The sequence below is a fragment of the Streptomyces fungicidicus genome (assembly GCF_003665435.1).
GTDB lineage: Bacteria > Actinomycetota > Actinomycetes > Streptomycetales > Streptomycetaceae > Streptomyces > Streptomyces fungicidicus.
The window spans coordinates 1015535-1238066 of the sequence record NZ_CP023407.1; the positions used below are offsets into that span (position 1 = coordinate 1015535).

224 protein-coding genes, 3 rRNA genes, 2 pseudogenes and 2 riboswitches (1 of these 231 only partly in view) are annotated in these 222532 nt (G+C 72.7%); of the genes and pseudogenes, 113 read left to right on the forward strand and 116 right to left on the reverse strand.

The window, feature by feature from the left end:
- Positions 1-133: 133 nt before the first annotated feature.
- On the reverse strand, positions 134-1621 hold the full coding sequence (locus tag CNQ36_RS04440) for an FUSC family protein (protein ID WP_121545012.1): 1488 nt from the start codon (positions 1619-1621) through the stop codon (positions 134-136).
- A 203-nt stretch (positions 1622-1824) separates the two neighbouring features.
- Between CNQ36_RS04440 and CNQ36_RS04445 the strand changes: the two genes are divergently transcribed.
- From CNQ36_RS04445 to CNQ36_RS04460, 4 genes are all read left to right on the forward strand, one after another.
- Positions 1825-2301 carry an Lrp/AsnC family transcriptional regulator gene (locus CNQ36_RS04445; RefSeq protein WP_121548368.1) on the forward strand — a complete coding sequence of 159 codons (477 nt, stop codon included), beginning with the start codon at positions 1825-1827 and terminating at the stop codon, positions 2299-2301.
- Between the two features lie 20 nt (positions 2302-2321).
- Positions 2322-3017, forward strand: coding sequence for an HAD family hydrolase (locus CNQ36_RS04450; RefSeq protein ID WP_121545013.1), 696 nt, complete (start codon positions 2322-2324; stop codon positions 3015-3017).
- Positions 3018-3153: 136 nt separating this feature from the next.
- Complete coding sequence (locus CNQ36_RS04455) at positions 3154-5976, forward strand: beta-L-arabinofuranosidase domain-containing protein (RefSeq protein ID WP_121545014.1); 2823 nt, start codon at positions 3154-3156, stop codon at positions 5974-5976.
- Positions 5977-6067: 91 nt separating this feature from the next.
- Positions 6068-6817, forward strand: coding sequence for a DUF4142 domain-containing protein (locus tag CNQ36_RS04460; RefSeq protein WP_121545015.1), 750 nt, complete (start codon positions 6068-6070; stop codon positions 6815-6817).
- A gap of 7 nt (positions 6818-6824) precedes the next feature.
- On the opposite strand, the gene CNQ36_RS04465 is transcribed toward CNQ36_RS04460, so the two are convergent.
- The gene (locus CNQ36_RS04465; RefSeq protein ID WP_176116450.1) at positions 6825-7592 is read right to left on the reverse strand and encodes a LysR family transcriptional regulator substrate-binding protein; all 768 of its coding nucleotides are present in this window, start codon (positions 7590-7592) and stop codon (positions 6825-6827) included.
- 37 nt (positions 7593-7629) lie between these two features.
- Between CNQ36_RS04465 and CNQ36_RS04470 the strand changes: the two genes are divergently transcribed.
- From CNQ36_RS04470 to CNQ36_RS04480, 3 genes are all read left to right on the forward strand, one after another.
- The gene (locus tag CNQ36_RS04470; RefSeq protein WP_040907796.1) at positions 7630-8043 is read left to right on the forward strand and encodes a DUF5997 family protein; all 414 of its coding nucleotides are present in this window, start codon (positions 7630-7632) and stop codon (positions 8041-8043) included.
- Between the two features lie 120 nt (positions 8044-8163).
- Positions 8164-8631, forward strand: a complete 468-nt coding sequence (locus CNQ36_RS04475) for a hypothetical protein (RefSeq protein ID WP_176116451.1) — start codon at positions 8164-8166, stop codon at positions 8629-8631.
- A 111-nt stretch (positions 8632-8742) separates the two neighbouring features.
- Positions 8743-9828, forward strand: coding sequence for a DNA polymerase III subunit beta family protein (locus CNQ36_RS04480; RefSeq protein WP_163013198.1), 1086 nt, complete (start codon positions 8743-8745; stop codon positions 9826-9828).
- Between the two features lie 224 nt (positions 9829-10052).
- Here CNQ36_RS04480 and CNQ36_RS04490 read toward each other — a convergent pair whose 3' ends face one another.
- Positions 10053-11300, reverse strand: a complete 1248-nt coding sequence (locus CNQ36_RS04490) for a cation:proton antiporter (RefSeq protein ID WP_004934711.1) — start codon at positions 11298-11300, stop codon at positions 10053-10055.
- 4 nt (positions 11301-11304) lie between these two features.
- The gene (locus CNQ36_RS04495) at positions 11305-11775 is read right to left on the reverse strand and encodes a cation:proton antiporter regulatory subunit (RefSeq protein ID WP_040907791.1); all 471 of its coding nucleotides are present in this window, start codon (positions 11773-11775) and stop codon (positions 11305-11307) included.
- A 305-nt stretch (positions 11776-12080) separates the two neighbouring features.
- Here CNQ36_RS04495 and CNQ36_RS04500 point away from each other — a divergent pair, with 305 nt between their 5' ends.
- Positions 12081-12917, forward strand: coding sequence for a universal stress protein (locus CNQ36_RS04500; protein ID WP_176116453.1), 837 nt, complete (start codon positions 12081-12083; stop codon positions 12915-12917).
- A 65-nt stretch (positions 12918-12982) separates the two neighbouring features.
- On the opposite strand, the gene CNQ36_RS04505 is transcribed toward CNQ36_RS04500, so the two are convergent.
- Positions 12983-13471, reverse strand: coding sequence for an ATP-binding protein (locus CNQ36_RS04505; protein ID WP_228312916.1), 489 nt, complete (start codon positions 13469-13471; stop codon positions 12983-12985).
- Between the two features lie 176 nt (positions 13472-13647).
- On the opposite strand from CNQ36_RS04505, the gene CNQ36_RS04510 reads away from it, so the two are divergent.
- Entirely contained in the window at positions 13648-16302 is a 2655-nt protein-coding gene (locus tag CNQ36_RS04510; RefSeq protein ID WP_121545019.1) for a helix-turn-helix transcriptional regulator, read from the forward strand.
- 340 nt (positions 16303-16642) lie between these two features.
- On the forward strand, positions 16643-18001 hold the full coding sequence (locus tag CNQ36_RS04515; RefSeq protein WP_206278426.1) for an MFS transporter: 1359 nt from the start codon (positions 16643-16645) through the stop codon (positions 17999-18001).
- A gap of 264 nt (positions 18002-18265) precedes the next feature.
- On the opposite strand, the pseudogene CNQ36_RS04520 reads toward CNQ36_RS04515, so the two are convergent.
- Positions 18266-18448 (reverse strand): annotated as a pseudogene (locus CNQ36_RS04520) (alpha/beta fold hydrolase); the annotation flags it as partial.
- A 44-nt stretch (positions 18449-18492) separates the two neighbouring features.
- Entirely contained in the window at positions 18493-18924 is a 432-nt protein-coding gene (locus CNQ36_RS04525) for a secondary thiamine-phosphate synthase enzyme YjbQ (protein WP_121545020.1), read from the reverse strand.
- 83 nt (positions 18925-19007) lie between these two features.
- Here CNQ36_RS04525 and CNQ36_RS04530 point away from each other — a divergent pair, with 83 nt between their 5' ends.
- Positions 19008-20084, forward strand: coding sequence for an NAD(P)-binding domain-containing protein (locus CNQ36_RS04530; RefSeq protein ID WP_121545021.1), 1077 nt, complete (start codon positions 19008-19010; stop codon positions 20082-20084).
- Between the two features lie 48 nt (positions 20085-20132).
- Here the strand turns inward: CNQ36_RS04530 and mltG are convergent, their stop codons facing one another.
- Together mltG and CNQ36_RS04540 are read right to left on the reverse strand one after the other, a co-directional pair.
- Positions 20133-20978, reverse strand: coding sequence for an endolytic transglycosylase MltG (gene mltG, locus CNQ36_RS04535; RefSeq protein WP_121545022.1), 846 nt, complete (start codon positions 20976-20978; stop codon positions 20133-20135).
- Between the two features lie 43 nt (positions 20979-21021).
- Complete coding sequence (locus CNQ36_RS04540) at positions 21022-22824, reverse strand: ABC transporter ATP-binding protein (protein ID WP_121548370.1); 1803 nt, start codon at positions 22822-22824, stop codon at positions 21022-21024.
- A 99-nt stretch (positions 22825-22923) separates the two neighbouring features.
- On the opposite strand from CNQ36_RS04540, the gene CNQ36_RS04545 reads away from it, so the two are divergent.
- The 5 genes from CNQ36_RS04545 (at position 22924) to CNQ36_RS04565 (ending at position 28504) form a co-directional block, all read left to right on the forward strand.
- Positions 22924-23397 (forward strand): MarR family winged helix-turn-helix transcriptional regulator, encoded by a 474-nt coding sequence (locus tag CNQ36_RS04545; protein ID WP_004934694.1) that lies wholly within the window; start codon positions 22924-22926, stop codon positions 23395-23397.
- A gap of 194 nt (positions 23398-23591) precedes the next feature.
- The gene (locus CNQ36_RS04550) at positions 23592-25433 is read left to right on the forward strand and encodes an ABC transporter ATP-binding protein (protein ID WP_121545023.1); all 1842 of its coding nucleotides are present in this window, start codon (positions 23592-23594) and stop codon (positions 25431-25433) included.
- The gene (locus CNQ36_RS04555) at positions 25430-27211 is read left to right on the forward strand and encodes an ABC transporter ATP-binding protein (protein ID WP_121545024.1); all 1782 of its coding nucleotides are present in this window, start codon (positions 25430-25432) and stop codon (positions 27209-27211) included. Before CNQ36_RS04550 ends, CNQ36_RS04555 begins: the two co-directional genes overlap by 4 nt.
- Positions 27212-27745: 534 nt before the next feature.
- The gene (locus CNQ36_RS04560; protein WP_121545025.1) at positions 27746-28216 is read left to right on the forward strand and encodes a DUF5709 domain-containing protein; all 471 of its coding nucleotides are present in this window, start codon (positions 27746-27748) and stop codon (positions 28214-28216) included.
- 33 nt (positions 28217-28249) lie between these two features.
- The gene (locus CNQ36_RS04565; RefSeq protein ID WP_004934690.1) at positions 28250-28504 is read left to right on the forward strand and encodes a type B 50S ribosomal protein L31; all 255 of its coding nucleotides are present in this window, start codon (positions 28250-28252) and stop codon (positions 28502-28504) included.
- A 20-nt stretch (positions 28505-28524) separates the two neighbouring features.
- Here the strand turns inward: CNQ36_RS04565 and CNQ36_RS04570 are convergent, their stop codons facing one another.
- On the reverse strand, positions 28525-29319 hold the full coding sequence (locus CNQ36_RS04570; RefSeq protein ID WP_121545026.1) for a metal-dependent hydrolase: 795 nt from the start codon (positions 29317-29319) through the stop codon (positions 28525-28527).
- 145 nt (positions 29320-29464) lie between these two features.
- Between CNQ36_RS04570 and CNQ36_RS04575 the strand changes: the two genes are divergently transcribed.
- Both CNQ36_RS04575 and CNQ36_RS04580 read left to right on the forward strand, forming a co-directional pair.
- Positions 29465-31978 (forward strand): DEAD/DEAH box helicase, encoded by a 2514-nt coding sequence (locus tag CNQ36_RS04575; RefSeq protein ID WP_163013199.1) that lies wholly within the window; start codon positions 29465-29467, stop codon positions 31976-31978.
- A gap of 19 nt (positions 31979-31997) precedes the next feature.
- Positions 31998-32864 (forward strand): acyl-CoA thioesterase, encoded by an 867-nt coding sequence (locus CNQ36_RS04580; protein ID WP_004934685.1) that lies wholly within the window; start codon positions 31998-32000, stop codon positions 32862-32864.
- 19 nt (positions 32865-32883) lie between these two features.
- Here CNQ36_RS04580 and CNQ36_RS04585 read toward each other — a convergent pair whose 3' ends face one another.
- A complete protein-coding gene (locus CNQ36_RS04585) occupies positions 32884-33540 on the reverse strand; it encodes a DUF6397 family protein (protein ID WP_206278427.1) in 657 nt (218 codons plus the stop codon).
- A 125-nt stretch (positions 33541-33665) separates the two neighbouring features.
- On the reverse strand, positions 33666-34073 hold the full coding sequence (locus CNQ36_RS04590; RefSeq protein ID WP_121545028.1) for a roadblock/LC7 domain-containing protein: 408 nt from the start codon (positions 34071-34073) through the stop codon (positions 33666-33668).
- A gap of 152 nt (positions 34074-34225) precedes the next feature.
- On the opposite strand from CNQ36_RS04590, the gene CNQ36_RS04595 reads away from it, so the two are divergent.
- Positions 34226-34654, forward strand: a complete 429-nt coding sequence (locus CNQ36_RS04595; protein ID WP_121545029.1) for a PPOX class F420-dependent oxidoreductase — start codon at positions 34226-34228, stop codon at positions 34652-34654.
- A 106-nt stretch (positions 34655-34760) separates the two neighbouring features.
- A complete protein-coding gene (locus CNQ36_RS04600) occupies positions 34761-35360 on the forward strand; it encodes a class I SAM-dependent methyltransferase (RefSeq protein ID WP_121545030.1) in 600 nt (199 codons plus the stop codon).
- An 8-nt stretch (positions 35361-35368) separates the two neighbouring features.
- Here CNQ36_RS04600 and CNQ36_RS04605 read toward each other — a convergent pair whose 3' ends face one another.
- Positions 35369-36265, reverse strand: coding sequence for an oxygenase MpaB family protein (locus CNQ36_RS04605; RefSeq protein WP_163013200.1), 897 nt, complete (start codon positions 36263-36265; stop codon positions 35369-35371).
- 99 nt (positions 36266-36364) lie between these two features.
- Between CNQ36_RS04605 and CNQ36_RS04610 the strand changes: the two genes are divergently transcribed.
- The 3 genes from CNQ36_RS04610 (at position 36365) to CNQ36_RS04620 (ending at position 39249) form a co-directional block, all read left to right on the forward strand.
- Complete coding sequence (locus CNQ36_RS04610) at positions 36365-36661, forward strand: hypothetical protein (RefSeq protein ID WP_121545031.1); 297 nt, start codon at positions 36365-36367, stop codon at positions 36659-36661.
- A gap of 137 nt (positions 36662-36798) precedes the next feature.
- The gene (locus tag CNQ36_RS04615) at positions 36799-37698 is read left to right on the forward strand and encodes a hypothetical protein (protein ID WP_121545032.1); all 900 of its coding nucleotides are present in this window, start codon (positions 36799-36801) and stop codon (positions 37696-37698) included.
- A 165-nt stretch (positions 37699-37863) separates the two neighbouring features.
- Positions 37864-39249: a tannase/feruloyl esterase family alpha/beta hydrolase gene (locus CNQ36_RS04620; protein WP_121545033.1), complete on the forward strand. Its 1386-nt coding sequence runs from the start codon at positions 37864-37866 to the stop codon at positions 39247-39249.
- A gap of 4 nt (positions 39250-39253) precedes the next feature.
- Here CNQ36_RS04620 and CNQ36_RS04625 read toward each other — a convergent pair whose 3' ends face one another.
- Positions 39254-39436: a hypothetical protein gene (locus CNQ36_RS04625; RefSeq protein ID WP_040908859.1), complete on the reverse strand. Its 183-nt coding sequence runs from the start codon at positions 39434-39436 to the stop codon at positions 39254-39256.
- Between the two features lie 259 nt (positions 39437-39695).
- On the opposite strand from CNQ36_RS04625, the gene CNQ36_RS04630 reads away from it, so the two are divergent.
- Both CNQ36_RS04630 and CNQ36_RS04635 read left to right on the forward strand, forming a co-directional pair.
- On the forward strand, positions 39696-42584 hold the full coding sequence (locus tag CNQ36_RS04630; protein ID WP_121545034.1) for a DEAD/DEAH box helicase: 2889 nt from the start codon (positions 39696-39698) through the stop codon (positions 42582-42584).
- Entirely contained in the window at positions 42581-43852 is a 1272-nt protein-coding gene (locus CNQ36_RS04635) for an SWF or SNF family helicase (protein WP_121545035.1), read from the forward strand. The genes CNQ36_RS04630 and CNQ36_RS04635 overlap by 4 nt, the downstream gene beginning before the upstream one ends.
- A 19-nt stretch (positions 43853-43871) precedes the next feature.
- Here CNQ36_RS04635 and CNQ36_RS35175 read toward each other — a convergent pair whose 3' ends face one another.
- Together CNQ36_RS35175 and xylA are read right to left on the reverse strand one after the other, a co-directional pair.
- Positions 43872-44099, reverse strand: coding sequence for a hypothetical protein (locus tag CNQ36_RS35175; protein WP_240659412.1), 228 nt, complete (start codon positions 44097-44099; stop codon positions 43872-43874).
- Between the two features lie 321 nt (positions 44100-44420).
- Complete coding sequence (xylA, locus tag CNQ36_RS04645) at positions 44421-45587, reverse strand: xylose isomerase (protein ID WP_121545036.1); 1167 nt, start codon at positions 45585-45587, stop codon at positions 44421-44423.
- A 114-nt stretch (positions 45588-45701) separates the two neighbouring features.
- Between xylA and xylB the strand changes: the two genes are divergently transcribed.
- The 3 genes from xylB to CNQ36_RS04660 all read left to right on the forward strand — a co-directional run bounded on the left by xylB (position 45702) and on the right by CNQ36_RS04660 (position 49005).
- On the forward strand, positions 45702-47147 hold the full coding sequence (gene xylB / locus CNQ36_RS04650) for a xylulokinase (RefSeq protein WP_121545037.1): 1446 nt from the start codon (positions 45702-45704) through the stop codon (positions 47145-47147).
- A 128-nt stretch (positions 47148-47275) separates the two neighbouring features.
- The gene (locus tag CNQ36_RS04655) at positions 47276-48481 is read left to right on the forward strand and encodes an ROK family transcriptional regulator (protein ID WP_121545038.1); all 1206 of its coding nucleotides are present in this window, start codon (positions 47276-47278) and stop codon (positions 48479-48481) included.
- A gap of 128 nt (positions 48482-48609) precedes the next feature.
- Positions 48610-49005 carry a luciferase domain-containing protein gene (locus CNQ36_RS04660; RefSeq protein ID WP_121545039.1) on the forward strand — a complete coding sequence of 132 codons (396 nt, stop codon included), beginning with the start codon at positions 48610-48612 and terminating at the stop codon, positions 49003-49005.
- Between the two features lie 21 nt (positions 49006-49026).
- Here the strand turns inward: CNQ36_RS04660 and CNQ36_RS04665 are convergent, their stop codons facing one another.
- From CNQ36_RS04665 to CNQ36_RS04690, 6 genes are all read right to left on the reverse strand, one after another.
- Entirely contained in the window at positions 49027-49221 is a 195-nt protein-coding gene (locus CNQ36_RS04665; RefSeq protein ID WP_004934647.1) for a hypothetical protein, read from the reverse strand.
- Between the two features lie 102 nt (positions 49222-49323).
- On the reverse strand, positions 49324-50187 hold the full coding sequence (locus CNQ36_RS04670) for a phosphatidylinositol-specific phospholipase C/glycerophosphodiester phosphodiesterase family protein (RefSeq protein WP_121545040.1): 864 nt from the start codon (positions 50185-50187) through the stop codon (positions 49324-49326).
- Positions 50188-50363: 176 nt separating this feature from the next.
- A complete protein-coding gene (locus tag CNQ36_RS04675) occupies positions 50364-51449 on the reverse strand; it encodes an acyl-CoA dehydrogenase family protein (RefSeq protein WP_121545041.1) in 1086 nt (361 codons plus the stop codon).
- Complete coding sequence (locus tag CNQ36_RS04680; RefSeq protein ID WP_121545042.1) at positions 51446-52627, reverse strand: acyl-CoA dehydrogenase family protein; 1182 nt, start codon at positions 52625-52627, stop codon at positions 51446-51448. The genes CNQ36_RS04675 and CNQ36_RS04680 overlap by 4 nt, the downstream gene beginning before the upstream one ends.
- Positions 52624-53601: an NADPH:quinone oxidoreductase family protein gene (locus tag CNQ36_RS04685; RefSeq protein WP_121545043.1), complete on the reverse strand. Its 978-nt coding sequence runs from the start codon at positions 53599-53601 to the stop codon at positions 52624-52626. Before CNQ36_RS04685 ends, CNQ36_RS04680 begins: the two co-directional genes overlap by 4 nt.
- Positions 53602-53696: 95 nt before the next feature.
- The gene (locus tag CNQ36_RS04690; protein ID WP_121545044.1) at positions 53697-54272 is read right to left on the reverse strand and encodes a helix-turn-helix domain-containing protein; all 576 of its coding nucleotides are present in this window, start codon (positions 54270-54272) and stop codon (positions 53697-53699) included.
- 62 nt (positions 54273-54334) lie between these two features.
- Between CNQ36_RS04690 and CNQ36_RS04695 the strand changes: the two genes are divergently transcribed.
- The 5 genes from CNQ36_RS04695 to CNQ36_RS04715 all read left to right on the forward strand — a co-directional run bounded on the left by CNQ36_RS04695 (position 54335) and on the right by CNQ36_RS04715 (position 59066).
- On the forward strand, positions 54335-55294 hold the full coding sequence (locus CNQ36_RS04695) for an NAD(P)/FAD-dependent oxidoreductase (protein WP_050782558.1): 960 nt from the start codon (positions 54335-54337) through the stop codon (positions 55292-55294).
- A gap of 50 nt (positions 55295-55344) precedes the next feature.
- Positions 55345-56883 (forward strand): ATP-dependent DNA ligase, encoded by a 1539-nt coding sequence (locus tag CNQ36_RS04700; protein ID WP_121545045.1) that lies wholly within the window; start codon positions 55345-55347, stop codon positions 56881-56883.
- A complete protein-coding gene (locus CNQ36_RS04705) occupies positions 56880-57344 on the forward strand; it encodes an NUDIX hydrolase (protein ID WP_121545046.1) in 465 nt (154 codons plus the stop codon). Before CNQ36_RS04700 ends, CNQ36_RS04705 begins: the two co-directional genes overlap by 4 nt.
- A 77-nt stretch (positions 57345-57421) precedes the next feature.
- Positions 57422-58807, forward strand: a complete 1386-nt coding sequence (locus CNQ36_RS04710) for an NADP-dependent succinic semialdehyde dehydrogenase (RefSeq protein WP_121545047.1) — start codon at positions 57422-57424, stop codon at positions 58805-58807.
- A 25-nt stretch (positions 58808-58832) separates the two neighbouring features.
- Complete coding sequence (locus CNQ36_RS04715; protein WP_121545048.1) at positions 58833-59066, forward strand: DUF6213 family protein; 234 nt, start codon at positions 58833-58835, stop codon at positions 59064-59066.
- A 73-nt stretch (positions 59067-59139) separates the two neighbouring features.
- Here CNQ36_RS04715 and CNQ36_RS04720 read toward each other — a convergent pair whose 3' ends face one another.
- Positions 59140-59811, reverse strand: a complete 672-nt coding sequence (locus CNQ36_RS04720) for a transcriptional regulator (protein WP_121545049.1) — start codon at positions 59809-59811, stop codon at positions 59140-59142.
- Between the two features lie 83 nt (positions 59812-59894).
- Positions 59895-61121 carry an acyl-CoA dehydrogenase family protein gene (locus CNQ36_RS04725; RefSeq protein ID WP_121545050.1) on the reverse strand — a complete coding sequence of 409 codons (1227 nt, stop codon included), beginning with the start codon at positions 61119-61121 and terminating at the stop codon, positions 59895-59897.
- A gap of 173 nt (positions 61122-61294) precedes the next feature.
- On the opposite strand from CNQ36_RS04725, the gene CNQ36_RS04730 reads away from it, so the two are divergent.
- Positions 61295-61936, forward strand: coding sequence for a TetR/AcrR family transcriptional regulator (locus CNQ36_RS04730; protein ID WP_004934596.1), 642 nt, complete (start codon positions 61295-61297; stop codon positions 61934-61936).
- A gap of 43 nt (positions 61937-61979) precedes the next feature.
- On the opposite strand, the gene def is transcribed toward CNQ36_RS04730, so the two are convergent.
- Entirely contained in the window at positions 61980-62525 is a 546-nt protein-coding gene (gene def / locus CNQ36_RS04735) for a peptide deformylase (protein WP_040907773.1), read from the reverse strand.
- 147 nt (positions 62526-62672) lie between these two features.
- Between def and CNQ36_RS04740 the strand changes: the two genes are divergently transcribed.
- The 5 genes from CNQ36_RS04740 (at position 62673) to CNQ36_RS04765 (ending at position 67471) form a co-directional block, all read left to right on the forward strand.
- Positions 62673-63911: a Mur ligase family protein gene (locus CNQ36_RS04740; RefSeq protein ID WP_004934590.1), complete on the forward strand. Its 1239-nt coding sequence runs from the start codon at positions 62673-62675 to the stop codon at positions 63909-63911.
- Between the two features lie 24 nt (positions 63912-63935).
- Positions 63936-64664 carry a type 1 glutamine amidotransferase gene (locus CNQ36_RS04745; RefSeq protein WP_004934589.1) on the forward strand — a complete coding sequence of 243 codons (729 nt, stop codon included), beginning with the start codon at positions 63936-63938 and terminating at the stop codon, positions 64662-64664.
- Positions 64665-64878: 214 nt separating this feature from the next.
- Positions 64879-65904, forward strand: a complete 1026-nt coding sequence (locus CNQ36_RS04750) for a 6-phosphofructokinase (RefSeq protein ID WP_004934584.1) — start codon at positions 64879-64881, stop codon at positions 65902-65904.
- A gap of 143 nt (positions 65905-66047) precedes the next feature.
- On the forward strand, positions 66048-66998 hold the full coding sequence (locus tag CNQ36_RS04755; RefSeq protein ID WP_004934581.1) for a cytochrome c oxidase assembly protein: 951 nt from the start codon (positions 66048-66050) through the stop codon (positions 66996-66998).
- A 296-nt stretch (positions 66999-67294) separates the two neighbouring features.
- On the forward strand, positions 67295-67471 hold the full coding sequence (locus CNQ36_RS04765) for a membrane protein (RefSeq protein ID WP_004934578.1): 177 nt from the start codon (positions 67295-67297) through the stop codon (positions 67469-67471).
- Between the two features lie 12 nt (positions 67472-67483).
- On the opposite strand, the gene CNQ36_RS04770 is transcribed toward CNQ36_RS04765, so the two are convergent.
- The 4 genes from CNQ36_RS04770 to CNQ36_RS04785 are packed head-to-tail and all read right to left on the reverse strand — an operon-like array spanning position 67484 to position 71565.
- Positions 67484-68689, reverse strand: a complete 1206-nt coding sequence (locus CNQ36_RS04770) for a sensor histidine kinase (protein ID WP_121545051.1) — start codon at positions 68687-68689, stop codon at positions 67484-67486.
- Positions 68686-70398, reverse strand: a complete 1713-nt coding sequence (locus tag CNQ36_RS04775) for a sodium/solute symporter (RefSeq protein WP_121545052.1) — start codon at positions 70396-70398, stop codon at positions 68686-68688. Before CNQ36_RS04775 ends, CNQ36_RS04770 begins: the two co-directional genes overlap by 4 nt.
- 19 nt (positions 70399-70417) lie before the next feature.
- Positions 70418-70777 (reverse strand): hypothetical protein, encoded by a 360-nt coding sequence (locus CNQ36_RS04780; protein WP_121545053.1) that lies wholly within the window; start codon positions 70775-70777, stop codon positions 70418-70420.
- A gap of 14 nt (positions 70778-70791) precedes the next feature.
- The gene (locus tag CNQ36_RS04785) at positions 70792-71565 is read right to left on the reverse strand and encodes a LytR/AlgR family response regulator transcription factor (RefSeq protein WP_121545054.1); all 774 of its coding nucleotides are present in this window, start codon (positions 71563-71565) and stop codon (positions 70792-70794) included.
- A 77-nt stretch (positions 71566-71642) separates the two neighbouring features.
- Between CNQ36_RS04785 and CNQ36_RS04790 the strand changes: the two genes are divergently transcribed.
- From CNQ36_RS04790 to CNQ36_RS04810, 5 genes are all read left to right on the forward strand, one after another.
- On the forward strand, positions 71643-72155 hold the full coding sequence (locus tag CNQ36_RS04790) for an Lrp/AsnC family transcriptional regulator (RefSeq protein WP_004934565.1): 513 nt from the start codon (positions 71643-71645) through the stop codon (positions 72153-72155).
- A gap of 114 nt (positions 72156-72269) precedes the next feature.
- Positions 72270-73082 (forward strand): dimethylargininase, encoded by an 813-nt coding sequence (gene ddaH / locus CNQ36_RS04795; RefSeq protein WP_121545055.1) that lies wholly within the window; start codon positions 72270-72272, stop codon positions 73080-73082.
- Complete coding sequence (gene rocD, locus CNQ36_RS04800; protein WP_121545056.1) at positions 73079-74305, forward strand: ornithine--oxo-acid transaminase; 1227 nt, start codon at positions 73079-73081, stop codon at positions 74303-74305. Before ddaH ends, rocD begins: the two co-directional genes overlap by 4 nt.
- A gap of 127 nt (positions 74306-74432) precedes the next feature.
- A complete protein-coding gene (locus tag CNQ36_RS04805) occupies positions 74433-76886 on the forward strand; it encodes a SpoIIE family protein phosphatase (RefSeq protein WP_121545057.1) in 2454 nt (817 codons plus the stop codon).
- Positions 76887-76897: 11 nt separating this feature from the next.
- A complete protein-coding gene (locus CNQ36_RS04810) occupies positions 76898-78130 on the forward strand; it encodes a PP2C family protein-serine/threonine phosphatase (RefSeq protein ID WP_121545058.1) in 1233 nt (410 codons plus the stop codon).
- Between the two features lie 7 nt (positions 78131-78137).
- On the opposite strand, the gene CNQ36_RS04815 is transcribed toward CNQ36_RS04810, so the two are convergent.
- The gene (locus tag CNQ36_RS04815; RefSeq protein WP_121545059.1) at positions 78138-78593 is read right to left on the reverse strand and encodes an RpiB/LacA/LacB family sugar-phosphate isomerase; all 456 of its coding nucleotides are present in this window, start codon (positions 78591-78593) and stop codon (positions 78138-78140) included.
- A 186-nt stretch (positions 78594-78779) separates the two neighbouring features.
- Here CNQ36_RS04815 and CNQ36_RS04820 point away from each other — a divergent pair, with 186 nt between their 5' ends.
- Positions 78780-79505 carry a lysophospholipid acyltransferase family protein gene (locus tag CNQ36_RS04820; protein ID WP_121548373.1) on the forward strand — a complete coding sequence of 242 codons (726 nt, stop codon included), beginning with the start codon at positions 78780-78782 and terminating at the stop codon, positions 79503-79505.
- 73 nt (positions 79506-79578) lie between these two features.
- Here CNQ36_RS04820 and CNQ36_RS04825 read toward each other — a convergent pair whose 3' ends face one another.
- From CNQ36_RS04825 to CNQ36_RS04860, 8 genes are all read right to left on the reverse strand, one after another.
- On the reverse strand, positions 79579-81180 hold the full coding sequence (locus tag CNQ36_RS04825; protein WP_121545060.1) for an alpha/beta hydrolase: 1602 nt from the start codon (positions 81178-81180) through the stop codon (positions 79579-79581).
- A 118-nt stretch (positions 81181-81298) separates the two neighbouring features.
- Positions 81299-82078 (reverse strand): urease accessory protein UreD, encoded by a 780-nt coding sequence (locus tag CNQ36_RS04830; RefSeq protein ID WP_121545061.1) that lies wholly within the window; start codon positions 82076-82078, stop codon positions 81299-81301.
- A complete protein-coding gene (ureG, locus tag CNQ36_RS04835) occupies positions 82066-82746 on the reverse strand; it encodes an urease accessory protein UreG (protein WP_121545062.1) in 681 nt (226 codons plus the stop codon). The genes CNQ36_RS04830 and ureG overlap by 13 nt, the downstream gene beginning before the upstream one ends.
- A 122-nt stretch (positions 82747-82868) precedes the next feature.
- Positions 82869-83543 (reverse strand): urease accessory protein UreF, encoded by a 675-nt coding sequence (locus CNQ36_RS04840; protein WP_121545063.1) that lies wholly within the window; start codon positions 83541-83543, stop codon positions 82869-82871.
- On the reverse strand, positions 83543-85264 hold the full coding sequence (locus CNQ36_RS04845) for an urease subunit alpha (RefSeq protein WP_121545064.1): 1722 nt from the start codon (positions 85262-85264) through the stop codon (positions 83543-83545). The genes CNQ36_RS04840 and CNQ36_RS04845 overlap by 1 nt, the downstream gene beginning before the upstream one ends.
- Complete coding sequence (locus tag CNQ36_RS04850; RefSeq protein ID WP_004934540.1) at positions 85257-85568, reverse strand: urease subunit beta; 312 nt, start codon at positions 85566-85568, stop codon at positions 85257-85259. Before CNQ36_RS04850 ends, CNQ36_RS04845 begins: the two co-directional genes overlap by 8 nt.
- 16 nt (positions 85569-85584) lie before the next feature.
- Positions 85585-85887: an urease subunit gamma gene (locus tag CNQ36_RS04855; protein WP_040907763.1), complete on the reverse strand. Its 303-nt coding sequence runs from the start codon at positions 85885-85887 to the stop codon at positions 85585-85587.
- Positions 85888-86078: 191 nt separating this feature from the next.
- Positions 86079-86366, reverse strand: a complete 288-nt coding sequence (locus tag CNQ36_RS04860; RefSeq protein WP_004934536.1) for a type II toxin-antitoxin system Phd/YefM family antitoxin — start codon at positions 86364-86366, stop codon at positions 86079-86081.
- Positions 86367-86434: 68 nt separating this feature from the next.
- Between CNQ36_RS04860 and CNQ36_RS04865 the strand changes: the two genes are divergently transcribed.
- The 3 genes from CNQ36_RS04865 (at position 86435) to CNQ36_RS04875 (ending at position 88400) form a co-directional block, all read left to right on the forward strand.
- Positions 86435-87070 carry an ATP-dependent Clp protease proteolytic subunit gene (locus CNQ36_RS04865; RefSeq protein WP_121545065.1) on the forward strand — a complete coding sequence of 212 codons (636 nt, stop codon included), beginning with the start codon at positions 86435-86437 and terminating at the stop codon, positions 87068-87070.
- A 7-nt stretch (positions 87071-87077) separates the two neighbouring features.
- Positions 87078-87386, forward strand: coding sequence for a hypothetical protein (locus CNQ36_RS04870; RefSeq protein WP_121545066.1), 309 nt, complete (start codon positions 87078-87080; stop codon positions 87384-87386).
- 347 nt (positions 87387-87733) lie between these two features.
- A riboswitch (cyclic di-AMP (ydaO/yuaA leader) is annotated at positions 87734-87923 on the forward strand.
- A gap of 3 nt (positions 87924-87926) precedes the next feature.
- Positions 87927-88400: a C40 family peptidase gene (locus CNQ36_RS04875; protein WP_121545067.1), complete on the forward strand. Its 474-nt coding sequence runs from the start codon at positions 87927-87929 to the stop codon at positions 88398-88400.
- Positions 88401-88460: 60 nt separating this feature from the next.
- Here the strand turns inward: CNQ36_RS04875 and CNQ36_RS04880 are convergent, their stop codons facing one another.
- On the reverse strand, positions 88461-88940 hold the full coding sequence (locus CNQ36_RS04880; RefSeq protein WP_121545068.1) for an ATP-binding protein: 480 nt from the start codon (positions 88938-88940) through the stop codon (positions 88461-88463).
- A gap of 212 nt (positions 88941-89152) precedes the next feature.
- On the opposite strand from CNQ36_RS04880, the gene CNQ36_RS04885 reads away from it, so the two are divergent.
- Together CNQ36_RS04885 and CNQ36_RS04890 are read left to right on the forward strand one after the other, a co-directional pair.
- Entirely contained in the window at positions 89153-90013 is an 861-nt protein-coding gene (locus tag CNQ36_RS04885; RefSeq protein WP_004934525.1) for a helix-turn-helix domain-containing protein, read from the forward strand.
- A 9-nt stretch (positions 90014-90022) separates the two neighbouring features.
- Positions 90023-90247 carry a DUF397 domain-containing protein gene (locus tag CNQ36_RS04890; RefSeq protein WP_004934522.1) on the forward strand — a complete coding sequence of 75 codons (225 nt, stop codon included), beginning with the start codon at positions 90023-90025 and terminating at the stop codon, positions 90245-90247.
- A 69-nt stretch (positions 90248-90316) separates the two neighbouring features.
- On the opposite strand, the gene CNQ36_RS04895 is transcribed toward CNQ36_RS04890, so the two are convergent.
- Entirely contained in the window at positions 90317-91444 is a 1128-nt protein-coding gene (locus CNQ36_RS04895; protein ID WP_121545069.1) for an 8-amino-7-oxononanoate synthase, read from the reverse strand.
- A 147-nt stretch (positions 91445-91591) separates the two neighbouring features.
- On the opposite strand from CNQ36_RS04895, the gene bioB reads away from it, so the two are divergent.
- From bioB to CNQ36_RS04915, 4 genes are all read left to right on the forward strand, one after another.
- Positions 91592-92752 carry a biotin synthase BioB gene (gene bioB / locus CNQ36_RS04900; RefSeq protein WP_004934516.1) on the forward strand — a complete coding sequence of 387 codons (1161 nt, stop codon included), beginning with the start codon at positions 91592-91594 and terminating at the stop codon, positions 92750-92752.
- Positions 92745-94025, forward strand: coding sequence for an adenosylmethionine--8-amino-7-oxononanoate transaminase (locus tag CNQ36_RS04905; protein WP_121545070.1), 1281 nt, complete (start codon positions 92745-92747; stop codon positions 94023-94025). Before bioB ends, CNQ36_RS04905 begins: the two co-directional genes overlap by 8 nt.
- A 1-nt stretch (position 94026) precedes the next feature.
- Positions 94027-94743 carry a dethiobiotin synthase gene (gene bioD / locus CNQ36_RS04910; RefSeq protein WP_121545071.1) on the forward strand — a complete coding sequence of 239 codons (717 nt, stop codon included), beginning with the start codon at positions 94027-94029 and terminating at the stop codon, positions 94741-94743.
- Between the two features lie 65 nt (positions 94744-94808).
- On the forward strand, positions 94809-95504 hold the full coding sequence (locus tag CNQ36_RS04915) for a class I SAM-dependent methyltransferase (protein WP_121545072.1): 696 nt from the start codon (positions 94809-94811) through the stop codon (positions 95502-95504).
- On the opposite strand, the gene CNQ36_RS04920 is transcribed toward CNQ36_RS04915, so the two are convergent.
- A complete protein-coding gene (locus CNQ36_RS04920) occupies positions 95505-95879 on the reverse strand; it encodes a fic family toxin-antitoxin system, toxin component (RefSeq protein WP_121545073.1) in 375 nt (124 codons plus the stop codon). It abuts the gene before it with no gap.
- A 4-nt stretch (positions 95880-95883) separates the two neighbouring features.
- Complete coding sequence (locus CNQ36_RS04925) at positions 95884-96147, reverse strand: antitoxin (protein ID WP_121545074.1); 264 nt, start codon at positions 96145-96147, stop codon at positions 95884-95886.
- Between the two features lie 197 nt (positions 96148-96344).
- Here CNQ36_RS04925 and CNQ36_RS04930 point away from each other — a divergent pair, with 197 nt between their 5' ends.
- From CNQ36_RS04930 to CNQ36_RS04950, 6 genes are all read left to right on the forward strand, one after another.
- Positions 96345-97157: an ABC transporter ATP-binding protein gene (locus tag CNQ36_RS04930; RefSeq protein ID WP_121545075.1), complete on the forward strand. Its 813-nt coding sequence runs from the start codon at positions 96345-96347 to the stop codon at positions 97155-97157.
- A 47-nt stretch (positions 97158-97204) separates the two neighbouring features.
- A complete protein-coding gene (locus CNQ36_RS34590) occupies positions 97205-97342 on the forward strand; it encodes a hypothetical protein (RefSeq protein ID WP_163013146.1) in 138 nt (45 codons plus the stop codon).
- Between the two features lie 374 nt (positions 97343-97716).
- Positions 97717-98142 carry a GNAT family N-acetyltransferase gene (locus tag CNQ36_RS04935; protein WP_121545076.1) on the forward strand — a complete coding sequence of 142 codons (426 nt, stop codon included), beginning with the start codon at positions 97717-97719 and terminating at the stop codon, positions 98140-98142.
- Positions 98143-98302: 160 nt separating this feature from the next.
- Positions 98303-99691 carry a hemolysin family protein gene (locus tag CNQ36_RS04940; protein WP_121545077.1) on the forward strand — a complete coding sequence of 463 codons (1389 nt, stop codon included), beginning with the start codon at positions 98303-98305 and terminating at the stop codon, positions 99689-99691.
- Entirely contained in the window at positions 99688-100701 is a 1014-nt protein-coding gene (locus CNQ36_RS04945; protein ID WP_121545078.1) for a hemolysin family protein, read from the forward strand. The genes CNQ36_RS04940 and CNQ36_RS04945 overlap by 4 nt, the downstream gene beginning before the upstream one ends.
- Before the next feature lie 72 nt (positions 100702-100773).
- Positions 100774-101550: an SGNH/GDSL hydrolase family protein gene (locus CNQ36_RS04950; RefSeq protein WP_121545079.1), complete on the forward strand. Its 777-nt coding sequence runs from the start codon at positions 100774-100776 to the stop codon at positions 101548-101550.
- Between the two features lie 139 nt (positions 101551-101689).
- Here CNQ36_RS04950 and CNQ36_RS04955 read toward each other — a convergent pair whose 3' ends face one another.
- Positions 101690-102886, reverse strand: coding sequence for a site-specific integrase (locus CNQ36_RS04955; protein ID WP_121545080.1), 1197 nt, complete (start codon positions 102884-102886; stop codon positions 101690-101692).
- Entirely contained in the window at positions 102879-103487 is a 609-nt protein-coding gene (locus tag CNQ36_RS04960) for a helix-turn-helix domain-containing protein (RefSeq protein WP_163013201.1), read from the reverse strand. Before CNQ36_RS04960 ends, CNQ36_RS04955 begins: the two co-directional genes overlap by 8 nt.
- 336 nt (positions 103488-103823) lie before the next feature.
- On the opposite strand from CNQ36_RS04960, the gene CNQ36_RS04970 reads away from it, so the two are divergent.
- From CNQ36_RS04970 to CNQ36_RS05020, 12 genes are all read left to right on the forward strand, one after another.
- On the forward strand, positions 103824-104045 hold the full coding sequence (locus CNQ36_RS04970; RefSeq protein ID WP_121545083.1) for a DNA-binding protein: 222 nt from the start codon (positions 103824-103826) through the stop codon (positions 104043-104045).
- Positions 104042-104350, forward strand: coding sequence for a hypothetical protein (locus CNQ36_RS04975; RefSeq protein WP_121545084.1), 309 nt, complete (start codon positions 104042-104044; stop codon positions 104348-104350). The genes CNQ36_RS04970 and CNQ36_RS04975 overlap by 4 nt, the downstream gene beginning before the upstream one ends.
- Positions 104347-105216: a bifunctional DNA primase/polymerase gene (locus CNQ36_RS04980; protein ID WP_121545085.1), complete on the forward strand. Its 870-nt coding sequence runs from the start codon at positions 104347-104349 to the stop codon at positions 105214-105216. The genes CNQ36_RS04975 and CNQ36_RS04980 overlap by 4 nt, the downstream gene beginning before the upstream one ends.
- A complete protein-coding gene (locus CNQ36_RS04985) occupies positions 105213-106352 on the forward strand; it encodes an AAA family ATPase (RefSeq protein ID WP_228312917.1) in 1140 nt (379 codons plus the stop codon). Before CNQ36_RS04980 ends, CNQ36_RS04985 begins: the two co-directional genes overlap by 4 nt.
- 210 nt (positions 106353-106562) lie before the next feature.
- Positions 106563-106832, forward strand: coding sequence for a hypothetical protein (locus tag CNQ36_RS04990; protein WP_121545087.1), 270 nt, complete (start codon positions 106563-106565; stop codon positions 106830-106832).
- Positions 106829-106996, forward strand: a complete 168-nt coding sequence (locus tag CNQ36_RS34595; RefSeq protein WP_163013202.1) for a hypothetical protein — start codon at positions 106829-106831, stop codon at positions 106994-106996. The genes CNQ36_RS04990 and CNQ36_RS34595 overlap by 4 nt, the downstream gene beginning before the upstream one ends.
- Positions 106997-107165: 169 nt before the next feature.
- Complete coding sequence (locus CNQ36_RS04995; RefSeq protein ID WP_121545088.1) at positions 107166-107627, forward strand: NUDIX domain-containing protein; 462 nt, start codon at positions 107166-107168, stop codon at positions 107625-107627.
- Between the two features lie 276 nt (positions 107628-107903).
- A complete protein-coding gene (locus CNQ36_RS05000; protein ID WP_121545089.1) occupies positions 107904-108116 on the forward strand; it encodes a hypothetical protein in 213 nt (70 codons plus the stop codon).
- A complete protein-coding gene (locus CNQ36_RS05005; protein WP_121545090.1) occupies positions 108113-108358 on the forward strand; it encodes a hypothetical protein in 246 nt (81 codons plus the stop codon). Before CNQ36_RS05000 ends, CNQ36_RS05005 begins: the two co-directional genes overlap by 4 nt.
- Before the next feature lie 9 nt (positions 108359-108367).
- Positions 108368-109009 (forward strand): hypothetical protein, encoded by a 642-nt coding sequence (locus CNQ36_RS05010; RefSeq protein WP_121545091.1) that lies wholly within the window; start codon positions 108368-108370, stop codon positions 109007-109009.
- A gap of 345 nt (positions 109010-109354) precedes the next feature.
- A complete protein-coding gene (locus CNQ36_RS05015) occupies positions 109355-109699 on the forward strand; it encodes a hypothetical protein (protein ID WP_121545092.1) in 345 nt (114 codons plus the stop codon).
- Complete coding sequence (locus tag CNQ36_RS05020) at positions 109696-110040, forward strand: hypothetical protein (RefSeq protein ID WP_121545093.1); 345 nt, start codon at positions 109696-109698, stop codon at positions 110038-110040. Before CNQ36_RS05015 ends, CNQ36_RS05020 begins: the two co-directional genes overlap by 4 nt.
- A gap of 210 nt (positions 110041-110250) precedes the next feature.
- Here CNQ36_RS05020 and CNQ36_RS05025 read toward each other — a convergent pair whose 3' ends face one another.
- The 9 genes from CNQ36_RS05025 to CNQ36_RS05065 form a co-directional block, all read right to left on the reverse strand.
- Entirely contained in the window at positions 110251-112377 is a 2127-nt protein-coding gene (locus CNQ36_RS05025) for an FtsK/SpoIIIE domain-containing protein (RefSeq protein ID WP_121545094.1), read from the reverse strand.
- Positions 112378-112460: 83 nt separating this feature from the next.
- Positions 112461-112634 carry a hypothetical protein gene (locus CNQ36_RS34600; protein WP_163013203.1) on the reverse strand — a complete coding sequence of 58 codons (174 nt, stop codon included), beginning with the start codon at positions 112632-112634 and terminating at the stop codon, positions 112461-112463.
- Between the two features lie 81 nt (positions 112635-112715).
- Entirely contained in the window at positions 112716-112901 is a 186-nt protein-coding gene (locus tag CNQ36_RS05030) for a hypothetical protein (RefSeq protein ID WP_121545095.1), read from the reverse strand.
- Positions 112902-112986: 85 nt separating this feature from the next.
- Positions 112987-113295 (reverse strand): hypothetical protein, encoded by a 309-nt coding sequence (locus CNQ36_RS05035; protein WP_206278428.1) that lies wholly within the window; start codon positions 113293-113295, stop codon positions 112987-112989.
- Positions 113292-114236, reverse strand: coding sequence for a hypothetical protein (locus tag CNQ36_RS05040; RefSeq protein ID WP_121545096.1), 945 nt, complete (start codon positions 114234-114236; stop codon positions 113292-113294). The genes CNQ36_RS05035 and CNQ36_RS05040 overlap by 4 nt, the downstream gene beginning before the upstream one ends.
- A gap of 184 nt (positions 114237-114420) precedes the next feature.
- A complete protein-coding gene (locus CNQ36_RS05050) occupies positions 114421-114639 on the reverse strand; it encodes a hypothetical protein (RefSeq protein ID WP_121545098.1) in 219 nt (72 codons plus the stop codon).
- Positions 114636-115028, reverse strand: a complete 393-nt coding sequence (locus tag CNQ36_RS05055) for a DUF6907 domain-containing protein (RefSeq protein WP_121545099.1) — start codon at positions 115026-115028, stop codon at positions 114636-114638. Before CNQ36_RS05055 ends, CNQ36_RS05050 begins: the two co-directional genes overlap by 4 nt.
- Positions 115025-115234, reverse strand: a complete 210-nt coding sequence (locus CNQ36_RS05060; protein ID WP_228312918.1) for a hypothetical protein — start codon at positions 115232-115234, stop codon at positions 115025-115027. Before CNQ36_RS05060 ends, CNQ36_RS05055 begins: the two co-directional genes overlap by 4 nt.
- Before the next feature lie 115 nt (positions 115235-115349).
- Positions 115350-115868 carry a DUF6907 domain-containing protein gene (locus tag CNQ36_RS05065; protein WP_121545101.1) on the reverse strand — a complete coding sequence of 173 codons (519 nt, stop codon included), beginning with the start codon at positions 115866-115868 and terminating at the stop codon, positions 115350-115352.
- Between the two features lie 301 nt (positions 115869-116169).
- Here CNQ36_RS05065 and purB point away from each other — a divergent pair, with 301 nt between their 5' ends.
- A complete protein-coding gene (purB, locus tag CNQ36_RS05070; RefSeq protein WP_121545102.1) occupies positions 116170-117612 on the forward strand; it encodes an adenylosuccinate lyase in 1443 nt (480 codons plus the stop codon).
- Between the two features lie 44 nt (positions 117613-117656).
- Positions 117657-118157, forward strand: a complete 501-nt coding sequence (gene mug / locus CNQ36_RS05075; RefSeq protein ID WP_121545103.1) for a G/U mismatch-specific DNA glycosylase — start codon at positions 117657-117659, stop codon at positions 118155-118157.
- Positions 118158-118166: 9 nt separating this feature from the next.
- Here the strand turns inward: mug and CNQ36_RS05080 are convergent, their stop codons facing one another.
- The 3 genes from CNQ36_RS05080 to CNQ36_RS05090 all read right to left on the reverse strand — a co-directional run bounded on the left by CNQ36_RS05080 (position 118167) and on the right by CNQ36_RS05090 (position 120325).
- Positions 118167-118604: a hypothetical protein gene (locus CNQ36_RS05080; RefSeq protein ID WP_121545104.1), complete on the reverse strand. Its 438-nt coding sequence runs from the start codon at positions 118602-118604 to the stop codon at positions 118167-118169.
- 72 nt (positions 118605-118676) lie between these two features.
- Positions 118677-119402 (reverse strand): ABC transporter permease, encoded by a 726-nt coding sequence (locus tag CNQ36_RS05085; RefSeq protein ID WP_004934475.1) that lies wholly within the window; start codon positions 119400-119402, stop codon positions 118677-118679.
- Between the two features lie 2 nt (positions 119403-119404).
- The gene (locus CNQ36_RS05090) at positions 119405-120325 is read right to left on the reverse strand and encodes an ABC transporter ATP-binding protein (RefSeq protein ID WP_004934473.1); all 921 of its coding nucleotides are present in this window, start codon (positions 120323-120325) and stop codon (positions 119405-119407) included.
- Between the two features lie 106 nt (positions 120326-120431).
- Between CNQ36_RS05090 and CNQ36_RS05095 the strand changes: the two genes are divergently transcribed.
- The 3 genes from CNQ36_RS05095 to CNQ36_RS05105 all read left to right on the forward strand — a co-directional run bounded on the left by CNQ36_RS05095 (position 120432) and on the right by CNQ36_RS05105 (position 123537).
- Positions 120432-121601, forward strand: a complete 1170-nt coding sequence (locus tag CNQ36_RS05095) for a sensor histidine kinase (RefSeq protein ID WP_121545105.1) — start codon at positions 120432-120434, stop codon at positions 121599-121601.
- 14 nt (positions 121602-121615) lie between these two features.
- Complete coding sequence (locus CNQ36_RS05100; protein WP_121545106.1) at positions 121616-122284, forward strand: response regulator transcription factor; 669 nt, start codon at positions 121616-121618, stop codon at positions 122282-122284.
- A gap of 95 nt (positions 122285-122379) precedes the next feature.
- Entirely contained in the window at positions 122380-123537 is a 1158-nt protein-coding gene (locus CNQ36_RS05105) for an ROK family transcriptional regulator (protein ID WP_121545107.1), read from the forward strand.
- Between the two features lie 261 nt (positions 123538-123798).
- Here CNQ36_RS05105 and CNQ36_RS05110 read toward each other — a convergent pair whose 3' ends face one another.
- Both CNQ36_RS05110 and sigJ read right to left on the reverse strand, forming a co-directional pair.
- Entirely contained in the window at positions 123799-124560 is a 762-nt protein-coding gene (locus CNQ36_RS05110; protein ID WP_121545108.1) for a GntR family transcriptional regulator, read from the reverse strand.
- Between the two features lie 162 nt (positions 124561-124722).
- Complete coding sequence (gene sigJ, locus CNQ36_RS05115; protein ID WP_121545109.1) at positions 124723-125610, reverse strand: RNA polymerase sigma-70 factor; 888 nt, start codon at positions 125608-125610, stop codon at positions 124723-124725.
- Positions 125611-125769: 159 nt separating this feature from the next.
- Here sigJ and CNQ36_RS05120 point away from each other — a divergent pair, with 159 nt between their 5' ends.
- The 4 genes from CNQ36_RS05120 to CNQ36_RS05135 all read left to right on the forward strand — a co-directional run bounded on the left by CNQ36_RS05120 (position 125770) and on the right by CNQ36_RS05135 (position 131148).
- A complete protein-coding gene (locus CNQ36_RS05120; RefSeq protein ID WP_121545110.1) occupies positions 125770-126600 on the forward strand; it encodes an alpha/beta fold hydrolase in 831 nt (276 codons plus the stop codon).
- Between the two features lie 52 nt (positions 126601-126652).
- Entirely contained in the window at positions 126653-128083 is a 1431-nt protein-coding gene (gene pdxR / locus CNQ36_RS05125) for a MocR-like pyridoxine biosynthesis transcription factor PdxR (RefSeq protein ID WP_121545111.1), read from the forward strand.
- Positions 128084-128201: 118 nt separating this feature from the next.
- Positions 128202-129788 (forward strand): alkaline phosphatase D family protein, encoded by a 1587-nt coding sequence (locus CNQ36_RS05130; RefSeq protein ID WP_004934444.1) that lies wholly within the window; start codon positions 128202-128204, stop codon positions 129786-129788.
- Positions 129789-129885: 97 nt separating this feature from the next.
- On the forward strand, positions 129886-131148 hold the full coding sequence (locus tag CNQ36_RS05135; RefSeq protein ID WP_228312919.1) for a GNAT family N-acetyltransferase: 1263 nt from the start codon (positions 129886-129888) through the stop codon (positions 131146-131148).
- A 68-nt stretch (positions 131149-131216) separates the two neighbouring features.
- On the opposite strand, the gene CNQ36_RS05140 is transcribed toward CNQ36_RS05135, so the two are convergent.
- On the reverse strand, positions 131217-132404 hold the full coding sequence (locus CNQ36_RS05140; RefSeq protein ID WP_121548375.1) for a trans-sulfuration enzyme family protein: 1188 nt from the start codon (positions 132402-132404) through the stop codon (positions 131217-131219).
- Positions 132405-132464: 60 nt separating this feature from the next.
- Between CNQ36_RS05140 and CNQ36_RS05145 the strand changes: the two genes are divergently transcribed.
- Positions 132465-132956 carry an Lrp/AsnC family transcriptional regulator gene (locus tag CNQ36_RS05145; protein WP_004934439.1) on the forward strand — a complete coding sequence of 164 codons (492 nt, stop codon included), beginning with the start codon at positions 132465-132467 and terminating at the stop codon, positions 132954-132956.
- Between the two features lie 32 nt (positions 132957-132988).
- Positions 132989-134677: a DUF885 domain-containing protein gene (locus tag CNQ36_RS05150; RefSeq protein WP_121545113.1), complete on the forward strand. Its 1689-nt coding sequence runs from the start codon at positions 132989-132991 to the stop codon at positions 134675-134677.
- 122 nt (positions 134678-134799) lie between these two features.
- Here the strand turns inward: CNQ36_RS05150 and CNQ36_RS05160 are convergent, their stop codons facing one another.
- The 6 genes from CNQ36_RS05160 to CNQ36_RS05185 form a co-directional block, all read right to left on the reverse strand.
- The gene (locus CNQ36_RS05160; RefSeq protein WP_121545114.1) at positions 134800-135312 is read right to left on the reverse strand and encodes an immunity 21 family protein; all 513 of its coding nucleotides are present in this window, start codon (positions 135310-135312) and stop codon (positions 134800-134802) included.
- 49 nt (positions 135313-135361) lie between these two features.
- Positions 135362-138355: an AAA family ATPase gene (locus CNQ36_RS05165; RefSeq protein WP_121545115.1), complete on the reverse strand. Its 2994-nt coding sequence runs from the start codon at positions 138353-138355 to the stop codon at positions 135362-135364.
- A complete protein-coding gene (locus CNQ36_RS05170; protein ID WP_121545116.1) occupies positions 138352-139515 on the reverse strand; it encodes an exonuclease SbcCD subunit D in 1164 nt (387 codons plus the stop codon). Before CNQ36_RS05170 ends, CNQ36_RS05165 begins: the two co-directional genes overlap by 4 nt.
- A 117-nt stretch (positions 139516-139632) precedes the next feature.
- Positions 139633-140259: a YigZ family protein gene (locus CNQ36_RS05175; protein ID WP_121545117.1), complete on the reverse strand. Its 627-nt coding sequence runs from the start codon at positions 140257-140259 to the stop codon at positions 139633-139635.
- A 28-nt stretch (positions 140260-140287) separates the two neighbouring features.
- The gene (locus CNQ36_RS05180) at positions 140288-140830 is read right to left on the reverse strand and encodes a SixA phosphatase family protein (protein ID WP_121545118.1); all 543 of its coding nucleotides are present in this window, start codon (positions 140828-140830) and stop codon (positions 140288-140290) included.
- Positions 140827-141591: a cysteine--tRNA ligase gene (locus CNQ36_RS05185; RefSeq protein WP_121545119.1), complete on the reverse strand. Its 765-nt coding sequence runs from the start codon at positions 141589-141591 to the stop codon at positions 140827-140829. Before CNQ36_RS05185 ends, CNQ36_RS05180 begins: the two co-directional genes overlap by 4 nt.
- A gap of 109 nt (positions 141592-141700) precedes the next feature.
- Between CNQ36_RS05185 and CNQ36_RS05190 the strand changes: the two genes are divergently transcribed.
- Positions 141701-142108 carry a CoA-binding protein gene (locus tag CNQ36_RS05190; protein WP_121545120.1) on the forward strand — a complete coding sequence of 136 codons (408 nt, stop codon included), beginning with the start codon at positions 141701-141703 and terminating at the stop codon, positions 142106-142108.
- A 41-nt stretch (positions 142109-142149) separates the two neighbouring features.
- Here CNQ36_RS05190 and CNQ36_RS05195 read toward each other — a convergent pair whose 3' ends face one another.
- The gene (locus CNQ36_RS05195; RefSeq protein ID WP_163013204.1) at positions 142150-142509 is read right to left on the reverse strand and encodes an ArsR/SmtB family transcription factor; all 360 of its coding nucleotides are present in this window, start codon (positions 142507-142509) and stop codon (positions 142150-142152) included.
- Positions 142510-142570: 61 nt separating this feature from the next.
- On the opposite strand from CNQ36_RS05195, the gene CNQ36_RS05200 reads away from it, so the two are divergent.
- Positions 142571-143665 carry a cation diffusion facilitator family transporter gene (locus CNQ36_RS05200; protein ID WP_121545122.1) on the forward strand — a complete coding sequence of 365 codons (1095 nt, stop codon included), beginning with the start codon at positions 142571-142573 and terminating at the stop codon, positions 143663-143665.
- Positions 143666-143667: 2 nt separating this feature from the next.
- On the opposite strand, the gene CNQ36_RS05205 is transcribed toward CNQ36_RS05200, so the two are convergent.
- From CNQ36_RS05205 to CNQ36_RS05215, 3 genes are all read right to left on the reverse strand, one after another.
- The gene (locus CNQ36_RS05205; protein WP_121545123.1) at positions 143668-144225 is read right to left on the reverse strand and encodes a YbaK/EbsC family protein; all 558 of its coding nucleotides are present in this window, start codon (positions 144223-144225) and stop codon (positions 143668-143670) included.
- Positions 144226-144259: 34 nt separating this feature from the next.
- On the reverse strand, positions 144260-144832 hold the full coding sequence (locus CNQ36_RS05210; RefSeq protein ID WP_121545124.1) for a helix-turn-helix domain-containing protein: 573 nt from the start codon (positions 144830-144832) through the stop codon (positions 144260-144262).
- A 238-nt stretch (positions 144833-145070) separates the two neighbouring features.
- The gene (locus CNQ36_RS05215) at positions 145071-145901 is read right to left on the reverse strand and encodes an acyltransferase (protein ID WP_121545125.1); all 831 of its coding nucleotides are present in this window, start codon (positions 145899-145901) and stop codon (positions 145071-145073) included.
- Between the two features lie 114 nt (positions 145902-146015).
- On the opposite strand from CNQ36_RS05215, the gene CNQ36_RS05220 reads away from it, so the two are divergent.
- On the forward strand, positions 146016-146546 hold the full coding sequence (locus CNQ36_RS05220) for a gamma carbonic anhydrase family protein (RefSeq protein WP_121545126.1): 531 nt from the start codon (positions 146016-146018) through the stop codon (positions 146544-146546).
- Between the two features lie 51 nt (positions 146547-146597).
- Here the strand turns inward: CNQ36_RS05220 and CNQ36_RS05225 are convergent, their stop codons facing one another.
- Positions 146598-147227, reverse strand: coding sequence for a DedA family protein (locus CNQ36_RS05225; protein WP_121545127.1), 630 nt, complete (start codon positions 147225-147227; stop codon positions 146598-146600).
- Positions 147228-147314: 87 nt separating this feature from the next.
- Positions 147315-147752: a DUF4442 domain-containing protein gene (locus CNQ36_RS05230; protein WP_121545128.1), complete on the reverse strand. Its 438-nt coding sequence runs from the start codon at positions 147750-147752 to the stop codon at positions 147315-147317.
- Positions 147753-147885: 133 nt separating this feature from the next.
- Here CNQ36_RS05230 and CNQ36_RS05235 point away from each other — a divergent pair, with 133 nt between their 5' ends.
- The gene (locus tag CNQ36_RS05235; RefSeq protein ID WP_121545129.1) at positions 147886-148893 is read left to right on the forward strand and encodes a DUF8017 domain-containing protein; all 1008 of its coding nucleotides are present in this window, start codon (positions 147886-147888) and stop codon (positions 148891-148893) included.
- A gap of 58 nt (positions 148894-148951) precedes the next feature.
- Positions 148952-150244: an MFS transporter gene (locus CNQ36_RS05240; protein WP_121545130.1), complete on the forward strand. Its 1293-nt coding sequence runs from the start codon at positions 148952-148954 to the stop codon at positions 150242-150244.
- 28 nt (positions 150245-150272) lie between these two features.
- Here CNQ36_RS05240 and CNQ36_RS05245 read toward each other — a convergent pair whose 3' ends face one another.
- The 3 genes from CNQ36_RS05245 to CNQ36_RS05255 all read right to left on the reverse strand — a co-directional run bounded on the left by CNQ36_RS05245 (position 150273) and on the right by CNQ36_RS05255 (position 153344).
- Positions 150273-151118, reverse strand: a complete 846-nt coding sequence (locus CNQ36_RS05245) for a spermidine synthase (RefSeq protein WP_121545131.1) — start codon at positions 151116-151118, stop codon at positions 150273-150275.
- 4 nt (positions 151119-151122) lie between these two features.
- A complete protein-coding gene (tuf, locus tag CNQ36_RS05250) occupies positions 151123-152307 on the reverse strand; it encodes an elongation factor Tu (RefSeq protein ID WP_121545132.1) in 1185 nt (394 codons plus the stop codon).
- Positions 152308-152609: 302 nt separating this feature from the next.
- A complete protein-coding gene (locus CNQ36_RS05255; protein ID WP_121545133.1) occupies positions 152610-153344 on the reverse strand; it encodes a DNA alkylation repair protein in 735 nt (244 codons plus the stop codon).
- A 49-nt stretch (positions 153345-153393) separates the two neighbouring features.
- Between CNQ36_RS05255 and CNQ36_RS05260 the strand changes: the two genes are divergently transcribed.
- The 4 genes and pseudogenes from CNQ36_RS05260 to CNQ36_RS05275 all read left to right on the forward strand — a co-directional run bounded on the left by CNQ36_RS05260 (position 153394) and on the right by CNQ36_RS05275 (position 155658).
- On the forward strand, positions 153394-154161 hold the full coding sequence (locus CNQ36_RS05260; RefSeq protein WP_121545134.1) for a TVP38/TMEM64 family protein: 768 nt from the start codon (positions 153394-153396) through the stop codon (positions 154159-154161).
- Between the two features lie 70 nt (positions 154162-154231).
- Positions 154232-154318 (forward strand): annotated as a pseudogene (locus CNQ36_RS35185) (winged helix-turn-helix transcriptional regulator); the annotation flags it as partial.
- 165 nt (positions 154319-154483) lie between these two features.
- The gene (locus CNQ36_RS05270; protein WP_121545135.1) at positions 154484-155359 is read left to right on the forward strand and encodes an undecaprenyl-diphosphate phosphatase; all 876 of its coding nucleotides are present in this window, start codon (positions 154484-154486) and stop codon (positions 155357-155359) included.
- A gap of 119 nt (positions 155360-155478) precedes the next feature.
- Positions 155479-155658: a hypothetical protein gene (locus CNQ36_RS05275; protein WP_004934364.1), complete on the forward strand. Its 180-nt coding sequence runs from the start codon at positions 155479-155481 to the stop codon at positions 155656-155658.
- Positions 155659-155688: 30 nt separating this feature from the next.
- Here CNQ36_RS05275 and CNQ36_RS05280 read toward each other — a convergent pair whose 3' ends face one another.
- On the reverse strand, positions 155689-156429 hold the full coding sequence (locus tag CNQ36_RS05280; RefSeq protein WP_121545136.1) for an SDR family NAD(P)-dependent oxidoreductase: 741 nt from the start codon (positions 156427-156429) through the stop codon (positions 155689-155691).
- Positions 156430-156666: 237 nt separating this feature from the next.
- A complete protein-coding gene (locus CNQ36_RS05285) occupies positions 156667-156951 on the reverse strand; it encodes a hypothetical protein (protein ID WP_121545137.1) in 285 nt (94 codons plus the stop codon).
- Positions 156952-157167: 216 nt separating this feature from the next.
- On the opposite strand from CNQ36_RS05285, the gene CNQ36_RS05290 reads away from it, so the two are divergent.
- Positions 157168-157653: a nuclear transport factor 2 family protein gene (locus CNQ36_RS05290; RefSeq protein ID WP_121545138.1), complete on the forward strand. Its 486-nt coding sequence runs from the start codon at positions 157168-157170 to the stop codon at positions 157651-157653.
- Positions 157654-157707: 54 nt separating this feature from the next.
- Positions 157708-159273 (forward strand): apolipoprotein N-acyltransferase, encoded by a 1566-nt coding sequence (lnt, locus tag CNQ36_RS05295; protein ID WP_121545139.1) that lies wholly within the window; start codon positions 157708-157710, stop codon positions 159271-159273.
- Here lnt and CNQ36_RS05300 read toward each other — a convergent pair.
- A complete protein-coding gene (locus CNQ36_RS05300; protein ID WP_121545140.1) occupies positions 159197-160102 on the reverse strand; it encodes a Gfo/Idh/MocA family protein in 906 nt (301 codons plus the stop codon). The genes lnt and CNQ36_RS05300 overlap by 77 nt on opposite strands.
- Positions 160103-160234: 132 nt before the next feature.
- On the opposite strand from CNQ36_RS05300, the gene CNQ36_RS05305 reads away from it, so the two are divergent.
- On the forward strand, positions 160235-160744 hold the full coding sequence (locus CNQ36_RS05305) for a DinB family protein (RefSeq protein ID WP_121545141.1): 510 nt from the start codon (positions 160235-160237) through the stop codon (positions 160742-160744).
- Positions 160745-160889: 145 nt separating this feature from the next.
- Positions 160890-161351, forward strand: coding sequence for a hypothetical protein (locus tag CNQ36_RS05310; RefSeq protein WP_163013205.1), 462 nt, complete (start codon positions 160890-160892; stop codon positions 161349-161351).
- A 28-nt stretch (positions 161352-161379) separates the two neighbouring features.
- On the opposite strand, the gene CNQ36_RS05315 is transcribed toward CNQ36_RS05310, so the two are convergent.
- From CNQ36_RS05315 to fabG, 5 genes are all read right to left on the reverse strand, one after another.
- Entirely contained in the window at positions 161380-161916 is a 537-nt protein-coding gene (locus CNQ36_RS05315; RefSeq protein WP_121545143.1) for a hypothetical protein, read from the reverse strand.
- Positions 161917-162034: 118 nt separating this feature from the next.
- Positions 162035-162718 (reverse strand): uracil-DNA glycosylase, encoded by a 684-nt coding sequence (gene ung, locus CNQ36_RS05320; RefSeq protein WP_121545144.1) that lies wholly within the window; start codon positions 162716-162718, stop codon positions 162035-162037.
- A gap of 90 nt (positions 162719-162808) precedes the next feature.
- Positions 162809-164395 (reverse strand): ABC transporter substrate-binding protein, encoded by a 1587-nt coding sequence (locus CNQ36_RS05325; protein ID WP_163013206.1) that lies wholly within the window; start codon positions 164393-164395, stop codon positions 162809-162811.
- A gap of 199 nt (positions 164396-164594) precedes the next feature.
- Complete coding sequence (locus CNQ36_RS05330) at positions 164595-165353, reverse strand: SDR family oxidoreductase (protein WP_121545146.1); 759 nt, start codon at positions 165351-165353, stop codon at positions 164595-164597.
- 13 nt (positions 165354-165366) lie between these two features.
- Positions 165367-166128: a 3-oxoacyl-ACP reductase FabG gene (gene fabG, locus CNQ36_RS05335; RefSeq protein ID WP_121545147.1), complete on the reverse strand. Its 762-nt coding sequence runs from the start codon at positions 166126-166128 to the stop codon at positions 165367-165369.
- A 256-nt stretch (positions 166129-166384) separates the two neighbouring features.
- On the opposite strand from fabG, the gene CNQ36_RS05340 reads away from it, so the two are divergent.
- Positions 166385-166930 (forward strand): excalibur calcium-binding protein, encoded by a 546-nt coding sequence (locus CNQ36_RS05340; protein ID WP_121545148.1) that lies wholly within the window; start codon positions 166385-166387, stop codon positions 166928-166930.
- Between the two features lie 23 nt (positions 166931-166953).
- On the opposite strand, the gene CNQ36_RS05345 is transcribed toward CNQ36_RS05340, so the two are convergent.
- The 5 genes from CNQ36_RS05345 to CNQ36_RS05365 all read right to left on the reverse strand — a co-directional run bounded on the left by CNQ36_RS05345 (position 166954) and on the right by CNQ36_RS05365 (position 170158).
- Complete coding sequence (locus CNQ36_RS05345; RefSeq protein WP_121545149.1) at positions 166954-167337, reverse strand: DUF3037 domain-containing protein; 384 nt, start codon at positions 167335-167337, stop codon at positions 166954-166956.
- Entirely contained in the window at positions 167334-168098 is a 765-nt protein-coding gene (locus CNQ36_RS05350; protein WP_121545150.1) for a HipA family kinase, read from the reverse strand. The genes CNQ36_RS05345 and CNQ36_RS05350 overlap by 4 nt, the downstream gene beginning before the upstream one ends.
- Before the next feature lie 67 nt (positions 168099-168165).
- A complete protein-coding gene (locus tag CNQ36_RS05355) occupies positions 168166-169044 on the reverse strand; it encodes a MauE/DoxX family redox-associated membrane protein (protein WP_228312920.1) in 879 nt (292 codons plus the stop codon).
- 60 nt (positions 169045-169104) lie between these two features.
- On the reverse strand, positions 169105-169722 hold the full coding sequence (locus CNQ36_RS05360) for a cell wall protein (RefSeq protein WP_121545152.1): 618 nt from the start codon (positions 169720-169722) through the stop codon (positions 169105-169107).
- 13 nt (positions 169723-169735) lie between these two features.
- Complete coding sequence (locus tag CNQ36_RS05365; protein WP_109379799.1) at positions 169736-170158, reverse strand: RlpA-like double-psi beta-barrel domain-containing protein; 423 nt, start codon at positions 170156-170158, stop codon at positions 169736-169738.
- A gap of 411 nt (positions 170159-170569) precedes the next feature.
- Here CNQ36_RS05365 and CNQ36_RS05370 point away from each other — a divergent pair, with 411 nt between their 5' ends.
- Together CNQ36_RS05370 and CNQ36_RS05375 are read left to right on the forward strand one after the other, a co-directional pair.
- Entirely contained in the window at positions 170570-171055 is a 486-nt protein-coding gene (locus CNQ36_RS05370; protein ID WP_121545153.1) for a Rieske (2Fe-2S) protein, read from the forward strand.
- A 41-nt stretch (positions 171056-171096) separates the two neighbouring features.
- Positions 171097-171567, forward strand: a complete 471-nt coding sequence (locus CNQ36_RS05375) for a pyridoxamine 5'-phosphate oxidase family protein (protein WP_004934312.1) — start codon at positions 171097-171099, stop codon at positions 171565-171567.
- Here the strand turns inward: CNQ36_RS05375 and CNQ36_RS05380 are convergent.
- Positions 171542-172486, reverse strand: coding sequence for a LysR family transcriptional regulator (locus CNQ36_RS05380; RefSeq protein ID WP_121545154.1), 945 nt, complete (start codon positions 172484-172486; stop codon positions 171542-171544). The genes CNQ36_RS05375 and CNQ36_RS05380 overlap by 26 nt on opposite strands.
- A gap of 75 nt (positions 172487-172561) precedes the next feature.
- Between CNQ36_RS05380 and CNQ36_RS05385 the strand changes: the two genes are divergently transcribed.
- Entirely contained in the window at positions 172562-173515 is a 954-nt protein-coding gene (locus tag CNQ36_RS05385; protein WP_121545155.1) for a DMT family transporter, read from the forward strand.
- Between the two features lie 117 nt (positions 173516-173632).
- Here the strand turns inward: CNQ36_RS05385 and CNQ36_RS05390 are convergent, their stop codons facing one another.
- Positions 173633-174970 carry an aminotransferase class I/II-fold pyridoxal phosphate-dependent enzyme gene (locus CNQ36_RS05390; RefSeq protein ID WP_121545156.1) on the reverse strand — a complete coding sequence of 446 codons (1338 nt, stop codon included), beginning with the start codon at positions 174968-174970 and terminating at the stop codon, positions 173633-173635.
- 35 nt (positions 174971-175005) lie between these two features.
- Between CNQ36_RS05390 and CNQ36_RS05395 the strand changes: the two genes are divergently transcribed.
- Positions 175006-175689, forward strand: coding sequence for a pyridoxamine 5'-phosphate oxidase family protein (locus tag CNQ36_RS05395; RefSeq protein ID WP_121545157.1), 684 nt, complete (start codon positions 175006-175008; stop codon positions 175687-175689).
- A gap of 237 nt (positions 175690-175926) precedes the next feature.
- Here CNQ36_RS05395 and CNQ36_RS05400 read toward each other — a convergent pair whose 3' ends face one another.
- From CNQ36_RS05400 to CNQ36_RS05415, 4 genes are all read right to left on the reverse strand, one after another.
- The gene (locus tag CNQ36_RS05400) at positions 175927-176886 is read right to left on the reverse strand and encodes a DMT family transporter (RefSeq protein WP_121545158.1); all 960 of its coding nucleotides are present in this window, start codon (positions 176884-176886) and stop codon (positions 175927-175929) included.
- A gap of 225 nt (positions 176887-177111) precedes the next feature.
- The gene (locus CNQ36_RS05405) at positions 177112-178113 is read right to left on the reverse strand and encodes an EamA family transporter (RefSeq protein WP_121545159.1); all 1002 of its coding nucleotides are present in this window, start codon (positions 178111-178113) and stop codon (positions 177112-177114) included.
- A 46-nt stretch (positions 178114-178159) separates the two neighbouring features.
- The gene (locus CNQ36_RS05410) at positions 178160-178693 is read right to left on the reverse strand and encodes a Clp protease N-terminal domain-containing protein (protein ID WP_121545160.1); all 534 of its coding nucleotides are present in this window, start codon (positions 178691-178693) and stop codon (positions 178160-178162) included.
- Positions 178694-178872: 179 nt separating this feature from the next.
- On the reverse strand, positions 178873-179505 hold the full coding sequence (locus tag CNQ36_RS05415; protein ID WP_084828268.1) for a PadR family transcriptional regulator: 633 nt from the start codon (positions 179503-179505) through the stop codon (positions 178873-178875).
- Positions 179506-179668: 163 nt separating this feature from the next.
- On the opposite strand from CNQ36_RS05415, the gene CNQ36_RS05420 reads away from it, so the two are divergent.
- Positions 179669-180478, forward strand: coding sequence for a PhzF family phenazine biosynthesis protein (locus CNQ36_RS05420; RefSeq protein WP_121545161.1), 810 nt, complete (start codon positions 179669-179671; stop codon positions 180476-180478).
- A 63-nt stretch (positions 180479-180541) separates the two neighbouring features.
- On the opposite strand, the gene CNQ36_RS05425 is transcribed toward CNQ36_RS05420, so the two are convergent.
- A complete protein-coding gene (locus CNQ36_RS05425; RefSeq protein ID WP_121545162.1) occupies positions 180542-181342 on the reverse strand; it encodes a CPBP family intramembrane glutamic endopeptidase in 801 nt (266 codons plus the stop codon).
- A gap of 78 nt (positions 181343-181420) precedes the next feature.
- Complete coding sequence (locus tag CNQ36_RS05430; protein ID WP_121545163.1) at positions 181421-182938, reverse strand: glutamate-cysteine ligase family protein; 1518 nt, start codon at positions 182936-182938, stop codon at positions 181421-181423.
- Positions 182939-183500: 562 nt separating this feature from the next.
- Here CNQ36_RS05430 and CNQ36_RS05435 point away from each other — a divergent pair.
- Together CNQ36_RS05435 and CNQ36_RS05440 are read left to right on the forward strand one after the other, a co-directional pair.
- Positions 183501-184085 (forward strand): hypothetical protein, encoded by a 585-nt coding sequence (locus CNQ36_RS05435; RefSeq protein WP_040907728.1) that lies wholly within the window; start codon positions 183501-183503, stop codon positions 184083-184085.
- Between the two features lie 317 nt (positions 184086-184402).
- Positions 184403-184600: a DUF5999 family protein gene (locus tag CNQ36_RS05440; RefSeq protein ID WP_121545164.1), complete on the forward strand. Its 198-nt coding sequence runs from the start codon at positions 184403-184405 to the stop codon at positions 184598-184600.
- 124 nt (positions 184601-184724) lie between these two features.
- Here CNQ36_RS05440 and CNQ36_RS05445 read toward each other — a convergent pair whose 3' ends face one another.
- Positions 184725-185096 (reverse strand): winged helix-turn-helix transcriptional regulator, encoded by a 372-nt coding sequence (locus CNQ36_RS05445; protein ID WP_121545165.1) that lies wholly within the window; start codon positions 185094-185096, stop codon positions 184725-184727.
- Between the two features lie 84 nt (positions 185097-185180).
- On the opposite strand from CNQ36_RS05445, the gene CNQ36_RS05450 reads away from it, so the two are divergent.
- The 5 genes from CNQ36_RS05450 to CNQ36_RS05470 all read left to right on the forward strand — a co-directional run bounded on the left by CNQ36_RS05450 (position 185181) and on the right by CNQ36_RS05470 (position 189472).
- On the forward strand, positions 185181-186089 hold the full coding sequence (locus CNQ36_RS05450; RefSeq protein WP_121545166.1) for an NAD(P)-dependent oxidoreductase: 909 nt from the start codon (positions 185181-185183) through the stop codon (positions 186087-186089).
- 65 nt (positions 186090-186154) lie between these two features.
- Positions 186155-186550 carry a TOBE domain-containing protein gene (locus CNQ36_RS05455; RefSeq protein ID WP_004934271.1) on the forward strand — a complete coding sequence of 132 codons (396 nt, stop codon included), beginning with the start codon at positions 186155-186157 and terminating at the stop codon, positions 186548-186550.
- 168 nt (positions 186551-186718) lie between these two features.
- Complete coding sequence (modA, locus tag CNQ36_RS05460) at positions 186719-187534, forward strand: molybdate ABC transporter substrate-binding protein (protein WP_121545167.1); 816 nt, start codon at positions 186719-186721, stop codon at positions 187532-187534.
- Entirely contained in the window at positions 187531-188370 is an 840-nt protein-coding gene (locus CNQ36_RS05465) for an ABC transporter permease (protein ID WP_121545168.1), read from the forward strand. Before modA ends, CNQ36_RS05465 begins: the two co-directional genes overlap by 4 nt.
- Positions 188371-188374: 4 nt before the next feature.
- Entirely contained in the window at positions 188375-189472 is a 1098-nt protein-coding gene (locus CNQ36_RS05470) for an ABC transporter ATP-binding protein (protein WP_121545169.1), read from the forward strand.
- Between the two features lie 78 nt (positions 189473-189550).
- Here the strand turns inward: CNQ36_RS05470 and gcvP are convergent, their stop codons facing one another.
- On the reverse strand, positions 189551-192436 hold the full coding sequence (gcvP, locus tag CNQ36_RS05475) for an aminomethyl-transferring glycine dehydrogenase (RefSeq protein ID WP_121545170.1): 2886 nt from the start codon (positions 192434-192436) through the stop codon (positions 189551-189553).
- Positions 192437-192610: 174 nt separating this feature from the next.
- Positions 192611-192706: riboswitch (glycine riboswitch) on the reverse strand.
- A gap of 114 nt (positions 192707-192820) precedes the next feature.
- Between gcvP and CNQ36_RS05480 the strand changes: the two genes are divergently transcribed.
- Positions 192821-193195: a PRC-barrel domain-containing protein gene (locus tag CNQ36_RS05480; protein WP_040907724.1), complete on the forward strand. Its 375-nt coding sequence runs from the start codon at positions 192821-192823 to the stop codon at positions 193193-193195.
- A 9-nt stretch (positions 193196-193204) separates the two neighbouring features.
- Here CNQ36_RS05480 and CNQ36_RS05485 read toward each other — a convergent pair whose 3' ends face one another.
- The 13 genes from CNQ36_RS05485 to CNQ36_RS05545 all read right to left on the reverse strand — a co-directional run bounded on the left by CNQ36_RS05485 (position 193205) and on the right by CNQ36_RS05545 (position 208602).
- Complete coding sequence (locus CNQ36_RS05485) at positions 193205-194596, reverse strand: DNA polymerase IV (protein WP_121545171.1); 1392 nt, start codon at positions 194594-194596, stop codon at positions 193205-193207.
- A gap of 67 nt (positions 194597-194663) precedes the next feature.
- The gene (locus CNQ36_RS05490) at positions 194664-195347 is read right to left on the reverse strand and encodes a MerR family transcriptional regulator (protein ID WP_121545172.1); all 684 of its coding nucleotides are present in this window, start codon (positions 195345-195347) and stop codon (positions 194664-194666) included.
- Positions 195348-195538: 191 nt separating this feature from the next.
- The gene (locus tag CNQ36_RS05495; protein ID WP_004934251.1) at positions 195539-196012 is read right to left on the reverse strand and encodes a bifunctional nuclease family protein; all 474 of its coding nucleotides are present in this window, start codon (positions 196010-196012) and stop codon (positions 195539-195541) included.
- A gap of 83 nt (positions 196013-196095) precedes the next feature.
- Positions 196096-196839, reverse strand: a complete 744-nt coding sequence (ftsR, locus tag CNQ36_RS05500) for a transcriptional regulator FtsR (protein WP_121545173.1) — start codon at positions 196837-196839, stop codon at positions 196096-196098.
- A gap of 38 nt (positions 196840-196877) precedes the next feature.
- On the reverse strand, positions 196878-197813 hold the full coding sequence (locus CNQ36_RS05505) for an FHA domain-containing protein (protein WP_084828267.1): 936 nt from the start codon (positions 197811-197813) through the stop codon (positions 196878-196880).
- A gap of 61 nt (positions 197814-197874) precedes the next feature.
- Complete coding sequence (locus CNQ36_RS05510) at positions 197875-198777, reverse strand: DUF881 domain-containing protein (protein WP_121545174.1); 903 nt, start codon at positions 198775-198777, stop codon at positions 197875-197877.
- 5 nt (positions 198778-198782) lie between these two features.
- Positions 198783-199115 (reverse strand): small basic family protein, encoded by a 333-nt coding sequence (locus tag CNQ36_RS05515; protein ID WP_003988855.1) that lies wholly within the window; start codon positions 199113-199115, stop codon positions 198783-198785.
- The gene (locus CNQ36_RS05520) at positions 199112-200014 is read right to left on the reverse strand and encodes a DUF881 domain-containing protein (RefSeq protein WP_121545175.1); all 903 of its coding nucleotides are present in this window, start codon (positions 200012-200014) and stop codon (positions 199112-199114) included. Before CNQ36_RS05520 ends, CNQ36_RS05515 begins: the two co-directional genes overlap by 4 nt.
- Positions 200015-200112: 98 nt before the next feature.
- Positions 200113-202608 (reverse strand): mannose-1-phosphate guanyltransferase, encoded by a 2496-nt coding sequence (locus CNQ36_RS05525; RefSeq protein WP_121545176.1) that lies wholly within the window; start codon positions 202606-202608, stop codon positions 200113-200115.
- 116 nt (positions 202609-202724) lie between these two features.
- On the reverse strand, positions 202725-203333 hold the full coding sequence (clsA, locus tag CNQ36_RS05530) for a cardiolipin synthase ClsA (RefSeq protein WP_004934208.1): 609 nt from the start codon (positions 203331-203333) through the stop codon (positions 202725-202727).
- 109 nt (positions 203334-203442) lie between these two features.
- Positions 203443-203559: ribosomal RNA gene (gene rrf / locus CNQ36_RS05535) — 5S ribosomal RNA — on the reverse strand.
- 84 nt (positions 203560-203643) lie between these two features.
- Positions 203644-206766: ribosomal RNA gene (locus CNQ36_RS05540) — 23S ribosomal RNA — on the reverse strand.
- 310 nt (positions 206767-207076) lie between these two features.
- A 16S ribosomal RNA gene (locus CNQ36_RS05545) occupies positions 207077-208602 on the reverse strand.
- The 16S, 23S and 5S rRNA genes sit together here, the layout of an rRNA operon.
- A 568-nt stretch (positions 208603-209170) precedes the next feature.
- Between CNQ36_RS05545 and CNQ36_RS05550 the strand changes: the two genes are divergently transcribed.
- Positions 209171-209620, forward strand: coding sequence for a PTS sugar transporter subunit IIA (locus CNQ36_RS05550; RefSeq protein ID WP_004934205.1), 450 nt, complete (start codon positions 209171-209173; stop codon positions 209618-209620).
- Positions 209621-209698: 78 nt separating this feature from the next.
- Positions 209699-211369, forward strand: coding sequence for a phosphoenolpyruvate--protein phosphotransferase (ptsP, locus tag CNQ36_RS05555; protein WP_121545177.1), 1671 nt, complete (start codon positions 209699-209701; stop codon positions 211367-211369).
- A 79-nt stretch (positions 211370-211448) separates the two neighbouring features.
- Here the strand turns inward: ptsP and CNQ36_RS05560 are convergent, their stop codons facing one another.
- Entirely contained in the window at positions 211449-212336 is an 888-nt protein-coding gene (locus tag CNQ36_RS05560; protein WP_121545178.1) for a hypothetical protein, read from the reverse strand.
- Positions 212337-212448: 112 nt separating this feature from the next.
- Entirely contained in the window at positions 212449-214425 is a 1977-nt protein-coding gene (locus CNQ36_RS05565) for an acetoacetate--CoA ligase (protein ID WP_121545179.1), read from the reverse strand.
- Positions 214426-214636: 211 nt separating this feature from the next.
- On the opposite strand from CNQ36_RS05565, the gene CNQ36_RS05570 reads away from it, so the two are divergent.
- Positions 214637-217015: a glycoside hydrolase family 31 protein gene (locus CNQ36_RS05570; protein WP_121545180.1), complete on the forward strand. Its 2379-nt coding sequence runs from the start codon at positions 214637-214639 to the stop codon at positions 217013-217015.
- Here CNQ36_RS05570 and CNQ36_RS05575 read toward each other — a convergent pair.
- From CNQ36_RS05575 to CNQ36_RS05590, 4 genes are all read right to left on the reverse strand, one after another.
- A complete protein-coding gene (locus tag CNQ36_RS05575; RefSeq protein ID WP_121548376.1) occupies positions 217006-217542 on the reverse strand; it encodes an NUDIX domain-containing protein in 537 nt (178 codons plus the stop codon). The genes CNQ36_RS05570 and CNQ36_RS05575 overlap by 10 nt on opposite strands.
- Positions 217543-217588: 46 nt before the next feature.
- Positions 217589-218398: a M15 family metallopeptidase gene (locus tag CNQ36_RS05580; RefSeq protein WP_121545181.1), complete on the reverse strand. Its 810-nt coding sequence runs from the start codon at positions 218396-218398 to the stop codon at positions 217589-217591.
- 233 nt (positions 218399-218631) lie between these two features.
- Positions 218632-219237, reverse strand: coding sequence for a GTP-binding protein (locus tag CNQ36_RS05585; protein ID WP_004934190.1), 606 nt, complete (start codon positions 219235-219237; stop codon positions 218632-218634).
- A protein-coding gene (locus CNQ36_RS05590; RefSeq protein WP_121545182.1) for a hydantoinase B/oxoprolinase family protein crosses the window boundary here: on the reverse strand, positions 219218-222532 show its 3' portion. 366 nt of this gene lie beyond the right edge of the window; only the last 3315 of its 3681 coding nucleotides appear in the window; its start codon lies off the right edge, out of view; it ends in the stop codon at positions 219218-219220. The genes CNQ36_RS05585 and CNQ36_RS05590 overlap by 20 nt, the downstream gene beginning before the upstream one ends.

Sequence of the window (222532 nt, forward strand, 5' to 3'; positions counted from 1 at the left end):
GTGGGAAGCCCGCGAAGGCCGTCCCGCGTGTGGCCGGGCGCGACCACGCGGGACGCGGTCCGCCCGGGGACCGGGCGGGTCGGTGTGCTGCCTGCCGGCCGGCCGGTGGGGGCGGGGGTTCGGTCTGTGGGGGTCAGGCACCGACCAGTGGGGAGCCGGACGGGGCCCGGAGGGGCGCGGCCAGTTCGGCGAGGGCGCGTTCCAGGCCGTGCAGATGGGCCAGGGCGGGCCCGGTTCCCGCCGGGGCGGTCCGTGCGGCGAGGTCCCGGCCGCCGGTGAGCGCCTCGACGGCGGCCTCCACCCGCCGGCAGGCGGCGGCCAGACGGGCGTCGTGCGAGGCCTCCGGGTCGGCGGCGACGGCGACGAGGCCGCGGATCTCCCGGGCGCAGTCGTCGAGCAGGCCGAGCACCCGGCGGGCCCGGCGCTTGCGGCCCAGCATGGGGTTGAGCGGATGCACCAGCGGAGCGACCGAGAGCCGCACCCGGGCGAGCAACTGCTCCAGCTCCGCCACCGTCGGCGCCGGGTCGGCGCCCGCCGTCCCGACCAGCCGCGCCGCGGTCTGCGCGGTGCACGCGTGGACGCAGCGCAGCGCCCGCTGGATCCAGGCGTCGGTGACGCTGTGCGTGGTCACGGGCAGGACGAGGGCCACCGCGAGGGCGGCGCCCAGCGCGCCGACGCCGGTCTCCACCAGCCGCAGCGCCAGCAGACCGGGGGTGAGCACGCCCAGCAGGCCGTAGAGCATGGCCGCGAGCACCGTCACCCAGAGCATCATCCAGGTGTAGGACACGGCCGCCGTGTAGAAGATGCCGAAGACGGAGACGGCGACGACCAGGGCGGTGAGGGGCCCGTCGCCGTGCGCGGGAACGGCGACGAACAGCGCGAGCCCGATGCCGATGACGGTGCCGAGCACCCGCCGGAAGCCGCGCACCAGGGTCTCGCCGCGCGAGGTGGTGTTGACGAAGACCCACCAGGTGGCGCCGACGGCCCAGTACCAGCGCTGACCGGACACCAGCTGGCCCATCACCAGGGCGAAGCCCGCGCCGGTGGTCGCCTGGATCGCCTGCCGGGTGGTGACGCGGGCCAGCCCGGTACCGGCGGGCGGCGGCGGGACGACGGCCGGGGGCAGCCGGCGCTCGTAGCACCACAGTCCGAAGCGCACCGCGGCCGCGGTGAGCACGGACAGCAGGACCGAGGCGGACACCTCGGCAAGCTGCTCCGTCCTCGCCTGCAGGAACTGCGCCGCGAAGTACATCATGAACGCGAAGACCCCGAGGCTGTGCCCGCGCGGACCCCAGCGCCGGGCGTAGACGCCGAGTCCGACGACGGCGAGGAAGGCGAGGTCCCGCGCCACCGGGTGGTCGTGCAGCAGGGCCGCGGCGGCGAGCACCGGCAGTCCGGCGGCGGGCAGCAGGGCCGTGGTCAGGGCCTGCCCCCGGACGGTGGGGTCGGTGACGGTGAACAGGGCGAGCAGCGCGGCGAGGCCGCCGGTGACGGCACCGGTGAGCGAGTGTCCGGCCAGGGCGCAGACGACGACGGCAAGGCCGATGCCGAGCACGGCCCGCGCCGCGAAGCGCAGCCGGATCCGGCCCGGGTCCGGAGCCAGGAACACCCTCTTCAGCACGTACCGCCCCCTGGGATTCGTTGGTGTGCGCCGTGGCACGAAAAAGGCGCCGCGGGGTCCGCAGCGCCATCGACTCGTCCATATCAGCATCTCACCCACCAGTGGCTCAACCGGCTCTCGTGCGAGTGAGCCATTGGTACAGTGATCACGGCACATCTACGGCCATCGAAGTGCCAATGGCCGACACCGGGACCGTGAGCCTCATGGCCGTGGACGAGCTCGACACCCGCGTTCTGCGGCTGCTGCTGGAACAGCCGCGCACCAGCGTGCGGGAGTACGCCCGGATCCTCGGAGTCGCCCGGGGCACACTCCAGGCCCGGCTGGACCGCATGGAGCGGGAGGGCGTGATCACCGGCACCGCCCCCGCCCTCTCCCCCGCCGCGCTGGGCCACCCCGTGCTGGCCTTCGTGCACATCGAGGTCACCCAGGGGCACCTGGACGAGGTGGGCGACGCGCTGGCCGGCGTGCCGGAGATCGTGGAGGCGTTCTCCATCACGGGCGGCGGGGACCTGCTGACCCGGGTCGTGGCACGCGACAACGCCCATCTGGAGGACGTGATCCAGAAGCTGATCAGCCTGCCGGGCGTGGTCCGCACCCGCAGCGAGGTGGCGCTGCGCGAACGCGTCCCGCACCGGCTGCTGCCGCTGGTGGAGTCGATCGGCCGGACGGCTCGGAAGTGAGCCCTGTCATCCTGGACCCCATGAGCACGCTCGGCGCCCTCTCGGTCATCTTCGATCTCGACGGAACGCTCGTGGACAGCGAGCCGAACTACTACGAGGCGGGCCGCCGGACGCTCGCCGAGTACGGCGTCCCGGACTTCTCCTCCGCCGAGCACGAGCGCTACGTCGGGATCAGCACCCGGGAGACGATCGCCGACTGGCGGACGCGGTACGCCCTGTCCGCGTCCGTCGAGGAACTGCTCGCGGTCAAGAACCGCCACTATCTGGAGCTCGCCCGCACCGGGACGGAGGCGTACCCGCAGATGCGGGCGTTCGTCGAGCTGCTGGCGGCGGACGGGGTGCCGATGGCCGTGGCCTCCGGCTCCTCCCCCGAGGCCATCGCGGCGATCCTGGCCGGCACCGGCCTGGACGCGTATCTGCGCACCGTCGTCCCGTCCGACGAGGTCGCGCACGGGAAGCCGGCCCCCGACGTCTTCCTGGAGGCGGCGCGCAGGCTGGGCGCGGAGCCGGCCGACTGCGTGGTGGTCGAGGACGCGGCCCCGGGCGCCGCCGCCGCGCACGCGGCGGGGATGCGCTGCATCGCGCTCCCCTACGTCGCCGGGCAGGCGGACGCACCGGAGTTCGCCACCGCCGGCCTGCTGCTGCGCGGCGGCCAGCGGGAGTTCACGGCGCGCGGGGCGCTCGCCTGGCTGGCGGAGACCGCCCGGCGCCCCTGACCGGCGCCCGCTCCCCGCCCGTCTCCGCCGACGTCCGGAACCGATCGCTCCCGGACCGTTGACGCTCCGCCGCGCCCTCCCTATCGTCTGGTCGATTGTTCGTACAGCGTTCGTAATATCGAACAGAGGAGCGTTCATGGCACGGCCCCTCTCCAGACGAACCCTCTTGCAGACCGCCGCACTGACGGCGGCGGCCACGGCGGTCCCCGCCGCTGCCGCCGGACCCGCCCACTCCGCACCGAACGCTCCGGCCACCCCCTCCGGCGTGCCGGCGGCGTGGACCGTACGGCCGTTCGGACTGGAGGACGTGACACTCGGGCCGGGCGTCTTCGACGCGAAACGGCGGCTGATGCTCGACCACGCCCGTGGCTACGACGTGAACCGGCTGCTCCAGGTCTTCCGCGCCAACGCGGGCCTGTCCTCCCGGGGCGCGGTCGCCCCCGGCGGCTGGGAAGGGCTGGACGGGGAGGCCAACGGCAACCTGCGCGGGCACTACACCGGCCATTTCCTGACCATGCTGGCGCAGGCCCACCGGAGCACCGGCGAGCAGGTCTTCGCGGACCGGATCGGCACCGTGGTGGGCGCCCTGGCCGAGGTGCGGGAGGCGCTGCGGAGCGAGCCGGCCGTGCTGAGCACCGGGGGCCGTTTCGGGCGCGCGGCGGAGAACGTGCGCGGCTCGTACCAGTACGTGGACCTTCCGGCCGCCGTCCTCGACGGGACCCCGGCGCTCACCCTGTCCGCGTGGGTGCGGCCGGCGCACGGTGCCGCCTGGGCGAGGATCCTCGACTTCGGCGACGACACCACCCGCTACCTGTACCTGGCCGCGCGCAACGCCGCCGGTGTGCCGCGGTTCGCCGTCACCGCCTCGGGGCCGGGCGGCGAGCAGGGCCTCGACGGCACCGCCCCGCTGCCGCTCGACGAGTGGAGCCACCTGGCCGTGACCGTCGCCGACGGCACCGGCACCCTCTACGTCGACGGCGCCGCCGTGGCCCGCAACACGGCCATGACACTGACCCCGGCCGCGCTCGGCACCCTCGCGCACCACTGGCTGGGCCGCTCCCACTTCCCCGCCGACCCCGTCTTCGCGGGCGCGTTCGAGGACGTCAACGTCTACGCGCGGGCGCTGACCGCCGACGAGGTCGCCGAGCTGCACGCCGGCCGTGCCGCCGACACCTCGGCCGGCCGGGGCGACCTCGCTTCCTACGCCTTCGACGAGACGGCCGGAGGGACCTTCGCGGACGCCTCCGGCCGGGGCCTGGACGCCGGGCTGCGCCGCACCTGGGGCGCGCCCAGCCACCCCGGCTTCCTCGCCGCGTACCCGGAGACCCAGTTCATCGCGCTGGAGTCGATGACCGGCAGCGACTACACGCGGGTGTGGGCGCCGTACTACACCGCGCACAAGATCCTCCGGGGGCTGCTGGATGCGTACCTCGCCACGGACGACGAGCGGGCTCTCGATCTGGCGTCCGGCATGTGCGACTGGATGCACGCACGGCTGTCCGTGTTGCCGGCGGCCACCCTCCAGCGGATGTGGGGGCTGTTCTCCAGCGGGGAGTTCGGCGGCATCGTCGAGGCGGTCTGCGACCTGCACGCGCTCACCGGCCGACCCGAACACCTCGCCCTCGCCCGGCTGTTCGACCTGGACCGGCTCATCGACGCCTGCGCGGCCGACACCGACGTCCTGGAAGGGCTGCACGCCAACCAGCACATCCCAATCTTCACGGGCCTGGTGCGGCTGCACGACGAGACGGGCGAGCAGCGCTACCTCACCGCCGCGAAGAACTTCTGGGGCATGGTCGTACCCCACCGCACGTACGCGATCGGCGGCACCAGCAGCGGCGAGTTCTGGAAGGCGCGCGGCGTGATCGCGGGCACCATCGGCGACACCACCGCGGAGTCCTGCTGCGCGTACAACATGCTCAAGCTGAGCCGGGCGCTGTTCTTCCACGAGCAGGACCCGGCGTACATGGACTACTACGAGCGGGCCCTCTACAACCAGGTGCTCGGCTCCAAGCAGGACCGGCCGGACGCGGAGAAGCCGCTCGTCACCTACTTCGTCGGCCTGACGCCCGGTCATGTGCGGGACTACACGCCCAAGCAGGGGACGACCTGCTGCGAGGGCACCGGCATGGAGAGCGCCACGAAGTACCAGGACTCGGTGTACTTCGCGAAGGCCGACGGCTCCGCCCTGTACGTCAACCTCTACAGCGACTCCCGGCTGGCCTGGGCCGAGAAGGGCGTGACGGTCACACAGAGCACGCGCTACCCGGAGGAGCAGGGCAGCACGCTCACCATCGGCGGCGGCCGGGCCTCCTTCACGCTGCTGCTGCGGGTGCCGTCCTGGGCGGCCGCCGGCTTCCGGGTGACCGTCAACGGGCGCGCGGTGCCGGGCGCTCCGGTCCCCGGCCGGTACTTCGGGGTCTCCCGGTCCTGGCGCGACGGCGACACCGTACGGATCTCCGTGCCCTTCCGGCTGCGGGTGGAGAAGGCCCCCGACGACCCCGGTCTGCAGGCCCTGTTCCTCGGCCCGGTCGGCCTGGTCGCCCGCAGGCCCGGTCCGGAACCGGTGCGCTTCGGGCTGTACGGCAACGCGGGCCTGTCCGGTGATCTGCTGCCCTCCCTCACCCCGGTCCCGGGCAGGCCCCTGCACTACACGCTGGACGGGGTCGGGCTGGCGCCCTTCGCGGAGGGGACCGAGGACCCGACGCACGCCTACTTCCGGCGCTCGGAACCGCGTGTGATCTTCGGCACGTCGGACTCCACGGTCGCCAATCCCGCCCGGGAGGACGGCACGACGCTGCTCGACGAGATCTGGGCCGGGGCGCCCTTCAGCGGCAAGGGAGCGCTGGTGGCACGGGTGCGGGCGACCGTGGACGCCTGGGTCCTGGCCGGTCTGCTCGGCCGCGCCGACGGAGACAAGGTGGTGAGCACGGCGCGGCGGGCCGAGTACGCCCGCTGACCGGTCCGAAAATTCTCTCCCGAACGGTGATTGTCTCCCGCCTCGCGTCCGTACTTCCTGCTGTTGGGCCGTTCACATCCCAGGAGGCACGATGCGCATCTCGCGCAGCACGGCAGGAACCGCGTTCGTGGGCGGAGCCATGATCCTCACCCTCACCGCGCTCGCCTACCCCACCATGCTGGGCGTACAGAACACCTCGACCAAGCAGGACCGGGTGGTCGCCAACACGAACTACGGCCCGCTCACCGAGTCGGACCGCGACTTCGTGGTGAAGGTGCGCGCGGCGGGGCTGTGGGAGCACCCGCTGGGGCTGCTGGCGATGGAGCGCGGTACGACGCCCGAGATGAAGGAGGCGGGCGAGCACCTGGTGGTCGGGCACGGCCGGCTCGACGCCAGCTGCCGCAAGATCTCCCTGGAGCTCGGCATCACGCTGCCGAACCAGGCGTCACCGCAGCAGCAGGGTTTCGTGGAGACGGTGAAGTCCGCCGGCGGCAAGGAGTTCGACTCCACGGCGGTGAACATCATGCGGGTGACCCACGGGCAGATCTTCCCGGCCATCGCCAACATCCGCGCCAACACCAGGAACACCCTGGTCCGGCAGCTGGCCGACCAGGCCAACGACACGGTGCTGGACCACATCACGGTGCTGGAGAAGACGGGGCTGGTCAATCACGAGCAGGTCAACTTCCAGCAGACCAGCCCGCCCAAGATGCCTAACGAGCAGGTGACCCCGCCGGCCCCGCAGGCGGGTGCGCCGGTCCTCGTGCTGGAGATCCCCAAGGGGCTGGAGGACCTCAACACGGTCTCTCCGGCACCGTCGCCGTCCTCCACCGTCCGGTAGCGGGGTGTCACCGCCCGCGGCGGGGCCTGCCCCGCCGCGGGTTCTTCGCCGCGCCCCCGCCGGCTCCCCGGCGGCCCTGCGCGGCGGTCCCGCCGGACTGCTGCCGGCCGGCGGCGGGGCGCCTGGGTTTCTGCGCGGCGGGCTTCTGCGCGGCCTGTTCCGGCCGGCGGCCCCGGGAGCTGTTGACGGTGCGGCCGCGGACGATGCCGATGAAGTCCTCGACCAGGTCCGTCGTCGCCGCCTCCGGCCAGGCCAGCGCCACGGCCGACCCGGGAGCCGGTTCCAGGGGCCGGTGGGTGAGGTCCTTGCGGTGGTGCAGCCGGGCGAGCGACAGCGGTACGACGAGCACCCCGATCCCGGCCGCGACGAGCTCGATCGCGTCGGCGGTGGTGGCGGGACGCTCCAGGGCGGGCCGCCCGGGCGGGCTCTCCCAGTCGAGCACGTCGTCGAGGGGGTGCAGCACGATCTCGTCGGCCAGGTCCTCCGGGGACACCGCGTCGGCCGCGGTGACGAGGTGGTCCTTCGGGACCACGACGACCGTCTGCTCGGTGTAGAGGGGGATGGCGCTGAGGACCGTACGGTCGACGGGCAGCCGGACCAGGCCCGCGTCCGCGTCCCCGGCCAGCAGCAGGCCCTGCGCCGCCCCGGCGGACACCTGGGTGAGGGTCAGCGGGACGTCGGGCAGCCGCTCGTTCCAGATGCGCACCCATTTGCCGGGCATCACGCCGGGTACGTACACGAGCCGGAACGAGGGGGACACTTCCGAGCCTGTCACCTGGCCAGGTTACCGGCCGTGGTCGGCGGTCGTGCACATGGTCGATACCCTGGACGGCATGACGCAGCACCAGAGCACCCAGACGATGAAGCCCGCGACCGCGGCGAAGAAGCTGGGTGTGTACCTCGAGGCCACCCCCGCCGACTTCCGGGAGGGTGTGGTCTCCCGCGCCGAGCTGAACGCGCTCCAGACGGACCCGCCGCAGTGGCTGCGGGACCTGCGGCGCGACGGCCCGCACCCCCGTCCGGTGGTCGCGGCGAAGCTGGGCGTGTCCATCGCCGGTCTCGCGCGCGGCGGGGTCACCGAGGCGCTCACCACGGAGCAGATCGAGACGCTGAAGGAACAGCGCCCCGAGTGGCTGGAGCGGGAGCGCACCACCCAGGCCGAGGTCCGCAAGGAGGCGGCGCGGATCAAGCAGCGGAACGCGGAGCGCGCGGCGAGCGGCGACTGACCGGAACGCCAGGGCACGCCACCCTTCCGGTGGACGGAGATGTCCACCAGCATGGCGGTACCGCACGCGCCCACAGCGGCGCGGCCGACCGCGCCCGGGGTGGGGACATTGCACAGCTCCATGGGGAAGCAAGCCGTCGAGTGGCTCGCCGCGGCGGCCACGGACCCGCAGGCGTGCAAGCGCGAGTGGGACCACGGCAGGGGCACGGCGCTGCTCGCGGCGGGCCGGTACTGGGACGTGCTGAGCGTGCCCGACCGCCTCGGGCTGCTCGCCCTGGACATCCTGTGGCGCGAACCCCTGAAGGTGCCCGGGCCCACGCTGGTGGACGTCACGGCCGGCCGGGTGGGCTTCTTCCTGCCGCCCGATCCGGTCAGCGAGTGGGTGGGATGCGGGGTGCGGCACGTCGGCCGGGGTTCGTGGGTCGCCGTGCCCCCGCCGTACCGGCCCGCCGGCCGGCTGGAGTGGCTCGTCCCGCCGGACGGCACCGGCGCCCTGCACGCCCCCGGCCCGCTCGAGAGGGCGCTGCGCCGGGCGACCGGCACCCTCGCGGTGCTGGCGCCGGTCAGCGCGGAGCCGGCGGACTGGTGAGCCTCTCGCGGGAGTCCCCGACCGGGGACCCGCGGTTTCTCGCGCGCCTTCGGGGCCGGTGTTGACCCTCGACCTTGTCGAGGGACCAGGGTTCCGGGTGTGGAGAGCGAGATGCGCAGCATTGGTGAGACGGCCCGGGACAGCGGGCTGGGCGTGAGCGCCCTGCGGTTCTACGATCGCGCCGGCGTCCTGGTGCCCGCCCGGGTGGACCCGGTCAGCGGCTACCGCTGGTACGCCCCCGAGCAGCTGGAGGAGGCGCGGCTGCTGGCGCGGCTGCGCCGGGCGGGGATGCCGCTGGCGGACATCCGGCTGGTGCTGGCCGGCTGGGCGGGCGCCGACACCGATCTCGTACGGCGGCTGCTCGAGGCGCATCTGCGCCGGCTGGAACGGGGGCTGTCCGATGCCCGTACCGAGTTCTCCGCGCTCCGAGCACTACTCGACGACCGGGAGAACCCCATGACCTCGCTCAGCGAAGACACCGCCGTCCGGCTGTCCCTCTCCGGCTCCGCACTGGCTGCCGCACTGGACGCCGTCCGGTTCGCGGCGGGTACCGACCCCGGGCTGCCGATGCTCGGCGGGATCCTGTTCGACGTGGAGGACGGCGCGCTGTGCCTGGTGGCCACCGACCGGTACCGGATGGCGGTGGCACGGGCCGCCGCGGAGGGCCCCGCCGGGTCCCGGGTGCGGGTCACGGTGCCTCTTCCGCTCGCCGACGCGATGCGGGCCCTGCTGGACGGTGACGATCCGGTCCGGCTCTCCGTGGACGGTGACCGGGTGACCCTGGAGACCGGGGACCGGCAGACGGCCGGCCAGTGCCTCGGCCACGACTTCCCCGACTACCGGCGCCTGGTCCGTCTCCCGGCCGGCCGGCGCGCCCCGGTGGACGTGCCGGCCTTCCGGGAGGCGGTGCGCACCGGCCCGGTACGCACCGGCGAGGTGCGCGAGCAGGACGGGGTGCCCTGCGACCTCACCGTCCTCGAGGTGGCGGCCGACGGCTCGGTCGCACCGGCCGGGGACGGTGCCGAGGGCCGGGACCTCGTCGCGGTCAACCGGGACTTCCTGCTGGAGGCCCTCGCCGCGGGGGCGGGCGACCGGCTGGTCCTCGAGATCGGCGACCCCACGGCCCCCCTCGCGATCCGCAGGCCGGACGACGCGGACACGTTCTCGATCCTGATGCCGGTGCGCCTGGAGGACTAGGGTCTTTCGTTTGGATCAGGCCGGATCAGGGAGCGGGGTCCGGTGCCGTGCGTCGCAAGGCGGAGGAGGGCGCCATGGCGGAGCCACGGCAACCGACGACAACGCGGCGAGGCGCGGTGCCGGGGCCCGCGAGCCCGGCGTGATCCAAACGAAAGGCCCCAGCGGTTCCACCCGGCTCCCGCCGGGTGGCGGGGTCCGGCACGTCCGCCGGACCCCGCTCGGCCTCAGCGTTCGGGCCGGCTGTCGTCCACCGGTTCCAGGGACTCCGCGGCCGGCGCCGTACGGCTCGGGGGTACCGCGTCGGCGGACGCGGCGCGCCGTGCGGTCAGGCGGAGCGCGATGGGCTCGGTGTAGCGGGCCGTGAGCGGGCCCAGCACGACCAGGACCAGGACGTACGCCGTGGCCAGCGGGCCGAGGTCGGGTTCGATGCCGGCGGTGACCGCGAGGCCGGCGATGACGATGGAGAACTCCCCGCGGGCGACCAGGGTGCCGCCCGCGCGCCAGCGGCCCTTGGGGGAGATCCCGGCCCGGCGGGCGGCCCAGTACCCGGTGGCGATCTTCGTCAGCGCGGTGACGACGGCCAGCGCGAGGGCGGGAAGGATCACCGGCGGGATGGACTGCGGGTCGGTGTGGAGCCCGAAGAAGACGAAGAACACCGCGGCGAACAGGTCCCGCAGCGGAGCGAGCAGATTGTGCGCGCCCTCGGCGACCTCCCCGGACAGGGCGATGCCGACCAGGAACGCGCCGACGGCCGCGGAGACCTGGAGCTGCTGGGCGAGTCCGGCGACGAGCAGCGTCAGACCGAGCACCACCAGCAGCAGCTTCTCCGGGTCGTCGCTCGATACGAAGCGGGAGATCACCCGTCCGTAGCGGACGGCCACGAACAGCACCAGCCCGGCGACGCCCAGCGCGATGGCGAGGGTGACGCTGCCCGCGGCGAGGCTGACGCCCGCCAGGAGGGCGGTGATGATCGGCAGGTAGACCGCCATGGCGAGGTCCTCGAGCACCAGGATGCTGAGGATGACCGGGGTCTCGCGGTTGCCGAGCCGTCCGAGGTCGCCGAGGACCTTCGCGATGACGCCGGAGGACGAGATCCAGGTGACGCCCGCCAGGACGACCGCGGCGACCGGGCCCCAGCCGAGCAGCAGGGCGAGTGCCGCGCCGGGCAGGGCGTTCAGCGCCATGTCGACGAGACCGGCCGGGTACTGGGTCTTGAGGTTGGAGACCAGGTCGCTGGCCGTGTATTCGAGGCCGAGCATGAGCAGGAGGAGGATCACGCCGATCTCGGCGCCGATCGCGACGAACTCCTCGCTCGCGCCGAGCGGCAGCAGCCCGCCCTCGCCGAACGCGAGGCCGGCCAGCAGGTAGAGCGGGATCGGGGAGAACTGGAGGCGTCCGGCGAGTCGTCCGAGCAGGCCGAGCCCGAGGATGATCGCACCGAATTCGATCAGGAAGACTGCGGAAGAGTGCACGCGCTCACTCCCGCCCGAGGATCTCGGCGGCGGACTCGATGCCCTCGCGGGTGCCGATGACAATCAGCGTGTCACCACCCGCCAGCCGGAAGTCGGGCGCGGGGGACGGGATCGCCTCGGCCCGCCGCAGCACGGCCACGATCGAGGCGCCGGTGTCGGTGCGCATACGGGTGTCGCCCAGCAGCCGGCCGTTCCAGTGGGAGGCGGCCGACAGTTCGATGCGCTCGGCGACCAGCCCCAGGTCGGTGGTGTGCAGCAGGTTGGGGCTGTGGTGGGCCGGCATCAGCGCGTCTATCAGCGCGGCCGACTCGGCGACGGTCAGGCGCAGCGACCGGGCGCAGGCGTCCGGGTCGTCGGAACGGTAGAGGTTCACCGTGCGGGCGCCGTCCCGGTGCGCGATCACGGACAGGTGCTCGTGCTCACGCGTGGTGAGGTCGTATTTCACGCCGATGCCCGGCAGCGGCGTGGCGCTCATCCGTGGAGCAGGCACAGCCCGTCCCCTTCCCTGTTCACTTCAGATGTCGTCCGGTGCGAGGCGGGACGAGCCGTCGTACGGCACTGGTGATCCACCCCCACCTGGGCAATGGTGCCATCCCCCCATTCCGCCGGAACATGGGTGTTGTCACGGATGGACACGGGACGCGAGAGAACCGCAGGATGACCGCGGAGAGCGTATCGCCACAGGTCGGCGAGGGGTTGCCGTAGACCGGAGCACCTTGGTACGCGCCCTCCGCCGTGGGGTACCCGGTTTTCACCGGACGTGAGGAACGGGAGCGAGTGGTGAAGGACACGGTGATCGTGGGAGTGGACGGTTCGCCGTCCAGTCTGGCCGCGGTCGACGCGGCGGCCAGGGAGGCCGCGCTGCGCGGCGCACGGCTTCGGATCGTGCACGCGTACAGCCGCCCCGCCGATCTGGATCCGATGGTCCACGGTGTGCTGGCGCAGGCCGAGCAGCGCGCCCGGGAGGACGCTCCCGGGCTGGAGGTGGACCGGACGGTGGCGTCCGGCGAGACGCTGACGGTGCTGCGGAGCGAGTCGCGCCAGGCGGTGCTGACGGTGGTCGGCGGGCGGGGCCGCAGCGGGGTCGGCGATCTGTTGCTGGGCTCGACGGCCGTACAGCTCGCCGCGCACGGGCACGGCCCGCTGCTGGTGGTCCGGGGCCGCGCCGAACCCGAGGGGCCGGTGCTGCTGGCCGTGGACGGCTCGCCGACCGGGAACGCGGCGGCGGAGTTCGCCTTCGCCGAGGCCGGGCTGCGCGGGGTCCCGCTGGTCGCGCTGCACGTGTGGAACACCTGGAGCGAGCCGACGCCCTACGAGGGGCACGCCGATCCGATGAGCGTGGTCGTGGACCTCGACCGGCTCGCCGAGAGGCACCAGCGGCTGCTGGCGGAGGCGGTGGCCCCGTGGCGCGACGCCTTCCCCGGGGTCGCCGTGGAGCTGCGGGCGGAGCGGGGGCGGGTACGCCACACGCTGCTCGAGGCGAGCCGCACGGCGCAGCTGGTGGTGGCCGGGGCGCGGGGGCGCGGCGGCTTCACCGGGATGCTGCTCGGTTCGGTCAGCCAGGCGCTGCTGTACCACGCCGACTGCCCCGTCACGGTCGTCCGCGGCGAGGAGTGACCGCGCGTCCGGCCCTGTGACGGCGCCCGTGCGGCCCGGTCACGGTCGGCCGGGTCCCGCGGGCGTCACAGGGCGATCACGGCACGTACCTGGGTCCCGTCCGCGGAGCGCAGGACCGAGGTGTCGACGGAGTACGCGTCGACCAGGGCGAGGCCGCGGCCGAACGGGGCGTCCATGTCGTCGGGCTCGCAGCGGGGCGCGGGGCGCTGCCGCCAGCGCCCGCAGTCGCGCACCCGCACGGTCAGCGAGGTGTCGTCGATCTCGAACACCACCTCCAGTTCGGGGCTGCCGCTGTGCAGGACGACGTTGGTGCCGAGCTCGCTGACGATCACCGTGAGCGCCTCCTCCGCCGCTTCGGGCAGGCAATGGCTGCGGACCACCGCGCGGGCCAGCCGGCGCAGCCGGGGCACGGCCCGCGCGGAGGCCGGGAGGACGGCCACCACCAGGAACCCCTTCCCACGTGGCGCCGCCTGCCCGCACGGCCCCTCGTGTCCCGCCGGCCGGGGCACTCCGAGGACCGCCCCGGCCGGGCTCGCACCAATCACGTTTCTCACGCCGGACTCCTGACTGCGCCGGCCGACGTCGTCGGCAGCGGGGCCCACCGATCCACCGGGACCGCGGGGTCTTACGGGTTCCACGCTGCCGACTGTCCTCCGTGCCGGGCAATCAGGGCAGACTGAGTACGGATACGCAAACAACCGGGGACACGCGTGGAACGGGGTGACGAACCATGCCGGACAGCGCTGGGTCGGCGGAGGACGCCGAGGCGATACTGCGCGGGCGGCTCGCCCCCGCCCTCGACCCTCGGGGGGACGGCCGCCCGGTGCTGCTGCTGGTGGAGGGCGCCGCCGGCACCGGCAAGACCCGGCTGGTGGAACGGCTCGTCGAGGCGGTGGCGGGGACCGTCCACCGCACCGCGCCCGGCGGGTCGCCGGCCGGCGACGGGCCGGAGCTGCTGGTCGCCGAGGACGTGCACCGGGCGCCGGCCGAGGACGTCGCCCGGCTGCGCGCCCTGCTCGCCGACCCGCCCCCGCACCTCGCCTGCATTCTGAGCTACCGGCCCGAGGAGCTCGCCGTTCCGGGGCTGCCGCTCGGACCGGACACCGACTTCCCGGCCCGCCTCGCGGTCGTCCGGCACGTACTGGGGCCGCTGGGCGTCGCCGAGGTGCGGCGGGCGGCCCTCGCCGCGCTGGGCGCCGACCGCTGCACGCCGGACCTCGCGGCCGGTCTGCACCGCCTCTCGGGCGGTGTCGCCCAGACCGTCGCGGACCTGCTCGACCTGCTGGCCGGTCAGCCGTCCGCCGTCGGCCTCGACCGGCTCGGGACGCCTCCCCGGCTCGACGTCCTGACGCTGCGGCGCACGGCCGCCGTGCCCGAGGAGCACCGGCGGATCGTGCACGCCGCCGCCGTCCTCGACGAGCCCGCCACCTCGCACGACCTGGGCATGGTGGCGGGCCTGCCCGGCCGAAGCGGCGCCGACGCCCTCGCCGCCGCGCTGCGGGCCGCCGCGCTGGAGGAACGCGGCGACGGCCGGTACGGCTTCGGCTCACCGCTCGCCGCGGCGGCCGTGCGCCGCGCGACGGCGGGTCCCGTGCGCGAGGCGCTGCACCGGCGGGCCGCGAAGTTGCTCGCCAGGCGCCAGCCCGTCCCGTGGGAGCGCGTGGCCGTCCACCGCCGCGCCTGCGGTGACGAGCGGGGCTGGCTGGTGGCCGTCGAGCGCGCGGCCGGGCGGTTCGAGGAGGCCGGCGGACAGCAGCACGCGGTGGAGCTGCTCGAGTCGGCGCTCGCCACCGGCCCGGTGCCCGAGCAGGCCCGGTCCCGGCTCGCCAGGCTGCTGGCCCGCTGCGCCGTGGTGGGGCTGCGTTCCGACGAGACGCTGAAGGTGCTCCGGCACATCGTGGCCGACCCGGGACTTCCTCCCGCGGTGCGCGGGGAGATCCGCCTGGATCTGGGGCTGCTGCTGTGCAACCAGATGGGCGAGGTCATGGAGGGGCGGGACGAGCTGGCCCGCGCGGTGGACGACCTGGCGGGCGAGCCGGTGCCGCTGGCCCGGGCGATGTCGGCGCTGGCGATGCCGTACGGACCGGACGCGTCGTTCGCCGAGAACGTCGCCTGGATCGAGCGGGCCGTGGCGGTCGCGGAGGAGTCGGGTGATCCCGTGGTGCGGGCCGCCGTGGCCGCGAACCGGGTGAGCGTGCTGCTCAACGGCGGCGACCCGGCGGCGTGGCCGCTCATCGAGCGGCTGCCCCGCGACAGCGATCTCATCGGCTGCCGGCAGCAGACCTCCCGGGGCCTGTGCAACGCGGCGGACGCGGTGGTGTGGCTCGGCCACTACGAGAAGTCCCGCGACCTGCTCGCCGAGGGCGTCACCCTGGCCGCGCGCAGCGGGGCGGTCTACGCCGAGCAGACCGGCCGGGGCTGCGCGCTGGTCGTGGACTGGGCGACGGGCCGCTGGGCCGGGCTGGCGGAGCGGTGCCGGGCCTTCGTCGACGAGTCCGGCGACATGCCGTACCTCGCCTCGGACGCCCGGATGGTCCTCGGTCTGCTGGCCCTCGCCCGTGGCGACTGGGCCGACGCCCTCGACCGTCTGACCGGGCCCGAAGCGGCCGACCTGGACACCGGCCCGGTGCCGATCTCGGCGACCGTGTCCGGCGCCCTGATCCGGCTCGCGCTCGCCCACGACGACGTCGCCGGCGCCGCCGCCGAAGCCGCCGTCGCCTGGCAGCGGCTGCGTGCCAAGGGGATCTGGGCGTGGGCCGCCGAACTCGCCCCCTGGGCGGTGGAGGCGACCCTGCGGGCCGGAGACACGGCCGCCGCGAGCGCGATGACGGCGGAGTTCGCCGCCGGTCTGGACGGCCGCGACGCGCCGTCGGCGGACGCCGCCCTGGAGTGGACCCGCGGGGTCCTCGCCGAGCACACGGGGCGGACGACGGAAGCCGCCGCCCGCTACGAGAGCAGCGCCGCCGCCTACCGCTCGCTGCCGCGTCCCTACCACGCGGCTCTCACCGCCGCGGGCGCCGCCCGCTGTGCCCTCGGCGGTGCGCAGGACAGTGGTCCCGCCGTCGCCCTGCTCACCGACAGCGCCGCGGTCTTCGACGCCCTCGGAGCGACCTGGGACGCCGCCCGTACCCGCGCCGAGCTGCGCCATCACCAGCCGGCGGCGGAACGCCGGCCGCCCGGCCGCCCCGCCTACGGCGACGCGCTGTCGCCGCGCGAGGAGGAGGTCGCGGAGCTCGCCGCGGCAGGCATGTCCAACCGGGAGATCGCCGCCACGCTGCACCTGTCCCCGCGCACCGTCGAGCAGCATGTCGCCCGTGCGCTGCAGAAGACCGGCGTGCACTCCCGCCAGCAGCTCGGGAGGGTGCTGGGGCCGGCGTCGCACTGATCGCGTATCCGGGGGGCCGCCCGCGGGGCGGCACGATGAGCGGCCGGCCGGTCCGGTGGTGTACGCAGCGTCATCGCGGTTCACCTCGGTCGGCGGATTGGGCACCGCAGTCCTGCAGCGGCCCTCTGCGGCTGTGGTCTCCAGGCGTACAGGAAGACCCGCTCCGCCGCGCGGCGGAGCTCCCGTAGGAGCGCATCGGCACCAGCGCGACCGCGTTTCGGCGAGTTGATCGCCGGGCGGCGCGCGTGGCGCGCCGCCACCCGACCGGGTTGTTACTCTCCGTGCGCATGCCGGGAGACACGGACAGCCAACGGAGAGGGCACGGGGCCGGAGCATCGCCATGAACGAACCCCCTTCCAGCAGCCCCGCCGTCGCGCACCGGTGGGTCTCCCTGTTTGCGATCTGCACGGCCGCAGGGATGGTCTGGCTTGCGTTCGGCGACCTCAGTGTGGCGATTCCGCAGATCGCCGACGAGTTCAACGGCAACCTGTCGAGCTTGCAGTGGGCGAACAACGCCTTCAGCCTCGTCACCGGTGCCCTCGTGATCACCGCCGGCAAGTTCGGCGATCTCTTCGGCCGCCGCCGGATGCTTCAGGTGGGCACGGTGCTGCTTGCTGTCTTCTCCGTACCTGCCGCGCTCGCGCCCGACATCGGATGGCTGGTCCTCAGCCGTGGTCTCATGGGCATCGGCGCTGCGCTGATTCTGCCGGCCTCGCTCGCGCTCATCCCGCCCGAGTTCTCCGGAAAGGCGGAAACCACCGCGTTCAGTGTCTGGCAGGCGGTGGCCTGGGGAGGGCTGTCCGTCGGGCCCGCGCTCAGCGGGGTCATCACGGACGGCCTCGGCTGGCGCTGGCTGTTCTGGATCAACCTGCCGCTCGCTGTGATCACTCTCGTGGTCGTCCGGGTCACGACTCCGGAGTCCCGCGACGAGACGGCCGGTCACACGATCGATTGGCTGGGGCTGGGGCTGGCATCCATCGTCCTTGCGGTCTTCGCACTGTTGTACGCGCTCACCGAAGGGCCGAGCCAGGGATGGGGAAGCCCGCTGATCGTGGCGCTGTTCGTGGCAACCGTGGTGCTGTCGGTCGTGTGGTGGTTCGTCGAACGCCATGTGAGCCAGCCGCTCGTGGACCTGAAGCTGTTCAAGATCCGGGCCTACAACGGCGCGCTCGCGGCCAACCTCACGATGAACTTCACCTTCGCCGGGATGAGCTTCCTCCTCGTGCTCTGGTTGGAGAACGCACGCGGCTACAGCGCGGTGGAGGCCGGGGTGCTGATGCTGCCCGCCACCGTCGGGGTCTTCCTCTTCATTCCGCTCGGCGGCAGGCTCGCGATCCGGTGGGGCGGACGGCTTCCCGCGGTGGTGGGGCTCGTCGTGGCCAGCGCCGGCCTGACTCTGCTCGGTTCTCTCGGTACGCGCAGTTCGACGGAGTACCTCGCTGTCGCACTCATCGTCATCGGGCTCGGTCTGGGGTTGGTGAGCACCCCGGTGGCCAATACGACCGTCGGAGAGGTCCCGATCGACCTTGCGGGCACCGCTGCCGGTGTGTTCAAGATGTCCAGCATGCTCGGTGGCGCCCTCGGGGTCGCCGTCCTCACCGCGGTCGCCAGAGAACTCACGACGAGAGACGCGGCCTCTGTCGTCGAGGCGTCGGGGCTGAGCCCGGCGGACATCTCCCAGTTCCGCAGGCATTGGTGAACTCCTCGTCCTTCCGGGAAGCGATCGCCTCACTGCCGCCCGACCTCGGGCGCACCGTGCAGCAGGCAGCCGTCTCGGCGTTCTCATCCGGTGTCGCCGACACGATGGCGGTCACGGCCGTCCTCACCTTCGTCGGGACGGCGGCCGTATTCCTCCTGTGGCCTCGCCGACGCAAAGCCGACGCCACCGTCGCCGGGCCCGGACCAGAAGACCGGCCAAACCCGTAGGGCGCCCCCCCCTGGATCCCGCCATGATCAGGAACCCCTAGCCAGAGCACCAACGGCCGCTGAAGCAGTCGGTGAGGGCGGCGGCGACGGCCTCGGGCTGCTCCTCGGGGATGTAGCGACCGGCGTCGGGCACGATGACGCCAGCCAGGTTCTCGGCCCACGGGCTGATGGAGGCCGCCGTATCCGGGATCGAGCCGTGGCTGCTGGAGATTCCGAGGACCCCTTGCAGTTGGTGCGGCCGGACGTACCCCCGTTCAGTCAGGCCTAGCCGACGCCGCCCAGGAACGACAACCGCACCTGCCGGTTGTGATTCGAGACGTTCGTGTCGACCAGGCACACCGACTGCCAGGTGCCCAGTGCGAGCCGGCCGTCCACCACCGGGAGGGTCGCGTGGGGCGGGACGAAGGCGGGGAGGACGTGGTCGCGTCCGTGCCCCGGACTGCCGTGGCGGTGCTGCCAGCGGTCGTCGGCGGGCAGCAGGGTGTGCAGGGTGGACAGGAGGTCGTCGTCGCTGCCGGCGCCCGTCTCGATGACGGCGATGCCGGCCGTGGCGTGCGGCACGAAGACGTTCAGCAGGCCGTCCCGGCCGGCCGCCGCCTCCCGCAGGAAGGACTCGCAGTCGCCGGTGATGTCGACGACCCGCTCGTCGGAGCCGGTGGCGATGTTCAGGACACGGGTGGTGAAGGCATCGGACATGCGCTCCATCCTGGCCCATGCGCCCGGCTTCCGGCGGCAGCGCGTGCGGGAAGATCCACGGTCTCCCGGCGGTTGGTGGAAACGTGAACAACACGCGCGAGGTCGAGGTGGTCGTCATAGGCGCCGGGCAGGCCGGGCTGTCGAGCGCCCATCACCTGCGGCGGTCCGGGTTCGAGCCGGACCGCGACTTCGTGGTGCTAGACCACTCCCCCGGTCCCGGCGGCGCCTGGCAGTTCCGGTGGCCCTCGCTGACGTACGGCAAGGTGCACGGGATGCACGCGCTGCCCGGCATGGAACTCACGGACGCCGATCCGGCGCGCGCCTCCTCCGAGGTGATCAGCGAGTACTTCGACCGTTACGAGCGGACGTTCGACCTGCGGGTACGGCGGCCGGTCGACGTACGGGCGGTGCGCGAGGGGTCCGGCGGACGGCTGCTGGTGGAGACCTCGGACGGCAGCTGGGCGACGCGGACGCTGATCAACGCCACCGGCACCTGGGACCGGCCGTTCTGGCCGCGCGTGGCCGGCCAGGAGACCTTCCGGGGACGGCAGTTGCACACCGCGCGGTATCCGGGGCCCGAGGCGTTCACCGGGCAGCGGGTGGTCGTGGTGGGCGGCGGGGCCTCCGGCACCCAGCATCTGCTGGAGATCGCCCCGTACGCGGCGGCCACGACGTGGGTGACCCGGCGGCCCCCGGTCTTCCGGGAGGGCCCCTTCGACGTGGAGGCGGGCCGGGCGGCCGTGGCACTCGTCGAGGAGCGGGTGCGGCAGGGGCTGCCTCCGCGCAGCGTCGTCTCGGTGACGGGGCTGCCGCTCAACGACGCGATCCGGCGGGGGCTCGCGGAGGGCGTGCTCGACCGGAAGCCGATGTTCGACCGGATCACACCCGAGGGAGTGGAGTGGGCGGACGGGCGGCGGGTGCCGGCCGACGTCATCCTGTGGGCGACCGGATTCCGGCCCGCCATCGAGCATCTCGCCCCGCTGCGGCTGCGGGAGCCGGGGGGCGGGATCCGGCTCGAGGGCACGCGGGCGATCGCGGACCCGCGGATCCATCTGGTCGGCTACGGCCCGTCGGCCAGCACCATCGGCGCCAACCGGGCGGGGCGCGCGGCGGTGCGGGACATCCGGCGGCTGCTGGCGGCGGAGTCGGTCCCGGGGTGACGGACGGCGGCGGAGCCGGTCCCGGCGTGACGGCCGACGGGGGCCCGCTCACTTCGCCGACGGTTCGGCCGCCTTCTTCCGCAGCTCGTCCGACTCGGCGACGTTGCGCTGGTGTTCGGCCAGCTCGGCCGTGAAGCGGGTGTCGCCGGGCTTGACGGTGACGAAGTACAGCCAGTCGCCCGGGGTGGGGCTGATCGCGGCGCGCACCGCGTCCTCGCCCGGGTTGTCGATCGGGGTCGGGGGCAGCCCCATGCGCCGGTAGGAGTTGTAGGGGCTGTCGACCTCGGGGTCGGCGGCCGTGGCGCTCGGCGCCGAGCGGCCCAGGGCGTAGTCGACGGTCGAGTCCATCTGGAGCGGCATTCCGCGCTCCAGCCGGTTGAAGATCACCCGGGCCACCTTGCCCATGTCGGCCTTGCCGGTCGCCTCCGCCTGGACGATGCTCGCGACGGTGACGGCCTGGTAGACGTTCATGGCGTTGCGCTGCGCACCGGCGGCGATCGGCGCTCCGTTGAACTTCTTGTTGGCGGTGTCGACCATGCGGGACAGCAGTTCCTGGGGCGTCGCCTTCTCCCGGAGCGGATAGGTCGCCGGGAAGAGATAGCCCTCCGGATTGCCCTGTGCCTCGTTCGGCAGCTTCAGGTCCGCCTTGGCGAGGGACTTCTTCGTGGTGCCCGCGGGCAGGTCCAGGGTCTTGTCGATGGCGTCGTACACCTGGCTCGCCCGCCACCCCTGCGGGACCACCAGCGCCGTGGGGCGCGGCTCGTCGTCGCCGCCCATGATCAGCAGCGGCACCGCCACGGCGGTGCCGGCCACGACGGCGCCGAGCGCCGCGAGGGCGAGACGGCCCCGGCGCGTCAGTCGGATCGAGCTCCGTGACGGAGTGTTCGTCTGCATGCGGGCACGGTAACCCGCATACCGTCATAAACCTGGCATATCTTCATCTTGTCGGCTCGAGTTGGGCGTCCCGGCGGACGAGGGCCGCATAGCGTCCGCCCCGCTCCAGCAGTTCCTCGTGGGTGCCGCGTTCGACCGCGCGGCCGGAGTCGAGCACCACGATCTGGTCCGCGCCCCGGACGGTGGACAGCCGGTGGGCGATGGTGATCGTGGTGCGGTTGGCGGACAGGGCGTCGATGGCCTTCTGGACGGCGGCCTCGGTACGGGTGTCCAGGGCGCTGGTGGCCTCGTCGAGCACCAGGACCGGCGGGTCACGCAGGATGGTGCGGGCGATCGCCAGGCGCTGCTTCTCGCCGCCGGAGAAGCGGTGTCCGCGCTCGCCGACCACCGTGTCGTACCCGTCCGGCAGGGCGGCGATGTGGTCGTGGATCTGGGCGGCCCGCGCCGCCGCGTGCAGTTCCTCGTCGGTGGCGTCGGGCTTGGCGAAGCGCAAATTGTCCGCGACCGAGGCGTGGAAGAGGTAGGTCTCCTGGGAGACGACGCCCACCGCGCGGGCCAGCGTGCCGAAGTCGAGGTCGCGGACGTCGGTCCCGTCGAGGGTGACCCGGCCGCCCGTGACGTCGTAGAGCCGCGGCACCAGGTGGCCTAGGGTGGACTTGCCGGCGCCGGTCGGCCCGACGACGGCGAGGCTGCCGCCCGGCGGGACGGTGATGTCGATGCCGTCGAGAACGGGGCCGCCCTTGCCGTCGTAGCCGAAGGTGACGTCCTCGAAGCGGACCTCGCCCTTCACGCGGCCGAGGCGCACCGGGTCCTCGCGCTCGGTGATGTCGATCGGGAGGTCGAGGTACTCGAAGATCCGCTGGAAGAGGGCGAGCGAGGTCTGGATCTGGACGCCCGTGGACAGCAGGCTGACGGCCGGGCGGAACAGGCCCTGCTGGAGCGAGACGAACGCGACGACGGTGCCGATGGAGACCGCAGAGCCGCCCGTCCCCAGGGCGATGCCGGCCGTCCAGTAGATGATCGCCGGCATGGCGGCCATCACGATCGTGATGACGGCCATGCGCCAGCGGCCGGCCATGTTCGACCGCACTTCGAGGTCGACCAGACGCTCGGACTCCTCTGAGAAGGCGCCGGTCAGGGAGTCGGAGCGGCCCATCGTGCGGCCCAGCAGGATGCCGCTGACCGAGAGCGACTCGGTGACCGTCGCGGCCATCGCGGCCATCTGCTTCTGGCGCTGGGTGGTGATCCTCTTGCGCTCGTTGCCGACCCGGCGGCTGATCCAGACGAACACCGGGAGCAGCACCAGCGACACGATCGTCAGCCGCCAGTCGAGGGCGAGCATCGCGACGACGGTGGCGACCACACTGGTGAGGTTGGAGACCAGGGAGGTCGCCGTGGAGGTCACGGTGGCCTGCATGCCGCCGATGTCGTTGGCGATGCGGGACTGGACCTCGCCGGTGCGGGTGCGGGTGAAGAAGGCGAGCGACATGCGCTGCAGGCGGCCGTAGACGGCGGTGCGCAGGTCGTGCATGACGCGCTGGCCGACGGTGGTCGAGATCAGGGTCTGCAGCACGCCGAACACGCTGGTGAGCACCGCGCTGAGGATCATGCCGAGCGCCAGCAGGCTGAGCAGCCCGGTGCGGCCCTCGGGGATCGCGACGTCGAGGATCGCCTTCAGCAGGAACGGGGTGGCGACGGAGACCAGCGACGCGGCGCCGACCAGCAGGCCGACGACCGCGAGACGCCCCCGGTAGGGACGGAAGAGCCTCAGGATGCGCCGCACCTGCCGGGGCTGCTCCTCGGCGCCGGCAGGCGGGGTCCAGTCGGGTACGTGGTCGGGATGCATGGTCTCCTCGGGGACGGCGGTCCGGACGCGGGGCGCGAGCGGAGCCCCGCTCATTGTTACCTATACTCACAATGAACAGCATCCTGATAATGTTCCCGCATGACCGCCCCCGATCCCGACGGCCTGCTCGCCGAACAGCTGCTTCGGCTGACCCGCCGGGTGCACCGCATCCAGAAGCGCCATCTGGAGCGGCGCGAGCTAGGTGTCACCCCCGCGCAGTCCCGGCTGCTGCGCACTCTCGCGCACTACGGCTCCCCGCCCCGGATGGCCGATCTGGCCGAGCGGCTGGAGGTGGTACCCCGGGCCGTCACCACCCTGGTCGACGGGCTGGAGGCGAACGGCAAGGTGCGGCGGGTGCCGGATCCGGCCAATCGGCGGGTCATCCGGATCGAGCTCACCGACGACGGCCGCGCGGCGCTGCGGGAACTGCGTGCCGCGCGGCGGGCCGCCGCGGAGGAGATCCTGGCCCCGCTGGGCGACGAACAGCGCGCGGTGCTGGGCGAACTGCTGGACACCCTCATCGACGGGACGGTCCCCTCGCGGTGCGGCGACGCGCCCGCCCGCCCCGTGTGACCTGACGGTCCGGCGGAGGCCGCCGCCGGGGCCGCCGGTTCCGTGCGGTGGCGAGGAAAACCGTTTGCCTCCGGGTGCGGGGCGGAGTCAACCTGTCACGGTTTGCTGCCTCCGTCCGCGGACGGAGCGCGGGCCTGCCCTCTCCGCCTCCCCCACCGCTTCCGCCGCCCCCTGACCCGAGCCACTGGGACGACATGCAGATCCAAGACCTTCCGTTTCCCGACCCCGGTGTGCCAGACGCGCGCTCGGGTCCCCGATTCCTGTGGTGGCTCTTCCGGAATCAGCTGTCCGGGCAGCTCAAGTCGCTGGCCTGGGGCCTGCTGCACTTCGCCTCCGTCGCCTCGCTGCCGTTCTGCGTCGGCGTCGCGGTCCAGGCCGCGGTCGACCGCTCCGGCGGCCGGCTCGCGCTGGCCGGCGGCCTGCTGGCACTGGCCTGCGCGGGCAACGCGATCGGTGAGACCTTCCTGCACCGTGCCGCCATCACCAACTGGATCACCGCCGCGGCCCGCGTCCAGCAGCTGCTGGCCCGCAAGGCCGCGACGCTGGGCTCGGCGCTGACCCGGCGCGTCGCCGCGGGGGAGGTCGTGGCGGTGTCCACCGGGGACGTCGAGAAGATCGGCTGGTTCGTGGAGGCGCTCTCGCGGTTCACCGCGGCGGCGGTCACCATCGTGCTGGTCTGCGTGGGCCTGGTCGTCTACGAGCCGGACCTCGGTGTCGTCGTCGCCGTGGGGCTGCCCGTCCTGGCGGTCGCGGTGCTGCCGCTGCTGCCCCGCGCCACCCGGCGGGCGGACACCCAGCGCGAGAAGGCAGGGCGGGCCACCGAGCTCGCCTCGGACACCGTCGCCGGGCTGCGGGTGCTGCGCGGCATCGGCGGCGAGGAACTGTTCCTCGACCGCTACCGCCGCGCATCCCAGGAGGTCCGCCACGCCGCCGTGCGCAGCGCGCGCATGTGGTCCCTGATCGCCGCCGTCCAGGTGCTCCTGCCGGGGCTCCTGCTGATCACGGTGGTCTGGTACGGCGTCCGTCTCGCCCGCGAGGGCCGGATCGGCGTCGGCGAACTGGTCACCGTGTACAGCTCGGTGATGGTGCTCACCTACCCGCTGCGGCACTTCGAGGAGATCGCGATGGCGTACTCCTTCTCCCGCCCCTCGGCCAAGCGGGCCGCGCGGGTGCTGTCGCTGGCCCGGGCCACGGACACCGGGGGGTCGCGCGCCGCGGAGACACCGGCCGGGGACCTGTACGACCCGGCGACCGGTCTGCTCGCCCCCGCCGGCCGGTTCACCGCCGTCGTGTGCGGCGACCCCGACGCGGCGGGACGGCTGGCCGAACGGCTCGGCGGGCACGCGGCGGACAAGGGCACCTCGGCGCTGCTCGGCGGGGTGCCGCTCGACGAACTGCCGCTGGACTCCGCCCGCCGGGCCGTCCTGGTGCAGGACAAGGATCCGGTGCTGCTCTCCGGCACCCTGCGGGAACTCCTCGACGTGCCCGCGTCCGGCGCGGTCGCTCCGCGCGACGCGCTGGAGGCCGCGCAGTGCGGGGACGTGCTGGCGGCACTGGTGCAGGGATCGCTCGGCGCCGACGACCCGATGGACGCCCGGATCACCGAACGCGGACGGTCCCTGTCCGGCGGACAGCGCCAGCGGCTCGCGCTGGCCCGGTCGCTGGTCACGGACCCGGAGGTGCTCGTCCTGGACGAGCCGACCTCGGCCGTCGACTCGCACACCGAGGCGCGGATCGCCCAGGGGGTGCGCGCCCTGCGGACGCGTCGCACCACCGTGGTGTTCACCTCGTCCCCGCTCCTGCTGGACCGCGCTGAACACGTGGTGTTCCTGCACGACGGCACCGTCGCGGCGGCCGGCGGCCATCGCGAACTGCTGCGCACCGAGCCCCGGTACCGGGCCGTGGTGACACGCGAGACCGAGGACGAGGCCGCGCTCGCCGGGGTTCCGGACACGGCGGGCGCCCCCCGCGAGGACGGCGTCCTGCACCGGCTGGACGGACTGGAAGAACTGCGAGAGATCGAGGAGACGGCATGATCGGCGTGGCGCCACCGGCCTACGACCCGGCGGCACCGACCGCGTCCGGCACGCTGCCCGTGGGAGCCCCCGCGACGGTCCGCGCCTACGTGGCGGAGCTGCTGCGCAGACACCGCCGGGCCTTCGTGCTGCTGATCACCGTGAACACGGTCGCCGTGCTCGCGTCGATGGTGGGCCCCGCTCTGCTGGGCGGACTGGTGGAACGGGTCCAGGACCCGGAGCGGGAGCTGCACATGGGGCTCACCGCCACGCTGTTCGTGGTCGCCCTGACCGTCCAGGCGGTGTTCGTCCGGCAGGTCCGGCTGCGCGGGGCGATGCTCGGCGAGCGGATGCTGGCCGATCTGCGCGAGGACTTCCTGGTGCGGTCGGTCGGGCTGCCGCCGGGCGTGCTGGAGCGTGCGGGCACGGGTGATCTGCTGTCGCGGATCACCACCGACATCGACCGGCTCGGCAACGCCATGCGCGAGGCCGTGCCGCAGCTGGCCATCGGCGTGGTGTGGGCGGTGCTGCTGCTGGGCGGACTCGTGGTGACGGCGCCCGAACTGGCTCCGGCGGTGCTGCTCGCCGTGCCGCTGCTGGTGGCGGGCTGCCGCTGGTACTTCCGGCGGGCGCCGTCCGCCTACCGCTCGGAGGCCGCCGGGTACGCCGCCGTCGCGGCCTCGCTCGCCGAGACCGTGGACGCGGGACGGACCGTGGAGGCGCACCGCCTGGGCGCGCGCCGGGTGGCCCTGTCGGACCAGCGGGTCAGGGAGTGGACGGCCTGGGAGCGCTACACGCTCTGGCTCCGGTCGGTGCTCTTCCCCGTCGTCAGCGTCACGCACGTCATCGTGCTCGCCTCGGTGCTGATGATCGGCGGGGTGTTCGTCCTGCGGGGCTGGATCGGTGTCGGCCAGCTGACCACCGGCGCGCTGATCGCGCAGATGCTCGTCGACCCGGTGGGGCTGATCCTGCGGTGGTACGACGAACTGCAGGTGGCGCAGGTGTCGCTGGCCCGGCTGGTCGGAGTCCGGGACATCGAGCCGGACGCCGGTGACGCCGCGCTGGCCCCCGAGGGCCGCCGGGTGCACGCGGACGAGGTGCACTTCGGCTACCTGGAGGGGGTGGACGTGCTGCGCAAGGTGTCCCTCGATGTCGCCCCGGGGACCAGGCTGGCGCTGGTCGGCCCCTCGGGCGCGGGCAAGTCGACCCTGGGCCGGCTGCTCGCCGGGATCTACGCGCCCCGGGACGGGCGGGTCACCCTGGGCGGCGCCGAACTGTCCCGGATGACCGCCGAGCGGGTGCGCACGCATGTGGCCCTGGTCAACCAGGAGCACCACGTCTTCGTGGGCTCCCTTCGCGACAATCTGCGGCTCGCCAGGACGGACGCCGGGGACGCCGAGCTGTGGGCGGCGCTCGGGGCGGTCGACGCCGACGACTGGGCGCGTGCGCTCGGCGAGGGGCTGGACACCGAGGTCGGTTCCGGCGGGTTCCCGCTCACCCCGGCCCAGGCGCAGCAGATCGCGCTGGCCCGGCTGGTGCTGGCCGACCCGCACACGCTGGTCCTGGACGAGGCGACCTCGCTGCTCGACCCGCGCGCGGCGCGTCACCTGGAACGCTCCCTGGCCCGGGTGCTGGACGGCCGGACGGTCGTCGCCATCGCGCACCGTCTGCACACCGCCCACGACGCGGACGTCATCGCCGTGGTGGAGGACGGCCGCATCAGCGAACTGGGCAGCCACGACGAGCTGGTCGCGGCGGACGGGGCGTACGCGGCGCTGTGGCGGTCCTGGCACGGGTGAGCCCGCGGCACCGCCGGGGCGGGGCCGGCCCTCCGCGGCGGCGCCCTCCGGGGCGGCCGGACGATCCCGGCCGAGCGGGCCCCCCGCTGCCGTGGCGGCGCACACCGCCGCGCTCCGACGGCCCGGAGCGGGCGACGCCCATCCTGCCGCCGTCTGCCGGCGGCAGGGTGGGCGTGGCCGTCCCGGCATCGTGAGGGCGAGGCGCCCGGGAGGGCCCGGCCTGCGGTGGCGAGGCGGGCCGGCACGCCCGGCGTGACGGGGCCGACGAGGGCAGCGCCTGACCACGGGCTCGGCGCCCGGCCCCGTCGCCAACCGCTGCGGGGGTGCCGGTCCGGGCGGGGGCCGGGACGTGTGCGGCTGGGGGGTGTGCCGTTGCGCGGTGAGGAGATCCGGTGGAAGGCTGGAGTCAGGCACCGGCCCGGGGAGCTCCCGGAGTCCCCGCGGACAGAGCGCGGGCGGCGCCGGTGCCCCGTACTGGTGGCCCGGCGCGGGCCGTGGCGGGAGAGGGCCCGTCCCCACTCTCTGGAGGTAGTCGTGAACAGCGCCGACGGTTGGGGAGACGATGTCTACCAGCCCGACGGGTCCGAGGTTCAGGACGACGCCGGACTGCTCGACGCCGAGGACACCCTGGAGAACGACGGCGTCGCCGACCCCCTGGACCGGGGCTATTCCCCTCCGGAGCGGCCCTGGGCCGTGGAGCACTACGGCGTGACGGCGGCGGAGCGCCACGAGGGCGAGACGCTGGACCAGCGGCTCGCCGAGGAGCTGCCCGATCCGGCCGCCTCCGACGGCGACGGCATCGGTGATTCCTCCGGCACCGACGGGGAACTCCTGGACAACGAGGTCGGCGCCGCCCGCTCCGGACGGCTGGTGGCCCCCGACGAAGGAGCGCACGAGGACGAGGAGGAGGCCCTGGTCGCCATGGACGTCGGCATCGACGGCGCGGCCGCCTCCGCCGAGGAGGCCGCCGTGCACGTCGTCGACGAGGACAACCTGCCCGGCTGACCGCGCCCGGCCCGAGTCGCCCGAGGAGCATGCATGCAGCAGGACAAGCACCCCGACTACCACCCGGTCGTCTTCCGTGACCGCGCCGCGGGTTACGCCTTCCTCACCCGGTCCACCGCGACCAGCGAGCAGACCATCGAGTGGGACGACGGCGAGACCTACCCGGTGGTGGAGGTGGAGATTTCGTCGGAGAGTCACCCCTTCTACACGGGCAAGGCCCGGACCGTGGACACCGAGGGCCGCGTCGCCCGCTTCGAGCGGCGGTACGGCGGTGACGCCGCCGGCTGAGCCCGGGGCCCGGGGCGCCCTCAGATCACGTTGAGCGCCGCCGCGCAGCCCACCCCGCCCAGCAGCATGAACACCGGCATCAGCACCTTCAGCTCCACCCAGCTGCCGGCCCGGAACCGCATGGCCTTCGGCGGCCCCACCGGGTACCAGCGCTTGCGGCCCACCGGTATCGGCCACAGGATCGGGCAGCCGGAGACGGTCAGCGCGTCCCCGATGTCGTGCACCAGCGCGCCCAGCACGATCGGCAGGCCCAGCCACAGGTACTCCTGGCCCGGCTCGGTGAACAGCCAGTCGGCGCCGCTGCCCGGCTGGTCCAGGATGCCCGCGAGGATCCAGGCGCTGGTCGCCGCCAGCAGCCACACCAGGACGTCGCTGCTGGAACCCCGCGTCGCCCGCCACAGCAGGCCCTCGATGGCCAGCACCATGTGCACGAAGAGGATCGCCAGCACCGCCCAGCGGCCGCCGGTTATCGCCAGGACCGCCGTGCCGGAGCCGATCAGCACCGCCCACAGCCAGGTGTGGGTGAGCGTGCGGTGCCCGCCGGAGCGACGGGGGTCGCCCGGCTTCCTGGTGGCCTTGTAGACGGCGTAGGACAGCTTGTCGACGATCTCGCACAGCCAGCGGGAGACCGGGCCGAAGGCCCTCGAGATGGTGGCCGCCTTGTGGTCCAGGTCCGGGGCGAGTGCGGCGCCTGCGCAGATCAGGGCGCCGGCCAGGAGCACCGGCCAGGGCATGGGGTGTCCGGCCGCGGCCGCCGCCGCACCGACCCCGAGCCAGGCCGCGGCGCCCGACAGTGAGTGCGCTGGTCCCATCATCGCCGTCGCCCGCCCCATTCCTCGTTCGCCGCTGTCCAGTTGACCGGCCGCGCTCACGCCCCGCCGGCGACACAGCGTAGCGTTCGCGATCTTCGACTCCGCAGCCGATTCCCCCATCGGGCGGCCGGACAGGCAAGATGGGGGCGTGACCCTCATCGATCAGCTGCCTCCGACCGCCGACCCCGACGCCCTGTACGAAGCCTTCGAGTCGTGGGCACAGGATCGCGGTCTCACGCTCTACCCCCACCAGGAGGAGGCGCTGATCGAGGTGGTCTCCGGGGCGAACGTGATCGTGTCGACGCCGACGGGCTCCGGCAAGAGCATGATCGCGGCGGCCGCGCACTTCGCCGCCCTGGCGCGCGACGAGGTCACCTTCTACACGGCGCCCATCAAGGCGCTGGTGTCGGAGAAGTTCTTCGAGCTGTGCAAGATCTTCGGCACGGAGAACGTCGGCATGCTCACCGGCGACGCGTCGGTCAACGCCGACGCCCCGGTGATCTGCTGCACCGCCGAAGTACTGGCGTCGATCGCGCTGCGCGACGGCAAGGACGCCGACGTGGGCCAGGTCGTGATGGACGAGTTCCACTTCTACGCGGAACCGGACCGCGGCTGGGCCTGGCAGATCCCCCTCCTCGAACTGCCCCAGGCCCAGTTCGTGCTGATGTCGGCGACGCTCGGCGACGTCTCCTTCTTCGAGAAGGACCTCACCCGCCGTACCGGCCGCCCCACCAGCGTGGTCCGCTCGGCGACCCGGCCCGTGCCGCTGTCCTACGAGTACCGGTACACGCCGCTCACCGAGACGCTCACGGATCTGCTCGGGTCCCGGCAGGCGCCGGTCTACATCGTGCACTTCACACAGGCGCAGGCGGTGGAGCGGGCGCAGGCGCTGATGAGCATCAACATGTGCACGCGCGAGGAGAAGGACAGGATCGCAGAGCTGATCGGCAACTTCCGCTTCACCACCAAGTTCGGCAGCAATCTGTCCCGCTACGTGCGGCACGGCATCGGGGTGCATCACGCCGGCATGCTGCCCAAGTACCGGCGGCTGGTGGAGAAGCTGGCGCAGGCCGGTCTGCTGAAGGTCATCTGCGGCACGGACACGCTGGGCGTGGGCGTCAACGTCCCCATCCGCACGGTGCTGTTCACGGCGCTGACCAAGTACGACGGCAGTCGGGTGCGCACGCTGCGGGCCCGTGAGTTCCACCAGATCGCGGGCCGCGCCGGCCGTGCCGGCTTCGACACCGAGGGCTTCGTGGTGGGGCAGGCGCCCGAGCACGTCATCGAGAACGAGAAGGCCCTGGCCAAGGCCGGGGACGACCCGAAGAAGCGCCGCAAGGTGGTGCGCAAGAAGGCGCCCGAGGGTTTCGTCGCCTGGAGCGAGCAGACCTTCGAGAAGCTCATCGGCTCTGAGCCGGAGCCGCTGAACTCCCGCTTCCGGGTCACCCACACCATGCTGCTGTCGGTGATCGCCCGGCCCGGCAACGCCTTCGAGGCGATGCGACGGCTGCTGGAGGACAACCACGAGCCGCGCAAGCAGCAGTTGCGGCACATCCGGCGGGCGATCGCCATCTACCGCTCGCTCCTCGACGGCGGCATCGTCGAGAAGCTCGACCGGCCCGACGCCGAGGGCCGGATCGTCCGCCTCACCGTGGACCTGCAGCAGGACTTCGCGCTCAACCAGCCGCTGTCCACGTTCGCCCTGGCCGCGTTCGAGCTGCTGGACCCGGAGTCGCCGTCGTACGCGCTGGACATGGTGTCCGTGGTGGAGTCCACGCTGGACGATCCCCGCCAGATCCTCGCCGCCCAGCAGAACAAGGCGCGGGGCGAGGCGGTCGCCGCGATGAAGGCCGACGGGGTGGAGTACGAGGAGCGCATGGAGCGGCTCCAGGACGTCACCTACCCGAAGCCGCTGGAGGAGCTGCTCTTCCACGCGTACGACACCTACCGCAGGAGCCACCCGTGGGTCGGTGACCATCCGCTGTCGCCGAAGTCGGTGATCCGGGACATGTACGAGCGGGCGCTGACCTTCACGGAGCTGGTGTCCCACTACGAGCTCGCCCGCACCGAGGGCATCGTGCTGCGCTACCTCGCGAGCGCGTACAAGGCGCTGGAGCACACCGTCCCGGACGACCTGAAGTCCGAGGACCTGGAGGATCTGATCGCCTGGCTGGGCGAGACGGTGCGCCAGGTCGACTCCAGCCTGCTGGACGAGTGGGAGCAGCTGGCCAACCCGGAGGAGATGACGGCGGAGGAGGCGCAGGAGAGGGCCGACCAGGTCAAGCCGGTCACCGCGAACGCGCGCGCCTTCCGCGTCCTGGTCCGCAACGCCATGTTCCGCCGGGTCGAGCTCGCCGCGCTCGACCAGCTGGACGAGCTGGGCGGACTGGACTCCGACGCGGGCTGGGACGCCGGCGCCTGGGGTGACGCGATGGACAAGTACTGGGACGAGTACGAGGAACTCGGGACCGGCCCCGACGCCCGCGGGCCGAAGCTCCTCCTGATCGAGGAGGAGCCGGAGAACGCGCTGTGGCGGGTCCGGCAGATCTTCGACGACCCGAGCGGCGACCACGACTGGGGCATCAGCGCCGAGGTCGACCTCACCGCCTCCGACGCGGAGGGCCGCGCGGTCGTCCGGGTCACCGATGTCGGCCAGTTGTGAACTCAGGAGAACCCCACCCATGACGAACCCGGCCGAGAGCCTCGTCGCCCTGCTCGACCTGGAGCGGATCGAGGTCGACATCTTCCGTGGCCGCAGTCCGCAGGAGTCCCTCCAGCGGGTCTTCGGCGGCCAGGTGGCCGGCCAGGCACTGGTCGCCGCCGGCCGCACCACGGACGGCGACCGTCCCGTGCACTCGCTGCACGCGTACTTCCTGCGTCCCGGCAGGCCCGGGGTGCCGATCGTGTACCAGGTGGAACGGGTGCGGGACGGCCGGTCGTTCACCACCCGACGGGTCACCGCGGTGCAGCAGGGCCGCACGATCTTCAATCTCACCGCCTCCTTCCACAAGCCCGAGCAGGGGAGTTTCGAGCACCAGCTGCCGCCTGCCCGCAAGGTCCCCGACCCCGGGTCGCTGCCGACGGTCACGGACGAGATCCGGGAGCATCTGGGCGCGCTGCCGGAGCAGTTGGAGCGGATGGCGCGCCGGCAGCCCTTCGACATCCGCTATGTGGACCGGCTGCGCTGGGACCCCGACGAGGTCGAGGGCGCCGAGCCGCGCAGCGCGGTGTGGATGCGCGCGGTCGGCCCGCTCGGCGACGATCCGCTGGTGCACACCTGCGCCCTGACCTACGCCAGTGACATGACCCTCCTGGACGCCGTGCGGATCCCGGTGGAGCCGCTGTGGGGGCCGCGCGGCTTCGACATGGCGTCGCTGGACCACGCGATGTGGTTCCACCGCCCGTTCCGCGCGGACGAGTGGTTCCTGTACGACCAGGAGTCGCCGATCGCCACGGGCGGGCGGGGCCTGGCCCGGGGCCGGATCTACGACCTGGAGGGCCGGATGCTGGTGTCCGTCGTCCAGGAGGGGCTGTTCCGGGCGCTGTAGGTCACCGGGCTCCGCGCCGTCACCGGCCGAGCGGACCGCGGGGTGCCGGCCGGTGGGCCCGCGCCTCCTCCGTCAGCCGTGCCAGATCGGCCTGCAGCCAGGCGACCTCGTCCGGGTCCTGGGCGGTCATGAGTTCTTCCGCCAGGCCCGCCGCCGGGGAGCCGGGCGCGCCCTGGAACGGCGGCGGCCGGCGGAACCGGTCGAGGTGGCGGCGGTCGTGGGGGTCCCTGACGGCTTCCGCCACGTGCGGGGGACCGAGCAGCGACGCCACGGCCCCGGCGCGGGCCCAGGGGCCGTCGGCCCGGCGGAGCATGAGGCCCAGCCGCCGAGAGCGCCAGTTGCGCGGTCGCAGGTCGACGCCGGTGTCGAGCAGGCCCCGGAGGTTCCCGGGCGTGCGCCCCGTCAGCAGGGACGCGTTGCCTTCGTCGGAGGCGAACAGGAGCAGTTCCTCCGCCTGATAGAGCCAGACCACGGCGTGGTGGCGGTTTACGCGGAACCCGGTCGGCACCAGCAGTCCCAGTCTCGCCAGCCGGGTGAAACGGGCCTTCGGCACGCCGAGGAGGGCTGCACCCTCCGTGGTGCCCACAACCCGCTCGCCCGGCCCGTCTCCGCCGCCGTCGAGGCCCGGTTCACGTGTGGTGGTCGCGTCGTGCGCGGTGGTGCGCGGTGCGGACATGTCCGTCTCCCCCGTGGAGTGTGGGCGGTGGACGCCTGGTGCGCCCGCCGGAAGAACCGTAGCCGCTCCGTCACTCTCCGTGGCGAGCCTGTGGAAAACTCCTCAGCCCGGGACGAACACGCTGGTCAGAGCTCCCTGCCGGGCTCCGGCCGCCGGGCGTCCACGTCCAGGTGCTCGCCGACCCGGTTGACCAGCAGCGTCATCTCGTAGGCGATGTGGCCGATGTCGACCTCGGCCGCGCTGAGCACGCACAGACAGCTGCCGGTGCCGGCCGCCGTGACGAAGAGGACCGCGTCGTCGAACTCGATCATCGTCTGGCGCACCCCACCCGCGCCGAAGTGACGTCCCGAACCCTTGGCGAGGCTGTGCAGTCCGGACGACACGGCGGCGAGGTGTTCCGCGTCCTCGCGGCGCAGCCCCGTGCTCGCGCCCGTCACCAGCCCGTCGTTGGACAGGACCAGTGCGTGCCGTACGTGTTCGACGCGTTGGGTCAGGTCGTCCAGCAGCCAGTCGAGTCCCTGGTTCTGCCCCATGTCGTGAATCTCCCCCTGGTCTTCCCCGTGGTCTTTCCGTGGTCTTTCCGTGGTCCTTCGGTGGTCTTCCCCGTGTGCCGTCCCCTCCATTCGGGAGGGTCCCCGCGCCAGCCTTCCCCACGACAGGGCGCCGGGCAAGGAGGATGGAAGCCATGGGACACAAGATGACCGAGGAAGAGTGGCGGGAGTTCTGCTCGTACGGAACCCGCACCGCCAAGTTGTCCACCGTCCGCGCCGACGGCAGCCCGCACGTGGCGCCGGTCTGGTTCCTGGTGGACGGGGGCGACGTGGTGTTCAACACCGGTAAGGGGACCGTCAAGGGGCGCAATCTGGCACGTGACGGGCGGGCCGCCCTCTGTGTGGACGACGACCGGCCGCCGTTCGGCTTCGTGGTGTTGCAGGGCCGGGCCCGGCTCTCGGAGGACCCCGGGGAACTCCGGCACTGGGCCACACTGATCGGCGCGCGGTACATGGGCGAGGACCGGGCCGAGGAGTTCGGGGCGCGCAACGCCGTGCCCGGTGAGCTCCTCGTCCGCGTGACGGTCGAGAAGGTGGTGGCGGAAAAGGGCGTCGCGGACTGACAGCCGGGCGGGTGCGGCAGCCCCGCGGTCGTCCCACGGGGCCGCGCTCGCGTGCGCCGCACGGCACGACGGGTGCCGGCCGTCCCGGTGAGGAATCATGCGGAGCATGAGCGACGACCACACGCACGTCCAGGAGTTCTTCACCGCGCGGGCGGCCGGTTGGGACCGCCGCTTCCCCGACGACGGCCCGGCCTACGCGGCCGCGGTCGCCGGGATCGGACTGCGCGAGGGCGACCGGGTGCTCGACGCGGGCTGCGGCACCGGGCGGGCCCTGCCGGCGCTGCGCGCGGCCGTGGGGCCCTCGGGTGTGGTGCTCGGCGCGGACCTGACCCCGGCCATGCTGCGGGAGGCGGCACGGGCCGGGCGGGACCGCGACGGTGCGCTGCTGCTGACCGACGTCGCCGCGCTGCCGCTGCGCGCTTCCTCGCTGGACGCCGTGTTCGCGGCGGGCCTGATCGCCCATCTGCCCGACCCGGCCGGGAACCTCCGGGAGATCGCGCGGGTGGTGCGCCCCGGTGGCGTGCTCGCCCTGTTCCATCCGATCGGCCGCGCGGCGCTCGCCGCCCGGCAGGGCCGCACGCTCACCCCGGACGACCTCCGCGCGGAGCCGAACCTCCGCGCGCTGCTGTCACGTTCGGGCTGGCGCATGACCTCGTACGCCGACGAGGACAGCCGGTTCGTGGCCCTGGCGGCCCGCGCGGACTGAGCCGCCGGTCAGGTGCCGGGCGCCCGGTCGGGGTGCCGTACCGGGCAGCCCCGCAGTCCCGGTACGGGGCTGGTGCCCAGGTCCGCCAGCCGGTAGCCGTCCGGGTAGCTCCTGATCTCCCGGTTCTGCCGGGCGAAGTGCGGGGTGTCCCGCGGCGGCAGCAGCCTTACCGCCCGGCCCCGCAGCCGTACCGCGCGGCGCACCCACGCGCGGGTGGCCGCACTCGGCGGGGTGTAGCGGAACGCGCGCAGCAGGGGTTCGTCGAGCAGCGCGAGCGTGGCGGTGCGCAGCACGGGGGCGAGGGGGCGCGGATACCAGGAGGCCATGAGGTCGAGCGTGGCGTCGGAGACCCGTCGCGCGCCCTCGTCCCAGGCGAAGTGGGCCTCCTCATAGGCGTCCAGGCAGCTTTCGAACTCCTCGTAGGTCCCGGGGATGTCCTTGATGCCCATGTGCTGTCCGAGGGTGCGGTAGTGGACGGCGCCGGCGACGGTCTCGTGCCGCGACAGCCTGCGCCAGCCATAGGCGTCGATCCACCTCTTGGGCATCACCACGAACGTGCACAGGACGTACCGCATGTCGTCGTCGGGGATGTCGTAGGCGTGGTGCATCCGGTTGACGCGGCGGATCGCGGTCCTGCCCAGGACGCTGCCGAATCCGTGCTCGACGACGGCGTCCAGGAGGAGCGAGGTGTCGTCGTAGCGCTTCTGGGACCGGTCGGTGAGCTCCGCCGTCGTGGCGAGCAGCCGGCCGATCCGGGGGACGGCGTAGGTGCGGTAGAGGGCCAGTTCCAGGGAGCGGGTGTAGTCCCAGGGGAACTCGTACGCGGCACTGAGCCGGTAGATCTCGGTGGCCTCCCGGTGGGGATCCATCCGCCGGATGCGTTCCAGCCGTTCGTAGCGTCGCACCGCGCCGCCCCCTTATGCCGTCGGAGCTTCAACTCTACGTTGAGTGGCAGGAGATGAACGGTATGTGAGGGCAACCGTGCTGGGGGAAAGGTGGAGCTCATGTGGGAAAGGGTCCGGGGGATCGGGAGCAGAGTGGCCGGCAGTCTGCGCGCGGGTGAGCGGACCCGGCGCGAGGAACGTCCGCACAACATCTTCGAGGCCGCCGCGGCGTACGTCTCGGCCTGCGCGGAGGACGATCAGGACCGGATCGACGAGGCGGCCGGCTGGGTGTCGCCGGAGGCGCTGTCGTTCGGGGTGAACGAGCTGGCGTGCCGGGCGGTCGTCGCGCTCGCGCGGGAGCGGCACGAGTCGCCGGGGACCGTCGCGCGGGCGCTGCTGGGGCTTCCGGCCGCCTGAGCCGCTTCCGGCGCCTGGCCGATTCGCCCCGTCCGGGCGGAAACCTGCAGCTCCGGGCACGGCTGCGGGGGTCGTGACAAGCGGCTTCGGGTCGGCATAGGGTGCGCGCCGGTGGACGAACCGATCGGGAGGCTGGGATGGCCGGGACGGACGAGGAAGCCGTCGCCGCCGCGGACGACGCGCTCTATGTGCTCACCGCGGCGCTGCTGACGCCGGCGAAGTTCCCGAGCGTGCTGGGCGACGACTACCCGGAGGCGTGCGCGTCGCTCGGCCTGCCGCCTCTCGCCGACGGGTACGGGCTGGTGCTCGGCCAGGACGGCGAGGGCGCCCGGTGGACGGTCGTCGTCGACGACGTCTCCCTGGTCGCCGTCGCGATCGCGTCCTGGGACTGCGGCATGGAACAGGACCTGTCGCCGGACGAGCGCACGGTCGTCGCCGCGCTGCCGGGCTGGCCGCTCGCGGTGGCCGTCGCGGCGCCGAACGTGCCCGCGCCGCACGATCCCGCTCCCGACGCCGCGGACGGGCCCCCGCTGACGCCCCCGGACGCCGGGCTCTGGGGCCCCGCCCAGCGCCGGCTGGGGGCGGACGAGATCGCGCTGCAGTGGGCGGTCTGGCGGGAGCAGGTCGACGATGCGGCGTTCCCGGCGCCCGGCGGTCCGGCCCCGGCGGCGGACGGCGCCGGGGAGTCCGCCGGGGACGACGTGAAGGCCGGGGACGGAGACGCCCGGACGGGCGAGGAGGAGGACGCCCGCCGGGACGGGCAGCCGCGCCACGGCGGCATCCGCCGCGTGCTCGCGGAGGCGCGGGCGTACGTCGACTCGCCGCCGCCGCTCGGCCGGGTCCGCTCGTCCTTCGCACCGGGCGGCGCGCGCACCCTTCGCGCCGACGGGCCCGGCTGGTCGCTGGTGGCCCGGACGGACGACATCGCGTTCGTCCTGCTCGACGACGAACCCGGCGAAGTCCTCCCGGTCGGCCGGGGACCGGAGCTGCCGGGTCTTCTGGAGGCGCTCGACCAGATGGCGGTACGTCCGCTGTGAGTCCGGGCGGCCTGGGGTAAGGGACGTGGGCGTGCGCTGACTTCCCACGGGCGGGCGTCGTCCAGGGGGCGCCGGCCCGTCGGTGACGGCGGGGGCGGGCCCTCACCGTGGGGCGGTTCCGCGCCGCACCCCTTTTTTCCGCCGCTCGTCCTCCCGGAGGCAGTCATGCGCCCCTCCCGTGGCGTTCCGTTGCTCGTCGCCGCCCTCGCCGCCGCCGTTCTCACCGCTCCCTCCCCGGCCGGTGCGGCCGGGGACGGTCACTGCGCGCGCCAGGACCGGTTACGGGTGCCCGGCGCCGCCCGTCAGCGCGACGCCTGTCTGTCCGATCTCACCACCGCGGGGCTGGCCGGCACTCGGTACACCGACATGGCCGACCAGACGGGACTGACCGCGGCGGCCACCAGGTCGCCCTCCGGGGTGCCCGGGGTGCAGATCGACGGCTACTTCCCGGACTCCTCCCATTTCAACGACACCCACGGCTGGGGGCACGACGCGCAGTTCGTGATCCGGCTGCCCGACCGCTGGAACGGCGGGCTGGTCGTCACCGGCGCACCCGGCAACCGCAAGCAGTACGCGACCGACAAGGCGGTCTCCGATCACGTGCTGGCCCAGGGCTTCGCCTACGCGTCGACCGACAAGGGCAACAGCGGCCCCGACTTCCACCGTGACGGCGAGCGGCCCGGTGACGCGGTCGCCGAGTGGAACGCGCGGACCACGCAGCTCACCCGGGCGGCCCGGCAGGCGGTGGCCCAGCGCTACGGGCACGCCCCGCGCCGCACGTACATGACCGGTGTCTCCAACGGCGGCTACCTCACCCGCTGGCAGCTGGAGAACCACCCGGAGCTTTACGACGGCGGGGTGGACTGGGAGGGCACCCTGTGGGCCGCCGGAGGGCGCCACCCGCTGCTCTCCCTGCCGGTGGCGGTGGCGTGGACGTCCGGCGCGGCCACCGACGAGGACATGTACGAGGCCGGCTTCGCCCGCGGGTCCGAGTTCCTCTGGCCGTACCACGCGAAGGCCTACTGGGGGGTCACCCAGAAGATCTACCGCGCCGAGTTCGACCCGGACTACGACCCCGGCTGTCCCGGCGCCTCCGCCGGTTCGACGCTCGAGCAGGTCCTGGCGCCGTGTCCCTCCGACGCCGTCTACGACTACGCCTCCCGTCCCGCCTCCGTGCACCGCGCCGTGGAGCGCGTGGCGCTCACCGGGCGGATCGGCCGGCCGCTGATCACCCTGCACGGCGACCTGGACGCGCTGCTGCCCGCGTCCGTCGACTCCGACGTGTACGACCGCATGATCGAGTCGAGCGGACGCGATCGTCTGCACCGCTACTACACGGTGCGCAAGGGCACGCACGTCGACGGGCTGTACGACAGTCATCCGGACCGGCTGCGGCCGGTCCTCCCGTGTTACCGCTCGGCGTTCGACGCCCTGGTCGCCTGGGTGGAGCGCGGAGTCGCGCCGCCCGCGGACCGGACGGTCGGCGAGCCCGCGGACGGCGACGTGGTCGACTCCTGCGCGCTGGGCTCCGGGGCGGCGGTGAGGCCGTAGCTCCTCAGCGGCCCAGCTCCTTGCGCGAGACCCGGCGCAGCCGGCGCCGCTGTGCGGGGTCCAGGGTGAGGTACGCGGCGGCCGGCACTCCCAGGACTATCAGGAGCGCGGCCCACCAGGGCAGCCAGATGAGCAGGATGAGCCCGGCCGCCACACCCCCCGCGGCGATCTTGGCGTTCTTCGACATGAGTGTCGCCTCCTTCGCGGCCATTGCCGCTCTCTGCCGTGAAAACGGGCCCGCGCCTCCGGCAGTTCCGGACCGCGCCCCTGAGACGTCCCTGAGGTGCGCCCCCTAAGGTCTCCGGGAGCCTGTCGTGAGCCTCCATGGCCTGGGGCTCGCGTGTTCCCATGGTGACCCGGCTCACGGCACAGGCATAGCCGGCCGACGCCGGCCGTGCTGTACCCTCGGCGACTCCGGCTTCACTAGTCAAGTTTGAGGACTTGTCATCGCTGCGCAGTCGTCTCCCCCGGCACGCTCCTCCGATCCTTCCGAACTCGCCCACTCGGCGGTCGTCTTCGTACCCGGAGACCCCGCACGCGCCGGTCGCGTCGCGTTCTGGCGGCCGGACGGCTCGGCTCCCCCCGAAGTGGCCGGGGCGGCCGCCGAGGACCTGACCGTCGTCGTTCCCCGCGGCGGCGGGGTCGAGGCGGTGCGGGTGCCCGCCGCCCTGCTGCCCGTGCGTGCCGCGCTGCCGCTCCTCACGCGTGCGCGTGCCGGCGGCGCGGGACACCGGGCCGCCTCGTTCTGGGGCGCCGCCGCCGTGCACGCCCTCCACCTGGTGGCGCGCGGACTGCTGCTGCCGGGACTCTCCGCCGCCGACCACGACGCCTGGCGCGTCGGCCCGCTGGACGCGGCGGACGCCGAAGCGGTCCGCCGGCTGGCCGCCGCGATGCCTCCCGAGGCGCACGCGGTGCCGCTGGACGGCTCCGGGCCGCCGCGCCTGCCCGATCCCGAGCGGCTGCTGCGCGCGTTCCTCGACGCGGTCGCCGACACCCTCCCCCGCTCCCCCGCCGCCCAGCTGGTCACCGGCACGGCGGCCTTCGCGGCACCCGGGCCCCAGCGGCTGCCCGGTCTGCGGACCTGGGCGGCCGGCGTCGCCGCGGGCCACGACGCGGGCGTGCGGCTGTCGCTGCGCATCGAGGTGCACGGACTGGCCGACGCGGCGGACGACCCGGCAGGCAACCCGGCGGACGACCCGGACGTCTCGTTCCGGGCCGTCCTGCAGATGCACGGCGTGCACGACCCCGCCCTCGTCGCGGACGCCGGCGAGGTGTGGGCCGGGGCCGCCGGCGCGGCCTTCGGGCCCGGCGCGCGGATGGACGCGCTGCTCGCGCTGCGCCGAGCGGCGCGGGCCTGGGCGCCACTCGCCCCCTTGCTGTCGGCGGCGGTGCCGGACGCGGTGGACCTGGTGGCGGAGGAGGTCTCCGACCTCCTCGGCGAGGGCGCCCGGGCGCTCGCCGGCGCGGGCGTCGACGTGCACTGGCCCAGGGAACTGGTCCGCGGGCTCACCACCCGCGCGCAGGTCGGCCCCGCCGGCGACGAGTCCGGGCCTGGGCGGGCAGGCTCGGCGGACGGGCCGTCCTTCCTGTCGGCGGACGCGCTGCTCGCCTTCGACTGGTGGTTCGCCCTGGGCGACCGGCGGCTGACGCGCGAGGAGCTGGACCGGCTGGCCGAGGCGAACCGCCCCCTGGTGCGGCTGCACGACCAGTGGGTCCTGGTGGATCCGCGGGAGCTGGCCCGGGCACGGGCCCGCCAGGACCACAAGATCACGCCGGTCGAGGCGCTCGGCGCGGCCCTGACCGGCTCCATGGAGGTCGACGGCAGCCGGATCGAGGTGCGGCCCACCGGATGGCTGGCGGACCTGCGGGACCGGCTCGCGGACCCCGGGGCCCAGGAGCCCGTCGAGCAGCCCGGCGCTCTCGCCGCCACACTGCGGGACTACCAACGGCGGGGCCTGACCTGGCTGGCCCGGACCACCTCCCTGGGTCTTGGCTGCTGCCTCGCCGACGACATGGGGCTCGGCAAGACCATCACCCTGATCGCCCTGCATCTGCACCGCCAGGCCGACCCGGAGTCGGCGGGTCCCACCCTCGTGGTCTGCCCGACCTCCCTGATGGGCAACTGGCAGCGGGAGATCGAACGGTTCGCTCCGGGCACACCGGTGCGCCGCTTCCACGGCACCCGGCGGGCGCTGGACGGCCTGGCAAACGGCGAGTTCGTGCTCACCACGTACGGCACCATGCGCCTGGACGCCGCCCGGCTCGCCGGGGTCCCCTGGGGGCTGGTCGTGGCCGACGAGGCCCAGCACGTGAAGAACCCGTACGCGTCGACCGCCCGTCAGCTGCGTTCCATCGGCGGACGCGCCCGCGTGGCGCTCACCGGCACACCGGTGGAGAACAACCTGTCGGAGCTCTGGGCGATCCTCGACTGGACGACTCCGGGGCTGCTGGGCCGGCTCGGCACCTTCCGCCGGCGGTACGCGAACGCCGTGGAGAGCGGGCAGGACCCGGCCGCGGCGGAACGGCTGGCCCGTCTGGTGGGGCCGTTCCTGCTGCGCCGCCGCAAGTCGGACCCGGGGATCGCGCCCGAGCTGCCGCCCAAGACGGAGACCGATCACGCCGTGTCGCTCACGCCCGAGCAGACGGGGCTGTACGAGGCGGTGGTGCGCGAGGCGCTGGCCGAGATCGCCGGCGCCGACGGCGTCGCGCGCCGCGGACTGATCGTGAAGCTGCTGACCGGCCTGAAGCAGATCTGCAACCACCCGGCGCAGTTCCTCAAGGAGGAGCGGCCGGTGGTCGCCGGACGGTCCGGGAAGCTGGAGCTGCTGGACGAACTGCTCGACACGGTCCTCACCGAGGGCGCCGGGGTGCTGGTGTTCACGCAGTACGTGCGGATGGCGCGGCTGCTGGAACGGCATCTGACCGCCCGGGGCGTACCGGCGCAGTTCCTGCACGGCGGCACGCCGGTCGCCGGGCGGGAGGCGATGGTGCGCCGGTTCCAGGACGGTGGGGTGCCGGTCTTCCTGCTGTCGCTGAAGGCGGCGGGCACGGGGCTGAACCTCACCCGCGCGGAGCACGTCGTGCACTACGACCGCTGGTGGAACCCGGCCGTCGAGGCGCAGGCGACGGACCGCGCGTACCGGATCGGCCAGACCCGGCCGGTGCAGGTGCACCGCATCATCGCCGAGGGGACCGTCGAGGACCGTATCGCCGCCCTCCTGGAGCGCAAGCGTGAACTGGCCGACGCGGTGCTCGGCTCCGGTGAAACGGCGTTCACCGAACTGACGGACGCCGAGCTGGCGGACCTGACCGAGCTGCGAGGGGGACCGCGATGAAGCGGTACGACGATGACGGCGGCGACCTGGAACGCACCTTCGCCGCGCTGCCGCCGGCGCCGGGACGCGGATTCGCGCGGACCTGGTGGGGCACGGCCTGGCTGACGGCGCTGGAGGACACGGCGCTGGACAACGGGCAGCTCAAGGCGGGCCGCAGGCTGGCGCGCGCGGGAGCGGTCGGCGCGGTGTCCGTACGGCCTGGGCGTGTCACCGCGGTCGTACGGGACCGGGACGGCACAACCCACCGCGCGGACGTCCTGCTGCAGGAGCTGTCCGGGGAGCAGTGGGAACGCTTCCTGGCCATGGCCGTCGAGCGGGCCGGGCACGTCGCGGCGCTGCTCGACGGGGAGATGCCGACGCAGCTGGTGGAGGACGCGGAGCCGGCCGGCATCGAACTGCTGCCGGGCATCGGCGACCTGGAGCCGGAGTGCGGCTGCGACGCCTGGGACCACTGCGCCCACACGGCGGCGCTGTGCTACCAGGTGGCCCGGCTGCTGGACGAGGACCCGTTCGTCCTGCTACTGATGCGGGGGCGTGGTGAGCGGGCCCTGCGGGAGGCGCTCCGGACACGGAGCGGGGCGTCCGCCGGGCGGCCGGCCGCGGGTGCGGAGGGCGTGGACGCGGCCGAGGCGTACGCGGCCCGCGACATCCTGCCGTCGCTTCCGGACGCTCCCGCGCTGCCCGCGGAGCCGGGGGTTCCGCCGGTGTGGGACACGGAGGCGGAACCCGGCGCCGGAATCGACCCGGCCGCGCTGGAGTTCCTGGCCGCCCGGACCGCCGTGCGGGCCCACCGCCTGCTGGCGGAGGCGCTCGGGGACGGTCACGGGCGGCAGCCCGTGGAACCGGAAGCGGCCGTCGCGCGGGACGCGGTGCGGCTGGCCGACGGGGAGCCGGGCCGCGCGGTGGCGGACCGGCTCGCCGAGGGCTCGGGGCGGGGCCGGGAAGGACTGGCGGTGGCCGTACGGGCCTGGCGGCACGGTGGTGCGGCGGCGCTCGCGGTGCTCGACGAGGAGTGGACGCCGGACGGCGAGCGCCTGGCACGCGCGCGTGCCGCCCTGGAGTCGGCCTGGGACGGGGACGAACGGCCGGAACTGCGGTACCGGGCCAACCGGTGGACGGTCGTCGGCGCGCCCGCCCAGCTGCGCCTGGGCCGCGACGGCCGCTGGTGGCCCTACCGCGAGGAACGCGGCCGGTGGGTCCCGGCGGGCGGCCCCTCCCGGGATCCGGCGACCGCCCTGGCCTCGGCGACGGGTTCCGCCGGGGAGTGACCGGGGGGCGCCCCGGTCATCAGGGCGGGTCGCCCAGCGAAGGCAGGAGCGACTCCAGGCCGCTCGGGAACCCGGACGGCAGGTCTGTGGGGAAACCGGACGGCAGCCGGCTGGGGAGACCGCCGGGCAGCTCCGAGGGGATGCCCGGCAGCGGAACGGAGCAGCCGCGGGGCGCGGTGGGGCCGCCGGGCTGCCCGTCCGGCGGGCCGTCGTCGCCCGTGACCCTCAGCACGACGACCAGGGACACGGCGGCGACGGCCAGGAACGCGGCGAGCAGGACGAGCGCGCTCCTGCCCCTGCCGGGAGGCCGGGGCGGCGGCGTGTCGCCGTACGGGGGCGGTCCTAAGCTGCCGCCGTCCGGCGGCCGGGGCGGTACGGGTGGCGTGGCCATGCGCACCATGCTCGCCGCGCGCACCGGCCGTCCGCGAGGACGCGGCAGTGAAGTTGATACGGACTCAGGGCACCCGCGCCATGAGTCCGGCGTACCCCGTGCGGAGCGCGCACCGCCGCGCGACCGGGCCGGCCGCGGGATCGCCCCACGGCCGGCCCGGTCGCGTGCCGCCCGGTTTCAGCCCCGGGCGCCCAGCAGGTGGTCCATCGCCAGCTGGTCCAGGCGCTCGAAGGCCATCCCACGGGCCGCCGCCGCGTCGACGTCGAACTCCTCGAAGGCGGACCGGTCGTCGAGCAGGGCCTGCAGACCGTCGGCCGCCGTGGGCCGGGCCAGCTCGTCCAGACGGGACGCGCGCAGCGCCTCCTGCACCTCGGGGTCGGCGCGGAAGGCCGCCGCACGCTCCTTGAGGATCAGGTAGTTGCGCATGCAGCCGGCGGCCGAGGCCCACACCCCGTCGAAGTCCTCGGTCCGCGGCGGCTTGAAGTCGAAGTGCCGCGGGCCGCTGTAGCCGGCCGACTCCAGCAGGTCCACCAGCCAGAACGCGGCCCGCAGGTCGCCCGCGCCGAAGCGGAGGTCCTGGTCGTACTTGATGCCGTTCTGGCCGTTGAGGTCGATGTGGAACAGCTTGCCCGCCCACAGCGCCTGCGCGATGCCGTGCGGGAAGTTCAGCCCGGCCATCTGCTCGTGGCCGACCTCGGGGTTCACGCCGTACAGCTCCGGTCGCTCCAGGCGCTCGATGAACGCCAGGGCGTGGCCGACGGTGGGGAGCAGGATGTCACCGCGCGGCTCGTTCGGCTTGGGCTCGATGGCGAAGCGGATGTCGTAGCCCTGGGAGGTGACGTACTCGCCGAGCAGGTCGAAGGCCTCCTTCATGCGGTCGAGGGCGTCCCGCACGTCCTTGGCGCCACCCGACTCGGCGCCCTCGCGGCCGCCCCAGGCCACATAGGTCTCGGCGCCGAGCTCGACCGCGAGGTCGATGTTGCGGATGGTCTTGCGCAGGGCGTAGCGGCGCACGTCGCGGTCGTTGGCGGTGAAGCCGCCGTCCTTGAACACCGGGTGGGTGAACAGGTTGGTGGTGGCCATCGGCACCTTCATGCCGGTGTCGTCCAGCGCCTGCCGGAACCGCTTGACGTGCTCCTCGCGCTCGCTGTCGCTGGAGCCGAAGGGGATGAGGTCGTCGTCGTGGAACGTGACGCCGTGGGCGCCCAGCTCGGCCAGCCGCCGCACCGACTCGACCGGGTCGAGGGCGCGCCGCGTGGCGTCACCGAAGGGGTCCCGTCCCTGCCAGCCGACGGTCCACAGTCCGAAGGTGAACCTGTCCTCGGGGGTGGGCTGGTAGTTCATGCCGCGGCTCCTTGCTCGCTGAGGCTATTTCGTCATGGCCGTTTACAAATTAGTATGCAGGAGCACTTCTGGGAAGAGACACACCCCGCTGAGCCGCGGAAGAGGGAGAAACCGATGTCAGCAGCCGAGGGTCCGCTCGTCGTCGGCGTGGACACATCCACCCAGTCCACCAAGGCACTGGTCGTCGACGTGGCCACCGGCCGGGTCGTCGCGAGCGGCCAGGCACCGCACACGGTGACCTCGGGGGCGGGCCGGGAGAGTGATCCCCGTCAGTGGTGGGACGCCCTGTGCGAGGCGCTGCGCCAGTGCGGCGAGGCCGCGCACGAGGCCGCCGCGGTGTCGATCGGCGGGCAGCAGCACGGCCTGGTCACCCTGGACGGACACGGGGAGCCGGTCCGCCCGGCGCTGCTGTGGAACGACGTCCGCTCCGCGCCGCAGGGCCACAGGCTGATCGAGGAGCTGGGCGGCGCGAAGTTCTGGGCCGAGCGCACCGGAAGCGTGCCGGCCGCCTCCTTCACGGTCACCAAGTGGGCCTGGCTGGCGGAGCACGAGCCGGAGGCGGTGCGCGCCACCCGGGCGGTGCGCCTCCCCCACGACTACCTCACCGAGCGGCTCACCGGGCAGGGCACGACCGACCGCGGCGACGCCTCCGGCACCGGCTGGTGGGCCTCGGGCACGGAGGCGTACGACGAGGAGATCCTCGCGCACGTGGGCCTCGACCCGGCGCTGCTGCCCCGCGTGGTGCGTCCCGGCGAGGTGGCCGGGACCGTCCGCGACAGCCATGAACTGCCGTTCTCCAAGGGGACCCTGGTGGCGTGCGGCACCGGCGACAACGCCGCCGCCGCGCTGGGCCTCGGGGTGCGTCCGGGCACGCCGGTGATGAGCCTCGGCACCTCGGGCACGGTGTACGCGGTGACGCAGCGCAGGCCCGCCGACCCGACCGGCACGGTGGCGGGCTTCGCCGACGCGCGCGGCGACTGGCTGCCGCTGGCCTGCACGCTCAACTGCACGCTGGCCGTGGACCGGGTCGCCGCCCTGCTGGGCCTGGACCGGGAGGCCGTGGAACCCGGCCATGGCGTGACCCTGCTGCCCTTCCTGGACGGCGAACGCACCCCGAACCTCCCCCGCTCCTCCGGCCTGCTGCACGGGCTGCGCCACGACACCACCGGCGGCCAGCTGCTGCAGGCCGCCTACGACGGCGCCGTGTACTCCCTGCTGGCCGCGCTGGACCTCGTCCTCGACGAGGACGCCGACCCGTCGGCGCCCCTGCTGCTGATCGGCGGCGGCGCCCGGGGCACGGCCTGGCAGCAGACCGTACGGCGGCTGTCGGGGCGGGCCGTGCAGGTGCCCCGGGCCGCCGAACTGGTCGCGCTCGGCGCGGCGGCGCAGGCTGCCGGGCTGCTCACCGGGGAGGACCCCGCCGCGGTCGCCCGCCGCTGGGAGACGGCGGCCGGCCCGGTGCTGGAGGCCGTGGAGCGGGACGAGGAGACGCTGGACAGGCTGGCCGGGGTACTCTCCGACGCGGCCCCGCTGCTGGAGCGCGGCACGGGCGCCGGCTGACGACGCGGGACGGCCCGGGCAGGGGACGCCGGCGGCGTCCGCCGCCCGGGCACGGCAGGCACGGACCGCCGGCACCGAGCCGGCGGACGGCACCAGGACGACCGCGGAGACCGAGGAACGACGGAGGAATGAGCGCACCGCTGCACAAGGCACGCCCGGCCGGTCCGGGACGCGCGCTGCCCGACACCCAGCAGGGCATGCGCCGCCGCAACCTCTCCCGGGTGATGCACGCCGTCAGCGCCGAGGGGCCGCTGTCCCGGGCGGCGATCGCCTCGCGCATCGGTCTGACCCGCGCCGCGGTGTCCACCCTGGTCGACGAGCTCATCCGCTCCGGCCTCCTGGAGGAACTGGGCCCCGAGCGGCCCGGGCGGGTGGGCCGGCCCGGCTCGGCGCTCGCCGTCAGCGGGAGCGGCCCGGCGGGGATCGGCGCCGAGGTCGGCGTCGACCATCTCGCGGTCTGCGCGGTCGATCTGCGCGGACGGGTACGGTCGCGGGCGGTGCGGCACGTCGCCAACCGGGGCCGCTCCGCCGGGCCGGTACTCGCGCAGCTCACCGCGATGACCGAACGGGTCGTCGCCGAGGCGGAGGCCGAGGGCCTGTGGCCGGCGGGGCTCGCCGTCGCCGTGCCCGGCCTGGTCGCGCGCGACGCCCGGACCGTCGTACGCGCCCCGAACCTCGGCTGGCACGACACCGACCTGGGCGAGCTGCTGCCCGGTCTGCCGCTCACCGTGGCCAACGAGGCCAACTTCGGCGCCCTCGCCGAACTGTGGCTCGGGGAGGACACCCCGCGCGACTTCCTCCATGTGTCCGCCGAGATCGGCATCGGCGCCGCGGTCGTCGTGGACGGCCGGCTGCTGCACGGCAACCGTGGCTTCGCGGGCGAGCTGGGCCATGTACCGGTGTGGCCCGACGGCCCCGAGTGCGCCTGCGGCGGCCGGGGCTGTCTGGAGCAGTACGCCGGCGAGGAAGCGGTGCTGCGCGCGGCCGGACTGGAGCCGGGCGAGGACCGCGTCGGCCTCCTCGCGGGCCGCGCCGAGCAGGGCGACGCACGCGTACGACGCGCCCTGGAGGACGCGGGTACGGCCCTCGGGATCGCGCTGACCGGGGCGGTCAATCTGCTGGACCCCGAGAGCGTGGTGCTGGGCGGAGCCCTGTCCGGGCTCGCGCCCTGGCTGCTTCCGGCGCTCCGCTCCGAACTGGCCCGCCGCACCGCGGGACCGCCCTGCCCCGTGTCCGTGTCGCCGCTGGGCCCCGAAGGCCCGCTGCTGGGCGCGGCGCACTCGGTGGTGCGCGGGGTCCTGGACGATCCCGCGGCGGTGGCCGAGCGGGCCTGACCCGGCGGGCCGCGGGAGCCGGGCGGGTGGCGCCCGGCCGGGGTTCCCGGCGGCTTCACCACCTCACCACTCGATTACGAATCGCCCAACTTCTGGTGGCTGGACGTTGAGCAGGCAACGATGGGGGCATGACACCGGCGCAGCGAGCCATGGAGCGACTGCTCACGTGGCCCGATCTCACGGCCTGTCCGGCGGGCTGCGGCACGGGGCAGGCGCTCCGTACCGCCCGTGACGAGATCGTCCACTTCCACTCCGCCCGGGACGTGGACCTCCACCTCACCCAACGCGCCATCCAGCGCTTCCACTACGACCTGGGCGGGTCGAGCGCCATACAGCTCGTCCCGGGCTCGTGCTGGGTGACGGTCCATCTGGACTGCGCCACGGACGCGGACCTGCTGCTGAGCCTCGTGAGCGTGGCGCTCAAGGCCCATCAGAACCGGCCCCCGTCCGCGGCGCCCGCCGCGGCGGGGTGCAACTTCCACCGCGTCACGGTGCTGCCGCGGGACGCGGTGGCCGACCGCTGAACCGCGCCGCGCGCGGTGGCCTCACGGCCGCAGACTGCCGACGATGTCGGCGGTCGCCGTGAGGCCGCTGTGGATCGTGGGCGCGATGCTGGTGCTGGCCAGGTAGAAGCCGAGCAGCAGACAGACCAGCGCGTGGGAGATCTTCAGCCCGCCGTTGCGCAGGAAGATCACCGCAAGGACCGAGAGCAGCAGCACCACAGAGATGGAAATGGCCATCGTCAACCTCCTCCGCCACATCCGTTTCGCGGCGTTCGGCCGCAAGTGTGGCGTAGCGGAGGGTTCGTCCGGGCGGCTGACCTGTCCTCCGAACGTGTGGTGTCACGCCCTCCGGTGGGCGTCGAGGAAGGACGCGAGTCCCGCCAGGTCGTCGGTGTTGAGGTGGTCGACGCCGGCCGTCACCAGTTCGCCCCAGAGCGCGTCGCGGTCGGGCCCCGGCAGGTCGGGGGTGGCCCAGAACCGCACCCGCTGCCCGCGCGCGTGGGCGGTATCCACGATGCCGCGCAGTTTCCGGCGTTCGGCGTCGGGGAAGGCCCCGACGCCCCGCCAGGTGAAGTGGAGGGTCCAGTTGTCGCTGAGGAGCGGGACGAAGGAGGCCGGGGCCGTGCTTCCGAGGTCGGTGAGCCGGCCGTCGTAGAAGGCGCGGCGCACCCGCTGGGCCTCCATGGGCGCACGGGCCGCGCGGTCGCCCGAGACCACGGCGGTGACCGGACCCGGCAGCACCCTGCCGTGCGCGTAGGTGGTGAACAGGCTTCGGTATCGGCCCAGTTGGCGGTCGAGTTCCAGGTAGGTGGAGACGCCCTCCGTCTTGATGTCGATCAGCAGCTGGAGCGGCCGGCGGTGTCCGCGGTACACGGAGCCGTGGTGGGCGCGGACCCGCGCGGCGAGCGGGCCGAGGTAGAGGGACTCGAGGGTGCGGGAGGGGTCGAGGTCCTCGGGGTCGTGGGCCACCAGGAGTTGGCCGCCGACGAGGTAGATGTCGGCCTCGACGCTGCCGAAGCGGTGGTCGAGGGCGTCGAGGAGGGGACGGGGGTGCTCGTAGTCGTTGTGGGCGTGGGCGCGCCACAACGGGCTCGGGCGGTGCCTGCGTTCGCCGGCCAGCGCCTGGGTCGCGGGGAGGGCGACGGAACCGGCAAGGGCGGCGCCGAGGGTGGTGAGGGCTCTGCGACGGGTGGTGAGGGCCATGCGCTGCCTCCCTGGAGATGCCGTACGGGACGTCAGTGAGTATGAGGTCCGTGGGGGCCAAGGAGCAGGGGCGTGCGGGGAGTTGGCTGATCCGCCGTCGGGCGTTCACCTCACCGGAGCAGGGCGCGCGAGGAAGCCCGCCCCGGTGGGGCGGGCTTCCTCCGTGGTCCGGCCGCTCAGGGTGCGCGCAGGTCGACCAGCTCGGCCAGCGCCTCGCGGTGGGCGCCCGCCGTGCCGAGGGCGATGGAGTTCGCCTTGGCGCGCTTGAGGTGGAGGTGGACCGGGTGCTCCCAGGTCATGCCGATGCCGCCGTGCAGTTGCAGTGCCTCCTCGGCGGCCCGGACCGCGACGGGCGCGGCACAGGCCTGGGCGACGGCCACCGCCACGTCGGTGTCCTCCCCGGTGGCGAGCGCGTCGGCGGCGTTGCGGGCGGCGGCGCGGAGGCCGACGGCGTCCAGCCACAGCTGGGCGAGCCGGTGCTTGAGGGCCTGGAAGCCGCCGACGGGGCGGTTGAACTGCTTGCGGTCCTTCAGGTAGCGGACGGTCTCCGTCAACGACCATTCGGCGGAGCCGAGTTGCTCCGAGGCGAGCAGTCCGGCCCCGGTCCGCAGGGCCCTGCGCACGGCGGTTCCGGCGTCGCCCAGCCTGCGCCCCGGCGCGCCGTCCAGGGCCACCCGGGCCACCGGACGGGTCAGGTCCAGGGACACCTGGGGGGTGACGGTGACCGCGCCGGCCTCCACGGCGTACAGCCCGCCGTCGTCGGCCGGCACCAGCAGGAGACCGGCGACGGCGGCGTCCGCGATGCCGGACAGCTCCCCGTGCAGCACGCCGCCCTCCGCCCGCACGGTGGCGTACGCGGCGCCGGGGGCGGTGTGCAGGCCGACGGCGAGGGCGCCGATCTCACGCCCGGACGCCAGCCCGGCGAGCAGGTCGCCGCCGTCCCGGCAGGCCAGCAGCGCCTCGGTGGCGATCACCGCACTCGTCAGATAGGGCACGGGAGCGACCGCGCGGCCCAACTCCTCGAGTACGACGGCGGCTTCGCGATGGGTTGCGCCCTGGCCGCCCCTGTCCTCGGGCACCAGCAGCCCGGCCAGGCCCATGCCGTCGGCGAGCGCCTTCCACAGGGACAGGTCGTGCGGGGCGTCGGACTCGGAGCGGGCGATCACGCCCGCGGCGTCGCAGTGGTCGGTGAGCAGGTCCCGGACGGCGGCGCGCAGCGCCTCTTCCTCCTCCGAGTACAGCAGGTCCGGCTGGGTGCTCATCGGGCCAGGTCCTTCCATGCGACGTCCTTGTCGGTGCGCGGCTCGGCGGGCAGGCCCAGGACGCGCTCGGCGACGATGTTCAGCAGGACTTCGCTGGTCCCGCCCTCGATGCTGTTGCCCTTGGAGCGGAGGTAGCGGTAGCCGGCGTCGCGGCCGGTGAAGTCGACCAGTTCGGGGCGACGCATGGTCCAGTCGTCGTACAGCAGGCCCTCCTCGCCGCGGAGTTCCACCTCGAGGCCGCTGATCTCCTGGTTGAGCCGGGCGAAGGCCAGCTTCATGCCGGCGCCCTCGGGGCCGGGCTGTCCCGCGACGAGCTGCTGGCGCAAACGTTCGCCGGTGAGCCGGGCCACCTCGGCCTCGACCCAGAGCTTGAGCAGCCGCTGGTGCAGGTCGTGGGTGCGCAGTGCGGGGCGCTCGCGCCAGGTCTTCGCGACCGGGCCGATCATGCCGCCCTCGCGGGGCAGCCGCATGCCGCCGATGGCGACGCGCTCGTTGTTCAGGGTGGTCTGCGCTACCCGCCAGCCGTCGCCGACCTCGCCGAAGCGGCGGGAGTCGGGGATGCGGACTCCGGTGAGGAACACCTCGTTGAACTCGGCCTCGCCGGTGATCTGGCGCAGCGGCCGCACCTCGACCCCGGGATCGGTCATGTCGCAGACGAAGTAGGTGATGCCCCGGTGCTTGGGGACCTCCGGGTCGGTGCGGGCGATGAGGATGGCCCAGCGGGCGAGGTGGGCGCTGGACGTCCACACCTTCTGCCCGTCGACCACCCAGTCGTCGCCTTCGCGGACGGCGCGGGTGCCGAGCGCGGCCAGGTCCGATCCGGCGCCCGGCTCGCTGAAGAGCTGGCACCAGACCTCCTCGCCGGTCCACAGGGGCCGCAGGAAGCGCCGCTTCTGCTCCTCCGTGCCGTACTGGAGGATCGTCGGCGCGGCCATGCCCAGGCCGATCCCGATGCGGCGCGGGTCGTTGTCGGGTGCCCCCGCGGCGGCCAGTTCGGCGTCCACGACGGCCTGCAGGGAGCGCGGGGCGCCGAGCCCGCCGAGCCCCTCGGGGAAGTGCACCCAGGCGAGTCCGGCGTCGAAGCGGGCGCGCAGGAAGTCCAGGCGCTCCGTGCCGGCGGGCGGCCGGGCGGCCAGCAGCTCCTGGGTGCGGCGGCGCATTTCGGTGGCGTCGGTCATGCGGCGGCTCCGTTCTCCGGCGAGGGCAGCACGGCGACGCGTCCGGTGGTGACGCCGTCCACGACCCGCTGCACGGCGTCGGCGGCCCCGGCGAGCGGCACACGCTCGCTCACCAGCGGCTTGATCGCGCCGCGCGCGGCGAGTTCGGTGAGCCGCTCGTGGCAGTGCTGGACCAGCTTCGGGTTCCTGGTGTTGTAGAGGCCCCAGTGCAGGCCGAGGATCGCGTAGTTCTTCACGAGCGCGTGGTTCAGGGCGGGGCTCGGGATGGACCCGCTCGCGAAGCCGACGACGACGATCCGTCCCTCGAAGGCGACGGCCTTGGCGGACTGTGCGTAGGCCTGGCCGCCGACCGGGTCGTAGATCACGTCGGCGCCCCGGCCGCCGGTGGCCTCCTTGACGGCGGCCACGACGTCCTGTTCGCGCCGGTCGATCACCACGTCGCAGCCCAGTTCGCGGGCGACGGACGCCTTCGCGGCGCCGCCGACGACGCCGATGACGGTGGCGCCGGCCGCCTTGCCGAGCTGCACGGCCGCGCTGCCGACGCCTCCGGCGGCGGCATGAACCAGCAGGGTCTCCCCGGCCTCCAGACCGGCCCGGCGGTGCAGGCCGAACCAGCCTGTCTGGTAGCCGATGTGCAGGGCCGCGGCCGCGGCGTCGTCCAGCGCCTCCGGCGCGGGAAGCAGGGCGGCGGCGTCCGCGACGGCGTACTCGGCGAAACCGCCGTACGGCAGCGCGGGGTTGGCGATCACGCGGCGCCCGTCCTCGGTCTCGCCGCAGATCTCCACGCCCGGGGTGAACGGGAGCGGCGGCCTGACCTGGTACTGGCCGCGGCACATCAGCGCGTCCGGGAAGTTGATGTTCGCGGCGCGCACCTTCAGCAGGACCTGCCCGTCGGCGGGTACCGGCCGCGCCGCCTCCGTCAGGCGCATCACCTCGCCCGGCTCGCCGAGCTCGTGCACTTGCCATGCCTGCATGCGGGGCCTCCACGGGGCTGTGAACGTCGTGTTCGCCTGACCGGGTCCACCGCATACTAAGCGGTCGCTTGCCCGTGAGGGAACCGTCTCGTCCGTCACGCCCGCCTGGGCCGCGCCCGCACGTGCATCCGCTCCCCCTGCGGACCGAACAGGCTGAGGAACTCCACCGGCCCCTCCCCCGTCGACCCGAACCAGTGCGGCACGCGCGTGTCGAACTCGGCCGCCTCCCCCGCCGCCAGCACCACATCGTGCTCGCCGAGCACCAGCCGCAGCTTCCCGGACAGCACGTACACCCACTCGTAGCCCTCATGGGTGCGCGGCTCGGGCTCCAGCTTCCGCTTCGGTTCCAGCACCTTGTACGCCTGGAGGCCGCCGGGCTGGCGGGTGAGCGGCCAGTGGGTGCGGCCGTGGCGGCGGATCGGCTCGGAGGCCCGGATGCGCGGATCGCCGACCGGCGGCGCGCCGACCAGCTCGTCCAGCGGCACCTGGTGGGCCTGCGCGATCGGCAGCAGCAGTTCCAGACTGGGTTTGCGCAGGCCGGACTCCAGCCGGGAGAGGGTACTCACGGAGATGCCGGTCGCCTCGGACAGCGCCGCGAGGGTCACCTCCCGCTCCTTCCTGATCCTCCGCAGCCGGGGGCCCACTTCCGCGAGAACATCGTCGGTAGTCATACCGGTATTGCAGGATCGGCAAAGTTGTTTGTCAATACGGCAGCCTCCGGGCGACTGTCGTGATGGAGGTGGTCAAGATGAACGAGACTTTCGGAGAAGAGACGTACGACGTGGTCGTCGTCGGCGGCGGGGCGGCCGGCCTGTCCGCCGCGCTGGTGCTCGGCCGGGCCCGGCAGCGCACCCTCGTCGTCGACGCGGGCGAGCCGCGCAACGCGCCCTCGTCCCACATGCAGGGGTACCTGACCCGGGACGGGATGGCGCCGGCCGAGTTCCTGGCGCTCGGCCGGGAGGAGATCGCGCGCTACGGCGTGCGGCTCGTCCGGGACCGGGTCACGGACGTCACCCGGGACGGGGACTTCACCGTCGCGCTCGACGCGGGACGGACCGTGCGCGCCCGCCGGCTGGTCGTCGCGACGGGGCTGAGGGACGAATTGCCGGCGGTCCCCGGGGTCGCCGAGCGGTTCGGGCGGGACGTGCTGCACTGCCCGTTCTGCCACGGCTGGGAGGTGCGCGACCAGCCGTTCGGCGTGCTCGCGTCGAGCGCGATGAGCGTGCACCAGGCGCTGATGGTCTCCCAGTGGTCCAAGGACGTCACCCTGTTCCTGCACCGGGTCGCCGAGGAGGAGCTGTCCGAGGAGGACCTGCGCCGGCTGGCGGCCGCGGGGGTCGGCGTGGTGCCCGGTGAGGTCGCGGCCCTGGAGATCGAGGACGACCGGCTCACCGGGGTACGTCTCGCCGACGGCACCGCCCACACCCGCTCGGTGCTGTTCGTCGCCCCGCGCCCGGTGCCCCGGACGGGCCTGCTGGAGCGGCTGGGCGCCGAGCTGACCGAGACCCCGTTCGGCGCGTACCCGGTCGTCGACCCGACCGGGCTGACCACGGTGCCCGGGGTCTGGGCGGCGGGCAACGCGATCGGCTTCGCCGAGCAGGTGGTGCACGCGGCGAGCGGCGGCTACCGGGCGGCGGCCGCGATCGTCGGGGACCTGCTGATGAGCGACCTGGACGCCGCGGTGACCGGATAGCCGCCGGGCGCCCGGGTGTGGAGCGCCCGCCTCCGTAGCACCATGGCTGCATGCTGCTGTCCCGGCTGGCCCGTGTGTCCCAGGAGGTGGCCGCCGCCTCGGCGCGGTCCCGGAAGATCGCCCTGCTCGCCGAGCTGTTCCGGGAGGCGGAGGCGGACGACGTGCCGGTCGTCATCCCGTACCTGGCGGGCCGGCTGCCGCAGGGCCGGATCGGCGTGGGCTGGAAGGTGCTGAGCCGCCCGGTCGCCCCCGCCGCCGAGCCTTCCCTGACGGTGCGGGAGGTGGACGCGCTGCTCACCGAGCTGGCCGGGGTGTCGGGTGCGGGGTCGCAGGCCGAGCGTGCCCGGCTGGTCGGCGGGCTGCTGGGCGCGTCCACCGAGAGCGAGCAGCGCTTCCTGGTCGGACTGCTCACCGGGGAGGTACGGCAGGGCGCCCTGGAAGCGGTCGCGGTGGAGGGGCTGGCGCGGGCGACGGGCGCGCCGGCGGCGGACGTACGGCGGGCCGTGATGCTCGCGGGGTCGCTGCAGACGGTGGCCGGGGCACTGCTGGCGGACGGGCCGGGGGCGCTGGAGCGGTTCCGGCTCACCGTCGGCCGCCCGGTGCTGCCGATGCTGGCGCACAGCGCCTCCTCGGTGGCGGAGGCGGTGGAGAAGCTGGGGGCGTGCGCGGTCGAGGAGAAGCTCGACGGCATCCGGGTCCAGGTGCACCGCGACGGGGACACCGTGCGGGTGCACACCCGCACCCTCGACGACATCACCGACCGGCTGCCGGAAGTGACGGCGGCGGCCCGGGAGTTGCGCGGCGAGCGGTTCATCCTGGACGGGGAGGTCATCTCCTTCGACGAGGCGGGCCGCCCCCGCTCGTTCCAGGAGACCGCAGGGCGGGTCGGCTCGCGGGCCGACGTGGCGAGGGCCGCCCTGGAGGTCCCCGTCTCCCCCGTGTTCTTCGACGCGCTCGCCGTCGACGGCCGCGATCTGCTGGACCTGCCGTTCACCGAGCGGCACGCGGAACTGGCCCGGCTGGTGCCGGAGCCCCTGCGGGTGCGGCGCACCCTCGTGTCGGGCCCCGGGGACCTGGGCACGGCGGAGGAGTTCCTCGCCGCGACGCTGGAACGCGGCCACGAGGGCGTCGTGGTCAAGGGCGTGGACGCCGCCTACAGCGCGGGCCGGCGCGGCGCCTCCTGGCTGAAGGTCAAGCCCGTCCACACGCTGGACCTGGTGGTGCTGGCCGCCGAGTGGGGCCACGGCCGCCGCACCGGGAAGCTGTCCAATCTGCATCTCGGCGCCCGCACCGCGGACGGCGGCTTCGCCATGCTCGGCAAGACCTTCAAGGGCATGACCGACGCCCTGCTGACCTGGCAGACCGAGCGGCTGCGGGAGCTGGCGGTCGAGGAGGGTTCCCACGTCGTGACGGTGCGCCCCGAACTCGTCGTCGAGATCGCGTACGACGGCCTCCAGCGCTCCACCCGCTACCCGGCCGGCGTCACCCTCCGCTTCGCCCGGGTGATCCGCTACCGCGAGGACAAGCGCCCCGAGGAGGCGGACTCGGTCGAGGCCCTGCTCGCCGCGCACCCCCGGGTACGGCCGTGACGGCGGCCCGGAGCGCCGGACTGCTGTTGTTCCGGCACACCGGTCAGGGCCTCGAGGTGCTGCTCGGTCATATGGGCGGTCCGTTCTTCAGCCGCCGGGACAGCGGGGCGTGGACCGTGCCGAAGGGCGAGTACGGCGCCGCCGAACCGGCCTGGGACGCGGCGCGCCGCGAGTTCCGGGAGGAGCTGGGCCTGCCGCCGCCGGACGGGGAGGCCGTACCGCTCGGGGAGGTCCGCCAGGCGGGTGGCAAGACCGTCACGGTCTGGGCGGTGGAGGCCGACCTCGACCCGGCGTCGGTCGTGCCGGGCACGTTCGAGATGGAGTGGCCGCCGAAGTCGGGGCGGACGCGCGAGTTCCCGGAGCTGGACCGGGTGGCGTGGTTACCCCTGGAGCGGGCCCGCGAGGTGATCGTCCGCGCGCAGACCGCGTTTCTCGACCGCCTGGCGGAGCACTCGCTCTGAGGAGCCCTCCCGCGTTGCGCCGCCCACCGCCGCGCGGGAAGGTCAAAAGGCACGGCGCGTCCCCAGGGAGGTCAGCGATGCACATCGCCACGGTGAATCCGGCGAACGGCGAGACGGTCAAGACGTACCACCCGATGGACGAGGAGGAGATCGGGCACCGGCTCCAGCTCGCGGAGGCCACGTTCCGGACGTACCGGACGACGTCCTTCGAGGAGCGGGCCCGCCTGATGCACCGGGCCGCCGAGATCCTCGACGAGGACCAGGAGGCCATCGGCCGGGTGATCACCACCGAGATGGGCAAGCCGGTGAAGCAGGCCCGCGCGGAGGCCGCGAAGTGCGCCAAGGCGATGCACTGGTACGCCGATCACGCGGCGGAACTCCTCGCGGACGAGGAACCGGACGCCGCCGACGTGAAGGACTCCGGCGCCTCCCGGGTCCTGGTGCGCTACCGGCCGCTCGGCCCGGTGCTCGCGGTGATGCCGTGGAACTTCCCGCTGTGGCAGGTGGTGCGGTTCGCCGCGCCCGCGCTGATGGCGGGCAACGTGGGACTGCTGAAGCACTCCTCGAACGTGCCGCAGACCGCCCTGTACCTGGAGGACCTATTCCACCGCGCGGGCTTCACGGAGGGCTGCTTCCAGACCCTGCTCATCGGCTCGGCCGCGGTCGACGAGATCCTGCGGGACGAGCGGGTGAAGGCGGCCACCCTCACCGGGAGCGAGCCCGCGGGCCGCGCGGTCGCCGCCACCGCCGGGGAGATGATCAAGAAGACGGTGCTGGAGCTGGGCGGCAGCGACCCGTATGTGGTGATGCCCTCCGCCGACCTGGACCGGGCCGCCGAGGTGGCGGTCACCGCGCGGACGCAGAACACGGGGCAGTCCTGCATCGCCGCCAAGCGGTTCATCGTGCACACGGACGTCTACGACGCCTTCACCGAGCGCTTCACCGCGGGCATGAGGGCGCTGAAGGTCGGCGACCCGATGGACGAGGAGACGGACGTCGGCCCGCTCTCCACCGAGAGGGGCCGCAGCGACCTGGAGGAACTGGTCGACGACGCCGTGCGCGCGGGCGCCACCGTGCTGTGCGGCGGCGAGCGCCCCGACGGGCCGGGCTGGTTCTACCCGCCGACCGTGCTGGCCGGCATCGACCGGGAGATGCGCATCCACCGGGAGGAGGCCTTCGGTCCGGTCGCCACGCTGTACCGCGCCGCGGACGTCGACGAGGCGGTCCTGATCGCCAACGACACCGGTTTCGGGCTGAGTTCCAACGTCTGGACCCGCGACGAGGCGGAGGTCGATCGGTTCGTGAGGGACCTGGAGGCCGGCAGTGTGTACGTGAACGGGATGACGGCGTCCCATCCGGCCTTCCCGTTCGGCGGGATCAAGCGGTCCGGGTACGGGCGTGAGCTGTCCGGGCACGGAATCCGGGAGTTCTGCAACATCACCACGGTTTGGCAGGGTGCGTGATGTCCGCGCGGCTACGATCCCGACTGTGAACCGCGAAGTGACTCTGCCTCTGATCGTCGACGACCGCGGGACCCTGCAGGTTGCCGCCAGCGATGTCAGCAAGCTGCTGCGTACGGTGGGCGGGCGGTGGGTCCGCCTTGTCGAGGCGGGGGAGGACGGACTCGACGAGGACACGGTCGCGGCACTGACGATCGAACTCGCGAAGCTCGCGGACCGGATCGACGTCGCGTGCATCGCCCACAGCAGTGGTACGCCGTAGGGCGCAGTGTTCCGTCGCCGGGTGCGGGTCGTCTGTGGTTGGCCGCGCAGTTCCCCGCGCCCCTTCGGGTGTGCTACACCAACGCCGTCCAGAACATCGCCTCGTACGCCTGGAGCAGGCGGGCGTACCGGTGGGCGCGGTTCTGGTTCAGGCGGCCCTCCTCCAGGGCCGTCTGGATTGCCTCAGTGGCCATGCGGTCCAGGTCAGGGGACGGTTCCGCGAAGAAGTCGAAGAAGGCGCAGGCCTCGTCGCCGAAGCCGTAGTGGGCGCGCAGGGCCTTCGCGATCGTCGCGCAGTAGCCGCCCCAGGCCGAGAAGTTCACCGTCAGGGCCAGGACCGCGTCGGGCGGTTCGGCGTTGAGGGCCAGCCAGGCCACGTACGCGGGATAGGACTGGCAGCCCGGCAGCGGGGTGTACGCGTCCGTACGCGCCCGGTCCACGCCGCACGCCGCGCCGAAGACCGCCAGGTGCCGCGCCGCCAGTTTCTCGCCCTCGGCCAGGGCGGTGAAGTACGCGGCCGGCTCCGGCCCGGCACGGTCCGCCAGATGGAGGAAGGCGCGGCGGTCCGCCGGGATCACCCAGCTCTGTTCCAGGGCGAGTGCGGCCAGCACGGCGCGGTCCGCCTCGCCCCGGGCGATCAGGGGGACCAGCGGATTGGACCGCGGGTCCGGGGCGAGTTCCCCGGTGGCCGTCTCCAGCAGTTCCCGGGCCGTGCGTGTCATCGCGTCCTCCGTCGCGTCGCTCATACCCGAGCGTTCCCCGGGAGGGGGGCGGAGGTAACCCGGCGGCGCCGCCCGCACCGCCGGGTCGTTCACATGGCCGAGCGGCCTCAGCGGATCGGCATGCCCGACAGGGTGCGGGCGATCACCAGGCGCTGGATCTCGCTGGTGCCCTCGAAGATGGTGTAGATCGCGGCGTCCCGGTGCATGCGCTCCACCGGGTACTCCCGGGTGTAGCCGTTGCCGCCGAGGATCTGTATGGCCTGGGCGGTGACCTTCTTGGCGGTCTCGCTGGCGAAGAGCTTGGACATCGAGCCCTCGGCGGCCGTGAACGGCTTGCCGTTGACCGCCATCCAGGACGCGCGCCACACCAGCAGACGGGCGGCGTCGATCTGGGTGCGCATGTCGGCGAGCTGGAAGGCGACGCCCTGGTTGTCGATGATCGGGCGGCCGAACTGCTGGCGCGTGGTGGCGTAGTCGAGGGCGACCTCGTAGGCCGCGCGGGCCGTGCCCACCGCCATGGCGCCGACGGCCGGACGGGAGGCCTCGAAGGTGGCCATGGCGGCGTTCTTGACGCGCTCCCCGCCCTGCTTGGCCTTCTCGCGGGCGCGGGCGAGGCGCTCGTCCAGCTTCTCCTTGCCGCCGAGCAGGCAGGAGCCGGGGACGCGCACGCCGTCGAGGACGACCTCGGCGGTGTGCGAGGCGCGGATGCCGTGCTTCTTGAACTTCTGGCCCTGCGAGCAGCCGGGGGTGCCCGGCGGGATGATGAAGGAGGCGTGGCCCTTGGAGCCGAGCTCGGGGTCGACGACCGCGACCACGACGTGGACGTTGGCGATGCCGCCGTTGGTCGCCCAGGTCTTGGTGCCGTTGATCACCCACTCGTCCTTGGCCTCGTCGTACACCGCGCGGGTGCGCATCGAGGCCACGTCGGAGCCGGCGTCGGGCTCGGAGGAGCAGAACGCGGCGACCTTGACGTCGTTGGCGTCGCCGTACATCTGGGGGATCCAGGTGCCGATCTGCTCCTCGGTGCCGTTGGCGAGGACCCCGACGGCGGCGAGGCCGGTGCCGACGATCGACAGGGCGATGCCCGCGTCACCCCAGAAGAGCTCCTCCATGGCCATCGGGATGCCGAGACCGCTTGCGTCGAAGTACTGCTGGGCGTAGAAGTCCAGGGAGTAGATGCCGACCTTGGCGGCCTCCTGGATGACCGGCCAGGGAGTCTCCTCACGCTCGTCCCATTCGGCGGCCGCAGGGCGGATCACGTCGGCGGCGAAGCCGTGCAGCCAGTCCCGGACCTCCTTCTGTTCGTCGTTGAGCTCCATGGTGAACTCGGCCATGACCCCTCCAGCGGCAGCACACGTGCATGTTACTTGCGGTAACACCGAGTCTGTTACCGGTGGGTAGGAAAAGTCAACCTCCCAGGACCGGTCGGCATCCCGTTCGAGGGCTCCCGCGCCTTCAGTGTTAGTTTGCGCAGGCGTCACAGAATCAGCACGGGTGGGGAGAGCTCATGGACACCACACAGCGGACCGATCAGCAGCGATCCGCCGACCGCCGCCGGCGCGAGCTGCTGGAGGCCGCCGACCGGGTGGTGCTGCGCGACGGCCCCGGAGCCTCGATGAACGCGATCGCCGCCGAGGCCGGCATCACCAAGCCGATCCTCTACCGGCACTTCGGTGACAAGGGAGGACTCTACGCCGCCCTGGCCAAGCGGCACACCGACGCTCTGCTGGACTCGCTGCGGGCCGCGCTGGACGCCCCGGCGGACCGGCGCGAGCGGGTCGAGGCGACGCTGGACACCTATCTCTCGGCCATCGAGGCACGGCCCCAGGTGTACCGGTTCCTGATGCACCCCGCGGAGGAGACCCAGAGCGACCAGGGCTTCGACGTCGGCAAGCACTCCGCGCCGCTGCTGCGCCGGATGGGCGAGGAGCTGGCCCAGGTGATCGGGGAGCGGCTGGAGCTCGGTCCTGGCAGCCAGCAGCTGGCCCGGGTCTGGGGACACGGCATCGTCGGCATGATGCACGCCGCCGGTGACTGGTGGCTCGGCGAACGCCCCTGCTCACGCGCCGAACTGGTGGGCAGCCTGGCCGACCTGCTGTGGGGGCGTCTCGCGGCCGCCGGGGACAAGGTCGGCGGCCCGGGGTTCTGAGCCGTTCGGCCCGGCCGCCTCCGCGGCCCGCTCGCCGGGACCCTCAGCCCCGCCGGTTCCAGGAAGCCCGGTCCGCCTGCCGCATGAGCCTGCGGTGCCGCCACCCCGTCAGGCGGTCGGCGTAGATCCGGCCGTCCAGGTGGTCGCACTCGTGCTGCAAACACCGGGCGAAGAATCCGGTGCCGTGGACGGTGACCGGCTCGCCGGTCACCGTGAAGCCCTCGACCACCGCGTGGTCGTAACGCTCCGTCCCCGCCTCCAGGCCGGGCAGCGACAGACAGCCCTCCGGGCCGCGCACCACCACCCCGTCCGTCACGACCGGCCTCGGGTTCACCACATGGCCCAGGTGCCGGACGTCCTCGTCGTCGGGGCAGTCGTAGACGAACACCCTGAGCGGCTCGCCGACCTGGTTGGCGGCCAGGCCCACGCCCCGCGCCTCGTACATCGTGGCGAACAAGTCGTCCACCAGCCGGGCGAGTTCCGGACCGAAGTCGGTGACCTCCCGGCAGGGCGCGTGCAGCACCGGGTCGCCGAGCAGGGTGAGGGGCCGCACACGTCCGTGGACGCCGGGCAGGGAGCCTTGTCGCATGCCGGTCAGAGTACGGTCCTTTCCAGCAACGCCCGTCTCACGGTGGTGCCGCGGTTCTGGAGTGCGAACGGATCTCGATAGGCTGAGGTCTCACCACGTGGCCGTCAGGCACAGACGCGGCGCGTACGCAAGGAGGATCGAGAACTGATGGCAGGCAACTCGGACCCGCTCACGCCGCGGGCCAAGCTGGCCGTGACCGCGGGCAAGGCGGTCGCGGCGGCATCCCGCGCCGCCGGGCGCGGCAGCGGTTCGGTGATCGGTGGCCGGGTGGCACTCAAACTCGACCCCGATCTCCTCGCCCGGCTCGCGCAGAACCTGGACTGCGTCCTGGTCTCGGCGACCAACGGCAAGACCACCACCACCCGGCTCATCGCCGAGGCGCTGCGTGCCGCCGGGCCGGTCGTGTCCAACGCGCTCGGCGCCAACATGCCGGCCGGCATCACCTCGGCACTGGCAGGCGGCTCGGAGGCCAAGTTCGGCGTCATAGAGGTCGACGAGAAGTACCTGGCGGGCGTCGCCCGGGACACCGACCCCAAGTGCATCGCCCTGCTCAACCTCTCCCGCGACCAGCTCGACCGCGCCGCCGAGACCCGGATGCTGGCGGAGAACTGGCGCGAGGGGCTGGCCGGCTCCAAGGCCGTCATCGTCGCCAACGCCGACGACCCGCTGGTGGTGTGGGCCGCGTCGTCCTCCCCCAACGTGATCTGGGTCGCCGCGGGACAGATGTGGAAGGACGACGCCTGGTCCTGCCCGTCCTGCGGCGGTGTGATGCAGCGTCCGGGCGACGACTGGTTCTGCGGCGAGTGCGGCTTCCGCCGGCCGACCCCGAGCTGGGCGCTCTCCGGCGACCACGTCCTCGACCCGCACGGCTCCGCCTGGCCGATCCACCTCCAGCTGCCGGGCCGCGCCAACAAGGCCAACGCCGCGTCCTCCGCGGCCGTCGCCGCCGTGTTCGGGGTGCCGCCGCAGGTCGCCCTGGAGCGCATGTACCAGGTGCAGGCCGTGGCCGGCCGCTACGACGTGGTCCAGTTCGAGGGCCGTGATCTGCGGCTGCTGCTCGCCAAGAACCCGGCGGGCTGGCTGGAGACGTTCTCGCTGATCGACCCGCCGCCGACCCCGGTGATCCTCTCGGTGAACGCGCGCGGCGCCGACGGCACCGACACCTCCTGGCTGTGGGACGTCGACTACACGCGGCTGACCGGCCACCCGATCTGCGTCGTCGGCGACCGGAAGCTGGACCTCGCGGTGCGTCTGGAGGTCGCCAACCAGCAGTTCCAGGTCTGCGAGAACCTCGACCAGGCGGTGCAGCTGTGCCCGCCCGGCCGGATCGAGGTCATCGCCAACTACACCGCGTTCCAGGATCTGCGCCGCCGCGTCGGCAACTGACCACGACACCTCAGGGGACTTGAAGTGAGCGACAACCAGCTGCGGGTCGTCTGGATCTACCCGGACCTGCTCAGCACGTACGGCGACCAGGGCAACGCCCTCGTCGTGGAGCGCCGGGCCCGGCAGCGCGGCCTGGACGTGGCGCGGCTCGACGTGCGCAGCGACCAGCCGATCCCGACCTCCGGCGACATCTACCTGATCGGCGGCGGCGAGGACCGTCCGCAGCGGCTGGCCGCCGAGCGGCTGAGGCGCGACGGCGGTCTGCACCGCGCGGTGGAGAACGGCGCGATCGTCTTCTCGGTGTGCGCCGGCTACCAGATCCTGGGCCACGAGTTCATCAACGACCTCGGCCAGCGCGAGCCGGGCCTGGGCCTGCTCGACGTGGTCTCGGTGCGCGGTGAGGGCGCCCGGTGCGTGGGCGACGTGCTGGGGGACGTCAACCCGCAGCTGGGGCTGCCCCCGCTGACCGGGTTCGAGAACCACCAGGGCGTCACCCACCTGGGCCCCACGGCCCGCCCGCTCGCCCAGGTGCGCTTCGGCAACGGCAACGGCACCGGGGACGGCACGGAGGGCGCGTTCAACGAGACCGTGTTCGGCACCTACATGCACGGTCCGGTGCTGGCCCGCAACCCGCAGATCGCGGACCTGCTGCTGAAGCTGGCGCTCGACGTCAACGCGCTGCCGCCGACCGACGACCGCTGGTACGAGGCACTGCGCAACGAGCGCATCGCCGCCGCGCAGCAGCCCGCCTGACCGGTCCGCGGACCGGTGTCCGCGGACCCGGGGACACCCGGGCGTCGGACGGGCCCGAGCGGCCCGTCTGACGCCTGCTCCGCACAGGTGAGCGGGGTCGTCCAGCAGGCGGACGCGAGGTGCGTCCGGGCCCCCCGGAGCCGCTAGGGTGGCGGAGATCGAGCCGGACAGCGCGGTCCGGTCCCGGCCCACATCGAGAAGGTTGTTTCGGGCTATGCGCATTGGTGTCCTCACGTCCGGCGGCGACTGCCCCGGCCTGAACGCCGTCATCCGGTCCGTCGTGCACCGCGCCGTCGTCGACCACGGCGACGAGGTCATCGGTTTCCGGGACGGCTGGAAGGGCCTCCTGGAGTGCGACTACCTCAAACTCGACCTCGACGCGGTGAGCGGCATCCTGGCCCGCGGCGGCACCATCCTCGGCTCCTCCCGGGTACGCCCCGAGCACCTGCGCGACGGTGTGGAGCGGGCCAAGGGCCACGTCCAGGAGCTCGGCCTCGACGCGATCATCCCGATCGGCGGTGAGGGCACGCTGAAGGCGGCCCGGCTGCTGTCGGACAACGGCCTGCCGATAGTCGGTGTGCCGAAGACCATCGACAACGACATCGCCGTCACCGACGTCACCTTCGGCTTCGACACGGCCGTCGGCGTGGCGACCGAGGCGCTGGACCGGCTGAAGACCACCGCCGAGTCGCACCAGCGGGTGCTGATCGTCGAGGTCATGGGCCGTCACACGGGCTGGATCGCGCTGCACTCCGGCATGGCGGCCGGCGCGCACGCCGTGGTCGTGCCCGAACGGCCCTTCGACATCGACGAGCTGACCGCGAAGGTCGGCGAGCGGTTCTCCGCCGGCAAGCGGTTCGCCATCGTGGTCGCGGCGGAGGGGGCCAAGCCCAAGGCCGGGACCATGGACTTCGACGAGGGCGGCAAGGACGTCTACGGCCACGAGCGGTTCGCCGGGATCGCCCGGCAGCTCTCCCTCGAACTGGAGGCGCGGCTCGGCAAGGAGGCGCGGCCGGTGATCCTCGGGCACGTGCAGCGGGGCGGGACGCCCACGGCGTACGACCGGGTGCTGGCCACGCGGTTCGGGTGGCACGCGGTGGAGGCGGTGCACCGCGGGGAGTTCGGGCGGATGACCGCGCTGCGCGGGACCGACATCGTGATGGTCTCCCTCGCGGAGGCGGTGGAGACGCTGAAGACGGTACCGGAGTCCCGGTACACGGAGGCCGAGTGCGTGCTGTGAGCCCGCGGCGCCGCTGAGGGCCCGGTTCAGTGCGGTTTGTACCCGCGAGTGTTCCCCGACCCCGGTCACAGGAGTGGCCGGGGTCGGTCGTACTCTGAGTGCGGACAGATCGCGTACAACCTGCACGAAACTGGAGCCGTCGGATGGATCACAGCGGGCACGGCATGACCATGGATCTGCCGCCGTTCACGCTGGGGCGGGGGCTCGGCTGGTCGGCGGATCCCTTCTTCCTCGTCGCCTGCCTGCTCGGACTGGCCCTGTACGGCTGGGGCGTGGTCCGTCTGGTACGGCGCGGGGACAAGTGGCCGGTGGGGCGGACCGTCGCGTACGTCGCCGGGGTGCTGAGCATCGGCCTCATGATGTGCACCAGGCTGAACGACTACGGCATGGTCATGTTCAGCGTGCACATGGTGCAGCACATGATGATCAGTATGGTGTCGCCCATCCTGATCCTGCTCGGCGCCCCGATCACCCTCGCCCTGCGCGCGCTGCCGCCCGCCGGGCGGGGCCGCAAGGGGCCGCGCGAGCTGCTGCTGATGCTGCTGCACAGCCGCTACATGCGGGTCGTCACCCACCCGGTGTTCACCATCCCCATGTTCATCGCGAGCCTGTACGGCCTCTACTTCACCCCGCTGTTCGACTTCCTGATGGGCTCCAGCACCGGGCACGTCGCGATGATGGTGCACTTCCTCGCCGTCGGCCTGGTCTTCTTCTGGCCGATCATGGGCGTGGACCCGGGCCCGCACCGGCCGGGGTATCTGATGCGGATGCTGGAACTGTTCGCCGGCATGCCGTTCCACGCGTTCTTCGGCATCGCGCTGATGATGGCGTCGACCCCGATGGTCACGTCGTTCGAGAATCCGCCCGCCTCGCTCGGCATCGAGGCGCTGTCCGACCAGAACGCGGCCGGCGGCATCGCCTGGGCGTTCAGCGAGGTTCCCTCCGTACTGGTGCTGCTCGCCCTGCTGTTCCAGTGGTACGCCTCGGACCAGCGGCAGGCCAAGCGCAAGGACCGCGCCGCCGACCGGGACGGCGACAAGGAACTCGAGGCGTACAACGCCTATCTCGCCTCACTGCACGCACGCGGAAACTGAATCCGCCTTCTTCCACCGCCGCCGCGCACCGGGCGGCCGGGGCGGTCGCCCGCACGTGGGTGCTCGGTTTCACCCGGCTGGGTGAGGACGTCACGCTCGCCGAGGCGCGCACCCGGTCGGACGCGGCGTGTGCGCGCGAGGTACCGCCGCGTGACTACGGATTCGACCCGTCGGTCGGCGAAGCGGGTCGTGGACCGGCGCGGGACCCTGGAAATCGGGCATTCATGTCGTCGTGCGCACCGTAAGGAGGCAGAACGGGGGCACCATGGAGGGAGCCGAATGAGGAGGGTGTTGCGATGCCCGGTACCACGAACGGATCCACGTCGACGAAGACCATGGGAGTGCTCACCGTCGGCGCGCTGATCGCCGTGACGGCCTACACGGTGGCGCTCGGCAGCAACGGCTGGCTGTGGTTCGGCTGGGTCGTCCTGGGACTGATCACCTTGGGAATGATCGCCACCCGGAGCGCCTGACGGCCGCCGGTCTCATCTCGGGGTGAGCCGTCCCGCCAGGTGCACGCCCGGCTGGTACTTCGGCAGCCGGACGGTGATCTTCATGCCGGCGCCCACGGCGGTCTCGATGACGAGACCGTGGTCGTCGCCGTACACCTGGCGGAGCCGGTCGTCGACGTTGGACAGTCCGATGCCGCCGGTGGAGCCGGCCTCGCGGGCCAGGATGCGGCGGAGCAGGCCCGGGTCCATTCCGGCGCCGTCGTCCTCGATGACGACGAGGGCCTCGGCGCCGGCGTCCTGCGCGGTGATCTGGATGTGGCACTTGTCGGCCTTGCCCTCCAGCCCGTGCTTGACGGCGTTCTCCACCAGTGGCTGGAGGCAGAGGAACGGCAGCGCGACCGGGAGCACCTCGGGGGCGATCTGCAGGGTGACGGAGAGGCGGTCGCCGAAGCGTGCCCGGACCAGCGCCAGATAGTGGTCGATGGCGTGGAGTTCGTCGGCGAGCGTGGTGAAGTCGCCGTGCCTGCGGAACGAGTAGCGGGTGAAGTCGGCGAACTCCAGAAGCAGTTCACGGGCCCGTTCCGGGTCGGTGCGCACGAACGAGGCGATCACGGCGAGCGAGTTGAAGATGAAGTGCGGGGAGATCTGCGCCCGCAGCGCCCTGATCTCGGCCTCGATGAGACGGGTGCGGGACTGGTCGAGGTCGGCGAGTTCGAGCTGGACGGAGACCCAGCGGGCGACCTCCCCGGCGGCCCTGACCAGGACGGCGGACTCGCGCGGCGCGCAGGCGACGAGCGCGCCGAGCACCCGGTCGTCGACGGTGAGCGGGGTGACGACCGCCCAGCGGACCGAGCAGTCGGGGGTGTCGCAGGTGAGCGGGAAGGCCTCGCCGCGGCCGGTGTCGAGGGGGCCGGTGAGGCGTTCCATGATCTCGGTGCGGTGATGGGCGCCGGCGCCGTCCCAGACGAGGACCTGTTCGCGGTCGGTGAGGCACAGGGCGTCCGTGCCCAGCAGGGAGCGCAGTTTGCGGGCGGACTTGCCCGCGGTCTCCTCGGTGAGGCCGGCCCGGAGCGGGGGCGTCGCCAGGGAGGCGGTGTGCAGGGTCTCGAAGGTGGCGTGCTCGACGGGGGTGCCGAGCCCGGCGAGGCCGGCGGGCCGTGCGGTGCGCCGGCCGATCCAGAACCCCGCGGCCAGCAGGGGCAGGACGGCGACCAGCAGACCGGCGAGGAAACCGCTCACGCGGACACCTCCGTGCGCAGTTCCTCCGGCAGATGGAAGCGGGCCAGCACCGACGCGGTGCCGGGCGGCACCCGGCCGGGGGTGGCCAGCGAGACGAGGACCATGGTGAGGAAGCCCAGCGGCACCGACCACAGAGCGGGCCAGGCCAGCAGGGCGTGCAGGGGGCCGCTGACCGGGTAGCCGGCCATGGTCGCGGCGACGGCGGCGAACGCGGAGCCGCCGCCCACCAGCATCCCGGCCGCCGCGCCGGGCGGGGTCAGCCGGCGCCACCAGATGCCGAGGACCAGCAGCGGGCAGAACGACGAGGCGGAGACGGCGAAGGCGAGCCCGACGGCGTCGGCCACCGGCAGTCCGCCGACCAGGAGGCTCGCCCCGAGGGGCACGGCCATCGCGAGGACGGTGCCGAGCCGGAAGTGCCGTACGCCGCGCGAGGGGAGCACGTCCTGGGTGAGCACCCCGGCCACGGCCATGGTGAGTCCGGAGGCCGTCGACAGGAACGCGGCGAAGGCGCCCCCGGCGACCAGCGCGCCGAGCAGGTCGCCGCCGGTTCCGCCGATCATCCGGCCTGGCAGCAGCAGGACGGCGGCGTCCGCGTCGCCGGTGAGGGTGAGCTCGGGCGCGTAGAGACGGCCGAGGGCGCCGTACACCGGCGGGAGGAGGTAGAAGGCGCCGATCAGGCCGAGGACCGCGACGGTGGTGCGGCGGGCGGCGACGCCGTGCGGGCTGGTGTAGAAGCGGACCACCACGTGGGGCAGGCCCATGGTGCCGAAGAAGGTGGCGAGGATCAGCCCGTACGTGGCGTACAGCGGGCGTTCCTCGCGGGACTCGGCCCGGGAGGGCGACAGGGCGTCGTCGGCTCCGCGTCCGGCGGCGGGCACCTCGGCGCCCGCCGCGAAGGTGAGCCGGGTGCCGCCGTCGACGCGGTGGGCGCCGGCGGGCAGGCGGGTCTCGGTGCCGTCGAGGGCGCGGCCGTCGACGGTGCCGTCCACCGTGACGGTGAGCGGTGCGGTGAGCCGCAGGTCGAGGGTGTCGTCGATGCGGACCACCCGCTGTTCGCGGAAGGCGGCCGGCTCGTCGAAGGCGTGGCTGGGGGCGCCGTCGCTCTGCCAGGCGACGACCAGGAAGAGGGCGGGGACGAGCAGGGCGGTGAGCTTCAGCCAGTACTGGAAGGCCTGGACGAAGGTGATGCTGCGCATGCCGCCCGCGCCGACGATGACGGTCACCACCACGGCGACGATCACCCCGCCGAGCCAGTCCGGCGCTCCGGTGAGGACGGTCAGGGTGAGCCCGGCGCCCTGGAGCTGGGGCAGCAGGTACAGCCAGCCGACGCCGACGACGAAGGCGCCGGCGAGCCGCCGCACCGTCTGCGAGGCGAGCCGGGCCTCGGCGAAGTCGGGCAGGGTGTAGGCGCCGGAGCGGCGCAGCGGGGCGGCGACGAACAGCAGCAGCACCAGATAGCCGGCGGTGTAGCCGACCGGGTACCAGAGCATGTCCGGGCCCTGGACGAGGACCAGCCCCGCGATGCCGAGGAAGGAGGCGGCGGAGAGGTACTCCCCGCTGATGGCGGCCGCGTTGAGGCGGGGGCCGACGGTGCGGGAGGCGACGTAGAAGTCGGAGGTGGTGCGGGATATGCGCAGGCCGAAGGCGCCGACGAGGACGGTCGCGAGGGCGACCAGGGCGACGGCCGGGACGGCGTAGGTGGAGTTCACGGTGCGGTGGGTTCCGGTCTCAGCGGTCCTCGACGAGCCGCACGAAGTCGCGTTCGTTGCGTTCGGCTCGGCGGACGTACCAGCGGGCGAGCAGGACGAGCGGCGGGTACAGGCCGAAGCCGAGCACCGCCCACTCCAGGCGGCGGGCGTCGGGGGCGGCGGCGAAGACCAGCGGGATCGGGCCGATGAGCAGGACGAGGACGGCGAACACGGCGAGTCCGGTGCGCAGCTGGATGCGCATCAGGGAGCGGACGTAGGTGTGGCCGAGGGTGGTCTGCTCGTCGATCTCCGTGCGCGGCCGGTAGTAGCCGGAGGAGCGGCGGGCGCGGCGGGGCGGGCCGGTGACGACCACGCGGCGTTCGGTCGGGTCCTGGGGCACGGGTCCTCCCCCGCCTAGCTCGTGGTCCGGCGCATCAGCAGGTCCCGCAGTTCACGGGCGTGCCGCCGGCTGACCTGGAGTTCCTCGGAGCCGATCAGGACGCTCACGGTGCCCGTGTCGAGCCGGAGCTCGCCGATGTGGCGCAGGGCGACCAGATGGCGGCGGTGGATGCGGACGAAGCCGCGGGAGCGCCAGCGTTCCTCCAGGGTGGACAGCGGGATCCGCACGAGGTGGCTGGCCCGGCCGGTGTGCAGGCGGGCGTAGTCGCCCTGGGCCTCGACGTGGGTGATGTCGTCGACGGCGACGAAGCGGGTCACCCCGCCGAGTTCGACGGGTATGTGGTCGGGGTCGGGTTCGTGCACGGGGATGCGCGGGGCGGCGGTCCCGTGCCGGCCCGCGGCGCGCAGTTCCACGGCGCGGCGGACCGCCTCGGCCAGCCGTTCCCTGCGGACCGGTTTGAGCACGTAGTCGACGGCCTTCAGGTCGAAGGCCTGGACGGCGAAGTCCTCGTGGGCGGTGACGAACACGACCAGCGGCGGCCGGGCGAACCCGGTGAGCAGCCGGGCGAGGTCGAGGCCGTCGAGGCCGGGCATCTGGATGTCGAGGAAGACCACGTCGATGGCGTCGGGCCCGTCGGGCCCCGACTCCAGGGCGCGGTTGATGCGGCGCAGCGCCTCGGTGGCGTCGCCCGCGCCCTCGGCGCTGCCGATGCGGGGGTCGGCGTGCAGCAGGTAGAGCAGTTCCTCCAGCGAGGGGCGTTCGTCGTCGACGGCGAGGGCGCGCAGCATGAAGGTGGAGTGTAGGGGTGATTTCCACGTCTGGACATGCCCCGGCCACGGGCGTTCCCGCTGGATACAGTGCCCGCATGAACAGCAGGCCCGCTTCGTTCGACGAACTCGACCGGAAGATCGTCACCGCGCTGATGGCGAACGCCAGGACGTCGTTCGCCGAGATCGGCGCGGCCGTCGGGCTGTCGTCGACGGCGGTCAAGCGCCGGGTGGACCGGCTGCGGGAGACCGGGGTGATCACCGGGTTCACGGCGACGGTGCGCCCGTCGGCGCTGGGCTGGCGCACCGAGGCGTACGTCGAGGTGTACTGCGAGGGCGCGGCGCCGCCCCGGCGGCTGGCGGAGGTGGTGCGCAACCACCCGGAGATCGCCGCGGCCATGACGGTGACCGGGGGCGCGGACGCGCTGCTGCACGTGCGGGCGCGGGACGTGGAGCACTTCGAGGAGGTGCTGGAGCGGATCCGCCAGGAGCCGTTCATCCGCAAGACGATCAGCGTGATGGTGCTGTCCCATCTGCTGCCCGACAGTCCTGAGGCGGGAGTGAGCCAGCCGGCCCCCGACGGCGCAGCAGACGTGCGTGGCGCGGTGTGAACACGCAGTGATCCTGCGGGTACGCGCAGCTCTCGTTCCTTGTCGCCCGTCCCGGCCGGTTCCTACCGTGGAAGCACCCCTGTCGAGACCGCGTGGAAGCGGAGGAACCCCTCTGTGCCCGACTTCCGTGTGGCGTCCCGGCGGCGATTCCTGGTCTGCGAACCCAGACACTTCGCCGTCCGGTACGCGATCAATCCCTGGATGCATCCCGACCGTCCCGTCGACGTCGCCCTCGCCCAACGCCAGTGGCGGAAGCTGATCGACACCTACCGCGAGCACGGTCATACCGTGGAGACCGTGAAGCCCGAGCCCGCTCTGCCCGACATGGTGTTCGCCGCGAACGCGGCGGTCGTCGTGGCGGGCCGCGTCTTCGGCTCGCTGTTCCGGGCGCCGGAGCGGCGCCCGGAGTCCGTGCCCTACGAGGCCTGGTTCAAGGCCGAGGGGTACGAGGTCCATCATTCCGAGTCGGTGTGCGAGGGCGAGGGCGACCTGGTGCCCGCCGGGCGCTGGATCCTCGCCGGCACCGGGTTCCGCACCACCCCGCGGGCGCACCGTGAGGCGCAGGAGTTCTTCGGGGTGCCGGTGATCGGCCTGACGCTGGTGGATCCGTACTTCTACCACCTGGACACGGCGCTGTTCACGCTGGACGAGGAGAACGTCGCGTACTACCCGGAGGCGTTCTCGCCGGGCAGTCGTGAGGTGCTGGCCCGGCTGTACCCGGACGCGGTGCTCGCGACCCGTGAGGACGCGATGGCGTTCGGGCTGAACTCCGTCTCCGACGGCCGCCACGTCTTCGTCTCCCCGGGGGCCACGGCCCTCGCCGCCCGGCTCGCCGACCGCGGTTACGTTCCCGTTCCCGTCGACCTGTCCGAGTTCCACAAGGCAGGCGGGAGCATCAAGTGCTGCACTCAGGAGATCCGCTCATGACCTCTGCCGTACCCGCGCGTTCGTCCGCCGAGCTGATCGGCGCGGAGGAGCCCGTCCTCGCGCACAACTACCATCCGCTGCCCGTGGTCGTCGCCCGCGCGGAGGGCGCGTGGGTGGAGGACGTGGAGGGCCGCCGGTACCTCGACATGCTGGCCGGCTACTCGGCTCTGAACTTCGGCCACCGGCATCCGGCGCTGGTCGAGGCGGCGCACCGCCAGCTGGACCGGCTCACGCTGACCTCGCGCGCGTTCCACAACGACCGGCTCGCCGAGTTCGCGGAGCGGCTGGCCGCGCTGACCGGTCTCGACATGGTGCTGCCCATGAACACCGGCGCGGAGGCGGTGGAGAGCGGGATCAAGGTGGCCCGCAAGTGGGCCTACGACGTGAAGGGCGTCCCGGACGGCCGGGCGACGATCGTGGTGGCGGCGGACAACTTCCACGGCCGTACGACCACGATCGTGAGCTTCTCGACGGACGAGGTCGCGCGGAGCGGGTTCGGGCCGTTCACCCCGGGGTTCCGGGTGGTGCCGTACAACGACCTGGCGGCGCTGGAGGCGGCGGTCGACGAGACGACGGCCGCGGTGCTGATCGAGCCGGTGCAGGGCGAGGCGGGCGTGGTCGTGCCGGACGACGGCTATCTCGCCGGGGTGCGGGAGCTGACCCTCCGCAAGGGGTGCCTGTTCATCGCGGACGAGATCCAGTCGGGCCTGGGCCGCACCGGGCGCACGCTCGCCGTGGAGCACGAGTCGGTGGTCCCGGACGTGGTGCTGCTCGGCAAGGCGCTGGGCGGCGGCATCGTCCCGGTGTCGGCCGTGGTGGCCCGGCGGGAGGTCCTCGAGGTGCTCCATCCGGGTGAGCACGGGTCGACCTTCGGCGGCAATCCGCTGGCCGCGGCGGTGGGTACGGCCGTGGTGGAGCTGCTGGAGACGGGCGAGTTCCAGCGCCGGGCGGAGGAACTGGGCGGGATCCTGCGCGAGGGTCTGGAGTCGCTCGTCGGCAAGGGCGTGGCCGGCTTCCGCTCCCGCGGCCTGTGGGCGGGCGTGGACGTCGACCCCGCGCTGGGCACCGGCCGCGAGATCAGCGAGCGGCTGATGCGGGAGGGCGTCCTGGTCAAGGACACCCACGGCTCCACCATCCGGCTGGCTCCGCCCCTGACCGTCACGGCGGAGGAGCTACAGGGAGCCCTGCGGACCCTGGAGAAGGTCCTGTCCCGGCAGATCTGAGCCCCGCCGTGCGTCCCCCCGCCGGATCCGGCGGGGGGACGCACGGCCCGAAAAGCCCTTATCCGCTCCAAGGGTGAAGATGGGGGCAAGAGGGGGTAGACCACTCTCAGCGACAGAGAGGTCGGCCGTGGGCGGACACAAGGAGCAGGACGTGGCCCGGCAGGGGTTCGACGCGGCCGACGCCGTGCCCCTGCTGCTGGATCCGCGGGGGGCGGTGACCGGCTGGACCGGTCAGGCCGAGCGGCTCCTGGGATACCCGCCGTCCGAGGCGGTGGGCAAGGACTTCGCCGGTCTGCTGGCCGCCGGGGACGCCGAGCGGGTGCCCGGGCTGATCGGGCGGTGCGGTGCGGACGGCGGCTGGGCGGGGCTGATGACTGCCCGGCACCGGGACGGGCGGACCCTGCGCGTCATGACGCGGATCACGGCGGCCACCGGCCAGGGCGGGGAGGGGTCGCTGCTGGTGCTGCTCTCCGAGATGAACGGGGCCCCCGGCTGGGACATGAGCCGCGCGGTCCTGGAGCAGATGGTCACCGGGGCGTCCATCGGGATCGCGATCGTCGACACGGACCTGCGCTTCGTGTGGTCCAACGCCGCGCTGGAACAGTTCGGCGGCGGCCCGCCCGCGCAGCGCCTGGGGCTGCGGCTCTCGGACGTCCAGCCGGGCATGGACTTCGAGTCCGTCGAGGCGCGGATGCGGCAGGTGCTGGAGTCCGGCGAGCGGGTGGTCGGCTACGAGCACGTGGGCCGGGTCCGCTCGGCGCCGCTGCGGGAGAGCGCGCACATGCTGTCGTTCACCCGCCTCGACGACGAGGAGGGCCGCCCGATAGGCGTGTACTACACCGTCGTGGACGTCACCGACCGGCACCGGGCCCGTCAGCGCCTCGCCCTGCTCGACCTGGCCGGCAAGCGCATCGGCCGCACCCTGGACATCATGAGCACCGCGCAGGAGCTGGCCGACGTGGCCGTTCCGGGGCTCGCGGAGTTCGTCGTCGTCGACCTGCTGGAGACGGTGCTGCGGGGTGCCGAGCTGCCGCCCGGGCCGATCGCCGGGACCGGCAGGGTGCCGCTGCGCCGCGCGGGTCACCGCTCGCTCTACAAGGACCTGCCGCGGACCGTCGTGCGGGCCGGCGAGGCGGTGGCCTACCTGGCCGACTCGCCGCCGATCCGGTGTCTGAGCACGGGCCGGTCCTGGCATCAGGAACAGCTCGATCCGCTCGCCACGGGATGGGTCGTGGGACCGCCGGGCGAACCCGAGCCGACCTTCCTGGAACTGGGGCTGCGGAGCGTGATGATCGTGCCGATCCGGGCCCGGGGCGTCACCCTGGGCCTCACCGGCTTCTTCCGGCGCCGCCTCGACGAGCCCTTCAACGCGGACGACCTGCACCTCGCCGAGGACCTCGTCTCCCGCGCCGCGGTCTGCCTGGACAACGCCCGGCGCTACGCCCGCGAGCGGAACGCGGCGCTCGTCCTGCAGAGCAGCCTGCTCCCCCTGCACCTGCCCGAGCAGGACGCCGTCGAGGTGTCCGCCTGCTACCGCCCGGCCGACGAGCTGACCGGTCTCGGCGGCGACTGGTACGACCTGATCCCGCTGTCCGGCGCCCGTGTCGCGCTCATCGTCGGCGAGGCGCACGGGCACGGCATCGACGCCGCCGCGGCCATGGGCGGGCTGAGGACCGCGGTACGGACCCTGGCCGCGCTGGACCTGCCGCCCGAGGAGGTGCTCGCCCACCTGGACGACCTGGTGGACCGGTCGGCCGGGGACGAGGGCGCCGGGCCGGAGGGCACCTACGGTCATCCCGTGGGGTCCGGCTGCGTGTACGTGGTCTACGACCCCGTGGACGGGCAGTGCACGATGGCCGCCGCGGGTCATCCGTCGCCCGCCGTGATCGCGCCGGACGGCTCGGTCACCTTCGTGGACCTTCCGGAAGGGCCCGCGCTGGGCGTGGGAGGCCCGCCGTTCGAGTCGGTGGAGCTGACCCTGCCCGAGGGCAGCACGCTCGCCCTGCACACCGACGGTCTGCTGCTGCCCTCCGACCGGAACGGGGCCGTCGACACCGACCGGATCCGGCTGCGGCAGGCGCTGGAGACGTCCGGGCCCACTCTGGAGCTGAGCTGCCGGGCCGTGGTGGACGCACTGGTGCCGACCCGTCCGTACGACGACGTGGCCCTGCTGATGGCCCGCACCAAACGGCTCGACCGCGGCCATGTGGCGGCGTGGGACCTGCCCGCCGATCCGGCCGTCGTGGCCGAGGCCCGCAGGACGGCCACCGGGCAGCTGAGCCGCTGGGGGCTGGACGAGCTGGCCTTCACCACCGAGCTGGTCGTCAGCGAGCTGGTCACCAACGCCATCCGCTACGCCTCCGGCCCCGTCCGGCTGCGGCTGATCCACGAGCGCACGCTGGTGTGCGAGGTGCTGGACGGCGGCGCCACGGCACCCCATCTGCGCCATCCCCGCGCCACGGACGAGGGCGGGCGCGGGCTGCTGCTGGTCTCCCAGCTGGCCCAGCGGTGGGGCACCCGGTTCGTCCCCGACGGGAAGATCATATGGGCGGAGCAGTCACTGACCGCGCCGCTGGAATGAGGCGATGGCCCATGGCGGAGGCGCCGATCGACTACGCGGCGGTCTACCAGGCACTCCCCGGCATGGTGGCGCTGCTGACCCCGGAGCTGATCTACGCGGACGTCAACGAGGCGTTCGTCCGCGGGTCGGGGCGGTCCCGCGAGGATCTCCTGGGCCGCTATCTGTTCGACGTCTTCCCGGACAACCCGAACGACCCGGAGGCGACCGGCGCGCACCACCTGCGCGCCTCGCTGCTGCGGGTCCTGTCCACGGGTGAGCGCGACACCATGGCCGTGCAGCGCTACGACGTGGAGAGCCCCGAGCACTCCGGGGTGTGGGAGGAGCGCTACTGGAGCCCGGTGAACACCCCGGTGCGCGGCCCCGACGGGCGGATCGGGCTGATCGTGCACCGGGTGGAGGAGGTCACCGAGCTGCTCCGGGTCCGGGGCGGCGCGGGCGACGGCCGGGGGCGGGTGCTGGAGGCCGAGCTGTACACCCGCGCCCGTGAGCTGCAGGACCTCAACAACCGGCTGCGCCGGGCGCACGCCCGGGAACGCGAGGTGGCCCTGTCGCTGCAGGAGGCGATGCTGCCCGCCCGCCGGCAGCTGTTGGGCCATCACCGGGCCGCGGTGCGCTACCAGCCCGCGGTGGGGGCGCTGAACGTCTGCGGGGACTGGTACGACCTGGTCGACCTGGTGGGCGGGAACCGCATCGGCGTGTCCGTGGGCGACGTGGTCGGGCACGGTCTGGCGGCGGCCGGGGTGATGGGGCAGCTGCGCAGCGCGCTGACCGCCGCCTCGCGCGTGGCGGACGGGCCGGCGCAGGCGCTGAACGTCGTGGGCCGCTACGCCCATGTGGTGGACGGCGCCGAGTCCGCGACCGCGGTGATGACGTTCGTCGACTTCGACCGGCACACCATCACCTACAGCAGCGCCGGACATCCGCCGCCCGTGCTGGTCCATCACGACGGCCGCGTGGAGTTCCTCGACCGGGCCACCGACCCGCCGCTCGACGCGCAGCCCGACCCGGCGCCGAGGCCGGAGGCGGTCACCGGGTTCTCGCCGGGGGCGACCCTGGTGCTCTACACCGACGGTCTGGTCGAACGGCGCCGGGAGGACATCGACACGGGTCTGCACCGGCTCGCCGAGGCCCTGCACCGCCACCGGGCCCAGGATCCCGAGAGGCTCGCGGACACCGTGCTGCTGGAACTGCTGCCGTCCGGCGGCGCCACCGACGACACGGCGCTGGTCGTGGTGCGGCTGTGAGCACGCGTCAGGAGCCGGCGCGCTCCCGGTCGAGCCGTGCCGTGCGCTCCACGTTGCGCCGGTCCTCCGGGTCGTCGCTGGGCACGCCGGCGAACCAGGCGTCGAGGATCTCCTTCAGCAGCGGCCCGGACGTCAGCCGCAGGCTGAGCGCCAGCACGTTGGCGTCGTTCCAGCGGCGCGCTCCGTCCGCCGTGCCGGCGTCCGTGCACAGCGCGGCCCGGACGCCGGGCACCTTGTTCGCGGCGATCGAGGCGCCGGTGCCGGTCCAGCAGCACACCACCGCCTGGTCGGCCGTGCCGGAGGCGACCTCGCGGGCCGCCGCCTCGGAGCAGACGGCCCACTGCGTGTCGTCCCCGGGGCTGAGGGCGCCGTGCGCGCGCACCTCGTGGCCGCGTTCGCGGAGCTCGGCGAGGAGGGCGCGGGCCACGGGTTCGTCCATGTCGGAGGAGACGGAGATCCGCATGGCGGTGAGCCTACCCCCGGCGTCGCCCCCTGACGGGCGCTCAACGTGCCGGACCGGTACGTTCCGTCGCGTCGCACGTGGTGCCGGGCGGTGGTGCGCGCACCTAGACTGGCACCCCACGACGTGCCGGACGGCCTGCTGGGACGCGGCGGCACCACCCGTCCGCCGGAGTCGAGGAGCGTGCACTTGTTCTACTACCTGCTCAAGTACGTGCTGTTGGGCCCTCTGCTGCGCCTGGTCTTCCGGCCGCGAATAGAGGGCCTGGAACATGTGCCGTCGTCCGGCGCCGCCATCGTCGCCGGCAACCATCTCTCGTTCTCGGACCACTTCCTGATGCCGGCCGTGCTCAAGCGGCGCATCACCTTCCTCGCCAAGGCCGAGTACTTCACCGGCCCCGGCCTCAAGGGCCGGCTGACGGCGTTCTTCTTCCACAGCGCGGGGCAGATCCCCGTCGACCGCTCCGGCAAGGAGGCCGGACAGGCCGCCATCCGGGAGGGCCTCGGCGTGCTGGACAAGGGGGAACTGCTCGGCATCTACCCGGAGGGCACGCGCTCGCACGACGGCCGCCTCTACAAGGGCAAGGTCGGCGTCGCGGTGATGGCCCTGAAGGCGGGCGTGCCGGTGATCCCCTGCGCGATGATCGGCACGTTCGAGGCGCAGCCGCCCGGCAGGAAGATTCCCCGGATCCACCCGGTGGTGATCCGTTTCGGCGAGCCGCTGGACTTCTCGCGCTACGCGGGGATGGAGACCGAGAAGGCTGTCCTGCGGGCGGCCACCGACGAGATCATGTACGCCATCCTCACCCTCTCCGAGCAGGAGTACGTCGACCAGTACGCGGCCGACGCCAAGGCCGCGGACGCCGAGCGCGGGCCGGAGGAGAAGCGCCGCTTCCCGCGCGTGCCGCGCGGCTGATCCGCCCTCGCGGACACGACAGGAGGGGCGGCCGGAGACTTCCGGCCGCCCCTCGTGCCGTACGGCCCGGGTGCTACGGCTTGGGCGTGGCGTGCGGGGCGCACGTCACGTCGGACCGGTCCACCCTGCCGGTGAGCAGGTAGGTGTCGACCCGGTCGTTGACGCAGGAGTTGACCAGGCCGGTGACGCCGTGGGACCCGGCGCCCTTCTCGGTGATGAGCCGGGAGCCCTCGAGCCGCCGGTGCAGTTCGACGGCGCCCGCGTACGGGGTGGCCGCGTCCCGCTCGGCCTGGACGATCAGCACCGGCGGAAGGCCCTTGCCGGACTTGACGTCGACAGGCGTCTGCTGCTTGACCGGCCAGGTGGCGCAGGGCAGGTTCATCCAGGCGTTGGCCCAGGTCATGAACGGGTGGTCGGCGTGCAGCCGGGTGTTGTCGCGGTCCCACTTCTGCCAGCTGGTGGGCCACTTGGCGTCGGTGCACTCCACCGCCGTGTAGACGGCGTTGCCGTTCTCCGAGGCCGCGTTGCCGGCCGTGTCGGAGAGGTCGGGGGCGGCGGCGTCGACGAGTGCCTGGGTGTCACCGGCGACGTACTGGCTGAAGACGGTCGCGACCGGCACCCACGCGGAGTCGTAGTACGGGGCGCTCTGGAAGAAGCCGATCAGCTCGGCGGGTCCGACGAGGCCGCCGAGCGGCTTCTTCTCGGCGGTGGCGCGCAGCTTCAGCCACTGGGCCTGGACGGCGTCGCGGGTGGCACCGAGGTGGAAGACGGCGTCGTTCGCGGCGACCCAGTCCTGCCAGTCCTTCCAGCGGCCCTCGAAGGCGACGTCCTGGTCCAGGTTGGCCTGGTACCAGATCTTCTCGCGGGAGGGGTTGACGACGCTGTCGACCACCATGCGGCGGACGTGGCCCGGGAAGAGGGTGGCGTAGACGGCGCCGAGGTAGGTGCCGTAGGAGACGCCGAGGAAGTTGAGCTTCTTCTCGCCGAGGGCGGCGCGGATGACGTCGAGGTCGCGTGCGCTGTTCGGCGTGGTCATGTGCGGCAGCATCGCGCCGCTGCGCTCGTAGCAGCCCTCGGCGTACTCGCGGGCGAGCTTGCGCTGAACGAGCTTGTCGGCCTCCGAGCGGGGCACCGGGTCCATCTTGGGCGCCTTGACGAACTCCTGCGGGTCGGCGCAGGAGATGGGCGCGGACTTGCCGACCCCGCGGGGGTCGAAGCCCACGAAGTCGTACGCCTTGGCGGTGTTGGCCCAGACCGGGTTCTTGCCGGTCACCCGGACCGGGAAGCGCAGGCCGGAACCGCCGGGGCCGCCGGGGTTGTACAGCAGGGCGCCCTGACGCTCGCCCTGGGTGCCGGTGCTGGCGACGCGGTCGACGGCGAGCTTGATCTGCTTGCCGTCGGGCTTGGCGTAGTCGAGCGGAACCGAGACCCAGCCGCACTGGATGGGCTTGGCGAGGTTCCAGTCGGCGGGGCAGTCCTGCCAGTCGATGCCGGTCTTCGCGGCCCGGGCGGCGGCGATCGCCACTCCCCTGGCCTCGCGGTCCTTGCCGTGGTGGGTGTCCGCCGTCGCGCTCGCCACCGGTGCCGCGACGGCGCCGGCTATGAGCGTCGCCGTGACGAGCACTCCGGCCGAACCGAGCGCCGCCGCCCGCTTCTTCGGTCTGCTGTCCCTCAAGTGGGGCCTCCCCCTACATCGTTGCGATGGGTACAGGGGATCCTCTCCGCTGTGAAGTCGCCGGGACAGGGGCCGACGCCCTATTTTGCCAATCCGATAACCGGATAAGAGTGTTCCGTCAATCGGACGCGGTCGTGAAGGAGGCGGGGGCCCCGTCGAGGAGGCGCCGCAGCCGCAGCGCGTCGGGCGCCACGGCGCCGACCAGCACGGCGGGGCCGGCCAGCGGGAACACGGCGGCGCCCTCGTCCAGCTGCCTCGCGCCGACCGGTTTCTCGTCGAACTCGGGTCGTGAGACGAGGAGCTGTCCAACGGCCCGGTGCCCGCCGAGCACGGCGGGGCCGTCCCAGCCGCCGGGGGCTCCGGGTCCGCAGGCAAGCTCCTGGTCGAGGACGGTACGCCCCGCGATCCGCACGGTCAGACGGGAGGTGAGCCGTCCGGGTTGCTCCCCGCTCCGCCCCAGTATCTGCTCCTCCCGCAGCACGAGCCGCGCCCCGGCGTCGAGGTCGACCCGGGTGGCGACGTACAGCTCGCTCCCCCGCACGGAGATCAACTGCTCGGGCAGCCAGTGCAGTTCGCCGCCCCCGGCGACGGTGATCGCCACGTCGTAGCGCGCCGCGCCCGGATGCCGGCCGGGCAGGGCGAGGGTGGCGGCGGCCGATCCGAACCGGAGCCGGGCGCCCGCCTCCACGTCCGCCAGCACCGTGAGGTGGTCCCCGCCGAGCGGTCCGCTCATGGCGCCGACCAGCATGACGTGTGCCTCGGCGCCGCTCCCCCGGGTCCGCCGCAGGGCCAGCGGCCCGTCGCTCTCCAGCACGGGCAGACAGGTCCCGCCCCGGCCGTCGGGGCGGGCGCGGACCCGGGCCACGGCGCGCACACCGTCGGTCCTCACGCCGTCCACGCGGCGAGCCGCTCCCGCACCCAGCCGGCGACGGCACGCACCCCGTCCTCGTCGCGCAACGACTGGAAGACCACGGGCAGGTGGGCCCGCTGGGCCCGGGCGTCGGCGGCCATGCGGGCGAGGTCCGAGCCGACGTACGGGGCGAGGTCGGTCTTGTTGACGACCAGCAGGTCGGCGGTGGTCACCCCGGGTCCGCCCTTGCGCGGGATGTCGTCCCCGCCCGCCACGTCGATGACGAAGATCTGCGCGTCGACGAGCCCCCGGGAGAAGGTGGCGGTGAGGTTGTCCCCGCCGGACTCGACGAGGACGAGGTCCAGCGGTCCTGCCTCGTCCTCCAGGTCCTCCACCGCTTCGAGGTTGGCGGAGATGTCGTCCCGGATCGCGGTGTGCGGGCACGCCCCGGTCTCCACGGCGGTGATCCGCTCGGGCGGCAGCACGGCCTCCCGGAGCAGGAACTCGGCGTCCTCACGGGTGTAGATGTCGTTGGTGACGACGGCGAGCGACACCTCGTCGCGCAGCGCCCGGCAGAGCGCGGCGACGGTGGCGGTCTTCCCGGACCCGACGGGCCCCCCGAGCCCGATCCGCAACGCCCGCCGCCCCCCGTCCGCCCGCCGGAAGTCGCCACCGACGGCGGGCCCGTCGGGAAAGGGAGAGTGGTCAAGATGCATGAGACGCCTCCAGTGTGCAGCCCGTCCGGCGTTTGAGGACGAGGCCGTTCAGGCCGACAGGGGGTCCGGGGGCGAAGCCCCCGGGGAACGGGAAGGGAAGGGGCGGAGGGGGCGACCACCCCTCACGTCGCGAACAGCCGCACACCCCACCCCGCATGCCCCTCCGCGAAAACCTCCAGCAACGGCGCGGACGCCGCCGGCAACACGTCGACCCCCTCCGCAGCAACCCCCCGCGCCGCCACCACCGCCCGCTCCACCACCCCGTCCACCTCGGGCGCCAGCCGCGCCGACACCCCCACCGCGTCGAAGGGATCGAGCCCCAGCAACCGCACCACCGCCGAAGCCGGCCCGCTCACACTCTCGTACGCCGCGCAGTACGCCGCGTCGGCAGCCCCGAGCCCCGCCGCCCGCGCGACCACCCCCAGCACCACCGGCTGATGCGCCCCCTTGGGAAACTCCCGCGTCAGGGCGTCGAGTTCACCGGAGGGCCACACCGCACGCCCGGCCCGCACAAGTTGCCGCCCCAGCCGCCGCCCGGCCAGCCGCAGCGCGGGCGAGGGCGTCCGCGCGTCGGCGGCCGCGTCCAGCGCCACCGGATCGGCCCCGAGCGCCGCGACGGCGGCGAGCCCCGCCGCCACCAGCCCCGAGGTGTGCAGCCGCCCCCGGCAGAACTCCTCCAGACCCGCCGCCCCGGTGACCCTCCCGGCCCGGACCGCGGCCTCGGCGCCGCCGGAGTGCGCGTGCCCCCCGGCGGGAAACCGGCCGTCGGCCAGGACGAGAAGCGTTCCCCTGGACATCAGAAGAGGAAGTACCGCTGGGCCATGGGCAGTTCGGCGGCCGGTGCCGCCTCGACCAGTTCCCCGTCGACGTACACGGCGAAGCTGTCCGGGTCGATCCGTACGTCCGGCATCGCGTCGTTCTCCCGCATGTCCGCCTTGGTCACCCCACGGGTGGAGTCGATGGTCACGAACCGCTTGCCCAGCCCCAGCCGCTCCGGCAGACCCGCCTCGACGGCCTGCTCCGCCACGAAGTTGACCGAGTTGGCGGCGGGCGCCCGCCCGATCGCCCCGTACATCGGGCGGGGGAGGACGGGCTGCGGGGTCGGTATGGAGGCGTTGGCGTCGCCCATCTGCGCATAGGCGATCTGCCCGCCCTTGAGGACGAGGAGCGGCTTGACGCCGAAGAACGCCGGGTCCCACAGCACGAGATCGGCCAGTTTGCCGCTCTCCACGGAGCCGGTCTCGCGGGCCAGGCCCTGGGCGAGCGCCGGGTTGATGGTGTATTTGGCGACATACCGACGTACCCGGTGGTTGTCGGCGCGCCCGTCGCCGGGGAGCGCGCCGCGCCGCCGCTTCATCACATGGGCCGTCTGCCAGGTCCGCATGATCACTTCGCCGACCCGCCCCATGGCCTGGGAGTCGGAGGAGATGATCGAGATGGCGCCGAGGTCGTGCAGCACGTCCTCGGCGCCGATGGTGGACGGCCGGATCCGGGACTCGGCGAAGGCGAGGTCCTCCGGTACGGCCGGGTTCAGGTGGTGGCACACCATCAGCATGTCGAGGTGCTCCTCGACGGTGTTGACGGTGAACGGCCGGGTCGGATTGGTGGAGCTGGGCAGCACGTGCGGTGCGGAGACCACGGTCATGATGTCCGGCGCGTGCCCGCCGCCGGCGCCCTCCGTGTGGTAGGCGTGGATGCCGCGCCCGGCGATCGCGGCGAGCGTGTCGCCCACGAAACCGGCCTCGTTGAGGGTGTCGGTGTGGATGGCGACCTGGACCCCGGTCCGGTCGGCGACGGTCAGCGCCGCGTCGATGACGGCGGGGGTGGACCCCCAGTCCTCGTGCAGCTTCAGCCCGACCGCGCCGCCCCTGATCTGCGAGAGCAACGCCTCCCGGGAGACGGTGTTGCCCTTGCCGAGCAGACCGATGTTGAGCGGGTACGCCTCCATCGCCTCCAGCATCCGCGCCAGGTGCCAGGGGCCGGGCGTGACGGTGGTCGCCTTGGAGCCCTCGGCGGGTCCGGTGCCCCCGCCGACCAGGGTGGTGACGCCGGAGGCCAGCGCCTCGTCGGCGATCCCCGGGCAGATGAAGTGCACGTGCGCGTCGATGGCGCCGGCGGTCAGGATCCGCCCGTTGCCCGCGATGATCTCGGTCTCGGGCCCGATGACCAGGTCCGGGTGGACGCCGTCCATGGTGTCGGGGTTGCCGGCCTTGCCGATGCCGGTGATCCGGCCGTCGCGGATGCCGATGTCGGCCTTGACGACGCCCCAGTGGTCGACGACGACCGCGCCGGTGACGACCGTGTCCGGGGTACCGTCCGCCCGGGTGGCCCGGGACTGGCCCATGGACTCGCGGATGACCTTGCCCCCGCCGAAGACCGCCTCGTCGCCCGCGCGTCCGGGGCCGCCGGAGCGGTCCTCCTCGATCTCGATCAGCAGGTCGGTGTCGGCGAGCCGGATGCGGTCACCGGTGGTCGGGCCGAACAGGTCGGCGTGGGCGGGGCGGGAGATCTCAGGCATCGAGCGCGCCCCCCGTCTCCCCCCGCAGCCCGGGCACCACACGGGCCCCGGCCAGCGGGACGAGTTCCACCTCGACGGGGATGCCGGGCTCGAACCGTACGGCGGTGCCCGCGGCGACGTTCAGCCGCTTTCCGCGCGCCGCCGCCCGGTCGAACTCCAGTCCCGGGTTGGCCTCGGCGAAGTGGTAGTGGGAGCCGACCTGGACTGGCCGGTCGGCGGCGTTGAGGACGGTCAGCGGGGTGACCTCGAGGCCCGTGTTGTAGGCGATCGGGTCGTCGGCGAACAGGATCTCTCCGGGAATCACGGCGGCCGCTCCCCCGTCAGACGATCGGGTCGTGGACGGTGACGAGCTTGGTGCCGTCCGGGAAGGTCGCCTCCACCTGGACGTCGTGGATCATCTCCGGAACGCCCTCCATCACGTCGTCCCGGGTGAGCACCCGGCGTCCGGACGCCATGAGTTCGGTGACGGTACGGCCGTCGCGGGCGCCCTCGAGGAGGTGCGAGGTGATGAGGGCGACCGCCTCGGGATGGTTCAGCCGCAGCCCGCGGGCCCGGCGCCTGTCCGCCACGTCGGCCGCGACATGGATGAGCAGCCTCTCCTGCTCGTGCGGGGTCAGTTGCACGGCTTCCCACCTCACAGTCCTCGCCCCGGACCGTGAGGACCCGGGCGCCGCGGCCGTCCGGGCCCACCCCCGGCGGCGTGGCTCGGCAGGCTAGCCGGGAGTCGTTTCGGGGACGTTAACCGAGGAGAGCGGCGGCAGCGGACGGGGACGGGGGTGCGCGGTTCCGTATGGCCGGCTCACGACCGGCCGGCTCACGACGTGGCCGTCCCCCGGTGCTCCGCCGCGATGCCGAAGCGCTGCCGTTCGCGGGGAGCGGACGGGACCTCGCGGACGCCGGCCACCGTGCTGATCACCGGCTCCTCCGCGGGCTCCGGGCGCTCCCCCTGCTCTTCGAGTCGTCGCAGGTCGTCGGCGGACACAAGGGCGACGAGAGGCTTACCGTGCCGGGTCACGACGACCCGCTCACCGCCGTACACCACTCGGTTGATGAGGTCGGCGAGCTCAGCCCTGGCTTGGGTAACCGGAATCTCGTAGGCCATGAACCCATCATAACGTCACGTACGTCCTGTACATTTTTTACAGAGGCAACCAGACAGGAGGGGCTCTCATGACCCGACCGTCCGCCCGGCACGTCCTGCCCGAGTTCACCGAACGCACGATGTCCGGGCAACGGACGATGGACCCGTACGCGAAGCTGCTCCAGGAACGGATCGTCATCCTCGGGACACGGATCGACGAGACCTCCGCGAACGATGTGATGGCCCAGTTCATGTACCTGGAGCACCACGCCCCGGACCAGGACATCTCGCTGTACATCAACTCCCCCGGGGGCTCCTTCCACGCCATGTCGGCGATCCACGACACGCTGCGCTACGTCACCTGCGACGTGGAGACCGTCTGCCTGGGCCAGGCGGAGGGGGCCGCCGCGCTACTGCTGGCCGCCGGCGCCCCGGGCAAGCGGCTCGTACTGCCCGGCTCCCGCCTCGTGCTCCGTCAGCCCGTCCTCCTGGAGCCCGTCGAGGGACAGACGAGCGACCTGGCGATCCAGGCCGAGGAGCTGAACCGCATCCGGGCCCGGATGGAGGAGATGCTGGTCCGCCACACCGGCCGCACCGCGGAACAGGTCCGGGCGGACATCGAGCGGGACACGGTCCTCGACGCCGGGGCGGCGGTCGAGTACGGCCTGGCGGACCGCGTCGTGCCCCACCGCAGGAGCCTCTCGCCCGCCTCAGGCGCGAGGTGAGCCGCCGGTGCTGCCCCCCGAGTTGCCTCCGCTGCCCGCGCTGACCCGCGCGGAGGCCGAGCTGATCGACCGTTACCTCGAGGCCGTCGACCTGCTCGGCCGGGTCAATCCCGCCCTCGGCGGCGACACCTACCGCGGGCTGCGTGCCGCCCAGGCGCTGGTCGGCAAGGCGATCGCGCTGCGCGACGCGCTGACCCTGATGCACGGGCGCGGCGAGAGCGAGCTGCACTCCGCCACGCTGGCCCGGGCCCTGCGGGTGCTGGACGGCGAACGGCGCACGGCCCGGGTCACCCTGCCGCCCGAGTCCGGCAGTTGACCCGCGCGCACCCGGCACGACGACCCCGGTCGGCGGTGCGCCCCGGCCGGGGTTGAAACGGACCAAACGGCTTACCACCATCCGGCGTAGACGAACCTGCTGTTTTCGGGGCGCCGAAGTTGCTCACCCTGCGCACCCGAATGCCGGAATGAGTCGTTCCACCGCTGGTCCGCGACTCCGCCGGGTGTCGGCCGACTCCCCGAACAGTGGGGTGTCCACCCGAACGGATGAGTGGTGAGTAACAACACAAACCACCCGTTCCGTTGGGTTTTCGATCGCGCCATGAGCCAAGATCCCTGACTGACGACAAGACCCCGCCGCCGCGGCGGGGCGATCCGGGCGGACGCCGAGTCCTGCCGCCGCCCGGATGACGGGTCGACAGGAGTGGATCGGCAGGAGTGGAGGACCCAAGCACGACGGGCCGCCGGAGCGTCAGTTCCGAGCAGTCCTTGGGGTGAAGCCGCACTCGTGCGGCCGGGCCACTTCGCCAGCCCGAATCCGACAGGTCATCCTTCACAGGCGGCTGACGAAGGGTTGCGCATGACTGCGCTCAATCGTGTCCCGTCTCTCATGGCCCGGGCCGGCACGGCCTCGGCCCTCACCCTGGCCGCCGTGGGCGGCACCATCGCGGTCCCGGGAGCCGCCTCGGAGGCCGCGGCCGCGGGCCTGGCCACCAAGGCGCTGCACATCGCCGCTTCCAAGAAGGGCTCCCCCTACCAGTGGGGCGCCATAGGGCCGAACAGGTTCGACTGCTCCGGTCTGACGCTGTACTCGTTCAAGAAGGCGGGCAAGAAGCTGCCGCGCACCGCCGACCAGCAGTACAACCACACACGCCATGTCTCCGCCAAGAGTCGCAAGGCGGGAGACCTGGTGTTCTTCCACTCGGGCGGCTACGTCTACCACGTCGGCATCTACGCGGGTAAGGGCAAGATCTGGCACGCCCCGAAGACCGGGGACGTGGTGCGCCTGCAGAAGATCTGGACCCGCAGCGTCTCGTACGGCCGGGTGAGGTGATCCGCGGGGGCGGCGGCACCGAGGGGCCCGCCGTCCCGACGTCCGTGGACGAGAGGGCGCCTACTGCTCCCGCCGGCCCGCCGCCGTGACCGTCTCGGCGGCCTGGGCGGTCTGGACGGCCTGGGCGGCCCACGGGAGCTCCACCGAGACCGTCTTGCCACCCTCACGCGTGGGGCGGATCCTCAGCCTGCCGCCGCACTCCGCGGTCAGCCAGCGAATGATGACCAGCCCGCGGCCGTTGTCCTGCTGAACCGCCGCGGGCAGCCGCTTGGGGAACCCCGGGTGGCTGTCCGTCACCCCGATGTGCACCCGCTCGTCACGGATCAGGACGATGTCCACCGTGAACGTGGGGGACTGCCCGAACGTGTGCTGCACCGCGTTGGTGGCGAGCTCGGAGACGATCAGCCGGACGGTGTCGCACAGTTCCGCGTCCGCCGGCATCCCCCATTCCTCCAGCGTGCCCACCACATGCGCACGGGCGGCGGAGACCGAGCCGGGATCGCTCGGCAGAGTGACGGATGCTTCCAGATGGTCTGCCATGGCGACGTCGTCCCTTTCCCACGGAACCGCGGTCCGGCACGGGGCGGCTGGTTCGAGTACGGTCCCGCACTGGTGGTTCGTCGTCAGACTGCCATCACCGCACGGCGCTGGGCGGCGATCCACCAAGATATGCATATATCTGTCGCCCGAAGCGGTGAACTCTGCGACGGGAGAGCGTATCCGGGCGGCTCGGAAGGAGTAAGGAGAAGCCCATGCAGAACGGTCCCGCGGTGCGCCGCCGGAAGCTGGGCGCCGAATTGCGCGCGCTGCGCACCTCGGCCAACCTCACCAGTGGTGAGGCGGCCCGGCTGGCGGGCTGGCACCAGTCGAAGGTGAGCCGGATCGAGACGGGCACGAGCGGGGTGAAACCGGCCGACGTGCGGCTGCTGCTCGACGTCTACGGTGTCGGCGATCCGCAGCTGCGGCAGTTGCTGCTGGTCCTCTCGGGCTCCGGTGACGACGGCGGCCGGCACCACTGGTGGCACGCCTACCGGGGCGTACTGCCGCCCACCTACCGGGACTTCATCAGCCTGGAGTCGCAGGCCAGCGCGATGCGCACCCTGGAGACCACGGTGATTCCCGGACTGCTGCAGACGCCGGAGTACGCCCGCGCGGTGACGGAGGCGGCGCTGGAGGGCGCGTCGGAGGAACGGCTGGACGCGCTGGTGGAGGTGCGGCTTGCCCGGCAGGACGTGCTGCGGGCGGAGCCGCCGCTGGAGCTGAGCGCGGTCCTGGACGAGGCGGTGCTGCGCCGGGAGGTCGGCGGTCCCGGTGTGATGTCCCGGCAGCTGAACCGGCTGGTCGAGGCGGCCCGGCTGCCCCAGGTGCGCCTGCAGGTCCTGCCCTTCACCGCCGGTGCGCATATCGGCGTGACAGGTCCTTTCGTAATCTTTTCATTTTCGCGCACTTCTGATCTGGATGTGGTTGTTCTCGACCACTTGACGAGTAGCCTCCACCTCGAGCGGAAAGAAGACCTCCGGGCCTACTCGGAGGCCTTCAACGCCCTTTCGATCCACGCCCTTTCGCCCGAGGACTCGTTGGATTTCATCGCCGGTGCCGCAGCCGGCGTGTAAGGAGGCACGATGCCCGCACCGCCTCGGACCATCCCTTCCAGCCCCGCACTGCGCGATGCCCGGTGGCTGCGCAGCAGCTACAGCACGGGGGCGAACAACTGTGTGGAGACGGCCCGGCCGACCACCGGAGCCCTGGCCGGACTGCTCGCCGTGCGCGACTCCAAGGCCCCGGACGGGCCCGCGCTGCTCTTCTCACCGGGCAGCTGGACGGAGTTCCTGAACGGGGTCCGCTGAGCGGACCCCGGATCGCCCACCCGACCGATCACCCCGTCGTCGAGCGACACACGGCCGTGCCCCGCCGACTCATGGCCGCGTCTCGCCGATCACCCGTACAGCGCGTTCGATCTCCGCCCCGGACAGGTCCGCGCGGGCGGTCAGCCTGAGCCGTGACACGCCGTCGGGCACGGAAGGAGGACGGAAACAGCCCACGGACAGGCCGGCCGCCCGGCAGTCGGCCGCCCAACGCACGGCCTGCTCCGGGGAAGGAGCACGCACGGAGACGACCGCGGCGTCCGGACGCACCGCTTCCAGGCCCGCGGCCGTCAGCCGGGTGTGCAGTTCCCGCGCGACCTCACCGGCCCGCGCCGCGCGGGCCGGTTCGCGGCGCAGCAGCCGGAGCGCCGCCAGCGCCGCGCCGGCCGCCGCGGGGGCGAGTCCCGTGTCGAAGATGAACGTCCGGGCCGCGTTGACCAGGTGGCCGATCACCCGGGAGGGCCCGAGCACCGCTCCGCCCTGGCCGCCGAGCGACTTGGACAGCGTCACCGTCACGACGACGTCGTCGGCGCCCGCCAGTCCCGCCGCGTGCGGCGCCCCGCGCCCGCCGTCGCCGAGCACGCCGAGGCCGTGCGCGTCGTCGAGCACCAGACCCGCGCCGTGCTCCCGGCACGCCTCCGCGAGCCCGGTGAGCGGGGCGGCGTCGCCGTCCACCGAGAACACCGTGTCGGAGACCGCGACCGCGGGCCCCTCGTGCCCGCCCAGCGCCTTGCGCACGGCGTCCGGGTCGGCGTGCGCCGCGACCTGCGTCGTCCCGCGGGCCAGCCGGCAGCCGTCGATCAGCGAGGCGTGGTTGCCCGCGTCGGAGACGATCAGGGAGCCGTGCGGGGCCAGCGCGGTGACGGCGGCGAGGTTGGCCGCGTACCCGGAGGAGAAGACCAGGGCCGCCTCGAAGCCGCAGAAGTCCGCCAGTTCGCCCTCCAGCTCGGCGTGGAGTTCGGTGCTGCCTGTGACGAGCCGGGAGCCGGTCGAACCGCCGCCCCAGGTCCGCGCGGCCCGCGCCGCGCCCTCGGTGACTTCCGGGTGCCTGGCGAGGCCCAGATAGTCGTTGCTCGCCAGATCGAGCAGCGGGGACTCGGCCGCCCGCGGACGCAGGGTGCGCACGAGCCCGGCCCGGCGGCGCAGTTCCGCCTGCTCGTCGATCCAGCCGAACGCCATGGGTCCTCCAGGGCTTTTGTAGGCAGTGCACAGACACTAGCGGCAGCCCGTACGGACCACTGTGTGGCAATACCCACACCTCGAAGCGCCTCTGTTGTACGAACTCTCCTTGGCCCCGGCGGGTCGGGTAGGACAGGATCGGCTCTCATGGACCTGCTGAACACGCTGGTGGACAAGGGGCTTCGGCGCGAGACGCCGACCCGCGCGGAAGCTCTGGCCGTCCTCGCGACGTCCGACGACGACCTGCTCGATGTGGTGGCCGCGGCCGGCAAGGTGCGCCGTCACTGGTTCGGCCGACGGGTGAAGCTCAACTACCTCGTCAATCTCAAGTCCGGCCTGTGCCCGGAGGACTGCTCCTACTGCTCCCAGCGGCTCGGTTCCAAGGCCGACATCCTCAAGTACACCTGGCTGAAGCCGGACCAGGCCTCCCAGGCGGCCGCCGCCGGTCTCGCGGGCGGGGCCAAACGGGTGTGCCTGGTGGCGAGCGGGCGGGGTCCGACCGACCGTGACGTGGACCGGGTCTCCGACACCATCCGGGCCATCAAGGAGCAGAACGAGGGCGTCGAGGTGTGCGCCTGTCTGGGGCTGCTCTCCGACGGCCAGGCGGAGCGGCTGCGCCAGGCCGGCGCGGACGCCTACAACCACAACCTCAACACGTCCGAGTCGACGTACGGGGACATCACCACCACGCACACGTACGCCGACCGGGTGGACACGGTGCAGAAGGCGCACGCGGCCGGCCTGTCCGCCTGTTCGGGTCTCATCGCCGGCATGGGCGAGTCCGACGAGGACCTGGTCGACGTGGTCCTCTCGCTGCGCGAGCTGGACCCGGACTCGGTGCCGGTCAACTTCCTGATCCCGATGGACGGCACTCCGCTCGCCGGGGAGTGGCACCTGACCCCGCAGCGCTGTCTGCGCATCCTGGCGATGGTGCGGTTCGTCTGCCCGGACGTGGAGGTGCGGATCGCCGGCGGCCGTGAGGTCCATCTGCGCACCATGCAGCCGCTCGCGCTGCACCTGGCCAACTCGGTCTTCCTGGGCGACTACCTCACCAGCGAGGGCCAGGCGGGCAAGGCGGACCTGGAGATGATCGCGGACGCCGGGTTCGAGGTGGAGGGCGCCGACCAGGTGACGCTGCCCGGGCACCGCGCGGCCGGCGGCGGCTGCGGCTCCCACGAGGGCGGCGGCGCCTGCGGTACGGCGCCCGAGGCTGCGGGAGCGTGCGGGAGCGCGGCCGACGCGCCGCGCACCGATCTGGTCGCGGTGCGCCGCCGAGGCGCCGGAACGGACCTCGCGCCCAATGCCTGAGCGGTCCGTCGCCGAGCTGCTGGAACTGGACCGGCGGCACGTGTGGCATCCGTACGGGCCGATGCCGGGCCGTCAGGAACCGCTCGTCGTGGAGTCGGCGAGCGGGGTACGGCTGAGGCTCGCCGACGGTGCGGGCGAGCTGGTCGACGGGATGTCGTCCTGGTGGTCGGCGATCCACGGCTACAACCACCCGGTGCTCAACGAGGCCGCCGGAGCGCAGCTCGGGCGGATGAGCCATGTGATGTTCGGCGGGCTCACCCACGAGCCCGCCGTGCGGCTGGCGAAGCTCCTTGTCGACATGTCGCCGGAGGGCCTGGAGCACGTGTTCCTGGCCGACTCCGGGTCGGTGTCGGTCGAGGTCGCGATGAAGATGTGCCTCCAGTACTGGCGTTCGCTGGGTCGGCCGGAGAAGCGGCGGCTGCTGACCTGGCGGGGCGGCTACCACGGCGACACCTGGCAGCCGATGTCGGTGTGCGACCCCGAGGGCGGGATGCACGAGCTGTGGTCCGGGGTGCTGCCGCGCCAGGTGTTCGCCGACGCCCCGCCCGCGGAGTACGAGGAGTCGTACGCCGGCCACCTGTGGGAGACGGTCGAACGCCACGCGGGCGAACTGGCCGCGGTGATCGTGGAGCCGGTGGTGCAGGGCGCGGGCGGGATGCGGTTCCACTCCCCCGCGTATCTGCGGGTGCTGCGCGAGGCGTGCGACGCGCACGACGTGCTGCTGGTGTTCGACGAGATCGCGACCGGGTTCGGGCGCACGGGCGCGCTGTTCGCGGCCGGGCACGCGGCGGTGACCCCGGATGTGATGTGCGTGGGCAAGGCGCTGACCGGCGGCTACCTCACCATGGCGGCGACGCTGTGCACCGCACGGGTGGCGGACGGCATCTCCCGCGGCGAGGTGCCCGTGCTGGCGCACGGTCCGACCTTCATGGGCAATCCGCTGGCGGCGGCCGTGGCCTGCGCCTCCGTCGAGCTGCTGCTCGGGCAGGACTGGCTCGCGGAGGTCAAGCGGATCGAGACCGGGCTGCGCGAGGGGCTGGCTCCGGCGGCCGGGCTGCCCGGGGTGCGGGAGGTGCGGGTGCTGGGCGCCATCGGGGTGGTGCAGCTCGATCACCCGGTGGACATGGAGGCGGCCACCCGGGCCGCCGTGCGCGAAGGGGTCTGGCTGCGGCCGTTCCGCGATCTGATCTACACCATGCCGCCGTACGTCACGGGTGACGCGGACGTGGCGCGGATCGCCCGCGCGGTGTGCGCGGCGGCGAAGGAGGGATGACATGCCGGTGATGGTGATCACGGGGACGGGCACCGAGGTCGGCAAGACCGTGGTGACGGCCGCGGTCGCCGCGACGGCGCTCGCGGCGGGCCGGTCGGTGGCGGTGCTGAAGGCGGCGCAGACGGGTGTGCGGCCGGGCGAGCCGGGGGACGCCGAGGAGGTCGCGCGGCTCGCCGGTCCGGTGACGACGGCCGAACTCGCCCGGTACCCGGATCCGCTGGCGCCCGCCACGGCGGCCCGCCGCGCGGGGCGGGCGCCGGTGCATCCGCACGAGGTCGCGGAGCGGGCCGCCAAGCTGGCCACCGAGCACGACCTGGTGCTGGTGGAGGGCGCGGGCGGGCTGCTCGTACGGTTCGACGCGGCCGGCGGGACGCTGGCGGACGCGGCGGCGCTGCTGTCGGCGCCGGTGCTGGTGGTGGCGTCGGCGGGGCTGGGCACCCTGAACGTCACGGAGCTGACGGCACGTGAACTGCGCGGACGGGGGCTGGGCCTGCTGGGTGTGGTGATCGGCAGCTGGCCCGCGGAGCCCGATCTGGCCTCCCGGTGCAACCTGCTGGACCTGTCGGACGTGACCGGCGCCCCGCTGCTCGGGGCCGTACCGGCCGGGTCGGGCACGCTCGGCCCGGCGGGGTTCCGGACCTCGGCGCCGCACTGGCTGGCCCCCCGGCTGGAGGGAACCTGGGACGCGGAGACGTTCCGGGTGCGCGAGGCACCCTGACGGCAGGGGTGCGGACCGCCCGTTCGGGGGAGAATCGGCTTAGGCACGTCCTGGGGGAGGTCCTCATGCGGTTGTCGTCCGGCCGGTCCACCAAGGTGGAGCGGGATGCCCATCCGCTGTTCGCGCGGTACTACGCCCGGCTCAGCGTCGCCGCCGAGACCCGCGCGGGGATGGCCGGGGTGCGGCGCAGACTGCTCGGCGGGCTGTCCGGCCGGGTGATCGAGGTCGGCGCGGGCAACGGTCTGAACTTCGCGCACTACCCGGGCACCGTCTCGGAGATCGTCGCCATCGAACCGGAGCGGTCGCTGCGCGCGCTGGCCGTGGAGGCCGCCCTGCGCGCCGAGGTGCCGGTGGACGTCGCGCCGGGTGCGGCGGAGGCGCTGCCGGTCAAGAGCGAGGCGTTCGACGCGGCGGTGCTCTCCCTGGTGCTGTGCAGCGTCCGGGACGTGCCGCGGGCGCTCGCGGAGCTCAGGCGGGTGCTGCGGCCCGGCGGCGAGGTGCGGTTCTTCGAGCACGGCCGGGGCGGCGGCCGGGTCATGCACCTCACCCAGCGGGCGCTCGACCGGACGGTGTGGCCGCCGCTGGCCGGTGGCTGCCATGTGTCGCGGGACCCGGTCGGGGCGCTGCGGGACGCGGGGTTCGAGCTCGGCCCCTACCGGCGGATGCTGATGCCGGAGAAGGGCCCGGCGCTGCCGACGTCCTTCTGCGTCATGGGGACCGCCTGGCGGCCGCCGGGCGACACGGCGGCCGGCGGGAGCTGATCACTCGCTCCAGCGGCGCAGCTCGGCCGCGATCTCCTCCACGGTGGCCTCGCCGGTCTTGACCAGCCGGGCCAGATCGCGCACCTGCTCCGGCGAGGTGACGACCTTCAGACCGCTGGCGACGAGGTAGGCGTAGGCGACGGCGGAGGCGAAGAGGGCGTTGGAGCGCTCCAGCGCGGGGATGTGGATCAGCAGCTGGAGCAGCGCCGCGGCGCGGGCGTGCGGGCTGTCGTAGACGGGGACGTCGAATATCTCGGCCCGGTGCCGTGCGACGGCGGCGACGAGGGCGCCCCAGTCGGTGACCTGGGGGTCCCCCGGGGTCTGCTGCTCGGCGAGCATGAGCAGCCACGCGAGGTCGATGCGCAGATCGTTCAACGGCTCAGCGGCGACCTTCGCGCGCGGCGTCGCCCCTGCCTTCGCCCCTGCCTTCGCGTTCCTTGCCGAACTCCTCGGCGAAGACGCTCTCGTACTGCTTCATGAAGTCGGCGGCGGCCTCCACGAAGGCGCGGCCCGCCTCGCCGGCGTCCTGCCTGACCAGTTCCTCGATGTAGCGGTTCACGCTCATCCCGCGCGCCAGGGCGCGTTCCCGTGCCGCGCGGGCGGTGCCCTCGTCCACGCGCACGTTCAGCTGGGTCTTCGCCATACCTCGAAGCTAGCGCCGGTGCGCTAGCGGTGGCAAGCGCGCCACCGGAACGGAGAAGGTGCCCCTTACACCGGCCCCGGGGGCCGAGACCTGGGGTGGAGAAGGCCCCACACCCACGGGGGATATCGGGTGTGGTCCGGATCACACTACTCTCTGCGCGACACGCACGACCTGACGTCCACTCGGAGGAGGCTGCCTTGTCCACACCTGCTGCGGAGCGCGCCCCCGGCCTCGCGTCGGCCGACGGGATCGCGGCCCGTGCCCGCGGTCTGACCAAGGCGTACGGCTCGGGCGAGACGGCCGTGCTCGCCCTGGACTCGGTGGACGTGGACATCGTGCGCGGACGGTTCACCGCGGTCATGGGCCCCTCGGGGTCCGGGAAGTCCACGCTGATGCACTGCCTGGCGGGACTCGACACCGTCTCGGCAGGACAGGTGTGGCTGGGGGACACCGAGATCACCGGCCTGAAGGACCGTGAGCTGACCCGGCTGCGGCGGGACCGCATCGGGTTCATGTTCCAGTCGTTCAACCTCATCCCGACGCTGAACGCGCGGGAGAACATCACCCTGCCCATGGGCATCGCGGGCAAGCGACCCGACGAGAAATGGCTCGACCAGGTCATCGACACGCTCGGTCTGCGCGACCGCCTCCGGCACCGGCCGGCGCAGCTGTCCGGCGGGCAGCAGCAGCGGGTGGCCTGCGCCAGGGCGCTGGCCTCCCGGCCCGAGCTGATCTTCGCGGACGAGCCGACCGGCAACCTCGACTCCCGGGCGGGCCTCGAAGTGCTCGGATTCCTCCGTGAGGCCGTGGACTCGCTCCGGCAGACCGTCGTCATGGTCACGCACGACCCGGGCGCCGCCGCCCACTCCGACCTGGTGCTCTTCCTCGCGGACGGCCGGATCGTGGACGAGATGCGGCAGCCCACGGCGGAGTCGGTGCTGGAGCGGATGAAGCGCTTCGACGTGCTCCGCGCCCCCGCCGACGGCGCGTCGGCCGCCGGGGAGGCCTGACGCCGCTGTCCGCGCCGGCCGTCGTCCTGTCCGTGGCCTTCGTGGGCATGACCGCCCTCGCCGTCCTCAGGGGCACCATCGCGGCGGTCGTCGTCGGGGCGGCGGCGGTGGGCATCGCGACGGCCCTCCTGCCGGCGCTTCGGGCGTCCCGGATGAACGTCCTGGAGGCCGTCGGCCACGAGTAGAACCCGCTCGCGCGTGGGCGGGTGTCGTGCCGCGCGAGCCGTCCGGCCTCGACGCCCCGCCCGGGGCACGGCTGACGGCCCGGGCGTCCTCGGGCCCCGCCCCGCACAGCCGCAGCCGCCGGACCGACGACCGCGCCCCGGCCCCGCGGGCCCTGCCGGGCAGGGGTCGCGGCGACACGAGGTTCCGCGGGCGCACGGGAGACTGCGGCGCCGCTCTTGAGCCGCCGGGGCGGGCGGAGCTCGACGGGAGCCCCGGGGCGGGGCGCGTGCCGGGGACGGCGTCCGGTGCGGCCGTGTGGGACGGGCGGCGGGCCGGGTGGTCCGGATCGTGGAATTCCGTGTCGCGCACGGACACACCTGCTGGGATCGTCCGCATGACCGAGCTGCGCGTACGGGCCGCGACGCCCGAGGACCTCGACACCGTGCTGGCCTTCTGGAAGGAGGCCGCCGAGGGCACCAGCATCAGCGACGACCGGGACGGCGTGGAACGGCTCGTGGCCCGCGACCCCGAGGCGCTGATCCTCGCCGAGCGGGGCGGCCGGCTGGCCGGCACGGTGATCGCGGGCTTCGACGGCTGGCGGTGCCATCTGTACCGGCTGGCGGTGCACCCCGACCACCGCCGTCAGGGCATCGGCACCGCGCTGCTGACCGCCGCGGAGGAGCGCTTCGAACGGCTCGGCGGGCGCCGCGCGGACGCGATGGTCCTCGAACGCAACGAAACCGCCCACCATGCATGGGGCGCGGCGGGGTACGCGCGGGAGGAGCGCTGGCGGCGCTGGGTGAAGCCCCTCGCCGGGTGATCCACGACCCCGCCGGCGTCCCTTGACCGTTCGTTCACCCCGGGAGGGCCGCCCGGTCCTCCCCGAAAGGTTGTGTGCGTCCGCCCATGGACGAGCCTTCGCTCCTCCCCCACAGCGCATCCGTCCCCGTCCTGTCCGACCATGGGACAGAGGTGACCCGATGACCGAAGTGCTCCTCCTTCTGGCGGCGATCCTGCTCTCGCTCGCCTGCGGCGCCTTCGTCGCGGCCGAGTTCTCCCTGACCACGGTCGAGCGGGCCGAGCTGGAGCGGGCCGTCGAACGCGGCGAGCGGGGCGCGGCCGGCGCGCTCAAGGCCGTACGGGCCCTGACGTTCCAGCTCTCCGGCGCGCAGCTGGGCATCACGGTGACCAACCTGGTGGTCGGCATGCTGGCCGAGCCGTCGATCGCCGCGCTGATCGCGGGCCCGCTGGAGGACATGGGCGTCTCCGGTTCGGTGGCGCGCTCCCTCGCCCTGGTGATCGGCACGGCCCTGTCCACGGTCTTCCTGATGGTGGTCGGCGAGCTGGTGCCCAAGAACTGGGCGATCTCGTCGCCGCTGGCGGTCGCCAAACGGGTGGGCAACGCGCAGCGCTGGTTCAGCGCCGCCTTCCGTCCGTTCATCACCCACCTGAACAACACGGCCAACCGCATCGTGCGCCGCCTCGGGGTGGAGCCCGCCGAGGAACTGGAGTCCGCGCGCAGCCCCCAGGAACTCGCGGCGCTCGCCCGGCACTCCGCCCGGGAGGGCGCCCTGGAGCCGGACACCGCCGAACTGTTCGTGCGCACGCTGAACCTCGCCGACCTCACCGCGGAGAACGTGATGACGCCGCGTGTCCAGGTCGTCGCCCTGGACGTCCGGGCGACCTGCGAGGACGTGGCCAACGTGACCCGGGCGACGGGCCTGTCCCGCTTCCCCGTCTACCGCGACACCCTCGACGCGGTGGTCGGCACCGCGCACGTCAAGGACGTGGTGGCACTGCCCGCCGACCGGCGTGCCCACACGCCGGTGTCGGACCTGATGCGCGAACCGCTGCTGGTCCCCGGATCGCTCACCGTCGACCGGCTGCTGGACCGGCTCTCCGGGCGGCGCACCATGGCCGTGGTGATAGACGAGTACGGCGGCACGGCGGGGGTGGCCACGCTCGAGGACATCGTCGAGGAGGTCGTCGGCGAGGTCCGCGACGAGCACGACCCGCACGAGACGCCCGACCTGGCGCGGGCCGGCACCGACAAGGACGGCCGCCCGCTGTTCTCGGCCGACGGCGCCGCACGCGTGGACCACCTCGCCCGGGTCGGCCTGCGCGCGCCCGAGGGCCCGTACGAGACCCTCGCCGGGCTCGTGGCGGCCGAGCTGGGGCGGATCCCCGACGCCGGGGACACCTTCGAGGTCGCCGGCTGGCGGCTGGACGTGGTGGACGCCACCGGCCACCGCGCGGCACGCGTCCTGCTGCACGCGCCGCGCGACGAGAGGAACCGGGCGGAGCGCGGGACGGACGGGGCGGCGAGCCCGGCGAACGGGGCCGTGAACGGTGAGGGGGCGCGGCGATGACCGTCGTACAGTTGTTGATCGGACTGGCGACGCTGGTCGTCAACGCCTTCTTCGTGGGGGCCGAGTTCGCGCTGATCTCGGTCCGCCGCAGCCAGATCGAGCCGTACGCCGACCAGGGCGACCGGCGCGCGAAGCGCGTGCTGTGGGGGCTGGAGCACGTGTCCGCGCTGATGGCGGCCGCCCAGCTCGGCATCACGCTGTGCACCCTGGTCCTCGGTGTCGTCGCCGAGCCGGCCATCGCGCATCTGCTGGAACCGGTGTTCCACGCGGTGGGCGTCCCCCAGGGCGCTGGGCACGCGGTGTCCTTCGTGATCGCGCTGACGCTCGCGACGTACCTGCACATGCTGCTCGGCGAGATGGTGCCGAAGAACATCGCGCTCGCCGAGCCGGCCCGCAGCGCGCTGGTGCTGGGCCCGCCGCTGGTGACGATGGCCCGCGCGCTGCGCCCGGTGATCTTCACGGTCAACGCCTTCGCCAACGCGCTGCTGAAGCTGTTGCGGGTCGAGACGCGGGACGAGGTCGTCGCGTCCTTCTCGGACTCCGAGCTGGCCCAGATCGTGAAGGACTCCGGCGAGGCGGGCCTCATCGACGAACGGGCGCGGGAGCGGCTGCACGACGCGCTGGAGCTGGGCCGCCGGCCGGTGCGGGACGTGGTGATGCCGTTGGAGCGCGTGGTCTACGCGAGCGTGGGCGTCACTCCGGAAGGACTGGAGCGGCTGTCGGCGGAGTCCGGGTTCTCCCGCTTCCCGGTGGTGGACGGGCAGCGGCGGATCGTCGGCTACCTCCATGTGAAGGACGCCCTGGACGCCTCTCCGCGCGACGTGCCGTTCCGGCTCGGTGACATGCGGTCCATCGCGCGGGTGCGGGAGAGCACGCCGATGGACGACGTCCTGACCGCCATGCGGGGCAGCCGTACGCATCTGGCGGCCGTGCTCGGGACCGACGGGCGGCTGGCCGGGCTGGTGACGATGGAGGACGTGCTGCAGGAGCTCTTCGGGCAGCACGCCTGAGCGCGGGCGAGGGCGAGGGCGACCGACCGACCGACCGACGGGTATGTGCCACGGGATACCATCTCTGTCGCCATGCAGACGAATCCCACCTACAACAGCCTGGTCGCCCTCGGCGACTCCTTCACCGAGGGCATGTCCGACCGCCTCCCCGACGGCAGCTACCGGGGCTGGGCCGACCTCCTCGCCGCGCGGATGGCGGCCGCCGGCCCCGGATTCCGGTACGCCAACCTCGCCGTGCGCGGCAAGCTGATCCAGCAGATCGTCGACGAGCAGGTGGAGGTCGCCGCCGCCATGCGGGCCGACGTCGTCACCCTGGTCGGCGGTCTCAACGACACCCTGCGGCCCAAGTGCGACATGACGCGGGTGCGGGATCTGCTGACCGAGGCCGTGGAACGGCTGGCCCCGCACTGCGGACAGCTGGTGCTGATGCGCAGCCCGGGCCGCCAGGGGCCGGTCCTGGAACGCTTCCGTCCGCGCATGGAGGCGCTGTTCGCGTGCGTCGACGAGCTCGCCGAGCGGCACGGCGCGCTGGTCGTCGACCTGTACGGGGCGCCGTCGCTGGCCGATCCCCGGCTGTGGGACGTGGACCGGCTGCATCTGACGGCGGACGGGCACCGCAGGGTCGCGGAGGCGGTCTGGCAGACGCTGGGCCACCCGCCGGAGGACCCCGAGTGGCACCTGCCCCCGGAGGCGACGCTGCCGCCGCGCTGGGCGGCGCGGCGGGTCGCGGACGCGCGGTTCGCCCGGCAGCACCTGCTGCCGTGGATCGGCCGCCGGCTCACCGGCCGTTCCTCCGGCGACGGCCTGCCGCCGAAGCGCCCGGAGCTGCTGCCCTACGAGGTCCGGTAGTCCCGTCCTGTGCGTTCCTCCAAGTCACCCCGTGGCGTCGGCCTGCAGGAATCGCCAGTAGACTCCCTGTACTGTTCTACGGATAGAGGGATTCCAGCAGGTCAGACACCCTAAGTGATCCGCCAAGGGTGATCATTTCTCACGAAATCTCACGGGCGTCCGCAGGGAGGGCCCCGTGGAAGCTGTCGAGAGCAGCGGCAGCACCCCGCATGTCCTCGGCCTCGATGGACACATAGCGACGCTTAGTGAACGACGCGTTCGTATGACCGGCCCACGCGGCGAGGATGACGTCAGGGACCCCGGCGAGCGCGAGCGCCTTCAGCACCGAATGCCGGGCGTCATACAGGCGCACCTGCCGTAGCCCCAGCCGGCGCATCGTCCGGTAGGCGTGCTCCCGTAGCTGCCGCGTGTTCAACGGCATCCCCAGCTCGTCGACGACGACGTACCCGGTGTCCGTGTACGCCTCCCCCGCCGCAAGCTTCTCCGCGGCCTGCCGGGCACGGAAGGCCCGCAGCGCCTCCCACGGGCCCTGTGGCAGCGGCAGGACCCGTTCACCCGACGCCGTCTTGGTGTCCTTCTCCAACACCCGCGCGTTACCGATCATCGTGCGGGTGTTGGCGATCTCCAGCGTGCCGAGCTGCAAGTCGATGTCCGCCCAGCGCTGCCCGCACACCTCCGCCGGCCGCAGACCCATCAGGGACAGCAGCAGCGGCGCGAACAGCCGATCGTCGGCGATGCCGCGGATGAACGTCTGTACCTCGGCCACGGTCCACGGCTTCGGCCGTGCCCGCTCCCGCTTGTCCGTCTTCTTGTCGACCAGCGACGGCCGCACCTCGGCGGCCACGTTGACGCTGACCAGCTTCCGGACGACGGCCCGCCCGAGCGCGCTCCGCAGCCGAACCAGGATGCCCTCGACCGTGGAGATGGCCAGCCGCGTACCGGGCTCACCTCCCTTGCGCCGGCCCGCGGCGACCAGGCCGTCAACGAAGTCGCGCACCTGGTCTTCGGAGAGCTCTTGGAGGCGGATGTGCCCGAGCTGCTCGTAGACGTGCACCAGGGCGATCCGGTAGGCGCGGATCGTCGTCTCCTCGACGTCCCGCCGCTTGTACTCCAACCACTGGTCAAGCCACTCAGCAAGCGTGATCTTGTTGGGGACGATCAGGGTTCCCGCGGCACGCTGGTGAAGGATCCGGTCGCGTTCCTCGCGGCACTCCTTGGCGGTGTCTCTGGTGACGGTCACCTGGATCCGCTTGCCGTTCTCGTCGCGGCCGGCGTCGACCATCAGGCGATAGCGGACCTTCCCGCTCGACAGGACGATCCGCTTCGGCTCAGCCATCCTCGCCACCCTTCGCCTCGACCCCCAGAAGGCGGGCCAGCAGCGCGTCAGGGTCGATGTCCTCCCCCGTCTCCTCCTTGTACCGCTTCCGCATCTCATCCATGGCCTTCCGACCTTCCTCGGTCGGCGCCATCGGCTTAGCGATGGCCGCGCGGACGCTGTACCCCACATGCTCCGCGAGCCACTGTGGCGCCCCGAACAGCCGATGCTCGACGAGCTCCGTGTTCTCTTTACCCGGCGTGATGGTGAGCGGCACACGCCCGATTCCCCACTCCCACGCGGCAAGCGCGTCGACTTCTCCTCCTCCCGTGATCTCGACGCGGTCGGCAGCACGGTCGGTAAGCGGCAGCAGCAGGGCTGTAGGACTGACGCCGAAGGCGACAGCAAGCGCGGCCAACTCATCGACGGTTACGACGCGCTCGCCCTTCTCCATGCGCGTGATCCCCGAGGCCGGGATGCTGCGGCCGGCGCGTTCGAGGATGCCGGACAGCTGCCGGGTCGTGAGTTCCCTGCGCTTACGCAGGCGAGCAATGTTCGCCGCGACGGTCTGTCCTGTGGGTCCTACCTCGATGGCGCGTCGCCCGCGCTGCTGGTCTGCCATAGGAAGCAGGTTAAGCAACAGCTCTGACCTTGTTGTGCATCCGGTCTCCGGTGCTAGAGTCTCCATAGGTGCATTCTAGGAACGCATGGTGCATTTTAGCAACGGATGGTTCTGGAAGGAGGGTCGCACGGTGAAGGAAGAGTTCCTGTCGCCCAAGCAAGTCGCCGACGAGTACCCGATACTCGGCACCCCGTCTGCCCTGGCAGAGCGAAGGTGGCGAGGCGAGGGACCCGCGTACATCAAGACCGGGAAGGGACGCGCCGGCCGCGTTTTCTACCGACGCAGCAGCATCGAAGAGTTCCTGGCCGAGTGCACTGTCACTCCGGGGAGGGCCGCGTGAGCAAGGGACAGCCCACCCTCGCGGACATCAGGAAGTGGCCCGCCACGGTCAGCGTGGCCGACGCCGCCCGCGCCATCGGCTGCAGCCGCAGCCATCTCTACGAGCGCGTGAAGCGCGGCGACAGCCCCGTCAAGACCATCGGCGTCGGCACCCGCCACGTCGTCATCACAGCAGACCTGATCCGGCTGCTCTCAGGGGAGGCCCGGGAAGCCGCATGAAGCCCGAAAACAACGAAGCCGAGATGCTGGAGACATCTCGGCTTCGTGAAAGTAGCGCGGTCGGCGCGAGTCCCATCGTGCCACAGTCCGCCGTCGACGCGCACCAGGGCGATGCCCTGTTCCCCAGCGAGCCGGCCACGCCGATCGCACGCCCGCTGGTCCTCGTGACTCGGGGCCGCATCGAGTACCTGGGGCGCTGCCCGCACTGCCAGAACATGCACCGTCACACCCACCTCGGCAAGGTCACCGGGCCGTGCGGCCGTGAGTACGAGCTGCAGCCGAAAGCCACGCGGAGGGCCGCATGAACAACCACGACAAGGCCCGCAAGGCTGGCCTGTACGCCATCACGGAATGGCAGAAGCGGGCGTTCCCGCTCAGCATCAACAAGACGCCCATCATCCGCTCCCCTCACGAGAAGGGGCATAACTGCCCCGGCATGGCCTTCTGCGGAGCACCCGGGCACGGTGTCGGCGACGCCACCGACGATCCCGACACGTTTCGCTTCCTCTGCGACCAGGCCCCGAAGGCAGTCGGCTACGGCATCGCCTGCGACAACATGATCGGCCTCGACCTCGACAGGAAGAACGGCGTCGACGGAGTCACCACCCTCAACCGGCTTGCAGCCGAGCACGGTTTCACCGTCCCGAGGACGACGACCGTGTGCACCGCGTCCGGTGGCTTCCACCTGTGGCTCGGCATCCCGGAGGGCGTCACCGTACCCAACTCCGTGGGACGTCTCGGCCCTGGAATCGACGTGCGGAGCTCCCGCGGCTACGTCGTCGGCCCCGGCTCGATCGGGCGGGCCGGTGAGTACGTCCTGCACCCCAAGGTGGGCTACATCGAACCGCAGCCGGTCCCCGAAGCGCTGCTGCAGCTGATGCTGCCGCCGCCCCCCGCCGTCCGCCCCCAGCGCCGCTACACCCCCACGTCTGGCGACGCTGCGGGGCGGGCCCTCGCCGGCCTGGTGCGAGTCGTCCTCACGGCGCCCCCCGAAACGCGGAACAGCCGCCTGTACTGGTCCGCCTGCAGGGCGTGGGAACACGTAGCAGACGGGCATCTCGCGGCCGGCGACGTCGAGGCTGAGCTGATCGGGGCGGCTATCCAGGTCGGCCTGGGCGAAGGCGAAGCCCGCCGCACCGTCGCCTCCGCCAGCCGGGGGGTGGCAGCGTGACCAACCAAGAGCCTGGCATGTGGGACGGCTGGGAGGCCGGGGAGCCTGGGGGCCTGGTCGTCCCCGAGCCCGCCCGTCTCGCCGTCGTCCCACCGCCGGCCGGGCCTGCACCGACGTGGCGGCCCCGCGACCTCGAGGACGTCCTCGACGGCACGTACAAGCCTCCGGTGCCCACCGTCGGCCACCGGGAGGACGGCGTCGGCCTCTTCTACGCCGGCCGCATGCACTCCATCGTCGGCGAATCCGAAGGCGGCAAGACGTGGTTCGCCCTGATGGCCGTCGCCTCCGAGCTGGCCGCAGGCAACGCGGTCGTGTTCATCGACTTCGAGGACGACGCCCCCGGGGTCGTCGGCCGGCTCCTCGCCCTCGGCGCCGATCGGCAAGCCATCCGGGACCGGTTCGCCTACATCCGGCCCGAGGACCCGCTGAACGTCGGCTTCAACCGGCAGGAGATCGGCCAGGCCATGCACGACCTACGGCCGACGTTCGTCCCCGTCGACGGCGTCACCGAAGGCATGGCCATGCACGGCATGGAGCTCAAGGACAACACCGACGTAGCCAAGTTCGGCCGGCTGCTGCTGCGGCCCATCGCCGAATTCGGCGCCGCCGTCGCCACCCTCGACCACGTCGTCAAGGACAAGGAAGGCCGCGGACGGTACGCCATCGGCGGAGTCCACAAGCTCAACGGCATCAACGGGGCGATGTACATCCTCGAGAACCGCAAGCCGTTCGGCGTCGGCCTCACCGGCAAGACAACCGTCCGCATCGCCAAGGACCGGCCCGGGCAGCTCCGCAGGCACGCACTCCCGCACTCCAGCGGCCTGCACTGGTTCGCCGACTTCGTCCTCAAGAGCCACGACGAGACGTTCGCCGAAGCCGCCCTGTACAAGCCTGTCGAGGACACCGGCCCGTTCCGGCCGACCTCCGTCATGAAGAAGGTGGCGGACGCGCTCACCACAGCCCACGAACCGTTGGGCGTTCGAGGCGTACAGGACCGCGTCGGAGGCGGCAAGGAGATCGTGCGCACCGCCCTCGCCCGCCTGGTCGACGAAGGCTACGTCACCGTCACAAGCGGTCCCCGCGGCGCCCAGCTTCACAGCATGGCGAAGCCCTTCACCGAGGAGGTGGAGGAATGACCGTCCCACTGTCCCCCGACCGTCCCCGACTGTCCCACCTGGGACGGTCCCCCCGACTGTCCCACCGTCCCCGTCCCCTACGTAGTAGGGACGGTGGGACACGGGACAGTCAGGCGGCCTCAGAGCAGGGCCACCGTCCCGGGGCCGCCGCTCATGCCCGTCCCCTTCAGGAGCCCCGATGAGCAGTCACGCGGAAGACCAGGAGAAGCAATGACGGAGAACACGACGCCGTGGCCGTCGTCGTACCGGTACGCGATGGCGCACCCCTGCCCCACCTGCAAGGCCCCGACCGGAGTCGAGTGCAAGGCCCCATACAAGCGCGCCCAGGTACGGCGGGAAGGCGGCGACCCGATCGGCCGGCTGCACGCCACCAGGCAGCAGCGCGGACGCGCCCACCGCGAACGCGACCTGGCCCGCGCCCCGCTCGTCGAGGACCGCACGCCCGGACAGCGGTACGACTCCCTCGGCGGTGCCCTGTGACCTCCCACGTCGACAAGCAGATAGCCGCCCGTATCGCGGCAGTCAGGGCCAGGCGGGAGCAGCGCCGACTGCAGCGCGCCGAGCTGGACGACAACCGGCAGCACGGTCTGCAGGCCCGGCACCTCGCCAAGATGGCCCGCTGGGAAGCCGAGGACGACGCGTGACCGCCCGCGCGAAGCACCGCTGCGCCGTCTGCGACCGGCCGTTGAAGGCCGGCCGCGGGCGGCCGTGCGTCGGCGGCTGCGGCGCACGGCTCTGTCGGACGACCCGCATTCCGCAGTGCTCCGACGTCCACGCCGGACAGTGCCCCAACCACACCGTGCGGGAGGAGCCGTGACGTTCACCGTCGACACCTCCCGCGGCTTCGTCGTGTGCGGCCGTGGCTGCCGCCACTGGGGGCCACACGGCGCGGCCGGCCTCCTGCTGGTCGACGGGTCCCGCGTCCTGCTGCAGCAGCGCGCCCCGCACGTCCACCACGGCGGCACATGGAGCCTGCCCGGCGGCGCCCTCCACGAAGGGGAGACGGCCCGCCGTGGCGCCCACCGGGAAGCCAGCGAAGAACTCGGCGGCCTCCCCCGGATCCGGCACCACACCATCCACACCAACGACCACGGCGGATGGGCGTATCACACCGTCATCGCCGACACCCTCGAGCCGTTCACCCCCGGCCGCGGCGACGGAGAAGGCGCCCGCGCCGACTGGCTCACCCCCGGGCAGGTCGCCGGCCTGGCCCTGCTCCCCGACTTCGCCGACACCTGGGGCGAGATCGCCGCGCTGATCGGGGGCCGCCGATGATGCTGCCCGACGCCGTCACCACCGACTTCGACCCCACCATGTGGGACGACCGCCAGCTGCAGCAGGACATCAACCGGTACATCACCCGGCAGGCCCGCCCGATGCGCCCCGACGTGTTCGCCGTCATCCTCGACCGCACCAGCCCCGACCAGCTGCCCGCCATCATGTGGCACGCCTGGCGGCGCCGTCGGGTTCCGCATCGACGGCGAACCCGCCGACCGGCCCGACCAGCCCACCCGGCTCTACCGGGCCTGCCTGCCCCAGCACACCCGCCGCATGTCCTGGACGCCCGACCTGTACGTCGCCCGCGCCTATGCGGCAGGAGAGGGCCACCACCAGCCCGGCGCCGACCGCATCTACACCGCCACCGTCCAGCCGCAGCACGTCCTCGCCATCAACGACGCCGTGCTCGCCAACCCCGACGAAACCGAATGGATCGTCGACCCCCGACACCTCGACATCCACCAGCACGAAGGGAACCCCTCATGACCCGCGACCCGATCCGGTCCATGCGCGACCGGCAGAACGAGCGGAAGCGCGCGCTCGCCGACGGGCACTACGCCCGCGCCCTCATGGACAGGAAGGCGCCTAGCGTCGCCGCGTTCATCACCGCCCTCGACGCCGGCCACGAAGGGGAGGCCGCCCTCGACGCCGCCCGCGGTATCGACCAGGCCGCCGCCACCTTCCTCTCCAACCAGCAGCCCACCAACGACACGCCGCCCGCCGCTTAGGAGCCGACCATGCCCAAGACCGTCAACCTCACCGACGCGCAGCAGCAGCTCACCGCCGCCACCGCCACCGTCGACCAGCTCAAGGCAAAGCTCCTCGACGAAGGACCCGGCAGCGTCACCGCCGAAGAACTCGGCACCGCCGCCCTCGCCGTCGAGCACGCCAAGCTCACCCTTGCCCACGCGGCCAAGCAAGCCGAAGACCAGGCCGCCGCCGAACGGCTGGAGAACCTGCAGCTGCTCAAGGCGCAGATCCTCGAGCAGGCCGGCGACGTCGACCAGGCGCTCGACGCCATGCGCCAGCTGGAGACCGCCGCGGCCGTACTCATCGAAGCGTGCGCGGGCAGGCAGCAGCTCATCAGCCAAGCCACCGCAGCCATGCGCCGCGCAGCCGTCCCCCGCCACAACGAAGACCAGGCCGACCAGCACGCCGGCCTCGCCTGGTCCGACGCAGGCATGGGACGCTCCGACGAACTCCACATCGACGGCCGCCGCATCAGCAACATCAGCGCAGGCGTCCTCATCGCCGCCGCCCTCCACCGCGCCATGCAACAGACCAAGCGAGGACCCGGACACCTCGCACCCATCGCCATCCACTCCATGAACGGCGACCTCATCAACGACCCCCAGGCATGGCTCAACGCCATGTACTGACCCAGACGGCTCGCGACCATCCGGAAGGGGTTCCGGACCGCGAGAGACGACAGGAGTCCTCCTTTCCTCCGTGGTCGTCACACGGCGGCAGGCGCCAGCACCGTGCGAGCTCGGCGCCTGCCGCACCAATCCGGATGATCACCCTGGGGGGTGCCCCCAAGATCATCCGGATTTGCGGATCGGGCACGTTAGCTCCTCGCTGTGCGCGGGACCTGAAAAGCTCCTAAAGGGCCGCTGACCTGCGGAAACGTCCGCCGGTTCGGGTGCCGTTCCGCACACCATGTACCCCGTTCGCACGGAAAACCGCAGGTCAGGGCAGGTATTGCCGTTACGCAGGAGGTTGGGATGCACGAGGTACCGGAAGGGCTCGCCGAGTCGGGCCGGCGGTTGTGGTCGTCGGTGGCGGACCGGTTCGAGCTGGAGGTGCACGAGCAGCTGCTTCTGCTGCAGGCGTGCCGGTCCGTCGACCTGCTGGACAGGCTCGCGGCCCAGGCCGCGGCCGGCGGGCTGACGGTGACGAACGCCAAGGGCGATGAGGTCACCGCCCCGTGGATCACGGAGCACCGGCAGCAGTCGCAGAACTACGCGCGGATGCTGGCGTCGCTGCGGCTGCCGGACGACGAGGACGAGCGGCCTCAGCGCCGTGGTGCGGCCCGCCGGTCCTACGGCATCCGGGGGTCGGTGGCGTGAAGCGGCGAGAACGGCAGCCAGAGGCCACGGACGAGCCTCCGGAGTATCTGCGGGAGTTCGGCCCGGACCGGTACCGGCAGACGGCCGTGCAGGCGCTCAGAGACCATCCGGGCGACGTGTGGTGCGCGGCTATGCACGTCTGGCGGGCGTGGCAGTACGAGGGGCAGGCGTGGCAGGCGGAGCGGGGTGTCGTCCGCGGGGTGAAGGCTTGGCGGCGGCAGTTGGGTCAGGGCCGGCCGCCGATGGCGTGGGTGTGCGAGGAGTTCGCCCTGACGGTGAACGACGAGTCGACGCCCTGCCCGCCGGATTGCCGGACTCATGCAGGGCAGCGGCTCCGGTAAGGGTCCAGGAACGCGAAAAGGCCCCCGTCCTCGAGGTCCGAGGCGGGGGCCTTCGTCGTGCAGGGAGGGAAGCAGAGCAGGGGAGCCCCATGGCCGGTTTTCCGGGCCTCAGGGCTCCTTTGGTGTCTGCCTCCCTCGCCTCCCTCAACCGGCCTTTGTGCAGGTCACTCTGGGGGACCCGGTACGGGGAGCCGGTTGGGGAGAACTCCCTCAGATGTCGTCGGCTCCCTCGTCGTCGAGGTCGTCGCCCAGGCGGGCGAGGATGGCTTCCTGGACGCGGTCGCGGGAGACGACCATGCGGCCGGCGGACTTGTACTGCTCGGCCCCGTAGGGCTCGAGGACGCGCTTCAGGTCGGTCGGCGACCAGTCCCGGTACTCGCCCGGGTTGTGCTCGGCGAGCCGGTGCAGCACCTCCTGAACCAGCACGCGCTGCTCGTCGCCGAGGACGGCCGCCACGTCGGCGAGCGCGTCGGCCGCCTGGTGCTCGGCCTCCTCGACCGGGCCGGTGCCGTCGTACAGGCCCATGGCGCGCTCGACGACCGGAGTGACTTCGTCGATGCCCTTCTCCGGGTCCCGGGCGATGTAGTGGGAGCGGATCACCTCGAACGGCTTGGACGTGAACCCGAACGTCACGGCCGTGCCGACGTCCACCCCGGGGATCAGGGTCGTCGCGGTGATGCCCGCCTTGTGCTTGCCGGTGCCGAGGAGACCGTCATTGGCGACGTGGTCGCCGACGGCGAAGGCGACACGGTTGGACGTGTTGCGGGTGACGTCCCGCGGGATGCTGTCCGCGGTCGGCGACACGGTCGTGAAGATGAGCGTGATGCCCACCTTCCGGGCCTTCTTCAGCACCTTCACGGCCAGCTCGCCGGCCTCCTTGCCGTACTCCTTGTGCCCGAACAGCTCGTGCACCTCGTCGAAGACGACGACCATCGGCTGCATCCGCGGGTCCTTCAGGGCCAGTTCGCGCGTCAGCTTGGTCGCCTCACCGCCCAGGGACTCCAGCAGCTTGCCCCGTTCGGTCACCTCGTCGCGCAGCCGGCGCAGCGCGTCCAGGGCGTCCTTCACCTGCTCGTCGTCGTCGCCCTTGACCAGTCGGCGCAGGCGCGGCTTCAGCGGATCGAAGTCGACGTTGTACGCCATGCAGTACACCTCTGCGATGACGATCGGGGCGAGGATCGCCCCCAGCAGCAGCGCGATGACCAGGGAAGACTTCCCCTGCCCCATGATGCCGCCCACCATGTAGTTCGACGCCATCAGCTTGCCGACGATCGGCTCCCCGCGCTGCGACACGGCGACGGGCACGCCCTTGAAGTAGTCGGCGGTGCCCTCGAGGAGCAACGGCCACGGCGGGATCGGACCGGACAGCGACCCCTGGTCGGCCACCCACAGGTCGAGCACCCCAGGCTGTTTCGGCGGCTCGACCGGCCACACCTCGATCGGCTTACGCATCAGGTTGTGGGCCAGGACGTTCTTCTTCCCGGCGATCATCTCGACGGTGACGCCCATCGGAAGCTGCAGCTGCGTGTGGTAGCCGTTCCCGGAGCGGGTCGTCGGCGACACCCAGCGCGGCTGCCAGCCCTCCTTGATGGCGGCGTTGAGCTGCGGAATCGACAGCTTCCCCAGCGCTCGCAGGATGGCATTCTCGTCGGGGACGACGTCCCTCTCCTCGGCGTCCGCGGGCAGCGCCCACGTCGGGGCCGCCTGCTGGCCGCGGCCCACCTTCCACGCGCCGGCGAGTGCGAGGAACGGAAGCGCGTACAGCAGCGGCTCCCAGATGACGCCGGCGATGAACGCCACCCAGGCGACGAACTCGACGACCGCGGTGATCGGGGTGAGGACGTCGGCGACGTCGTGGTTCGCCCAGGCGAGCATGACGCCCAGGAGCAGCAGCACCCCGGCGCCGGCCCCGACCCCGGTGGCGATCGTCTTGGGGGCGTTCATCACCATCTGCAGCAGCTCGACGCGGCGGCGATGCCGAGCAAACCGGTAGGCGTAGGCGCGCTGTTCCCACTGCCGCACCAGTTCCTCGTTCCCGGAGGCTTCGGCGATCCGCATCATGCGTTCGTGGCGGGCGGTCGTCCTGGACTCCCAGGCGCGGCGGGCGAGGATGCGGGCGCCGCCCCAGGTGTAGGCGCCGTGCCGGATGAGGGCCCGGTAGCCGTCGTGGGTGCGGACCTCGACGACGACCCGCCGCAGGTGGTCGATGCGTACCCGGCGGCGCGGTTCCTCGGTCTTCTCGACGACCGGAGCGGACGGCTGCGCGGGGGCGAACTTGAGCAGCGACACTTGCGGTTTGACGTGCCCGTTTACCTTCTCCGGGGCGGTCTCGGTCATGCTGGTTGTTCCTTCTCTCTGCGGAGGGACAGGGGCCCGGGGCGGCCGGCTGCTTGGCGGTAGGACGGCCGCCCCGGGCGGGTCTACTTCTTGCGGGCGTTCTCGCGGGCCTCGGCCTTCGCGATGATCTGCTCGGCCTGCTTCTCCAGCGCCCGCGTGGACTTGCCGCGGGCCTTGCGGCGCTGGACCTTGGCGCCGATGGCGACGACGCGGGCGACTTCGCCCCAGGTGAGCGGGTCGTGGTTCGTGGCGGGCATGGTGGCCCCTCTCGGGTGGTGGGCCGGGGCTGTCCCGGCTCCCCTCACCGCCCGGACAGGCCGGGCGGATCGGGCAGCCGGTCAGCGGCGGTAGGTCCGCTGGAACTCGGCGATGGTGGCCGCGTTGGTGGCGGCGTCGCCCTCGGACGCCATGTGGTTGATGAGCTGCTCGAGCTTGTCGACGTCGTTGGCCCTGGCTGCGGCGGCGAGTTCCTGCGCCGTGTTCTGCGCGTACTGGCTGTCGTTGTTCCGGCTGAACAGGCCCATGGCGGGCTCCCTTCGGTTGTGGGCTGGCCGGTTGGCCGGCCCCACCGCACCCCCACGGGCGAGCCGCGGGGGACGGAAGGGCGAGTCAGCGGCCCTTGCGCTGGACGTCCTGCCACATGCCACGCAGGACCAGGGCGAGGATGGCGACGGACACGGCGCCGATGGCGATCGCGATGGACGCGAACGCGATGCCGACGCCTCCGACGCAGGCGGCGGCCCCGATGCCGAGCCACTCGCCGGCGCTGCGGCCGTGCTGGTGCTGGCAGGCCGGCTGCTGGGGCTGCTGCTGGTTGAGGAGCTGCTGCGCGGCGAGGATGGCGGCGATCTGCTGGACCATCTGCGTGTTGTCGGCGGCCTCGACGGCGTCGCGGGCGGCCTTCTCCAGGGAGCTCACTTCTCGCCCCCGTTCCGCCCGGTGAGGGCCTTCTCCCGGTCGTACAGGGCGTCGATGGTGTCCCACGATCCGGTGAGCCCGCGGGCGTTCATCTCGGCGCGCATCGCGGCCCGGAACTTCCGCTTCGAGGGCGGCGGGTCCGTCGCGTACAGCTGCGCGGCGAGCAGCGCCACGGCCCGGTTGTTCGCTTCCCGTGCCGACTCGGTCGGGGGTGTGCCGTCGTCCGCGCCAGACCGGTCACCCGCGTCGACGCTTCCCCCCGTGCCAAGTGCGGGAACGGGCTCCGGCACGCCCCCCGACAGCAGCGCTTCGAGGTCGTCGTCAGAGACCAGGCCGGGCAGCTCGGCGACGTCCGGCAGGGGGTGCTGGTCGATGACTTCCGCGTACTTCTCGAACGCGTCGTGCGTGACGGTCACGGCCTTCGCCTCCGCCTCCCGGGCGCCCTTCACGATGTCGGCGGCGGCCTTCGTCTCGTCGGCCCGGGCGGCTGCCACGGCCCGGGAGACGGCGATGCGGTCACGGGTCGCGGCCCTGGTGCGGTCGATGGCGGCCTGAGCGCGGGCGCTGATGCGGGTGGCGTCCCGGTCGATGGCCATCACCAGCGTGACCTTCGCCAGGACGGGGATGAGCGCGCCCACGACGGCGGCCAGGACGTCACCGGCGAGCAGCCCGTGAACGGCCAGCACCGCGACGGTCAGCGGCAGGAACACCCAGCCGATGACCTTCGGCAGCCGGGCATTCGATCCCTGCCGGCGGTGCGCGGTCTCCTGAGCCAAGGCGTACAGCCACACCGCGTCGTAGAGGACGGCGACGGAGTAGGCGAACACGGGGTGCGCCTGGGCGGTGAGGGTGTCACCGATCGCGGCAACGGCCCACACGACGGCGACGGCGGTGAGAGCGGCGGGCAGCGCCCAGGGCGCCGCCTTCTTCAGCTTGCTCATGAAATCTCCTCGGCGGCACGCACAACAGCGTGTGCGGCCAGGCAGACGCCCTCACGGTCCCGGCGCTCGTTCGCTTCGAGGAGCGCGGCCATCAGGGCAGGAACGGACGGGGTCGGCCGGGCCGACCGGGCAACGGCGCGCAAGGCGGCGTGCTCGGTCGGCCGGCGAACGGGCCAACGGGCGGTCACGGCTGCTCGCCCTCCGAAAGCGACTCGGCGCACTTCGGGCAGTCGGGGTGACACTCCTCGACCGGGCGCGGGAGCATCGCCCACCAGACGGCGATCACCGCGAGGGCCAGCAGGGCGAAGACGGTCGTCCACGCCTGGTCGTGCCACACGAACTGGGCGACGCACTCGGCGGCCAGCAGCGGCAGCACCAGGACCCGGAACAGGATCGGGTTCACCGGACCTCACCCCGCAGGCGGAGCGCTTCGGTGGCGAGCTGCTCGATCCGGGACGCCGCCAGCCGCAGGCCCTCCGCGATACGGGGGCCGTCCTCCGCCGGGTAGTCGCCCTCCGCGTCCAGCACCAGCGAGATCACCGGCACCAGCTCGACGAACGGCGCCCACGACACCCACACGGTCAGCATCGGCAGCCAGCCGCGGGACTCCGTCACCGTGCCGGCCTTCACCCTCACCGACCGGTGAGTGATGTCGTCACGGCCGACGATCGCGCCCTCCTGCCAGTGGTGGCCGATGCACCAGGTCGGGCAGTCGAACGTGACGGGCCCGTGGTCGAGGGTGTCGAGGGTGAGCGTTCGGGCCACCTCGAACGGCGGCGGCTGCCCGTTCACCGGCCCTCACCCCGGTCGGCGTCCAGCGCGGCCAGCAGGTCGCGCAGGACGTAGTGGAGGCCAACGGCGGCGCGGATCATCGCGTCCTGGTCGTGAATGTTCGCCCGGGCCTTCTCGGCGAGGGTCTCGCGGGCCCGGTCGATGGCCGTCGGCAGCGGCGGCACGAATGCGCGCTCGTCCGGGTCGTGCAGCGGGGTGTAGCTCACGCGGACCACCGCCGGCGGCGAGCCTTCGCGGCCAGGCGGCGCGCGTCACGCCTCGACAGTTCCTCGACGGCGACCCGCTGCCGGGTCGTGTCCACGTTGTGATTGCGGCGCGGCATCAGACGGCACCGCCCTGGCGGACCCGGCGCAGCGCCTCATCGGCCTGGGAGGAGTCGCCGTTGTCGTCGGGCAGGGACTCCGCGAGCCGGCGGACGTTCGCCGCGAACGCGACCAGCTGGTCGGCCATCGCGAGCGCCGCCGTCCGGTCGTACACCTCGACCTCGGTGTCCAGGTCGACCGACAGGCACGGCTTCTCCGAGATCCCGTCGGAGGCCGGCCACCAGGACAGGTACACCTCGAGCGGCACACGCGCCGGGTGCAGGGTCGTGATGGTCAGCGCGGCCGGCTCGCCCTGGTGGTTGATGTCCTCGAGGAACACGGCCCGCTGGGCGAGGTGGTCCACGGTGCACCAGTCGGGGCAGGGGACGTGGACGACGACGGGCTTCTCACCCGAACGGCCGACCAGCGCGGGCACCAGCCGGTAGCCGGACCGCACCGGCGAGGCGTTGGGGGCCGGCTGCAGCGGAATGCTAGGCAGCGGGGTGACGATGGGCGTGGTGATGGCAGGATGTGCCATAGCGGTTCTCCTGTAGTCGCAGGTGATCCGTCAGGCCCCTTCACGGTGTTGACGCACCGGGTTGGGGCCGCCCCCGTTTATGGGGGCCGATGAGTCCATCTAACAGCATCCGTTCCTACTTAGCAACACGGATGCGAGGGGAATCCGGAGCGTTACAGCACCGGAGTGGACGCCGCGCGCGTCTCACACTCGTCTCACAGACTGACGCGCGCGGCTACGGCTGGCAGGGCTCTGACCTGTAGGTTCCTACATCGCATGGACGGTTCGGAACTTGTATGGACACCCGCTAAACTCCCTGTACGTGACTGCTGCGCCCGCCAAGCCCCGTATCCCCAACGTCCTCGCCGGACGCTACGCCTCCGCCGAGCTCGCCACGCTCTGGTCCCCCGAGCAGAAGGTGAGGCTGGAGCGGCAGCTCTGGCTCGCCGTGCTGCGTGCCCAGAAGGACCTCGGCATCGAGGTGCCGGACGCGGCGATCGCCGACTACGAGCGTGTCCTCGACACCGTCGACCTCGCCTCCATCGCCGAGCGCGAGAAGGTCACGCGGCACGACGTGAAGGCCCGAATCGAGGAGTTCAACGACCTCGCCGGGCACGAGCACGTGCACAAGGGGATGACCTCCCGCGACCTCACCGAGAACGTCGAGCAGCTGCAGATCCGGCTCTCGCTGGAGCTGGTGCGCGACCGCACGGTGGCCGTGCTGGCGCGGCTGGGCAGGCTGGCCGCCGAGTACGGCGAGCTGGTCATGGCCGGCCGCTCGCACAACGTGGCCGCGCAGGCCACGACCCTCGGCAAGCGGTTCGCGACCGCCGCCGACGAGCTGCTCGTCGCGTACGGCCGGGTGGAGGAGCTGCTGGGCCGCTACCCGCTGCGCGGCATCAAGGGCCCGGTCGGCACGGCGCAGGACATGCTGGACCTGCTCGGCGGCGACGCGGCGAAGCTGGCGGACCTGGAGCAGCGGATCGCGCGGCACCTGGGCTTCTCCCAGGCGTTCACGAGCGTCGGCCAGGTCTACCCCCGCTCCCTGGACTACGAGGTCGTCACGGCGCTGGTGCAGCTGGCCGCCGCTCCGTCGTCGCTGGCGAAGACGGTCCGGCTGATGGCCGGGCACGAGCTGGTCACCGAGGGCTTCAAGCCGGGCCAGGTCGGCTCCTCCGCGATGCCGCACAAGATGAACACCCGTTCCTGCGAGCGCGTCAACGGCCTGATGGTGATCCTGCGCGGCTACGCCTCGATGACCGGCGAGCTGGCGGGCGACCAGTGGAACGAGGGCGACGTGTCCTGCTCGGTGGTGCGCCGGGTCGCGCTGCCGGACGCCTTCTTCGCTCTCGACGGCCTCCTCGAGACGTTCCTGACGGTGCTCGACGAGTTCGGGGCGTTCCCGGCGGTCGTCGCCCGGGAGCTGGACCGCTACCTCCCGTTCCTCGCCACCACCAAGGTGCTGATGGGCGCGGTGCGCGCCGGTGTGGGCCGTGAGGTCGCGCACGAGGCGATCAAGGAGAACGCCGTCGCCACCGCCCTCGCCATGCGCGAGCAGGGGGCCGAGCGCAACGACCTCCTGGACAAGCTGGCCGCGGACGAGCGGCTGCCGCTCGGCAAGGGTGAGCTGGAGGCGCTGATGGCGGACAAGCTGTCCTTCACCGGTGCCGCGAGCGACCAGGTCGGCGCCGTCGCCGGACGGATCGAGGAGATCGTGAAGCAGCACCCGGAGGCGGCCGGTTACACCCCCGGAGCCATTCTCTGACCCGCTTCACCCGCGAGCAGCTGGAGGCCGCCCGCGACCGTCTCGTGCCGGACGTGGTCGCGGACGGCCTGCGCGTGCTGTTCTGCGGCATCAACCCCGGTCTGATGACGGCCGCGACCGGCCACCACTTCGCCCGCCCCGGCAACCGCTTCTGGCCGGCGCTGCACCGCTCCGGGTTCACGCCCCGGCTGCTGGCGCCGTCGGAGCAGCGGGAGCTGCTGTCGTACGGGCTGGGCATCACCAACGTGGTGGCGCGGGCGACCGCGCGGGCCGACGAGCTGAGCGCCGAGGAGTACCGGGAGGGCGGGCGGCTGCTCGCCCTGAAGGTGGCCCGGCTCCGGCCGCGCCGGCTGGCCGTGGTGGGGGTCACCGCGTACCGCGCGGCGTTCGACGACCGGAAGGCGGTGGTGGGGCCGCAGGCGCGGACCATCGGTGACACTCGTGTGTGGGTGCTGCCCAATCCGAGCGGGCTGAACGCGCACTGGACGCCGGCGGCGCTGGCTGAGGAGTTCGGCCGGCTGCGGGAGGCCGCGGAGGAAGGGTGAGGCCGGCGGTCAGGGCGGCGCCGTCTCCGTGACCAGCGCCAGCAGCCGGACCGCGTCGGCCGGGTCCCGGTCGGCGACCGCCACGGCGAGCCAGCGGCCGGTGCCCCGCACCTCCCACAGCCAGGCCACGCCGGAGCGGACGGCGAGCCAGGCCCACGGTCCGGGTATCTCCTCCCGCTCCGTGCGGAGCAGGACCGTCTGCAGGTTCCAGGGGTCGACGTCGCCCCAGCGGGAGGCCAGTACCTCGTACACGGCGTCGCGGCCCTTCTCGAACTGGTCCACCGTCACCGCCCGCCGCGCGGGATCGCCGGCCGGGCCGCCACCCATCTCCAGCACGGCGACGTGGTGGCCCGGTCCCCCGAAGCCGACGTCCGACGGGCCGTGCTCCGCCGGAAAGGGGCGGAAGCACAGCTCGTCGATGAGGGCGATGTGCCGGGCGATGTTCATGGCTCCAGTAAACCCGTCGCCACTGACAGTTGGCGTGGCGTCAGGCGAGTACCGGCCGGGCGGCGGTCCCGCTCAGGCGTCCCGGCGGCCGAGGCTCCACGCTCCGGCCAGCAGGGCGGCGGCCGTCCACAGCGCCGTGACCGCAAGTCCCGTCCAGGGGCCCGGTGTTCCGTCGTAGGTCTGGTGGAGGACGACCTGTCCGGCGCGGTCGGGCAGGAAGTCGACGACGGTGCCGGCCGCGTCCCCGATCACGAAGGACACGACGACGACGAACGGGATCAGCACGGACAGCGTCGCGACCGCGCTGCGCAGCAGGGCCGTGAGACCGGCCGCGAGCAGGGCCATCAGCGTGAGGTAGACGGCGCAGCCCACGACACCGCGGATCTGCTCGCCCGTGGTGAGACCGCTCGCCGCGGGGCCGAGACCCGCCCGCGCCGCGAGGAGGGCGGCCGGTGCGGTCAGCAGGCTCACGGCCAGGGTGGTGACGGCGATCGCCGTCACCTTGGCGGCGAACCACCGTCCGCGCCGCGGGACCGCTGCCAGCGAGACCCGCAGGGCCCCGTTGTGGTACTCCGCCGACACGGCCATGGCGCCGAAGGCGATGGCGGCGATCTGGCCCGGGGCGACGCCGGACAGCGCCATGAACAGCGGGTCGGACTCCGGGTCCGACGTGTCCGAGACCCCCGCGATCGCGGAGAACGCCGTGGTCGCCGCGAACAGCGCGAACAGTGCTCCGGGGAGCGAGCGGACCGTGCGGATCTTCAGCCACTCCGCGTGCAGCACGGGTACGAACGTCATGGTCAGGCCTCCTGGGGCTGTGCGGCGAACTCGGTCTCGGCGGCGGTCAGGTCCAGATAGGCCTGTTCCAGGGTGCCCTCGTCCGCCGCGAGTTCGAGGAGCGGTACGGCGGCGGCGGAGACGAGGCGTCCGATGTCGTCCACCCGCGCGTCCGGCACGGTCCAGTGGCCGTCCGGGTGTTCCACCACGCGGTGGCCGTGCCCGGCGAGGACGCTTCGGAGGGCGGCCGGGTCGGAGGTGCGGACGCGGACGGCGGGGCGCACGCGCCCGTCGATGAACTCGCGCATCGGGGTGTCGGCCAGCAGCCGGCCGCGGCCGAGAACGACCAGGTGGTCGGCGAACGAGGCGGTCTCGTTCATCAGATGGCTGGAGACCAGGACGGTCCGTCCCTCGTCGGCGAGCCGGCGCAGCAGGGTGCGGATCCACACGATGCCTTCCGGATCGAGGCCGTTGGAGGGCTCGTCCAGCATGATCACCTGCGGGTCGCCGAGCAGCGCGGCGGCGATGCCCAGCCGCTGGCGCATGCCCAGGGAGTACGTCCGCACCCGGCGGCGCGAAACGGAGCCAAGGCCGGTCTCCCCGAGCACCTCGTCGACCCGGCGGTCCGGGATGCGGTGGCTCGCGGCCAGGACGCGCAGGTGGTCGCGGCCGGTGCGGGAGCCGTGCGCGGCCTGCGCGTCGAGCAGCGCGCCGACGTGGCGCAGGGGTTCCCGGAGGGCGGCGTAGGCGCGGCCGCCGACGGTGGCGGTGCCGGACGTGGGGTGGTCGAGGCCGAGCACCAGGCGCATGGTGGTGGACTTGCCCGCGCCGTTGGGGCCGAGGAAGCCGGTGACCCGGCCGGGCAGGACCCGGAAGGTGAGGTGGTCCACGGCCCGCCGGGCGCCGTACTCCTTGGTGAGGTCCTGGACGTCGATGCTGGTCATGGGAGCAGCGTGACGGCCCGTCGGGGGGCGGGGCCTCCCCCGCCGGTGGAGTCCGCCTCCCCCTCGTGGGGGAGGTTCCCGCGGGCGGCGGTGGCACGATGGCGGCATGGTCCGCTTGCTCCGCCCGTTCGGCCGGACGGTGACGTACACCCGGCTGCTGCACCTGTTCGTCGCGATCGTGTGGCCGTCGATGTGGCTGTTCATCGAGGAGGCGTGGTGGACCTGGGCGGTGGCGGCCGCGGTGCTCGTGCCCGTCGGGCTGGTGCCCGCGATGCGCACCGTGGAGGGGCTGCAGGCCCGGCTGCTGCTGACCGGTCAGCGGCACGACAGCGGGAGCGCCGGCATCGTCGTCGCGCCGTCCGCCTCCCCGGGCGACCGGGGCAGGCTCGTCGTCTGGCTTCAGGCGCGGCTGCTGATCGGCTGCGCGACCTCGGTGTTCATCGCGCAGCTGCTGCTGGCGATCGTGGACTTGGTGGCCTCGGTGTTCGGCGGGGACACGGCCGGCGGGGAGTTGCTGCTGCTGGAGGGGCACGACTGGTGGCACGTCCTCCTGCTGCCCCCAACGCTGGTGGTCCTGGCGGTGGCCGTGGTCGCCCCGGGCCGGCTGATCACGGCGCTGGCCCACCGCTTGCTCGGCCCCTCCCCCGCCGAGCGGCTTGCCGCCATGGAGGAACGCACCGAGCAGCTCCTGGAGCGCACCCGTATCGCCCGGGAACTCCACGACTCCATCGGCCACGCCCTGACCGTGGCCGTCGTGCAGGCGGGCGCCGCCCGCGCGGCCGGCGACCCCGCCTTCACCGACCGGGCCCTGGCCGCCATCGAGGAGACGGGCCGTGCCGCGCTGGAGGACCTGGAGCGGGTGCTCGGCGTGCTGCGCGAGTCCGGGCGTCCGGTGAGCGGCCGGCCGACCCTCACCGACGCCGGCCGGCTGCTGGAGTCCGCGCGGACGTCCGGCGCGACGGTCGACGTCGACATGGCGGGGCCCCTGGACACGGTGCCCGGGCCGGTCTCCCGCGAGGGGTACCGCATCCTCCAGGAGGCGCTGACCAATGTGCTGCGGCACGCGGGCGCCGTCCCGGTGCGGGTCCGTGTCGCGGTCGGCGACGGCTCGCTCGGCCTGGAGGTCCGCAACCCGTACACCGGCCGGACGCCCGCGCCCGACCGGGGCAGCGGTCTGCGCGGCATACGCGAGCGTGCGGCCCTGCTGGGCGGGCGGGCGCACACCGGACCCGACGGGGGTGACTGGCGGGTGCGGGTGGAACTGCCGTTGCGCTGATCTACGCTGGCCGGATGCCGGTCACCGTTCTGCTCGTCGACGACGAACCCCTCGTGCGGGCGGGGCTGCGGGCGGTGCTGGAGGCGCAGCCGGACATCGAGGTCGTCGGGGAGGCGGCCGACGGGGCGGCGGTGATACCGCTGGTGCGGCGGCTGCGGCCGGACGTGGTCGCCATGGACGTACGGATGCCGCTGCTGGACGGGATCGAGGCCACCCGCGCGCTGCTGCGGTCGGTGGCGGCGCCGCCGAAGATCCTCGTGGTGACGACCTTCGAGAACGACGAGTACGTGTACGGGGCGCTCCGCGCGGGCGCCGACGGCTTCCTGCTGAAGCGGGCGCGCCCGGCCGAGATCGTGCACGCGGTGCGGCTGGTCGCCGAGGGGGAGTCGCTGCTGTTCCCCGCCTCGGTGCGCCGGCTCGCGGCGGAGTACGGCGACGGCGACGGCGACGGCAACCGCGCGGCGCGCGCCGCGCTGGAGCGGGCGCGGCTCACCGGGCGCGAGGGCGAGGTGCTGCGGCTGATGGCGCGGGGCCTGACGAACGCGGAGATCGCCGCGAAGCTGGTGGTGGGGACGGAGACCGTCAAGTCCCATGTGAGCGCCGTGCTGGCGAAGCTCGGGGCGCGCGACCGCACCCAGGCGGTGATCGCGGCCTACGAGTCGGGCTTCGTGGCGCCGGGCTGATCGGGCCGCCCCGGGCGGCCGTGCCCGGAGGTCGCCGGGGTCCGCCGCGCCGAGTACGATCCGCCCAACACGCGCACGAGCTGGGAGGACGGACGGTGGGTCGGCTGACCGGCGGGGACCCCTCGCTGTTGCGAAGGATCAACTCCGCCGTGGTGCTGCACGCGTTGCGGGCCACGGACTGCGCGACGCTGACCGAGGTGACCCGGGTGACGGGGCTGTCCCGGCCGACCGTGGAAGGCGTCGTCGAGGGGCTCATCGAGGCGGGCCTCGTCGTGGAGACGGCGGCCGGTGAGGGCGCCGCGCGGCGGCAGGGACGGCCGGCGCGGCGGTTCCGCTTCCGCGCGGAGGCGGGGCATCTGCTCGGCCTGGAGATCGGCGCGCACCGGGTGGCCGCGCTGCTGGCCGATCTGGACGGCCGGGTGATCGGCGCGCAGTCGAGGGACGTCGACGAGACCGTCGACGCCGACGAGCGGCTGGAGCGGCTGAGCACCGCCGTCGCGGAACTGCTGCGCCGGGCCGGTGTGCCGCGCGGCTCGCTGCGGGCGGTGGGTGTGGGCACGCCCGGCATCGTCGAGGCGGACGGCACGGTACGGCTGGGCACGGCGCTTCCCGGCTGGACGGGGCTGAGCCTCGGCGAGCGGCTGAGCCGGTCCTTCAGGTGCCCGGTGCTGGTGGAGAACGACGCCAACGCGGCGGTCGTCGCCGAGCACTGGAAGGGCGCCGCCCGGGAGACCGACGACGTGGTCTTCGTGCTGGCGGGGCTGAGTCCGGGGGCCGGCTCGCTGATCGGCGGGCGGCTGCACCGGGGGTTCGGCGGGGCGGCCGGTGAGATCGGGGCACTGCATCTGCTGGGCCGGGAAGCGACGCCGGAGACACTGCTGTCGACCACGGACGAGCCGTTGCACCCGCTCGACGAGCAGGCGGTCGCCGAGGTCTTCGCCCAGGCCCGCGAGGGCGATCAGCGTGCGCTGGCGGCGATGGACCGCTTCATCGGACGGCTGGTCCACGACGTGGCGGCGCTGGTGCTGGCGCTCGACCCGGAGCTGGTCGTGATCGGCGGCTGGGCGGCCGGCCTGGACGGCGTACTGGAGCCGCTCCGGCGCGAGCTGGCCCGCTACTGCCTGCGCCCGCCCGGGGTCACCCTGTCCCACCTCGGCGAGGCGGCGGTCGCCACGGGTGCGGTGCGGCTGGCGCTCGACCATGTGGAGGAGCAGCTCTTCGCGGTCGAGGGCTCGGTGACGGCCCGCCGCTGACGCGCCCGGACCGCACGGTGAGCTGCCGTCGCCGCGCGCAGCCCACGGCTCCGCCACCCGGCGCCCGGCCGTCGGCGAACCGCGAACGGGCCTCGCGTGCGCCCGCCTGCCGCCTGGATCAGGCCGGCTCCGGTGAAGCCCCCGCGTCACACCTGGGGAACGCCGCGCCGGGCAGCGCCGACACCGCCGTCCGCCGGCGCTCGGGCGCGCCGGCGGGCGGCATGTGCGGGTGCGGGTGCGGGTGCGGGTGCGGGTGCGGGGTCAGGATGCCCGGCATTCCGGGCCGTGGTGGATCTCGACACCGCCGGAGTCGCCGAAGGTGAGGCGGCAGGTGTCCGCGCGGTAGGTCGCCACGGAGAGCGCCGCGGTGCGGCCGCGGGCGATGCAGCGGGTGGTGACGACGAGGACCGGCGCGCCCGGCAGCCGGTCCAGCTCCTTGGCGTCGTCCGCGCGGGCGGAGCCCAGCTCCACCGCGTTCTCCTGCCGCTCCAGCTCCAGCCGCTGCAGTTCCCGCAGCACCGCGCGGGCGCGTGCCGCGCCGGACGGGGCGTCGATGGCGGACAGGTCGGGCACCGACTCGGCCGGGACGTACAGCAGTTCGGCGGCGACGGGCTGGCCGTGCGAGACGCGGGAGCGCCGTACGACGTGCACGGGCTCGTCGCGGCCGGTCACCAGCGTCTCGGCGACGGCGGCGGGCGGCACCTCGAGCGCGCAGTCGACCGCCTGCCAGGCGTCGTGCGGCCCGCCCGGCCAGGTGTGCTGCGCCGTGCCGACGGACACCCCCATGCGCGGCGGGGCGACCGTCGTGCCCACTCCGCGGCGGCGCTGCAGCCGGCCCTCCAGCTCGAGCTGTTCCAGGGCCTGCCGGAGCGTGGCGCGGGCGACGCCGAAGCGGGCGGCGAGGTCACGCTCGTTGGGCAGGATCTCGCCCACGGAGAACTCCGAGTCCAGCGCCTCGGTCAGCACGGTCCTCAGATGCCAGTACTTCGGTTCCGGCACCGTTTCCAGCTGCGTGGTCCCCACCCTGTCCTCCACGATCGCCGTGTCCGGCGGGCGTTTTAGCGCCCTTGTTTATTAAAGGTTGTTTCACTTGTCTGCGACCATAGGACGGCCCACACCCTTGGTCAATACCAATCGGCACGACGACGGGCCCCTCGCGGCGGGGGCCCCGGTGACGGGGCGGTCCTACAGGGCCGCGGCGAGCGACGTCAGCTTGTCGGGGTTGCGCAGGACGTACACCGTCCGGATGCGCCCGTCGGCGACGTCGAGCTGGAAGACCGAGTCGGGCTCGTCCCCGGACAGCGCGAGCACCGCGAGGCCGCCGTTGACCTCCAGGAAACGGAGGGAGAGGGCGGGCACGCTCTTGCGGGCGGCGCCGAGGAGGAAGCGTCCCACGTGGTCGGCGCTCTCCAGGACCCGCAGCGGGGCGCGGGACTTGCCTCCGCTGTCGCCGACCAGCCGCACGTCCGGGGCGAGCAGTTCCAGCAGGCCCTCCAGGTCACCGTCGGTCGCGGCGGCCAGGAACCGCTCGGTGAGGTCGCGGCGTTCGGCCGGGTCGACCTGATAGCGCGGACGCCGCTCCGCGACGTGCTTGCGGGCCCGGCCGGCGAGCTGGCGCACGGCCGGTTCGCCCCGGTCGAGCACCGCCGCGATGTCGGCGTAGGGATAGCCGAACGCCTCCCGCAACACGAACACCGCGCGCTCCAGCGGCGAGAGGGACTCCATGACGACGAGCACGGCGAGAGACACGGAGTCGGCGAGGACGGCCCGTTCGGCGGTGTCCGGGACGGTGTCGCCGAAGTCGGTGACGTACGGCTCGGGCAGCCACGGTCCGACGTACGTCTCGCCGCGCGACTTGATCCGGCGCAGCCGGTCGATGGCGAGGCGGGTGGTCACGCGCACCAGGTAGCCGCGCGGTTCGCGCACCTCGGCCCGGTCGCCGGCCGACCAGCGCAGCCACGCGTCCTGCACCACGTCTTCCGCGTCGGCCACCCGGCCCAGCATGCGGTAGGCGACCCCCATGAGAACGGGTCGGTGTGCCTCGAAGACGTCGGTCACGGTGTCGGTGGTCACGGCACCATCCCAGCCGACCGGTGCGGTGGTGTCCAGGCGGCGCCGGCCGCCCGCACCCGTACCGGCGCGGGGGCTACCCGTCGGTAGCAATTGCTGACAAGCTGTCTACGGACGTCGGGCGACGTCCGTTTCCGCGAGTCCCAGACGAGGAGCACCCTCATGTCCGCGACCGTCACCTTCGAGGTCACCTCTCCCCTCGGCCCGCAGACCGTGACCCTGTCCTACGCGCGCGCCGGCCGCGGCGAACCGCTGCTCCTGCTGCACGGCATCGGCCATCACCGCCAGGCATGGGACCCGGTGGTGGACATCCTGGCGACCGAGCGGGAGGTGATCGCCGTGGATCTGCCCGGCTTCGGCGCCTCCCCGTCGCTCCCGCACGGCCTCACCCACGACCTGCCCACCATGAACGCCGCCCTGGGCGCGCTGTGCGAGGAACTGGAGCTCGGCCGGCCGCATGTCGCGGGCAACTCGCTCGGCGGGCTGCTGGCCCTGGAACTCGGCCGCGAAGGGCTCGTACGGTCCGTCACCGCCCTGTCCCCCGCGGGCTTCTGGACCGGGGCGGAGCGGCGGTACGCCTTCGCCGTGCTGATCGGGATGCGGCGGATCGCGGAGCGGCTGCCGCTCCCGATGGTCGAGCGCCTCGCCCGCTCCGCGGCCGGCCGTGCGGCACTCACCAGCACCATCTACGCCCGGCCTGGCCGCAGGTCCCCCGAGGCCGTGGTCGCCGAGACGCTCGCGCTCGCCGGCGCCACCGGCTTCACCGAGACGCTCCGCGCGGGCACCGCCGTACGCTTCACCGACGACGTGCCCGGCATCCCCGTGACCGTCGCCTGGGGCTCCCGGGACCGGCTGCTCGTCCCCCGGCAGGGCGTGCGCGCCAAGCAGATCATCCCCCGGGCCCGGCTGGTGCGGCTGCCCGGCTGCGGCCACGTCCCGATGAACGACGACCCGGCGCTCGTCGCACGCGTCATCCTCGACGGCAGCCGCTGAGGGCGGGACTCCGCCACCGCACCGGGCCGCCCCCGCCTAATGTGGCCCTGACATGACGCCACCGCAGACGGGTCCCGAGAAGTCCGGCGCCTCCTCCGCCTGGGAGTTGCTGCTGCCCGCCGCCTCCGCGCCGGCCCGCGCGCGTGGCCGTTCGCTGCAGGCCGCGCTGCGCGAGGCGGTGCGGTCGGGACGGCTGGCGCCGGGGACCCGGCTGCCGTCCAGCCGTGACCTGGCCGCCGACCTGGGCGTGTCCCGCGGGCTGGTCACCGACGCGTACGAGCAGCTGACGGCGGAGGGCTATCTGCGCTCCGGCCGCGGCTCCGGGACATGGGTGGGAGCGGCGGCACGGGCCGCCCGCCCGCAGGCCCACGACCTCGCCCCGCGCGCCCCCGGCGCCCGCGTCGACTTCGTCGCCGGCACGCCCGACCTGTCGCTCTTCCCCCGGGCGGCGTGGGCCGCCGCGCAGCGCGACGTGCTCACGGACCTTCCGCACCAGGAGCTCGGTTACCCCGATCCGCGCGGGCTGCCCCGGCTGCGTACGGCGCTGGCCGGACTGCTCGCGCGGCGCCGGGGCGTGGTGGCCGACCCGGAGCGGATCGTCGTGCTCTCCGGGGTGGCGCAGGCGACGGCGCTGCTCGGTTTCGCGCTGCGCGCACGCGGGATGCGCTCCGTCGGCGTGGAGGACCCCGGCAGCCCGCAGCACACGGCCCTGTACGCCGCGGCCGGCGTGGCCTGCGTGCCCGTGCCGGTGGACGGGGAAGGGCTGGAGACGGAGCGGCTGCGGGCCTCGGGGGTGCGGGCGGCCACCGTGACGCCCGCGCACCAGTTCCCCACCGGCATCGCGTACTCCGCGCGGCGCCGGGCCGAACTGCTGGACTGGGCACGGTCCGTGGACGGGATCGTGCTGGAGGACGACTACGACGGCGACTTCCGTTACGACCGGGCGCCCGTCGGAGCACTTCAGGGACTCGACCCCGAGCACGTGGCCTACGCCGGTTCGGTCAGCAAGTCGCTCGCCCCGGGGCTGCGGCTCGGCTGGCTGCTGGTGCCGCGGGCCTGGACCGAGGAGGTGGTGGAGCGCAAACGCACCATGGACCTCGGTCATCCCGCCCTGGACCAGGCGCTGTTCGCCCGGTTCGTGGAACGCGGCGACTACGACCGTCAGCTGCGCCGCTGCCAGCGCGCCTACCGCGAGCGGCGCGACGCCCTGGTCGCCGCCCTCGGGCAGCACTTCCCCGGCGCGGAGGTGTCCGGGATCGCGGCCGGGCTGCACGCCATCGTCTCGCTGCCCGCGCGCCACGGGCCGCGGGAGCGCTTCCTCGCGCGGATGACGGCGGCCGGCGTCTCGGTGCGCCCCCTCACGGACTACGCGCACGGCGCGGCGCCCGAGGAGGACGTACGGCTGGTGCTGGGCTACGCGCATGTGACGCCCGCGCGCATCCACGAGGGGGTGCGCCTGATGGCGGAGGCCGCCGCAGCGTAGGCGTCCGCTTCCCTGGCCGGTGCGATCGGTTGTTCACTCGGGGTTTGCGTGCGAGCCGCGCCGCCCGAGTAGTTGTGGCAGCCCACACTGGCCGGAGTCCGTCCCTGGAGGCGCATCCATGTCAACTCGTCCGTTCCCCGGCCGCCGCGCCGTACTGCGCGGCTCGCTCGTGGCCTCGGCGGCCCTGACCCTGCCCACCGCGCTCGGCGCGGCGCCCGCCTTCGCCCGCTCCGGGCGCCCGCGGGCCGAGTGGGGCGTGCAGACCGGCGACATCACCCGGGACTCGGGACTCGTGTGGGTGCGCTCCGACCGTCCGGCGCGGATGATCGTCGAGACGTCGGCGACCGAGTCGTTCCGCAACCCGCGCCGCCGGCGGGGGCCGCTGATCGGCGCCGGCACCGACTTCACCGGCACCACCCGGCTGCACGGACTGCCGTCCGGTGAACAGATCCACTACCGGGTGCTGCTCGCGGACCCGGACGACCCGCGCCGCACCGGCGAGCCGGTCACCGGGACCTTCCGGACCGTCACCTCCCGGCGGCGGGACGGCGTCCGGTTCCTGTGGTCGGGCGACCTGGCGGGACAGGGCTGGGGCATCAACCCCGACATCGGCGGCTACCGCATCTTCGACGCGATGGAGCGGCTCGACCCCGACTTCTTCCTGTTCAGCGGCGACACCGTCTACGCCGACGGCCCCGTCTCCGCGACCGCCGCCCTGCCGGACGGCGGTGTCTGGCGCAACATCACCACCGAGGAGAAGTCCAAGGTCGCCGAGACGCTCGCCGAGTTCCGGGGCAACTTCCGCTACAACCTGCTCGACGAGAACCTGCGCCGGTTCAACGCGCGGGTGCCGTCCGTCGTGCAGTGGGACGACCACGAGGTGCGCAACAACTGGTACCCGGGCCAGCGGATCGCGGACACGGACGCCCGGTACACGGAGAAGAGCGTCGACGTGCTGGCGGCCCGGGCGCGGCGGGCGTTCAGCGAGTACTTCCCGATGTCCACGCTGCGGCCGGGCGACCGGGAGGGCCGGGTGTACCGGGTGCTGCGGCAGGGGCCGCTGCTCGACGTGTTCGTGCTGGACATGCGGACGTACCGGGGCGCCAACTCCTCCGGCGACCAGACCGTGGACCCGCAGGGCATCCTCGGGCGCGAGCAGCTGGAGTGGCTGAAGCGGGAGCTGTCCCGGTCGCGGGCGGTGTGGAAGGTGATCGCCGCCGACATGCCGATCGGACTCGTCGTGCCCGACACGACGGAGGGCAGCCGGCACGTCGAGGCGGTGGCCCAGGGCGACCCGGGCGCGCCGCTGGGCCGGGAGCTGCAGATCGCGGAGCTGCTGCGGTTCGTCAAGCACCGGCGGATCACCGGCACGGTATGGCTGACGGCCGACGTGCACCACACCTCGGCGCAGCACTACCAGCCGTCGCGGGCCGCGTTCGACGACTTCGAGCCGTTCTGGGAGTTCGTCTCCGGTCCGCTGAACGCCGGCGCCTTCCCCGCCAGCGCCCTCGACGGCACCTTCGGGCCGGAGCGGGTGTGGGTGAAGGCGCCGAGCGCCTCCAACGTCTCGCCCGCAGGCGGCTACCAGTTCTTCGGCGAGGTCGACATCGACGGCGACAGCGGCGAGTTGACGGTGCGGATGCGGGAGCAGGACGGCACGGTGCTGTTCACCAAAACGCTGAGGCCCGGCCTGGTCGGTCAGTAACTCAACAAAAAGGACAGAAGCATGCTTTACCCGTCAGTCACAGTGAGTTCGTGATCACGAAACACGATTCCTTCACAGTGGCTGTATGAGTCGAGACATGTCTGAAGTGACGAACCCCCGGAACGGCGGCTCCGCGCACCGCCGGTGGAGCCCCGTCGAGCTCTCCGCGCGGTGCACGGCCGCCTTCCACGCATGGTGGGCACGGCGCCACGGCCACGCACCGCCGGCGCCCGATACCGGCGGCGCCCGGCCGCCGTCCGCCGGTGCGGGCGGCGGCGTGCTGTGGCGGATGCGGACGACGGTGAGGGACGAGCCGGGCGCCCTGGCGGCGCTGTGCACGGCGCTGGCCGAGCACCGGGTCGACATCCTGAGCCTGCAGACGCACCCGCTCGGCGAGGAGACCGTCGACGAGTTCCTGCTGCGGGCGCCGGAGGGGACGGACCTCACCGCGGCCGTGTCGCTCGCCGGGGGCCGCCACACCTGGACCGAGCGGGCCGACGCGCACGATCTGGTGGACGCCCCGACCCGGATCCTGGGCCTGGCCGCCCGCGCCGCCCAGGACGCGTCCGAACTTCCGCTGGCTCTGCGCCAGTTGCTGGGGCGGTGCACGATCCGGTCCCTGCCCGCCGCACCGGCGGGCGGAGGGCCGGCGCCCGGGACCGTGGCCGCGGAGGGCTCCCTGGAGGACACCGTGATCCGGCTGCGCGCCCCGGAGGGCGGGACGATCACCGTGGAGCGGCCGTATCTGCCGTTCACCCCCACGGAGTTCGCCCGCGCCCGGGCCCTGGTGGAGCTGGACGCCCGGCTCGGCCCGCGGATCCCGCGCGGCCGGGACGTGCTCAGGCTGCCCGAGGGCGGCGCCATCTCCGTACGCCGCGCGGACACCGGGGACCTGGCGGCCGCGCGGGAGATGCACGAACGCTGCTCCGCCGAGACCCTGCGCAGGCGGTACCACGGACCGGTCGGCGACGCGGACCGCTATCTGAACCATCTGCTCAGCCCCCGCTTCGGCCGCACCCTCGCCGCGCAGACCGCCTCCGGCCGGATCGTCGGCCTCGGCCACCTGCTGTGGGACGGCGACGAGACCGAGGTGGCGCTGGTCGTGGAGGACGACTGGCAGCGGCGCGGCATCGGCGGTGAACTCCTCACCCGGCTGGTGTCGATGGCGGCCGAGGCTGGCTGCGCCCATGTGTACGCCGTGACGCAGGCGTCCAACACCGGCATGGTCGCCGCGATGCGCGGCCTGGGGCTGCCGCTCGACTACCAGATCGAAGAGGGCACCCTGGTGATCACCGCCCGCCTGGACGCCGTACCGGCGCGCCGCCCGCGGGAGTCCGGAGAGCGGATCGGCCGCGCCTAGGCGCCCCCTGCGCGCACGGGGAACGGCCCGGCGGTTCCCGCCGGGCCGTTCCCCGTGGACGCGGTGCCTCAGCCCTGGGCCAGCGCCTCCGGGCGGGCGGGCGTCGCGGTCCGCTCCCCCAGGGCCGCGTCCAGATCGGCCCACAGGTCCTCGACGTCCTCCAGGCCGACCGAGAGCCGCAGCAGCCGGTCGCCGACCCCGGCGTCCCTGCGGTCGTCGGCGTCGACGATGCGGTGGCTGATGGACGCCGGGTGCTGGATGAGGGAGTCCACGCTGCCGAGGCTCACCGCCGGGGTGATCAGCCGTACGCCGCCGATCACCGCGTGCGGGTCGCCGTGCACCTCGAAGGAGACCATCGCGCCGCCGATCCGCGGGTAGTGCACCCGGGCCACGCGCGGGTCGCCGGACAGCCTGCGGACGAGTTCGGCGGCGTTCGCGGAGGCGGCCCGCACCCGCACCGGCAGGGTGGACAGGCCGCGCAGCAGCAGATAGCCGGCCAGCGGGTGCAGCACGCCGCCCGTGGCGAACCGCACCTGGCGCAGCCGCCCGGCGAACTCCTCGTCGCAGGCCACCACGCCCGCCAGCACGTCGCCGTGACCGCCGAGGTACTTGGTGGCGCTGTGCAGCACGAGGCGGGCCCCGTGCTCGGCCGGGCGCTGGAGGACCGGGGTGGCGAAGGTGTTGTCGACCAGCAGCGGCACGGAGCCGCACGCGTGGGCCACCGCCCGCAGGTCGACCTCGGCGAGCGTGGGGTTGGCCGGGGACTCCACGAGCACCAGGCCGGTGTCGGGGCGCAGCGCGTCGGCGACCCCGGCCGGGTCGGTGAAGGTCACCTCGGAGCCGAGCAGTCCGGCGGTCAGCAGATGGTCGCTGCACCCGTAGAGGGGCCGCACCGCGACCACGTGGCGCAGGCCCATCGAGCCGCGGACCAGCAGGACGGCGCTGAGGGCCGCCATGCCGCTGGCGAAGGCGACCGCCGACTCCGTCCCCTCCAGCCGCGCGAGGGCGGTCTCGAAGCGGGCGACGGTGGGGTTGCCGAGGCGCCCGTAGACGGGCGGGCCCTCCGGCTCGGCGCCGGTGGTGGCGAAGGCGTCGATGCGGGCGGCCTCGGCGCGGCTGTCGTACGAAGGGTAGGTGGTCGACAGGTCGATCGGCGCGGCGTGCAGTCCCAGTCCGGCGAGGTCGTCGCGGCCCGCGTGCACGGCCTCGGTGGCGAGTGCTCGTGTGGTGCGTCGCATGTCCATGCCCAGTTCCATGAACGGAAGGGTGAACACCGGACGGGTCGGGCCGGTCGATTACCGTGCTACGTTCGGCCGATGGCCGAATCTGTCGTACTGGACCCGGTGGACCTTCATCTGCTGCGGCTGTTGCAGAACGACGCCCGGACGACGTACCGGGACCTCGCCTCGCGGATCGGGGTCGCGCCGTCGACCTGTCTGGACCGGGTGGCCCGGCTGCGGCGCTCGGGCGTGATCCTCGGCCACCGGCTGAAGCTGGACCCGGCCAAGCTGGGCCGGGGCCTGCAGGCTCTGCTGTCGGTCCAGGTCAGACCGCACCGGCGGGAGCTGGTGGGGCCGTTCGTGGAGCGGATCCGGGCGCTGCCGGAGTCGCTCACCGTGTTCCATCTGACCGGCCCCGACGACTACCTGGTGCATGTTGCGGTCGCGGACATGACGGATCTGCAGCGGCTGGTGCTCGACGAGTTCACCGCCCGGCGTGAGGTGGCGCGCGTGGAGACGCGGCTGATCTTCCAGCAGTGGGACTGCGGCCCGATGCTGCCGCCTACGCCCTCGGCGCAAACCGGGTGACGTGCCGCGGGCCGCGTACCAGGATGGACCGCATGTCACAGACCAACAGCGCGCTTCCCCGTCAGGTCGCCGACGCCTACGTCGACGACCTGATCGCCCTCGACCCGGTCACCGGAACGTTTCTCGGAGTGAAGGAGAGCTCCTCCCGTCTGCCCGATCTCTCGCCCGCCGGACAGGAGGCGGTCGCCGCACTGCAGCGGACCACCCTGGCGCGGCTCGCCGAGGCCGAGCGGCTGCCGGGCGCGGACAGCGACATCGAGCGCCGCTGCGCCCGTCTGCTGCGCGAGCGGCTCACCGCCGAGCTGGCCGTGCACGAGGCCGACGAAGGTCTGCGCGCGGTCGGCAACCTAGGGACGGTCGCGCACTCGGTGCGCGAGGTGTTCACCGTGACGCCGGCGGAGTCGGAGGAGGACTGGACGGCGCTCGCCGAGCGGCTGCGCGCGGTCCCGGCCGCCCTGGCGGGCTACCGGGAGTCCCTCGCGCTCGGCCTGGAGCGCAAGCTGTACGCGGCTCCGCGGCCGACGGAGACGTTCATCGGGCAGCTCGCCGAGTGGGCGGACACCGGCGAGGGCCGCGGCTGGTTCGAGGACTTCGCCGCCGCCGGACCCGACGCGCTGCGCACGGAGCTGGACGAGGGCGCCCGCGCGGCGACCGCGGCCGTGGTGGAACTGCGGGACTGGATGCGCGAGGTGTACGCGCCCGCCGTGGACGGCGCGCCGAACACCGTGGGCCGGGAGCGCTACGCCCGCTGGTCCCGCTACTTCAACGGCACCGACCTCGACCTGGACGAGGCGTACGCGTACGGCTGGTCCGAGTACCACCGGCTGCTCGGCGAGATGAAGAAGGAGGCCGAGAAGATCCTGCCCGGCGCCGCGACGCCCTGGGTGGCGCTGGCGCACCTCGACGAGCACGGCCGGCACATCGAGGGGGTCGACGAGGTCCGCGAGTGGCTCCAGGGGGTGATGGACCGGGCGATCGAGGCGCTGGACGGCACCCACTTCGACCTCGCGGAGCGGGTGCGGAAGGTCGAGTCGCGGATCGCGCCGGCCGGCAGCGCGGCGGCGCCCTACTACACGCCGCCGTCGGAGGACTTCTCCCGGCCGGGCTGCACCTGGCTGCCCACGATGGGCCTGACCCGGTTCCCGGTCTACGACCTGGTCTCCACCTGGTACCACGAGGGCGTCCCCGGCCATCACCTGCAGCTGGCGCAGTGGGTGCACGTCTCGGAGAACCTGTCCCGCTACCAGGCGTCGGTGGGCGGGGTCAGCGCCAACGCCGAGGGCTGGGCGCTGTACGCGGAGCGGCTGATGGACGAGCTCGGCTTCCTCGCGGACGCGGAGGAGCGGCTGGGCTATCTGGACGCGCAGATGATGCGGGCGACCCGGGTGATCGTCGACATCGGCATGCACCTGGAGCTGGAGATCCCGGCGGACTCGCCGTTCCACCCGGGTGAGCGCTGGACGCCGGAGCTGGCGCAGGAGTTCTTCGGGGCGCACAGCAGCCGCCCGGCCGACTTCGTGGAGAGCGAGCTGACCCGTTATCTGACGATCCCGGGTCAGGCGATCGGCTACAAGCTCGGCGAGCGGGCGTGGCTGCTGGGCCGCGAGAACGCCCGCGCGCGGCACGGTGACGCGTTCGACCTGAAGGCGTGGCACATGGCCGCGCTGTCCCAGGGGTCGCTGGGTCTGGACGACCTGGTGGACGAGCTGTCGGCGCTGTGACCGCGGGCGGCGGCGCCGTCAGCGCCGGAATCCGCCCCCGGAGTCGACGACCTGACCGGTGATCCGGTCCGCCTCGTCGGGTGGCCACGCGACGAGGCGGGCGGGGTCGTCGGGCACGCCGGTCAGGGCGCCGGCCGGAGCTGGACGAGGACCATCCAGGTCTCCGGTCCCGGCTGCACCCGGGCCGCGCGGACGGCGTAGCGGCCCGGGGTGAGGGCTAGGCTCACGTGGTCGGTGGCGGCGGAGTCGGAGCCGGGCCAGGCCGCGTCGAACAGCAGGGCGGTGCCGGACACCCTCCAGTACACCTCGGGCTGCCACTGGGCGGTGTCCAGCGCGGCCGGGACGCTCGCCAGGAGGTCCGCCTCCGCGTCACCGGCGATCCAGCGGACCAGGGTGCCGTGCTCGGGGAGGAAGGCGGTCGCGGCGGGCTCGTCGCCCATGACGAGGGCCGTGGAGTCGCCGACCGGAAGGAGCCCGACGAGTCCGTCCACCTCGCAGGCGCGGTCGTAGTCCGAGGCCGTCTCCTCGCCGTCGGCTCCCGTCCAGAACGGCAGCACCGTCTCCGGCACCGCGACGAGCGGCCCGCCGCCCGACTCCACCCACTCGACCGTGCCCGGTTCCGCGTATCGCACCATGCGCAGAACCTACCGGGTCGACTCCCTTGCCGGGCGCGGGGGTTCGGGGTCAGCGGGCGCCGTGCCGGCGCAGCTCCGAGCCCGTGCGGCCCTTCACGACCTCCAGTTGGGCGTGTATCCGCCGCCGCAGATCGGCGACGTGGCTGACGATACCCACGCTGCGGTCGCGTTCGCGCAGGGAGTCCAGGACGTCCAGGACCTCGTCGAGGGTCTGGTCGTCGAGGCTGCCGAAGCCCTCGTCGATGAAGAGGGTGTCCAGCCGGACCCCGCCCGCCTCGTCGGTGACGACGTCCGCGAGGCCGAGCGCGAGGGAGAGCGAGGCGAAGAAGGTCTCGCCGCCCGAGAGGGTCGCGGTGTCCCGCTCCCGTCCGGTCCAGGCGTCGACGACGTGCAGACCGAGGCCGCTGCGGCCGCGGCCGGTGCGGTCGTCGGAGTGGACGAGGGTGTAGCGGCCGGACGACATGCGGTGCAGCCGTACGGTCGCGGCGGCGGCGACCTGTTCCAGCCGGGCGGCGAGGACGTAGGACTCCAGGCGCATCCTGCGCTCGTTGTCCGCCGAGGTGCCGGCGGTGAGGCCGGCCATGCGGGCCACGCGGTCGTACTCCTCGCGCAGCGGTCCGAGCCGGCGCGCCGAGGCGGTGGCCCGCGCGGAGAGCCGGTCGAGTTCGGCGCAGCGCCGGTCCGCGGCGTCCCGCGCGGAGGCCGCCTCGCGCACCCTGCGGCCGGCGTCCTCGGCGGCCCGCTGCGCGGAGGCGACGTCGGCCGGCGGCCGCTGGGCGGCGGCCGCCGTCTCCGGCTCGGCGAGGACGGCCCGGACCGCCGCCTCCTCGTGCTGCCAGGCGTCCAGGCGCCGCTGGAGTTCGCGGTGGGCGGCGTCGTCGAGGAGGGCTTCGGCGGCGTCCCGCGGGGTGTCGAAGCCCGCGCGGAAGGCGGCGTCGGCGAGCCGGGCGTCGGCCTGCTTGAGGCGCTGGGCCGCGTCCTCGGCGGTGCGGGCGGCGTCGGCGGCGTCCGTGAGCCACTGGGCGCTCCGCTCCAGCTGCTCCGCGCGCGCGGCCACGCTGGTGGCGTCGCCGCGGGCCCGCGTCAGCTCCTCCTCGAGGGTGGCGTGTTCCCGGTCCAGCCGGTCGCGGTGGCCGACCCGGGCGGCGGCGCGCACCGCCGCCTCGCGCTGGGCGGCGGTGCGCAGCTCGTGCTCCTGTTCCGCGCGGCGCAGCCGTTCCTGCGCGGGGTGCAGTGCCGAGGCGGTTTCCCTCGCCTGCGCGTACTGCCGTTCCAGCTCCTCGGCCTCGCGGGCGAGCTGTTCGGTGGCGGTGTCGCCGGCTTCCGCGCTCGCGGCGGCCAGCGCCTCCCGTGCGGCGGCGAGCCGCCGCTCGGCGCCGGCGCGGTGGTCGTCCGCCTGCTGGTGGCCGGTGAGGGCGCGTTCCTCCGTCTCGCGGTCGACGTGGCCGTCGACCTTGCGGGCGGGGGCGGGGTGTTCGGTGGCGCCGCAGACCGCGCAGGCCTCGCCGTCGGTGAGGCCGGCGGCGAGTTCGGCGGCGATGCCGTTGAGGCGCTGTTCCTTGAGGTCGAGCCAGTGCTGCTTCGCCGCGAGCGCCTGTTCCCGGGCGACGCGGGCCTGTTCGCCGGCCGCCCTGGCGTCCTCGGTGAGCCGGTCGCGCAGCCGCGCGGCGTTCAGCCGCCGGCGTGCGGGCTCCCGCTGCTCGGCGAGCTGTTCGGCCCTGCTCGCGGCCCGCTGGGCGGACTCGATGCCGGCCTGCAGTCCCGCGCGGGTCTCCTCCCAGTCCGCGAGCCAGGTCTCCGCGTCCTCGAGCACCTCCCGGTCGGCGCGTTCCTGCCGGTCCAGGCCGGCCCGCTCGTCGAGGAGTTCCGTCAGCCGCCGCTCGGCGCGGCGGGCGGACTCCAGCCCGCCCAGTTCCCCGGCGGCCCGGCGGGCGGCGGCGGCGAGCCCGGCGGATCCGGCGTCCGCGAGGGACGCCGGGAGGAGGGCACGCGCGCGCGACTCCGCGCCGGACGCGCGCCGGTGCTCGGCCTCGGCGGAGTCCCGCAGCTCCAGGGCGGGGGCGACGGTCTCGGCCTTGCGGGCGCGCTCCATCCGGGTCTGCGCCTCGCGGTGGGCGCCGGACCGCTCCTGGAGGCGTGCCGCCCGCTCCCGCGCCTCGGCGAAGCGCCGCTGCAGCCGGTCCCGTTCGCGTACGCCGTCCAGGACGCGGTCGGTTTCGGCGAGGGCGGCCTCGGCGGTGGCGAGGCGGCAGCGGGCGGCCGTGAGCCGTTCCCGCGCGGTGCTGCGGGCGACGGCGGCGGCGCCCAGCACCGTCTCGGCCAGCCCCGGTTCGCCGGGCGTCAGCTCGGGCAGCTCCATGGTGTCGCCCGCGGCCTGCTGCATCCGGTGGGCGTCGGCGAGGAGGTCCGCGTCGCCGTCCCGTACCCGGGACTCGGCGGCCCGCCGGCGCTCGGCGAGGCGCTTCTCCACGTCGGCGAAGCGGCGGGTGTCGAAGAGGCGGCCCAGCAGCTTGCCGCGGGCCTCGGCGTCGGCGCGCAGGAAGCGCGCGAAGTCGCCCTGGGGCAGCAGCACGACCTGGCAGAACTGCTCCCGGCTCATGCCGAGGAGCTGGGTGATCTCCTCGGCCGTCTCCTGGTGCGAGCGGCTGAGGTCCTTCCAGGTGCCCGAGGCCGCGTCGCGTTCGCGCAGCCAGGTCTGCGCCTTGTCCAGGGTGGTGCCGGTGCCGCGTTTCTTCGGGCGCTCCCAGGGAGGCTGCCGGGTGATCTCCAGGCGGCGTCCGGCGACGGTCAGTTCGAGGGTGACCTCGGTGCGGACGCCCGGCGCGGCGTGGTCGCTGCGCAGGGTCATGCCCTGGCCGCTCTGCCGGGCGCCGGGTACCGAGCCGTACAGCGCGTAGCAGACGGCGTCCAGTACGGAGGTCTTGCCGGCGCCGGTGGGGCCGTGGAGCAGGAAGAGTCCGGCGGCGGACAGCTCGCCGAAGTCGACGCTCTGGGTGCCGCCGAACGGCCCGAAGGCGGTCAGGTCCAGCCGGTGCAGCCTCACCGCGCCACCTCCCGGGCGGCGTCGTCCACGCGCACCCCGTCGAGGGCGTCCCGCAGGACCGCCCGCTCGTGTGCGTCGGGGCCGGCGCCGCGCACATGGGTGACGAAGTCCTCGGCGATCTGCTGGTCGTCGCGGCCGGCCAGGCGTCTGGCGTAGGAGACCCCGGGCCCGTCGGCCGCCCGGTCGGGGTCGAACACGAGGGTGAGGGTGTGCGGGAAGCGCTCCGTGAGCCGGGCCATGGGGTCGGCCGGGCGGACCGGGTCGGTGAGGGTCGCCTCGACCCACGCCTCCTGGTGCCGGGCCAGTGCGGGGTCGGCGAGCAGGTCCTCCAGGGTGCCGCGGATCCGGGCCAGCGCGCGCGGCACCGGGCAGTCCACGCGCTCGGCGGTGACCGCCCCGTCGGCGGCCAGGTCGACCAGCCACATGGTCTTGCGGTGGTTCGCCTCCGAGAAGGAGTACGGCAGCGGGGAGCCGGAGTAGCGCACGCGGTCGGTGAGGGTCTGGCAGCCGTGGAGGTGGCCGAGCGCCACGTAGTCGACGCCGTCGAACACCCCGGCGGGCACGGCGGCCACCCCGCCGACGGTGATGTCGCGCTCGCTGTCGCTGGGTTCGCCGCCGGTGACGAAGGCGTGCGCGAGGACGACGGAGCGGGTGCCGGGCGGGCGGGCGGCGAGGTCGGCGCGGACCCGGTCCATGGCGGCGGCGAGCACCGCCTCGTGCCCGGCCCGCTCCACCTCGAACGCGTCCTTCACCAGGGCGGGTTCGAGGTACGGCAGCCCGTAGAGGGCGACGTCGCCGTGCTCGTCGGACAGCACCACCGGTGTGCCGCACGCGGACGGGTCGGTGCGCAGGTGGATGCCCGCGCTTCCCATGAGCCCGGCGCCGACGCCGAGGCGGCGGGCCGAGTCGTGGTTCCCGGAGATCATCACCGTCGGCACGCCGAGAGCGGCGAGCCGGTGCAGGGCGTCGTCGAAGAGTTCGACCGCGGCCAGCGGGGGCACGGCGCGGTCGTACACGTCTCCCGACACGACCACCGCGTCCACGTCGCGCTCGCGCACGGTGGCGACGAGGTGGCGGATGAACTCGGCCTGGGCGCCGAGCATGCCCACCCGGTGGAAGGACCGGCCGAGGTGCCAGTCGGAAGTGTGCAGCAGTCTCATGGTTTTCGCAGCGTAACCGCAGGCTCTGACAGCACGGGCGGTTACTCCCGTATCGCTCCGTCATGGCCCGGTCCGAATTGGCCTGTTATCCACGCATATCCATGGATCGGGGGCCGGTCACGCGTCCCCGTAGGCCTCTCCGCCCGGTTCGAAGCGGGCCGTCCCGGCGGTGGCGTCGGCGAGCCACGCGCGGAAGGCCGCCACGTCGGCGTCCGGGAGGGCGATCTCGATCGCGACCTCCTCGCCGTAGCGCACGTCCCGCACCTCGCGTCCGGTGGCGCGCAGGTCGTTCTGCACCTTGCCGGCCCGCCCGTGGTCGACGGTCACCGTGGCCAGCCGGAAGCGGCGCCGGGTGATCGTGCCCAGGGTGTCCAGCGCCTCGCCCACGGCGCCGCCGTAGGCGCGGATGAGGCCGCCCGCGCCGAGCTTGACGCCGCCGTAGTAGCGGGTGACGACGGCGACGGCGTACCGCATGTCGCGGCGGAGCAGCATCTGGAGCATGGGGACGCCCGCGGTGCCGCCCGGTTCCCCGTCGTCACTGGCCTTCTGGGTGGAGGCGTCGGCGCCGATGACGTAGGCCCAGCAGTTGTGGGTGGCGTCGGCGTGCTCCTTGCGGACGGCGGCGATGAATTCCTGCGCCTCCCGCTCGCCGGCCGCCGGGGCGAGCGCGCACAGGAAGCGGGAACGGTTGACCTCGGTCTCGTGCACACCCGCGCGGGCGACGGTGCGGTACTGGTCCTGCATCCCGCCAGCCTATGCGTCCGCGCGCGGCCTAACGCCGCCCGCCCCTGGGCACGGTCAGCGAGGTCAGCAGGGCGGAGCCCGGGGCGAGGTCCCGCCAGGCGGCGCCGCGCCAGGACAGCACGGCGATCGCGGAGGTCGGGAACTTCGCGCGGACCCGGTCCAGGGTGTCGTCGAGTCCGTCGCCGGCCAGCGCCAGGACGAGGTCCTCCAGGCCGGGGTTGTGTCCGATCAGCAGCAGCGTCTCGACGTCGCCGGGCACCTCGCGCACCACGTCCAGCAGTTCGCGGGCGTCCGCGTGGTAGAGGCGCGGCTCGTGGCGGACGGGCGGGGGCGTGCCCCACTGGCCGGCGGCCAGCTCCCAGGTGCGGCGGGCCCGGACGGCGGTGGAGCACAGCGCGAGGCCCGGCAGGCAGTCGGCCTCGGCGAGCGCCCGCCCCGCGGCGGGGGCGTCCCTGCGTCCGCGCGGGGCCAGGGGACGCTCGTGGTCGGGGACGTCCGCCGGCCGGGCGGACTTGGCGTGGCGCAGGACGACCAGGCGGCGCAGCGGTCCGCGCCCGGCGCGCTCGATCACGCCGGGGCTCCCAGGTCGCGGGTGAGGTCGAGGCCGAGCAGCCGGTCGGCGTAGGCGTAGGTCTCGAAGCGGGCGCCGTCCGCGAGGTCCGGGTCGGTCTCCACCGCGCGCAGGACGCCCAGGACTCCGGCGGTGTCCAGGTCGTCCTCCCACGCGGTGCGCAGGTCCGCGCGCACCGGGTCGGGGACGGGCCGCGAGGGCCGCCCGGCCCAGTCGGCGACCGCGCGGCGCCAGCGGTCAAGGGTGGCGCCGGCCTCGTCCAGGGTGGCCGGGCCGATCCGCAAGGTGGCGCTTCGGGGGCGGGCGAGCAGGGCCATGCGCAGGGCGGCGGGGTCGGCGTCGCCCGGTGCGCCCGGCGCCTCCCAGAGCACGGGGGCCACGGCCACGCGCACCCCGTCGGGGGTCGCGCCGCCCTCGCCCACCACGTGCAGCACCTGGGCCTCGCCCAGGCCGGCCCCGGTGTCGCCGCCGTCCTCGAAGGGCCGCACCCCGAGGGCCGCGCCCGCCGCGCGCAGTTCCGCCTGCCGCCCTTCGCCGGTGAGCAGCGCCCATACGGGCGTGCCGCCGAGCTCCAGGGCCCGTACGAGGAGATCGGCGACGAGCAGCACCCGCAGGTGCGTCGGGTCGGACCCCCGTGTGTGGGCCTGGACACGGGTCAGGCCCCGCCGGGCGGGGGTGGCGTCCACGGGTTCGCCTGTCCGGGCGTCGGTGATGCGCAGCACGAGCCGAGCGTAGGCGCGCCGGCGCGCGTACGCAGGCATCCGGACCGCATTTCGCGTCGCCGGGGAGAGCGGCGGCACCGGGAATCCCCGCGCGCCCCGCCCGGTTGAACCGGGCGACAGCGGTTTCACGACTCCCTGGAGGTCCACGGTGTACGGCGACGAGGCGACGGTCCGCAAGATCCTCACCGGACTCGGTGACACCTGGGCCGTGGTGGGCCTGTCGTCGAACCGGCAGCGCGCGGCGTACGGGGTCGCCCAGGTGCTCCAGCGGTTCGGCAAGCGCGTGGTGCCGGTGCACCCCAAGGCCGAGACGGTGCACGGCGAGCGGGGCTACGCCTCCCTCGCGGACATCCCCTTCGAGGTGGACGTCGTGGACGTGTTCGTCAACAGCGACCTGGCCGGGGCCGTGGCGGACGAGGCGGTGGCCAAGGGCGCGAAGGCGGTCTGGTTCCAGCTCGACGTCGTCGACGAGGCGGCGTACGAGCGGACCCGCGCGGCGGGCCTGGAGATGGTGATGGACCGCTGCCCGGCGATCGAGATACCCCGCCTCGGCTAGCCGTTCCCCCGGGTCCGCGCGAGTGACCGGGCGGTGCCCGGTCAGTCGTGCGGGGGCCGGTCGCCGAGCCTGTGGTCGGCCACGTTCAGCGCCTCGTCCACCAGCCGCCGCAGATGGCCGTCGCGCAGGGAGTAGATCACCCGGCGGCCCTCCTTGCGGGTGTCCACCAGCCCCGCGAGCCGCAGTCGCGCCAGATGCTGGCTGACCGCGGGGCGGGCCGCTCCGCAGGTCTCGGTGAGCGTGGTGACGTCGGCCTCTCCGCCGGTCAGGGCGTGCAGCAGGGTGAGCCGGGTGCGGTCGCCGAGCAGGGCGAGCAGCTCCGCGGCGAGCGCGAAGTGTTCCTCGCCGGGTGTGCGTGGGTGCGCATCGTGCGCAGGTGATAGGTGCATGCGTGCGCTCATACGCACATAATGGGCCCGTGGGCGCCGTCGCGTCCACCTCGCGCACCGGAAGGGGACGATCGTGAGCGACCGCCACCACCACGGCCATGAGCACGGGCACGACCACGACCACGACCACGACCACCAACATGAGCACGACCACGGACACAGTCACGGTCACGGGCACCGCCGTTCCGTGTTCCGTCGCCTCGCCCATCTGCTCGCCCCGCACTCGCACGAGACCGCCGACAAGCTCGACCCCGCGCTGGAGTCCTCGGCCCGGGGGATGCGCGCGCTGTGGGTCTCCCTGGCGGTGCTGGGGGCGACGGCGCTCGCGCAGGCGGTCGTGGTGGCCGTGTCGGGCTCGGTGGCGCTGCTCGGCGACACGGTGCACAACGTCGCGGACGCGCTGACCGCCGTGCCGCTGGGGATCGCCTTCGTGCTGGGCCGGCGCGCCGCCACCCGCCGCTTCACCTACGGCTACGGGCGCGCGGAGGATCTGGCGGGCATCGCGATCGTCCTGACGATCGCCGCGTCCGCCGCCTTCGCGGGGTGGACGGCGTTCGCGCGGCTGCTGGAGCCGCGCCCCGTCGGGCACATCCCGGTGGTAGCCGTCGCGGCGCTCGTCGGGTTCGCGGGCAACGAGTGGGTGGCCCGCTACCGCATCCGGGTCGGGCGTGAGATCGGCTCGGCCGCGCTGGTCGCCGACGGACTGCACGCCCGCACCGACGGGTTCACCTCACTGGCGGTGCTGCTGAGCGCCGGCGGCGCGGCCCTGGGGTGGCGGTTCGCCGACCCGGTGGTCGGTCTGGCGATCACGGCGGCGATCGTCCTGGTGCTGCGGGACGCCGCGCGGGAGGTGTTCCGGCGGGTGATGGACGCCGTCGACCCGGCGCTGGTTGACCGGGCCGAGGAGGCGCTGAAGCGGGTTCCCGGCGTGCGCGGGGTGGGCGAGCTGCGGCTGCGCTGGATCGGTCACCGGCTGCGCGCGGAGGTGGCGGTGGTGGTGGACGGCGGGGCGACGCTGCGCGAGGCGCACCATGTCGCCGTCGAGGCCGAGCACGCTCTGCTGCACGCCGTCCCCCGGCTGACCGCGGCCCTGGTCCACGCGGATCCGGAGCCGGTGCCGGGCGGGGCGGACCCGCATCTGGCCCTGGCCCACCACGCCGTGCGCTGACCTCAGACCACTCCCAGCCCTTCGATCACGACCGCTCCGGGCAGTTCCGCGAACGCCTTGCCCGGGACCAGGAGCTTGCCGCGCCGCCGGCCGCTGCCGACGAGCACGTACGGCAGGTCCACGACGGCGGCGTCCACCAGCACCGGCCAGTCGCCGGGCAGCCCCAGCGGTGTGATGCCGCCGTACTCCATGCCGCTCTCCCCCGTGGCGGTGTCCATCGGGGCGAAGGACGCCTTGCGGGCGCCGAGGTGACGGCGCACCACGCCGTTGACGTCGAGCCGGGTGGCGGACAGGACGACGCACCCGGCGAGCGTGGTCGCGCCGCCCCGCTTGGCCGCGACCACCACGCAGTTCGCCGACCGCTCCAGCAGGTCCCGGCCGTAGTGCTCGACGAAGACGGCGGTGTCCGCCCAGCGCGGGTCGGTGTCGACGTACAGGATCCGGTCGGCGGGCACGCCGCCGCTCCAGTCGCGGACGGCCGCGGCGACCGGGGCGGTCAGCTCGTCGAGGCAGTCGGGGGCGGGGGTGGCCCGGTCGAAGTCTCCGATGGGTGCGCGCATGGCGGCACCGTAACAGCCGGCCGGAGGGCGCCCGTCAGTGCACGGGCGGCACCGAGACGGTCATGATCATCTCCATCGGGACCTCGCCCCTGTTGCCGTACGTGTGGGGCGTGTTGGCCTCGAAGGAGACGCTGGCACCGGCCGGCACCCGGTGCTCCGTCCCGTCGACGGTGAGGGTCAGCTCCCCCGTCGTGACGTGCAGGAGTTCGACCGTGCCGGCGGGGTGCGGGTCAGAGTCGCTGCCCTCGCCCGGCATCAGTTTCCAGTCCCACATCTCCAGCGGGCCCGGCGCCTCGGCACCGGCGAGCAGCCGGTTGTAGCTGCCCTCCTCGGTGTGCCAGAGCCGTACGGCCTGGTCGGCGGGGACGATACGGACCTTCGGGCCCCGCTCGTAGTCGAGCAGGGTGGTGACGCTGACGCCCAGCGCGTCGCCGATCTTGACGACGGTGCCGATGCTCGGGTTGGTGCGGGCCTGCTCGATCTGGATGAGCATGCCGCGGCTGACGCCCGCCCGCGCCGCGAGCGTGTCCAGGGTGAAGCCGCGCTCGGCGCGCCAGCGCTTGACGTTGCGCGCCAGGGACTGGGTCAGCAGGTCGAGGTCCGACACATTCCATCCGTTCAATATCCTGGATAATAGGGTCCACTCCGTTCAACTACGTTGAGATGCACCCGATCGTTCACCGCACTGTACTGCGAGGCCCGCCGTGACAGCGCCCTTCGCCCTGGCCACCAGCCTGCTGTAATGGCCCTGGCGGCCAACGGTACGTACGCCGTGGCCGCGCGGACCGGCCCGGTGACGGTGGCCGCGGTCCTCGCGCTCCTGCCGGCGACGGGCTGAGGGCGGCTCAGCTCCCGGGCTCCAGCTCGGCGAGCCGCGCCGGACCGCTCGCGGCCGGCTCCCCGACTCCGGTCGAGGCCTGTCCGTCGAGCTCCGCGAGCCGGGCCACGGCCTCCTCGTCGAGCGCCGACAGCGCCCGCAGCTGGTCCGGGGTGACACCCTCCGGGATCGGCACGGGCGCCGGGGTGCGCAGGGGCGGCTGCCAGCCGTCGGCGGGAGTCCAGCGGCGTACGACACGGGCCGGGGCGCCCGCGACCACCGCGTGGTCGGGCACCGTTCCCCGGACCACGGCGCCCGCCGCCACCACCACATTCCGCCCGACGCGCGCCCCCGGGAGGATCACCGCGCCGGTGCCGATCCAGCAGCCGGGTCCGATCTCCACCGGCTCCATCCGCGGCCACTGCTTGCCGATGGGCTCGTGCGGGTCGTCGTAGGAGTGGTTGGTGGAGGTGACGTAGACGTACGGCCCGAAGTAGCAGTCGCTGCCGATGGTGACCGTCGTGTCGGCGATGACATGGCTGCCGCGCCCCAGGACGACCCCGTCGCCGATGCGCAGGATCGGCTCCGGGCCGAGGTCCAGGCCGGGCATCAGGCCGGCGGTGAGGGTGACCTGCTCGCCGACGATGCAGTGCGCGCCGAGCCGGATCCAGGGCTCGCCGAAGACCGTGCCGAGCGGGAAGGCGAGCCTGGTACCTGTTCCCATGGCCCCGAAGCGGAAGCGGCCGGGGTGCTCGGCGGTCACCGAACCCGTGCGCTGGGCCCAGGCCCAGCCCGCGTGGACCGCGCGCTGAGCGAGGCGGCGCGGCCAGGACGAGAACGTGTTCTTGCGCTTCGGCACCCGCTCACCGTAGTCGGCGGGCGCCGCGCCGTCGGGACGGTGACCCTGTGATCTTCACCCCACCGGGCAGGCGTACGGTGCGGGGTGTCTACGACGTGGGTGGAGGAGAGGCCGATGACGCACCGCGCGCTGATCACAGGTGTCGGGGGCAGGGAGCCGAAGGTCGACGGGGACGCGTTCGTGGCGCCCACGGCCTCGGTGATCGGGGACGTGACGCTGCACGCGGGCGCGAGCGTCTGGTACGGAGCGGTGCTGCGCGGGGACGTGGAGCGGATCTCCGTCGGCGCGAACAGCAACGTGCAGGACAACTGCACGCTCCACGCCGACCCGGGGTTCCCGGTCGGTGTGGGTGAGCGGGTGTCGATCGGGCACAACGCCGTGGTGCATGGGGCCACCGTCGAGGACGACTGCCTGATCGGCATGGGGGCGACCGTGCTCAACGGCGCCGTGATCGGCGCCGGGTCCCTGGTCGCTGCGCAGGCGCTGGTGCCGCAGGGGATGCGGGTGCCGCCGGGGTCACTGGTCGCCGGGGTGCCGGCGAAGGTCCGGCGGGAGCTCACCCCGGAGGAGCGGGAGGGGCTGACCCTCAACGGGACGATGTACGCCGAGCTGGCCAGGGTTCACCGGGAGGAGCACGGGGCCTAGAGGGCCCGGTCGGTCCGCGGGAGGGGCGGCCGCGCCCCTTCACGGCGGGTGTCAGTCGGCGGCGGCGACGGGTTCGGGGGCCGCCTTCTTCGCCTTGCGCTTCAGCACCAGCATCGAGGTGACGCCGATCAGGACCGCCGCCACCAGGCCCAGCCAGGAGAAGCGCTTCAGCCAGGACTCGGCGACGATGCCCACGTAGTAGATGACGGCCGTGGTGCCGCCCGCCCACACGATGCCGCCGAGCACGTTGGCGATCAGGAACTTCCAGTACGGCATCCGCAGCACACCCGCGAGCGGGCCGGCGAAGATGCGCAGCAGGGCGACGAAGCGGCCGAAGAAGACGGCCCACATGCCCCACTTCTGGAAGGACCGTTCCGCGGTGGCGATGTGCGCCTCGCTGAAGTGCCGGGGGAACTTCGCCCCCAGCCAGGCCAGCATCGGCCGTCCACCCTTGCGGCCGATGGCGTAGCCGATCGAGTCGCCGATGATCGCGCCGGCGGTGGCGCAGGCGCCGAGGACCACCGGGTCGATGTCGCCGTGCTGGGAGGCGAGCAGCGCGGAGGAGACCAGGATGATCTCGCCCGGCAGCGGGATGCCCAGGCTCTCCAGCCCGATGACCACTCCCACCAGCGCGTACACGGCGACCGCGGGTACGGTCTCGAGCCACTCCTGCACGTGCAACGCCCTGTCCTCCCGGTCCGCCGTCCGTGCGCCCGGTCCCGGCGCACGAACGGGAAGCCTACCGGGTCACCGGCGCCGGCCCGGCGGTCAGCCGTTGGGGCGCAGGGTCCAGACGACGCTCATCTCACCGGTGACCGCGCCGTCCTCGCGTCGGATGGCGATCGAGACGGGGAACTCGGGGCGGCGGCCCTCGTCGAGCTCGGCGACGACCTCGGCGGCCGGCCGGCCGAGGGTCGCGGTGGCGGTGACCGGACCCATGGCCAGCTTCTTGTAGGCGATCTCGGCACTGACGGCCAGCGGCACGGCACGCGCGAGCTGGTCCCCGAACGCGGCGAGCACGATCGCTCCGCTCGCGGACTCACCAAGGGTGAACATCGCGCCGGCGTGCGGCCCGCCCACGTGGTTGTGGTACTCGTTCTGGTCCGGCAGCGCCACCACGGCCCGCTCCGGCGTGGTCTCCAGGAACTGGAGGTTGAGGGTCCGGGCCATGGGCACCGTGGCGGCGAGCATCTCGCCGATGGACATCTGGTCTGCGCTCATGAGCGCAGGTTACCGACGAGTAGCCTCGGCCGCCATGCCGCCCGTCCCACGAGTTGCTACGTCCCTGTCAAAGGGCAGTGACCGAACCGTGTCCATGGCGCGGCTAGGGTTGCTGCCCATGTGGCCAGAGCAGCAGCCGCCCGGGGGCGAGCAGAACCCGCAGTCGAACAATCCGTACCAGCAGCCGGGGTACCAACAGCCGAATCCGTATCAGCAGCCCGGCTATCAGCAGCCGAACCCGTACCAGCAGCAGCAGGGGTGGGGCGCGCAGACCGCAGTGGGCGGACCCCAGCCACCGCAGGGCGGCGGCGGGAACCGGACGAAGCTGGTGGCGATAGTCGCGGCGACGGCCGTGGTCGTGGCCGCCGGTGTGACCGGGTTCCTCGTGCTCGGCGGCGACAAGGACGACGAGGCCGACGGCAAGAAGGACGGCAAGCCGTCCGCGACCGCGTCCAAGGAGACCTCCGCCGAACCGAGCACCTCCGCCTCGGAGAACAACCCGCGCGGCGGCGACGAGGAGAAGGCGACCATCCCGGGCTGGAAGGTCGTCGTCAACACGCGCTTCGGCACCAAGTTCGACGTCCCCGCCGACTGGGAGATCGAGACTCCCGGCACCAGCGTGGGCTTCGAATGGGAGGAGAAGGACGGTGAGACGGACCGCACCACCGTCACCGCCCCGGCGTACCTGAAGTCCAAGTGGTGCACGAGCGACGACGACAAGGACGGCCGCGAGGACGACACCGCCCTCGCCACCGCCGGCACGCGCGGTGAGAACGGCGCCAAGGACACCGACATGGCGGCCGAGACCCGGGTGCCGTGGTGGATCTACGGTGGGTACACACAGCCCGACAAGAAGAGCGTGAAGTACGACAAGCCGAAGGCGTACACCACGGCGGCCGGCCTCAAGGGCAGCGTGGCAACCGCGCACTCGGAGAACACGCCGCAGAAGGGCAAGTGCGACAGCGAGGGCAAGGCGACCACCTTCGCCTTCAAGAACGGCGCCGGCGACTTCGTCACGTGGAACCTGTACGGCGCCAAGGGCGTCACGGACGAGATCCCGGACGCGACCGTGCAGAAGATCCTCAGCACGGTCCGCCTCACGGAGGACGCGCCGACGGAGTCGTAGCAGGTCGGGGCCGGCAATCCATTTGGCAAGCCGGCCCCGTCCCGGCGATAGTCACGGGGTGCCGACCACCCTCCTGCGCCGCCGCCCCGCCTTCGCGGGCCGCAACTACTCGCTGCTGACCGCCGCCGCCGTGGTGACCAACCTGGGCAGCCACGGCGCCCTGATCGCCGCCGCGTTCGCCGTACTGGAGACGGGCGGTGACGGCGGCGACGTGGGTCTCGTGGCCGCCGCCCGCACCCTGCCGCTGGTGCTGTTCCTGCTGATCGGCGGCGCCGTCGCGGACCGGCTGCCGCGGCACCGGGTGATGGTCGCGGCCAACGCCCTGAACTGCGTCTCGCAGGCCGCGTTCGCCGCGCTGGTCCTGGCGGGCGAGGCCCGGCTGTGGCAGATGATGCTGCTCAGCGCGCTCGGCGGCACCGGCCAGGCGTTCTTCAACCCGGCCGCCGAGGGCATGCTGCTGTCCTCGGTGAAGGGCGAACAGGCGAGCCGGGCGTTCGCGGTGTTCCGGATGGCGATGCACGGGGCGACCCTCGGCGGAGCGGCGCTCGGCGGTGCCATGGTCGCCGCGATCGGCCCCGGCTGGGTGCTGGCGGTGGACGCGCTGGCCTTCGCGGTCGCCGCGGCGCTGCGCGCCTTCCTCGACGTCAAGCACATACCGCCGCGCGCACCCGGCGGCGGCATGCTGGCCGATCTCCGTGAGGGCTGGCGGGAGTTCATCGGCCGGCCCTGGCTGTGGGGCATCGTCGTCCAGTTCTCCATCGCCAACGCGGTCGTCGGCGCGGCCGACGCGGTCTACGGGCCGCTCGTCGCCCGGGACCACCTGGGCGGCGCCGCTCCCTGGGGTGTGGCGCTGGCGTTCTTCGGCGGGGGCACGGTCGTCGGCGCGCTGCTGATGACCCGCTGGCAGCCGCGCCGTCTGCTGTTCGTCGGCACCCTGTGCGTGTTCCCGCTGGCGCTGCCGTCGGCCGCGCTCGCGGTGCCGGTGCCGGTCGTCGTGCTGTGCGCGGTGATGTTCGTGACCGGCGTGTCCCTGGAGGTGTTCGGCGTCTCCTGGATGATCGCGCTGCACCAGGAGATACCGGAGGAGAAGCTGTCCCGGGTCTCGGCTTACGACTGGTTCGGCTCGGTCGCGCTGGTGCCCGCGGCGATGGCTCTGGCGGGCCCGGCGGAGACCGCGTTCGGGCGCCCGGAGGCCCTGTGGGGCTGTGCGGTGCTGGTCGTGGTCGTCACGGCGGCGGTCCTGTGCGTCCCGGACGTCCGCAATCTGCGCCGCCGGTCCCGCCCCCTCACCGGCGCGGCCCCGGACGGCGCGTCGGCCGGCGCCGGGAACCGCGTGGCGGAACTCGGCTGACGGCGCCGCGCACCGGCCCCGGCCCGGATCAGCCGATGCCGAACGCCCCCTCCGGGGGCTCCGGGGACGGCACCGCGTCCTCGTCGCGCACCGGGCGCGCACCGCGTGCGAAGTCCCGCAGGGCCGCGCCGTGCTCGACCCTCGCGGGGAAGGCGTCGGCGGCGGTGGCACGGGACAGGGCGGCGATGTCCAGGGGACGGTGAGCGGCGGCCAGTACCGCGTTGCCGAACCGGCGGCCGCGCAGCACCCCCGGCTCCGCGATCAGCGCCAACTCCTCGAACTGCGTCATCAGGGTGGCGAGTTGGGAGCGGAGGAAGGCGAAGGGGGCCGCGTCCGCGAGGTTCGCGAGATACACCCCGCCGGGCCGCAGCACCCGCGCGGCCTCCCGGACGTAGGCGACGGAGGTCAGGTGCGCGGGGACCCGTGAGCCGCCGAAGACGTCGGCGACCAGGACGTCCGCGCTGTCGTCGGGGGCGGCCTCCAGCCAGGCCCGGGCGTCGGCCGTGTGCGACGTGACACCGGCGCCCGCGGGGAGCGGCAGGTGTTCGGCGACCAGGTCCAGCAGTCCCCCGTCGCGTTCCACGACGTCCTGCCGGGAGCCGGGGCGGGTGGCGGCCAGGTAGCGGGGCAGGGTGAGCGCGCCGCCGCCCAGGTGCAGGGCGTCCACGGGGCGCCCCGGCGGGGCCACGGTGTCGAGGACATGGCCGAGCCGTCGCACGTACTCGAACTCCAGATGGGCCGGCTCGTCGAGGTCGACGTAGGACTGGGGCGCGCCGTCGACGGTGAGCAGCCAGGCCCGCTCCCGGTCGACGTCGGGCATCAGCTTGGCGGTGCCGTGATCGACCTCGCGGGTCACGGGGACTGGCTCGTTCACCGTCTCATTGTGCCGTCGTCCGCGCGGCCGTCACCGTGCCGGCGCCGACCGTGCGTCCGCCCTCGCGGACGGCGAACCCGAGTCCGGACTCCAGGGGCACGTCCCGTCCCAGCTCGACGGTCATGGTGACCGTGTCCCCGGGACGGGCCACCGCCGTCCCGCCGAGGTCGACGGCGCCCACCACGTCCGCCGTGCGGATGTAGAACTGCGGCCGGTAGCCGGTCGACACCGGTGTCGCACGGCCGCCCTCGCGGGCCGACAGCACGTACACCCGGGCGGTGAAGCGCCGGCTCGGCACCACGCTGCCCGGAGCGGCGACCACGTGCCCGCGCCGCACCGCGTCCCGCGGCACCCCGCGCAGCAGCAGCGCCACGTTGTCCCCGGCCTGGGCCTCCTCCATGGGCTTGCCGAAGGTCTCCAGGCCGGTCACCACGGTCTCGACTCCCGCGCCGAGCACCTCGACCCGGTCTCCGGTCCGGACGGTTCCGCGCTCCACCGCGCCGGTCACCACGGTGCCCCGGCCGGTGATGGTCAGCACGTTCTCCACCGGCAGCAGGAACGGCGCGTCCAGATAGCGCTCGGGCATGGGCACATAGGTGTCCACCGCGTCGAGCAGCGCGTCGATCGACGCCGTCCAGCGCGGGTCGCCCTCCAGCGCCCTCAGCCCGGAGACCCGGACGACGGGCGCGGACTCGCCGCCGTAGCCGTGCGCGGAGAGCAGTTCGCGGACCTCCAGCTCGACCAGGTCGGTCAGCTCGCCGTCGTCGACGGCGTCCGCCTTGTTGAGCGCGACCACGATGTGGTCGACGCCCACCTGCCGGGCGAGCAGCACGTGTTCGGCGGTCTGCGGCATGATCCCGTCGAGCGCCGACACGACGAGGATCGCCCCGTCGAGCTGCGCGGCGCCGGTGACCATGTTCTTGACGTAGTCGGCGTGGCCGGGCATGTCGACGTGCGCGTAGTGCCGGGTGTCGGTCTCGTACTCGACGTGCGCGATGTTGATGGTGATGCCGCGCGCGGCCTCCTCCGGCGCCCGGTCGATGCGGTCGAACGGGACGAAACTGCCGGCGCCGCGCGCGGCGAGGACCTTGGTGATGGCGGCGGTCAGGGTGGTCTTGCCGTGGTCGACGTGGCCCATCGTGCCGATGTTCAGATGCGGTTTGGTGCGGACGTACGCCGTCTTGGACATGGCGGTACCTCGAAGTCTCTCGATGGTGACGCGTGGTGGCCCCGGGCGCGGCGGATGGGCGCGCGGCCGGAACGGGGACCCCTGGAACCCGGCCGACCCTCCCCCTGGGGGGTCCGCCGGACGATCCGGGGAGGGTCAGCTTCGGGCGCCGTCGACTGCGGCGGGGAGAGCGGGAACGGCAGCCTTCGGGGCATCCGCGACCGCGGATGCTGCGAGGGGGAAGGCGTACCGGAACATGACGTCGATCCTTGCCGACGGCGCGCCCCGCGTCGAATGGTTTTCCCGCGGGCCGGGACCGGCCGTCAGGCCCCGATGTTCTTCAGCGCCTCCCGCACCGACAGCGGCGCGAACCGGCCCTGGTGGCGGGAGAGGAAGGTCCGTACGGCGTCCGGGTCGGTCTTGGCGTACTCGCGCAGGCACCAGCCGATGGCCTTGCGGACGAAGAAGTCCTGGTGCCCGGACTGCCGCAGGCAGTAGTCGAAGAGGCGTCCGGTGTCGGTGCGTTCGCGGTACCGCAGTTGGTGCAGCAGGGCGGCGCGGGCGAGCCACATGTCGTCGTCGCCGATCCACTCGTCCAGCTCGGCGGTGAGGCCCCGGTCGGCCGCGACGAGTGCCCCGACGACGTGCGCGGCGAGCAGGTCGACGGTGTCCCACCAGGGGACCGTGGTGACGAGGTGACGGACGACGGGCAGCAGGCCCGAGGAGCAGTGCCGCACGTGGCGGCGCAGATAGTCCACGGCGAAGTACTGGTACTCGCGCTCGGGCAGCTCCCAGCAGCGCAGCGCGACGGCCGCGCAGTCGGCCTCGCCGGGGTGCGGCAGTCCCGCCACCACGGTGCGCGACAGGGCGCGGCGGACCGGGGTGGTCAGGCCGAGGAAGGGGGCGACGTCCTTCATGTACGCGCGCATGGCCACGGCCCGCTCCGGGTCCGCGGCGGACCCGTACGCGGCGGTGAGCCGCTCCAGCACGGTGCCGGCGAGCGGGCTCTCCGGCACCGGCGGTACGGCGGCCGCCGACCGGCCTTCTGTGACGCGCATGAGACGAACACTACGGCGATCACACACATATGTCGGTTAGTGTCACCGGATGCTCGATGCCACCACCCGCTCTGGGGGCACCGCCACGGCCACTCCCCGGGCCACCGCCACGGACCTCGCCGCGCCGCTCCCCCCGGCCCCGGGCTTCGCCTCCCGCTGCGCGAGAGTGCTGCTGTCGCCCTGGTCACGGCTGTCCCTGCTCGTCCTGCTGCTCGGCACCGCCGCGTCGCTGATGCTCGCGCTCGAACCCCAGCGGCTGCTGACCGACGGCTGGCCCGCCCAGCTCGGCGGCGCCGCGGCGGTCGTGGCGTACGCGGTCGCCTACGGTGTGTGCACCGTGGCGTTCGTGCCGCGCCCGCTGCTGAACCTCGCCGCGGGCGCGCTGTTCGGCTCGCAGCTCGGCCTGGGCGCCGCACTGGGCGGCACGGTGCTGGGTGCGGGACTGGCCTTCTGCCTCGGGCGGGCGCTCGGCCAGGAGGCGCTGCGTCCGCTGCTGCGCGGACGCTGGCTGAAGGCCGCGGACGACCAGCTGAGCCGGCACGGCTTCCGCTCGATGCTCGCCGCCCGGCTGTTCCCGGGCATCCCGTTCGCCGCCTCGAACTACTGCGCGGCCGTCTCCCGCATGGGGCTGCTGCCGTTCCTGCTGGCGACGGCGCTCGGCTCGATCCCGAACACCGCCGCCTACGTCGTGGCCGGCGCCCGTGCCTCCACGCCGACGTCGCCGGCCTTCCTGATCGCGCTGGCCTGCATCGCCGTGCCGGGCCTCGCGGGCGCGGTGGTGGCGTGGCGCAAGCGGCACCAGCTGCGCGCCCGGTGAGCCGGCCGGATCCGCGTCAGACGCGTTCGAGGGCCATGGCGTTGGCGAGTCCGCCCGCCTCGCACACGGCGCGTGCGGCGCGGAGGCACGCCACGAGGACCTCACCCCGCACCCGCAGGCGCCCGGGTGGACGGTGAGCGGCCCGACGGCCGCCTGAGCCGTCACGTGCCGCCCGGTGCGCGGGCCGTGAAGCCCCCGTGCAGGGGCCGTCATCTTGGGGCGCTACGCTTCCCCGCGGCACACCTGATCATCGAGCACCGCGCACGGCGGTGGGGTGCGCCAGTCGCCCGTTCCACGATCGGCACTTGGACTTCGCTACCTCATGTCTTGGTTCGAATCACTCATCCTCGGACTCGTCCAGGGGCTGACCGAGTTCCTGCCCGTCTCCTCCAGCGCGCACCTGCGCCTGACCGCGGCCTTCTCCGGCTGGGAGGATCCGGGCGCGGCCTTCACCGCGATCACCCAGATCGGCACGGAAGCCGCGGTCCTCATCTACTTCCGCAAGGACATCGGGCGGATCCTGTCGGCCTGGACCCGCTCCCTGACGGACAAGTCGATGCGCAGCGACCCCGACGCGCGCATGGGCTGGCTCGTCATCGTGGGCTCGATCCCCATCGGCGTGCTCGGCGTGACGCTCAAGGACCAGATCGAGGGCCCCTTCCGTGATCTGCGGCTCACCGCGGTGATGCTGATCGGCATGGGCATCGTGCTGGGCGTCGCCGACCGTCTCGCGGCACGGGCCGAGAGCGGCGGCCGGCACCGCGTCGCCAAGCAGCGCAAGGAACTCGGGGACCTGACCGTCAAGGACGGCCTGATCTACGGCCTCTGCCAGGCCATGGCCCTCATCCCGGGCGTCTCCCGCTCCGGCGCCACCATCAGCGGCGGTCTCTTCATGGGCTACCGGCGCGAGGCCGCGGCCCGCTACTCCTTCCTGCTCGCCATCCCCGCGGTGCTGGCCTCCGGGATGTTCGAGTTGAAGGACGCCGCGGACGGCGGGCACGTCACCTGGGGTCCGACGATCTTCGCCACGGTGATCGCCTTCGTCACCGGCTACGCGGTCATCGCGTGGTTCATGAAGTTCATCTCGACCAAGAGCTTCATGCCCTTCGTCTGGTACCGCGTCGCGCTCGGCATCGTCATCCTCGCCCTGGTCGCCACGGGCGCCCTCAGCCCGCACGCGGCGGAGTCGGCGGGCTGACCTCCCGGCCCGGGCGAGGGCTTACCGGCGGGACGTGACCCGGGCACGTGACCGAGCACATACGGCGTCGGTAGCCGTCCGGTAGCGCAGGGTCAGTTCCTGGCCCTAGGCTTGTCCGCATGTCCCCCGATTTAGTGACCCCTGGTTCCGTGCGGTCCGCCGCCGAGGTCAATGAGCAGATCCGCGCGCTCTGGCTGCGCGCGGGCGGCTCCCTGTCCGCCCAGGAGCGCGAGCAGTACGAGCTGCTGGTGGTCGAGTGGGCGTCCGCGATCCGCAGCCGGGTCGTCGAGGCGGCCTGACCACGTCCGCCCCGAAGGCCCGCCGGCGGCTCAGCGCCCGCCCGCCACTCTCAGTACCGCGCCCGTGGTGTACGAGGCGTCCGGCGACATCAGCCACGCCACGGCCGCGGCGATCTCCTCGGCCTGCCCCGCCCGTCGCAGCGGCACCGCCGCCGCGGCCTGCCGGGCACGGTCCGGAGCGCCCATGGCGGCGTGCATCTCCGTGTCGATCACACCGGGAGCGACCGCGTTGACACGGATGCCGTCCGGACCCAGCTCCTTGGCCAGGCCGAGGGTGAGGGTGTCGACGGCGGCCTTGGTCGCCGCGTAGTGCACGTACTCGCCGGGGCTGCCCAGGGTGGCGGCGCCCGAGGAGATGTTCACGATCACGCCCTCACCCCGGGGCGTCATGAGCTGCGCGGCCCGCCGCGAGCACAGCAGGGCCCCGATGAGGTTGACGTCGACGACCCTCCGCAGGGTGTCCGTGCCGACCTCGGTGAACCGTCCCAGCGGCCCCGTCACCGCCGCGTTGTTCACCAGTCCCGTCACCGGCCCCAGCTCCCGCTCGGCCGTCTCGAAGAGCCGCTCGACGTCCGCCTCGACGGACGTGTCCGCGCGCACGGTCACGGCCCTCGCCCCCGCGGCCCGCACCCCCCGCGCCACGTCCTCGGCGGCCGCGGAGTCCCGGACGTAGTTCACGGCCACGTCGTGTCCCTCCGCGGCGAGCCGCAGACAGGTCGCGGCGCCGATCCCCCGGCTGCCGCCGGTCACCACCGTGACAAGACGCTTCATGACTGCCTCCTGGCGAAGAGCGACGAGCGAAGATCCTCAGCCTCCCAGACGCCCGGGCGCCGGGTCGTCCAGGGGTGGGGCCTCACTCGCGGACGCCGCCGGAGGGGCCGTCGTCCGTGGCGCGCGTCCACAGCGAGAGGCCGCTGCTCGTCGCCACGGCGACGGTGCGTACGGAGGGCGAGAAACCGACTGCCCGCAGTTCGGAGACGATGTCCGACCGGGCACAAGGTCAGGCGGTCATCCGGAGGCCACGACCTCCCCGGCCAGGACCTCGGGGGGCCGGGGAAGCAGCGACGCCAGGTTGTCGCGCACGAAGTCCGCGGCCCTGGCGACGGATTCCTCCGCGCCGGCCCGGTCCTGGAAGACGCTGGTGGAGACCATCACTCCGTCCCCTGCGTCGATCCAGTAGTAGGCCACGAAGCCGGCGACCTGGCGCATGAGCGGCACGAACCCCTCGTTCACCAGACGTGCCGCCTCGGCTGCGTCGGTCACCCCTTCGTACCGCCGGACTGCTGCGTACATCCGAACTCCTCGAGACGTTCCGGGTTCCTCCTCGCGCAGACGTCGTACCCCGGCGACGGCGGTCCGGCTCGCCAAGGGCCGGGCAGTCACCTGAAGGGCCACGCCGGTGATCCGAACGGCGGCCGCCGGCCCGGACCCGGGGCCGTCCCGGGGGGCGCCGGGATTCACCGCGCACGACCCCTTGGCGGGGCACGTCCCATGGCCAACACTGAGCCGATGACGCAGCGTGTGGAGCTCGCGACCGTGAGGGACCGGCTGGCCGTGGACGGGCTCGTCACCGAGTACGCGGTGGCCGTCGACGACGGGGACTGGGAGGCGTACCGGGGACTGTTCACCCCGGACGGGCGGGCGGACTACCGCTCGGCCGGTGGCATCGAGGGGGACGCCCGGGCGGTGGCCGGATGGCTCGCGGAGAGTCTCGGGGACTTCCCCGTGCGGCAGCATCTGCTCGTCAACCGGCGCCTCCGCTTCGGGATCTGGGAGCAGGACGCCGGCGACACCGCCGAGGTGCAGGCCGACTACGTGAGTCCGCTGGCCCGCGCGGGGGCGGACGGCACGTCCGCGGTGCCGGAGTTCGTGTGCGGCGGCAGGTGCGTGTTCGCGATGCTGCGCACCGGTGACGGCTGGCGGCTGAGCGGGGTGGTGGTACGGGAGAAGTGGCGCCGGCTTCCCGACCGGCGCTCGGCTCATGTGATCAACTGACCGGGATCACCTCCAAGACGCACACTGGAGGCACCACGGGGTAGGGAGGCGCCTATGAAGACGCTCGTCCACTGGCTCGCCTCCCCGTGGCGGCGCTCGGCCCTCGCCGCGGTCGCGGGCGCCCTGCCCGTCCTGGCCTTCCCCGCCCCCTCGCTGTGGTGGTTCGCCTACGTCGCCCTCGTGCCCTGGCTGCTGCTGGCGCGGACCGCCCCGACGGGGAGGCGGGCTGCCGTCGACGGCTGGTGGGGCGGGTTCGGCTTCATGCTGGCCATGCACCACTGGCTGCTGCCGAACCTGCATGTGTTCACCTTCGTCATCGCCGCCCTGCTGGGCGCGCTGTGGGCGCCGTGGGGGTGGCTGGTGCGGCGGCTGCTCGGCGGGGTGCCGTCACGCGGCCGGGTGCTGGCCGCCCTGGCCGTGCTCCCGTCGGGCTGGCTGGCGGCCGAACTGGTCCGCTCGTGGCAGGGGCTCGGCGGCCCCTGGGGCGTGCTCGGGGCGAGCCAGTGGCAGGTGGCGGCCGCGCTGCGACTGGCGTCGGTCGGCGGTGTCTGGCTGCTGAGCTTCCTGGTGGTGGCCCTGAACGTCGCGGTGGCGGTGCTGGTGGCGGTCCGGCGGGCCCGGGTGCCGGCCGTGGCCGGGCTCGTCGCCGTGGCCGCCGTCACCTCCGCCGCCTGGGTGTTCGCGCCCCGGCCGGACACCGGCGGCCGGGCCCGGATCGCGCTGGTGCAGCCGGGGATCGTCGCCGGAGCGGACAGCGCCGACCGCCGCTTCGACCGCGAGGAACAGCTCACGCGCGAGCTGGCCGGCCAGGACGTCGGCCTGATCGTCTGGGGCGAGAGCAGCGTCGGCTTCGACCTCGGGGACCGGCCCGACCTGGCGCGGCGGCTCGCCGCGCTCTCCCGGGAGACGGGCGCCGAGATCCTGGTCAACGTGGACGCACGGCGCTCGGACAGGCCCGGCATCTACAAGAGCTCGGTGCTCGTCGGCCCGGACGGCCCGACCGGCGACCGGTACGACAAGATGCGGCTGGTCCCGTTCGGGGAGTATGTGCCGGCCCGGTCCCTGCTGGGCTGGGCGACGTCCGTCGGCAAGGCGGCCGGCGAGGACCGGCGTCGCGGCTCCGAGCAGGTGGTGATGGACGCGGGGAACGGACTGCGGATCGGCCCGATGGTGTGCTTCGAGTCCGCGTTCCCGGACATGAGCAGGCATCTCGCCGAGGACGGCGCGGACGTGCTGCTCGCGCAGTCCTCCACTTCGACGTTCCAGCACAGCTGGGCGCCCGGGCAGCACGCCTCGCTCGCCGCGCTGCGGGCCGCCGAGACCGGCCGCCCGATGGTGCACGCGACCCTGACGGGTGTCTCCGCCGTGTACGGGCCGGGCGGGGAACCCGTCGGCCCGCGGCTCGGCACCGACGCCAGTGCCGCGCGGACGTACGAGGTGCCGCTGGCGCACGGCACCACGCTCTACGTCCGTCTCGGCGACTGGTCGCTGTACGGGGCCCTCGTGATCCTCGCCGCCTGGGGTATCGCCGAGGCCGTGAACGTCAGGCGGAACGCTCGTGGACGGCTCGTACCACCCGCTCGCACAGCTCATGGGTCGCCAGCGCGTCCCGGGCACTGAGCACCGTGCCCGCGCGGACCGCGTCCAGGAAGGAGAGCACCGCCTGCTCGATGCCGCGCTGCCGCGGCACCGGCACCCAGTCCCCGCGCCGGCGCACGGTCGGCTGGCCCTTGTGGTCGATCACCTCGGCGAGGTTGACCACCTGCCGCTTGCTGTCCTGTCCGGAGACCTCCAGGATCTCCTCGGCCGAACCGCTGAGCCGGTTCATCACGCCGAGGGCGGTGAAGCCGTCGCCGGAGAGCTGGAGCACCACGTGGTGCAGCAGCCCGCCCTCGGTGCGGGCGCGCACGGTCACGTCGTCGATCCGGCCCGGCACCAGGAAGCGCAGGGTGTCGACGACGTGGATGAAGTCGTCGAGGATCATCCTGCGCGGTTCCTCCGGCAGCCCGACGCGGTTCTTCTGCATCAGGATCAGCTCGCGCGGGTGGTCGGCGCACTGGGCATAGCCGGGTGCGAAGCGCCGGTTGAAGCCGACGGCGAGACCGGTGCCGCGCTCCTCCGCGAGCGCCACCAGCCGCTCGGCGTCGGCGAGTTCGTAGGCGAGCGGCTTGTCGACATAGACCGGTACGCCCGCTTCGAGGAGCCGGGTCACGATCTCCGGGTGGGCCTCGGTCGGCGCGTGCACGAACGCCGCGTCGAGGTCCTGGCCGAGCAGGGCGCCGAGGTCCGCGTGGCGCTGCCCGGGCGGGAGGTGGAGGCCGTCGGCGACCCGGTCGAGCGTCGCGGGGGTGCGGGTCTGCAGGTGCAGCTCCACCCCGGGCTGGTGGGCGAGCACGGGAAGGTAGGCCTTCTGCGCGATGTCACCGAGTCCGATGCAGCCGACCTTCACGGGGTGTTCTCCTCTAGCCATCGCCTGCCGTGGTCCGGTGCGAGCATACGGCGTCCCCGTTCCCTCCCCCCGGGCGGACGCCCGCCCCGGAAGCCTGGTGGGCGGGGGCGGGTCCGGGCGAGGATGAGCAGCATGACGACCGAGCGCGACGAACCCGCCGTCAACGCCGACGAGCGCACCATGCTGGAGGGGTGGCTCGACTACCACCGCCGCACCCTCGCCTGGAAGTGCGAGGGGCTGACCGACGAGCAACTGCGCACGGCGTCGGTGCCGCCCTCGAAGCTGTCCCTGATGGGTCTGGTGCGGCACATGGCCGAGGTGGAGCGGATCTGGTTCCGCCGGGTGCTCGCGGACGAGGACGCCGGCCCCCTCTACTTCAGCGAGGCCGACCCGGACGGCGAGTTCCACCTGACCGGGGCGGACACCTGGCAGGACGCGTACGGCGCCTGGCAGACCGAGATCGGTCTCGCCCGGCGCAACGTGGCCGGCCTCGCCCTGGACGACCTGTCCCGCGGCCGGAGGCACGGCGGCGACCGCTTCAGCCTGCGCTGGATCTACACCCACATGATCGAGGAGTACGCGCGCCACAACGGTCACGCCGATCTGCTGCGCGAGTGCGTGGACGGCTCCACCGGCGACTGACGTCACCCGTGGCGGGTGCGGAGCCTCCGTACGGGGCGCGGGATCACCCGTGCGGGGCATGCTGCGCCTGTCCGCCCCCTGCCGGGCGGCCGGAGCCAGCAGAGTGGCACGGGTGCACCGAAATTCGACCACAGCAGCGCTTCTGGTGACCCTGGCGGTCTCGGCCCTCTCGGGCTGTGTGACGGTCCAGCGGCCCCTGGCCCCCGGACCGGCGACGGCCCCGGCCCAGCGGCCCGAGCCACGTACCGTCGGGCGCGACGAGACGCAGGTCGTGCAGGCGCCGGCGCGCGAGGCCCTGGAGATGGTCGGCCCGGACCGGCCGCCGAGGACATCCGCGTCGCCGTCGCACCGCGCCGCTCCCACGTCAGCCCCGACGGCGCGGGACACCCCGTCCGCCGACAGGAAGGGGCAGGCACCGCCGGCGCGTCCCGGTACGGGCGGCAACGGTCAGGAGGGGCGTCCCCCGGCCGGCCTTCCCGGCGCCGCCGCGTCGATGCCGGGCAGCCCGTCGGGCGGGCCGGACCTCTGCGCGCTGGGCAGGCAGTACGGCGGCTGGCGGCCGGGCAGCCAGGAGGCGGTCATCTGCGAGGAGACGTACGGCCGTTGACCCCGCGGGGTGGTGCGGCGTCCAGGCCCTAAGGGTGCTGTCCCGGCCGTCCCCGGCCATCGGGCGACCCGTCCTCGCCCAGCAGGGTCTCCAGCCGGCGGACGGCCTCCCGCACGCCCTCGCCGTAGCGGTCGCCGGACAGTGCGCGGGCCGCGCTGCGGGCCCGCTGGAGATGGGTGCGGGCGGCGTCGGGGCGGCCGAGCCTGGCGTAGCCGGCGGCGAGGCGCAGATGCAGCGACGGGTAGAGGGCACGCACGGCGGGGCTTACCTCGCCGCCGTCGGGGCGGTCGCCCGTGACCTCCTCGGCCGCCGTCAGCGCCCGCAGGTCCCAGGCCAGCGCGTCCCCGGGATCGTCATGGGTGCCGGCCAGATAGTGGGCCAGGGTGCAGCGGTGCAGCGGGTCGCCGTGCTCGCCGACCTCCGTCCACAGCAGGAGGAACCGGCGCCGGGCCTCCTCGCGGTCCCCCGCGTGGCGCAGCATGGCGACCTGCCCGATCCTCGTCGGCACCCCGTCCGGCGCCGTCCCTTCCCGCCGCTCCGCCACCACGTCCTCCGCCCCGCTCACCGGCTGTCGTGCCCGACGCTAACCGCAGACGGGGGCGATACCGGACAAGCCGCTCCGTGGAGTCCGGGCGGGCCGGGTGCGGGGCCCTGAGGGGCGGTGCGCACCCGGCGGGGCGATGTCAGCCCAGGTCCGGAACGGTCCAGTCGATCGGCTCGTGGCCCTGCGCGGCCACCGCCTCGTTGATCTGGGTGAACGGACGGGAGCCGAAGAACTTCTTCGCCGACAGCGGGGAGGGGTGGGCCCCCTTCACCACCACGTGGCGGGTCTCGTCGATCAGCGGCAGCTTCTTCTGCGCGTAGTTGCCCCACAGGACGAAGACCGCCGGGTCGGGGCGGTTCGCCACCGCGCGGATCACGGCGTCGGTGAACCGCTCCCAGCCCCGGCCCTTGTGCGAGTTGGCCTCGCCGGCCCGCACCGTGAGCACCGCGTTGAGCAGCAGCACGCCCTGCTCGGCCCACGGCATCAGATAGCCGTTGTCCGGGACCGGCGTGCCCAGCTCGGCGTGCATCTCCTTGTAGATGTTCCGCAGGGACGGCGGGATCCGCACACCCGGCCGGACGGAGAAGCACAGGCCGTGGCCCTGACCCTCGCCGTGGTAGGGGTCCTGGCCGAGGACCAGGACCTTCACCTTGTCGAACGGCGTGGCGTCCAGCGCCGCGAAGACCTCCTCGCGGGGCGGGTAGACGGGACCGTTCGCCCGCTCCTCCTCGACGAACTCGGTCAGCTCCTTGAAGTAGGGCTGCTGCAGCTCGTCACCCAGAACCCCGCGCCAGGACTCGGGCAGCATGGCGATGTCGGTCACGTCAATGTCCTCACGTGTGCGGTCACTTCCAGGCCACAGAACCTACAGGCGACCACTGACAACCCGCCCGGCGGACGGTCGCACCCGGCTCTACCAGCTGGTCTTCCGGGAAAGCTCCCACACCATCATGATCGTCGACGGGTCCAGCGCCCGCTCCGCGCCTGAGACGTCCCGGCTCGCCGCCACGTACTGCCGGCCCTGCCACAGCGGCAGCAGCCGCGCGTCGTCGACGAGGATCTGCTGGGCCTCCTCGAACTGCTTCACCACGTTCCCGCGGTCGCTCTCCCGGCGCGAGCTGGGCAGCAGCTTGGTGGTGATCTCGGTCGCCTCGTAGGGCGTGCCGAGCGCGTTCTGCTTGCCGACGAAGGGGGCGATGAAGTTGTCCGCGTCCGGGAAGTCGGGCGACCAGCCGCGCCCGAACACCGGGTACTCGCCCTTCTGGTAGCCCTCCACGTAGGTCTTCCAGGGGCGGCTCTTGAGCGTGATGTCGAAGAGTTTCGACGCCTCCAGCTGCCGCTCGAGTTCCTTGAACTCCAGCGCTGTCTCGGATCCGTAGCGGTCCGTGGTGTACCAGAGGGTCAGCGGGACAGGCTCGGTGATGCCCGCCCCGGTGAGGATCTGCCGGGCCTTGGCGACACTCGGGTCGCCGTAGTCGTCGAAGAAGCCCGTGGTGTGGCCCGTCAGGCCCTTGGGGACCATGGAGTACAGCGGTTCGACGGTGTCCTTGTAGACCTTGTGCGCGATCGCCGCGCGGTCGACGACCTGCGCGACGGCCTGGCGCACCTCCTTCTTGCCGGCCCACGGGTCCTTCGGGTTGAACACCAGGTAGTTGATGTCCGTCCCGGTGCCGTCGATCAGCTGGATCTCCTCCTCCTTGGAGGCCTTGCCCTGGAGATCGATGATGTCGTCCGCCGCCACACCCCGGTAGGTCAGGTCGACCTGGTCGTCCCGCAGCGCCTTGACCATCGTGCCGGAGTCCTGGAAGTAGCGGATGGTCACCGCGTTGTTCCGGCGCTCGGCGAAGCCCTTGTACCGGTCGTTGCGGGTGAGTTCGGCGCGCTTGCCCTCCTCGTAGGACCGCAGCGTGTACGGCCCGGAGCCGACGACGCCGCTCTCCTCGCGCAGGGCGCCGGCCGGGTAGGCGTCGGGGGCGACGATCGACATCGCGGGCGTGGCGAGCACGAACGGGAAGGTGGCGTCCGGCTTGTTGAGGTAGAAGACGACCTCGCGCTCGCTGGGGGCCTGCACCCGTTCCAGACTGCCCAGCAGACCGGCCGGACCGCCGTTGACGTTGATCTGCCGGATGCGGTCGATGGAGTGCTTGACCGCCTTGGCGTCCAGCGTGCTGCCGTCCGAGAACGTCAGGTCGTCACGCAGCTCGCAGCGGAACACCTGGTTGGAACTGTCGGTGAACTCGCAGCTCTTGGCGGCGTCCGGCTGCGGAGCGGTCGCACCGACCGGGTAACTCAGCAGTGTCTGGTAGATGTTGCGGAACAGCTCCCATGAACTGTCCCAGGACGCCGCCGGGTCCAGCGTGCTGGGCGAGCTGGTGGTTCCCACGACGATGGGTCCCGCGTCGTCCGACGAGTCCGAGGACAGGAGGCCGCATCCGGCCACCAAGGACGATATGGACGCGATGGCCGCCACCCGCCGCAGGCATCGGTTCCGGTTGAACACGCGCACGCTCCTCGATCTGCCGTCCCAGGGGTTGGCAGACCCTACCGCAGTGTTCGCCCCGTTGACCCCCCTCTGTACGCCCCTCGAGATCGACTTCTCGATGACTACGTTGTCACCCACCGTCGCGACCCCGATACGCCGACACGGGCGCCGTTTTCGTCAACGGACGCCCGTGCCGGACGGTCGAAATCCAGCCGCGTCAGGCGACGCCGGCGTTCAGGAAGATGCCGCCGTCGACCACCAGCGTCTGGCCGGTGACCCAGTCCGACTGGTCCGAGGTGAGGAACGCGGCGGCGCCGCCGATGTCGGACGGCACGCCGAGCCGGCCCAGCGGGTAGGCCGCGGCGGCCTCCTCCTCCCGGCCCTCGTACAGCGCCTGCGCGAACTTGGTCTTCACCACGGCCGGGGCGATCGCGTTCACCCGTACCCGGGGCGCGAACTCGTGCGCCAGTTGCTGGGTCAGGTTGATCAGCGCGGCCTTGCTGACGCCGTAGGCGGCGATGAACGGCGAGGGCGCGATGCCCGCGACGGAGGCGATGTTGACGATCGCGCCGCCGTTCTCCTTCTGCCAGGCGTGCCAGGTCTTCTGCGCGAAACCGAGCGCCGAGATCACGTTGGTCTCGAACACCTTGCGCGCCACGTTCAGGTCGAGGTCGGCGATCGGCCCGAACACCGGGTTGGTGCCGGCGTTGTTGATCAGGTGGTCGACGCGTCCGAACGCCTCCATCACGCGCTCCACGGCGGCCGCCTGATGGGCCTCGTCGTGCGCCTTGCCGGCGACGTGAATGGCCCGGTCGGGGCCCAGCCGCTCGACTGCCTCCTTGAGGGCGTCCTCGTTGCGGCCGGTGATGCAGACCCGGTCGCCGCGCGCGACCAGTGCCTCCGCGACGCCGTAGCCGATGCCCCGGCTGGCGCCGGTGATCAGGGCGACCTTGCCCGAGAGTTCCACTGAAGTCATGTCCTCGGTCTTCCTAGTCGAGCGGTCCGCCGGCGACGTACAGCACCTGGCCGGAGACGAAGCCGGCCGCGTCACCGGTGAAGAAGGCGATCGCGTTGGCGATGTCCTCGGGCTCGCCGACCCGGGCGACGGGGATCTGGGTGGCGGCGGCGGCCTTGAAGTCCCCGAAGCCCATGCCGACGCGGTCCGCGGTGGCCTTGGTCATCTCCGTGGCGATGAAGCCGGGAGCGACGGCGTTGGCGGTCACCCCGAACTTGCCGAGCTCCTTGGCGAGGGTCTTGGTGAAGCCCTGCAGACCGGCCTTGGCCGCCGAGTAGTTGACCTGACCCCGGTTGCCGAGCGCGGAGGAGGAGGACAGGTTCACGATCCGGCCGAACCCGGCGTCCACCATGTGCTTCTGGCAGGCCTTGGACATCAGGAAGGCCCCGCGCAGGTGCACGTTCATGACGGTGTCCCAGTCGGACACGCTCATCTTGAACAGCAGGTTGTCGCGCAGCACGCCCGCGTTGTTGACGAGGACGGTCGGCGCGCCGAGCTCCTCGGCGATCCGCGCGACGGCCGCTTCCACCTGCGCCTCGTCGGAGACGTCGCAGCCGACCGCGATCGCCTTGCCGCCGGCGGCGGTGATCTTCTCGACGGTGTCCTTGCAGGCGGCCTCGTCGAGGTCGATCACGGCGACCGCGCGGCCCTCGGCGGCCAGTCGTACGGCGGTGGCGGCGCCGATGCCGCGCGCGGCGCCGGTGACGACCGCGACCCGCTGCTCAGTGGTGGACATTGCTGCTTCTCCTCGCCCTTGGGATGCGGCTCTGGCGGCCGGACCCATGGCAATGAGCGACCGCTTAGTACCTTCAGCAGACGTGACGCTAGAAGCCCTGGCACCCGGTGTCAACGGCACGCCGCGGGTGTGTGATCCATTCGCCGCGCGGCGCACTCGCGGGGAGTACCCGATCGGCCCACCGTCGCGCGCCCTCGTGCCGGGCGGCCCCTAGCGTCGAAGCGCGAGCCACCCCTGGCCGGAAAGGAGGCGTCCCGTGCGCCGTCGCACCGGTGCCATAGGCACGCTGATCGCGCTCGCCGCGATCCTGCCCCTGGCCGACCCCGCTCACGCCCAGGACCTGGACTGCGGCGACTTCACCTACCAGGAGGACGCGCAGGCCTTCTTCGACACGGACCCGAGCGATCCGCACCGGCTCGACGAGGATCCGGGGCCGGACGACGGAGTGGCCTGCGAGGCGCTCCCCCGGCGCGGTCTCACCTCCTCCACGTTCCGGCCCGCGCCCTCGCTCTCGCCCTCTCCCGCCACCACCGCGCCGACCCGTTCGGCGTCCCCGTCGTCCGCCGTGCCGACCCGGACCGCGACCGCCGCCCCGGCGCCGGCGACACCGTCCGCCACTCCCACCAGGACGTCCGCCGCCCCCACGCCGGCCGCCTCCGTCGCTCCGACCCGCGGGGTGCGGGGCGGACTGGGCGGCTCGTCGGAGTCCGCACCCGGTGGCTGGGACCTGGGCATCGGCGCCACGTTCGTGTCGGGCGCCGTCCTCGCGGCCGGATGCGTGCTGAAGCGCCGCCGGACCTGACGCCCCGTGGGCGGCGCCCGCTCTCAGCGCACGAGCAGGTCGAGCAGGCGCTCCGCCTCCGCCGCCGGATCCGCGGTGAGCCCGGTGTGCACGGGGCCGGGCTGGACGATGGTGGACCGGGGCGCGATCAGCCAGCGGAAGCGCCGTCCGGCGTCGTCCCGCGCCGCCTGCCCGGCCGCCTCCCCGCCCGCGCAGACGCCTTCGACCGCGCGCAGCGCCGCCCGTACGCCGGGCAGGTCGGCCGCCGGGTCGAGGGCCATCAGCCGTGCCTCGTCGAGATGGGTGCGGGCGGCCACGAAGGACTTGGGACGGCAGTACACGAGCACCCCGGCGTTGACGCACTCGCCGCGTTCGACGCGCGGTACGACCCGCAGCAGGGCGTACTCGAAGACGTGACGGACGCTCACCGGTCCCCCTCGAGGCCGTGGATGTGCTGGTGGACGGTGGCCGCGCGGGCGGCCAGCGGCCGGGCGTAGGCCGCCCGCAGGTCGTCGGGGGTGTCGAAGCCCGGCTCCCCGGCCAGCCAGACGTCGGGGATCTCCGCGGTGACCTCGGCGAGCAGCTCCTCGGTGACCCGCGGCGCGAGTGCGGCGGCGGCGGAGGCGATGTCCGGCGCGAAGGTCCTGAGCGCGTGGTCGGAGGCGTCGTAGGGGCGGGCGGCGGAGGCCGCGGCGCCGGGCCAGTTGTGGTGCCAGATCATGGTCGCGCCGTGGTCGATGAGCCACAGTTCGCCGCCGTGACGCAGCATGTTGGGGTTGCGCCAGGAGCGGTCGACGTTGTTGACCAGCGCGTCGAACCAGACGATCCGCCCGGCCTCCTCGGGCCCCACCTCGAAGGCGAGCGGATCGAAGCCGAGGGCGCCGGAGAGGAATTCCATGCCGAGGTTGGTCCCGCCGCTGGACTTCAGCAGCTGCTGCACCTCCTGCTGGGGCTCACCGAGCCCCAGCACGGGGTCGAGCTCGACCGTGACCAGCCGCGGCACCCTCAGCCCCAGCCGGCGGGCGAGCTCCCCGCAGACCACCTCGGCGACCAGCGTCTTGCGGCCCTGCCCGGCGCCGGCGAACTTCAGGACGTAGGTCCCGAGGTCGTCGGCCTCGACCAGTCCCGGCAGCGAACCGCCCTCGCGCAGCGGCGTGATGTAGCGGGTGGCGGTGACCTCGGTCAGCATTTCGCCAGGTTACGCGATCTCCTGACCCCGCCGTCCGGCCTCCCCAACCCCTCCGGTGTCCGGCGGTTCAGCCGACCGTCGGCAGAGCCCGGCGGACGGGCACCGCGTTCAGCACCTCCTGCGCCACGGGCTCCCCGCTGTCCGCGTCGACGCAGCTCACGCGGACCACGGGCTCACCGGGGCTGTCGCGGCCGGCGGTGGCGTCCAGGGCGAAGAGCACGGACACCGGTCGCGCCTCCTTCCGCGTCGCGTGCACTCCCGAGTACAGGAGGATCCGCCAGCCGTCCTCCTCCCAGTGGTCCAGCAGCCCCGAGCGGACCACCGGGGAGGCGGTCTGCCAGGCGAGCGAGCGCTCCAGCAGTTCCACGCTGGCGGCGACCGGCACCTGGTCCCCGCGCCCGGTGCCGAAGAGCGGGTGCCCCCGCACGCGGAGCCCGAGCCGGCGCAGGGGCAGCAGCCACCACCGGTCGGGATCGACCGACAGTGCCGTCAGGACGACGGCGGCGACGGCCAGGAACAGGAGCGAGCCGCCGGGCCGTGCGGAGAGGGTGGACCACCAGGCGCCGTGCGCCGCCGCCGCGGTCGCGCCGCCCGCGAGCACCACGGCGGCGCGTGCGAACGCGCGCCAGGTGATCGGGGTGTCCTCGTTCGCAGAGCAGCCGCAGGAGGACTCTGGCGCCAGCGCCCGGCCGTAGCCCAGGTAGGCGAGGAACCCGGCTCCGAGGACGGCGGTCGCCGCGCCCGGCACGGGGCTCGCCGGGAGCGCCAGCAGCCCCGCGGTGAGCAGGAGTTCCAGCGCGCCGACGGCGCGCAGCACCAGTGCCGCCCGCCCGCTGCTGCGCAGCATGCGGGCCAGCGCCGTCCTGGGCGCCTGGCGCACGGTGTCGCGGTGGAAGAGCTTGACCGAGCCGGTCCACCCCAGCAGGCCCGCGAGAACCAGGGGCATGAGGTGCGTTGTCAGTGAGAGCATCGTCGTCCCACCTGTCTCCCTCCTGTGATCCGGACGTCAGTGCCCGACGGATATACGGACGATGTCCACGGAGTCGTCGGCCGGCCGCCAGGCCCCGAGCACCTGGGCGCTCTGCCCGATGCGCAGCCGGGACAGGTCGGAGGTGAGCGCGCGGCCCGCGTAGGAGGCGTTGGTCGTGTCCGGGAGGACGTGGCCGACGATTTCGTGCCGTCCGTGGGAGAGGTGCAGCCGGCTCTTCGCGATGCCGCGGATCCTGGTGTCGAGGTTCACGATGTTGACCCACACCGCGTCGGCGGCGACGGTGCCGTCGGGCATCGGGACGCCGCGCGCGTAGAGCCCGTCACCGACCTCGATCTCGGCGGCGGTGGTGGGCCGGGCCTTCCAGACGCTGGTGGCGTTGGTCATTCGGACGCGGGCGTGGTCGCCGTAGGAGCCGGCGACCTGCAGGACACTGCCGGTGATGCCGGTGATCCGGCCCTCCACGAAGGAGGACTCGGGGATCGCCGGGTCGAGCGACGGCTCGGACGCGAAGGCCGCGTCGGCGTCGATCCCACCGAGCGCCGTCGCGCCGACGATGGTCACGCCGCTGAGGGCGGCCGTGGTGAGGAAGCGCCGGCGGCCCGGGCCGCGGTGGTCGTTCTGGCGGTACGTCATGGCTAACTCCTCCTCACTCGTAGATGTAGACCGGCAGCTTGCCGGAGCTGAGGCTGCCGATGGCCGAGAAGGCGGCCGGGGTCAGGTCCAGGACCCGGTTGGTGCGGCAGGCGCCGTTGCAGCAGGCGGCCTCGCCGCACCAGCTCTTGGTGCGCGGCCCGCAGTCGGTGATCGTGATGCAGACCGTGGCGCCGGAGCACTGGTGTCTGACATTCATCACGGAGCCGCAGCCGCGTCTGGGGATGTTCTCGCCGCACAGGTCGGGCCGGGTGATGTCCCAGCACGCCTGTGACGCGTTGGGCCAGGCGCCGTGATTCGCGCTGGACCGGCAGTTGCCGCAGGCGCCGCCGCCCGCGCTGCCGCACGGACCCCATGAGGATCCGCAGCAGAACCAGGTCGTCTCACCGGCCCACAGGCTGGTCGATCCGCATGCCATCGTGCCACCTCCTGTTGAATGTCGTGCCCATGACAAAACGATCGAGGGGTGTCGCACACATCGCACCCCCATGATGCGTGCGTCTACGCGCGTTGGCCAGAAGGCCTCCGGAGAACGGCCGGCCGGGCACGGCCAGGGCCGCCGAGACATCATGAAAAACCCCGACGGCGGGAGCCGGGTCGGCCGCGCTCGTGTCCCCGGCCGCCGCGGCCCGAGGGCGATGTGACACCGGGTTCCCGGGGCGTCGGCGGAGGCCAGGGCGGGAGGGGCGGCGGCCGACAGCGAAACGACAGCCGTGGTTTACGCCCGCCCGACCGCCCGCAGGCCAAGCTCGGCACACCTGAACAGCGTGGGCCCGCTGACCGTACCTCTCCCCGGATCACCCAGTCCCCCCGGAAGGAACACACCGGCATGACCGCATCGCTCAACTCCGTATCCGGACCCGCCCGTCGGACCGTCGTGGCGGCGGCCGGAGCGGCGGGCCTCACCGTCGCGCTGACCGCGTGCGGAGGCTCCGACGACGACTCGTCGGGCTCCTCGGCGGACTCCGGCTCGACCGGCGGGTCCTCCGACGGCGGCGGCACGAGCGGCGGGGACGCGGGCGGCGGCGGGAACGCCCTCGCCTCGACCGCCGACATCCCCGAGGGCGGCGGGAAGGTCTTCGCCGACCGCAAGGTGGTCGTCACCCAGCCGACGGCGGGCGAGTTCAAGGCGTTCTCGGCGACCTGCACCCACCAGGGCTGCGCGGTGAAGAGCATCGCCGACGGGGTCATCAACTGCCCCTGCCACAACAGCAACTTCTCCATCACCGACGGCAGCGTGAAGAGCGGCCCGGCGACGAAACCGCTACCCGCCGTGGAGATCACCGTCAGCGGCGACTCGATCACCCTCGCCTGAGCCGCCGGTACCCTGCACGGCAGGAGAGAGGAAGGGGCCGTATGACCGCCACGCAGCGCCGGGGCCGGAAGATCATGATGACTCCCGGCGAACTCGACGACTTCCTCACCGTCCAGCGCACCTGCCGGGTCGCCACGGTGTCCGCCGACGGCGCGCCGCACGTCAGCACGCTCTGGTTCGTCTGGGACGGCACCTCGCTGTGGCTGTACTCCGTGGTGCGCAGCAAGCGCTGGGCGGATCTGCGCCGGGACCCGCGGGTGGCGATCGTGGTCGACACGGGCGAGGAGTATGACGAACTGCGTGGCGCGGAGCTGTCCGGGCGGGTGGAGTTCGTGGGCGAGATCCCGCGCACCGGCGAACTGCGCGCGGAACTCGACGTCCCGGAGACGCTGTTCGCCCGCAAGAGCTTCGGCCTGGACGAGATGCCGCACGACGGCAGGCACGCCTGGCTGCGCCTGACCCCGGAGAAGATCGTGTCCTGGGACTTCAGGAAGCTGTCGACGCTGCCGTAGGCGCCCCGTCCGCCGTCCCCCCGACGCGCTCCCCCGCCGCCCGCAGCGCTCCGACCGCCGCCCGGATCGACGGGCGGCGGTCGGCGTCGGCGCGCCACACGACGAAGACGTGCCGCTGTATGCGCTGCCGGAGCGGGACGGTCACCACCCCCTCGGGCAGGGGGTTGCGGCCGAGCAGCGGCGCGACGCAGACGCCGAGCCCCGCCGCGACCAGACCGAGCTGGGTGTGGCTCTCGGCGGCCCGGTGGGCGACGACCGGCTCGACGCCCCTGGACCGCAGCGTGAGCATCAGCCACTCGTGGCAGAACTCGCCCTCGCCCCAGGTGATCCACTCGTCCTCGGCGAGCTCGGCGAGGTCCACCTCGTCGCGGCCGGCCAGCCGGTGACCGGCCGGGAGCGCCACATCGGCCGGGTCGTCCAGCAGGAGCGCCTTGACGAGGCCGTCGGGCAGCGGCATCGGCTTGTTGTGCCAGTCGAGCACCACCGCGAGATCCAGATCGCCGCGCACCACTCCCCTGATGCCCCGTTCCGGTTCCAGCTCGCGGGAGCGCACGCGCAGCGCGGGGTGGCGCTGGCGCAGCTCTGCGAGCGCCGTCGGGAAGAGTCCCCGGGCGGCGGTCGGGAACGCCGAGAGGCGCAGCTCACCGGCGACCTGTCCGCGCTGCGCCTCCAGGTCGGACTGGGCCAGCTCGACCTGGGAGAGGATGCGCGCGGCGTGCTCGGCGAGCAGCCGGCCCGCGTCGGTGAGCCGGATTCCGCGCCCGTTCCTGGCGAGCAGTTGCTGGCCGACCTCGCGCTCCAGCTTGGCCATCTGCTGCGAGACGGCGGAGGTGGTGATGTGCAGTCCCTCGGCCGCCACGCTGACCGAGCCGTGCCGGGCGAGGGCGTCGAGGGTGCGCAGGCGCTCCAGGTTCAACATGTAAGCGATGCTACGAGATACCGCGTGCGAAATCTCGATTGTGCTACGAGATGGGTGTCCCGCATCGTTGCCTCCATGAGCAGTGTCACCGCGACCACCCCCACCACCGTGCCGGCCCCGGCCGGCTCCGCCCCGGAGCGCGCCCGTCCGCGTCTGGACTGGCGTCTGCGCTTCGGCGCGCTCTCCCTGATCTGGGGGTTCAGCTTCCTCCTCATCAAGGTCGGCACCCAGGGCTACGCCCCCTTCCAGGTCACCCTGGGCCGGCTGGCCTTCGGCACCGCCGTGCTGGCGGTCGCGATGGCGGTACGGCGGGAGGGCCTGCCGCGCGGTGCGCGCACCTGGGGCCATCTCGCGGTCGCCGGCTTCCTGCTGAACGCGCTGCCTTTCTCGCTGTTCGCCTTCGCGGAGCTGACCATCCCGTCGACGCTGGCCGGCATCTGCAACGCGACCTCGCCGCTGTGGGGCATGGCGCTGTCGATGGTGGCGCTGTCCGAGGACCGCCCGACCCGGGTGCGGGTGGCGGGGCTGGGCGTGGGCTTCCTCGGAGTGCTGACGGTGCTGGGCGCCTGGCAGGGCTTCCAGGGCCTGGACGCCCGCGGTACGGCACTGGCCCTGCTGGCCTCGCTGAGCTACCCCGTCGGCTGGATCTACGTCCGCCGCACCCTGGCGGGCAGCAGCCACTCGAACCTGTCGCTGACCGGCGGTCAGCTGCTGCTCGCCACGATCCAGCTGGCCGTCGTCACCCCGCTCTTCACCACGATGCCGACCGGCTTCGCGGTCGGGCCGCTGCTGGCGATCGCCGCCCTGGGCACGCTGGGCACCGGGCTGGCCGTGCTCGTCCAGTACGGCATCGTGGCCGAGGTCGGCCCGACGACCGGCCAGATGGTCACCTACTTCGTGCCCGTGATCGCCGCGGCGGCCGGCGTCGTGCTTCTCGGCGAGACGCTGACCTGGTCGACACCGGTCGGCGCGGTGATCGTGCTGGCCGGCGCCGCACTCACCCAGGTGAGGCCGAAGCGACCGGCCTAGCCCGGCTGCACGCCCCTGGACCGCGGCAGCACCACCGCGGCCCAGGGGCCGTCCGGTCCCGACGGCCGGGTGCCCGGGCACACTGCCCGCCCGCCGGCGGCGGTCCGACGTTCCGCGTCAGGCGTATGTCCGGGCCGGTCCTCCGGCGGGGCCGACGGCTTCGGCGATCGCCTCGGCGAGGGGCTCGATCTCGTCGTCGGCGAGTGTCGAGACGGTGACGCGGATGCCCGGCGGCGCGCTCATCCGGAAGCGGGCGCCGGGGGCCACCGCCCAGCCCGCGTGCAACAGCCGGGCGACGGCGCCGGTCTCGTCCGGGACCGGCACCCACACGTTCATACCGCTGCGCCCCCGCGCCACGACCCCGCGCCGGGCCAGTGCCCCGATCAACGCGTCCCGGCGCCACCCGTACCGCGCGGCCACGCCCGCCGGGTCCACCGCCCCCTCGCTCCACAGCCGTACCACCGCGCGCTGGACGATCCTGCTGACCCAGCCCGGCCCGAGCCGCTGCCGGCCGCGCACCCGGTCGAGGGTGACCGGGTCCCCGGTGAGCACCGCGAGCCGCAGGTCGGGGCCGTACGCCTTGGCCGCCGAGCGGACGAAGGCCCAGTTGCGCGTGGCACCGGCCAGGGGGTGCGGCGGGAGGTCGACGATGTGATGGCCGTGGTCGTCCTCCACCAGCAGCGTCTCCGGGTGCCCGGCCAGCACCGAACGCAGGGCCCCCGCCCGTGCGGCGCTCACCGCGGCGCCGGTCGGGTTCTGCGCGCGGCAGGTGACGATCAGGGCCCGCGCCCCGTCCGCCAGCGCCCTGCCCACGTCGTCGGGGAGCGGCCCCTCGTCGTCGACCCCGACCGGGACGACGCGCAGTCCGAGCGCCGGAACCAGGTCCAGCAGACTGCCCCACCCGGGATCCTCCACGGCGACCGCATCCCCGGGCCTGAGATGCGCTGCCAGCACCCGCTCCAGGGCGTCCAGCGCGCCCGAGGTGACGGCGACGGGCCCGTCGGGCACACCGTCGGCGTCCAGTCCGGCCCGCGCCAGCCGGGCCAGTTCGGGCTCCACGGGCGCGTGCCCGTAGAGCACCGGCTCACGGTCGCCCTGCCCGGCCGCCGCCGCGAACGCCCCGGCCAGCGCGGGCAGCAGCGCGGGATCGGGATTGCCCTCGGACAGGTCCCGCACGCCCGGCGGGACCTCCACCCGGATGAGATCGCGCGCCGTCGTGGCGGGCTTGGGCCGCACCCGGCTGCCCCGCCGGCCCGCGGTCTCGATGACCCCGCGCTCGCGCAGGGTCCGGTACGCGGCAGCGACCGTGTTCGGGTTCACCCCCAGCCGCTCCGCCAACTCCCGCATAGGAGGCAGCAGTTCGCCCGGCCGTAGCTCCCCTTGCCCCACCGCGGCCTCGATGCTCGCGGAAATCTCCGCTGCGCGCCGCCCACTGATCCGATACTCTCCTAGCACAAAGTCAATTATGCACTAGTGCAATGGAGAGCGCCATGCAGGGGACCCAGCCGCAGCAGCGGGACGACGCCACCTACCCGCCCACCGAGCGGACCGTCCCCACCCGCTCCCCCGGCCGGGCCTCGTACGACAAGGAACTGGTGCACGCGATACTCGACGAGGGCTACGTCTGCCACCTCGGCTTCGTCCGGGACGGCGCGCCGGTCGTGCTGCCCACGCTGTACGCCCGGGCCGGCGAGCGTCTCTACGTGCACGGTTCGACCGGCTCGCGCCCGCTGCGCGCGGCGCGGCAGGCCGACCCCGGGCTCCAGGTCTGCCTGACGGTCACCCACGTCGACGGGCTGGTGCTGGCCCGCTCGGCCTTCCACCACTCGATCAACTACCGCTCCGTGGTGGTGCACGGCACGGCGTACGACGTGACCGACGCCGAGGAGAAGCGGCAGGCGCTCGACGCCCTGGTCGACCAGGTGGTACCGGGCCGCGCCGCCGACTCCCGCCCGGCCGACAAGAAGGAGCTGGCCGCGACGGCGGTCATCCGCCTCGACCTGGACGAGGTCTCAGCGAAGCTCCGCACCGGCGGCGTCAACGACGAACCCGAGGACCTCGCCCTCCCCCACTGGGCCGGTGTGGTTCCCCTCCGCAAGGGCTACGGCACCCCGCTCGCCGACCCGGGGCTGGCACCCGGCACCGCGCTGCCCGGTTACCTGACGGCCCTGTGACACAGGCCGGCCACCTCCAGCCGGAGGTCGGCTCCGCACAGGCCACGGCGGGCTGAGCCCCCACGCCGGGCTGCCCTCGGACCCCACGTACGCGGGCAAGCGGTCCGCACCCCTACGGGACCGGACGCCGGCCGGCCTCCCGGCGCGGGACGGACGGCGCGCACGCATACCCCGCGCCGGCGGCCGCCCGGCCGCCGAACCGGACGCCCGAGGAAGCGCCGGAGGCCGCCCCCGCCCTCAAGCCGGGGCCGCCTCCGGCTCCGACCCGCGGGCAGCCCTCGCGTCGCGGGCCTCGCCCACCGCGAGGCCCGCGACCGAACCGAGCATCAGCAGCGTGCCCGCCAGGGTGGCCGCCGTGAGCCGCTCACCGAGCAGGGCGACCGCGAGCACCGCCGCGCTCACCGGCTCCAGCAGCATGATCACGGACACGGTCGCCGAGCGTACGACGGCCGCGCCGGCGAAGTAGAGCCCGTACGCGAGCGCCGTCGGCACGGAGGCGACGTACGCCAGCAGGCACAGCAGCACCCCGGGCGCCTCGGTGTGCGGCACCAGTCCCTCGACCGCGGCGAACGGCAGCAGCACCAGGCTGGTGACGGCGAACGCCCCCACGGTCGTACCGGAGGAGTCCGTGCCACCGTCGCGCCCCCACCAGCGGGTGAGCAGCGTCATCGCCGAGTAGCCGGCCGCGGACAGCAGGGCGAGCAGCACGCCCCACGGGTCCACGGTCGTCCGCCCGCCGCCGAGGACGAGCACGACGAGTCCGGCGAGCGCGCCCGCGACGGCGGCCAGGCCGCCGCGCCCCAGCCGCTCGCCCATGGTCAGCCGTGCGCCGAGCGCGATCAGCACGGGTCCGGCGCCGAGGGTGACGACGGTCGCCACGGCGAGGCCCGTGGCGGAGACGGCCGCGAAGTAGGCGGTCTGGAAGACCGCGAGCCCGATCCCGGTGGCCGCGGCCCGCAGCACCCGGCGGCCGAGCGGCTGCCGCGCGGCGGTCCGGGTGCGACGGGACAGGAGCCGAGCGCCGAGCAGCAGCACGAGGCCCACGGCGCAGCGCCAGAAGGAGAGGGCGACGGGCCCCATGTCGCTGGTCCGGTAGACCAGTGAGGCGGCGGCGCCCGCGGTGCCCCAGGCGGCACCGGCGACGATCAGATAGAGGAGGCCTCGCCCGACGGGCAGGCCGGAGACGGCGTTCGACACGTGTTCTCTCCGCAGATGCACGCACCGCGCGCGACCGCGCGGGTGCGGAAGTTCGGGAAGGGATCCCGGATCGGGCCCGGTCGGGGCCTGAGCGGCGGGATCCGCGGACTTCTTCCGCGGGCAGCACCGTTACGCCCGGCGCCATGCCGGGCGGATGTACCGGAGGGCCCGCCTCAGGCGGCCGGAGGCGGAAGAACGAGTGCGCGTGCGTGCATGATCAGCACCCTATGCGGTGGTTCCCGGCACGGACAACTCCCGTTCCGGACCGCCGGCCGCGACCGGTGTACCGGTGCCCTTGGACGGCGCCGAGGACTGGGCGATGAAGGCGCCGGTCAGGACGACGGCTCCGCCCACGATCTGCGGCGCCGAGAGATGCTCGCCGAGCAGGACCCAGGCGAGGACGGTGGCGATGACCGCCTCCAGACAGGCCACGACACCGGCGACCTGCGGCGAGAGCCGGCGCACCGACACCACCCCGGTGACATAGGCGACGACGGTGGCGACGAGGACGATCCAGCCCAGCAGCACGGCGGCGGCGACCGGGGTGCCGTTCATCTCCGCGCTGCCGGTCAGCACGGACCAGTCCATGGACCAGGGACGGGCCACGGCGGTCAGGACGGCGGCGCCGATCAGCAGGCCGTAGGCGATCACCCCGAGCGGGTCGGGGGCCTCGTCGCCGTCGCTGCCCTGGTCGGACAGGACGAAGTAGCCGACCTGGCAGCAGGCCGCACCGAGCGCGAGCAGCAGTCCGAGCGCGTCGAACCCGAGGCCCGCCCACACCTCGACCACACAGGCGAGACCGCCCACGGCCAGCACCACGCCGACCGCGGCGGCGCGGGTCACCGGCCGCCGCTGCACGAACCGCACCCAGCCGAGCACCAGCGCCGGCGCCAGATACTCGACCAGCAGGGCGACCCCTACGGGGATGCGGGACAGGGCGGCGAAGTAGAAGGCCTGGACACCGGCCACGGCGAACAGGCCGAACCCGGCGAGCAGCCCCGGCCTGCGGCGCAGCAGTCCACGGTGGCGCACCGCCAGCGGCAGCATGACGAGCGCCGCGCCCGCCACCCGCAGCCACACCACGTGGAGCGGGTCGAGACCCGCCTCGATCAGCGGCTTGGCCGCGACACCGGAACCCCCGAAGGCCAGCGCGGACAGCAGCGCGAGACCGAGTCCGACGCCCTTCCTGTGGTCGCTCCGGGTACTGACAGACGTAGGCACCGGCACATGATGACAGGCCCCGACAGGAGCTTCACCCTCTATGGCACCTGTCTCACCGACTGGACGACGCCTCGAGGCGGGCGAACAGCTCATGGGGGTCGATTCCGGCGCGCTCGAGCACCTCCACTGCGCGCGACCGCGGGTCCACGACGATCGCCGCGAGCAGGTCCGTGACGCCGGCCGGATGACCGCCGTGGCGGGCGGCGCGCCCGTGGGCGTGCTCCATGCAGCCGGCGGCCAGCGGCGAGAGGCCCCCGGCCTCGGTGACCACGGGGACACCGCCGGAGTCCTCGACGGCTCCCTGCCAGCGCAGGCCGTAGCCGATGCTGCGCTGGACCAGGTAGCCGAGCAGCCGGGCGATCCGCGGGCCCTCGCCGAAGAGCGCGCGCACGTCGGCGTCGGACTCGAGGAGCGAGTGCAGCAGATGGGCGGTGTCGATCTGCCGGTCCCCGTCCCGGACGGCTCTGCGGCGGGCACCGGCCACCACCGCCGCCAGTTCGGGACTGAGCCTGACATCGCTCTCCGCGCGGTGGGCGCCCTGCTCCTGGAGCTCCTGGGCCTGCTGCCGGGGGATACGGGGTTGCACATCCCCACCCCATCAGCCCCCGGGGGCCCCGGGCATCCCCGGCGGGAAGCATCTTGGCGTCCCACGGGAAGTGGACGCCCCGGGCAGAAATCTCCTCCTTGCGAAGGAGATCAGAGCGTTTCACGCCGGGAGGCGCGCGCCGGTTTGCGTCACGCCCCCCGATCGCTTCCGGCCGTCCGTCAGTCCTCGTCGGCGAGGATCAGGTACAGCTTCCTGCGGCTCTCGTTGATGACCGCCAGAGCCTTCTCCCGCTGCTCCTTGCTGCCCGTCTTCCAGACCTGCCCGAAGGCCTCCATCAGGCCGAAGCCGGCCTGCCGGATCTCGCCCAGCGCCTCCCAGTCGACCCCGCGCGAGGCCTCCTCCCAGGGCGCCTCGGGGCCCTCCTCGGCGGCGGCGCGGCCGCCGTCGGTGAGGGAGAACAACTTCTTGCCGCCCTCGGACGCGCTGACGATCAGCCCCTCGTCCTCCAGCAGTTGCAGGGTGGGGTACACCGAGCCGGGGCTGGGCTTCCACGCCCCGCCGCTGCGCTCGGCGATCTCCTGGATCATCTCGTAGCCGTGCATCGGACGGTCCTTCAGCAGGGCCAGGATCGATGCCCGCACGTCACCGCGCCGCGCCCTTCCCCTGGGCCCTCCGCGCCCCCGTCCGCCCCAGGGGCCGCCGTGCCCGAAGCCGGGGCCGAAGGGGCCGCCGGGGCCGCCGGGCCCTCCCGGCCCGAAGGGGCCGAAGGCGGCGCGCAGCCGGTCGAAGTCGCCACGTCCGCCGCGCGGGCCGCCGTGACCGTGTCCATGCTCGTGACCGTGGGTACGCATCGCAACCACTCCATTCCATCGTTGATCTGTCGCGATGCTTCAACGATATATCGCAAACAAGCGTGCGACAACCCCCGCAGTCTGCGAGGCGGCCGTGCCGAAGGGTCCAGGACTCGCGAATTGGCCTTGGCCCCCGGCTCCGCGCCGCCCCTACCGTCAGGGCATGCGGATTCGAATCGTCGACGCCTTCACCGACCGGCCCTTCGCCGGCAACCCCGCCGGAGTGCTGCTGCTTGACGCCTTTCCGGACGACCCCTGGCTCCAGAACGTCGCCCTGGAGGTCAACCACGCCGAAACGGCCTTCGCCCACCCGCTCCCCGCGGGCGGCGAGGCGGACTGGGCGCTGCGCTGGTTCACCCCGGCCACCGAGGTCGCCATGTGCGGCCACGCGACGCTGGCCACCGCGCACGTCCTGCACACCACCGGGGCACACCGGGGCCCGGTGCGGTTCGCCACCCGCAGCGGCGTACTGACCGCCACCCCCGGTGAGGACGGCACCCTCACGCTGGACTTCCCCACCGCCCGGCTCACCGCCGTCGATGTCCCGGAGGGCGTCGCCGAGGCGCTGGGCGCGCGGCCGCTCGCGGCGTTCGACACCGGCCCGGACATCGGGGACCTGCTCGTCGAGGTCGCCGACGAGCGGACCGTGCACGCCCTGCGGCCCGACCACAAGGCCCTGACCACCCACTCCGAGCGCGGCATCATCGCCACCGCCCGCGCCGAGAACCCGGCCCTCGGCTACGACTTCGTCTCCCGCTGCTTCTTCCCGAACGTCGGCATCGACGAGGACCCGGTCACCGGGAGCGCGCACACCGCGCTCGCCCCGTACTGGGCCGAGCGCCTCGGCCGCACCACGCTCACCGGCCTCCAGGCCTCACCCCGGTCCGGCCGCGTCCGCACCGAGGTGCTCGGCGGGCGCACCCTGCTGAGCGGACGGGCCGTGACGGTCATCGAGGGCGAGCTGCTGGTCTGAGCCCGGCAGCACGGCACAGCCGAGGGGGCGTACGGCCGTGCCGTACGCCCCCTCGGTACGGGCTCACGCCGTCGGCAGCCAGCCGACCTTGCCGGCCAGCAGCGCGTATCCCACGAACGCCCCGATGTCGAGCAGCGTGTGCGCGACCACCAGCGGCCCGACCCGGCCCCAGCGCCGGTACAGGAGGACGAACACCACGCCCATCACCATGTTCCCGATGAAGCCGCCGATGCCCTGGTAGAGGTGGTACGAGCCGCGCAGCACCGAACTGCCCGCGAGCGCGGCGCCCGGGGTCCAGCCCAGCTGGTCCAGCCGCCGCAGCAGATAGCCGACGACGATGACCTCCTCGACGATCGAGTTCTGTAGCGCCGAGAGGATCAGTACGGGGAACTTCCACCACACGTCCGGAAGCGCCTCCGGCACCACGGTGAGGTTGAAGCCGACGCCGCGCGCGGCCAGGTAGAAGGCGATGCCGCTGCTGCCGATGACCGCCGCGACCGCCGCGCCGCGGCCGAGGTCGGTCCAGGGGCGGGTGCGGTCGAAGCCGAGGGTGCGCAGACCCGCGCCCTCACGCAGCAGGAAGTGCGCCACGAGCGCGACCGGCACCAGCGCCGTGGTGATGCCGAAGAGCTGCCAGGCCAGGTCCAGCCAGGGCCGGCCCGGCGCGGCCGAGGCGTTGAGCGTGGCCGCCTGGTCCTTCAGCCCGCCCGGTTTCGTGACCGAGCCGACGAAGCTGATCAGGGCCGAGACCCCGCTGGCGCCCAGCGAGAGCGCCAGCACCAGCAGCGTCTCGTTGCGGAGCGTCGTCCGCGAGGGCCTCCGCCCAGGACAGTAATCGGCCTCCGGGCCCGCCTCCGCCTGCACACCTGCCTCCACATCACCGATCGGTCCGATCAGTATGAGGGCAACGGCCGTGCGCGCTGCCGGGGGCCGGACCCGGACTCAGACCGCCGGCACCGGTTCCGGCAGCCCCACCGGCCAGGTGTGCACCGGGTCGCCCAGCTGCGTCAGCTCGCGGTAGCGGCGGGTGGTGGCGGCCAGGGCCTCCTCCCTGGTGAGGCCCAGCTCCAGGGCCCGGTGGAAGGTCGCGGACTGCCAGGTCGCGCCGTTGACCCGGCGCCTGCACCGCTCCTCGATGACGCCGAGGTACAGGTCGCGGTCGGCGGGCTCGATCCCCCACGCGTCCAGCCCCGCCTCGGCGAGCGGCAGCAGTTCGTCCCGTACCAGGGTGACCGCGTCCACGTCGCCCAGGCCGCCGAGGCGGCCGCGCCGGGGCCAGGTGAAGCGTGCGTCGATGCCGTCCTTGCAGGCGGCGTCGAAGTTGGCGGCGGCGGCCTCGAAGGGCAGCCGGGTCCACACCGGCCGGCTGTCCTCGGCCAGCGCGCGGACGACTCCGTAGTAGAAGGCCGCGTTGGCGATGACGTCGGTGGTGGTGGGGCCGGCCGGCAGCACGCGGTTCTCCACGCGCAGGTGCGGGACGCCGTCGGCGATGCCGTAGACGGGGCGGTTCCAGCGGTAGACGGTGCCGTTGTGCAGGACGAGTTCGGCGAGGGTGGGGACGCCGCCGCGGTCCAGCACCTCCAGCGGGTCCTCGTCGTCGCAGATGGGCAGCAGGGCCGGGTAGTAGCGCAGGTTCTCCTCGAACAGGTCGAACGCCGAGGTCACCCAGCGCTCCCCGAACCAGGTGCGCGGCCGCACGCCCTGTGCCTGCAGCTCGGGCGGGCGGGTGTCGGTGGACTGCTGGAAGAGCGGGGGCCGCGACTCCCGCCACAGCTCGCGGCCGAACAGGAACGGCGAGTTGGCGCCGACGGCGATCTGCGCGGCGGCGACGGCCTGCGCCGCGTTCCACACCCCGGCGAAGCGCTCCGGGGTGACCTGGAGGTGCAACTGCACCGAGGTGCACGCGGCCTCCGGCGCGATGGACTTGGAGGTGCAGCTGAGGTGCTCCACGCCCTCGATGTCGAGGGTGAAGTCCTCACCGCGCGCGGCCACGATCTGCTCGTTGAGCAATGCGTAGCGGTCGACGTCGGAAAGGTTCGAGGAGACCAGGTCGTCCCGGTCCAGCGTCGGCAGGATGCCGATCATCACGATCCCCGCGTCCACCTCAGCGGCTTTGCGGTCGGCGTACGCGAGGGAAGTGCGCAGTTCCTCGTCGAGCCGGTCGAATACCCGTCCGCCCAGTCTATGGGGGGCAATGTTGACTTCCAGATTGAACATGGCGAGCTCTGTCTGGAAGTCCCTGCTGGCGATCCGCTCGAGGACTTGCGCATTCAACATTCTCGGCATGCCGTCGGCGCCCGCGAGATTCAATTCGATCTCCAGCCCCATGAGGTTCTTGGGACGGTCGAACCGCTTCTCCGCCAGGAGCCGCTCCAAGCCCGTCAGACACCTGCGGAGCTTCTCGCGGTAGCGCTGGCGATCGGACAGGTCGAACTGGCCTGCCACGACCTTCTCCCCCATCGAAGAGTCCTTCCTTGCACGGGCGAACCGAAGACCGGCCGCCGGGGTCCCGGTCCACAGGGGAGGATGCCCCGTCGATGCGATCGATAACGCCCCGGACGGCACCGCCGGCCGCTACTCTGGTCGAGAGTGACCAGTGGCACATTCACGAGGCATGGCACAGAAGGCATCTTGCGTGCCGGTTGCGAACTCGTGAAAAACGCCGACGAGAATGGGCCGACCACTTCGCGGCCATTTTCCGAGGTCATCGGCGTGCGCCCGGTTCGGAATCGGGATTATTTTCGCGTTTCACCGGCCAGAAGTACCCTTGCCCGGCCGGTCGAAAACAGCTAGGCGAAACACAGTCTGAACACACGTCGTATAAACTTCGCACACAAGGCAGAAGGTGGGCGCCCACGGTCGAGTGATCCAGCCGGGAGGCGGCGTGCGGCGGTCCTCGCCCCGTCTCCCGGGCTCGGCCCCCGGCCCCCGGCCTCTCTGACCTTCGCGAGCTGACAGCGCCGTCCGCCCCGCCACGCCCCGCCCTCGCGCCACCGTGCCTTCGAATGAGAGGCGACCCACCATGCCCCTGCATGTCCCCCCGGCTCCCGCGCCCGCACTGCGTTCCGTCCTGACCGCACTCTCCTCGCCGACCGCGGTCAGCGAAGCCCGTACCCCCTCCCTGCTCCTCGCCCAGGGTCCCCTCTCCCCCGAACTGCCCCTTCCGGTGCATGTGCTGGACCGGGTCACCCCCGACGGCGCGACCGCGACACGGCTGGCCGGATGGCGCTTCCTGATCCGCACCGGCGACCGCGCGGTGGCCGCCGCGGACACGGTGCTCACCGCCGACGGCTGGGCCTTCTCCCGCTTCTTCGAGGGCCCCTACATCCCCTCCACCGAGCTCGCGCTGCGCCAGGCCGAGGCCATGGCCCAGCCGTACCAGCCCCGGCTGCTCTCGGTGCCCGGCCTCTACATGCTCACGCTCTGGCTGCACGGCGACCCCACCGCGGACGGCGCCGCCGGCCACCCGGCCGCCACCGACCTGCTCGTGCCGCTCGCCCCCGCTCCCCCCGGCATCGCGGCCCACCGCCCGCACCGGGTCACGGAGCTGCTTCCGGTGCTGACGCACCGGTCGAGCCCGAGCCGGCTGCTCGGCTCGCCGGCCTGAGGATTCACCCCGTACCCCGCCGCCCCGGTACCGAGGGGGCGGCGGGGTACGCCGTTGTGCCCGCACGGACTAGCCCCATCCGGCCACGGCGAACCACCCGAAGTGACAGTGCAGTTGAGCTGAACCGTCCGCGCGGGTGACGCGTCCTGAACCTGTGAGGGGCGGTGCCGCGAAATCCCTGCGGATCCGCGCCCATGGGGCAACACTGGTTTCCGACCGACCTATCACAACGGGGGGCGGCCATGAACGAAGCTTCACGCCGCGGAACTGAGACAGCAGCCGACTCACAGGTCACCACAGAGCGAGAGATCCCACCCATGTGCCAGCACCAGCCATCGTGCCCCTCAGCCGACTCAGCCGACCGGGAGTCCGCCCGTCTCGTGGCGCACCACCCGGAGCAGGGCTGGAGCCTGCTGTGCAACGGTGTCGTGTTCTTCGAGGACACCGGCGAACTCCTGCCCGACGGAAGGGTCATCGCCCCGCGTTCCCGGGGCGTCAGCCTGACCACCGCCTGAGGACGACCGGGCGGAACGGGGACCGCCCGGGTACACCGGGGGCCGGACGCAGAACCCTCTGCGCACCGGCCCCGACGCGTGTCCGGGAGGCATCACGCACCGCACGGGGTCGGTGACCGACGGCTCATCCGTGCGAGGGTTCGGCCACCTCGACCGCTTCGGTCCCCTCTCGGCGCATCCGCTCGACTCCCCAGACGCCGAGCGGTCCGAGCGCCTCGTTGAGCGTGCGCCCGTGCTCGGTCAGGGAGTACTCCACCCGGGGCGGCACCTCGGCGTACACCTCACGGTGCACGAGGCCGTCCTCCTCCATCTCCCGCAGGTGCTGCGTCAGCATCTTCTCGCTCACCCCCGGCATACGGCGCCGCAGTTCGGCGAAGCGGCACACCCGACAGACGTGGAGCTCCCAGAGGATCAGTCCCTTCCATTTGCCGCTGACCACGTCGAGCGCGGCGTCGATGCCGCAGATGTAGGGCCCGCGCCTCGGTGCCTTGGCCATCACAACTCCCCCTTACGAAAAGGTAAGTACCGCAGAAAAAAGTATGTACTTCCGAGAGTGGCGGGACTCTCCGAGCATGGAGACATGAACGCCCCAGAGAACCCTCCCACCGGCCGGCACGACACCGTCACCGTGATCGGGCTCGGCCCGATGGGCCAGGCCATGACCCGCACCCTTCTCACCGCCGGCCACCCGGTCACCGTCTGGAACCGCACCGCCGGCCGGGCCGACGGCGTCGTCACGGACGGCGCGACACTCGCCGCGACACCCGGCGAGGCGGTTGAGGCGAGTGACCTCGTGATCCTCAGCCTCACCGACTACCGGGCCATGTACGACATCCTCGACGGCTCCACCGCCTCGCTCGCCGGGCGGACACTGGTCAACCTGAGCTCCGACACTCCCGACCGCTCACGCGAGGCGTCGGCCTGGGCGGCGGAGCACGGCGCGACCTTCCTCACCGGAGGTGTCATGGTCCCGGCCCCGATGGTCGGCACGGAGGCGGCCCACGTCTACTACAGCGGCCCCGAGAAGACGATGCGGAGCGGTCTGGCGACGTTGTCACCGCTCGGGACCCCGAAGTACCTGGGCGAGGACCCGGGCCTCGCCCAGATGATGTACCAAGCCCAACTCACGGTGTTCCTGACCACCCTGTCCGGACTGATGCAGGCCACGGCGATGCTGGGCAGCGCGGGGATGAAGGCCGGCGAAGCGCTGCCGGAGCTGCTCGCCTCCGCCGACTCGATCGGCGACATCCTGCGGGCCGGCGAGGAGAATCCCGGCGCCCTGCTCGACGCCGGAGAACATCCCGGCGACCTCAGCACGGTCACCATGATGGGCGCGACGTCCGACCACATCGTGGAGACCGGCGCGTCGCTCGGCCTCGACCTCGCGCTCCCGCTGGCCGTGCGCGCCCACTACCGGCGCGCGATCGAGGACGGACACGGCGGCGACAACTGGACCCGCATCATCGACGGCATCCGGGCGCCGCGCTGACCGAAGGCGGACCCTGGCACAGCGGGAGGCGTGGCGGGCCGGCGGCACCACCTATCGTGACCGGCATGCAGTCCTACACGATCGGCCAGGCAGCGAGGCTGCTCGGAGTGAGCCCGGACACCGCCCGCCGCTGGGCGGACGCGGGCCGCATCACCACCCACCGCGACGAAGGCGGACGGCGGCTCGTCGACGGGCGGGACCTGGCCGCGTTCTCCGTCGAGCTCGCCCGGGCCGGCGCCGTCGAGGAGGGCACCCCGTACACCTCGGCCCGCAACGCCTTTCCCGGCATCGTCACCGCGATCAAGCTCGGCGACGTGGCGGCCCAGGTCGAGATCCAGGCCGGCCCGCACCGCCTCGTCTCGCTGCTGACCCGTGAGGCCGTCGAGGAGCTGGGGCTGGAGGTCGGCATGGAGGCCACCGCCCGCGTGAAGTCGACAAACGTCCATATCGACCGCACCTGACGGCATCGACAGACTCCCCTCCCGCACATACGCCGATTCACTCCCTTCTTCCTTGCACATGCAAGGTGGAATGGAGTCGATCCCTCGCAGATGCGCCAGTATGATCGGCGTATCGGGGAGGGCTCCGCGGGCTCTTCTCCACCGTGCCCACAGAGGGAGTGCTCCGAGATGACCCGATTCCCGCGCCGTACACGCAGGACCCGTCGGATCGCCGGGGCGGGGGCGGCCGCCGCCGTGCTCGCGCTGAGCGCCTGCTCCTCGTCCGGCTCGGAGTCGTCCTCCTCCCCGGAAGCGAGCGGGCAGGACCTGACCGGCACGGTCACCGTCTTCGCCGCCGCCTCGCTGAAGGAGAGCTTCACGACGCTGGGCGAACGGTTCGAGAAGGAGCACCCGGGGACGCGGGTCACCTTCAACTTCGGCGGCAGCGACAGCCTGGCCGCCGGCATCAACAACGGCGCCCCGGCCGACGTCTTCGCGGCGGCCAGCGCCAAGACGATGAAGCTCGTCACGGACGAGGGGCACGCGGCGGGCAGCCCCGGCACCTTCGTCCGCAACCGGCTGGAGATCGCCACCGTGCCGGGCAACCCGCACGGGATCGACGCCCTCGAGGATCTGACCTCGTCCGGACTGAAGGTGGTGCTCTGCGACAGGACGGTGCCCTGCGGGGCCGCCGCACGGACCGCCCTGGAGGCCGGCGGCGTCTCACTGACACCGGCGTCGTACGAGCAGGACGTCAAGAGCGCCCTCACGAAGGTCCAGCTGAAGGAGGCGGACGCCGCCGTCGTGTACCGCACGGATGTGAAGGCGGCCGGTGACAAGGTGGAGGGCGTGGAGTTCCCCGAGGCCGCCGAGGCCGTCAATGACTATCCGATCGCCCGGCTCGAGAACGCGCCGAACCCGTCGGCGGCGAAGGCCTTCGTGGCGCTGGTGAAGTCGGCGGAGGGCCAGAAGGTCCTGGGCGAGGCCGGGTTCCTCGAGCCATGACCGGCCCGCAAGCCCCGGCGGCCGGCCGGGAGACCTACCGGAAGCCCCGCGCCCCCAGCCGTGGGGTGCCGCTCGCCCTCCTCGTGCCCGCCATGCTGGGGCTGGCGTTCCTGCTGGTCCCGCTGCTCGCCCTCCTCCTCCGCGCACCGTGGAGCGACCTGCCCGGTCAGCTCACCAGCCCCGCGGTGTGGGAGGCGCTGCGCCTGTCGCTGTTCTGCGCCACGACGGCGACCGCGCTGAGCATGGTCGTCGGCGTGCCGCTGGCCTGGCTGCTGGCGCGCACCGAGTTCCCCGGCCGCGGCCTGGTCCGCGCCCTGGTCACGCTCCCGCTCGTGCTGCCCCCGGTGGTGGGCGGTGTCGCCCTGCTGCTCGCCCTGGGCCGCAACGGTGTCGTGGGCCAGTGGCTGGACGCCTGGTTCGGTGTCACGCTGCCGTTCACCACGACGGGCGTCGTCCTGGCCGAGACGTTCGTGGCGATGCCGTTCCTCGTCATCAGCGTCGAGGGCACGCTGCGGGCGGCCGACCCGCGGTACGAGGAGGCGGCCACCACCCTGGGCGCCTCCCGCTTCACCGCGTTCCGCCGGGTGACGCTGCCGCTCATCGCCCCGGGCATCGCCGCCGGCGCCGTGCTCGCCTGGGCCCGCGCCCTCGGGGAGTTCGGCGCGACGATCACCTTCGCGGGCAACTTCCCCGGCCGCACCCAGACCATGCCGCTCGCGGTCTACCTCGCCCTGCAGAACGACCCGGCCGCCGCGATCGCGCTCAGTCTGGTGCTGCTGACGGTGTCCATCGCCGTACTGGCCGGGCTGCGGGACCGCTGGATGAGGACCGCCTGACACCATGCCGAAGAAGCCCGAGCACCTGTCCGACCCGGCCGGCGCCCCCGCCGCAACCGCCGCCCAGGGCCTGGACGCGCGCCTCGTCGTCGACCGCGAAGCGTTCCGCCTGGACATCGCGCTGAGGGCCGCGCCCGGTGAGGTCGTCGCCCTGCTGGGTCCGAACGGCGCCGGCAAGACCACCGCGCTGCGCGCCCTCGCGGGCCTCGCCCCGCTCACCGCCGGCCATCTGCGGCTGGACGGCGCCGATCTGCGCCGTACGCCGCCCGAGTCGCGCCCGGTCGGTGTCGTCTTCCAGGACTATCTGCTCTTCCCGCATCTGACCGCCCTCGACAACGTGGCCTTCGGGCCGCGCTGCCGGGGCGCCGGCAAGGCCGAGGCTCGCGCGCAGGCCGCCGAGTGGCTGGACCGCATGGGCCTGGCCGAACACGCGGGCGCCAGGCCCCGGCGGCTCTCCGGCGGCCAGGCGCAGCGCGTGGCCGTCGCCCGCGCCCTCGCCACGCACCCCCGGCTGCTGCTCCTGGACGAGCCGCTCGCGGCGCTGGACGCCCGCACCCGGCTGGAGGTGCGCGCGCAGCTCCGCCGCCATCTGGCCGCGTTCGAGGCCGTCGCCGTCCTGGTCACGCACGACCCGCTGGACGCCATGGTGCTGGCCGACCGGCTGGTCGTCGTGGAGGGGGGCCGGATCGTGCAGGAGGGCAGCCCGTCCGAGATCGCCCGTCACCCGCGCACCGAGTACATCGCCCAGCTCGTCGGCCTGAACCTGTACCGGGGGCAGGCCGAGGGCCACACGGTGCGGCTCGCCGCGGGCCCCGCCGTCAGCACCACGGAGGGCCTCTCCGGCCCCGTCTTCGTGGCGTTCCCGCCCGGCGCGGTGACCCTGTACCGGGCACGGCCCACCGGCTCCAGCGCCCGCAACCTCTGGCACTGCGAGGTCGCCGGGCTGGAGACCCACGGGGACCAGATCCGCGTGGAACTGACCGGGGAGCTGGCGCTGGCCGCCGACCTCACCACGGTCGCCGCGGCCGAACTGGACCTCCATCCGGGCGCCCCGGTGTGGGCGGCGGTCAAGGCGGCCCAGACGCACGCCTACCCGGCGTAGCCCGGGCACCGCGGTTCCCGGCACCGCACACGCCGGAGGGCCCCCGCTCGACCGAGCGGGGGCCCTTCGGCGTGAGTGTCAGTCCTCGTACGCGTCCAGCGGCGGGCAGGAGCAGACCAGGTTGCGGTCGCCGAAGGCCTGGTCGATGCGGCGCACCGGCGGCCAGTACTTGTCGGCGGCGCTCACCCCGGCCGGGAAGACGGCCTCCTCGCGGCTGTAGGCGTGCTCCCACTCCCCGCCGAGGGCGGCGGCGGTGTGCGGGGCGTTGCGCAGCGGGTTGTCCTCCGCGGGCCACTCGCCCGAACCGACCTTCTCGATCTCCGCACGGATCGCGATCATCGTCTCGCAGAACCGGTCGAGCTCGGACAGGTCCTCGGACTCGGTGGGCTCGATCATCAGCGTGCCGGCCACCGGGAACGACATCGTCGGCGCGTGGAAGCCGTAGTCGATCAGCCGCTTGGCGACGTCGTCGACGCTGACACCGGTCGCCTTGGTGAGCGGGCGCAGGTCGATGATGCACTCGTGCGCGACCAGCCCGCCGGGGCCGGTGTAGAGCACCGGGAAGTGCGGCTCGAGGCGCTTGGCGATGTAGTTGGCGCTGAGCACGGCCACCTGCGTGGCCCGCTTGAGCCCCTCGCCGCCCATGAGACGGACGTACGCCCAGGAGATGGGCAGGATGCCCGCCGAGCCCCACGGCGCCGCCGAGATGGGCCCCACGCCCGTCTCCGGACCGGCCTCCGGCTGGAGCGGGTGGTTCGGCAGGTACGGGGCCAGGTGCGCCCGCACGCCGACCGGGCCGACGCCGGGACCGCCGCCGCCGTGCGGGATGCAGAAGGTCTTGTGCAGGTTCAGGTGCGAGACGTCGCCGCCGAAGTGACCCGGCTTGGCGAGACCCACCAGGGCGTTGAGGTTGGCGCCGTCCACGTACACCTGACCGCCGGCCTCGTGCACCTCGGCGCAGATGTCGGCGACGTGCTCCTCGAACACACCGTGCGTCGAGGGGTACGTGATCATCAGCACCGCGAGCTGGTCGCGGTACTGCCCGATCTTGGCCCGCAGGTCCGCGACGTCGACCTCGCCGTCGTCGGAGGTCCTGACCACGACGACCTTCATCCCGGCCATCACGGCGCTGGCGGCGTTGGTGCCGTGCGCGGACGACGGGATCAGGCAGACGGTGCGCTGCTCGTCGCCGTTGGCCCGGTGGTAGCCGCGGACGGCGAGCAGTCCGGCCAGCTCGCCCTGGGAGCCGGCGTTGGGCTGGAGGGACACCTTGTCGTAACCGGTGACCTCGGCGAGACGCTCCTCCAGCTCGTGGATGAGCGTGAGGTAGCCCCCCGCCTGCTCGGCGGGCACGAAGGGGTGCAGCTGCCCGAACTCGGGCCAGGTGACCGGCTCCATCTCGGTGGTCGCGTTGAGCTTCATGGTGCAGGAGCCCAGCGGGATCATGCCGCGGTCGAGCGCGTAGTCGCGGTCGGCGAGCCGGCGCAGGTAGCGCAGCATGGCGGTCTCGGAGCGGTGCTGCTGGAAGACGGGGTGCGTCAGGTACTCGTCGTCGCGCAGCAGGGCGTCCGGCAGCGTGTCCCGCGCGGTCGCGTCCAGGGCCTCGGTGTCGCCCTCCACGCCGAAGGCGCTCCACACGGCGGTCAGCTGGGCCCGGGTGGTGGTCTCGTCGCAGGCGAGGGAGACGTGGTCGGCGTCGACGAGACGCAGGTTGACCCCGTTGTCGCGGGCGGCGGCGGCGACCTCGGCGGCCCGCCCGGCGACGCGCACCGTCAGCGTGTCGAAGTAGGAGCCGTGCACGATCTCGGCTCCGCCGGCCCGCAGCCCCTCGGCGAGCACGGTGGCGTACCGGTGGGTGCGCCGCGCGATCAGCCGCAGCCCCTCCGGGCCGTGGTAGACGGCGTACATGCCGGCCATGACGGCGAGCAGCACCTGGGCGGTGCAGATGTTGCTGGTGGCCTTCTCGCGGCGGATGTGCTGCTCACGGGTCTGCAGGGCGAGGCGGTACGCCTTGTGCCCGTCCGCGTCGACGGAGACGCCGACGAGCCGGCCGGGCAGGCTGCGCGCCATCTTCTCCTGCACGGCCATGTAGCCGGCGTGCGGTCCGCCGAAGCCCATCGGCACACCGAAGCGCTGGGTGGTGCCGACCGCGATGTCCGCGCCCAGCTCACCGGGCGACTTCAGCAGGGTGAGGGCGAGCAGGTCGGCGGCGACGGTGACGAGCGCGCCGAGCCCGTGCGCCTGGTCGATGACCGGCTTGATGTCGCGTACGGCGCCGGAGGCACCCGGGTACTGGATGAGTACGCCGTTGATCTCGCGCTCGGCGAGCGCGGCGGGGATGCCGTCGCTCAGGTCGGCGACGACGACCTCGACGCCGGTCGGCTCGGCGCGGGTCTCGATCACGGCGATCGTCTGCGGAAGGGCGTCCGCGTCGACCAGGAAGAGGCCCTTCTTGTTCTTGCCCATGCGCCGCGACAGGGCCATCGCCTCGGCGGCGGCGGTGCCCTCGTCGAGCAGGGAGGCGCCGGACGTGGGCAGTCCGGTGAGCTCGGCGACCACGGTCTGGAAGTTCAGCAGCGCCTCGAGCCGGCCCTGCGAGATCTCCGGCTGGTACGGCGTGTAGGCCGTGTACCAGGCGGGGTTCTCCATCACGTTGCGCAGGATGACCGGCGGGGTGAAGGTGCCGTAGTAGCCGAGCCCGATCATGGAGCCCAGCACCTCGTTGCGGTCGGCCAGCGACCGCAGCTCGGCCAGCACCTCGGCCTCGCTCCGGGCACCCGGCAGGTCCAGCGCGTCGGCGTTCTTGATCACATCCGGCACCGCGGCGGCCGTCAGCTCGTCCAGCGAGCCGTAGCCGACCTGCGCGAGCATCTTGGCCCGTGCCTCGTGGTCGGGGCCGATGTGGCGCTGCTCGAAGGGGATTCCCTGTTCGAGTTCGGAGAGCGGAGTACGAGGGGCGGTCATTGAGGAGGCCTCCTGGTCCGACGACCTTCGAGGGGCACCACGGCGCGGGTGCCCGGACGGCCTCCCCCTCTGTCATCTCAACCTGAGAGCTTCACCGGATCGCCCGAAGACGCCCGGCTTTCACCGTCGGTGAGAGCGGAAGCCGTCGACACCCGCCCTGCTTTCCAGAGTGACCTCGTCCGCGCGGTACGTGTGCCTGAGAGATTCCGGGGAGGATTTGCTCCTTCGGCGCCCCCGGTGGTGTCCGGGGGACTCTCCCGCGCGGGGTCAGCAGCCGTTTGCCAGCGTACCAGCGAGCACCGGGCCCGGACCTTCGAGTGGCCGCTCCGCCGATTGTGCCGTTCTGTAGTGCTTACGGATGAGTTTGCGAGCAGTGGAGGGCCTGTGCAGACCGACATCGATCCGCGTCACCTGATCGGCCGCAAGGCGTTCGACCGCAACGGCACCCGGATCGGCACGATCGACGAGGTCTACCTCGACGACGCCACCGGTGTGCCGGAGTGGGCGGCCATACGCACCGGCCTGTTCAGCAGGGACGCCTTCGTCCCCCTGGAGCCGAGCGAGATCGTCGACGGCGCCCTCCAGGTGCCCTTCGAACGCGCCCTCATCAAGGACGCACCCGACTTCGGCGTGGGCCGCCATCTCTCCCCCGAGCAGGAGCTCCAGCTCTACCACCACTACGGCCTCGACATCTCCGCCCCTCCGCCCCTGCCGGACCGCGACTTCGGCAGGCTCGCCGGCCACGACAAGCAGGCCTGAGCCGCCCGCTCAGGAGCTCTCCGCGTCCGCCCCTCCGCCGGCGCCCACGTCCTCCTTCTCCCCGGGCACGCGCGGGACCAGCGGCAGCGGCTCCGCCGGCTCGAGGGCCGGGTCGCCGACACGGAACGTCCGCACCCGGCCCGGCTCGGAGAGGGGCGTCTCGAAGCGCACGGTGACCCGGCCCAGCCCGCTTCCCTGCACCCATCCGTGCCCGTACACGGAGTGCCGCACGTCGTGACCGGCAGGCCAGCGCCGCTCGGCGGGGGCCTCCCGCTCCGGCGTGTGCGCCGTTTCGTCCTCCTCGTACGGGGTGTCGCCCGCGTCCCTCCCCGCGGCCTGCGCGAACAGGTCCTCCTGTGTGTAGTCGGCCAGTCCGCTGACCCCCACTCCCAGCAGTCGTACGCCGCCCGTGGTGTCGACGGAGTCCAGCAGCCGCCCCGCCGCCTCCCGCACCACCGCCGGATCGTCCGTGGGGCCGCGCAGCGTCTCGGACCGGGTGAGGGTGGAGAAGTCGTACCGGCGCACCTTCAGCACGATGGTCCGCCCCGACAGCCCCGCCGCCCGCAGTCTGCGCACACACCGGTCGGCGAGCCGCCGCACCTCCGTCCCGACCCGCACCCGGTCGTGGATGTCCACGTCGTACGTGTCCTCGACGGACACCGACTTCGTCTCCCGCTCGGCCACCACGGGCCGCTCGTCCCTGGCCAGGGCCATCGCGAAGAGGGCGTGCCCGTGGGCCTTGCCCAGCAGCCGTACGAGCTCGTCCTCCCCCGCCTCCGCGAGCTCCCCGACCGTGTGGATGCCGGCCCGGCGCAGATGGTCGCCGGTCGCCGGGCCCACGCCGGGCAGGGTGCGGACGGTCAGCGGCTCCAGCAGGGCGCGCTCCGTGCCCGGCTCGATCAGCACCAGCCCGTCGGGCTTGGCCTGCTCGGAGGCGATCTTCGCGAGCATCTTGGAGGCCGCGAGCCCCACCGAACCGGTGAGCCCCGTGACCGCTCGTATGTCCGCGCGCAGCTTCTGCCCGGCCAGCCTGGCCGAGCGCTCGTCCCAGGCCGTGCCGCCGGCCTCCAGGTCCACGAACGCCTCGTCCAGGCTGAGCGGCTCCACCAGGGGGGACAGCGCCGCCAGCAGCGCCATCACCTGCTCGCTGACGGAGCGGTAAAGGGCGAACCGGGGCACCAGGTAGGCGGCGTTCGGCGCGAGCCGCCGGGCCTGCGCCATGGGCATCGCCGAGTGGACCCCGAAGATCCGCGCCTCGTAGGAGGCGGTCGCCACCACGCCGCGCGGGCCGAGCCCGCCCACCACGACCGCCTTGCCGCGCAGGCTCGGCTTGGACGCCTGCTCCACCGAGGCGAAGAAGGCATCCATGTCGAGATGCAGGATGGTGGGCGCGGATCTCACGTCTCCGATGCTGCCCTACGCCACTGACAATGCGGGCGTCACAGCCCCCGGGAGGCCCCGGACGCCCTCAGACCGCCTTGTTCCGCCGCCTCGCGAGCTCGTCCATCGGGTTGTGCCCGATCAGGGTCTCCCCGGTGTCGACGCGCTCTCCGTGCAGCTGTGACAGCGCGCTCTCGACGTCCCGCCACACCACGCCCACGGCGATGCCGAAGACGCCCTGGCCGCCCTGGAGCAGGGCGTGCACCTCGTCGGGCGAGGTGCACTCGTAGACCGTGGCCCCGTCGCTCATCAGCGTCATGCGCTCCAGATCACTGAAGCCGCACTCGCGCAGATGCCGTACCGCGGTGCGGATGTTCTGCAGGGAGACGCCGGTGTCGAGGAACCTCTTGACGATCTTCAGCACGACGACGTCGCGGAAGCTGTACAGCCGCTGGGTGCCCGATCCGTGGGCGGGCCGCACGCTCGGCTCGACCAGCCCGGTGCGGGCCCAGTAGTCGAGCTGCCGGTAGGTGATGCCCGCGGCGGCACAGGCCGTGGGCCCCCGGTAGCCGATCTGCTCGGACGCCATGGACGCCGCCCCTCCGCTGCTCGGCACAGCCGTCGGTCGCTGCGGAGCCTGCTCGGTCACGCCGCCGTACGGGGGATGTCCCTCGCTCGAACGGAGCCGCGAGCTCTGGGGAGGATACGGCCCGTTCGCCCCGAAACCGCGCTCGGGGGCGCCCCCCGCCGTACCGTCGCCGCTGTTTCTCACGCCGACCTCCGTCCTTGACCTGCCTCCTCGACGGTAGGCAGTCACCAAGGGTGCGTCAACGATCGCCACACTCGGCACGCCGAGTGATAATCACCCTAAGAGTGGTTTCCCGTGCCCCACCGCGGGGAAAGGCTAGCCGAATGCTCTCGGCACGGGCCCCGCCGGCCGACCGGCGGGGGCGGAGACCACCCTCACTGGTTGCTGGTTCCGAAGTCCTCCGGCGAGATCTGGTCGAGGAACTCGCGGAACTTCTCCACCTCGTCCTCCTGCTCGTCGGGAATGGCGATCCCGGCGTCGTCGAGCACCGTGTCACTGCCGTAGATCGGCGTACCGGTCCGCAGGGCCAGTGCTATGGCGTCGGAGGGACGGGCGCTCACCTCGACTCCGCTGGCGAACACCAGCTCCGCGTAGAACACGCCCTCCCGCAGGTCGGTGATGCGCACTTCCGTGAGCTCCTGGCCGACGGCCTCCAGCACGTCCTTGAACAGGTCGTGGGTCAGCGGCCGTGCGGGTGCCATGCCCTGCTGGGCGAAGGCGATGGCCGTCGCCTCCCCCGGTCCGATCCAGATGGGGAGGTAGCGGTCGCCGCCCACTTCACGCAACAGCACGATCGGTTGGTTGGAGGGCATCTCGACCCGGACACCTACGACATCGAGCTCGTTCACACAGCAACCCTAGGCCGTGCCCGGGACGTTTGGGTAGTCGGGCAGGGAACGGGTGGCCGATCCGGCCCTCCGGCCGCGCCGTCTCAGGGCAGCCGTACCCCGAGCGCCGCCTGCAGCAGCGCGGCGTGCAGCTTCACCGTGAGCCCCGCCAGCTCCTTGGTACGGGCCTCCGCGTGAGCCCTGGTCTGCGGGTTGCGGTGGCGTTTCAGCGGGGCGACCACCTGGTCCACCAGTCCGGCCTCCCGCTCGGCCGCGGCCTTCATCGCCCGCAGATGGCGCGGCCCGATGCCGAACCGTCCCAGCTCGGTGACGAGCCCGGCCACGGTGACCGCCTCGGCGTCGTAGGCCCCGTCGGCGTCCGGGGCGAGCAGCCCGTACGACTCCCACTCGGCGAGCGTCCGCTCGTCGATGCCGGCCGCCGCCAGCAGCTCGCCACGCCCGATGCGCGCCACCGCGGGCGCCTCCTCGGCGGGCTCCTGGAGAACGGGCTCCCCGTCACGGGGACGGCCCACCGCCGGCAGCCGCACGGCCTCGCCGCGCTCCACGGCGTCCAGGTGCTCGCGGATCACCTTGAGCGGCAGATAGTGGTCGCGCTGCATCCTCAGCACATGGCCGAGACGCTCGACGTCCGCGGCGCTGAACTTGCGGTACCCCGAGGGGGTCCGCCGGGGCTCGATCAGCCCCTCCGACTCCAGGAAACGGATCTTGGAGATGGTGACCTCGGGAAACTCCTCGCGCAGCACGTTCAGCACCGCGCCGATGCTTATCAGTCCGGCGCCCGCGGCGGCGGCGCCGTGCCCGGCACCGCCGCTCGGTGTCTGAACCATGGACCTTCCCTGGGGTCCCCCGGTCGGATCCGGGGAGATCAGTAGCCCCGCTGGCTCGCGTAGAAGACCAGCCGGTACTTGCCGATCTGCACCTCGTCACCGTTGGACAGGGCGACCTGGTCGATCCGCTCCCGGTTGACGTAGGTGCCGTTCAGGCTGCCCACGTCGGCCACCGTGAAGGAGCCGTCGGGGCTGCGCCGGAACTCCACGTGCCGGCGGGAGACCGTGACGTCGTCCAGGAAGATGTCGCTCTGCGGGTGACGCCCGGCCGTGGTCAGGTCGCCGTCCAGCAGGAAGCGGCTGCCCGAGTTCGGACCGCGGCGCACGACCAGGAGCGCGGAACCCATCGGCAGCGCGTCGACGGCCGCCTGCGCCTCGGGAGAGAGCGCGGGCACCTGCGTCTGACCGGTGACCTCGGCGTCGTAGGCCTCGAGACCGGAGATCGAGATCGTGGACGTCGTCTCGGAGGGGCGCTCCGGGGTGACCCCGGGCTTGAGCGGCGCGCCGCAATTGGAACAGAAACGGCTGTTCTCCGGGTTGCGGTTGCCGCACCTCGTACACACCAGGGCCGACATGGACGGATCCTCCTGCCGCGGCTGCCCGCCGGGGGCGTGGGACGCGTACGGGTCGGAGAACTCTCCACCCGTACCTGAGGTCGACGGTTGCCCGAAACCTATGCCGCCCGACTGCGCAGGGTCAACGGACGGCGCGCCCTGGCCGCCCACCTGGTCCCGGAACAGCGGACGCTGACCTTCCGCCTCGGGCTGTGCGCGGTGACGAGCGGTCGCGTTGTCGCTGTCCTCTCGCCGCGCGCTCTTGCCGAACAACTTCGCAAACAACTTCACGGGCGATTCCCCTTGACCGAAACAGACCCGCCCGTGGGGCAGGACGAACCCTGACTGAACACATTGGCCGACCCGGACATCTTCACAACGTCCGCCTCCGCCAGACAGTTTCCACCACGCACCACCCAATCGGTGCGCCGACCCCCCGCAACCTCATGCCCTCGCCGTACTCCCGCCATGCACCCCCGGTTCACTGCGAGGACGACCGAGCGTAGTCAGGCCGCTTCACCGCCCGCAAGGCGTCCACAATGATCTTGGTCGACTGCTCCACGGTAACCGTGGCCTGTTCCTTCTCGAGAGTCTGCACCACGCCTCCCGGGATGTTGAGCGCCGGCTCGAGGTCCTGCGACTTGCCGATGACCTTGAAACGATACGGCGCGGTGATCTTGTTCCCGTCCACTCCGACACCGTTGCCGGAGTCCGTGAGGTAGGTGCCGGCCACCACCCGCACACCGTTCACCTGGATCGCCTCGGCACCCGCCGCGCGCAGCTCCTGGATGGCGTCGAGCAGCATGTCCGCCTCCACCGTCCCCTTCGTGTCCTCGACGGTCATCGTGATCCCGGGGCCCTGCGCCGCCACGCTTCCCGCCAGCACACCGAGTTGCCGTTCCTTCTCGATCGTCTGCCTACGGGCCTCTTCGGCCTGGTCGGAGCTGTTCTCCAGCTCGTCGCGCTGCTTCTCGAGTCCCTGCTTCTCGTCCTCAAGACGCTCTGTGCGGTCGTCGAGTTCATCGAGGATGCGCACAAGATCTTCCTGACGTGCCCCGCGCAGCGCGCTGTCGGTGTCGCTGTTCGACGCCACCTGGACGGCCAGGCCGAAGCCGAGCCCGAACAGGAGCAGGGCGACGATGAGTTGGGCCCGGGTCACCCTCGGCGGCCACAGCCCCGCAGCCAGCCGCTGCCGGCCGGTCAGACCGGGCGGGGGCTTCGGAGCGTCCTCCTCCGCGGGTGCGGGCGTCCTCGTGGGTATCCCGGCGGGCACCTCGGCGGGCAGTTCCCTGCGCAGGCCGGCCGGGGGCGGGGCGGCGTCGGGCGCGGTCCTGGGCGGGGACACCGCCGGGCGTGTCGTCTCGTCGTGCTCGCGCTCGTTCATCGGCCTCACGCCCGGAACACGTGCCGGCGGATCGCCGCGGCGTTGGAGAAGATGCGGATGCCGAGGACCACCACGACACCCGTGGACAGCTGGGCGCCCACGCCGAGCTTGTCGCCGAGGAAGACGATGAGTGCGGCGACGACCACGTTCGACAGGAACGAGACCACGAAGACCTTGTCGTCGAAGATCCCGTCGAGCATGGCCCGCAGCCCTCCGAACACGGCGTCGAGCGCCGCGACGACGGCGATCGGCAGATAAGGCTCGACGACCGCCGGAACCTCGGGCCGGACCAACAGTCCGGCCACGACTCCCACGACGAGGCCCAGTACGGCGATCACGATGTGCCCTTCTCGGTTATCGGCTGTGCGGTACGCACGCTCACACTCGTTGCGGCAGGCAGCCGGACGTCGTCCTGTGCGGAGATGCCCGTGCGGATGCCGTAGTTCTCCTGGAGGGCATGCAGATACAGCCCGTCCGCGCTGTTCTGGAACCGGTCGCTCAGCTGCCCGCCGTCCCCCACCGCCAGCACCGTGTACGGCGGCACCAGCGGCTTGTTGTCGACCAGTATCGCGTCTCCGGCGGCCCTGATCGCCGACAGGGCGGTCAGCCGCTGTCCGTTGATGGAGACGGCCTCGGCGCCGGACTCCCACAGCCCGTTGACGATCCGCTGCATGTCGCGGTCGCGGACCCGTCCGGTGTCGGAGAACCCGGAGGTCGACCGCGGGTCGCCGTCGCCGCCGCCGCTGGCGTCCTTGGCGTCGTCCACCACGAGCCGCACCCCGGGGCCGTGCACCGCGACGGCGCCGGACAGGATCCCGACCAGCGCGGATCCGTCGCCTCCGCTGTCCCGGAGCGCGTCGCGCTGCCGTGCGCTCACATCGGCGCGCAGTTCGTCGACGCGGTCCTCGAGCTTCTCAGCGGCCCCGGTCTCCTGGTCGATCCGGTCGATCAGCTCCTCGCGCTCCTTGGCGACGACGGGAGCGGCGACGCGCGCCTGGGCGGCGCCCACGGTGACGATCAGGGCGGCGAGCACCAGGCCGACGGCGAGGCCGAGCCTCGCCCGGAGCGTCTTCGGCATGCCGCCGTCCCCGTCGGCCTTCTTCCGTGCGGCGGCCTCGGCGTATCCGTCGTCGAGGCTGTGGTCCATGACGTTGGTGATCAACGACATGGAGGCGTCCGGGCGCGCGGGCCGCGCGGGTGTGCTCCGAACGGGGTGTTGCTGCGGCATGCCGCACATCGTCGCACGCCGCGAGCACTACCTCCGAATGCCCCTGCCGGCATGCCGGACAGGCCCCGTTGGGGGCACTTGTCCGGCATACAGGTGTCCTGCCGGTCCTACCGTCCCGCGCTGTCCACGACGGCCGCCCACTCGTCGAGCAGTGCCTGGGCGGAGGCGTCGTCGGGGCCCTCGGCCCACAGATGGGTGACCGCCTCGGCCGGGTCGGGCAGCACCATCACCCAGCGGCCGTCGGCCTCCACCACGCGCACCCCGTCCGTGGTGTCCACGAAGCGGTCCCCGGCGGCCTCGACGACCCGCCGCATCACCAGGCCCTTGACGGCCCAAGGGGTCGCCAGGTCCCGCTTGAGCACATGGGCCCGCGGAATGCGCGCGTCGATCTGGCTGAGCGTGAGCTGGGTCCGCGCCACCAGCCCGATGAGCCGCACGAAGGCCGCGGTGCCGTCGTAGACGCTGCTGAACTCGGGGACGATGAAGCCGCCCTTGCCGTCACCGCCGAAGATCGTCCCTTCCTCGCCGCCCACGCGCGTCAGGTCGTCGGGCGAGGTGGTCGTCCACTCGACCTGGGTGCCGTGGTACGCCGCGACCTGCTCGGCGATCCTGGTGGTGGTCACCGGGAGCGCGACCCGGCCGCTGCGCCGCTCGGAGGCGATGAGGTCGAGCATCACGAGCAGTGACCGGTCGTCCTCGACGATCCGCCCCTTCTCGTCGACGAGGGACAGCCGCTCACCGACGGGGTCGAACCGCACGCCGAAGGCGGCGCCGGAGGACGCCACGATCTCCCCGAGCCTGACCAGCCCCGAGCGCCGCATGTCGGCCGTCTCGGTCGGCCGGGACTCGTCGAGGCCGGGATTGATCGTCAGGGAGTCGACGCCCAGCTTGCCGAGGAGGCTCGGCAGCACCAGTCCGGCGCTGCCGTTGGACGCGTCGACGACGACCTTGAGCCCGGACTCCGCGATGCCGGTGATGTCGACGTTGCGCAGCAGGGAGCCCGTGTAGGAGTCGAAGACGCTGGCGGGGAAGTGCAGGTCCCCGATCTCGCCGGGGAACGCGCGCCGGTACTCCTGCCGCGCGAACACCCGGTCCAGCTTCCGCTGGCTGCCCTGTGAGAGGTCGGCGCCCTGCCCGTCGAAGAACATGATGTCGACGGAGTCCGGCACACCGAGCGTGGTCCGGATCATGATGCCGCCGGCGCTGCCCCGCGCGGTCTGCTGCCGCGCCACGGGAAGCGGCACGTTCTCCAGGTCCCGTACGTCGATGGCGCTGGCCTGCAGCGCGGAGATGACCGCGCGCTTCAGCGCTCGGGCGCCACGGGAGTGGTCGCGCGCCGTGGTGACGGTCGAGCCCTTCTTCAGGGTCGTCGCGTAGGCGCCGGCCAGGCGCACCGCGAGCTCCGGGGTGATCTCGACGTTGAGGATGCCGGACACGCCCCTGGCGCCGAAGAGGTGGGCCTGCCCCCGGGACTCCCAGATGACCGAGGTGTTGACGAACGCGCCGGCTTCGATGGTCTTGAACGGGTAGACCCGCACGTTGCCCTGGACAATCGATTCCTCGCCGATCAGGCACTCGTCGCCGATGACGGCGCCGTCCTCGATCCGCGCCGCGCGCATGATGTCGGTGTTCTTGCCGACGACGCAGCCCCGCAGATTGCTGTGCGGCCCCACGTAGACGTTGTCGTGGACGACGGCCTTGTGCAGGAAGGCGCCGCTCTTGACGACGACGTTGGACCCCACGACGGTGTGCTCGCGGATCTCCGCGCCGGCCTCGACCTTGGCGTAGTCGCCGATGTACAGCGGCCCCCGCAGTACGGCGTCGGGGTGCACCTCGGCGCCTTCGGCGACCCAGACACCGGGGGAGATCTCGAAGCCGTCGATGTCGACGTCGACCTTGCCCTCCAGGACGTCGGCCTGGGCCTTCACATAGCTCTCGTGTGTGCCGACGTCCTCCCAGTAGCCCTCGGCGACGTAGCCGTAGATGGGCTTGCCGTCCTTCATCAGCTGCGGGAAGACGTCGCCGGACCAGTCGACGGGCACATCGGGCTCGACGTAGTCGAAGACCTCGGGCTCCATGACGTAGATGCCGGTGTTCACCGTGTCGGAGAAGACCTGCCCCCAGGTCGGCTTCTCCAGGAAGCGCTCGACCTTGCCTTCCTCGTCCACGATGGTGATGCCGAATTCCAGCGGATTGGGAACGCGGGTCAGGCAGACCGTGACCAGGGCGCCCTTTTCCTTGTGGAAATTGATCAGATCGGTGAGGTCGAAGTCGGTCAGGGCGTCGCCGGAGATGACGAGGAAAGCATCGTCCTTCAGTGCCTCCTCGGCGTTCTTCACGCTCCCGGCGGTACCGAGTGGCTTCTCCTCATTGGCATAGCTCAGTTCCATTCCGAGCTCTTCGCCGTCACCGAAGTAGTTCTTGACGAGCGACGCAAGGAACTGGACAGTCACAACTGTTTCGTTGAGCCCATGCCTTTTGAGCAGCCGCAGGACGTGCTCCATGATCGGCCGGTTGGCCACCGGCAGGAGCGGCTTGGGCATGCTTGAGGTCATGGGGCGAAGGCGGGTGCCTTCGCCTCCGGCCATCACGACGGCCTTCATGTCGGAAGCGTCCTCCTCGAAGAGACGACGGTCTGGCCGACTTCACCCGCCAGAGCTGTCCCCTCGTTTTTCCACGACGGGACATCGCGCCTCGATGCGCATACCAATCAGCGAGTTCAATCGGCCACAGCGTCCGCACGGATCAGGCGGCGGACTTGGACCACATAGAGCACTCCTGCCCACCAATACAGGGTTGTACCCCATCCTGCGAACGCCCAGCCGAAAATAGCAGCGAGTGACGAGATCCAGCCAGTTCCGTCACTGAGCAGGAGCAGTGGGAAGGCGTACATCAGGTTGAAGGTCGCCGCCTTCCCCAGGAAGTTCACCTGGGGCGGCGGATAGCCGTGCCGGCGGAGGATGCCCACCATCACGAGCAGGACCAGCTCACGGGCCAGAAGCAGGGCGGTCAGCCAGAGCGGCAGGATCTCGCGCCAGGTGAGGCCGACCAGGGTGGAGAGGATGTAGAGCCGGTCGGCGGCCGGGTCGAGCAGCCGGCCGAGGCTGCTGACCTGGTTCCACCGCCGCGCGAGCTTGCCGTCCAGGTAGTCGCTGACGCCGCTGAGAGCCAGCACCAGGAGCGCCCAGCCGTCGCTCTTCGGACCGCCGAACTCCGGCCGGAGGATCAGCCACAGGAACAGCGGTACGCCGACGAGCCGTGCCATGCTGAGCATGTTCGGGATGGTGAGGACGCGGTCTGTCTGGACCCGCGTCTCCTGGACCTCCACCCGGGATCCTCCTGTGGGAAACGTGTCGATGATGCCCCCCGACCCTACCTCAACGCAAAAAAGCTCTGGCTCTTGGGCTGTACGCCCAAGAGCCAGAGCTCTAAAAGGAGTTCGGCGGCGTCCTACTCTCCCACAGGGTCCCCCCTGCAGTACCATCGGCGCTGTAAGGCTTAGCTTCCGGGTTCGGAATGTAACCGGGCGTTTCCCCTACGCTATGACCACCGAAACACTATGAAACTGACAACCGCACCATGTGTGGCACATGGGGTTGTTCGTGGTTTCAGAACCAACACAGTGGACGCGAGCAACTGAGGACAAGCCCTCGGCCTATTAGTACCGGTCAACTCCACACGTTACCGTGCTTCCATATCCGGCCTATCAACCCAGTCGTCTACTGGGAGCCTTACCCTCTCTAGGAGGTGGGAGTCCTCATCTCGAAGCAGGCTTCCCGCTTAGATGCTTTCAGCGGTTATCCCTCCCGAACGTAGCCAACCAGCCATGCCCTTGGCAGAACAACTGGCACACCAGAGGTTCGTCCGTCCCGGTCCTCTCGTACTAGGGACAGCCCTTCTCAAGACTCCTACGCGCACAGCGGATAGGGACCGAACTGTCTCACGACGTTCTAAACCCAGCTCGCGTACCGCTTTAATGGGCGAACAGCCCAACCCTTGGGACCGACTCCAGCCCCAGGATGCGACGAGCCGACATCGAGGTGCCAAACCATCCCGTCGATATGGACTCTTGGGGAAGATCAGCCTGTTATCCCCGGGGTACCTTTTATCCGTTGAGCGACGGCGCTTCCACAAGCCACCGCCGGATCACTAGTCCCGACTTTCGTCCCTGCTCGACCCGTCGGTCTCACAGTCAAGCTCCCTTGTGCACTTACACTCAACACCTGATTGCCAACCAGGCTGAGGGAACCTTTGGGCGCCTCCGTTACTCTTTAGGAGGCAACCGCCCCAGTTAAACTACCCATCAGACACTGTCCCTGATCCGGATCACGGACCCAGGTTAGACATCCAGCACGACCAGACTGGTATTTCAACGACGACTCCCCCTGAACTGGCGTCCAGAGTTCAAAGTCTCCCAGCTATCCTACACAAGCCGAACCGAACACCAATATCAAACTGTAGTAAAGGTCCCGGGGTCTTTCCGTCCTGCTGCGCGAAACGAGCATCTTTACTCGTAGTGCAATTTCACCGGGCCTATGGTTGAGACAGTCGAGAAGTCGTTACGCCATTCGTGCAGGTCGGAACTTACCCGACAAGGAATTTCGCTACCTTAGGATGGTTATAGTTACCACCGCCGTTTACTGGCGCTTAAGTTCTCAGCTTCGCCCACCCGAAAGTGAGCTAACCGGTCCCCTTAACGTTCCAGCACCGGGCAGGCGTCAGTCCGTATACATCGCCTTACGGCTTCGCACGGACCTGTGTTTTTAGTAAACAGTCGCTTCTCGCTGGTCTCTGCGGCCACCCCCAGCTCGAGCAGCAAGTGCTCTCACCAGACGTGGCCCCCCTTCTCCCGAAGTTACGGGGGCATTTTGCCGAGTTCCTTAACCATAGTTCACCCGAACGCCTCGGTATTCTCTACCTGACCACCTGAGTCGGTTTAGGGTACGGGCCGCCATGAAACTCGCTAGAGGCTTTTCTCGACAGCATAGGATCATCCACTTCACCACAATCGGCTCGGCATCAGGTCTCAGCCTTAATGAACGGCGGATTTACCTACCGTCCGGCCTACACCCTTACCCCGGGACAACCACCGCCCGGGATGGACTACCTTCCTGCGTCACCCCATCACTCACCTACTACCAGCTCGGGTCACCGGCTCCACCACTCCGACCTCGTCCGAAGACTCAGCCGGCGGCTTCACGGGCTTAGCATCACTGGATTCGATGTTTGACGCTTCACAGCGGGTACCGGAATATCAACCGGTTATCCATCGACTACGCCTGTCGGCCTCGCCTTAGGTCCCGACTTACCCTGGGCAGATCAGCTTGACCCAGGAACCCTTAGTCAATCGGCGCACACGTTTCTCACGTGTGAATCGCTACTCATGCCTGCATTCTCACTCGTGAACCGTCCACAACTGCCTTCCGGCGCTGCTTCACCCGGCACACGACGCTCCCCTACCCATCCACACAGGCGTTGGCCCTATTGTGTGAATGACACGACTTCGGCGGTACGCTTGAGCCCCGCTACATTGTCGGCGCGGAATCACTAGACCAGTGAGCTATTACGCACTCTTTCAAGGGTGGCTGCTTCTAAGCCAACCTCCTGGTTGTCTGTGCGACTCCACATCCTTTCCCACTTAGCGTACGCTTAGGGGCCTTAGTCGATGCTCTGGGCTGTTTCCCTCTCGACCATGGAGCTTATCCCCCACAGTCTCACTGCCGCGCTCTCACTTACCGGCATTCGGAGTTTGGCTAAGGTCAGTAACCCGGTAGGGCCCATCGCCTATCCAGTGCTCTACCTCCGGCAAGAAACACACGACGCTGCACCTAAATGCATTTCGGGGAGAACCAGCTATCACGGAGTTTGATTGGCCTTTCACCCCTAACCACAGGTCATCCCCCAGGTTTTCAACCCTGGTGGGTTCGGTCCTCCACGAAGTCTTACCTCCGCTTCAACCTGCCCATGGCTAGATCACTCCGCTTCGGGTCTTGAGCGTGCTACTGAAACGCCCTATTCGGACTCGCTTTCGCTACGGCTTCCCCACCCGGGTTAACCTCGCAACACACCGCAAACTCGCAGGCTCATTCTTCAAAAGGCACGCAGTCACGAGGTAGGAACAAGTTCCTACCCGACGCTCCCACGGCTTGTAGGCACACGGTTTCAGGTACTATTTCACTCCGCTCCCGCGGTACTTTTCACCATTCCCTCACGGTACTATCCGCTATCGGTCACCAGGGAATATTTAGGCTTAGCGGGTGGTCCCGCCAGATTCACACGGGATTTCTCGGGCCCCGTGCTACTTGGGTGTCTCTCAAACGAGCCGCTGATGTTTCGACTACGGGGGTCTTACCCTCTACGCCGGACCTTTCGCATGTCCTTCGCCTACATCAACGGTTTCTGACTCGTCCCACGGCCGGCAGACCGTAGAAGAGAGATCCCACAACCCCGTATGCGCAACCCCTGCCGGGTCTCACACGCATACGGTTTGGCCTCATCCGGTTTCGCTCGCCACTACTCCCGGAATCACGGTTGTTTTCTCTTCCTGCGGGTACTGAGATGTTTCACTTCCCCGCGTTCCCTCCACTTGCCCTATGTGTTCAGGCAAGGGTGACAGCCCATGACGACTGCCGGGTTTCCCCATTCGGAAACCCCCGGATCAAAGCCTGGTTGACGACTCCCCGGGGACTATCGTGGCCTCCCACGTCCTTCATCGGTTCCTGGTGCCAAGGCATCCACCGTGCGCCCTTAAAAACTTGGCCACAGATGCTCGCGTCCACTGTGCAGTTCTCAAACAACGACCAACCACCCATCACCCCGAGCCATGAGCTCGAGTGCACTGGGGCCGGCACTGAAGGCAGCCATACGGCCGTGCCCTCAGACACCCAACAGCGTGCCCGACACCCTCACCGCTTCCCTCATTCGTTCCACGCTCTGACGAGCAGTACTGGAAGGAGAAGACGATCAAGTGTGCCGAGTAGTCAACGTTCCACCCATGAGCAACCAGTGCGAGACGTTCGCTCGCATGCTGGCCTCTGAACCGGGCAAGCCCGGCTTAGAAGTGCTCCTTAGAAAGGAGGTGATCCAGCCGCACCTTCCGGTACGGCTACCTTGTTACGACTTCGTCCCAATCGCCAGTCCCACCTTCGACAGCTCCCTCCCACAAGGGGTTGGGCCACCGGCTTCGGGTGTTACCGACTTTCGTGACGTGACGGGCGGTGTGTACAAGGCCCGGGAACGTATTCACCGCAGCAATGCTGATCTGCGATTACTAGCGACTCCGACTTCATGGGGTCGAGTTGCAGACCCCAATCCGAACTGAGACCGGCTTTTTGAGATTCGCTCCACCTCGCGGTATCGCAGCTCATTGTACCGGCCATTGTAGCACGTGTGCAGCCCAAGACATAAGGGGCATGATGACTTGACGTCGTCCCCACCTTCCTCCGAGTTGACCCCGGCGGTCTCCCGTGAGTCCCCAGCACCACAAGGGCCTGCTGGCAACACGGGACAAGGGTTGCGCTCGTTGCGGGACTTAACCCAACATCTCACGACACGAGCTGACGACAGCCATGCACCACCTGTACACCGACCACAAGGGGGCGCCTGTCTCCAGACGTTTCCGGTGTATGTCAAGCCTTGGTAAGGTTCTTCGCGTTGCGTCGAATTAAGCCACATGCTCCGCCGCTTGTGCGGGCCCCCGTCAATTCCTTTGAGTTTTAGCCTTGCGGCCGTACTCCCCAGGCGGGGCACTTAATGCGTTAGCTGCGGCACGGACGACGTGGAATGTCGCCCACACCTAGTGCCCACCGTTTACGGCGTGGACTACCAGGGTATCTAATCCTGTTCGCTCCCCACGCTTTCGCTCCTCAGCGTCAGTATCGGCCCAGAGATCCGCCTTCGCCACCGGTGTTCCTCCTGATATCTGCGCATTTCACCGCTACACCAGGAATTCCGATCTCCCCTACCGAACTCTAGCCTGCCCGTATCGACTGCAGACCCGGGGTTAAGCCCCGGGCTTTCACAACCGACGCGACAAGCCGCCTACGAGCTCTTTACGCCCAATAATTCCGGACAACGCTCGCGCCCTACGTATTACCGCGGCTGCTGGCACGTAGTTAGCCGGCGCTTCTTCTGCAGGTACCGTCACTTTCGCTTCTTCCCTGCTGAAAGAGGTTTACAACCCGAAGGCCGTCATCCCTCACGCGGCGTCGCTGCATCAGGCTTTCGCCCATTGTGCAATATTCCCCACTGCTGCCTCCCGTAGGAGTCTGGGCCGTGTCTCAGTCCCAGTGTGGCCGGTCGCCCTCTCAGGCCGGCTACCCGTCGTCGCCTTGGTGAGCCGTTACCTCACCAACAAGCTGATAGGCCGCGGGCTCATCCTGCACCGCCGGAGCTTTCGACCCGCCTGGATGCCCAGGCGGGTCAGTATCCGGTATTAGACCCCGTTTCCAGGGCTTGTCCCAGAGTGCAGGGCAGATTGCCCACGTGTTACTCACCCGTTCGCCACTAATCCCCACCGAAGTGGTTCATCGTTCGACTTGCATGTGTTAAGCACGCCGCCAGCGTTCGTCCTGAGCCAGGATCAAACTCTCCGTGAATGTTTACCCGTAATCGGGTGCACACACACGAGAGCGGAACCACCGGAGGAATAGTCCGGCGGTTCACAGCGTCCTCGCTGTGTTTTTTCAAAGGAACCTCGACCATCCGAACCGGATGGACGGGGTATCAACATATCTGGCGTTGACTTTTGGCACGCTGTTGAGTTCTCAAGGAACGGACGCTTCCTTTGTACTCACCCTCTCGGGCTGTCCTCCGGGCGCTTCCCTTCGTGTTTCCAACCTTACCAGTGATTTTCCGGCCTTCTGACCACCGTCCTGCAGGCATGCAGAAAGTGATCCAGAGTTAGGATCTGACTGAGTTGGATTGCTGCCAGGTGAGGACGTTTGACCACGCCACTCGGTCCCGAGCAGGTGTACAACTCTACACGCGGTCGCGGACCACGTGCAAATCCATTAGTGTGGGTGGTCTAGACCTCTCGTCTAGACCACCGATCAGGATCTGTCCTCCGGAACCGGTACGTCCTATGACATACGCTGCTGAACAGCGCGCCGGAGGCAGGCAGTGACGGCGGCGTACGTACAGATCTCCACGCCTGGGAGGCTTCCCATGACCACCGTGACGTCCCCGCTCGCAGGTCGGGCCATCGGACTGGCGTCCGTGCCCGACCCGGTCTTCTCCGGGGCCATGGTCGGCCCGGGTACGGCGATCGACCCCGCGCGGGAGCCCTCCGAGGCCGTCTCCCCCGTCGACGGTGTGATCGTCTCCCTGCACCCGCACGCGTTCGTCGTCGTCGACGAGAGCGGACACGGCGTGCTCACCCACCTCGGTATCGACACCGTGCAGCTCAACGGCGAGGGCTTCGAGCTGCTCGTCGCCAAGGGCGACACCGTGACGCGCGGACAGAGCATCGTGCGCTGGAACCCCGCCGCCGTCGAGGCCGCCGGAAAGTCCCCGGTGTGCCCGGTCGTGGCCCTGGAGGCGACGACTGACGCGCTCTCCGAGCTTCGTGACGACGGCGACGTGAAGGCCGGCGACACCCTCTTCCTCTGGAAGTGACGCGCCGCCGTCGGGTGACGGCGGCCAGGACGACCCACGCGGCGGGCGCACCCGCCGCCCGATCCGGAGACGGGTGAGATGGAGACAACGCTGCGAGGCGTCGGTGTCAGCCACGGTGTGGCGATCGGCGAGGTACGGCACATGGGTACGGCGGTCCTCGAGCCGCCGGCCAAGCAGATCCCGGCGCAGGACGCGGAGCGCGAGCAGGGTCGCGCCCGCAAGGCCGTGGAAGCGGTCGCTGCCGACCTGATGGCGCGCGGCAACCTCGCCGGGGGCGAGGCCCAGGCGGTGCTCGAGGCGCAGGCGATGATGGCCCAGGACCCCGAGCTGATGGCCGACGTGGAGCGGCGCGTCGCGGTCGGGAGCACTGCCGAGCGTGCGGTGTACGACGCGTTCGCGGCGTACCGGGAGCTGCTGGCGAACGCCGGTGAGTATCTGGCGGGCCGGGTGGCCGACCTCGACGACGTGCGGAACCGCATCGTGGCGCGGCTGCTCGGGGTGCCGATGCCGGGTGTTCCGGACAGCGACGAGCCGTATGTCCTCGTGGCCCGTGATCTCGCGCCGGCCGACACCGCGCTGCTCGACCCGACGCTGGTGCTCGGCTTCGTGACCGAGGAGGGCGGCCCCACCAGTCACAGCGCCATCCTGGCCCGCGCGCTCGGTGTCCCCGCCGTGGTCGCCCTGCCGGGCGCCGGTGAGATCGCCGAGGGCACGCTGATAGCGGTGGACGGCAGCTCCGGGGAGGTTTTCGTGAACCCGAGCGAGGAGAAGAAGTCGCAGCTCGAAGCGGCGGCGGCCGAGCGCAGGGCGGCGCTGGCGGCGTCGACCGGCCCCGGCGCGACCGCCGACGGCCACAAGGTGCCGCTGCTGGCCAACATCGGCGGGCCGGCGGATGTCGCGGCCGCTCTCGAAGCGGGCGCCGAGGGTGTCGGTCTCTTCCGTACCGAGTTCCTCTTCCTGGACGACAGCAAGAACGCTCCTTCCGAGGACAAGCAGGTCGTGGCCTACCGCCAGGTGCTCGAGGCCTTCCCCGAGGGCCGTGTCGTGGTGCGGGTGCTGGACGCGGGCGCCGACAAGCCGCTGGACTTCCTGACTCCGGCGGACGAGCCGAACCCGGCACTGGGCGTACGCGGTCTGCGGTCGCTGCTCGACCACCCCGCGGTGCTGCGGACGCAGCTGACGGCGCTGGCCAAGGCCGCCGAGGGGCTGCCCGTGCACCTCGAGGTCATGGCCCCGATGGTGGCGGACCGGGCGGACGCGAAGGCGTTCGCGGACGCCTGCCGGGAGGCGGGACTACGGGCGAAGTTCGGCGCGATGGTCGAGATTCCGTCCGCCGCGCTGCGGGCCCGCTCGGTGCTGCAGGAGGTGGAGTTCCTGTCCCTGGGCACCAATGACCTGGCGCAGTACACGTTCGCCGCGGACCGTCAGGTGGGTGCGGTGTCCCGGCTGCAGGATCCGTGGCAGCCCGCGCTGCTCGACCTGGTCGCGCTGTCCGCCGAGGCGGCGCGGGCCGAGGGCAAGAGCTGTGGTGTGTGCGGTGAGGCGGCTTCCGACCCGCTGCTCGCCTGTGTGCTGACCGGTCTGGGTGTCACCTCGCTCTCCATGGGTGCGGCGTCGCTCCCCTATGTACGTGCGGCGCTGGCCAAGTTCACGCTGGCGCAGTGTGAGCGGGCCGCCGCGGCGGCCCGGGCGGCGGACAGTGCCGCGGATGCCCGGGCCGCCGCTCAGGCGGTGCTGTCGGGCGAGTGACCGGGCGGGGCCGGCCGGCGATCGGCCTTTCCCGAGGGGCGTTCCACCATGGGTGGGGCGCCCCTCGGGCGTTCCCCGCTCAGTGCCGGTGGTCCGGGCCGGAGTCTTCTCCCAGGTCGGGCGGCCGGCAGTAGTCGACGTTCGATTCCGGCGGGATGAGTTCTCCCGTCTCGGCGTCGGTGCAGTAGGCGTCGAAGACCTCCCCGGCGGTGAGCGCCTCCAGGCCATGGGCCCGCAGCCGCCAGCCGTGCACGCGGTCGGGGCTGCCGGGCCGGGTGGTACGCATGACCAGTCCGCCGGGGCTGCCGGTGGCGAGGCCGACGGCGAGCACGGTGGTGAACTCGAGGGCCTCGTTCTCGTCGAGTTCCATGCGGCCGGTGTCGTCGTCGGCGTGCAGGACGGCGACGAGTGTTTCGGGCGGGCCGGAGACGCTGCACACCAGGTGCCGTTCTCCGGGCGGGGCGGTGTCGAGGATGCGGACGAGGAGGTGCGAGGCGCGGGCGAAGGCGGCCCGGCCCAGGTCCTCGCCGCACACGGCGCAGGCACCGAGGCGGGTGAGGAGGGTGGCCGCGTACTCCCAGGTGGCGCGGCGGACCGCCTCGTCGACGAGGGTGGGCAGGAGATCGGTCAGGGGCCGGCCGTCGTAGGGGACGGCGGGGCCGGTGGCGGCCAGTTCGGCGGTGAACCGGGTACGGCTGGTGTGGCTGTCGGGGTCGAGGCCCTTGGCCGCGCAGTACTCGGCGTAGTCCTCGGGGTCGAAGAGGGCGACCGTGGTGTGGCTGCCCTGCAGCGCGCGGGTCCTGAGGAAGGCCTCCATGTGCTGGAGATAGGTGGTGTGGTCGTCGAAAGAGAAGCTGTCGTAGCGCCGCATGGCGCGGAAGTCGTGTTCGTCGGCGAGCAGGCCGATGGTGCCGGCGACCTCGCGGCGCAGGACGCGCCGCAGGGTCCGGTGGTCGGTTTGTGCCATGTCTCCCCCTCTGCACAGTCGATTAATGCTCACTCACAGTAATCGGCGGCACTGACAACGGCGTCCGGCCGGGCGGGCCGGAGAGGGGGACCGGTCTTCTCCCGGGGGCGGGTCAGGCGCGCTTGCGGGCGAGTTCCTCGTAGAAGGCGAGCAGGGGGAGGTTGTCGATGGAGCCCGGGTTGACCGCCTTCTCCAGCGGGGTGCCCTGGAGGAGACGCTTGACCGGTACCTCGATGCGCTTGCCGGTGAGGGTGTGCGGAACTCCGGGCACCTCGATGATCTCGTCGGGGACGTGCCGGGGTGACAGTTGCTCGCGGATGGTCCTCTTGATCCGGCCGAGCAGGTCCTCGTCGAGGGTGGCTCCTGGCATCAGGTGGACGAAGAGGGGCATCCAGTAGCCGCCGTCGGGCTGTTCGACGCCGATGACGAGGGATTCCCTGATCTCGGGGAGGCGTTCCACGGCTTCGTAGATGTCGGCGGACCCCATGCGGACGCCCTGGCGGTTGAGCGTTGAGTCGGAGCGGCCGTGGATGACGACGGAGCCCCGGGAGGTGAGGGTGATCCAGTCGCCGTGCCGCCAGACGCCGGGATAGGTGTCGAAGTAGCTGTCGTGGTAGCGGGTGCCCTCGGGGTCGTTCCAGAAATGGATCGGCATGGACGGCATCGGGTTGGTGACCACGAGTTCGCCGACCTCGTCGGTGAGGGGCTTGCCGCTGGGGTCCCAGGACCGCAGGTCGGTGCCCAGGCCGGGGGCCTGGAGTTCGCCGATGTGGACGGGGAGGGTCGGCACGGCTCCGGCGAAGCAGGAGCAGACGTCCGTGCCGCCGCTGACGGAGGCGATCCACAGGCCGGCCCCGTCCTCGGCGAACTCGTCGTGCAGCCAGCGGAAGCCGTCCGGGGGCAGGGGGGAGCCGGTGGTGGCGACGCACTTGACCGAGGAGAGGTCGAAGTCGCGAGCGGGGTGCACGCCGGCCTTGCGGCAGGCCATGACGTACGCGGCCGAGGTGCCGTAGAGGGTGGCGCGGGTGCGTTCGGCGATGCGCCACTGGGCGCCGGTGTCGGGGTAGCCCGGGCTGCCGTCGTAGAGGACGATCGTCGTTCCGGTCAGGAGGCCGGAGACGAGGAAGTTCCACATCATCCAGCCGGTCGAGGTGTACCAGAAGAAGCGGTCCTCGGGGCCCAGGTCGCAGTGCAGGCCGAGCTGCTTGAGGTGCTCGACCAGGATGCCGCCCTGGGACTGGACGATCGCCTTGGGCAGTCCGGTGGTGCCGGAGGAGTAGAGCACCCACAGGGGGTGATCGAAGGGCACCTGCTCGAAGACCGGTTCGGTGTCCGCGGAGGTGAGTGCGGACCAGTCGAGTGCCCCGTCGGGGGCCTCGGTGCCGAGCAGGGGGATGTGCACGACGGCGCGCAGGGTCGGCAGTTCGCGGCGCAGTTCGGCGACGGCGTCGCGGCGGTCGTGTTCCTTGCCGCCGTAGCGGTAGCCGTCGACGGTGAACAGGACGACCGGTTCGACCTGCTGGAAGCGGTCGAGGACGCTGCGGGCGCCGAAGTCGGGTGCGCAGGAGGTCCACACGCCGCCCACGGCCGCGGTGGCGAGGAGGGCGACGACGGCCTGCGGGATGTTCGGCAGGTAGCCGCTGACGCGGTCGCCGGGGCGCACTCCGAGCGCGCGCAGCTCGGCGGCGAGCGAGCCGACCTGGCGGCGCAGCTCGGCCCAGGTGACGGGGCGCGGTTCATGGGTTTCGTCGACGTGCAGGAGCGCCGCCTCGTCCGCGCGGGTCGCGGCCGCGCGCAGGGCGTGTTCGGCGTAGTTGAGGGTGGCTCCGGGGAACCACTGGGCGCCGGGCATGGAGCGGTCGCCGAGCACGGCGGTGCAGGGGGTCGAGAAGCGGACGTCGAACCACTCCGTGACGGCCTTCCAGAAGGTGTCCAGCTCCTCCACGGACCAGCGGTGGAGCGCCGCGTAGCCGCCCTCGGCCGGAGCGCCGTGGTGTTCGGCGGCCCACGTCTGGAATTTCGTGATCCGTGCCCGGGCGATCTGTTCCCGGCTCGGCTGCCAGAGCGGCTGGGGGTTCACGGTCGACATGGGGCGGCTCCCGGACTGTGCGCGTCGTGTGCGTCCTCCGCGCACGGGCTGGGGTGTGCGCGTGACACGGCTGACAGGGACGATGCCATGTGATCGACTTCCGCACCAGGGCACCCCGCACGGTCCGTGTCGTGAAGATGTGCTGCGATCACGGGTGAACGGCAGTTGAACGAGACGCCGGGCGGGTGGTGTCGATGGCAGGGTGAGCAGCATGGACGGTCGTGACCTGGTGCGTTCGGTGAAGTCGGTCGGTTCGGTGGGGGCGGCTCAGGGGTTGCGTACCGTACGGGCAGCGTGGCGCAGGCGGCGGGCCGACGCCATCGGGCTGCCGCCCCGGGGGCCGGAGCGGGCTCGGGTGCCCGGGACCCTGCGGGAGGTGGAGCCGGGGCTCGGCGGCGGGCTGCTCCGGTTCGACCGCTCGGAGCTGCGGATCTTCGTGGCGGTGAACGGGGCGGTCTTCTGGGGCTGGGACGGGGCGGCTGCCGAGCCGTCGTACGCGCTGGCCGGCCGTGGCCCCGACCCTGATCCGCGGGCCGCGCTGGAGCCGGACAAGGACGGCGGCTGGCGGGTGGTGGCCGAGCGCGTGACGGTGGTCGTGTCGCGGCACGGAGCGGTGGAGGTGCTCACTCCGGGGGGTGTGACGCTGCGGCGCGATCTGCCGCCGCGGTGGTGGGAGCCGGTCGGCGGTGGCGCCGCGCGGTGGATGCAGCGGTCCGAGGTGGCGGCCGACGCCCGGTTCTTCGGGCTCGGGGGGCGTGCGTCGGGTCCCCGGCTGCGGGACGGCACGTACCGGCTGTGGAACACCGGCCCCGGACGGGCCGGCGGCCGGGGCGACGATCCGTCGTCCGTGACGATGCCGGTGCAGATGGTGGTGGCGGACGCGGGCACGCACCTGGTGTTCCACGACAGTTCGTGGGACGGCACGGTGACGCTGCGGGAGGGCGCGGAGGGTGCCGGTTCCGGACACGACCGGGCCGGGACGAGCGAGCTGCGGATGGACGGCGGTCCGCTGCGCTGCTGGGCGATGGTCGGCACCCCCGCGCGGGTGCTGCTCGCCTGGGCGTCGCTCACCGGTGCGCCGGCGCTGCCGCCCGCGTGGGCGCTCGGTCACCACCACGTGCCGGACGCCGTCGCAGGCGAGGAGGGGGTGCGGCGGGCCGTCGCGGAGCACCGGGAGCACGGGCTGCCGCTCGACGCCGTGCATCTCGGCGTCGGCCACTTCGACGCCCGTCAGGTCTTCACCGTCGACCAGGAACGGTTCCCGAAGCTGCCGGTCCTGGCGGAGGAACTGCGGCTGGAGGGGATCGGGATGGTGTCGGTCGTCGGTCCGGCGGTCGGGGCGATGCCCGGCACCTCCGTGTACGACGAGGGAACGGGGCGGGACGCGTTCGTGCGGGACGCCTCGGGGGAGGTGGTGGAGGGCGTCGGCTGGCCCGGAGAGGTGGTCTTCCCGGATTTCACGCACGCGGGGGTGCGCGCGTGGTGGGGCGGCCTCTACGAGGAGCGGCTGGCCCAGGGGTTCGCCGGTTTCTGGCACAGCCTGGACGAGCCGACGTCGTTCACGGCCTTCGGTGAGGCGACGCTGCCGCGGTCGGCGCGGCACGCGCTGGAGGGGCGCGGCGGTGACCATCGCGAGGCGCACAACGTGTACGGGCTGTGCATGGCGGAGGCCGCGTACGAGGGGCTGCGGGAACGGGCGCCGCTGGAGCGTCCGTTCGTGTTCTCGCGTTCCGGGTGGGCCGGGATGCAGCGGTACGGCGGGGCGTGGTCGGGCGCGGCGCCGGCGGGGTGGCCGGGGTTGCGGGCCTCGCTGTCGCTGGTGCTGGGACTGGGCCTGTGCGGGGTGCCCTGCTCGGGACCGGACGTCGGCGGTCTCGAGGACGGACGGTCGCCCGAGCTGTTTCTGCGCGGGCTCCAGCTGGGCGCCCATCTGCCGTTCTTCCGGACCCATGGCGGTCCGCGTGCGGGAGGCGGGGAGCCGTGGCGGTTCGGCGCCGAGGTGGTGGAGCACGCGCGCGCGGCGCTCGTCGAGCGGCGGCGGCTGCGGCCGTACTTCGGGACGCTGGCGCATCTGGCCCGGCGTACCGGGGCGCCGTTTGTGCGGCCGTTGTGGTGGGCGGCGCCCGAGGAGCGCGCGCTGCGCGACTGCGAGGACGCCTTCCTGCTCGGAGACGCCCTGCTGGTGGCGCCGGTGCTGGCTCCGGGTACGGACCGGCGGGCCGTGCGGCTGCCGCGCGGGCGGTGGTACGACACGGCGACGGGACGGGCGTACGACGGGCCGGCCCAGGTGTGGGTGGACGCGCCCCTGGGACGGATACCGGTGTTCGCGCGCGGGGGCGCCGTTCTCCCGGTGCTGGCGGAGGACGGCGGTCAGGAGCTGGAGGTATGGGCTCCGGCCCGGGGGCGGGCCGGGGGCGGGCTGGTCGTCCCGGACACCGGGGACGAGCGGGCGGAGCCGGAGGCCGAGCGTTACACGGTCCGTTGGTCGGGGCCGCGGATCGTCGTGGAGCGGGAGGGCGAGGACGGCGCCGTCGAGCCGTCCTGCCCGGTGCGCGTCCGCGGGACGGAGCAGGGCCGGGGTCAGATGTAGCGGCCCTCGAACCAGGCCCGCACGGCCAGGGTGTGCAGCGGGAACGCCAGTTCCTCGGGGCGGCGCAGCAGTTGGCGTCCGTCGGTCTCGTCGGTGGCGGTGAACGGCGGGAGTTCCTCCGCGGGGCGTTCCGGGAGGAGGCCGAACAGCAGCAGGTGTCCGTCGGGCGCGCTCATGGCGTCGGCGAGCCGTACCTCGCGGCTCTCGGCTTCGATGCCGGTCTCCTCCCTGAGTTCGCGGACGACGGCCCGACGCCAGTCCTCCCGGTCGTCGATGTAGCCGCCGGGCAGCGCCCTGCCGCCGCGCGCGGGGGCGATGGTGCGGCGGATGACGACCAGGCCGGTGCCCTGCGTGTCGTAGGCGGGCTGCAGGGCCACCGCGACCGGCAGTGGGTTGCGGTAGGCGACGGTGCCGCAGGCGGGGCAGGTGCGGGGCCAGCCGGAGACGCCCTCCCCGAAGGGCGTGCCGCAGCTCGAACAGTGGGAGCCCGGCGCGGTGTCGGGGGCCGGGGCGGGAGTCTCGGACACGCGCGGACTGTATCCGATCACTGCGGGGGCGTCTCCGGTGGGCGGGTCAGTCGCGGCCGGTGAGCGATGCGCGGGACACCGGGAAGTCGAAGTAGGTGTCCGGGTGGGCCTCGGGCTTGAAGGTGAAGTGCCACCACTCCTCGGCGAGGTTCACGAAGCCGAGCTTCTCCAGGGTGCTCTTGAGGAGCAGCCGGTTGGCGCGCTGTTCGCCCTGGACGCGCGGGTCGAGGGTGTGGCTGAGGGTGTCGAAGCAGTCGTAGCCGGTGCCCATGTCGACGGAACTGTCGGGGAAACGCTCGCCCTTGGGGGCGTAGCAGGGGGTGAGGGGCTGTCCGGGGTGGTAGGGCCGGGTCGGCCTGGCGGGGAGTTTCACGAGGGTGAGGTCCACGGTCGAGCCGCGGCTGTGGCCGGACTTCTCCGCGATGTAGCCGTCGGCGAACAGCCGGGTCTTGTCCACGTTCGGATAGAACTCGGCCTTCATCGACTGGTCTTCGAGGTCCTTGGCCCAGCGCACGAAGTGGTCCACCGCGCGCTGGGGCCGGTAGCAGTCGTACACCTTCAGGGAGTAGCCCTGGCGGAGCAGTTCGCGCTGCGCCGTGTGGAGGGCCCGGGCGGCGGGACGGGTGAGGACACACAGCGGCTGCCGGTAGCCGTCGATGGGCTCGCCGACGAAGTTGTGCGGTGTGAAGTAACGGATCTCCTGGATGATCGTCGGATCGACACTGTCGAGCGCCACGAAGTCCTGGGGCGCCCTGGGTTCGGGCTTCGCCTGGGCGGTGGCGGAGGCTGCGGTCGCGGCGAGCAGGGCGGCGACGGCGGTGACGAGACCGCGTACCGCGAGGGAGAGTCGTGTCATGTCCCCTGCATCTATCAGGAGTGAGGCCCGCCGGGGAAGCGTCCCGGCCGCGCGGGGCGCGATGACGACGCCCGTATCCACGCTGAGTGACCGGCCGGAAACGCTGTGCGTGCGTCTCGTGTGCCGCGCCCTGGCCGCCCTGCCAGGCGCCGCGAGAGCGCGGGCGCCCGCGGGGCTCGCCACCGGGGGCCCGTACTCCGCTCGCCGGGTACGGGCCGTGTGCCGCCGCGGGGTCAGGTGGCGACCGTGTGGCGTCGCTGCGCGGCCTGGGCCATGGCGTGCTGGACGACGCCGATGAGGGTCTCCTTGACCGATTCGCGGTCCCGCGCGTCGCACATCACCAGCGGCACGTGCTCGTCGAGGTCGAGCGCCCGGCGGACGTCCTCGGCCGGGTAACGCGCCGCTCCGTCGAAACGGTTGACGCCGACGAGGAACGGGATGGAGCGCCGCTCGAAGTAGTCGATGGCCGCGAAGCAGTCCTCCAGCCGACGGGTGTCGGCGAGGACGACGGCGCCGAGGGCGCCCTCGGACAGCTCGTCCCACATGAACCAGAACCGCTCCTGGCCGGGCGTGCCGAAGAGGTACAGCACCAGGTCCTCGCGGAGCGTGATCCGGCCGAAGTCCATCGCCACCGTGGTGGTGTTCTTCGCTTCCACACCGGAGGTGTCGTCGACCGGGCGCCCCGCCTCGGTGAGCAGTTCCTCCGTGCGCAGCGGCCTGATCTCGCTGACCGCGCCCACGAGCGTGGTCTTGCCCACGCCGAAGCCGCCGGCCACGAGGATCTTGAGCGTGACGGGCTCGACCGGAGGCTTGCCGCGCTCAGAACGCCCGAAGATCATCGTTCTCTTCTCCTGCTTGATGGGGGTCGGGCGGCGGGCCGTATCCCCCGCCGCCGGGGGTTTCGATGACGAGGACGTCGCCGGGGCCGACGTCCGCCGAGTCGCTTCCGGCGAGCCGGCTGACCGTGCCGTCGGCCCGTTCGATCCGGTGCGCGCCCGGTGCGCCGGGTCCGCCGCCGGCCATGCCGTACGGGGGGACCCTGCGGTGCTGGGACAGTGTCGAGACCGTCATGGGTTCCAGGAAACGGATGCGGCGCACGGCTCCGTCCCCGCCGCGCCACCGTCCGGGGCCGCCGCTGCCGCGGCGCACCGCGAACTCCTCGAGGCGGACGGGGAGCCGCCACTCCAGGATCTCGGGGTCGGTGAGCCGGGAGTTGGTCATATGGGTCTGTACGACGGAGGCGCCGGGGAAGCCGTCGCCGGCGCCGGAACCGGAGGCGACGGTCTCGTAGTACTGGTGGCGCGCGTTGCCGAAGGTGACGTTGTTCATGGTGCCGGAGCCCTCCGCCTGCACGCCGAGGGCCGCGTACAGGGCGCCGGTGACGGCCTGGGAGGTCTCCACGTTGCCCGCGACGACGGCGGCCGGCGGCTCGGGCGCGAGCAGGGAGCCGGGCGGGACGACGATCCGCAGCGGGCGCAGACAGCCGTCGTTGAGCGGGATGTCGTCGGCGACCAGGGTGCGGAAGACGTACAGGACCGCCGCGTTGACGACGGAGAAGGGGGCGTTGAAGTTGGTGGACAGCTGGGCCGACGTGCCGGCGAAGTCGATGGTGGCGCAGCGCGTCTCGCGGTCCACGCGCACACTGACGCGGATGACGGCGCCCGAGTCGGTCTCGTAGGCGTACTCGCCGTCGTCGAGGGTGTCGACGACGCGGCGCACCGCCTCCTCGGCGTTGTCCTGGACGTGCTTCATATAGGCCTGGACGACGTCGAGCCCGAAGTCGTCGATCATGCGGCCGACCTCGTCGACGCCCTTGCGGTTGGCCGCGATCTGGGCCCGGAGGTCGGCGAGGTTGGTCCTCGGGTTGCGGGAGGGGTGGGGAGCCCCGGTGAGCAGGCGGAGGGTCTCCTCCTCGCGGAAGCGGCCGTTCTCGGTGAGCAGCCAGTTGTCGAAGAGGACGCCCTCCTCGTCGATGGTGCGGCTGTGGGCCGGCATGGAGCCCGGCGCGATGCCGCCGATCTCGGCGTGGTGGCCGCGGGAGGCGACGTAGAAGAGCACCTTCCGGTCACTCTGCGTGTCGTCGGCGGGTGCGCTGCCGAAGACCGGGGTGATCACGGTGACGTCGGGCAGATGGGTGCCGCCGTGGTACGGGTCGTTGACGGCGTAGGTGTCGCCGGGGCGCATCGCCGGGCCGCGCCGCCGGATGACCTCCTTGACGCTGGTGCCCATGGAGCCCAGGTGGACGGGGATGTGCGGGGCGTTGGCCACCAGGTTTCCGTCCGGGTCGAAGAGGGCGCAGGAGAAGTCGAGGCGCTCCTTGATGTTGACCGACTGGGCGGTGGACTCGAGCCGGGCGCCCATCTGTTCGGCGATGGACATGAAGAGGTTGTTGAAGACCTCGAGCAGGACGGGGTCCGCCTGCGTGCCGGTTCGGGAACTCTCCGTAATCGCGGCGCGTTCCATGACCAGCTGCCCGTCGTCGGTCGCCGCGGCCCGCCAGCCGTCGTCGACGACGGTCGTGGCCCCGGACTCGGTGATGATCGCCGGGCCGGTGACGGTCTCGCCGGGAGGAAGGTCCTCGCGGCGGTGGAGGGGTGCGTCGCGCCAGGCGCCGCCGGTGTGGAGGCGGACGGTCCGCGGGGCGGCGGGGCGGCGGGGGGTGCCGTCGCGGGGAGCGAGGGTGGAGAGATCGGGGGGTTCGGTGATGCCGGTGGCTTCGACGGAGAGGGCTTCCACGACGATCGGGCGGTCGAGTGTGAAGGAGTACGTGGCGCGATGACGTTCCTCGAAGGTGCGCCGCATCGTGCCGGGCTCGGTCAGCTCGACGGTCAGGGTGGTGTCGGTGCCGTCGTAGCGGAGCTGGGCGCGGCGGGTGACCTCGACGCGCTCCTCGGGGACGTCCTCGGCGAGGAGCTCCGCGCGGGCCGCCGCCTCCAGGGCGTCGGCGGTCCTGTGGACGCCGGGCATGGCGGCCGGTTCCAGGGGGGCCTCGACGGACTGTTCCCGCATGGCCGTGGTGTCGGCCAGGCCGATACCGAGCGCGGAGAGCACGCCCGCCATGGGCGGGACGAGGACGGTACCGATGCCGAGGGAGTCCGCGACCATGCACGCATGCTGGCCGCCCGCCCCGCCGAAGGTGGTGAGGGCGTAGCGGGTGACGTCGTGGCCCTTCTGCACGGAGATCCGCTTCACCGCGCCGGCGATGTTCGCGACGGCGATCCGCAGATAGCCCTCGGCGACCTGTTCCGGGGTGCGGTCGTCGCCGGTCCGCTCGCGGATCTCGCCGGCGAGTGCGGTGAAGCGGTCCCGGACGAGCGCGGCGTCCAGCGGCTGGTCCCCGTCGGGTCCGAACACCGCGGGGAAGTGGACGGGCTGGATACGGCCCAGCATCACGTTGGCGTCGGTGACGGCGAGCGGACCGCCGCGCCGGTAGCAGGCGGGGCCGGGGTCGGCGCCGGCCGAGTCGGGTCCGACGCGGTAGCGGGAGCCGTCGAAGTGCAGGACCGAGCCGCCGCCTGCGGCGACGGTGTGGATGTCCAGCATCGGCGCGCGCAGCCGGACCCCGGCGATCTGTGTGGTGAAGACCCGTTCGTACTCGCCCGCGAAGTGCGAGACGTCGGTGGAGGTGCCGCCCATGTCGAAGCCGATGACGCGGTCGAAGCCGGCGAGCTGCGACATGCGGGCCATGCCGACGATGCCGCCGGCCGGGCCGGACAGGATGGCGTCCTTGCCGCGGAACCGGCCGGCCTCGGTGAGGCCGCCGTTGGACTGCATGAACATCATCCGTACGCCGTCGAGTTCGTCGGCGACATGCCGGACGTAGCGGCGCAGCACGGGCGAGAGGTAGGCGTCGACGACGGCGGTGTCCCCGCGCGGGACCAGCTTCATCAGCGGGCTGACCTCGCTGGACAGGGAGATCTGCGGGAAGCCGACGCGGGCGGCGAGGTCCCCGACCGCCTGTTCGTGGGCGGGGTGGAGATGGCTGTGCAGGCAGACCACGGCGACGGCCCGGATCCCGTCGTCGTACGCCTGCCGCAGCGGCCCGGTGAGGGCGTCCAGGTCGGGGGCGCGCAGCACGGTGCCGTCGGCGGCGAGGCGTTCGTCCACCTCGACGACCCGTTCGTACAGCAGCTC

Bases quoted from the DNA above. Each gene is read 5' to 3' on its own strand.
- CNQ36_RS04445 (WP_121548368.1), top strand. From the start codon at position 1,825: ATGGCCGTGGACGAGCTCGACACCCGCGTTCTGCGGCTGCTGCTGGAA.
- CNQ36_RS04450 (WP_121545013.1), top strand. From the start codon at position 2,322: ATGAGCACGCTCGGCGCCCTCTCGGTCATCTTCGATCTCGACGGAACG.
- CNQ36_RS04455 (WP_121545014.1), top strand. From the start codon at position 3,154: ATGGCACGGCCCCTCTCCAGACGAACCCTCTTGCAGACCGCCGCACTG.
- CNQ36_RS04460 (WP_121545015.1), top strand. From the start codon at position 6,068: ATGCGCATCTCGCGCAGCACGGCAGGAACCGCGTTCGTGGGCGGAGCC.
- CNQ36_RS04470 (WP_040907796.1), top strand. From the start codon at position 7,630: ATGGTCGATACCCTGGACGGCATGACGCAGCACCAGAGCACCCAGACG.
- CNQ36_RS04475 (WP_176116451.1), top strand. From the start codon at position 8,164: ATGGGGAAGCAAGCCGTCGAGTGGCTCGCCGCGGCGGCCACGGACCCG.
- CNQ36_RS04480 (WP_163013198.1), top strand. From the start codon at position 8,743: ATGCGCAGCATTGGTGAGACGGCCCGGGACAGCGGGCTGGGCGTGAGC.
- CNQ36_RS04495 (WP_040907791.1), bottom strand. From the start codon at position 11,775: ATGAGCGCCACGCCGCTGCCGGGCATCGGCGTGAAATACGACCTCACC.
- CNQ36_RS04510 (WP_121545019.1), top strand. From the start codon at position 13,648: ATGCCGGACAGCGCTGGGTCGGCGGAGGACGCCGAGGCGATACTGCGC.
- CNQ36_RS04515 (WP_206278426.1), top strand. From the start codon at position 16,643: ATGAACGAACCCCCTTCCAGCAGCCCCGCCGTCGCGCACCGGTGGGTC.
- CNQ36_RS04525 (WP_121545020.1), bottom strand. From the start codon at position 18,924: ATGTCCGATGCCTTCACCACCCGTGTCCTGAACATCGCCACCGGCTCC.
- mltG (WP_121545022.1), bottom strand. From the start codon at position 20,978: ATGCAGACGAACACTCCGTCACGGAGCTCGATCCGACTGACGCGCCGG.
- CNQ36_RS04540 (WP_121548370.1), bottom strand. From the start codon at position 22,824: ATGCATCCCGACCACGTACCCGACTGGACCCCGCCTGCCGGCGCCGAG.
- CNQ36_RS04545 (WP_004934694.1), top strand. From the start codon at position 22,924: ATGACCGCCCCCGATCCCGACGGCCTGCTCGCCGAACAGCTGCTTCGG.
- CNQ36_RS04550 (WP_121545023.1), top strand. From the start codon at position 23,592: ATGCAGATCCAAGACCTTCCGTTTCCCGACCCCGGTGTGCCAGACGCG.
- CNQ36_RS04555 (WP_121545024.1), top strand. From the start codon at position 25,430: ATGATCGGCGTGGCGCCACCGGCCTACGACCCGGCGGCACCGACCGCG.
- CNQ36_RS04565 (WP_004934690.1), top strand. From the start codon at position 28,250: ATGCAGCAGGACAAGCACCCCGACTACCACCCGGTCGTCTTCCGTGAC.
- CNQ36_RS04570 (WP_121545026.1), bottom strand. From the start codon at position 29,319: ATGATGGGACCAGCGCACTCACTGTCGGGCGCCGCGGCCTGGCTCGGG.
- CNQ36_RS04580 (WP_004934685.1), top strand. From the start codon at position 31,998: ATGACGAACCCGGCCGAGAGCCTCGTCGCCCTGCTCGACCTGGAGCGG.
- CNQ36_RS04585 (WP_206278427.1), bottom strand. From the start codon at position 33,540: ATGTCCGCACCGCGCACCACCGCGCACGACGCGACCACCACACGTGAA.
- CNQ36_RS04590 (WP_121545028.1), bottom strand. From the start codon at position 34,073: ATGGGGCAGAACCAGGGACTCGACTGGCTGCTGGACGACCTGACCCAA.
- CNQ36_RS04595 (WP_121545029.1), top strand. From the start codon at position 34,226: ATGGGACACAAGATGACCGAGGAAGAGTGGCGGGAGTTCTGCTCGTAC.
- CNQ36_RS04600 (WP_121545030.1), top strand. From the start codon at position 34,761: ATGAGCGACGACCACACGCACGTCCAGGAGTTCTTCACCGCGCGGGCG.
- CNQ36_RS04610 (WP_121545031.1), top strand. From the start codon at position 36,365: ATGTGGGAAAGGGTCCGGGGGATCGGGAGCAGAGTGGCCGGCAGTCTG.
- CNQ36_RS04615 (WP_121545032.1), top strand. From the start codon at position 36,799: ATGGCCGGGACGGACGAGGAAGCCGTCGCCGCCGCGGACGACGCGCTC.
- CNQ36_RS04620 (WP_121545033.1), top strand. From the start codon at position 37,864: ATGCGCCCCTCCCGTGGCGTTCCGTTGCTCGTCGCCGCCCTCGCCGCC.
- CNQ36_RS04625 (WP_040908859.1), bottom strand. From the start codon at position 39,436: ATGTCGAAGAACGCCAAGATCGCCGCGGGGGGTGTGGCGGCCGGGCTC.
- CNQ36_RS04635 (WP_121545035.1), top strand. From the start codon at position 42,581: ATGAAGCGGTACGACGATGACGGCGGCGACCTGGAACGCACCTTCGCC.
- xylA (WP_121545036.1), bottom strand. From the start codon at position 45,587: ATGAACTACCAGCCCACCCCCGAGGACAGGTTCACCTTCGGACTGTGG.
- xylB (WP_121545037.1), top strand. From the start codon at position 45,702: ATGTCAGCAGCCGAGGGTCCGCTCGTCGTCGGCGTGGACACATCCACC.
- CNQ36_RS04655 (WP_121545038.1), top strand. From the start codon at position 47,276: ATGAGCGCACCGCTGCACAAGGCACGCCCGGCCGGTCCGGGACGCGCG.
- CNQ36_RS04660 (WP_121545039.1), top strand. From the start codon at position 48,610: ATGACACCGGCGCAGCGAGCCATGGAGCGACTGCTCACGTGGCCCGAT.
- CNQ36_RS04665 (WP_004934647.1), bottom strand. From the start codon at position 49,221: ATGGCCATTTCCATCTCTGTGGTGCTGCTGCTCTCGGTCCTTGCGGTG.
- CNQ36_RS04670 (WP_121545040.1), bottom strand. From the start codon at position 50,187: ATGGCCCTCACCACCCGTCGCAGAGCCCTCACCACCCTCGGCGCCGCC.
- CNQ36_RS04675 (WP_121545041.1), bottom strand. From the start codon at position 51,449: ATGAGCACCCAGCCGGACCTGCTGTACTCGGAGGAGGAAGAGGCGCTG.
- CNQ36_RS04680 (WP_121545042.1), bottom strand. From the start codon at position 52,627: ATGACCGACGCCACCGAAATGCGCCGCCGCACCCAGGAGCTGCTGGCC.
- CNQ36_RS04685 (WP_121545043.1), bottom strand. From the start codon at position 53,601: ATGCAGGCATGGCAAGTGCACGAGCTCGGCGAGCCGGGCGAGGTGATG.
- CNQ36_RS04690 (WP_121545044.1), bottom strand. From the start codon at position 54,272: ATGACTACCGACGATGTTCTCGCGGAAGTGGGCCCCCGGCTGCGGAGG.
- CNQ36_RS04695 (WP_050782558.1), top strand. From the start codon at position 54,335: ATGGAGGTGGTCAAGATGAACGAGACTTTCGGAGAAGAGACGTACGAC.
- CNQ36_RS04700 (WP_121545045.1), top strand. From the start codon at position 55,345: ATGCTGCTGTCCCGGCTGGCCCGTGTGTCCCAGGAGGTGGCCGCCGCC.
- CNQ36_RS04710 (WP_121545047.1), top strand. From the start codon at position 57,422: ATGCACATCGCCACGGTGAATCCGGCGAACGGCGAGACGGTCAAGACG.
- CNQ36_RS04720 (WP_121545049.1), bottom strand. From the start codon at position 59,811: ATGAGCGACGCGACGGAGGACGCGATGACACGCACGGCCCGGGAACTG.
- CNQ36_RS04725 (WP_121545050.1), bottom strand. From the start codon at position 61,121: ATGGCCGAGTTCACCATGGAGCTCAACGACGAACAGAAGGAGGTCCGG.
- CNQ36_RS04730 (WP_004934596.1), top strand. From the start codon at position 61,295: ATGGACACCACACAGCGGACCGATCAGCAGCGATCCGCCGACCGCCGC.
- def (WP_040907773.1), bottom strand. From the start codon at position 62,525: ATGCGACAAGGCTCCCTGCCCGGCGTCCACGGACGTGTGCGGCCCCTC.
- CNQ36_RS04740 (WP_004934590.1), top strand. From the start codon at position 62,673: ATGGCAGGCAACTCGGACCCGCTCACGCCGCGGGCCAAGCTGGCCGTG.
- CNQ36_RS04750 (WP_004934584.1), top strand. From the start codon at position 64,879: ATGCGCATTGGTGTCCTCACGTCCGGCGGCGACTGCCCCGGCCTGAAC.
- CNQ36_RS04755 (WP_004934581.1), top strand. From the start codon at position 66,048: ATGGATCACAGCGGGCACGGCATGACCATGGATCTGCCGCCGTTCACG.
- CNQ36_RS04765 (WP_004934578.1), top strand. From the start codon at position 67,295: ATGCCCGGTACCACGAACGGATCCACGTCGACGAAGACCATGGGAGTG.
- CNQ36_RS04785 (WP_121545054.1), bottom strand. From the start codon at position 71,565: ATGCTGCGCGCCCTCGCCGTCGACGACGAACGCCCCTCGCTGGAGGAA.
- CNQ36_RS04790 (WP_004934565.1), top strand. From the start codon at position 71,643: ATGAACAGCAGGCCCGCTTCGTTCGACGAACTCGACCGGAAGATCGTC.
- rocD (WP_121545056.1), top strand. From the start codon at position 73,079: ATGACCTCTGCCGTACCCGCGCGTTCGTCCGCCGAGCTGATCGGCGCG.
- CNQ36_RS04810 (WP_121545058.1), top strand. From the start codon at position 76,898: ATGGCGGAGGCGCCGATCGACTACGCGGCGGTCTACCAGGCACTCCCC.
- CNQ36_RS04815 (WP_121545059.1), bottom strand. From the start codon at position 78,593: ATGCGGATCTCCGTCTCCTCCGACATGGACGAACCCGTGGCCCGCGCC.
- ureG (WP_121545062.1), bottom strand. From the start codon at position 82,746: ATGCATCTTGACCACTCTCCCTTTCCCGACGGGCCCGCCGTCGGTGGC.
- CNQ36_RS04840 (WP_121545063.1), bottom strand. From the start codon at position 83,543: ATGTCCAGGGGAACGCTTCTCGTCCTGGCCGACGGCCGGTTTCCCGCC.
- CNQ36_RS04845 (WP_121545064.1), bottom strand. From the start codon at position 85,264: ATGCCTGAGATCTCCCGCCCCGCCCACGCCGACCTGTTCGGCCCGACC.
- CNQ36_RS04860 (WP_004934536.1), bottom strand. From the start codon at position 86,366: ATGGCCTACGAGATTCCGGTTACCCAAGCCAGGGCTGAGCTCGCCGAC.
- CNQ36_RS04865 (WP_121545065.1), top strand. From the start codon at position 86,435: ATGACCCGACCGTCCGCCCGGCACGTCCTGCCCGAGTTCACCGAACGC.
- CNQ36_RS04875 (WP_121545067.1), top strand. From the start codon at position 87,927: ATGACTGCGCTCAATCGTGTCCCGTCTCTCATGGCCCGGGCCGGCACG.
- CNQ36_RS04880 (WP_121545068.1), bottom strand. From the start codon at position 88,940: ATGGCAGACCATCTGGAAGCATCCGTCACTCTGCCGAGCGATCCCGGC.
- CNQ36_RS04885 (WP_004934525.1), top strand. From the start codon at position 89,153: ATGCAGAACGGTCCCGCGGTGCGCCGCCGGAAGCTGGGCGCCGAATTG.
- CNQ36_RS04890 (WP_004934522.1), top strand. From the start codon at position 90,023: ATGCCCGCACCGCCTCGGACCATCCCTTCCAGCCCCGCACTGCGCGAT.
- CNQ36_RS04895 (WP_121545069.1), bottom strand. From the start codon at position 91,444: ATGGCGTTCGGCTGGATCGACGAGCAGGCGGAACTGCGCCGCCGGGCC.
- bioB (WP_004934516.1), top strand. From the start codon at position 91,592: ATGGACCTGCTGAACACGCTGGTGGACAAGGGGCTTCGGCGCGAGACG.
- CNQ36_RS04905 (WP_121545070.1), top strand. From the start codon at position 92,745: ATGCCTGAGCGGTCCGTCGCCGAGCTGCTGGAACTGGACCGGCGGCAC.
- bioD (WP_121545071.1), top strand. From the start codon at position 94,027: ATGCCGGTGATGGTGATCACGGGGACGGGCACCGAGGTCGGCAAGACC.
- CNQ36_RS04915 (WP_121545072.1), top strand. From the start codon at position 94,809: ATGCGGTTGTCGTCCGGCCGGTCCACCAAGGTGGAGCGGGATGCCCAT.
- CNQ36_RS04925 (WP_121545074.1), bottom strand. From the start codon at position 96,147: ATGGCGAAGACCCAGCTGAACGTGCGCGTGGACGAGGGCACCGCCCGC.
- CNQ36_RS34590 (WP_163013146.1), top strand. From the start codon at position 97,205: ATGACCGCCCTCGCCGTCCTCAGGGGCACCATCGCGGCGGTCGTCGTC.
- CNQ36_RS04935 (WP_121545076.1), top strand. From the start codon at position 97,717: ATGACCGAGCTGCGCGTACGGGCCGCGACGCCCGAGGACCTCGACACC.
- CNQ36_RS04940 (WP_121545077.1), top strand. From the start codon at position 98,303: ATGACCGAAGTGCTCCTCCTTCTGGCGGCGATCCTGCTCTCGCTCGCC.
- CNQ36_RS04945 (WP_121545078.1), top strand. From the start codon at position 99,688: ATGACCGTCGTACAGTTGTTGATCGGACTGGCGACGCTGGTCGTCAAC.
- CNQ36_RS04950 (WP_121545079.1), top strand. From the start codon at position 100,774: ATGCAGACGAATCCCACCTACAACAGCCTGGTCGCCCTCGGCGACTCC.
- CNQ36_RS04955 (WP_121545080.1), bottom strand. From the start codon at position 102,886: ATGGCTGAGCCGAAGCGGATCGTCCTGTCGAGCGGGAAGGTCCGCTAT.
- CNQ36_RS04960 (WP_163013201.1), bottom strand. From the start codon at position 103,487: ATGGCAGACCAGCAGCGCGGGCGACGCGCCATCGAGGTAGGACCCACA.
- CNQ36_RS04975 (WP_121545084.1), top strand. From the start codon at position 104,042: ATGAAGCCCGAAAACAACGAAGCCGAGATGCTGGAGACATCTCGGCTT.
- CNQ36_RS04980 (WP_121545085.1), top strand. From the start codon at position 104,347: ATGAACAACCACGACAAGGCCCGCAAGGCTGGCCTGTACGCCATCACG.
- CNQ36_RS04990 (WP_121545087.1), top strand. From the start codon at position 106,563: ATGACGGAGAACACGACGCCGTGGCCGTCGTCGTACCGGTACGCGATG.
- CNQ36_RS05000 (WP_121545089.1), top strand. From the start codon at position 107,904: ATGTCCTGGACGCCCGACCTGTACGTCGCCCGCGCCTATGCGGCAGGA.
- CNQ36_RS05005 (WP_121545090.1), top strand. From the start codon at position 108,113: ATGACCCGCGACCCGATCCGGTCCATGCGCGACCGGCAGAACGAGCGG.
- CNQ36_RS05010 (WP_121545091.1), top strand. From the start codon at position 108,368: ATGCCCAAGACCGTCAACCTCACCGACGCGCAGCAGCAGCTCACCGCC.
- CNQ36_RS05015 (WP_121545092.1), top strand. From the start codon at position 109,355: ATGCACGAGGTACCGGAAGGGCTCGCCGAGTCGGGCCGGCGGTTGTGG.
- CNQ36_RS05025 (WP_121545094.1), bottom strand. From the start codon at position 112,377: ATGACCGAGACCGCCCCGGAGAAGGTAAACGGGCACGTCAAACCGCAA.
- CNQ36_RS34600 (WP_163013203.1), bottom strand. From the start codon at position 112,634: ATGCCCGCCACGAACCACGACCCGCTCACCTGGGGCGAAGTCGCCCGC.
- CNQ36_RS05030 (WP_121545095.1), bottom strand. From the start codon at position 112,901: ATGGGCCTGTTCAGCCGGAACAACGACAGCCAGTACGCGCAGAACACG.
- CNQ36_RS05040 (WP_121545096.1), bottom strand. From the start codon at position 114,236: ATGAGCAAGCTGAAGAAGGCGGCGCCCTGGGCGCTGCCCGCCGCTCTC.
- CNQ36_RS05065 (WP_121545101.1), bottom strand. From the start codon at position 115,868: ATGGCACATCCTGCCATCACCACGCCCATCGTCACCCCGCTGCCTAGC.
- CNQ36_RS05080 (WP_121545104.1), bottom strand. From the start codon at position 118,604: ATGAACATCGCCCGGCACATCGCCCTCATCGACGAGCTGTGCTTCCGC.
- CNQ36_RS05085 (WP_004934475.1), bottom strand. From the start codon at position 119,402: ATGACGTTCGTACCCGTGCTGCACGCGGAGTGGCTGAAGATCCGCACG.
- CNQ36_RS05090 (WP_004934473.1), bottom strand. From the start codon at position 120,325: ATGACCAGCATCGACGTCCAGGACCTCACCAAGGAGTACGGCGCCCGG.
- CNQ36_RS05095 (WP_121545105.1), top strand. From the start codon at position 120,432: ATGGTCCGCTTGCTCCGCCCGTTCGGCCGGACGGTGACGTACACCCGG.
- CNQ36_RS05100 (WP_121545106.1), top strand. From the start codon at position 121,616: ATGCCGGTCACCGTTCTGCTCGTCGACGACGAACCCCTCGTGCGGGCG.
- CNQ36_RS05120 (WP_121545110.1), top strand. From the start codon at position 125,770: ATGTCCGCGACCGTCACCTTCGAGGTCACCTCTCCCCTCGGCCCGCAG.
- pdxR (WP_121545111.1), top strand. From the start codon at position 126,653: ATGACGCCACCGCAGACGGGTCCCGAGAAGTCCGGCGCCTCCTCCGCC.
- CNQ36_RS05130 (WP_004934444.1), top strand. From the start codon at position 128,202: ATGTCAACTCGTCCGTTCCCCGGCCGCCGCGCCGTACTGCGCGGCTCG.
- CNQ36_RS05135 (WP_228312919.1), top strand. From the start codon at position 129,886: ATGTCTGAAGTGACGAACCCCCGGAACGGCGGCTCCGCGCACCGCCGG.
- CNQ36_RS05140 (WP_121548375.1), bottom strand. From the start codon at position 132,404: ATGGAACTGGGCATGGACATGCGACGCACCACACGAGCACTCGCCACC.
- CNQ36_RS05145 (WP_004934439.1), top strand. From the start codon at position 132,465: ATGGCCGAATCTGTCGTACTGGACCCGGTGGACCTTCATCTGCTGCGG.
- CNQ36_RS05150 (WP_121545113.1), top strand. From the start codon at position 132,989: ATGTCACAGACCAACAGCGCGCTTCCCCGTCAGGTCGCCGACGCCTAC.
- CNQ36_RS05160 (WP_121545114.1), bottom strand. From the start codon at position 135,312: ATGGTGCGATACGCGGAACCGGGCACGGTCGAGTGGGTGGAGTCGGGC.
- CNQ36_RS05170 (WP_121545116.1), bottom strand. From the start codon at position 139,515: ATGAGACTGCTGCACACTTCCGACTGGCACCTCGGCCGGTCCTTCCAC.
- CNQ36_RS05175 (WP_121545117.1), bottom strand. From the start codon at position 140,259: ATGCAGGACCAGTACCGCACCGTCGCCCGCGCGGGTGTGCACGAGACC.
- CNQ36_RS05185 (WP_121545119.1), bottom strand. From the start codon at position 141,591: ATGCCTGCGTACGCGCGCCGGCGCGCCTACGCTCGGCTCGTGCTGCGC.
- CNQ36_RS05195 (WP_163013204.1), bottom strand. From the start codon at position 142,509: ATGAGCGCACGCATGCACCTATCACCTGCGCACGATGCGCACCCACGC.
- CNQ36_RS05205 (WP_121545123.1), bottom strand. From the start codon at position 144,225: ATGCGCGCACCCATCGGAGACTTCGACCGGGCCACCCCCGCCCCCGAC.
- CNQ36_RS05220 (WP_121545126.1), top strand. From the start codon at position 146,016: ATGACGCACCGCGCGCTGATCACAGGTGTCGGGGGCAGGGAGCCGAAG.
- CNQ36_RS05230 (WP_121545128.1), bottom strand. From the start codon at position 147,752: ATGTCCATCGGCGAGATGCTCGCCGCCACGGTGCCCATGGCCCGGACC.
- CNQ36_RS05235 (WP_121545129.1), top strand. From the start codon at position 147,886: ATGTGGCCAGAGCAGCAGCCGCCCGGGGGCGAGCAGAACCCGCAGTCG.
- tuf (WP_121545132.1), bottom strand. From the start codon at position 152,307: ATGTCCAAGACGGCGTACGTCCGCACCAAACCGCATCTGAACATCGGC.
- CNQ36_RS05255 (WP_121545133.1), bottom strand. From the start codon at position 153,344: ATGCGCGTCACAGAAGGCCGGTCGGCGGCCGCCGTACCGCCGGTGCCG.
- CNQ36_RS05260 (WP_121545134.1), top strand. From the start codon at position 153,394: ATGCTCGATGCCACCACCCGCTCTGGGGGCACCGCCACGGCCACTCCC.
- CNQ36_RS05270 (WP_121545135.1), top strand. From the start codon at position 154,484: ATGTCTTGGTTCGAATCACTCATCCTCGGACTCGTCCAGGGGCTGACC.
- CNQ36_RS05275 (WP_004934364.1), top strand. From the start codon at position 155,479: ATGTCCCCCGATTTAGTGACCCCTGGTTCCGTGCGGTCCGCCGCCGAG.
- CNQ36_RS05280 (WP_121545136.1), bottom strand. From the start codon at position 156,429: ATGAAGCGTCTTGTCACGGTGGTGACCGGCGGCAGCCGGGGGATCGGC.
- CNQ36_RS05285 (WP_121545137.1), bottom strand. From the start codon at position 156,951: ATGTACGCAGCAGTCCGGCGGTACGAAGGGGTGACCGACGCAGCCGAG.
- CNQ36_RS05290 (WP_121545138.1), top strand. From the start codon at position 157,168: ATGACGCAGCGTGTGGAGCTCGCGACCGTGAGGGACCGGCTGGCCGTG.
- lnt (WP_121545139.1), top strand. From the start codon at position 157,708: ATGAAGACGCTCGTCCACTGGCTCGCCTCCCCGTGGCGGCGCTCGGCC.
- CNQ36_RS05305 (WP_121545141.1), top strand. From the start codon at position 160,235: ATGACGACCGAGCGCGACGAACCCGCCGTCAACGCCGACGAGCGCACC.
- CNQ36_RS05330 (WP_121545146.1), bottom strand. From the start codon at position 165,353: ATGACTTCAGTGGAACTCTCGGGCAAGGTCGCCCTGATCACCGGCGCC.
- fabG (WP_121545147.1), bottom strand. From the start codon at position 166,128: ATGTCCACCACTGAGCAGCGGGTCGCGGTCGTCACCGGCGCCGCGCGC.
- CNQ36_RS05350 (WP_121545150.1), bottom strand. From the start codon at position 168,098: ATGCTGACCGAGGTCACCGCCACCCGCTACATCACGCCGCTGCGCGAG.
- CNQ36_RS05355 (WP_228312920.1), bottom strand. From the start codon at position 169,044: ATGCCCCTGGTTCTCGCGGGCCTGCTGGGGTGGACCGGCTCGGTCAAG.
- CNQ36_RS05360 (WP_121545152.1), bottom strand. From the start codon at position 169,722: ATGACGTACCGCCAGAACGACCACCGCGGCCCGGGCCGCCGGCGCTTC.
- CNQ36_RS05365 (WP_109379799.1), bottom strand. From the start codon at position 170,158: ATGGCATGCGGATCGACCAGCCTGTGGGCCGGTGAGACGACCTGGTTC.
- CNQ36_RS05370 (WP_121545153.1), top strand. From the start codon at position 170,570: ATGACCGCATCGCTCAACTCCGTATCCGGACCCGCCCGTCGGACCGTC.
- CNQ36_RS05375 (WP_004934312.1), top strand. From the start codon at position 171,097: ATGACCGCCACGCAGCGCCGGGGCCGGAAGATCATGATGACTCCCGGC.
- CNQ36_RS05380 (WP_121545154.1), bottom strand. From the start codon at position 172,486: ATGTTGAACCTGGAGCGCCTGCGCACCCTCGACGCCCTCGCCCGGCAC.
- CNQ36_RS05385 (WP_121545155.1), top strand. From the start codon at position 172,562: ATGAGCAGTGTCACCGCGACCACCCCCACCACCGTGCCGGCCCCGGCC.
- CNQ36_RS05395 (WP_121545157.1), top strand. From the start codon at position 175,006: ATGCAGGGGACCCAGCCGCAGCAGCGGGACGACGCCACCTACCCGCCC.
- CNQ36_RS05415 (WP_084828268.1), bottom strand. From the start codon at position 179,505: ATGCGTACCCACGGTCACGAGCATGGACACGGTCACGGCGGCCCGCGC.
- CNQ36_RS05420 (WP_121545161.1), top strand. From the start codon at position 179,669: ATGCGGATTCGAATCGTCGACGCCTTCACCGACCGGCCCTTCGCCGGC.
- CNQ36_RS05430 (WP_121545163.1), bottom strand. From the start codon at position 182,938: ATGGGGGAGAAGGTCGTGGCAGGCCAGTTCGACCTGTCCGATCGCCAG.
- CNQ36_RS05435 (WP_040907728.1), top strand. From the start codon at position 183,501: ATGCCCCTGCATGTCCCCCCGGCTCCCGCGCCCGCACTGCGTTCCGTC.
- CNQ36_RS05440 (WP_121545164.1), top strand. From the start codon at position 184,403: ATGTGCCAGCACCAGCCATCGTGCCCCTCAGCCGACTCAGCCGACCGG.
- CNQ36_RS05445 (WP_121545165.1), bottom strand. From the start codon at position 185,096: ATGGCCAAGGCACCGAGGCGCGGGCCCTACATCTGCGGCATCGACGCC.
- CNQ36_RS05450 (WP_121545166.1), top strand. From the start codon at position 185,181: ATGAACGCCCCAGAGAACCCTCCCACCGGCCGGCACGACACCGTCACC.
- CNQ36_RS05455 (WP_004934271.1), top strand. From the start codon at position 186,155: ATGCAGTCCTACACGATCGGCCAGGCAGCGAGGCTGCTCGGAGTGAGC.
- modA (WP_121545167.1), top strand. From the start codon at position 186,719: ATGACCCGATTCCCGCGCCGTACACGCAGGACCCGTCGGATCGCCGGG.
- CNQ36_RS05465 (WP_121545168.1), top strand. From the start codon at position 187,531: ATGACCGGCCCGCAAGCCCCGGCGGCCGGCCGGGAGACCTACCGGAAG.
- CNQ36_RS05470 (WP_121545169.1), top strand. From the start codon at position 188,375: ATGCCGAAGAAGCCCGAGCACCTGTCCGACCCGGCCGGCGCCCCCGCC.
- gcvP (WP_121545170.1), bottom strand. From the start codon at position 192,436: ATGACCGCCCCTCGTACTCCGCTCTCCGAACTCGAACAGGGAATCCCC.
- ftsR (WP_121545173.1), bottom strand. From the start codon at position 196,839: ATGGTTCAGACACCGAGCGGCGGTGCCGGGCACGGCGCCGCCGCCGCG.
- CNQ36_RS05510 (WP_121545174.1), bottom strand. From the start codon at position 198,777: ATGAACGAGCGCGAGCACGACGAGACGACACGCCCGGCGGTGTCCCCG.
- CNQ36_RS05520 (WP_121545175.1), bottom strand. From the start codon at position 200,014: ATGTGCGGCATGCCGCAGCAACACCCCGTTCGGAGCACACCCGCGCGG.
- CNQ36_RS05525 (WP_121545176.1), bottom strand. From the start codon at position 202,608: ATGAAGGCCGTCGTGATGGCCGGAGGCGAAGGCACCCGCCTTCGCCCC.
- CNQ36_RS05550 (WP_004934205.1), top strand. From the start codon at position 209,171: ATGACCACCGTGACGTCCCCGCTCGCAGGTCGGGCCATCGGACTGGCG.
- ptsP (WP_121545177.1), top strand. From the start codon at position 209,699: ATGGAGACAACGCTGCGAGGCGTCGGTGTCAGCCACGGTGTGGCGATC.
- CNQ36_RS05560 (WP_121545178.1), bottom strand. From the start codon at position 212,336: ATGGCACAAACCGACCACCGGACCCTGCGGCGCGTCCTGCGCCGCGAG.
- CNQ36_RS05565 (WP_121545179.1), bottom strand. From the start codon at position 214,425: ATGTCGACCGTGAACCCCCAGCCGCTCTGGCAGCCGAGCCGGGAACAG.
- CNQ36_RS05570 (WP_121545180.1), top strand. From the start codon at position 214,637: ATGGACGGTCGTGACCTGGTGCGTTCGGTGAAGTCGGTCGGTTCGGTG.
- CNQ36_RS05580 (WP_121545181.1), bottom strand. From the start codon at position 218,398: ATGACACGACTCTCCCTCGCGGTACGCGGTCTCGTCACCGCCGTCGCC.
- CNQ36_RS05585 (WP_004934190.1), bottom strand. From the start codon at position 219,237: ATGATCTTCGGGCGTTCTGAGCGCGGCAAGCCTCCGGTCGAGCCCGTC.